The following is a 228,894-nucleotide window of genomic DNA, read 5'->3' as shown; positions in this document are numbered from 1 at the left end:
GACGGTGACGTGCTCACCGTCGGCCGTGCCGCCCACCAGCGGGATCTCAACCGTGGATGCCATGCGCCCATCCTGCCCCGACCGTCGCCGACCCGCAGGGCGAAGCGCGATGATCCCGCCGTCAGTCGGGCGCGGTGCACAGGGCGGCGTAGCGGTCCAGGTAGAGCGGCCAGCCACCGTCGTCGGCGACGCCGTCTCGGACGGACTCCCAGCCGGGGCCGTGCCGGTCGAGGTGGCGGTGCTCCAGTTCCACCCGGGTGCGGTGCGGGGTCTCGGCGACGAACCGTACCTCGACCTCGCTGGTGTTGTCGGGCTCGGTCTCGACCCGCCACCGGGGGCTGATGTCCCAGCTGAACACGACCCGGTCCGGCGGGTCGTAGGCGAGCACCCGCGCCCAGCGGCACTCGGTGCCATCGACGCCACGGTCATAGATGTGGCCACCGACCCTCGGCTCGAACACGGTCTCGCTGATCGCGACGCCGAGCAGGTTGTGTTCTCGTGGCTTGAAGTCGCCGAAGCGTTCGGTGAACGTGGTGAAGGCCCGTTCGATGGGCGCGTTCACGATGATCTGGCGGCGCACCACCACGTCCGCTGCCTGGGTCATGAGTCCTCCTCGGTGGTCTGCTGTTCGACGACGTCCTGGTAGCCGTCCAGCGCGCGGTGCCAGAACGTGTCCAGTTGGTCGCGTAGGGCGGCCACGCCTGCCGGGTTGAGCCGGTAGACCCGCCGGGTGCCGACCTGCCGGTCGACGACCAGCCCGGCGTCCTTGAGCACCTTCAGGTGCTGGGACACGGCGGGTCGACTGATCGGTAGTTCCCGGGCGAGTTCGCCGACGGCACATGGCTGTTCCGCCAGGCGCGCAACGATGGCGCGACGGGTGGGGTCGCCCAGGGCGTCCCAGCCTTCGTCGGCTTGGTAAGTAGCCACGAACGGTAAGCTACGACTTACCAATTAGGTTGTCAAGCACGACGCGCTGCAGTGGACTCCGATCGGTCAGTCGCGGGGCAGCAGGCCCGGTGGGTACTCCATGCCGTCGTGGGTGCAGGCCGCGGCGGCGACCCGGGACGCGTACCCGGCCGCCTCCGCCCAGGTCGCGCCGCGCGACCGGGCCGCGATGATCCCCGCCGCGAAGGCGTCCCCGGCGCCGTTGGTGTCGATCACCGGGCCGGGCGGCACGGCCGCCGGGATCCGTTGCACGTCGCCGCCCAGGTGCAGGTCGGCGCCGTCGGCGCCCCGGGTCACCAGCACCGGGCGCGGCGCCAGCGTGCCGGCCACGGCCGCCGCCCGGTCGTCGAGCGCCGCACCGCTGACCAGCACCAGTTCGGCGACGTCGGCGAAGGGCGGGTGGTACGGATTGTGCCCGTCCCAGTCGTGCAGGTCGGTCGAGCTGCCCACCCCCTCGCTGAGCAGGTTTGCGAGGTCGGGCAGCAGTTCCCGCACCCATCCCATGATCGACAGGTGGACGTGGGTGGCGTCCTGGATCAGCTCCGCCACCCGGGCCGCCGTGAACGGGGGTGGACCGTCCGAGTCCCGGGGGTCGTACAGCGACATCCGCCGCCCGTCGGGGTCGACCAGGTTCACCGACCGCCGGGTACCCGCCGGGTCGTCCGCCAGGACCGTCCGCACGCCGGTGCCGGCCAGCGCGGCCCGCACGACGGCACCAGCCGGGTCCACGCCCACCGTGTCGACCACCGTCACCCGTAGCCCCAGCGCGTGTGCGGCGAGCGCCACCCCGGCTCCGGTGTTGCCGACCCGCAGCTCGATCGGGTCGACGGTGACCGAGTCGACCACCGGCAGCGGCAGCCGGGGCACCCGCACCCGCACGTCGACGCCGAGGCCGCCGATCACCAGGAGGTCGCACATGGCGCCGACGCTAGCCGGTCGGTGCCGCCTATCCTGGCCCCGGGTCGCCGCCGCGGTAGTGCGGGCCCGTCCGGTCCGAGGGGGAGTGCGTGCTGGTCGTCCATGGGATGTGGCTGCCGGGTCGGGGGCTCGCGGTCTGGGCCGAGGACAGCACCCTGCCGCCCCGGGCGCCGCGCCGCCCCGGCCGGGCACCACGGGCCCGCCCACACCCGTTCGCCGCCGGGCACGGCGCGCTCGTCGCCCTGCTGGCCGACGCCGCCGAACCGGACGACCTCGGCGCGGCGCTGCTGCGCCTGCCCACCCGCGCCGGGTCGCCGCTGGACTCGCCGGAACTTGTCCGCACCACCGAGTTGGCACCGGTGCGTGGTCCGGTCACCCTCGCCGGGTGGCAGGTTCCGGTGCTGGCGTACGCCCCGGACGCCGCGCTGTCGGTGCTGCGTACCGTCGAGAAGCTGGCCGCCGCCCCCGGCGCGAGCCTGCGCCACCTCGCCGAGCTGGCCGACTTCGCCACCGACCTGGCCACGCGCGGCCGGGTCCTGCCCAGCCTCGCCGATCCGGCCCCGGCCGCCGACCAGCCCTCGACCGCCGAGGGCTCCGCCCGGGCGGTGTGGCGGCCGTTGCTGACCGGCACGGACGCCGCCTGGGCCCGGTCACTGGCGCTGGCCCTGCCCCCCGCCGCCCGAGCCGTGGTCGAGGCGGAACTGTCCGCGCCCCGGGGGTCCGACCCGTCCGACGGGCCGGTCGAGGTGCCCGGGCTGCTGGTCGCCGACGCGCTCGACGCGCTCACCGACGCGGCCGTACGCGCCGTCCTGCCACCGATGACGCTGGCCTGGGGGACGCGACCGAACGGTGCCGTGGCGGCCTGGCTGGGCGCGTTGACCGGCCCCCGGCGCGGGTTCACCGCCGAGGCGGCGGCGCTGCGCACGCTGCGCAGCGAGCTGGACCAGTGGCAGCGCGACGCCGCCGGTGGCACCGTTCGGGCCAGCTTCCGGCTGGTCGAGCCGTCGGCCGACGAGCTGACCGGACCGGTGACGGTGGTGCCGGCCGACCCCGGTGCGGTCGTCGCGACCACCGGCCCGTGGCGGATCGAGTTCGGACTGCGCGCCACCGACGAGCCGGGGCTGCACGTCGACGCCGGGCAGGTGTGGCGCGGCGGCGGCGTGACCGTGGCCGGCGACCATCCACAGGAGATCCTGCTCGCCGAACTCGGCCGGGCCAGCCGGCTGTGGCCGGAACTGGACGAGGCGCTGCGCACCGCCCGACCGGAAGGGCTGGAGCTGGACACCGAGGGGGCGCACCGATTCCTGCGCGAGGGCGCGCCGACGCTGCACGCCGCGGGCTTCACGGTGCTGCTGCCGTCCTGGTGGCGGCGCCCCACCTCGCGGCTCGGTGCCCGGCTGCGGGCCCGCTCCCGCAGCGCGCCCGGCGCGGTGACCGGCCCGGACGACCGGGTGGGACTGGACGCCCTGGTCGACTACCGCTGGGAGTTGGCCCTCGGCGACGAGCCGTTGACCTCCGACGAACTGACCCGGCTGGCGGAGCTGAAGACCCCCCTGGTACGGCTGCGGGGGCAGTGGGTCGAACTGGACCCGAAGCGGCTCGCCGCCGGCCTGCGCCTGCTGCGGTCCACCGGCGAGCTGACCGTGGCCGACCTGCTGCGGCTCGGCCTGTCCGACGCCGAACAACCGGACGCGTTGCCGGTGCTGGAGGTGAGCGCCGACGGCGCGCTCGGCGACCTGCTCGCCGGTGCCGTGGACCGCCGGCTCGCCCCGTTGGACGAGCCGCCGTCCTTCCAGGGCACGCTGCGGCCGTACCAACGGCGGGGGTTGGCCTGGCTGGCGTTCCTTCAGTCGCTGGGGCTCGGTGGGGTGCTCGCCGACGACATGGGGCTGGGCAAGACGGTGCAACTGCTGGCGTTGCTGGCCGCCGACCCGCCGCAGGCCGGTCCGACCCTGCTGATCTGTCCGATGTCGCTGGTCGGCAACTGGCAGCGGGAGGCCGCCCGGTTCACCCCGGACAAGCGGGTACACGTGCACCACGGCGCCCAGCGGAGCCGCGGCGCCGAGTTCACCGCCACCGCGCACGCCGCGGACCTGGTGCTCACCACGTACTCGGTGGCCGCCCGGGACGCCGCGGATCTGGCCGGCGTCGACTGGCACCGGCTGGTGGTGGACGAGGCCCAGGCCATCAAGAACGCCGCCACCCGGCAGGCCGAGGCGGTCCGCGCACTGCCCGCCCGACACCGCATCGCGGTCACCGGCACGCCGGTGGAGAACCGGTTGGCGGACCTGTGGTCCATCATGCAGTTCGCCAACCCGGGCCTGCTCGGCCCGGCGGCGACGTTCCGCAAGCGGTTCGCCGAGCCGATCGAGCGGCACGGGGACACCGAGACCGCCGAACGGCTCCGCCGGATCACCGGACCGTTCGTGCTGCGTCGGCTCAAGACGGACTCGTCGATCATCTCGGACCTGCCGGAGAAGCTGGAGATGGAGGTCTTCTGCAACCTGACCACGGAGCAGGCGGCGTTGTACCGGGCGGTCGTCGACGACATGCTGGCTCGAATCGAAGCCAGTACCGGCATCGAGCGGCGTGGGCTGGTGCTGGCCACCATGACCCGCCTCAAGCAGGTCTGCAACCATCCCGCGCAGTTGCTCCGCGACGGCTCGCCCCTCGACGGTCGGTCGGGCAAGCTGGCCCGGTTGGAGGAGATCCTCGACGAGGTTCTGGCGGCCGGGGAGAAGGCCCTGTTGTTCACCCAGTACGCGGAGTTCGGTGGGATGCTGCGCGGGCATCTGTCGGCCCGGTTCGGTCGGGAGGTGCCTTTCCTGCACGGTGGGGTCGGCAAGGCCGACCGGGACGCGATGGTGGCCCGCTTCCAGTCCGCCGGCGGGCCGGCGTTGTTCGTGCTGTCGCTCAAGGCCGGCGGGACCGGGCTGACGCTGACCGCCGCCAACCACGTGGTGCACGTCGACCGGTGGTGGAACCCGGCGGTGGAGGACCAGGCCACCGACCGGGCGTTCCGGATCGGACAGCGGCGCCGGGTGCAGGTCCGCAAGTTCGTCTGTGCCGGCACGGTGGAGGAGAAGGTCGCCGCGCTGATCGCCGACAAGCGTGGCCTCGCCGCCTCGGTGGTCGGCACCGGCGAGCAGTGGGTCACCGAGCTGTCCACCGCCCAGCTTCGTGACCTGTTCGCCCTGGAGGCGGGGGCGGTGGCCGAGTGAGCGCCGACGACGGCGGCAGGTTCGCCGACTACGGCCCGCCGCGCCGGGTCGACGGGGGCCTGCGGGCCCGTAGCACCCGGGGTGCGATCGGGGTCTCCTGGTGGTCCCGCCGTTTCCTGGAGGTGCTGGAGTCGTTCGCGCTCGGCACCCGGCTGACCCGGGGCAGGTCGTACGCCCGCGCCGGCCAGGTGCTCCGGCTCGACGTCGCGCCGGGCGTGGTGACCGCGGTGGTGCAGGGTTCGCGCGCCAAGCCGTACCAGGTGAGCGTCGCGCTGCCGCCCTTTCCGGCCCGGCTGTGGGACCGGCTCGAGCGGGAACTCGCCGCCCAGGCGTTCTTCAGCGCCCGGCTGCTCGCCGGTGACCTACCGGCCGAACTGGAGGAACTGTTCATCGCGGCCGAGGCCCCGCTGTTTCCGGCGGCGATCGGCGAACTGGACCAGCGGTGCTCGTGTCCGGACGTCGCGGTGCCCTGCAAACACCTCGCCGCCACCTTCTACCTGCTCGCCGAGGCGTTCGACGCGGACCCGTTCACCCTGCTGCACTGGCGTGGTCGCAGCCGGGCGGACCTGCTCGCCCGGCTGCGGCGACTGCGCGTCGAGGACCAGGCGTCGACGGAGACCGGCCCGGCCGACACCGGCCGGGACGCCGGGCCGGCGGACGCCGGCGGCGGACGGACCGGGCACCATGAGGTCGACGTGCCCGCCGCCGGTGCCCTTCGGGCGCTCGCCGACCTGCCCGTCACGCCGCTGGCCGAGGCGGTGGACCGGTTCTGGTTGCCGCCCGTGCCACTGCCGGACCGCCCACCGAGCCTGACGGCCCGGCCGGATCTGCTGTTACGACAACTGGGCGCGCCCGCGCCGGCCATCGGTGGGCCTGGACTGGTCGAACGCCTGCGTCACGCCTACCGCCAACTCGGCGACTAGGCCGGCCGGTCACGTCCGGTCCCGGACCGAACGGCTTCCGCCTCGCCGTCGCTCGATCCGGGACGGCACGCGGCCGGCGGCACTCACAGCCAACGTTGACGGAACCGCCACATCAGCGCCGCGTTCGTCACCAGCACCACCGCGAAGATCGCCCCGGCCAGCCGGCCGGCGAGTACGGTGGTCGCCGGCAGCGCCGCCCAGAGCACCACGGTCAGCAACAGCAGCCAGCGGCCGTGGCGACCGCGGGCCCGATTGTCGAGCCGGGCGAAGAACGCCGGATCGCTCTCCCGCAGGTGGCGGGTGATCTGCTCGAATCTGCGTTGATCCTCTTTGCTGAGCATGTGCCTTCCCCTCACGCGTTCAGCAACGGTGCGGCGGAATACCCGCTGCGGAGCGGGCTCACGCGCTCTTCCTGGTGCTACTTTCACCCCTGGCGAGCTGCCACAACGGCTCCTTACCGGGACCTTAATTTTTACTAAGCCGCCGAACCGGACCCGTGGCACCCGCGTGCGTGGCAACGGCGCTGGTGGGCGCTGTCGCCGAGGAAATAGCCCTGCTCGCGAGGTGTGTGGCCAACTGGCCGGTAACCGGCGGTCCGGCATCCGCGGTGAAACTCGTCTTAAGTGTGCGGGAGCGCCGCGAACGGCTGCCTTGTTAGGCCGGATGCCGGTGACTACGTTCCCCTGGCAACCCCCTCGGACATCAGTCGCCGCACCTCAGGCCGAGGCACGGTCGTGCGTCGACGTTAGAAAACAGGAACGGTATATGGCCGACCATCAGGTGCCACCACACCGACGGCAGGACGAGCGCGGATGGGACGGGCGCCGGTACCCGCAACCACACCCCCGGCAGGGCGATCCGACCCATCGAACCGATCCGTACCGACCCGAGCCCTACGTTCACCAGGGCCAGCGGCCGGCCCCGAGCCCCGGACCGCAGTGGATCGGCCCGGACGGGTACGGCGTGCCGCTGGACCCGGCCCGGCCCGGCGGCGAACTGCCCGACCTGGACGGTGCCGACGAACCCCGCCGTGCGTCCGGCCGTCGTCGAGCGTTGGCCACCCTCGGCGGTAGCGCCGCCGTCGTGGCCGGTGGCGCGGTGCTCGCGATGAACCCCCGGGTACGCGCCTTCTTCGGCGACGAGGCAGCGGTCGCCGGCGACGCCACCATCGCCAAACCGACGGATGGCTCCCCCACCCGCCCGAGCGGACAGCAGGCGAGCACGGTACGCACGTACACCGAGCAGAACGACAGCTACATGGGCTCCCGTGGTGGCGAGGCGCTGAAGAAGAACGCGCCGAAGGGTGGGCGCGCCTTCTCCGGTCCGGCCGCCGCCGCAGCGGCGACCAAGGTCACCGTGAAGACGGTGCTCGCCAAGGACCCGGAGCTGCACCTGGCCCGTCGGCTGACCTTCGGCCCCACCGCCGCGGTACTCGCGGAGATCAAGGAGCGCGGCATCGACGGCTGGCTGCGCTGGCAGCTGGAGCCGGAGAAGATCGCCCCGACGAAGGCGGAGTTGAAGCTCGCCGAGCTGCCCACTCTCAAGCTCTCGCCGGAGCAGTTGCGCGACCAGCGCGATCAGCTCAACGAACGTGGTGCCCAGCCCGAGCGGGAGATGGTGGATGCCACGATCGCCCGGCAGATCTGGTCCGACCGTCAGCTGTTCGAGGTGATGGTCGACTTCTGGAACGACTTCCTGCACGTGGCCGCCGATTTCGACGGCGGCGAGGTCTACCGCAACTCGTTCGACCGGGACGTCATCCGGGAGCACGCGCTCGGCAGCTATCCGGAGATGTTCCTGGCCGCCAACCGGCATCCGGCACTGCTGCTCTACCTCAACCAGGTCGACTCCCGTGCCGACGCGGTCAACGAGAACCTGGCCCGGGAGAACCTCGAGCTGTACTCGGTGGGCGTCGACGGCGGCTACACCGAGGCCGACGTCCGCCAGGCGGCCCTGTTGCAGACCGGCCGGGGCGTCAAGGACGGCAGCTACGTGTTCCGCCCGGAGCGGCACTACGTCGGCAAGGTGAAGATCCTGGGCTTCACCCACGCCAACAACTCCGCCGATCCGGAGAAGGCCGAGGCGGCGATCGACGCCTACCTCACGTATCTCGCGCTGCACCCCTCGACCGCCCGGTACGTGGCGCAGAACCTCGCCGTCCGGTTCGTCTCGGACACCCCACCCAAGTCCCTTGTGGACCGGCTGGCGAAGGCGTACACCTCCCACCGGGGCCGGATCAAGCCGGTGCTGCTCGCGCTGTTCAGCTCGTCGGAGTTCTGGGCCGCGGTGGGCCAGAAGGTGCGCCGCCCGCTGGAGTACCTGGTGGCCACCTACCGCACGCTCGGTGTGTCACCCGAGGCCGCGCCCAACCACGACAACGGCGGCAACCAGCGGACCCCGTACGCCCGCGGCCTGCGGCAGATCCACGACAAGCTGCGCGAACTGGGTCACCACCCGATGGGTCAACCGACGCCCGACGGCTACCCGGACGTCTACCTCGCGTGGACCTCCGTCGGCACCATGGTCAACGGCTGGAACGAGGCCCATGACCTGCTCGCCGCCAACCGCACCGTGTTCACCTTCACCCGGGCGGAGAAGCTGGTCGCCACCCCACCGGCCACCGCCGGAGCGTACGTCGACGCACTGGCCCGACGGCTGATCCGGCAGCGACTCACCGACCGGGAACGGGCGCTGATCCTCGGCGTTGCCGGGGTCTCCGCCGGTACGAAGGTCGACGCGACGTTCAACGGGGCCATCACCGCCGTCGCGCGGGCGATCCTCGCATCCCCCCAGCACCACCTCCGGTGAGGCATCCGATGGAGAAGACTGTGTACCCGTACAACCTGCACCCCGACTGCCCCGACGTGCGACGGCTGGCCGACAACCCGGCTGAGGCGCTGCTGCGGGCGGAGGCCGACGTGGTGGCCGCCGAGAACGCCGCCGAGGCCGACCGCTACCGACGGCTGGAGGAACTGGAGGAGGCCCAACAGGATGGTCGTGGGGTGACTCGGCGTACCTTCGTCGCCGGTGCCGCCGCCACCGCCACCGCCCTGGCGACCGCCCAGTTCGTGACCACCTCGGCGTCGTTCGCGGCGACCAAGACGGGCACGCTGATCCATGTCTTCCTCTACGGTGGCCTGGACGGCCTGAGCCTGATCGCGCCGGACAACGACCCGGTGCTCGATCGGGCCCGTCCCGAGCTGCTGCTGCCCAACGACTCCCTGGCGCTCGGTCGAGGCTTCAAGCTCACCAGCGCCTTCGCGCCGCTGCAGCCGTGGCTGCGGTCCGGGCAGTTGGGCTTCGTCCCCGGCGTCTCCGACGAGCGGCTGTCCCGCAGCCACTTCCAGGCCGCGGACGCCTGCAACCTCGGCGGCCTGCCCGGCGAGACCGGCGGACGGGGCTGGCTCGACAGCCTGATCGACGCGCTCGGCAAGGGCACCGCCTTCCGCAGCGTCGGCATCGGTAGCACCCTGCCCCGGTCGCTGGTCGGCAACAACGGCGCACTCTCGCTCAACAACGTCGGCTCGTTGCGCCTGGCCGGCAGCGAGCGGCAGCGGGAGGCCACCGAGAAGGCGATCAAGGGCCTGTTCACCGGGATCAACCACCCGGTGGAGGACGCGGTGCAGGCCGGGCTCGGTGCGCTCGCCACCGCGCGCAGGCTCGCCGCCGAGCCGTACCGGCCGGCCGAGGGCGTGGAGTACCGGGGTATCGGCTCCGCCTTCCAGACACTCGCCCAACTGATCAAGGGCGATGCCAACGTACGGGTGGCGACCGTCGGGATGGGCGGTTACGACACCCACGAGAATCAGGGCACCACGAACGGCGGCCAGTTGTACCGGCGGTTGAACGAGCTGGCGACCGCGCTGGCGGCGTTCTTCACCGACCTCGGTGACCGGGCCGCCGACGTGACGGTGATGATCTCCAGTGAGTTCGGTCGCCGGGTCGCCTCCAACCGGGGCGGTACCGACCACGGCCACGGCGGCGTGGTGACCATCCTGTCCGGGCGCAAGCTCGCCGGCTCGCTGCTCGGTGCCTGGAACGGACTGGACACCCTCGACTCCGGTGACGTACCCGAGTACAACAACATGTTCAACGTCTACGGGTCGGTGGCGCAGGGTCGGTTCGGGCTGACCAACGCGGAGGTGGACAAGATCTTCCCCCGGATGAAGTACGCCCCGATGAAGCTGTACGCGTGACCCACCCCGACCTCTACTCCGACCGCCGGACCGCGGCGCACTCCCGGTCCGGCGGTCGGCCCACCACCGGGAGTCCGTCGCCGGTCGTACCCCGGCGTGGTGCCGGCGGCCGGCGGCTGCTGGTCGGACTGTTCCTGCTCGGGCTGGTCGCCGCCGTGCTGCCCTGGTGGACGGACACGCCGGCCGGCTCCCTGGTCGGCAGCACCGCGATGCTCACCGCCGCGGGTCAGATCAGCGGCCTGCTCGCCGGTTACCTGCTGCTCGTGCAGGTGTTGATGATGAGCCGGCTGCCGCTGCTGGAGCGGGTGGCCGGTGGCGAGCGGATCGCCCGCTGGCATCGGGACGTCGGGGCCACTTTGCTGGTCGCGGTGCTCGCGCACATGTCCCTGATCCTCGTCGGCTACGCCCGGCTGGAAGGCCGGTCGCCACTGAGCCAGGCCGGCGTGATGCTGCGCGACTACCAGGACATGGTCTCGGCGTTCGCCGCCGCCGGCCTGCTGGTGACGATCGGGCTGACCGGTGTCCGGGCGGTGCGCCGGGCGCTGCCCTACGAGCTGTGGCACGCCACCCACCTGGCCGCGTACGCGGTGCTGCTGCTCGGCTTCGCCCACCAGTTCAGCAACGGCACCCAGCTGTTCCGCCCCGGTCCGGTGCGTACCGGATGGATCGGCCTCTACCTGCTGGTGGTCTTCGCGCTGCTGTACGGCCGGGTGATCGCCCCGCTGGTGTTCAACCTGCGGCACCGGCTGCGGGTGGCCGACGTCGTCGCGGAAAACCCGGACACCGTGTCGATCTACCTGACCGGCGAGCGACTCGACCGGCTGACCATGCTCGGCGGCCAGTTCTTCCGCTGGCGGTTCCTGACCAGGGGCTGTTGGTGGCAGTCCCATCCCTTCTCGGTGTCCGCCGCCGCCAACGGCCGGTGGCTGCGCCTGACCGTCAAGGTGGTCGGTGCGCACACCCGGGACCTGCGTGAGCTGGAGCCGGGGGTCCGGGTCTGGGCGGTCGGCCCGTCGGGCACCTTCACCGCGGCGCACCGCACCCGCGAGCGGGCCCTGCTGATCGCCGGCGGCAGCGGCATCACCCCGCTGCGGGCCATGCTGGAGGAGTTGCCACCGGGTTCCGCGCTGATCTACCGGGTGCGTGCCCCCTCCGACGTGGTGCTGCACCGGGAACTGGACTGGCTGGCGCAGGCACGCGGCGTGCAGGTCTGGTACGTGGTCGGCTCGCGGAACGATCCCGGACCCCGGCAGGTGATGACCACGGACGGCCTGCGCCGGTTGGTGCCGGACCTGGCCCGGCGGGACGTCTATCTCTGCGGCCCGCCGGGACTGGTCGAGCAGAGCCGGCAACTGCTCCGCCGGGTCGGCGTGCCACGCCGACAGATCCACCTCGCCACCTTTGAACTATGAGAGGGCATCGCCGCATGCGTCGCGCGCTGTTCGCAATCACCGGCCTGGCGGCCAGCACCACCGCTCTGGTGGTGCTCAAGGCGGCACCGGACACCAGCCGGGTGGCCCAGGAGGTACCCGCGCCGGCGACATCCGGCGCCGGGGAGCCGACGACGGCAACCGAGCCGACCGCCGAACCGGCCGAGGCGACCGCGACGGCCAGTCCGCGACCGCGCGCCAGCAGGTCGGCAGAGCCCAGCCGGAGGACGGCGAGCCCACCTGCCGGCCGTACCGGCCCGTCGAGCGACGCCTCGAAGAAGCCACCGGCGGCACGGCCCAGCACCGCCGCCCCGCAACCCTCGGTCCGTCGGGTCGTCGGGCCGGTGGTCGGCAACGAGTTCGGCAACGTGCAGGTGGCGATCTCGCTGGAGGGTGCCCGCATCGTGGACGCGGAGGCGCTCGAACTACCGGAGCGCACCGCCCAGTCCGACCAGCGCAGCAGCCAGGTGGACGATCGGTACAGCGGCACCGCGGGACTCGTGGTGCAGCGGCAGAGCGCCGACCTGGACACCGTCTCCGGGGCGACCGCGACCAGCGAGTCCTACCAACGGTCGTTGCAGGCTGCGATCGACCGGGCGCGATGAGCGCCGCGAGTTCGCTGCGGCCCGGACTGCGCCGCGTCGAACACGTCATGGGCACGCCGGTCAGTCTGGACATCGCCGACGACCGGCCCGCCACCGAGTTGGCCACGCTGGCCGACGAGGTGTTCGCCTGGCTACGGGAGGTGGACGCGAGGTTCAGCACGTACCAGCCGGACAGCGAGGTGTGCCGCTTCGACCGGGGCGAGCTGCTGCTCTCCGAGGCGTCCGCCGACCTGCGCCGGGTGCTGGAACGCTGCGCCGACCTGTGGGACGCCACCGACGGCTTCTTCGACGCGTACGCCACCGGCGGGCTGGACCCGTCCGGGTACGTCAAGGGCTGGGCGGTACAGGTGGCCTCGGACCGGTTGCGTGCGGCCGGTGCCGACAACCACTGCCTCAACGCCGGGGGTGACGTCCGGGTGCGGGGGCATTCGTCGACCGGGCTGCCGTGGCGGATCGGTGTGCGGCATCCCTGGGATCCGTCGGCGGTCTGTCTGGTGCTCAGTGGGACGGACCTCGCGGTCGCCACGTCGGGTGTCTACGAACGCGGCCACCACGTGCGGGATCCGCGCCGTGGCACCCCGGCCCGGGGCCTGCGGTCGGTGACGGTGGTCGGGCAGGATCTCGGGCTGGCCGACGCGTACGCCACCGCGGCTGTGGCCATGGGCGTGGCCGGGATCGGCTGGCTGGATCGGCTGCCCGGGTACCAGCACGCGGTGGTCACCGACGACGGCCGGTGCCTGCACTCCACCAACCTGCCGCTCACCGACCAGTAGTGACCGACCTGCCCCGCCGCGCGGCAGCCGGGTGTCCTGGACAGTCACGGCAGTCGACACGCCGCTCGGCGACCAGCTCCACGGCCACGGGGCCGGCTGCGGCCCACCTGCTCGGGCGAGGTGCCTCCGGTGGCGGGACGGGGACCTGGTTCCGGGTCAGGGCCAGCGGGCCGGGCGGTGGATGATGGCCGGGCGGGACCCGGTCGGTCGCGGACGGCCCGGCCGGGCGCCCGGGGGACGGGTGGCTGCCCAGCGGTGGCCGGGCCGGTGTCGCCGGGGCGGCTCTGCTCCGCCCGGATGGTGCCTGGTGTCGCCGGTGGACATCGCATCCCCGCTCCCGGCGCGGGCGCGCCGTCGAGGGGTTCAACGAGCGCCGGTCCGTCCGGGTCTCGCTGCCGGCGCGTCGCACCGTGGGTCACCCGCCTCAGCGGCCCCGGCGGGGCAGTGGCAGCTGGCCGGGGACGAGGGCCGAGGTGAGCGTCACGCCGGTCGAACGCAGCGCCTCGACAAGCGTGTTCTGCACCAGGTAGGCATCTGGTAGCTGCCACCGGGCCTGCTCCGGCGCGACCGCCCAGCGGACCTGTCCCTCGGGCAGCCGGGTCGGTGGTGCCGCGACCCAGGAGCCGCGACCGTGCAGGACCACGTCGAAGCAGTGCTCCAGTTCCGGTCGCAACGGGTCGCCCGGGCGGACCAGGAACATCCACCGTCCGGTCGGGGTGACCAGCACCGGTCCGCGTACCCCCGGGCCGACCGGGTGGACGCGCACCGCGTCCAGGACCAGCCGACCCAGGTGGGCGGGGATCTCCAGCACGTCGAAGGAGCGGCCGGTGGGCAGCAGCAGGCCGTGCGGCCGGGACCGCCACCAGGTGGCGACCCGCGCCGGGTCGGTGCTGGCCGCGTGCTCCCAGTCCTCCAGGGCCGGGTGGCAGCCGACCGTCGGGCAGCCGGCCCGGCCGCAGACGAAGCGGCTCCGCGCCAGGCAGGCGCCCGGGGTCACCGCCCACCCGTGCAGGGCGTAGCGTACGGCGACCCGGCGCAGTCGTACCCGTTCCAACGGCGACAGACGCGCCACCTGCGGTCCGACATTCCCCCACATTGGTGTCATCTCCCCTCGCCGCGCCCGGCCGGCGTCAGCTCGTACGTCGAGACCCGTCACTGCCGCAGCCCGTCCTCGTTCTGTTTGACAAAGTGGCCGATGCAACTTGCACGAAAAGTACGAGGTTCGGCCGGACGGCTGACGCACCTCCTGTGCGACCAGCGGAAACCTGAGATACGGACGGATCGCCGCGCCCACTGAACGGCCCCCGGCCCCGGCCAGGGCTCCAGCAAGGGGAGGACTGGGGAGATGGACGAGCTACCCATCGGGCGGCGGGTGGCCTACTGGCGCGGCCGGCGCAAGATGTCGCAGCAGGTGTTCGCCGACCGGTTGGGCAAGTCGAAGAGCTGGGTCGACAAGATCGAGCGGGGTGTCCGGCGACTGGACAAGTTCTCCGTGCTCTACGAGATCGCCGACATCCTTCAGATGGACGTGCAACTGCTGCTCGGCAAGGACCCGGAGCGACGCAGCGACGCGCTCAACTGCATCGAACAGTTCGAGGTCGAGGAGATCCGGGCCGCCCTGGAACGGTACGACTCGATAAGCGCGTACTTCGACGCCGCACCGAGCCCGCCGCCACTGGCCGACATGGGCAAGGCGGTGACCCACGCCTGGCTGACCTACCAGTACGGCCGCTACGGGATGCTCACCCGGGCCCTGCCGAAGCTGCTCCGCGACGCCCAGGCGGCCGACGCCGCGTACGGCGGTGACCAGGCCCAGCGCGCCGCCCACCTGCTCGGGCAGGTCTACCAGCTCGCCTCCTCGGTGCTGCGCAAGCTGGGCGAGTGCGACCTCTCCTGGCTCGCCGCCGACCGTTCCATCGCCGTCGCGCAACGCGCCGACGACCCACTGCTCGCCGGGGTCGCCACCACCCGGGTCTGCAACGCGCTGGTGGCGATGGGTCGACCCCGGCCGGCGCTGGAGCTGAACGTGCGGATCGCCAACCAGCTCGCTCCGGGCGGCGGCAACGACAGCCGTCCCGAGCGCCTGTCTGTCTACGGGATGCTGCTGCTCCAGGGCGCGATGGCGGCCTCCCGCATCGGCGACACCGCCACCGTGGAGGACCTGCTCGACGGGGCCCACGCGGCGGCGATCGAGCTGGGCGGCGACCAGAACCACTACTGGACCTCGTTCGGGCCGACGAACGTGGAACTGCACCGGGCGGCGGCCGCCGTCGAGCTCGGCGACGGCGGGCGGGCCGTCGAGGTGCACCGCCTGCGGATCCAGCCGGCACCGTTCGACGCGATGCTGCCCGAACGCCGGGCGCATCACCTGCTGGACCTGGCCCGGGGCTACGCCCTGATCGGCGATGTCGCCAATGCCGGGGAGATGCTGCTGCGCGGTGACCGCCTGGCGCCCTCCGAGATCCGCTGCCGCCCGATCGCCCACGAGGTGATGTCGGACGTGCTTCGTCGCACACGTGGTGCGCCGCCTTCTCCGATCGCGGAGTTGGCTGAGCACATGGGAGTAGGAGTATGACCTCGGAGCCGGCATGACCGGTTCGCACCGCCATGACGGGCACCGCCAGGTGCTCTACATCATCGCCTGTGGCTCGCCACTGGCCCGAGACGTGGGCCGGCTCGTCGACCTGGCCCAGCAGGACGGCTGGGACGTCTGCGTGATCACCACGCCCGACGGTGCCAAGTTCGTCGATCGCACCGCACTGGCCCGGCAGACCGGCCACCCGGTACGCACCCACTACAAGAACCCGGGCGACCCCGACGTGCTGCCCACCGCCGACGCCATGATCGTCTGCCCGGCCACGGTCAACACCGTGAACAAGTGGGTGGCCGGCATCGCCGACACCCTCGCCCTGGGACTGCTGGTGGAGGCACAGGGCCGGGGGATACCGCTGGTGGCCGTGCCGTACACGAACGCGGCGATGGCCGCCCACCCGGCCTTCCGAGCGGGCCTCACCCGGCTCTCCGAGTGGGGAGTGAGCGTGCTCTTCGGCGACGACGTCTACCCGCTGCATCCGCCGGGCACCGGTGAGCGGCACCAGCACACCTTCCCCTGGGCGCTGCCGCTCACCGCCGTGCGTGACCAGCTCTGTCGGACCGGTTGAGCGGCAGCCCTCAGTTGACGAACGCCGGTCCGGACCTGGCCCCGCGCGACAACCGGGACCGGCCGCTCAAGCATCCACGACCCGGCCCGGGCGTTCGCCCGTGGCCGGGTCAGCGGTGTCGACGCGGCCCGGACCGAGGCGTGGTGTGCCCGGGTGACGTCCGGTAGAAGTGCTGACGCCGGTAAGCTCACCGGCCGTGAGCACAACCGCAGCCGTGCCGACCGTCGCCGACGTGGTGGCCGAGGTGGCGCGGCACTACCCGCCGGTCTGGGCCGAGGAGTGGGACCGGGTCGGCCTGGTGCTCGGTGAGCCGTCCGCCCCGGTACGCCGGATCCTCTGCGTCGTGGACGTGGTCCCCGAGACGGTCGCGGAGGCGCTCGACGCGGGTGTAGACATGATCATCGCGCACCATCCGCTGCTGCTGCGCGGGGTGTCGTCGGTGGCGCCGACCACCTACAAGGGCCGCATCGTCCACCAGCTGATCAAGGCTGATGTCGCGCTGTACGTCGCGCACACCAACGCCGACGTGGCCGCCCCGGGTGTGTCCGACGCCCTCGCCGCCCGCCTCGGCCTGCTCGACCTGCGCCCGCTGCGACCCGCCCGCCCCGGCACGCCCGCCGAGGGGGAGGGGCGGGGTGCCGGCCGGATCGGCCGGCTGCCGCAGCCGCTGACCCTGGCCGCACTGGCCCGCCGGGCCGCCGCCGTGCTGCCGGCCACCGCCGCCGGGGTGCGTGCCGCGGGCGACCCGGACCGCACGGTGCGTACCCTGGCGGTCTGCGGTGGCGCCGGGGACAGCTTCCTGGCCGACGCCACCGCGGCCGGGGTGGACGCCTACCTCACCTCGGATCTGCGCCACCACCCGGCCGGCGAACACCTCGCCACCGGGGGACCGGCGTTGCTCGACGCCACCCACTGGGCCACCGAACGGCCGTGGCTGGACGACCTCGCGGCGCTGCTGCGGACCGCGCCCGGCGTCGAGACCCTGGTGTCCGACCTGGACACCGACCCGTGGACCGTGCACGCCGCCGCACCGCACCCCGACGAACGCACGCCGGACGAACCCGCAGCGGACGACAAGGAGCCCGACCGTGAAGGCTGACCCCCAGGTCCAGCGCCGCCTGCTCGATCTCCAGGCGATCGACACCGCCCTCGCCCAGCTCGCCCACCGGCGTCGGTCCCTGCCCGAGCGGGCCGAACTGGAGGCCCTCGCCCGGGAGTTGTCCGCCCTGGAGGACGAGCGGGTCCGCGCCCAGGTGGCGGTCGACGACCTGGACCGCGACATCGCCCGGCTGGAGAAGGACGTCGACCAGGTCCGGGCGCGCAAGACCAAGGACGAGAACCGGCTGGCCGCCGGCACCGGCCCGGCCCGTGAACTGGAGGCGCTCCAGCACGAGCTGGCCTCCCTCAACCGCCGGCAGAGCGACCTGGAGGACGCCGAGCTGGAGCTGATGGAGCAGCGGGAGACCGCCCAGTCGGTGCTGGACGGCGTGGAGCAGCGGCTGGCCGAGGTACGGGACCGGCGGGCCGCCACCGAGCAGCGGCGCGACGACAGCCTCGCCGAGATCGGTCGCGAGGAGGAGTTCAAGCGCTCCGCCCGGCAGCCCCTCGCCAACGACCTGCCCGCCGACCTGGTGCAGCTGTACGACCGGATCCGCACCGACACCGGACTCGGTGCGGCGCTGTTGACCGCCGGGCGCTGCGGCGGATGCCGGCTTGAGCTTTCCGGTGCCGACCTGGCCCGCATCCGCAAGGCCGAACCCGACGACGTGGTCCGCTGCGAGGAGTGTCGCCGGATCATGGTCCGCACCAACGAGTCGGGGCTGTAGCCGGTGGCCACCCGGACGGTGCTCGTCGAGGCCGACGGTGGATCCCGGGGCAACCCCGGACCGGCCGGATACGGCGCGGTGCTGCGCGACGCCGCCACCGGCGAAGTGCTGGCCGAGCGGAGCGAGGCGATCGGCACCGCCACCAACAACGTCGCCGAGTACCGGGGACTGATCGCCGGCCTGGCCGCCGCCGCCGAGCTCGGTGCCGACGAGGTCGACGTCCGGATGGACTCCAAGCTGGTGGTCGAGCAGATGTGCGGCCGCTGGCAGATCAAGCACCCCGGCCTGCGCCCGCTGGCCGCCGAGGCCGCCCAACTGGTCGGCGGCTTCACTGCCGTACGGTTCAGCTGGATCCCCCGGGACCGCAACACCCACGCCGACGCCCTCGCCAACGCCGCGATGGACGCCGCGGCCGCCTCCGGCGTCGCCACGCCGACCGTCGAGCCACCCCGCCTGGTCGAGCCGCCGCGCCGCCTCGGCGGCCCGGAGCCCGCCGGTGGCGGTGCCGCCGAGGTCGCCGCCCGGGCCGAGGCACCGGGCGCCGACCTGACCAGCGCACCGGTGTCCTGGGAGCCCCGGCCCAGCTTCACCGCCACCCGGCTCATCCTGGTGCGGCACGGCGAGACCGAGTACACCGAGCAGGGCCGCTACTCCGGGCGTGGCGACATCCCCCTCAGCAGCAAGGGGCAGGCCCAGGTGCGGGCCACCGCCGCGCGGCTGGCCGCGCTCGCGCCGGACACCGTGGCAGTGGTCAGCTCACCGCTGTCCCGCTGCGTGGCGACCGCCGAAGCGATCGCCACCGCCGTCGGCGACCTGCCGGTACGCCGCGACGACGAACTCATCGAATGCGACTTCGGTGCCTGGGAGGGGCGCACCTTCGCCGAGGTACGCGAGGGCTGGGCCGGCGAACTCGACGCCTGGCTCGCCTCCACCCGGGTGGCCCCGCCGGACGGCGAATCGTTCGCCACGGTCGCGGAACGGTGCGCCCGGGTGGTGCGGCGACTGCTCGACGCGTACCCGGGGCAGACCGTCGTGGTGGTCTCGCACGTCTCGCCGATCAAGCTGATGCTGCGCGACGCGCTCGCCGCCACCGACTCCTTCCTGCACCGCCTCTACCTCGACGCGGCCGGTGTGTCGGTGCTGGACCGCTGGCCCGACGGCGGCGTCGCCGTCCGCTCCGTCAACGACACCGCCCACCTCGCTACCCTCTGACCCGCCTCCCCCTCCCGCCTCGCCTCGCCGATCTTGCACTTCTGGTCGCCGAGAAGTTACTTATGCCCGGTTCGCGGGGTCAGGAAGTGCAAGATCGCGGGTTCAGGTGAGGGCGCGCCAGAGGAGGTAGGTGCCGATCACGGTGCCGAAGACGACGATGATGGTCTTCAGGATCACCGAGGGGAGCCGACGGACCAGGCGAGCGCCGGCGTAACCGCCGACGAGCGTGGCGGGGGCGACCACCGCGACGCCGGCCCAGTTCACCGGGCCGGCGACGGCGAAGACGACCACGGTGGTCAGGCCGATCACGGCGGAGAGCAGGTTCTTGATCGCGCTCACCCGGGCCAGCGTCGCGTCCAGCACCAGGGCCAGCCCGGCGACAAGCATCACCCCGACCGCGGCACCGAAGTAGCCGCCGTACACCGCCGCCACCGCCACCACCACCTGAACGGTCACGGCCCGGCGGCGCGGCGCCAGGTCACGCGGGTGACCGACCAGCCGGCGCAGCGGATCCTGGAACGCCAGCAGCGCGGTCGCCCCCAGCACCAGGAAGGGTACGACCACCTCGAACGCCCGCGCGGGGGTGACCAGCAACAGCCCGGCACCGGCCAACGCGCCGACCACGGTGGTGGGCAACAGCGCGGCAAGCAACCGCGACCGAGGCAGATCCACCCGACTGCCCGCCACGGCGGCGAGGTACCCGGGGGAGACCGACAGGGAGTTCGTGACGTTCGCCGACACCGGCGGCAACCCGATCGCGAGCAACGCCGGAAACGTGATCAGCGAACCACCGCCGGCCACCGCGTTGACCGTGCCCGCGGCGAGACCGGCGGCGACCAGCAGGGCGGCTTCGGCGAGTTCCATGATCCGCAGGCTAGCGGTCCGGAACGCGCACCGGTCGCCCTCCCCGGCTACTCGCCGACCGGGCCACCGGCCAACTCGGCCACGATGTCGAGGTGCCCGAGATGACGGGCGTACTCCTGCACGAGGTGGAACATCACCCGCTCCAGCGAAGCCGGCTCCGCGCCCTCCCACCGCGGCCCGGGCGCGCCGCGCGCGGCCAGATCGGTGCCCTCGACCACCGCCCGGGTGTGCGCGCCCTGAGCCCGCAACGCGGCCGTCAACTCCGCGAAACTCTCCTCCGGCGCCACGTACCACCCATCGTCGCGCTGGTCGCCCCACGGGTCCGCGACGTCGCGGCCCTGAAACCCCCACTCGATCCAGCGGAGTTCCACATGCCGCAGGTGCTTGAGCAGCTCCAGCGGAGTCCAGCCGGACGGCAGCCGGCTACCCCGCCGTTCCTCCTCGGCCAGCCCGGCCACCTTCTCCACCACGCTGTCCCGGAAATAATCGAGGTAGCGCAGGAACACCTCGGCCCGCCCGTCGGCCGGCACCGTCGGTTCGGGAAACGGCGGCATCGTCACCGCCCCATTATGCGTACGCCCGTTCCCCACCCCGCCTCGCCGGCCCCGCCCGGTGTGCGTGATCCGTGGCAGCGAAGGCGCACAACACGCCGGCCAGGAACCACCTCCACTGCCACGGATCGCCGCCCCTGAGGGCCGGTGCGGCAATAGGCGCGGACCGGGGATCGTTAGGATGGGGTACGCGACGGACGAGTCGACCGGGCGGTCGCGTCGGCGGGTTCCGGCCCGTCGCCGAGGAACGTCCGGACTCCACAGGGCAGGGTGGTTGCTAACGGCAACCCGGGGCGACCCGCGGGACAGTGCCACAGAAAACAGACCGCCGGCCCCAACGGGGACGGTAAGGGTGAAACGGTGGGGTAAGAGCCCACCAGCACCCCGGGTGACCGGGGTGGCTCGGTAAACCCCACCCGGAGCAAGGCCAAGAATGGGCCGTCATCGCAGGATGACGCCCGCGCAGACGCTTGAGGGCGGCCCGCCCGATGTCTGCGGGTAGGCCGCACGAGCCTGCCGGCAACGGCAGGCCGAGATGGATGGCCGCCGCCGACACGCACCCCAGGGTGCGCGTCGCGCACAGAATCCGGCGTACAGGTCGACTCGTCCGTCGCCCACGACTCGTTCCATCAGGACCTGCCCGACGGGTGGGCTGGCAACGGCTCGTCCAAGAAGACGGGCAGACTCTGGCCACGATGCTCCCGGACGGGCTGCCGGTCACTCCTGTGGCGTAGCTTCATGCCCCGGCATCCCACGGGTACGCCGGCGCTGCTTCATCTCCGCCTCGTAGAGGTGCCGTCGGCCATCGGCCAAGGTCTCCCGCGCGTACCGCTCGACCTCCTGGAACGTGGCGTAGTACCCGTCGTCGAACTCCTCCATGAGCTGGAAGGTCCAGCGGCCCGGTAGGACGTTGCGGCCCAGCAACTCCCGCTCGACCCGGTTGGCCACCTCGTCGTGTCCCGCCTGCCGGAGCAGCTCGACCACCCGATCAAGCGTCAGGTCCGCACCACCCACCAGTTGATGGGCCGAGTAGAGGTGCCCGCGTACGCGATGGATGGTTTCCAGGGCCTTGCTCAGCTCTCCGAGCGCTTCGACGGTGGTGTCGTCGACCCCCTCCGGGCGGGAGTGCTCGTCGTCTACCGACATGTGGTCGCGTGCCATGACCGGTCAGTACCCACGGCCGCGCGCCGCACGCACGGCGCCTCGCGGTCGGGCTACGCCCTAGGCTGGCCAGCATGTCGACGCGGCGTGAAGTGATCGACCTGGATGAGCATGACCGACCGGCCGGCGCCCTGGTTCCCGACCGCCTTCTGGCCAGGCGGAAGATGACTGTCCGGCTCGTCGCCGCGTTCGTCGTCGGCGGGGTGCTTGGCGGGCTTGGCGTGAACGAGTTGCGGGATTCGCGGGAGCAGCGGGAGCGCAACGCCTCGATCGCACTCGTGGCCGTTCCGGTGTCCATCTCCGGTGGAGGTTCGGAGGTCCCGGGAGTTCTCCAGCTGGACGGGCAACTGGCTGTGACGAACGCTGGCCAAGCGTCGGTCACGGTTCGTGCGGCGACCGGGCAGGGACCGGGTGCCGTGGTCCAGGACGCCGGCGCCTTCCCCTCGCTGAGTCCCGGCCATACCGAATTGCTCGACGTCAAGCTGCGCCTCGACTGTGCGACCGCGTTCGAGAGCGAGATGTTGTCGATGCGGTTCTCGGTCGAGACCAGCGATCGCCAGATCAGAGAGATCGACTATCCGGTCGCCCTGGTGGGGAGCGTCTGGCAGGCGCGGACCGAGCAGCCGTGCGCGCAGTTCCGTGAGACGGAGGAGCGTGGCGGATAGCTGGGGCGGAATGTCCGCCCGGAGGCGCTGGCGGGGTTCGCGAGGCGGCGGGGTGGGTCGGCCGCCGATAGGGTCCGAGGATGGTGGAGAGCCGACCCGACCCTGTGGCCGTGGCGATGATGTCGACCACGGCAGACGAACGCGCCGTGCTCGACTCGTTTCTCGACTTTCATCGCGCCATGTTGCTGCGCAAGCTGCGGGGGGTTTCCGACGTCGAGGCTGCCCGCCGGCTGGTGCCGTCGGCGACCACCCTCGCCGGCCTGGTCAAGCACCTGACACTGGTGGAGAAGAACTGGTTCCGGTGCCTGCTCGCGCCCGGCCCGGGGGACGTCTATCTCACCTCGGAGGAGGACGCGACGGCCAGCTTCACGCTGGCGACGGATGACACCGTCGAGCGGTTGTCGGCGGCGTACGAGGCCGAGTGCGCCCGGTCGCGGGAGGTGACGGCCCGGTTCGACCTCGACCACGTGGTGCCCCACCCGCAGCTCGGGGAGGTTTCCGTGCGCTGGATCCTGGTGCACCTGATCGAGGAGACGGCCCGGCACGTCGGCCATGCCGACATTCTCCGTGAGCTGACCGACGGCTCGACCGGCGCCATCTGACCGTGGTGCGCCCCCGACCGGCGGATCAGGCGGGGGTGAGCAGTTTCGCGAGGCGCTCGGCGACCGGTGGGGCGTGCAGGTGCAGTCGAGCGACGTTTATCGCGTCGGCGCCGACCACCGACAGCAGCGCGTGCGGGCCGACGGCGTACACGGAGAAGTAGCCGGCCTCGTTGCGGACGGTGGACTGGCGGAAGTCGCCCTGACCGAGGCGGAGGCTGACCTGGCGGCCGAGGCCGAAGGTCGCCGCCGCCATCGCGGCCAGGTCGTCCGGGTCCAGGGTGTCGGGCACGTCGTGGGTGATGAGCAGGCCGTCGACTCCGCCGAGAACACTGCCCTGCACCCCGGGGATCTGCAGGCGCAGTTCGTGCAGCTCGGTACCGATCGACGGGTACGGCAGCGACGGGTCACCGGCCAGCGACGGGGGGAGCTTGACCGGCGGTGGGAGCTTCGGCTGCTGCGCGGTTCGGCGGGGGAGGAAGGCGTCGCCGGTGCTCACAGTTCCAGCTGCTCCTCGATGGTGCGCAGCTGGTGCCGGGCGAGCGCCAGGTTGGACCGGGTCTTGCTGAGCATCAGGTAGAGGAACAGCCCCTTGCCGTTGGGACCGGCGAGCGGCCGGATGATGTGGTACTGGCCGCCGAGGGTGATGAGCATGTCCTCGATCTCGTCGTTCAGCTTGAGCATCTCGATGGTGCGCATCTTGGCGCGTACCACGTCGGTGTTGCCGGCGGCGGCGACGGTGAGGTCGATCTCCGGGGTACCACCGGCGACGCCGAGGGTCATCCCGCTCGTGTAGTCGACGAGCGCGGCGCCGATGGCACCGTCGATCGTCATGGCGTCCTTAAGGGCGGTGTCGAGGTTTGCCACGTGCCTCTCCAGGTTCTGCTGGGCAACTGCGCCCCGGTACCGGATCGTGCCGGGTGAGGAAAACTCGGATGAGACTCGCACATGCGACCTCCTATTCGCATCTTGTGCAGCGTGAACAGGCTGAGCGGACCACGGTGGGTGACCACGGGGGCGGCCCACAACCGCCGCAGCGGCTGATGCCAGGTCACCGGACCCGTCTGCTACCTGGGCGGTGCGTCGCCGGCCCACCCGGACGGCCGGGCGGCACGTCCAACGAGATCAGGTCGGTGCGGCCGCGAGGTCGGCGAGCACGCGTCGCTGGAAGGCGCGGGCGGCCGCCCCGGTCGGTGGCACACCGCCGTCGCGGGCGGCCACCGACCGCCGGACCAGGTCGGCGGTGTCGGCGTCGACGAGCGGTCCGGCCTCGTCCAACAGTCGCCGGCCGGCGGCCACCTTCGGCAGCCACACCCCGGTGCGCAGGCGTACCCAGGAACGGCAGGCGCCGAGCACCGCGTCCTCCGCTCCGGAGGCCGGCACCTCTCCCGCGGGCACCGGTCGCGCCAACCACCAGCGCAGCGCGTCCAGGACCAGTCGGCGCAGGTCGTCGGGGGCCAGGTCGGCGAAGGCGTCGGCGGCGGGCGGACCGAGCAGGACCTGTCCGCTCTGGTGCAGGATGCTGCGGTCCAGGCCGTACCAGAACAGGCCGTCCGCGCTCGGGCGCTGCGCCGGGCCGTACGACACCCGGAAGTCCATCCGGGCGCCGGTGTTCAGCTCGACCTCGAAACCCGGCTCGGGGCTGCCGGAGCGGGCCACCGCCTGTCGGTACACGACCAGCTCCAGGCCGCGCGCCGGGCAGGGCAGGGCCTCGTGCCGCAGCCGAGTCACCAACTCCTCGGCGACACCGTGGTCCAGCGGGCCGGCGCAGACCAGCGCCACGTCCACGTCGCTGCGTCCAGGTTGGTACGCGGCCAGCCCGACCGAACCCGCCGCGTACGCACCGCACAGCTCGGCACCGAGCACCTCGCCGGCGACCGTGACCAGGTCGCTCAGGTACCGCCGTAGTGGTTCAGGTGTACTCCAGCTCACCGGGCTCGCCCCACTGGGTGCCGGCGGGCAGGAAGAACGCCGAGCTCTCCCCGCCGAGAGCGTGCCGGATGACCAGCCGGGCGTGCTCGTCGAGGTCCGGCAGCCGTCCCGGCGGGAACCACCGGACGTCCAACGACTCGTCGTCGTTGACCCGTGCCTCGCCGCCCAGCAGCCGGCAGTGGAAACCGAGGTTGAGGTACTCGCAATGGTCGCCGTTCGGGTAGGTGTGCGGGTGCGACACGGCGCTGCTGAGCCGCAGCGGTTCGACCGCCAGACCGGTCTCCTCCAGCACCTCACGCACGACGGCGGTGGCCGGCTGTTCACCCGGCTCGACGAAGCCGCTGACCACCGACCAGCGTCCGTCGTCGGCCCGTTGGGCGAGCAGTAGCTCGCCCGCGTCGTTGCGGACGATCGCGCTCACGCTGGGTAGCCACAGCAGGTCGTGGCCGACGTGCTTGCGCATCCGCAGGATGTAGTCCGGTACGCCCATCCGGTGACCTTAGCCCGCCGAGGTGCCCGCTCCCCGCGCCGGGTCAGGACAGACTGATCTGGCGGGTGGGTGGCGAACAGCGACGCTTTCTCGCGTACGGAGAGTTGCCGAAGGTGTGGCAGGTGGTGTGCGGCGGCGGCGAGCGACTCGGTTGCCGCGGTCCACCACGCAACGGCGCACGCCGACGGGGTTCGGCGATAGGGCGGCGGCGGTCGGAACGAGCATTTTCGCAGTTCAGGTCCGCAGGCCAGGGAACACGTCTACTGTGGAAGAGGCTGGTGACTTGCCGTGTTCCGGTGGCGGTCGGTCGTCACCCGGTGCACAGTGAGGGCCATGAGCGACAGCGGACGTGGACGTTATTACTGGTGTACCCGACACCACCGGGTCGAGTCCGGTGCCGACATGTGCCCGGCGCGGCACGTTCTCGGCCCGTACGACTCGGCTGCCGACGCGGAGAACGCCCTGCAACAGGTGCGGGACCGCAACGAGGCGTGGGAGGCCGAGGACGCTCGCTGGACCGGGGAGGACAGGTAGACGGCGCGGGACGCCTCCCGCGCCGAGGCACTGCGTGCGTCGCGAGGGCGGCGGCACGTCCCCATGAAGGGAACCGAGATGGCCGAAGCGCAACAGGCCACCCGCCCGGCCGCGAAGCGTACGCCCGCGAGGAAGACCGCCGCGACGGAACGCACCGCCGGCGTCGCCCGTACCCCGTCCACCCGCCGCGCGTCCGGGACCGCGCCGGCCGCTCGTAAGGCGACCGGCGGCGCCGGGTCGGCGGCGAAGCGCGCGACCCCCGAGACCAGGGCGGCCACCCTGGCGCGGAAGACCGCCGCGGCCAGGAAGACGGCACCCGCGAAGAAGACGGTGTCGGCCAAGACCGCGCCGACGAAGGCGCCCGCCGCGCGGACCACCTCGGCGTCGGCGCGGACCGGTCCACGCAAGACCACGACCACGGCGCAGCGGGCCACCGCGAAGAAGGCGTCGGGGGGTACGGCGGCGAAGGCGCCCGCGAAGAAGGCGACCCCGGCCCGCAAGACGGCCCCGGCGAAGAAGGCGGCGTCCGCGCGGGGCACGGCGGCGAAGGCGCCCGCGAAGAAGGCGGCGTCCGCGAGAAAGGCGGCCCCGGCCCGCAAGACCGCTCCCGCGAAGAAGACGACGGGTACCCGGAGCACGTCGGCCGCGCGGAAGGCACCCGCGAAGACCGCGACGTCGGCGGTGAAGGCGGCGGCGCGTACGGGAACGTCGACCACGGCGCGGAAGGCGGCGGCGAAGAAGGCCCCCGCGAAGACGGTGGCGGCCAAGAAGGCGCCCGCCCGGAAGAGTACGACGGTGGCGAGCCGGGCGACGGCGGCGAAGAAGACGGCCACGTCGCGGGCCCCCGCGAAGAAGACGGCCGCGAAGAAGGCTCCCGCGTCGAAGGCGACGGCGAAGAAGGCTCCCGCGTCGAAGACGACGGCGAAGAGGGCCCCCGCGAAGAAGACGGCCGCGAAGAAGGCTTCCGCGTCGAGGACGGCGGCGAAGAAGGCTCCTGCGAAGAAGACGGCCGCGAGGAAGACGGCCGCGAAGAAGGCTCCCGCGTCGAGGACGGCGGCGCGGTAAGCACCCGCGTCGACGGCCGCCGCCCGCAACGCCGGCCGCGACGTCCGGCACCGCGCGCAGGACGGCCGGCTGACCCGGCGTACGCCGACGACCCGTCGCTCGGTGGAGGGCGAGGTGCGTTCGGCGCTGTCAGGATGGGCGCATGGTCATCCGACGTGTGCTGGCACCACGCATCGACTTCGGGGCGCTGCGCCGAGAACTGGGTCTGCCCGAGACCTACCCGGAGGCGGCGCAGCGGGAGGCCGACGAGGCAGCCGCGGCACCGCCCGGGCCGGCCGTCGACCGCACGGACATCCCACTGGTCACGGTCGACCCGCCCGGCTCGCGCGACCTGGACCAGGCGATGCACCTCAGCCGTCGCGCCGGCGGCTACCGGGTGCGGTACGCGATAGCCGACGTCGCCGCCCACGTACGCGCGGGCGGTGCGCTGGAGGAGGAGACCTGGCGCCGAGGGCAGACGGTCTACCTGCCGGACGGCAACGTGCCGCTGCACCCGCGCAACCTCGGCGAAGGCGCGGCGAGCCTGCTGCCGGACGTCGACCGGGCGGCCGTGCTGTGGACCATCGACCTGGACGCCGACGGTGGCACCGACGCGGTGGTGGTGCAGCGTGCCCTGGTCCGCAGCCGGGCCCAACTGGCCTACCCGCAGGTGCAGGCCGACGCCGACGCGGGCCGGCTGCCCGAGCCGATCGCCCTGCTGCCCGAGATCGGTGCGCTGCTCACCGCCCGAGGGTTGCGCCGGGGCGCGGTCAACCTGCCGATACCCGAACAGGACGTGGAAGCCGACGGTGACGGTTGGCGGCTGGTCCTGCGGGCACCGGTGCCGATGGAGGAGCACAACGCGCAGATCTCCCTGCTCACCGGGATGGTCGCCGCCGACCTGATGCTGGCCGGTGGGATCGGCCTGCTGCGGACGATGCCCGCGCCGAAGCCGGAGGCGGTGCAGCGACTGCGGGCCGCCGCCGCCCCGCTGGGCGTGCACTGGCCGGACGGCGTGGGCGTGGGTGAACTGCTGCTCCGGTTGGACCCGGGCCAGCCCCGGGCCGCCGCGTTCATCGACCAGGCGGCGGAGTTGATGCGGTCGGCCGCGTACACCTCGTTCGACGGCGAACCGCCGGAGCAACCGGCGCACGGCGGGGTCGCGGCCGCGTACGCCCATGTCACGGCGCCGCTGCGACGACTCGCCGACCGGTACGCCACGGAGGTCTGCCTGGCGTTGCACGACGGCCGTGCGGTGCCCGACTGGGCCCGCGCGGCGCTGCCCCGGCTGCCGGCGGTGATGGCGGCCACGGACCGCGCCGCGTCCGCGGCGAGCCGGGGCGCGATCGACCTGGCCGAGGCGGTGCTGCTGGCCCACCGGGTCGGCGAGACCTTCGACGCCGCAGTGCTCGACGTCGACGCGCCGTCGAACGGCAAGACCCGCACTCGCCCGCCCGGCGGCACGGTGGCCCTGGACGACCCGCCGGTACGCGCCCGCTGCCTCGGTGCGCTGCCACTGGGCACCCGGGTCCGGGTCCGGCTGGTCGCCGCCGATCCGGCCACCCGCTCGGTCGCCTTCGAACTCGCCTGACTGTGAGCATGGCGGGGTCGGCGTCCCGTTTCCCACTGGCCGGTGCGATGGATGGCGACCCCCGCAGCGGGCATTCTCACAGCCCTGCTCGGTGCTGCCGCCCGGGCTGATTTGCGAGGATGACGACCATGGCATACGACCCGAGCACCCTGCCCGACGTTTCCGGGCTCACCATCGGCATCATCGGTGGCACCGGCGACCAGGGCCGTGGGCTCGCCTACCGGTTCGCCCGGGCGGGCCTGACGGTGCTGATCGGTTCCCGTTCCGCGCAGCGGGCGGCGGAGTCGGCCGCCGAGATCGCCGCGCTGCCCGGCGTGCCGACCGGCGGCGGTGTCACCGGTGCCGACAACGACGAGGTGGCCCGGCGCAGTGACGTGGTGATCATCGCGGTGCCCTGGGACGGGCACGCCGCCACCGTCGGCGCGCTGGCCGAACCGCTCGCCGGCAAGATCGTCGTGGACTGCGTCAACCCGCTCGGCTTCGACAAGCAGGGCCCGTACGCGCTGCCGGTGCCCGAGGGCAGCGCCGTTCAGCAGGCCGCCGCGCTGCTGCCCGACTCCCGGGTCTGCGCCGCCTTCAACCACGTCAGCGCCCCGCTGCTGGCCGACCCCGAGATCGACCGCATCGAGCTGGACGTGCTGATCTGCACCGAGGAGCGGGAACTGGTCGGCATCGTCGGCGCGCTCGCCGCCCACATTCCCGGCATGCGGGGCATCTACGCCGGGCGGCTGCGCAACGCGCACCAGGTCGAGGCGTTCACCGCCAACCTGATCGCCATCAACAAGCGCTACAAGGCGCACGCGGGCGTCCGGGTCACCGACCTCTGATCCCTCTCGTCGTCGCCGACGCAACGCCGCCGGCTCTGCCGGCCATAGTGTGGTGTGACGATCCGGATAGAGCCGACCGACCAGGAACTGTGGGCGGCGACGGTGGCCGGCGACGAGGTGCGGTTCGCGCTGCTGTTCGACCGGTACGCGCGGACCGTCTACAACCACGCGTTCCGGCTCACCGGCTCCTGGTCACTGGCCGAGGATGTCACCCAGTCGGCCTTCCTGGTCGCTTGGCGCCGTCGCGACGACGCCCGTCTGGTCGACGGCTCGATACTGCCCTGGCTGCTCGTCATCACCACCAACACCGCGCGCGGTGAGGCCCGCTCGGCGCGGCGTTGGCGTGCGTTGCTGCGGCGGATACCGCTTGAGCGCGCCACGGAACGCGACGTCGCCGAGGACGCGGTCGGGCGGGTCGACGACGAGCGGCGGATGCGGGTGATTCTTGCGGCGGTTCGCCGGCTGCCCCGTGCCGAGCGGGAGGCGGTCGCGCTGTGCCTGTGGGCCGGCGTGTCCTACGCCGACGCGGCGGCCGCGCTGGACATCAGCGAGAGTTCCGTTCGCTCCCGGGTCAGCCGGGCCCGCGCCCGGTTGGCCAGTCACCTTGTCGACGATGCGGAGGACCGATGACCGAGCTACTGGATCCGCCCGCCGAGCGTGACCTGCCCGCCAGGCGGGCGGCCGAGATACGGGCGCGACTCCTGACGGAGGCTCGGACGGTGCCGGGCCCTGCGCTGCGACGTCGCCGCGTCGCCGTCGCGCTCATCGCGACGGCGATGATCGCCACTGTCGGGGTGGTCACCTGGCCGCACCCGGAACGAGGCGCCGTGGTCCTCGCCTTCGGGCCGGACGAACTGTCACCGACGTTGCGGCAGTCCGCCGAGCGGTGCCTGGCCCTTGGCGACGAGCGGGCCCGAGCCTCGGCGACCGTCGCCGACCTGGCCGTCGCCGTGGAACACGGCGACCACGCGGCGTTGATGTTCCTCGCCGATGGCCACTACGTCGCGTGTGACCTCTGGGGTCCGCCCCACCAGTCGTGGTCCGGTGGCACGGCGACCTCCGTGGACGATCCGACCTGGCGGGAGGCGTGGCTGCCCGGCCCGGTCCAGCGGCTCCTGCTCACCTCGACCGACCCCGACGGCGGTGAGGTGGTGGCCATCGGGCGGGTGAGCGACCGCGTGCACCGGCTGGTCCTGCAACAGGCCGACGGCACGATCACGCCGGCCCGGATCGCGAACGGTGCGTTCGGCCTCGTCGGTGAGGGCATCAGCGAGGACGGCGGAGCCGCCCTCGTCGCTTCCGACCGGGCCGGCGTCGAGATAGATCGGCGGCCGTTGTTCACACCGTTCGACCAGCTCGGTCGCTGTTACGTGGACCCGGCCGGCGTGGTCGTCTACGGCGACCCCGGCCCTGCCTGCCAGCCTGCGGAGCCGTGGCGCCAACGGTGACGACGCCGCCGACGAGCAGCCGGATCCGTGGCAGTTGAAGCGTCAGCCGGTCGGCGTGTCCGCTACCGCGGCTGCCACGGATCCGGATGCTCGGGTCGGGCGGCAGGCGGTCAGAAGGTGACGGTGACGCCGGCGGACTTGCAGGCCTTGCTGAGGGAAGCGCCGGCCTTCTCGAAGGCGGGGTTGTCGGCGGCCGTCGCCGGGTCGGTGGCGTTGGCGGCGTCGCCGGCCTCCGCGCCGAACTCCTCCAACGCGGCAACCACCTTGCTGTCGGTGGCGCCGGTGGCGGCCACCCGCGTCATCTCGTTCTGCAACCCGGACAGGATCTTCTGGAACAGTGCCGGTGACGGCTCGCTGCCGGAACTCACGGCGGCGATGAGGTCCTCCCGCATCTTGTCGCTGGCCTGCTTCGCCGACTGGCAGAGCTGCTTGTCGCTCACCACGTCCGCGGCGTCGGCGGTGGGCGCTGCCGGGGTCGGCGAGGCGGTGGTGGCGGTGGCGGATGGCAGGGTGGCCGACGGTGATGCGGCCGTCGGAGCCGCCTCCTCGCCACTACAGGCGGCCAGCGCCAGCAGCGAGGCGCAGGCCAGGACAGAGAAAGAAGCACGAATCCGGTTCACGAGCGAGAACCGTAGCGGCTTTCGGGAAATCCCGCTCGCCCTGTCCGCCACATCGTCGCAGCTCGCGTCCACCCGCGACCGGTGCCCGCCGCCGCGCTCGCGGCGGCGGGCGCGAGGTGCGGTCAGAAGGTGTGTTCGGCGGCGGGGAACTGGCCGGAGCGGACCTCGTCGGCGAAACGGCGGGTGGCCTCGTCGAGCGCGTCGGCCAGGGCGGCGTAGCGCTTCACGAAGCGTGGCGCCTTGCCGGTGCGCAGGCCCGCCATGTCCTGCCAGACCAGCACCTGGGCGTCGGTGTCCGGGCCGGCGCCGATGCCCACCGTGGGGATCGGCAGTTCGGCGGTGACCCGCTTGGCGACGTCACCGGGCACCATTTCGAGCACCACCGCGAAGGCGCCCGCCGCGGCGACCGCCCGCGCGTCGGCCAGCACCTCGTCGGCGGTCTCGCCACGGCCCTGCACCCGGTATCCGCCGATGGTGTGCTCCCGTTGCGGGGTGAAGCCGATGTGCGCCATCACCGGGATGCCGGCACCGACGATCGCCTCGATCTGCGCGGCGCAGCGCTGGCCGCCCTCCAGCTTCACCGCGTGACAGCCGCCCTCCTTCATGAACCGGACGGCGGTCCGCAGCGCCTGGGTCGGCCCCTCCTCGTACGAGCCGAACGGCAGGTCACCGACGACCAGGGTCTGCCGGGTGGCCCGGACGACCGCGCGTACCAGTGGCAGCAGCTCCTCGGCGGTCACCGGCAGGGTCGTCTCGTAGCCGTACACGTTGTTCGCCGCCGAGTCGCCGACCAGCAGCACCGGGATCCCGGCGGCGTCGAAGATCGAGGCCGTGTACTGGTCGTACGAGGTGAGCATCGACCATTTCTCGCCGCGCTCCTTGGCGGCGAGCAGGTCACGGGTACGGACCCGGCGGGTGGCCGGACCGCCGTAGAGGGCGGTCACCTCGGCCGGAGTGGATTCCACGATGTTCTCCTTCCTCGAGGCCGCGTGCGCGGTCCCCGGGTTCTGCCGCGATCGTCCCACCGTGCGGGCGGTCGGCGGCAGGGCGCAGTGGAGGATGTCACTCCGGCCCGACGTCACGAGCCAGCCGCTCGTGCGGCCCGGTCAGCCGTTCTCGCGCCACCGGTTGGTGATCGGGAGCCGCCGGTCCCGGCCGAACGCCTTCATGGAGATCTTCGTACCCGGCGCGGACTGGCGGCGCTTGTACTCGGCGGTATCCACCAACCGCAGCACCTTGTCCACCACGGCCGGGTCGTGACCGTCGGCGATCAGCCCTTCCCGGCCCAGGTCACCGTCGATGTAGCCGATCAGGATCGGGTCGAGCACGTCGTAGTCGGGCAGCGAGTCGCTGTCGAGCTGCCCCGGGCTCAGCTCGGCGCTCGGTGGCTTGCCGATCGAGTTCTCCGGGATCGGTGGGGTCACGCCCAGCCGGGTGGCCTCGGTGTTGCGCCACTTGGCCAGCCGCCAGACCAGCGTCTTCCACACGTCCTTGATCGGGTTGAAGCCGCCGACCGAGTCGCCGTACAGGGTCGAGTAGCCGACCGCCAGCTCGCTCTTGTTGCCGGTGGTCAGCACCAGGTGCCCCTCCTGGTTCGACAACGCCATCAGGATGACGCCGCGTACCCGGGCCTGGAGGTTCTCCACCGCGACCCCGGACAGCGACATGTTCGCCAGGAAGGTGTCCACCATCGGCTGGATCGGCTCCACCCGGTAGTCCAGGCCGGTCCGTTTGGCCAGGTCGGCCGCGTCGGAGCGGCTGTGCTCCGAGGAGTGCTGGCTGGGCAGGGAGACCCCGACCACCCGGTCGCCGCCGAGGGCGTCCACCGCGATGGCCGCCACCACCGCCGAGTCGATGCCGCCGGAGAGCCCGAGCACCACCGAGGGGAAGCGGTTCTTCTCGACGTAGTCCCGCAGGCCGAGCACCAGCGCCTGCCACACCTCGGCCTCGTCGGCCACCGGCTCGATGAGGCCGCCGGTCGCCGCCGGCCCGCTGGGCGAGGGCGGGATCGCCTCGACCGTACGCCGCACCACCCGCAGCCCGTCGGCCACCTGGTCGCCGTCGGCACCGGCATCGGTGGCGGCGGGTAGGTCGACGTCGTGCACGAGCAGGTGGGTGACGAACTGCGGCGCCCGGGTCAGCACCGTCCCGTCCGGCGCGACGATCATCGAGTCGCCCTCGAAGACCAGCTCGTCCTGACCGCCGATCATGTTGACGTAGGCGACGGCGGCGCCGGCCTCGGCGGCCCGCCGGCGGACCAGCGGCATTCGCAGGTCGTCCTTGTTCAGCTCGTACGGCGAGCCGTTGATGTTGACCACCAGCCCGACCCCGGCCCGCCGGGCGGCGGCGAACGGCCCCCCGGCCTGCCACAGGTCCTCGCAGATGGTCAGTGCCACGTCCACCCCACCCAGCCGGACCACGGTGAGCATGTCGCCGGGCACGAAGTAGCGGTCCTCGTCGAAGACGCCGTAGTTGGGCAGGTGGTGCTTGAAGTAGGTGGCGACCACCTCGCCGCGGTGCAGCAGCGCGGCGGCGTTGCGCGCTCCGCGGCCCGGCTCGGCGTCCGCGCTGACCTGCGGCGGCCCGTCGGCGTCCAGATAGCCCACCACGACCGGCAGGTCACCGAGGCCGTCGGCGGCCAGATCGGCGGCGAGCCGGCCGAGCGCCGCCTGGGATGCGGCCACGAAGGACCGCCGGAAGACCAGATCCTCCACCGGGTAGCCGGTCAGCATCATCTCGGGGAACAGGACGAGCTGGGCGCCGGAGTCGGCGGCCCGGCGGGTCCAGGCGCGGACGAGACCGGCGTTGCCGGTGAGGTCACCGACACTGGGGTTGACCTGGCACAGCGCGAGACGCAGGGTGGGCATGTCCTCATCTTGCCCCAGTGGTACGGGCTCGACACGTCGGCGTGGCGCAGTCCGACCGGGTCGGGACCGACGGTCGGGACGGGACGGGACGCAACGGCCGAGGTTCGGTTAACGTCTGCGTAATCGGGTCGGTGGAGACTGGTCGGTCAGGTCGGGCAGAGTCCGACCGAAGGCGGACATAGCGTGTCGCGGAAGGTTGGGGAAGTGGACCGTCAGCAGGAGTTCGTCCTCCGTACGCTGGAAGAGCGGGACATCCGTTTCGTCCGGCTGTGGTTCACCGACGTGCTCGGCACGCTCAAGAGCGTGTCGGTCGCCCCCGCCGAGCTGGAGGCCGCCTTCGAGGAGGGCATCGGCTTCGACGGCTCGGCGATCGAAGGGTTCGCCCGGGTCTTCGAGTCGGACATGGTCGCCATGCCCGATCCGACCACCTTCCAGGTCTTCCCGTTCGAGGGTGGGGTCAGCGGCGAGAGCGCCCGGATGTTCTGCGACATCCTGCTGCCCGACGGCGGCCCGTCCTGGGCCGACCCCCGTCACGTGCTGCGTCGGGCGCTGTCCCGGGCGGCGGAGAAGGGCTTCACCTTCTACACCCACCCCGAGATCGAGTTCTTCCTGCTGGAGAACGGGCCGATGGACGGCTCGGTGCCGGTGCCGGTGGACACCGGCGGCTACTTCGAGCACACCACCCACGCCGTGGCCCGGGACTTCCGCCGTCAGGCGGTGCTGTCGCTGGAGCGGATCGGCATCTCGGTGGAGTTCAGCCACCACGAGGTCGCCCCCGGCCAGCAGGAGATCGACCTGCGCTACGCCGACGCGCTCACCACCGCCGACAACATCATGACGTTCCGGCACGTGGTCAAGGAGGTGGCGCTCTCCACCGGCGTGCAGGCCACCTTCATGCCCAAGCCCTTCACCGACCAGCCGGGCAGTGGGATGCACACCCACCTGTCGCTGTTCGAGGGCGAGCGCAACGCGTTCCACGACGCCAGCGACCCGATGAAGCTGTCCAAGGTGGCGCGGGCGTTCATCGCCGGGCTGCTGGCCCACGCCCGGGAGTACACCGCGGTGACCAACCAGTGGGTCAACTCGTACAAGCGCCTGTTCCCGCAGGCGCTGCCGGACCGGGTCACCGAGAGCCCCGCGTACGTCTGCTGGGGGCACCTGAACCGTTCCGCGCTGGTCCGGGTGCCGGCGTACGGCAAGCCGAACTCGGCCCGGGTGGAGATCCGTTCGCCCGACTCGGCCGCCAACCCGTACCTCGCCTTCGCGGTGCTGCTCGGCGCCGGGATGAAGGGCATCGAGGAGGGGTACGAGCTGCCGCCGGGCGCGGAGGACGACGTGTGGGCGCTGACCAGCGCCGAGCGGCGGGCGATGGGGTACGAACCGCTGCCGGAGAACCTGTCCGAGGCGATCGACGTGATGGCGGGTTCGGAACTGGTCGCCGAGGTGCTCGGCGAGCACGTCTTCGACTTCTTCCTGCGTAACAAGCGGGCCGAGTGGGAGCAGTACCGCCGCGAGGTCACCCCCTACGAGCGCCAGCACTACCTGTCGCTGTAGCCGCCGCTGCCGGGCTGCCGAGCGTTGCCCGGTGCCGCTATCGTCTCGATCACCGTGCCGGCACCCGCCGGCCGGAGACCGTCGGGAGGCAGTCGGTGCTGGAGGATCTGCTCAGCGGAGCCTGGCAGAGTGTGGTGTTCGGGGTCGTCGGAGTGGGCCTGATGGCCGCCGGCTTCGTCCTGGTCGACCTGCTCACCCCGGGCAAACTGCGGGACCTGATCTGGGTAAACCGCAACGCCAACGCCGGCCTGCTGCTCGCCGCGAATCAGCTCGGCGTCGCCGGCATCGTCTTCACCGCGATCCTGACCAGCTACAGCGACTTCGCCAAGGGACTGGCCTCGACGGTGATCTTCGGGCTGATCGGTCTCGGCATCATGGCGCTCGCCTTCTTCGTGCTGGACCTGATCACGCCGGGCAAGCTCGGCGAGGTCATCTGCGCCGACGAGCCGCACCCGGTGGCCCGGGTGAGCGCCGCCAGCCACTTCGGCGCCGCGCTCATCGTCTGCGCCTGCATCGCCTGACCGCACCCGGTCCGCCCACGACCCGGTTCCCGGGCCCGCGCCGCCGGCGGTCGCCGGATGCGGCAAGTCGGGCCTTCCCGGGCTCCCGGATACCGCGACTTGCCGCGTGGGGGTGGGCCGGTCGTGGCGGTGGGTCGGGTACAGCCGCGTGGGCGGCCCCGCAGGAGTGGAGCGGGGCCGCCCACGCGGCGTGGTACGTCAGCCCGGGCCGGCGGATGAGCCGGGACCGCTCGGCACGCGGTGCGCGTGCGTGAGGCCGGCCGGGGTGTCACTTGCCGGCGGTGTCGCCCTCGCCGCGAGCGCCCGGGCCGCCCCAGCCGCCGAACACACCGGCCTCGACGGCGGCGGTGATGGCGTCGGCCTGCTCCTGGGTGAGCTTGCCGTCCTCGACCGCCTGCGCGAGCCGCTCGGCCAGCGCCTCCTTGCGCTCCTCGGCCGACGGCGGCGTCCGCCGCTCGCCCGCGCCACCCTCGGCGGCACCGTCGCCGCCCTTGCGGCCCTCGCCGGCACCGTCGCCACGCCCCATGAATCCCCGGTGGCCCTCGCGGTCCGGCCGACCCTGCGGCTGGTGCTGCTCGCGGAGCTTCTCCAGCGCCTCGGTCACCTGCTCGGTCGGCACGCCCAACTCCTCGGCCAGCGCCTCGGCGAACTGCGCGTGCCGCGCGGCCCGCTGCTCCTGACGGTCACCCTGCGGCTCGCTACTGGCGCTGGCGCTCGGGGTGACCTTGTCGTCGGCGAGCGCCACGGTGGGAGCGGCGATCCCCACGCCGAGCACGCCCGCCGCGGCCAGGCCGGCCAGCAGGTGCTTCTTCGAAATCGTGCGGGACATCGTTCCTCCAACTCGTCGGTGATGCGATGACGTCACCGACAGTGACGAGCCTGGCTGGGCGTGGACCATGGCGAAGCTGTCAGTGAGCTGGCAATCCGGACCCCGAAGACGGACAGTCCCGACAAGGGTTCAGCGGACGGCGGCGACCACCGTGAGGGTGCCGGCGTCGGCGTCGAGGCTCGCCCGGGTACCGACCGGGACGGTGAGCTGACCGGGGCCGTGACCGATCGGCAGGCCACCCAGCACCGGTACGCCCAGGTCGCCGAGGCGCTCACCGAGCACGTCGGCCACCGTGGTGTCCCAGCCGTCGGCGCAGTCGGTGAACTGCCCCACCGCCACCCCGGCCAGCCCGTCCAGCGCGCCGGCCCGGCGGAGCTGGGTCAACATCCGGTCGACCTTGTACGGCGGCTCCTGCACGTCCTCCAGCAGCAGCACCGCACCGGTCAGGTCGGGCATGTCCGGGGTGCCGAGGGAGGCCACGACCAGGCAGAGGTTGCCGCCCAGCAGCCGGCCGGTGGCTCGCCCGGCGACGCGGACGCCGAAGGTCTCCTCGCCCTGCACGGCGCGTACGGTGACCGGCTCGGTGCTGGTCATCGCCGCGTGCAGAGACTCGGCCGAGGCCAGCGGGGTGCGCTCGTCGCGCCAGGCCGCCCCGGGACCGTGCACCCCGGCCAACCGGGCGCCCCGCCAGAGCGCCAGTTGCAGCGCGGTGATGTCGGAGAACCCGGCCACCACCTTCGGGTCGCGGCGTACCGCCGCCATGTCGATCGCGTCCACCACCCGCTGTGCGCCGTAGCCGCCCCGGGTGCAGATCACCCCGCGCACCCGTGGATCGGTGAACGCGGTGTTGAGGTCGGCCGCCCGCAGCGCGTCGGCCCCCGCCAGGTAGCCCTGCCGGGCGTAGGCGTTGGGCGCGAGCACCGGTCGCAGCCCCCAGCCGGTGAGCAGTTCCACACCCCGGGCCACCCGCTCGGGGCGGGTCGGTCCGGACGGCGACACCAGCATCACCGTGTCCCCGGGACGCAGCGCGGGCGGGCGTACGACGTCGTCGGGCGCGAGGTGGTCGGACACAGCGGCAGCTTAGTGCGCTGGCCAGGCACGTTCCTGCGCTCCCGGTCCCGCTGGTCGGCCGGCTCGGCGGGACCGGATAGCCTCGACGATGTGGCAACCGCGTTGGTGATCGAGAACGACCCGACCGACGACCCGCGCCGGCTGGGGGAGTGGCTGACCGAGGCCGGGCTGGAGCTGGCGGTGGTCCGCCCGCACGCGGGCGAGACCCTTCCCACCGACCTGGACGGGTACGCCGCCCTGGTGGTGCTCGGCGGTGACCAGCAGGCCTACCCGCTCGTCGACGGGGTGCCGGCGGCGCCCTGGTTTCCGGCGGTGGAGAAGCTGCTCCGCAAGGCGGTGCGACACCGGCTGCCGACCCTGGGCGTCTGCCTCGGTGCGCAGCTGCTCGCCACCGCCCACGCCGGCACGGTCGTGCGCAGCCCGTCCGGGCCGGAGGTGGGGCCCGCCGTGGTCGGCCGGCGGGACGCGGCCGAGTCCGATCCGCTCTTCCGGTACGTGCCGCTGATCCCCGACGTGTTGCAGTGGCACGCCGACGAGATCACCGAGCTGCCCGCCGGTGCCACCCTGCTGGCCGCCTCCACCCGCTATCCGCACCAGGCGTTCCGCCTCGGTGACCGGGCCTGGGGGCTGCAGTTCCACATCGAGTGCGACACCGCGATGATCGCCGAGTGGGCCACCGACTCGGTGCTGCTGGCCGAGCTGGGCTACGACCCGCAGCTGGTGATCTCCGCGTGCGACGCGGTGATGGCCGACGTCGAGGATGTCTGGCAGCCGTTCGCGGCGCGGTTCGCCGCACTCGCCCTCGGCGAGCTGGACGAGGGGTCGCGGCGCAGCCTGCCGCTGCTCGGGCACTGATGGGCCGGCCGACCAGCGCCACGGGCCGCCTCGCCCGCTACGGCTTCGGCGTCACCGACGACGAGGCGGGTGCCCGCGCCGCCGACCTGCTCGGGCCGGACGGGCTCGACCTGTGGCGCCCGCAGACCCAGGAACCCACCGGCGAGCAGGCTCAGGAACTGCTCACCGCGCTGTCCCGGGCCGCCGACCCGGATCTCGCGCTGCGTCAGCTGCACCGGCTGGTGGAGGCGGAGCGCCGTACGATGGCCGGCCCGAACGGCACCGCCGGGTCGGGTGCGGCGCTGCGGCAACGGGGTGCGGGGCCCGGGCGCGTCACGGCGACCGCCGCCGGCCAGGGCGGCACCACCGGTAGCGGTGCCGCCGCGAGCGAGGGCGCGACCGGCGACGGTGGCAGCACCGGAGGCGACGGTGTCGCCGGGAGCCAGGGCACCACCGCGGCCGTCGGCGGCATCGGCGCGGGCTCGGCGCTGCTCGCCGCGCTGCACGACGACCCGGGTCTGCGTCGCCGGCTGCTCGCCGTGCTGGGCGCCTCCTCGGCGCTCGGTGACCATCTGGTGGCCAACCCCGACCAGTGGCCGGTGCTGCGTACCGAGCCGGACGGCCTCGCACCGACCGCGGACGGCCGGCTCGACCTGTCCGGCGACGGCAACCCCGTCGCGGTGCTGCGGCGGGCGTACCGGCTGGCCCTGCTGCGGATCGCGGCGGCCGACCTGACCGGCGGGCGCGGCCTGGAACAGACGATGGCCGCCCTGTCGGCACTTGCCGACGCCACCCTGTCGGCCGCGTACCGGATCGCCGTGGCGGAGCTGCCGGAGGGCACCCGGGAGCCGCGCCTGGGCGTGGTCGCCATGGGCAAGTGCGGTGGCGGCGAGCTGAACTACGTCTCCGACGTCGACGTGATCTTCGTGGCGGCCGAGGACGACGACCTGACCACCGCCACCACCGTGGCCACCCGGCTGATCCACATCTGCGGCCTGGTCGCCTGGCCGGTCGACGCGGCCCTGCGCCCCGAGGGCAACCGGGGGCCGCTGGTGCGGACGCTGGCCAGCCACCTGGCCTACTACCGGCGCTGGGCGCGGACCTGGGAGTTCCAGGCGCTGCTCAAGGCCCGCCCGGCCGCCGGCGACCTGGCGCTCGGCCAGGAGTGGATCGACGCGTTGGCGCCGCTGCTCTGGCAGGCGGCCGAACGCCCCGAGGCGGTCGAGGACGTCCGGGCGATGCGGCGCAAGATCATCGATCACATTCCGCCGAAGGAGCTGGAACGCGAGATCAAACGCGGTCCCGGTGGGCTGCGCGACATCGAGTTCGCGGTGCAGTTGCTGCAACTGGTGCACGGCCGGGGCGACGAGACGTTGCGGGCGGCCGGCACCATCCCCGCCCTGCGGGCGCTGGTCACCGGCGGCTACGTCGGCCGGGCCGACGGCGAGGCGCTGCTGCGCGGCTACCGGTTCCTGCGCAGCGTCGAGCACCGGCTGCAACTCCAGGGTCTGCGACGCACCCACACCGTGCCGACCGAGCCGGGCGCGTTGCGCTGGCTCGCCACCGCGCTCGGCTACACCGCCGGGCCCGGCCGCAGCGCCGTCGAGGAGTTCCGCGCCGAGTGGGTCACCCACGCCACCGAGGTACGCCGACTGCACGCCAAGCTGCTCTACCGGCCGTTGCTGGAGTCGGTGGCCCGGGTACCGGCCGACGGGCTGCGGCTGACCCCGCAGGCGGCCCGCAACCGGCTGGAGATCCTCGGCTTCGCCGACCCGGCCGGGGCGCTTCGTCACCTGCAGGCGCTCACCGGCGGGGTGAGCCGGACCGCCGCCATCCAACGCACCCTGCTGCCGGTGCTGCTCAGCGAGTTCGCCGACGCGCCCGAGCCGGACCGGGGTCTGCTCAACTACCGCCAGGTCTCCGACTCCCTCGGCAGCACCCCCTGGTATCTGCGACTGCTGCGCGACTCCGGTCCGGTGGCCCGCCGGCTGGCCCGGGTGCTCTCCGCCTCCCGGTACGTGGCGGACCTGCTGAAGCGGGAGCCGGAGGCGCTGCGCCTGCTGGCCGAGGAGAGCGAGCTGAACCCGCGGCCACGCGAGGTGCTCTTCGACGGGCTCACCGCCGCCGCGGCCCGGCACACCGACCCGGTCGAGGCGACCCGGGCGGTACGCGCACTGCGCCGCCGGGAACTGCTCCGCCTCGCCTGCGCCGACGTGCTCAGCCGGGCCGGTTCGCTGGCCCCGGCCCGCCCCGACGGCGGCCGGAGCACGCCCGCGCTGTCCGACATCACGGCGGTCGGCACCGCGCTCTCCGACGTCACCGACGCGACCCTAGCCGCCGCGCTGCGCACCGCCCGGGCCGCCCAGCCGGCCATGCCGGGACTGACGTTCGCGGTGATCGGGATGGGCCGGCTCGGCGGGTACGAGTCGAACTACCTCTCCGACGCCGACGTGCTCTTCGTCTACGACCCACCGGAGGGGGTCAGCGAGAGCGCGGCCAGTGCCGCCGCGCACGCCATCGCCGAGGAGCTGCGGCGGCTGCTCGGCATGCCCGCCCCCGACCCGCCGCTCGGCGTCGACGCCGACCTGCGTCCCGAGGGCCGGCAGGGGCCACTGGTCCGCAGTCTCGCCGCCTACCAGCAGTACTACGCCCGCTGGTCGCGGGTGTGGGAGGCGCAGGCGCTGCTGCGCGCCCGCTGCGTCTGCGGCGACGCCGACCTGGGCACCCGGTTCGAGCAGATGGTCGACCCGATCCGGTACCCCGCCGACGGGCTGACCCGGGAACAGGTCATCGAGATCCGTCGGATCAAGGTGCGGGTGGAGACCGAACGACTGCCCCGGGGTGCCGATCCGGCCACCCACACCAAGCTGGGCCGGGGCGGCCTGGCCGACGTGGAGTGGGCGGTGCAGCTGCTGCAGCTGCGGCACGCCGGCGCGTACCCGCAACTGCGCGGCACGCGTACCCTCGACGCGCTCGCGGCGGCCCGGGACGCGGGCCTGGTCGACCCGGCGGACGCCGAGGCGATGGTGGCCGGGTGGACGCTCGCCGCGCAGGTCCGCAACGCGCTGATGCTGGTCCGGGGTCGGGCCGGCGACCAGTTGCCCCGGCACGGCGTGGAGTTGGCCGGCGTGGTCCGGCTGCTCGGCCGCGACGACCCGGGCGAGTTCCTCGACGAGTACCTGCGCACCGGCCGCCGCTCCCGCGCCGCCACCGAACGCGTCCTGGAGATGTAGCGCGGGCTTCCCGGCGACCCGCCACCGGGGCCGGTCGCTGATCGTGGTAGGACTGCTCGGTGCCGACATCGACCCACGCTGCCGTTCCCGACGGGAAGGCCGCCGAGGATGCTGGCGCGCCCTGGCCGGGCTACCCGGTCCTCGGCGCGCTGGTGCTGTCGCTGCTGCTGGCCGTCGCGTTCCTGCTGGCCCCGCCCATGGGAACCGACCTGTCCGCGCAGGTGGCCCGCGCGGGCTTCGCGGCGCGCAACGGGCTCGCTCCGCTCGATTTCTCGTGGTACGGCGGGGTCAACCAGTTCGGCTACAGCCTCTACACCCAGCTGCTCGGCGCGCTGGTGGGGGTGCGTCCGGTCGGTGCGGTCGCGGCGGTCGTCTCCGCCGGGGCGCTGGCCTGGCTGCTGGTGCTGACCAAGGCCCGTCGTCCGCTGCTCGGCGGCCTGCTGGGTGCGGTCGTCCTGGTGGGCAACCTGGCCAGCGGCCGGATCACCTTCGCCGTCGGCCTGATGTGGGCGCTGCTCGCGCTCTGCCTGGTGGCGTTGCCCAAGGGAGCGCGTGGGTGGCGGCTGGCGGCGGCCGGTGTGGCGGCGGTGCTCGCGACGGCCGCCAGCCCGGTGGCCGGCCTCTTCCTCGGCCTGGCCGGCGGCACCCTGCTGATCCTCGACAGCTGGCGACACCGGCGACCCGGAGCCGCCGCGCTGGTCCTCTGCCTGGCCCCGCTGGTGACGGTGGCGCCGATGGCCATGCTCTTCGGCAACGGGGGGCGGCAGCCGTTCAGCGCCGAATCACTGCGGATCAACCTCGCCCTGGCCGTGGTGGCGCTCGCGCTCGTACCGGTCCGGGCGCTGCGGGTCGGTGCCGCGCTGACCGCGCTGCTCCTGATCGCGGCCTATCACCTGCCCAGCCCGGTCGGCTCGAACGCGCTACGCCTGCCGATGCTCTTCGCCCTGCCGATCGTCGCGGCCTACGCCGGGCTCGGGCGGCGGTGGCTGGCCGCGCTGCTCGTCGCGCTGTTCTGGTGGCAGTCCCCGGTGATGACCAACGACATCGCCCGCCGGGGCTCGGCACCGGCGTACGCCGCCTTCCACGAACCGCTGCTGGACGACCTGGAGCGGCGGGCGCCGGTGGGCCGGATCGAAGTGGTGCCGCTGCGGGACCACTGGGAGAGCGCCTTCGTGGCCGCCGCGGTGCCACTGGCCCGGGGCTGGGAGCGGCAGGTCGACGTGGGCCGTAACCCGCTGTTCTACGACGGCGGCCTCGATGCCGGCCGGTACGGCGAGTGGCTGCGCCGCAACGCCGTCAGCTACGTCGCCGTCGCACCGGACGCGGCGCTCGACCGGTACGGCCGGGACGAGGCGACGCTCGTGCTGGCCGGCCAGCCGTACCTGCGGGAGGTGGGTCGTCCCGGGCAGTGGCGGCTGTACCAGGTGCTCGACCCGGCACCCCTGGTCTCCGCTCCGGCTCGGCTGGTCAGTTCCGACGACGCGAGGGTGCGGTTCACCGTCGACGCGCCCGGCGACGTGCTCGTCCGGGTCCGTTGGTCCCGCTGGCTGTCGCTGTCCGCGGGGGACGGGTGCCTGCGCGCCGACCCGGACGAATGGGTCACGGTACGGGCCCGCAGCGCGGGAACCTTCGACGTCACCAGCAGCCTGCGACCGTCCGGACACTGTCCGCCCGGCTGAGGCCCGTCGACGGCCGGACGATGCCCACCTCCGTACCGCGATCGGCGGTACTGGCAGCATGGCGAGGTGCCCCATCACCTCGTGCGCTGGACCGGACTGGCCGGATCGATCATGCTCGCCGTGGCGGCGTTCCTCGGCGGCGCCCTGCCCGACGGCGACCTGCGACCCAACCCGGTCAAGATCTGGTTGGGCCCGAACGGACCGCTGATCATCGGGCTGTGGTTGTTCGGCACCGCGGCCATGGCGGTGGCCTGGTGGACGCTGCGGGACCGGGTGCCGTCGGCGCGATGGGCCCTGGTCACCGCCGGGCTGTGGGTGCTGCCGTTCCTGTTCACCCCGCCGCTGGGCAGCCGGGACGCCTACGCGTACGCCTGCCAGGGGGCGAGCTACGCCAATGGCATCAGCCCGTACGAGTACGGCGTCTCCACGCTGCCCTGCCCGTGGCTGGACACCATGTCGTACATCTGGCGGGACACCCCGGCACCGTACGGGCCCCTGTTCGTGGTGCTCTCCGGCGCGGTGGTCGCGGCGACCGGTTCCCTGATCGGCAGCATCGCGTTGTTCCGGGTGCTCGCGGTGGCCGGCGTGGTGCTGACGGCGGCCTGCCTGCCGGTGCTGGCCCGCCGCAGCGGCGTGCCGGTCGGCCGGGCCCTCTGGCTCGCCCTGGCCAGCCCACTGGTCGGAGTGCACCTGATCTCCGGGGTGCACAACGACGCGCTGATGGTCGGCCTGCTGGTGGCCGGGCTGGCCGTGGTGGTGAGTCGTCCCGGCCGGCCCTGGCCGCTGCTGGCCGGCGGCGTCGTGCTCGGCCTGGCCGCCGGCATCAAGGTGACCGCGCTCGTGGTGGTGCCGTTCGCGGCACTCGCCGCGATCACCGGCGGCTTCTCGCTGCGCGCGCTGCTGCGCCACGGTACGCCGGTGGTCGGCGGCGCCGTGGCCACACTGTTCGGGGTGACCCTGGCCGCCGGGCTGGACCTCGGTTGGATCACCGGGCTGTCGCACGGCAACGAGGTGGTCGCCTGGACCTCGCCGCCGACCGCCGTCGGGCAGACCGTCGGTTACCTGGTGCTGCCGTTCGGCCTGCACATCGACGCGCTGCCGGTGACCCGGGGCATCGCGGTGCTGGTGTTGGCGGCGTTGCTGGTGTGGCTGTGGTTCCGGGCCCGCCACCGGGAACCGCTCTGGCACGCCGCGCTGGCGTTGACCGCGACGGTGGCGCTCGCCCCGCTCTTCCACCCCTGGTACTGGTTCTGGCCGCTGACCCTGCTGGCCGCCACCGCGCGGCGCACCTGGTGGTTCAGCGCGGTGACCGTCTACGCCGCGTTCCTGGTGCTGGCCGACGGCACCGGCCTGCCCCGCTACACCAAGACGGTCGGTGCACCGCTGATGACGCTGTTCGTGATCGTGGTGGCGGTCCGCTTGGTACGGTCGGCGCAGCAGGCCCGGACGGCGGACCGTCAACCGGTGCCGGTCGAGTAGGCCGGTCCCGGCGGCGTTGCTGGACACCGCACTGGAGGAGAGGTACCGCCGGTGAGCGAGCCCGGCGCCCGTTCCCCCCTCGATCCCCGCTCCGCGTCCGGCGACCGTAGTGATCCGGGTCGCGGGCGCGATCCTGATGCCCGGCCCGTAGGTACGCGGGACCGGATCGCCCGGTACGCAGGACTGGTGGGCGCGCTGCTGCTGGCGGTCGCCGGCTACCTCGGTGGTGCTCTGCCGGACGCCGGCACCGGCTCCGACGGTGGCCCGCTGACTGTCACGTCGTGGTTGCTCGGCACCACCGCCATGGTGGGTGCCTGGTGGGCTTTGCGCGCCGGTGCGCCGTCGACGAGGTGGGCGTACGTCACCGCCGGGTCGTGGGCACTGCCGCTGCTGGTCACCGCCCCGCTGGGCAGCCGGGACGTCTATTCGTACGCCTGCCAGGGCTGGATCTACGCCGACGGGGGTGACCCGTACGCCATCGGGGTGGCCGCGGCCGGCTGCCCCTGGGCCGAGGCGGTCGCGCCGGTCTGGCGGGACACCCCGGCGCCGTACGGGCCGTTGTTCGTCCTGCTCGCCGCGCTGGCCGTGGTGCTCGGCGGCGGGTTGATCGGCACGGTGGTGCTGCTGCGGCTGCTGGCGCTCGCGGGCGTGCTGGCGGCGGCGGCCTGCCTGCCCGGCCTGGCCCGGGCGGCCGGCGTGCCGCCTCGGCGGGCGACCTGGCTGCTGCTGGCCTGCCCGCTGGTCGGGGTGCACCTGGTGGCCGGGGCGCACAACGACGCGGTGATGCTCGGCCTGCTCCTGCCGGCCCTGCTGATCCTGGTCCACCGTCCGGGCCGGCTCGGGTCGCTGCTCCTCGCCGATCCTCCGGGCCGGCTCGGGTCGCTGCGCCTGGTCGGTGTGCTGTTGCTCGCCGGGGTGCTGCTCGGACTGGCGGTGTCGGTGAAGGCGACCGCCGTGGTGGTGTTGCCGTTCGCGGCGCTGGCCGCCGTGCGGGGTCGGCCCGGCGTGCGGACGCTGCTGCGCGACGGTGGGTTGCTGGCCGTCGGCGCCGTCGGAGGGCTGCTGGTCCTGTCGCTGCTGACCGGTCTCGGGCTCGGCTGGCTCGGCGGGTTGGGCCGCAGCGGCAACACCGTGCAGTGGACCTCGCCACCGACCGCCATCGGCATGCTCATCGACTACGTCGGCGAACTATTCGCCCGCCACCCCAACGCCGTCCCACTGACCCGCACCGCCGGGCTGGCCCTCCTGGCCGTCCTACTCCTCCTCCTCTTCCACCACACCTACCGCACCCTGCGCCCCCCACCCCCACCCACCGCCCCCCGCCCGGACGCGTTGATCATGAGGTTAGCGGCACCGGTAAGCGCTTGCCGGGACGCTAACCTCATGATCAACGCATCTGAGGCGGCGGGGTGGCGGTGGCGGGTGGTGTTGGGGGGTGCGGGGGTGGGGTTGGTGGCCACGGTGGTGCTCGCGCCGGTGTTTCATCCCTGGTACGCGACGTGGCCGCTGGCGGTGCTCGCGGTGGCCGCGACCCGGACCACCTGGTTCGTGCTGCCGTGTGCGCTGGCCTCGTTCCTCGCTCTGCCGGACGGCACCAGTCTGGCCCGGCTCACCAAGGCCCCGGGCGCGATCGCGATGACAGCACTGGTCCTCGCCGCGCTCGTCTGGGCCCTGTTCCGCCGCCAAGCCTGGCGGTCGCCCGCACTGGTCGTCGGCGCTGCGCCGCCGCCCGGTCCTCCACCGAGTCGTGACTGACCCGCCCGTCCGCCCCCTTGCGGCGCGCGGCTGCGCGGCCGAAGCGTGGCAGCAAAGGTGCTCGACACGCCGGTGGGAAGGCACCTGCACTGCCACAGTTGCCGGGCCTCTCACGGCGCCGGGTGACTGGTGAGGGGCTGGTGGAGTGGGCTCGTCGGGTGAGGGGGCGGGCCCGGTCAGCGGCGGGTGCCGCAGGTGGGGCAGGGTGCTCATGCAGCCGCCCTTCGACGGTCTCCTCCCGGTCGAGTTCGACCAGGCCCGCGTCGGTGAGCCGGTCCAGCGCGCCGTAGAGGGTGCCGGGGCGCAGCGAGAGCCGGCCGTCGGAGAGGGCCGCGACCTCGCCGATGATCGCATCGTTCGGCGAGTGTCGTTGCCCCGATAATGAGGCGCATTGCGAAGGCGATGGGGGCGGAATGCTGGTCGAGGTTCATGGGGCGGATGTGCGGTCGGAGCAGGACTTCCACCGAATCTTGGAGAGCCAGCTCGACTTCGGCCCCTACTACGGCCGCAACCTTGACGCCCTCTGGGATCGACTCTCCACCGACATCGATCGACCGGTGCAGCTCCTCTGGCACGACGCGAGTGTCAGCCGACGCCAGCTCGGCGCGACGGAGTTCGACCGCATCCGTGATGTGCTGGACCGCGTTGTCGAGCAGGACGAACGGTTCGGGTGGAACGACCGGTTCACTTACGAGCTTCGATAGCAGTTGGCGACCGCAAGCCTCGGAACTCCAGCGATGGAGCGCCGAGGCTCCGGCGTGTCCGCCGGGCTCGCGTGGCCACCGCCGGGAGCGAAGCGGCAGGCGCTGCGCGCCCCGAGCCTTCCGGCGCGGTGGGGGATACACGGACTGCGGCACTACGCGACGGTGCTGATCCACGCGGGCGCATCGGTTAAGACGGTCCAGCTCGCGCTCGGGCACAGCACGCCGACCGTCACGCTCAACACCTACGTCCACGAGTGGCCGGACGTGCTCGACCGGACTCGGCTGCTCATCGACGGCGCGCTTCGGCCAACGCGGAACGGCGGCCATGCCAGCTGTGAGCCGGGCATGACCGCCGTCCGTCAGGTTGTACCCGACCTGTACCCAAGATCAGTGGTGATCCTGTTGGCCCAGGTCAGTGCCTTGTTCAGGCTCAGCAGTCGAAGTACATCGCGAACTCGTGCGGGGTCGGGCGCAGACGCACCGGGTCGACCTCGTTGGCCCGCTTCCAGTCGATCCAGGTGGAGATCAGGTCGGGGGTGAAGACGCCGCCGTCGAGCAGGTAGTCGTGGTCGGCCTCCAGCGAGTCCAGCACGGCCGGCAGCGAGCCCGGCACCTGCTTGACGTCGCCCCACTCCTCCGGCGGAAGGTCGTAGAGGTCCTTGTCGATCGGCGCCGGCGGCTCGATCTTGCTCTTGATGCCGTCCAGGCCGGCCATCAGCATCGCCGAGAAGGCGAGGTAGACGTTCGCCGACGGGTCCGGCACCCGGAACTCGACCCGCTTGGCCTTCGGGTTGCTGCCGGTGACCGGAATGCGGGTGCAGGCGGAGCGGTTGCGCTGCGAGTAGACCAGGTTGACCGGCGCCTCGAAGCCCGGCACCAGGCGACGGTACGAGTTGACCGTCGGGTTGGTGAAGGCCAGCAGCGACGGCGCGTGGTGCAGCAGACCGCCGATGTACCAGCGGGCGGTGTCGGACAGGCCGGCGTAGCCGGTCTCGTCGTAGAACAGCGGCTCGCCGCCCAGCCAGAGGCTCTGGTGGGTGTGCATGCCGGAGCCGTTGTCGCCGAAGAGCGGCTTCGGCATGAAGGTGGCGGTCTTGCCGGCGGCCCAGGCGGTGTTCTTCACGATGTACTTGAAGAGCTGGAGCTGGTCACCGGCGTGCAGCAGGGTGGAGAACTTGTAGTTGATCTCCGCCTGGCCGGCGGTGCCGACCTCGTGGTGCGAGCGCTCCACGGTGAAACCGGTGTCGATCAGCCGGCGGACGATCTGGTCGCGCAGGTCGGCGTAGTGGTCGACCGGCGGCACCGGGAAGTAGCCACCCTTGTACGCGGTCTTGTAGCCGCGGTTGCCGCCTTCCTCCTCACGACCGGTGTTCCAGGCGCCCTCGATCGAGTCGATGTAGTAGTACGCCTGGTGCGCGGAGGTCTCGTGACGGATGGAGTCGAAGATGTAGAACTCCGCCTCCGGACCGAAGTAGGCGGTGTCGGCGATGCCGCTGGCGGCGAGGTAGGCCTCGGCCTTCTTCGCCACGTTGCGCGGGTCACGCGAGTACGCCTCGCGGGTGAACGGGTCGTGGATGAAGAAGTTCAGCGCGAGGGTCTTCTGCGCGCGGAACGGGTCGATGAAGGCGGTGGCGACGTCCGGGAGCAGGAGCATGTCCGACTCGTGGATCGCCTGGAAGCCGCGGATCGACGACCCATCGAAAGCGAGACCGTTGGTGAAGAAGTCGTCGTCGACGGACTCCACCGGCAGGTTGAAGTGCTGCATGACGCCGGGCAGGTCACAGAAACGAACGTCGACGAACTTCACGTCCTCGTTCTTGAGGTAACGCAGGAGTTCCTCGGGATTGGCGAACACTCGTCCTCCTGGCACGTCCACGGATAGCTAGGCTCCTGGCGACGCTATGGCCGTGCGGTTGCCCGGCCATGTCTCCAGTGTTTCTGCCGTGTTACGTCCCTCGCGTTGGGTCACCTCGGTGCCTGACTCGGACACCTCAACCCGAGGGACGGGTCCGGCTGTGCCAGTGTAGTGAACCTTGATGAGATTGGTCCTTTTTGGCGCCACGCGTCGGCGCGGCCCCCGGCACCGATCCGGTTCGTCTCGCACCGTGCGCCGGGCCCGCACCCGGCGCGGCTCCGGCGCTGGCTAGGCTCGTCCGGGTGAGCACCCAACCGCGCCCGTCACCGCCCCCCGCCACGGACCCCGACTTCGTCCCGGCCGACCTCGGGCGTCGGTTCGGGGCGCTGCTCGTCGACTGGATTCTCTGCCTTCTCGCGTCGGGCCTGTTCGCCAGCCCCACCCGGGACGCCTGGGCACCGGTGCTGGTGCTGGTGCTGCTGTACGGGGTCTTCCTGGGGCTGTTCGCCCAGACACCTGGCATGTACCTGACCAGGATCCGGTGCGTCGACTGGACCGACGGCGGCCGGATCGGTCTGCTCCGGGCGCTGCTGCGGGGGGTGCTGCTGGCCCTGGTCGTCCCCGCCCTGCTGATGGACCAGCACCGGCGCGGTCTGCACGACCGCCTCACCGGCTCGGTCGTCACCCCCGTCCCGCGCTGACCCGCCCGGCCGTCGACCCCGCTCGCTGAACCCGGTCATCCGTGGCCGGCGGTGCGGCTCAGCGGCCGCGCATCTGGCGGGACGCGCCGCGCGGCGGGCGGAGGTTCTTCGGGATGGCCCCCTTGGGCATCTGCGGACGAGAGGTGAGCGCCTTGAGGCGCTTGTCCAGGGAGTTGACGTCCTTGCCGCTGAGGTTGCGGGGCAGCCGCATCAGCGTCATGCGTAGCTTGCGGATCGGCAGCTCGCCCTCGTCCTGCCCGATGACGTAGTCGTAGAGCGGAGCATTGCCGATCACCTTGGCCAGCCGCCGCTTCTCCTGGCCGAGCAGGCCGCGGACCCGCTGCGGATTGCCCTCCGCCAGCAGGATCACGCCGGGCCGCCCGATGACCAGGTGCACCATGTCCATCTGGGTGGTCGAGCTGACCGCCGGGGAGACCCGCCAGTCACCGCGCATGTTCTCCATGATCTGCGCGGCGGCACCCGGCTGCCCCTCGGCGGCGTTCATCATCGCCCGGTTCGACCGCAGGTTGAGCACGATCAACAGGCAGAGCAGGGCGAGCAGGATGCCCAGCGGCAACCAGAGCCAGCCCCAGAGCGCGACCGCGACCACGGTCAACGCGAGCGGGATCAGCACCGCACCGGTGGCCAAGGGGGCGAACCACTTGTCCTGCTTGGCGGTGAACCGGAACACCAACCCGATCTGCTTCAGCCGCTGGCCGAACGAGACCTTCTCCTGGGGCTTTGCCATGACGTCGAGTCTAGTGGGCGCCCGCCGCACAGTTGATCCGCGGCCGGCTGAGTACCTTACGACCCCGACCCGCCGCCAGCGACCCGGCGTAAGGAGGGCGAGCGGGCACAGATCAGGCAGCGTGCCCATGCCCCGGCGGCACCTTCGCGAGCAGAGTCAGTGTCATCAGTTGACGACGATCGCAGGGAGCGCGCCATGTTCGGTCACGACGCCGACCTCATGCTCACCCTCTACCGTACGCACGCTGCGGAGCTGCGGGCCGAGGCCGCCCAGGACCGGTTGGCGCGGACGCTGCCGCACCGCTCGGCACGCGGTTGGCTGCACCGCCGGCAGCATCGGACGCGCACCGACGAGGCCCGCCACTGAGCCGTGGGAGAGGACCAACCGCACCGTTCCCGCCCCGACACCACCACCGGTGTCGGGGCCGGCGGGAGTACGGTCACCGGCGGCGACACCAGCACCGGCGGAGGCACCGCCACCGGCACGAGCACCAGGGCCGGCACGGTCACGGACAGCGCGACAGGCACCAGCAGCGGCCCGGCGGACGGGGTTGGGGGGAACGGCCGGCGGGCCGGCGAGGCCGGGCGTGGCATGCTCGGTGCCGTGACCGTCCGCCCCACCAGTACCGTCCTCGTCGGCCGCCAGCGGGAGATGACCCGGCTACGCGAAGCGGTCGCCCGCGTCCGCGCCGGGGAGCCGGTCACCCTCCTGGTCGGTGGTGAGGCCGGGGTCGGCAAGACCCGCCTGCTGGAGGAGTTCGGCCGCGCCGTCGGTGACGACGCCCGCCTGCTGGTCGGGCAGTGCCTCGAACTCGGCGAGGCCGGCCTGCCGTTCGCCCCGTTCGCCGCGGTCCTGCGGGCGGTGCTGCGCCGCGACGGGACCGGCGTCCTCGACGGGTACGACGCCGAGTTCGCCCGCCTGCTGCCGGAGCTGGCCCGTCCGGCCGGCGCCACCGCACCCGCCGTGGCGCACCCCTCGGACGCCCCCCGGGGTTACCTGTTCGACCTGGTCGCCCAGCTGTTCGGCCGGCTCGCCGCCGCGCGACCACTGATCGTGGCGATCGAGGATCTGCACTGGGCGGACCGGTCGACCCGCGATCTCATCGGTTTCCTGGTGCGGGCGGGCCACCCCGGCCCGCTGCTGCTGATCTGCACCTATCGCACCGACGAGCTGCACCGGGGCCACCCGTTGCGGCCCTTCCTGGCCGAGCTGGACCGGGCCCGGGGCGTCGAACGGGTCGAGCTGTCCCGGCTGGAGCGGGACGGCACCGGGGCGGTCCTCGCCGGGCTGCTGGGCGCCGAGCCGGCCGCCCGGGCGGTCGACGACATCCACGACCGTACGCAGGGAAACCCCCTGTTCATCGAGGAACTCGCCGCCGCCGGCAGTCCGATCGGCTGCGCCGCGCTGCCGGAGACACTGCGCGATCTGCTGCTGGCCCGGGTCGACCGGCTGCCCGAGTCGGCCCAGCGGGTGCTGCGGATCGCCGCCGCCGGCGGCAACCGACTGGCACACCAACTGCTTGCCGAGGTCGCCGGACTGCCCGAGGCGGAGCTGGACGACGCGGTACGGGCCGCCGTCGCCGCGCAGCTGCTGGTCGCCGACCCGGACGGTGACTACGAGTTCCGCCACGCGCTGGTCCGTGAGGCGGTCCACGACGAGTTGCTGCCCGGCGAACACGCCCGGCTGCACGCCCGGTTCGCCGCGGCCATCGAGGCGCAGCCGCACCTGGTCGCCGCCGGCCGGGCACCGGCCGAGATCGCCCACCACTGGTACGCCGCCCATGACCACCCCCGGGCCCTGGTGGCCGCCCGGGCGGCCGCCGACGCCGCCGCCGACCGGTACGCGTACGCCGAGCAGACCCGGCTGCTGGAACGGGTGCTGGAACTGTGGGAGTTGGTGCCCGACGCCGCCGACCGGCTCGGCATGGACCACCTCGCGCTGTTGGAGGAGACGCTCGGCGCGGCGACCACGGCCGGTGACTACCAGCGTGCCCTGACCCTGACCCGGGCCGCGCTGGACGAGGTCGACACCGGTGCGGAGCCGCTGCGCGCGGCGCGGTTGCTGGATCGGCGCGGCCGGATGCTGGCCATGCTCGGCAAGAGCGACGGCGCCACCGAGCTGCGGGAGGCGTACCGGCTGGTGTCCGGGGTGTCGGACGGCCCGGACCGGCTGCGGCTGCTCGCCGACCTCGCCGATCACCTGGCCCGCATCGACCACGCCGACGCGGCCCGGATCGCCGTCGAGGTGGTGACCGCGGCGCAGGCGGCCGGCGCTCACGGTGCCCTGCTGCAGGTGCAGTTGGCGGTGCTGAAACGCCGGGAGGGCGCGGCGGATCTGGGGCTGGCCGAGCTGCGCCGCTGCGAGGCGCTGGCGCGGACCGCCGGGGACGCTCCGGCGCTGGTCAGCGCGCTGGTGCACATCTCCGACGTGCTGTACGAGCTGGGTCGGTACGACGAGTCGGCACAGGCCGCCGCCGACGGGGTGAGCGAGGCGCGTCGGGTCGGCATCAGCCGCTCCACCGGGGCGTACCTGCTCTCCAACCGGGCGGAGGCGCTGCTGGCGCTGGGCCGTTGGGCGGAGGCCGACCAGGTGTGCGCCGAGGCGGCCCGGCTCGACCCGCCAGGTGTCTCCGGGCTGCACTGGCTGCAACTGCGGGCGGCACTGCGACTGGCACAGGGGCATCCCCGCGCCGACGAGACGGTCGCCCGGGCGCTGAGCTTCCTCAGCAAGCCGTACCTGCATCCGCACAACCGGCTTCCGCTGCACCTGCTGCGGCTGGAGGCGGCGCTCGTGGCCGACGACCGGGCCGAGGCGCTGGGGGCGGCGCGGGCGAGCCTGACCGACCCGGCGATCGTCGACTGTCCCCGCTACAGCTGGCCGCTGCTGGCGGCGACGGCGCGGGTCGCCCGACACGTCGCCGCCGAGGCCACGGCCGCCGAGGTCGCCGCGTTGGCCGGCGGCGTCGCGGCCCGCTTCCCCGCCGAGAAGGCGTACGCCGCCGAGGTGATCGCCATCGTGGGATCTGGTGCCGAGGCGTCCGACACCGAGGCGCTGGCCGCCTGGCGGACGGCGGTCGCGGCCTGGCGGACCGCCGGTCAGCCCGGGGAACTGGCCCGGGTGCTCCTCAGTTACGCCGAGGCCGCGGCGGGGGCGGGACAGCGGGACGCGGTGGGTGCGGCGGTGAGCGAGGCGGCCGGGCTCGCCGACGGGCTCGGCGCGGTCCGGCTCGCCGAGCGGGCGGCCACCCTCGCCCGCCGGGTCGGCCTGCGTGCCGTGGGCCGGGGCCGGCCCGGCGCGGATCCGCTGACCGAGCGGGAACGCGAGGTGTTGCGCCTGGTCGCCGCAGGACACAGCAACAGCCGCATCGCCGAGCAGTTGTTCATCTCGCCCAAGACCGCGAGCGTGCACGTCTCCCGGATCATCGCCAAGCTGGACGTGACCAACCGGGTGGAGGCCGCCGCCCTCGCCCACCGCCTCAACCTGCTCACCGACAAACCCTGACCTCACCCCAGACCTAGTCGATCTTGCACGTCCGGTCGGTGCGAATGCCGCACAAGCCGCAGGACGGCGACCAAGACCGCGAGATCGACGGGGTCAGGGGTGGTCAGCGGGTGGGGAGGGGTGCGTGTTCGCGGGCGGCGAGCGCCTGCTGGTAGAGGCGGCCGGCGCGGTAGGAGGAGCGGACCAGGGGGCCGCTCATCACACCGGCGAAGCCGATCTCCTCGGCCTCCTCGCGCAGCTCGACGAACTCCTCCGGCTTGACCCAGCGTTCCACCGGGTGGTGCCGGGGGGAGGGGCGCAGGTACTGGGTGATGGTGATCAGCTCGCAGCCGGCGGCGTGCAGGTCGCGCAGAGCCTGGGAGATCTCGGCCCGCTCCTCGCCCATCCCGAGGATCAGGTTGCTCTTGGTGACCAGGCCGTCGGCGCGGGCCTGCCGGATGACGTCCAGGGACCGTTCGTAGCGGAAGGCCGGCCGGATCCGCTTGAAGATCCGGGGGACCGTCTCCACGTTGTGCGCGAGCACCTCGGGCCGGGCGCCGAAGACCTCGGCGAGCTGCTCGGGTACCGCGTTGAAGTCGGGGATCAACAGCTCGACGCCACAGCCCGGCTGCAGGGCGTGGATCTGCCGGACCGTCTCGGCGTAGAGCCAGGCCCCGCCGTCGGGCAGGTCGTCGCGGGCGACGCCGGTGATGGTGGCGTACCGCAGCCCCATCGAGACCACCGACTCGGCGACCCGACGCGGCTCGTCGGCGTCGAACTCGGCCGGCTTGCCGGTGTCGATCTGGCAGAAGTCGCAGCGGCGGGTGCACTGGTCACCGCCGATGAGGAAGGTGGCCTCGCGGTCCTCCCAGCATTCGTAGATGTTGGGACAGCCGGCCTCCTGGCACACCGTGTGCAGCCCTTCGCGCGAGACCAACCCGCGCAGCTGGGTGTACTCCGGGCCCATCTTGGCCTTGACCTTGATCCACGGCGGTTTGCGCTCGATCGGCGTCTCGGCGTTGCGTGCCTCGATCCGCAGCAGTCGCCGCCCCTCGGGTGCGGGCGTCGCGGTACTCGCGGCCTGGCCGGTCGTCGGCGCGGAGTGCTCGATCGTCACAAAACGAGCCTACGCCGGACGGCGGCGGTCGATGAACGGCGGGCGACGGCCGTCACCCCGGAAATGCTGTGACGCCGGACACCGGAGCCGGGAAAACCACGTAACAGGACGGTCCGGCGAGGTGTTACGGTGCCCGACGAACAGCGACGACGGAGCCGAGTAGCGCACCGACCCGCCAGTTGAAGAGAGCCGCCGGTTGCTGCGAGGCGGTCTGGCGCCGGCCCGCGAAGACCCTCCCGAGCCGCGGGAAGAACGGCGTACGGTGCCGGCCCTGGTGGAGCGGGGTCACCCCGGCCGCCCAGTAGACCCCGCCCGGCTGGCCCCGGTGAAAAGGCGACGAACGAGGCTCCCGTCCCGTCGGGAGCGAAGGTGTGGTGGCACCGCGAGGTTTCCCGCTCGCCCACACCTCCCGGGGATCGCGTTGCGATTGATCGAGGAGGTAGCCATGCAACGCATCCTGTCCGACCAGCTCACGCCGTACACCGGGCGCACCGTCCGGGTTGCCGGCTGGGTCCACCGCCGCCGGCTGCTCAAGTCGGTGGCCTTCCTGATCGTCCGGGACGCCGCCGGCCTGGCGCAGGTGGTGGTCACCGACCCCGTGGTGCGCGCCGAGGTCGCGGCGCTGCCGGAGGAGACCGTCGTCGAGGTGGTGGCCACCGTGGTCGCGAACGCGGCGGCACCCGGCGGGTTGGAGTTGACCGACCCGACGGTACGTCCGCTCGGCCCGCCCGCCGCGCCGCCCCCGTTCGACCTGTACCGGCCCGAGCTGTCGGCCACCCTGCCGACGCAGCTGGACCATGCCCCGGTCGCCCTGCGTCACCCGACCCGGTCGGCCGCATTGCGGATCTCCGCGGCGGCGGTGGCCGGCTTCCGGGCCTCGTTGGACGCCCGCCGCTTCGTGGAGATCCAGACACCCAAGGTGGTCGCCGCCAGCACCGAGAGCGGGGCGAACGTCTTCGCCCTGGACTGGTTCGGTCGGCCCGCGTACCTGGCCCAGTCGCCGCAGTTCTACAAGCAGCTGATGGTCGGGGTCTTCGAGCGGGTGTACGAGGTCGGGCCGGTGTTCCGCGCCGAACCGCACGACACCGTGCGACACCTGGCGCAGTACACCTCGCTCGACGTCGAGCTGGGTTTCGTCACCGACCACCGGGACGTGATGGCGGTGCTGCGGGACACCCTCGCCGGGATGCTCGACGCGGTCGGTGACCGGGCCGGTGCCGCGCTGGCCGCCCTCGGCGTCACGCCCCCACCGGTGCCGGACCAGATCCCGGCGGTGCACTTCACCGACGCGCTGCGGATCGCCGGCGCGCCGGCCGACGAACCGGACCTGGCCCCGGCGCACGAACGGGCGCTGGGGGAGTGGGCCCGGCGCGAACACGGGTCGGAGTTCCTCTTCGTCACCGGGTACCCGATGGCGAAGCGGCCCTTCTACACCCATCCGGACCCGGCACGGCCGGGCTACTCCAACGGCTTCGACCTGCTGTTCCGGGGCCTCGAGCTGGTCACCGGCGGACAGCGGCTGCACCGGCACGCCGACTATCTGGCCGCGCTGACCGCCCGAGGTGAGCCGGTGGAGCCGTACGCCGGCTACGTCGACGCCTTCCGCCACGGCATGCCCCCGCACGGCGGCTTCGCCATCGGCCTGGAACGCCTCGTCGCCCGCCTCACCGGCGCCCCCAACATCCGCGAGGTGACCCCCTTCCCCCGCGACCTCCACCGCCTGACCCCCTGACCCCCTGACCCTTCAACGTCCGACGGGACCACCACCGCCGGCGGCGCTCTTCGGAGTGCTGCTCGGGCTCGGTCGCACGAGGAGTTGACCAAGAAGTTTGCGTCCGGATCCGCGCCCTGGCCCGACGCAAACTTCTTGATCAACCAAGGGTCTGGTGGGTGGGGTGGTTCAGGGGGTGGGGTGCAGGGTGGGGAGGTGGCGTTCGACTGTGGGGAGGACGTCGGTGACGGTGACGGGGCGGTTCAGTTCGGCGGTCAGCGAGGTGACGCCGGCGTCGCGGATGCCGCAGGGCACGATCCGGTCGAAGGCGGTCAGGTCGCAGTCGCAGTTGATCGAGAAGCCGTGCAGGGTGACACCCCGGGCGACCCGGATGCCGATCGCGGCGACCTTACGCTCCGGGCCGCGGTCGTCGGCCGGCACCCAGACCCCGCTGCGTCCCTCGACCCGGCCGGCGGTCAGGCCGAACTCGGCGCAGACGTCGATCAGCAACTGCTCGACCCGGCGCACGTACGCGACCACGTCGACCGGGTCGGGCAGGCGGACGATCGGGTAGCCCACCAGCTGGCCCGGGCCGTGCCAGGTGATCTTGCCGCCCCGGTCCACGTCGATCACCGGGGTGCCGTCGACCGGACGGTCCCACGGCTCGGTGCGCTTGCCCGCGGTGTAGACGCTCGGATGTTCCAGCAGCAGCACGGTGTCATTCTGCCCGCCGGTGACCACCGCCTCGTGCAGGCGACGCTGTTCGTCCCAGGCGGCGGCGTAGTCGAGGACACCGGCGCGTACGGCCGTCAGGCCGGAGGTCGTCACGGTCACCCGTCCAGCCTAGACCCGTACCCGCTGGTCACCAGTGGTGAGCCGGCTCACCGCCGGACCCGCCGCGTTGGCCGCCGGACCCGCCGCGGTCACCGGCGGACCCGCCACACCCAGACGTCCTCGACCCGTTCCGGCTCGCCGAAGAGCAGGACCAGGGTGCGGCGGACGGCCTCCTCGTCGACCGGCCACTTGGCACCGTGCACCTCGTCGGCGAGCACCACCGTCTCGATCCGCCAGTGCTCCAGGTCGGCGCGCACCTCCTCGCGGGTGCCCTCGGTGACGATCGGCGGCAGCCCGGTGCGGGCGGCCTGGTCCAGCAGCGCGCCGAACGGGCGCGGCACCGGACCGATGCGGCCCCGGTCGTCGGGACCGCCGGGGCCGAGGAAGAACCCGGACGGGATGGCGAACTCGCCCTGCCGGTGCGCCAGCGCGTACGCCTGCCAGCGTTGACCGTCGGGGTAGACGTCGAGGGTGAGCGGTGCCGGGGTCAGCACCCCGCCGGGGGAGACGTGGTCCCGCCAGGCGCCGGAGGTGATGAAACGGGGAATCGGCTCGCGTTCGCTGGTCAGCAGCGGGGTGGGGAACAGGGGCACCAGGGCCACCGCGAAGCCGACGGTCCACGCCACCGCCGCCGGGCGCGACGGCGGGCGGCGCCGCAACTGGTCCACCGCGTACGCCAGCAGCAGGCCGATCACCGGCGTCACCACGAGCGCGAACCGGGCGGGCAGCGCGGCGTTCACCACCGGCAGGTGCCCGAGCAGGTCGAAGGGCATCGGCAGGTCGGTGCGCCGGCCCTCGACCTTGGCCACCGGCCCGAAGGAGAGCGCGGTGAACACCACCGCGAGGATCCCGAGGGCCCACAGGGTCGCCCGCCGGCGTGCGTCACCGCCCCGCCACAGCAGCACGAAACAGCCGATGGCCAGCACCAGCAGCGGCAGCCCGAAGAAGGAGTTCTCCTCGGTCGGGTTCGGTGCCAGCGAGGTGCCGAACCCGGCCTCGCCCGCCAGCGAGCGGCGCGGGTAGGCGGCGTACGCGGCGATGTCCTCGGAGTGGATCACCGCGTCGAAGCCGGTGCCGTGGAACCGCTGCGGTCCGGCGAAGTGCAGCCACAGCGGGTACGCCAGCAACACCCCGGCCACCACCGCGGTGACCACCAGCCCGCGCAGGAACGACGGCAGGACGGCGCGGGCCTCCGCCCGGTTGGCCGGATGCAGCGCCCAGACCGCGACGAAGAGACCGAGCGCCAGCGCGGTGAAGAACAGGCCCTCGGCGGCGATCGAGAAGGCGACCGCGACGAGTACGCCGAGGATGGCGCCGTCGCGCAGCCAGTGGCCAGGGCGGCGCAACGCGAACAGCCGCCACACCAGCAGTGGTACCAGCCAGCCGGCGGTCCAGTTCAGGTGGGCGTTGGCGTGCGAGACCATCCCGGGGGAGAAGCCGATGAACAGCCCGCCGACCGCGGCGGCGAGCGGGCTGCGGACCATGTGCCGGGAGAGCAGCCAGTACCAGGCGATGGCGGTGGCGGCCAGGTTCAGGGTGAGGATCACCAGGAAGGTGGCCGGCGGGCCGATCAGGTACGTCAGCGGGGCGAAGACCGCCGCGTACACCGTGATCGAGGTGTTGACCGCGAGGTTGACCCCGTCGGGGACGTTGATCAGATAGGTGTAGAGCGGGTTGTCCCCGTGGGTCAGCGCGTGCCCGCCGAAGGCCAGCAGCCACTCGAACAGCGCCTGGTCGCTGGAGTTGACGGTGATCGTCCGTCCGTTCGGGTCGATCCACAGCCCGCTGGTCACCCAACCGGCCAGCGCCAACGCGACCAGCACCACGATCAGGTCGGTACGGCGGTCGCGGGCGACCCGCGACGGCGACGGTGAGGCGGGCGCGGACGCCACGGACGGGGAGGTGGGCACCTAGCGGACGTTACCAACCGCACCGGTACACGCCGGTCAGACCCGGCAGGTAGCCGCCGGCCCGCCGTGCCACACCCGGGCATCGACGAATGTGTGCACGGCCACCATGTCATCGGTGCGACACAACTGCGTAACGTCGCGGCAATCATTGGTGACCCAGCTCACACCCTATGGAGGCTCTCGTGCGCCGCACCCGTACCCGGCTCGCCGGTGCGCTGGCCGGGCTGGCCCTGGCCGCCACCGCGCTGGTGGCCGTCGCCGCGCCCGCCCAGGCCGCAACCCTGACCCAGGTCACCGGCTTCGGTTCGAACCCCGGCAACCTCGCCATGTACGCGTACCGGCCGGACAACCTGCCCTCCGGTGCCCCGGCCGTGGTGCTGCTGCACGGCTGCGCCCAGAACGCCAGCGGCTACTTCACCAACTCCGGCTGGCAGAAGTACGCCGACCAGTGGCGGTTCGCGCTGATCGTGCCCGAGCAGCGGTCGGCCAACAACTCCAGTTCCTGCTTCAACTGGTTCGAGACCGGCGACACGACCCGGGGGCAGGGCGAGGCGCTCTCCATCAAGCAGATGGTCGACCACGCGCGGTCGGCGTACGGCACGGCCGCCAACCGGGTCTACGTCAGCGGGCTGTCGGCCGGCGGGGCGATGAGCGCCACCATGCTCGCGACCTACCCGGACGTCTTCGCCGGTGGTTCGGTCATCGCCGGGCTGCCGCACCGCTGCGCCACCAGCATGGTCAACGCCTTCTCCTGCATGAGCCCGGGTGTGGACAAGACTCCCGCGCAGTGGGGCGACCTGGTCCGCAACGCTTACCCCGGATACTCCGGTGCCCGTCCGAAGGTGGCCATCTGGCACGGGACCAGCGACTACACGGTGGCGACGGCGAACGCCACCGAGTCCCGTGACCAGTGGACGAACGTGCTCGGTGTCTCGCAGACGCCCACCAGCACCCGGCAACTGCCGGCCGGCACCAGCGTCGAGGTGTACGGCAACGACGTGGTCCGGGTGCACCGGGTATCCGGGATGGGTCACGGCACCCCCGTCGACCCGGGCTCGGGCGCGGAGCAGTGCGGCACCGCTGCCGCGTACTTCCTGGACACCATCTGCTCGACGTACCACGACGCGCTCTTCTTCGGCCTGAACGGCGGCACCACCCCGCCCCCCACGACGACCCCGACCCCGAGCCCGACCCCGACCGCGAGCCCCACCCCGACGGCGAGCCCGACCCCCACCGCCGCCCCGACCTGCGTCACCGCCAGCAACTACGCCCACGTCACCGCCGGCCGCGCCTACCACTCCGGCGGCTACGCCTACGCCACCGGCTCCAACCAGCGCATGGGCCTGTACAACACCTTCTACACCACCACCCTGCGCCAAACCGCCCCCAACCACTGGGTGATCGGCTGCTAACCCCACCCCCACCCCGTTGATCATGAGGTTGGCGGCAGTCCTGGAGATCATCTTCGCCGCCAACCTCATGATCAACGCGTGCACGGAGAGGGGCGGGCGGTCAGTCGTGGAGGGCGGCGTGGAGGGCGGCGTGGAGGGCGGTGCGGAGGTCGGGGTGGCGGAAGGTGAACTGGGCGCGGTTGAGGACGCCGGGGAGGACTCGGGTGCTGGTCAACGCCTCCTGGGCGAAGCCGCCCAGGGCCACCTTCAGGGCCAGCGCCGGGATCGGGATGACCGCGGGGCGGTTCAATTGGCGGGCCAACTCACGGGTGAACTCGGCGTTGGTGACCGGGGCCGGGCCGACCACGTTCACCGGTCCGGCGAGGTCGGCCCGGGCCAGCAGGAACGTGGTCGCGTTGAGCCAGTCGGTCATCGAGATCCACGGAATCCACTGCCGGCCGCTGCCGAGCCGACCGGCGATACCCAGCTTGAACGGCAGCAGTTGCGGCTTGAGCAGGCCACCGTCGCGGTGCAGCGGCAGCCCGGTACGCAGTCGCACCACCCGCACCCCGGCGTCCTCGGCCGGCCGGGTGGCCGCCTCCCACACCCGGGCCACGTCGGCGAGGAAACCCTCGCCGGCCGGCGCGTCCTCCTCCACCACCCGGTCACCGGTGTTGCCGTACCAGCCGATCGCCGAGGAGTTCAGCAGCACCTCCGGTCGGTCCGCGACGGGCAGACCGGCGATCGTGGTGGCCAGGGTGGTGGTGGTGTCCACCCGGCTGGACCGGATCAACTGCCGGTACCTGTCGTTCCAACGCCGGTCGCCGACGCCCGCGCCGGCCAGGTTGATCACCGCGTCGGCCTCGGCGACCACCGCCGGGTCCAACTGCGCCGCCGACGGCGACCACTGTCGCTCGTCGGCGGCGCGCGGCGGGCGTCGTACCAGCCGGGTCACCTGGTGCCCGTCGGCCACGAGCAGGTCGACCAGCCGGGTGCCGAGGAAGCCGGACGCGCCGGCCATGAGGATCCGCATGCCCTCCATCTTCGGGTACGCGCGACGACCCGGCCCGGTCGAGTCGGTCACGCCGGCGTGACGGCCCCGTTCGAGCGAAGCGCCGACAGGTGCCGCTCCACCTCGTCGTAGGCGTCGGCGGGCAGCGGCCCGAGGGTGAGCACCCGGGTGTTCTCCTGCACCTGGGCCACCGTGCGGAACCCGGGAATCGGCACCGTACGCGGGCTGCGCGCCAGCAGCCAGCCGAGCGCGCCCTGGGCGAGGGTACGGCCGTCGACGGTGAGCGCCTCGCGTACCCGAGCCACCCGCTGCGCCCACTGCGGTGCCGGCTGGCCGTCGGTGAACCAGGGCAACCACTCCGGTGCCCGCCCCCGCACGTCGTCGTCGCCCAGCGACCGGGTGGCGGCGGTGAGCAGCCCCATCGCCAGCGGCCCCCGGTTGATGCTGGCCAGGTCGTACGTGTCGCAGACCGCGAGCATCTCGGCGTTGTCCCGCAGCACGGACTGGTCGTGCTGGATCGCCGTGCAGTGCGGGGCGGCCGGGGCGAAGGCGGCAGCCGAGGCGGGGTGGTCGGTGCTCCACCCGTACGCCCGGATCTTGCCCTGGGTGACCATGCTCTCCAGCGTGTCGACCAGGTCGAGTGCGAGCGCCGGCGCCAGGTCGTTCAGGTGCAGTTGCAACAGGTCGACGTGATCGGTGCCGAGGCGGCGCAGCGACGCCTCCAGGCTGGCCACCGCGTATTCGGGACGGTGGTCCTCGCCGGTGGCCCGGCGGGTCGCCTCCTCGGCGGTGTAGCCGAACTTGGTGGCGAGCACCACCTGGTCGCGACGGCCGGCGAGCGCCCGGCCCAGCACCCGCTCGCTGTGGCCGGCCCCGTAGTTGCTGGCCGTGTCGAAGAAGGTCACCCCGTGCTCGATCGCCGCGTGCACGGCCCGCACCGACTCCTCGTCGTCCACCTCGCCCCAGCCCAGCGGCTGCCGGTAGTCACCCCACAGTGGCCCGCCGATCGCCCAGCAGCCCATGCCGATGGCGCTGACCTCGATGCCGCTGCGACCCAGTTTCCGTGTCGTCGTCATGCGGGCAAGCGTCGCGCTTGGAGCGCACTCGAAGTCAAGCGCAGCACCGCTCAGCCGCTGCGACCGGCCATGTCGGCGGTCACGTCGTGCCGGGGGGTTGGCCGTGCCAGCGGGCGCGGTAGGCGGCCTCGTGGGTCTCGTGGGCGGTCCGCTCCTCGAAGACCACCGCGCGCAGCGTGTGCCGGGCTTCGGCCATGAAGACGACCTCGGCGAAGACCAGGCCGACGCAGATCGCGGTGAGCAGGCCGAGGGCGACCAGCCCGGGCAGCGGCATGGCGACCGGGATGGCGGCGAGCAGGACGACCAGGGTGGCGACCCGGGTCCAGCTCAGCGTGTGCAGGGTACGGAGCTGGAAGGCCATGTTGCCGAGCAGGTAGAGGAACACCCCGCCGAACAGCATCGGCACGTTCGCCCCGTGGGCCCGCTCGGCGACCGGCACGCCGGGTTCGGCGACGTCGTGCACGATGCCCTCGGCGCCGAGGGCGAACAGGATGATCCCGGCGATCATCGGCAGGTAGAGGTAGGCGTAGGCGTCGCGGGCCATCAGCACCCGGGCGCGACCCAGGCTGGCGTGCAGGGCGATCCGGGCGGCCGGGCCGATCAGGTCGTAGTGCACCCACCACAGGGCGGCGGTGAAGAAGATGCCGAGCACCGCGGCGGTCACCCCGGGCCAGGTCGGCGCCTGGCCGAGCAGGTTGCTGCCGACGCCGACGGAGATCACCGACTCGCCGAGCGCGATGATCAGGATCAGGTCGTACCGTTCGGTCCAGTGCTCCGCCGAGGTGACCTGCCAGCCCCAGGTACGGGCCAGCAGACCGGTGCCGTACTGGAGCAGCACCACGCTCACCCAGAGTGCGTCGCGGACGAGCGCGGCGGTCCCGGCATCGGCGATGTGGGTGGGTAGCAGGGCGGCCACCAGCAGCAGCGCGGTGCTCAGCGCCAACTCGGGGGCGTACCGGAGCAGTTGTCGGCGTTCGGTCGGGTTGTCGCGCACGACGTGCAGGAACAGGATCAGATGGATGGCCCGGATGACCACGTAGCTGACCGCGACCACGACCGGACCCGCCTCCTCCTTGTGGTCCATGAACGCCTGCGGCAGGGACAGGGCGAAGCAGAACAGCGCGGCCATCCCGACGACCATCAGCACCGGCACGAAACCCTCGCCGATGCGGATCCGGGTGGCCACCACCGTGTGCACCACCCAGCACCACCAGAGCACGGCCAGCACCAGTGCGGCGTGCAGCAGTTGGCGGCCGTTGATGTTGGCGGCGGTGGCGCGGGTGATGATGAAGAACGAGAAGACGAAGACCAGGTCGAAGAAGATCTCGAACTTGTCGACCCGGGCGCCGGGCGCGATGCCGACGGCCGGCCCGAGCCGCCCCCGCCAGCCCACGTCGCCCACGGGCTGAGTCTGGCAGCGCCGACCTGGACGTACGCCCGTTTCCGATCAGTCCGGCCGGCGGTACCGCAGGCCGTCCATCAGCAGGTCGAGCAGGCGGCGGGCCTGGTCGCGCTGTTCCCGGCCACCGGCGGCGAGCGAGACTCCGCTGAGCCCGGCGAGGACGTCACCGGGGTCCACGTCCGATCGGACGGTGCCGGCCGCCGCGCCCGCCGCCAGCAGCCGGTCCAGGGCGGCGAGCAGTCGGTCCCGGCTCTGCGCGAACGGGTTGGTGCCGGCGGCGATCACCAGGCGCAGCGCGTCGGCCATCTCCCGCTTGGTGGCGAGGTAGTCGATGAAGCGGTCCATCCAGGCCCGGATCGCCGCCTCCGGCGGCAGTTGGTCGAGCAACTCCGCGGCCGAGTCGCAGAGCCGCTCCAACTCGTTGCGGTAGGCGGCCTCGACCAACGCCTCACGGGTGGGGAAGTGCCGGTAGAGCGTGCCGATGCCGACTCCGGCGTCGCGGGCGATCTGTTCCAGGGTTACCTCCGCACCGGACCGGGAAAACGCCCGGACGGCCGCCTCCAGCAACCGCTGGCGGTTGCGCAGCGCGTCGGCACGCAACGGTCGGGATGGCTGCTCCGGCACGTACTCCTCCTGACGGTCGGCCTCCGTCCGGTTGGCAAACGGAGGACCCTCCGGTTAGCCTGGCGGTAACGGAGGAGCCTCCGCTTCTCATCGTAGTGGCGGACAGAGTCGCCGCACACCTGAGACAAGGATGGATCATGACCATCGGCACACCTGTCAGCACCCCGTTCACCGCCGAGTCCACCGCGCTGGAGGTCGTCGCGGGCATCGACCTCACCGGTCGTCGAGCCGTCGTCACCGGCGGCGGGTCGGGCATCGGTGTGGAGACCGCCCGGGCGCTCGCGTCCGCCGGTGCCGACGTCACCCTCGCCGTCCGCAAGCCCGAGCAGGGGGAGCGAGCGGCGTCGGAGATCATCGGTACGACCGGCAACGACCGGGTCAGCGTCGCCCCGCTCGACCTGGCCGACCCGGCCTCGGTGGCGGCCTTCGTGGCGAACTGGGACGGCCCGCTGCACATCCTGGTCGACAACGCCGGCATCATGGCCTCGCCCGAGATGCGTACCCCGCAGGGCTGGGAGATGCAGTTCGCCACCAACCACCTCGGGCACTTCGCGCTCGCCACCGGGCTGCACCCGGCCCTCGCCGCCGCGCAGGGCGCCCGGATCGTCTCGGTCAGCTCGGCGGCACACCTGCGCTCGCCGGTCGTCTTCGACGACATCAACTTCGAGCGCCGGCCCTACGAGCCGTGGGCCGCGTACGGGCAGTCCAAGACCGCGAACGTCCTCTTCGCCGTCGAGGCGAGCCGGCGCTGGGCGGACGACGGCATCCTGGCCAACGCCCTGCACCCCGGCGCGATCCGCACCAACCTCCAGCGCTACGTGACCGAGGAGGAACTGGCCCGGATGCGCGCCCAGAGCGGCCCGGCCACGGCATCCTGGAAGACCCCGGAGCAGGGTGCCGCCACCTCGATCCTGGTCGCCACCTCGCCCCTGCTCGACGGCGTCGGCGGCCGCTACTTCGAGGACTGCCAACAGGCCGCCCCCCACCAGCCCGGCACCCGCACCGGCGTAGCCCCCTACGCCCTCGACCCCGAATCCGCCCACCGCCTCTGGCAGATCAGCACCCAAACCCTCACCCCCTGACCGCAACCCGGCCCGCGCCCGCCCCTCCGCCGCGCCGATCATGCAGTTGTGGCAGTGGACAGGAAGCGCATAACGCCACGAATCAGGTGCCACAACTGCATGATCGCGGGGGCTGGGTGGGTGGGGACAGCAGGAGCGCCCCGGTCCGGGAGGACCGGGGCGCCCCGCTGGTGCGTTGGGGTTAGAGGCCCAGTTCGGCCTCGAAGTTGCCGGCCTCCAGGCGCTCCTTGACCGCCGTCAGGAAGCGGGCCGCGTCGGCACCGTCGATCAGGCGGTGGTCGTAGGACAGGGCCAGGTAGACCATCTGGCGTACGGCGATGACCTCACCCAGCTCCGGGTCGTTGACCACGACCGGACGCTTGACCACGGCACCCGTACCCAGCATCGCCGACTGTGGCGACGGCACGATCGGGGTGTCGAACAGGGCGCCCCGGCTGCCGGTGTTGGTCAGCGTGAAGGTCGCACCGGCGATCTCGTCCGGGCTGATCTTGTTGGTCCGGGTCCGCTCGGCCAGGTCGGCGACCCGCTTGGCGATGCCGCCCAGGTTGAGGTCACCGGCGTTGTGGATGACCGGCACCAGCAGGCCCCGCTCGGTGTCCACCGCGATGCCGAGGTTCTCGGCGTCCGGGTAGGTGATCGTCCCGCCGTCCAGGTCCATGCTGGCGTTGACGATCGGGTACGCCTGGAGCGCCTCGATGGCCGCGAGGGCGAAGAACGGCAGGAACGACAGCTTGACGCCGTGCCGCTGCTGGAACGACTCCTTGGCCTGCGCCCGCAGCTTGGCGATCTTGGTGACGTCCACCTCGACCACCGTGGTGAGCTGCGCCATCTCGTGCAGCGACGACAGCATCCGCTTGGCGATGGCCGCGCGGATGCGGGGCAGCTTCTCGGTGGTGCCCCGCTTGGCGCTCGGCTGCGGCTTGGCGGCCGGCTTGGCCGGGGCTCCGGCCGTCGGCTGGGCCGCCGGAGCCGGTGCGGCCTTGGCGGCCTTGGCCTGCTCCGCCGCGTCCAGCACGTCCTGCTTGCGGATCCGGCCGCCGACCCCGGTGCCGTTGACCGAGGCGAGGTCCACGTTGTGCTGGCTGGCCAGCTTGCGTACCAGCGGGGTCACGTAACCGGCCGCCTGCTCGCCACCGTTGGACGGTGTCGCCGCGCGTTGCGGTGCCGGAGCCGCCGGCTGCGCCGCCTGCTCCGCCTTGACCGGTTCCTGTGCCGTCTCGGCCTCGGCGGCCGGCTCGTTGTACGACATGCCCGGCGTCGGTTCGGACACCTGCGGCTCCGGCTTCGCCTCGGGCTCGGGCTTCGGCTCCGGCTTGGCCTCCGGCTCGGGCTTGGCCTGCGGCTCGGGCTTCGCCTCCGCTTCGGGCTTCGGCTCCGGCTTCGACTCGGCCGGGGCGCCACCGGCGGCACCGACAACGGCCAGGGTCGCGCCGACCTCGGCGGTCTCGTCCTCGGCGACCTTGATCTCCAGCACGGTACCGGCGACCGGCGAGGGGATCTCGGTGTCGACCTTGTCGGTGGAGACCTCCAGCAGCGGCTCGTCGACCTCGACGGTCTCGCCGACCTGCTTGAGCCAGCGGGTGACCGTACCCTCGGTGACGCTCTCGCCCAGGGCCGGCATCTGCACCGGGGTGCCCTCGCCCGACGGGGCCGCCTGCGCCGGCTGCTCGGCCGGCTGCTCGACGGCCGGCTGCTCCGCCTCGGCCTGCGGCTCCGCCGCCGCCTCGGCGGCCTGCTCGGCGGGAGCCTCCTCCTGCTGCTGCGGGGCGGCTCCACCGCCGGCCGACTCGCCCTCGCCGGAGATCACCGCCAGCTCGCTGCCGACCTCGGCCGTCTCGTCCTCGCCCACCACGATCCGGGTCAGCACCCCGGCCGCCGGGGACGGGATCTCGGTGTCGACCTTGTCGGTGGACACCTCAAGCAGCGGCTCGTCGACCTCGACGGTGTCACCCTCCTGCTTGAGCCAGCGCGTGACGGTGCCCTCGGTGACGCTCTCGCCGAGCCGGGGCATGGTGACCGATACCGGCATGTTCTCCAGACTCCTTCATTTCCCTGGTGGGGGGAGCGCCGCCCGTCGCCGGACGCCGCGGATACGTCGTGATCAGGCGTGCGCGTGCAGCGGCTTGCCGGCAAGAGCGAGGTGCGCCTCGCCCAGGGCCTCGTTCTGCGTCGGGTGGGCGTGCACGAGCTGCGCCACCTCGCCCGGGTACGCCTCCCAGTTGTAGATCAGCTGCGCCTCGCCGACCAGCTCGCCGACCCGCGCGCCGACCATGTGCACGCCGACCACCGGACCGTCCTCGACCCGCACCAGCTTCACGAAACCGGCCGTCTTGAGGATCTGGCTCTTGCCGTTGCCGCCGAGGTTGTAGTTGTAAGTCTTGATCTTGTCCGCGCCGTACTGCTCCTTGGCCTTCGCCTCGGTGAGGCCGACCGACGCCAGCTCCGGGTCGCTGTAGGTGACCCGGGGGATGCCCGCCTCGTCGATCACCGCCGGGTTCTGGCCGGCGATCTCCTCGGCGACGAAGATGCCCTGCTGGAAGCCGCGGTGGGCGAGCTGGAGGCCGGGCACGATGTCGCCCACGGCGTAGACGTTCGGCACGTTGGTGCGCAGCCGCTCGTCGGTCAGCACGTAGCCCCGGTCGACCTTGACGCCCTGCTCCTCGTAGCCGAGGTCGGCGGTGTTCGGGCCCCGGCCGACCGCGACCAGCAGCAGCTCGGCCTCGACGGTGTCGCCACCGGCGATGGTCACCTTCACGCCGCTGTCGGTCTTCTCGACCTTCTCGAACGGCTTGCCGACCTTGAAGTTGATCTTCCGCTTGCGGAAGGCCCGCTCCAGCGCCTTCGACGACTCCTCGTCCTCGGCGGCGACGAGCCGGGGCAGCGCCTCGATGATCGTCACGTCCACCCCGAAGGACTTCCACACGCTGGCGAACTCGACGCCGATCACCCCGCCGCCGAGCACGATCGCCGAGGCGGGGACCCGGTCCAGGGTCAGGGCGTGGTCGCTGGTGATGACCCGCTCGCCGTCGATCTCCAGGCCCGGCAGGCTCTTGGCGTACGACCCGGAGGCCAGCACCACGTTGCGGCCGGTGTACCGCTTGCCGTCCACCTCGACCGCGTTGGGCGCGACCAGCTTGCCGTGCCCCTCGACGATGGTGATCGACTTGTTGCCCTTGAGCATGCCCTGCAGGCCCTTGTAGAGCCGCGAGATCACGCCGTCCTTGTACGAGTTGACCCCGGCCATGTCGATGCCGACCAGCTCGGCCTTGATGCCGAACTGCTCCGACTCGCGGGTCTGGTCGGCGATCTCGGCCGCGTGCAGCAGCGCCTTGGTCGGGATGCATCCGTTGTGCAGGCAGGTGCCCCCGAGCTTGCCCTTCTCCACCAACGCCACGGAAAGGTCCAACTGGGCGGCGCGCAGGGCGGTCGCGTAACCGCCGCTACCACCTCCGAGGATGACGATGTCGAAGGTTGCGTCGTTCGGCTCGCTCACGTCCAACTCCCAGGTCGCTTCGCTGCATCGGGGGTCACGGCGGGGTAACACGGACACACCCCACCTCGGCCATCTTGTCACCACCGCGTCGCACCCGCGTACCGAGGTGCCCAACGACACGTCGCCGCCACGTACCCTTGGCTCTGCCTTCGATACGCCACGACTGGGGAGACGGCTCGGTGGGACTGTTCCGGCGAAGCAAGCGACCACGCGCGGCTGACCCTGACCGTACGGCCAATCGTGCCGATCTGGAGCACCTTGAGAACTTCGTCCGGACCCGTAAGGGCGTCGAGGCGTACATCGAGCCGCGTACCACCGTCACCGAGACGACCGTGATCCTGATCGCCGACGACGGGGAGTGGACCCGACGCCGGATTGACGGGCCGGACGGCGCGCGGCGGTTCGCGTTCCGGCTGAGCATCCCGATCTACGACGTGGCGCTGATGGGCTACCCGCAACGCATGCGCGACTACAACGAGCGCCGCAAACGCCGCCCCGAGCAGTACTGACCCTGCTCCCGCGCCGCGCGCCGCCGCGCGTTGCCGCTGGGAGGCAGCAGTTTCGGGGAAGTTGCCGCCTCCCGGCGCGTGGACACAGCAACTTCCCCGAAACTGATCGAACCTTGCGCAGCCCGCGCAGGGCTCAGCCGTTGGCGGCCACGTCGTCGATCAGGTGGAGCAGGGTGCGGACCGGGACGCCGGTGCCGCCCTTGGTCCAGTAGCCGGTCGCCTCGCCCGTGTGGTACGACGGGCCGGCGATGTCGATGTGTGCCCAGGCGACGTCGTCGGTGACGAACTCGCGCAGGAAGACACCGCCCTGGAGCATGTGACCGGCCCGGTCCATGCCCGCGTTGACCTGCGAGATGTCCGCGACGTCGGAGTCCATGCCCTTGCGCACGTCGTCCGGCAACGGCATCGGCCAGGCCGGCTCGCCGACCGCGTCACCGGCACCACGGACCCGCTCGCACAGCTCGGCGGTACCCATCACGCCGGAGATCCGCTTGCCCAGCGAGACGACCTGACCGCCGGTCAGGGTGGAGGTCTCGAACAGGTAGTCGCAGCCGTCGGCGCAGGCCCGGGCCATCGCGTCGCCGAGGATCATCCGGCCCTCGGCGTCGGTGTTGAGCACCTCCACCTTCTTGCCGTTGAACATGGTGACCACGTCACCCGGCCGGTACGAGGTTCCCGACGGCATGTTCTCCGCCATCGGCACGTACCCGGTCACCGTCACCGACGGCTTCAGCTCGGCCACCGCCAGCATGGTGGCCGCCACCGCCGCCGCACCGGCCATGTCGGACTTCATCTCCCACATGCCCTGGGCCGGCTTGATCGAGATGCCGCCGGTGTCGAAGGTGATGCCCTTGCCGACCAGCGCGACCCGCTTACCGGTGCCGCCACCGGCCGGGGTGTAGGTCAGCTTGACCAGTCGCGGCGGGGCCTCCGAGCCCTGACCGACGGCGATGATGCCGCCGTAGCCGCCCTCGCGCAGGGCGACCTCGTCGAGCACCTCGACCGCCAGCCCGGCCGCCCGGCCGGCCTCGGCCACCGCGTCGGCGAAGGCCGGCGGGCGCAGCTCGTTCGGGGCGATGTTGACCCAGTCGCGGGTACGCCGGACCGCGCCGGCCACCGTGCCGGCCCGGGTCACCTCGGCCTGCGCTGCCGCGTCCGCGGCGTCCGGCACGGCGACGAGCACTTCGGCGACCGGCTCGCGGCGGGTCGGCTGCGGCCGGGTCTTGTACCCGGCGAAGCGGTAACCACCCAGCAGCGCGCCCTCGGCGACCGCGCGCAGCGCGGCGTCGGCGTCGGCGTCGTCCGGCAGCGGCAGCGTCATCGCCACCCGGGAGGCCCCGGCCAGGGCCCGCACGGCGGCGCCCGCCGCCCGGCGCAGCGTCTCCGGGGCGGGCGCCGCGCCGCTGGGCTCCGGGCCGAGGCCGACAGCGGCCAGCACCGGCGCGGTGACCGTGCCCAGCGTCGCCAACTTGATCACCTCGCCGGGACCGCCGGTCGCGCCGAGCAGCGCCAGCGTCTCGGTCAGCTTGCCGTCGAAGGCGGCGGCGATGCTCTCGGCGCCGCTGGCGAGCAGCAGGGTGCCGGCGAGGCCGCGGGTGGCGTCCTGCTCGCCGGTCGTACTGTGCACGCCGATCACGATCGCGTCGACGGCGAGTTCGGCGGGGTCGGTGTCGACCAGGCTCAGGGTGGTGCTGGGCGATGTCACGGAGGCTGCTCCCGGGCGGGCCGGGCCGGTCGCGTGGTGGCGTACCGGCGGTGGAGTTCCCCGGCGGATGATTTACCCGCCGGACGTCATTGCTGCCCCGCCGGGTGATCCGGCGGTCCCGCCGATGCTAACCAGCCCGGTGCGTCCCGGTAAGTTGCCACCCATGACCGAGGTGACCACCGACGCCGCCGCGACCCGGCTGCGTCGTTCTCCGCTGGCCGGCCGGCACACCGCGCTCGGCGCCAAGTTCGCTCCGTTCGGTGGCTGGGAGATGCCCCTGGAGTACGCCGGCGGCGGGGTGCTGCGCGAGCACACCGCGGTGCGTACCGGCGTCGGCGTGTTCGACGTGTCACACCTGGGCAAGGTGCGGGTGACCGGGCCGGGAGCGGCGGAATTCGTCAACGCCTGCCTCAGCAACGACCTGGGGCGCATCGGGCCGGGGCGGGCGCAGTACACCCTGTGCTGCGACGAGGCGACCGGCGGCGTGGTGGACGACATCATCGCCTACCTGCACGCCGACGACCACGTCTTCCTCATCCCGAACGCGGCGAACAGCGCCGAGGTGGTACGCCGGCTGCGCGCCGCCGCGCCGCCGCAGGTCACGGTCACCGACGAGCACGAGGGGTACGCCGTGCTGGCGGTCCAGGGGCCCCGGTCGGCGGACCTGCTGGGCGCGCTCGGCCTGCCCACCGGGCACGGGTACATGAGTTTCTCCCCGGCGGCGCTCGGCCCGGTCGAGCTGACCGTGTGCCGTACCGGCTACACCGGTGAGCTGGGCTACGAGCTGGTGGTGCCGGCCGGTGACGCGGTCGCGGTGTGGGACGCGTTGTTCGCCGCCGAGCCGGCGCCGCAGGCGTGCGGGCTGGCCGCACGGGACACGCTGCGCACCGAGATGGGGTATCCGCTGCACGGACAGGACCTCTCGCTGGAGATCACGCCGGTGCAGGCCCGCTCCGGCTGGGCGGTCGGCTGGGACAAGCCGGCCTTCTGGGGCCGCGACGCGCTGGTCGCGGAGAAGGCCGCCGGTCCGGGGCGTACGCTGCGCGGCCTGGTCGCCGCCGAACGTGCCATCCCTCGCCCCGGCATGGCGGTCTACGCCGGCGACACCCGGGTCGGCACGGTGACCAGCGGCACCTTCAGCCCAACCCGCAAGCAGGGCATCGCCCTCGCCCTGATCGACACCGCCCCCGCCCTCCCCGACGGCGCCGAGCTGCACGTCGACATCCGCAACCGCCGCACCCCCGTCCACCTGACCCGCCCCCCCTTCATCCACCCCTCCGTCAAGTAAGACCGGTCAGGGGGTGGGGGGTTGGCCGGCGTCGAGGACGGCCTGGGTCCAGCCGCCCTCGATGACGCCGTCGGCGTTCAGGACCGCCCAGTCGACGATGTCGGCGACCGCCACGACGACGGGTGCGCCGATGCGAACGGTGGGGTCGGTGTTGGCGTCGCTGGCGCTGGCACCGACGATCCGGTCCGGGGAGTCCCAGTCCGTCACCCCGGCCCAGACGTACTCGGGGCCGTCGTCGCCCGGCAGCCCGTACTTGACCACCAGCTGCGTCTCCGGCGGCAGCTGACCGTCGCGGAACCGGACCCGGATGTCCGCCAGCCCGGCGCGGGCGGTGGCGATCGCCCGGCTCATCGCGTCACCGGAGCGGGCGTACCGCACGTCGGGCTGGATCCCGGAGAAGAGGGTGGCGCAGGCGTTGGCGAAGTACCGCCCGGCGGGACCGGGGTGCCCGGCCGGCGGGCGCAGGCTGAGGAAGGAGTCGGCGTCCGGGTCGGTGGCCGGGTCCAGCTCCAGGCGGAGCAGCACCGGCGCGGTCGCCCCGTGCTGCTCCGGATTGCCGTACGCCACCGCGATGTCGTGGCCGGTCACCGTGGCCAGCACCGGCAGCTGCACGAACGCCGGGATCTCCTCGCCGGCCAACCCGTCGGTCCAGTCCCGCAGCAGGCGCCGGGCGGCACCGGTCATCACCGCGCCCCAGGCCCGGGTGAGATGGTCCGGCACCCCCTGGGTCTGCAACTCCAGCAGGCCGAAGCGGCGCAGCCCCTTGGTGGTGAACCAGAGCCCCTCGGCGTCCGACGAGTAGGGCACCAGCACCCAGTCGACCAGCCGGACCCGGCCCTGCGCGTCGGGCAGCGAGCGCAGCGCCGCGGCCGGGTCGAGGAACTGCAGGCCGAAGACGTCCACCACGTCGCCGCCCACCGCCTCGGCGACCGCCGCGGCGACCGCCCGCGCGGCCCACTCGTGAGCGGGTGGCCAGCCCGGCCGGTACTCCGCCTGCACCACCACCAGGTGGCTCGCGGCGGCCAGCCGGTCCAGTTGCGCCTCGCTGGCCCCGAACGCGGTGAGCAGGTCCGGCGGCAGCTCGGGAAACTCGCCGACGGGCCGGATGTCGACGCTCATCAGCGGACTGTCCAGCATCTGCCGGGCCAGTCCGTACACCGGCTCGGCGAGCCGGCCGGCCAGCTTCTCCACGGCCGTGCGGGCGGTCACCGACGGCAGTCCGGCCGTCGGCACCAGATAGGTCGCGCTCAGCGACTCCGGAACCGGAACGGGCAGGAAGTCGTCGGTGATGAGCATGTCGTCCCCCGGGTGGCCGCGCCGGTGCTGTCGTCGCAGGTACGCTACCCGGCGCCGGGCCACCGACTCAGGCGGACAGCACCAGTCCCAGGTAGACGAGCGTGGTGACCAGCTCGACGGTGGCGCCGAGCACGTCGCCGGTGATCCCGCCGAGGCGGCGTACCACGTGCCGCAGCAGCCCGGCCGCGACGGCGAGCGCCGTCAGCACGACCAGCGGGCCCTGCCACGGCTGGTGCGGCACCGCCGCGACCGCCAGCAGCGCGACGGCGGCGGTGGCGACGACCAGCGCGACAGGGCCGACGGTGCCGGCGACGAGCGCACCCAGCCCCTCCGGTCGCGCCGCCGGCACCCCTCGGCGGCAGGCCAGCGTCACCCCGAGCCGCCCCGCCGCCGTGGCCGTCAGCACGGCCGCGAACACCGCCGGGCGGGACCGGCCGGCCAGCTCGGCCAGCGCGGCGGCCTGCACCAGCAGGACGAGCACCAGGGCGACCACGCCGAAGGGCCCGACGTCTGGCTTCTTCATGATCTCCAGGGCGGCCGGTCCGCGCCGGTACGACCCGAGCGCGTCCACGGTGTCGGCCAGCCCGTCCAGGTGCAGCCCCCGGGTGAGCACCGCCGCCGCCGCGACGGTGACTCCGGCGGCGACCAGCGGCGCGGTGCCGGCGGCCAACAGCAGCAGGATGCCGGCCAGCGGCACACCGAGCAGCGCGCCGACCGCCGGGGCGAGCGTCATCGCCGTGCCGGCGGTGGCCCGGTCGACCCGGCCGACGCGCAGCGGCAGGATGGTGAGGGTGGTCAGCGCCAGCCGCGCCCCGTCGCCGAGCCGCAGCTCAGCCGGCACGTGCGGCGGAGGTCTCCGCCGGCTCCGCGGCCGGCGCGGTGGTGGTCGGGCCGGGACCCTCGGGCTCCGGCTCGTGGAAGTCGGGCTCCGTCTCCTCGATCGGGCCCGGCTCGTCGCCCTCGCTGTCGCCCTCGGGACGGGACGGCAACGCGGCGGCCAACGCCAGCGCCGACCGCAGCAGCGGCAGCACGGTGAGCGCGTTCGCCCCCTCGCCGAGATCGAGCCGCAACCGGGTCAGCGGATCCAGGCCGAGCACGTCGGCGGCGAGCCGGACGGCCGGGTGACCGCCGTCGTCGGCCAGCAGGCACCAGTGCCGGGCCTGTCCGGCCAGGTCCCGGCTGATCAGCGCGGCGGCCACCCCGACGGGGCCGTCCAGCAGCACCGGCAGCCGGCGGGCGGTCGCGCCCAGCAGGATGCCGGTGGCGACGGCGATGTCCCCACCGCCCAACTCGGCGAGCACGTCCATGGCGTTGCGGGCGGAACGACGGGTGCGGTGCAGGGCGTCGCGGACCGCTGCGCAGCGGGCCATCCAGGCCGCGTCGTCGATCTCGCCGCCCGCGGTGACCACCCGGGCCAGCACCGCGGGCGGTTCGGCGCCGGCGGTCGCGGCCAGCACCGCCGCGGCCGTGGCCTCGGTGCCGGCGCCGCACGCGGCCAGCACCAGCAGTTGTACGCCGGCGTCCGCCGCCTCCTCGGCCAGCCGCCAGCCGTGGCGCAGGGCCGAGTCCACCTGATCGACGTCCAGCGCCGGGCCGTGCTCGATGGGCGCGGCGGCGGGGGCGTCCACCACCTGTAGGCTCGCGCCGCTCTCGGCGGCCAGCCGGGCGAGCACGCCCTGCCCGGCTCGGGCCTGCCCGGCGCGGCGGGCCGACTCACCGGCCGTCGTGCCGGCGGCGACGCCGCCCGCGTGGTCACCGTGCACCAGCAGCACCCGCACCGACCGCCACGGGGCCGGGGTGGGGGTGCCCTGGGTGGCGGCGGCGAACAAGACGACCTGCTCCAGCGCACCGAGCCCGGCGCCCGGCACGTCCAGGCTCGCCAGCCGGTCGACGGCCTGCGGCCCGGCGTACTCGTCGGGCATGGGCAGTTCCATGCCGGGCTGGATGACCAGGCCGGTCGCGACCAGCGGGAGGGCCGTGGTGGGCGCTGTCCAGCCGGTGCCGACGGTCTCGGCAGCGGGCTCGGCGGGGAGCTGCGGCAAGGTCACCGGCGGCGAGTCGGGGAGCTGCGGCCTGGTCACCGGCGGCGAGTCGGGCGGCGGCGGAGCGTCGGGGGTCTCCGACGACTCACCGGTCGGCCCGGCCTGAGCGGGCACCGTGGCGGCTACGGCCGACGGGGCGGAAGCGGCAGGTGGCGCGTCGGAGAGCGCGGGTGGTACGACGGCGGGCTTCAACCGGCACGGCTGGCCGGCGACCACCAGGACCACCGTGTCGCAGGCGTCGGCGACCGCGCGGTTGACCGCGCCGAGGGCGTCGGTGAACGCCCGGCCCAGCGGTGTGGTGGGTACCAGGGAGAGCCCGACCTCGGGGCTGACCAGCACCAACCGCGCGGCGCAGGACCGCACGGCGGCGGCCAGTTCGTCGATGGTGGCGGTGTCGTCGGCCGGCTGGTGCGCCGGGTCGAGCAGGACCGTCACCCAGCCGCCGAGGTCGTCGACGAGCAGGGTGTCCTCCGGCCGGGCGGTGGAGATCACGTCGGCGAGTCGACGTGGGTCGGTCGCGGTCTCCTCGGTGCTCCAGGTCGCGGGCCGGCGGGCGCGGTGCGCGGCGAGGCGCGCGGCCCACTCGGGGTCGTCCCCCCGGTCGGCGGCGGTCGCCAGGTAGCGGACCGTGGACGCGTCGGCGACCAGGGACTCGGCGAACTCCGACTTGCCGGACCGGATGCCGCCGAGGACCAGAAGCGTGTTCCACCCGTCAAGGGACATGCTGCGTACCTTACGTCCAGCGGGCGGGTCGGCGGACCGCAGGTAGGGCAGCGCGCCGCCGGCCCGCGATGCGGTCAGAGCCGGTCGGGGGACTGGTACCTGACGTCGTTGGGGTTGACGTCCGCCGGCTTCGGATCCTCCTGCCAGGCCCCCTCGCCGGGGCGGGCCTGCAGGGCGTCGATGAGTTCCTCCCGGTCCATCTCCCGCGCGCCTTCGATGCCGCCGCGCATCGCGATGTCGCGCAGTTCCGCCGTGTCCATCTGCGGGATCGGTGTCGTCATTGTCGCCTCCTGTGCGTCGGGTTCCCGAACGACATACCCGGCCGCGGCAGGCTCAGTCTCGCCCGGGCGTCGTCCGGGCCGCCGATCGCCGCCCGTGGCCCGGTCGGCGGCGCTGCGGTACGACTACGCTGGCGGAGGTCCGCCCCAAGGGGCAGCAGCGGCGAGGGGAGACGCGCACATGGCGTGGAGCTGGCGGTACGAGGGCGCGAACGGCGAGTCGGTCGAGGGGCCGGCCGAGTCGTTCGCCAGCCAGGCGGATGCCGAGTCCTGGATCGGTCAGACCTGGCGGGAACTCGCGGCGTCCGGCGTCACCTCGGTCGCGCTCCTGGAGGACGATCGGGTGGAGTACCGGATGAGCCTGCAGCCCGTGGCCGAGTGATGACGCCCCGGGACTCCGAGCCGCTGGTGCTCGGGGTGCCCCGGGCGGCCTTCCGGCCCAGCCCGGTCTTCCTGGCGCTTGTCGCTCTGCTGGTGACCAGCGCCGTGCTGACCTGGCACGGGATCGGCAACGTCCGGCTCACCGTGTTCGGCTTCGTCGTCTCCGGCTGGCTGGTCTCGTTGTGCCTGCACGAGTACGCCCACGCGGTGGTGGCGTACCGCAGCGGTGACCGGGGGGTGGCCCACCGCGGCTACCTGACCCTGAACCCGTTGAAGTACAGCCACCCGTTGTTGTCCATCGCGCTGCCGGTGGTGGTCGTGCTGCTCGGCGGCATCGGTCTGCCCGGTGGCGCGGTCTGGGTGGACCGGCACGTCATCCCGGGGCGGTTGCGGCACACCCTGGTCAGCCTCGCGGGACCCGCCACGAACGTGCTGTTCGCACTCGTGCTGGTGGCGGTGCTGCGGCTCGGCGCGGGCGGTGGTGGACCGGTGGAGTTCTGGGCGGCGGTGGCCCTGCTGGCCTTCCTCCAGATCACCGCGAGCCTGCTCAACCTGCTGCCGGTGCCCGGGTTGGACGGTGGAAACATGATCCAGCCGTGGCTGACCTCGCCGTATCGGCGGATGTACGACCTGTTCGCGCCGTACGGGTTCATCCTGCTCTTCGCGTTGCTGTGGAACCCGACGATCGGTGGCTGGTTCTTCACCGCCGTCTTCGCCATCGGCGACCTGCTCGGCCTGCCGCCGTGGCTGTACGCGACCGGTCTGGACCTGGTCCGCTTCTGGCAGGGCTGAGCACGGCCCGGCGGAGGCGTCCGCCCGGCCGACGTGCGCTACGCCGGCCGGGCGGGACGGGTCAGGGCCGCTCGGCCGGCGACTCGGTGCGCGCCGGGTCCCGCTCGGTCACCGGCTCGACGATCTCGTCGATCGCCTTGAGCAGGCCGGCGTCGAGCTTGACACCGGCCGCCTTGACGTTGTCGTGCACCTGCTCGGGGCGCGAGGCGCCGATGATGGCCGACGACACGTTGGGGTTCTGCAGCACCCAGGCGATGGCCAGCTGGGGCATGGTCAGCCCGGCCTGGTCGGCCAGCGGCTTGAGCTGCTGCACCCGGGTCAGCACGTCGTCGGTCAGCCACTTGGCGATGAAGCCGGCACCTGACTTCTCGTCGGTGGCCCGGGAACCGGCCGGCGGTGGCTGGCCGGGCAGGTACTTGCCGGAGAGCACCCCCTGGGCCATCGGCGACCAGACGATCTGCCCGAGGCCCAACTCCTCGCTGGTGGGGATGACCTCGCTCTCGATGACCCGCCAGAGCATCGAGTACTGCGGCTGGCTGGACACCAGCGGGATGCGCAGCTCCCGGGCGAGGCCGTGCGCCTCGCGGATCTGCGATGCCTTCCACTCGGAGACGCCGATGTAGTGCGCCTTGCCGGAGTGCACGACGTCGGCGAAGGCCTCCATCGTCTCTTCCAGCGGGGTGCTGTAGTCGTACCGGTGGGCCTGGTAGAGGTCCACGTAGTCGGTACGCAGCCGACGCAGCGATCCGTTGATCGACTCCATGATGTGCTTCCGGGACAGGCCCCGGTCGTTGCGACCCGGCCCGGTGGGCCAGTACACCTTGGTGAAGATCTCCAGACCCTCGCGCCGCTCCTGCTCGAGCGCCCGGCCGAGGACGTCCTCGGCGCGGGTGCCGGCGTAGACGTCGGCGGTGTCGAAGGTGGTGATGCCGGCGTCGAGGGCGGCTCGCACGCAGGCGAACGCCGCTTCCTCCTCGACCTGCGAACCGTGGGTGATCCAGTTGCCGTACGAGATCTCACTGACCATGAGGCCGGAGCGGCCCAGGTGTCGGAATTCCATGCTCTGACCCTAGCCCGCCCTGGTGGACCCGGCAGGCGACGGTGATCAGTCGGGGTCGGACAGCAGGGCGTGGCGCAGGCTGCGGCCGAGCCAGCGGCGGAAGGTGTCCTCGCGCCACCCGCGTTCCAGCACCAGCGCGCCGTAGTGCGCCGGGTCGTTGTAGAACCACACCTCGTCGATGGCGGTCTCGACGTCGGAGCCCTGGCGCAACCGCGCGTCCAGGGCGCCCATCCGCTCGATGACCATCGTCGCGCCGAGCCGGCGGTTGCGCAGCAGCGTCCGCCAGACCTCGGCCACCTCGGGGCTGCCGTCGGCGGCCCGCCGGACGGTCTCGAACACCCGGGTGGTCCGCGCGCCGATCAGGGTGCAGACCCCGGCGTACGCGTCGAGTACCGCACCACCGGTGGTGGCCTCCCACACCGGCCGGTACCAGGGGCGTTGCGCCACCGGCACCGGCTCGTCGTCGCCGGCGAGCGCCTCGTCGAGCACCTGGCGCAGCAGCGCCGCCTTCGAGCCGAACGCGGCGAACACGGTGGGTCGGGCCACCCCGGCCGCGGCTGCCACGTCGGCCAGCGAGGTGCCTGTGTAGCCGCGGGCGACGAAGAGTTCGGTCGCCGCCGCGACCACGGCCTGTCGGGTACGACGGGCGTTCTCCTCGCGGATCCGGGACCGGTACGGCCTGGTCGGTTTTCCGTCCTTGACTTCATCCATGGCGTCGTCATACTAGCAATGTATTCACTAGACTCTCAGCTATCGAATAGCAACTGACTATCCAATAGCTCGATGTCCAGCGAAGTTTCGTCGTCACCGGGGAGGCACCCATGTCCGTCCATCCGTTCGTACGTCGGCCCGACGAGGGGGAGGCGTACTGGTTCCTGGGCAACCTGGTCACCGTCAAGGCCACCGGCGCGCAGACCGGCGGTCGGCTCACCGCTGTCGAGTTCGTCAACCCGCCCGGCTTCGCCCCGCCACTGCACCGGCACCAGGTCGAGGACGAGATGTTCTACCTGCTGTCCGGCACCGCCACGTTCTACTGCGACGACGCGGTGCTGACCGCCGCACCCGGCGATTTCGTGCTGCTACCGGCGGGCCTGCCGCACACCTTCGTGGTCGGTCCGGACGAACCGCTGCGGGTGCTGCAACTGACCACCCCCGCCGGCTTCGAGGAGTACGTCGCCGAGGTCGGGGTGCCGGCGGCGGAGCGTCGGCTGCCGGACCCGGCACCGGTCGACCCGGCCGCGCTCGGACACGCCTCCGCGCGGCACGGGATCGAACTGCTGGGCCCACCCCCCGGCCACCAGCCGACGGGCCCGGCCCACCAACCGACCCACCGGCCAGTACCGTGACCGCCTCGGGCGCACCTTCGGACGGGTCGAGGACCGGTAGCGCCGGTGACGGCGCGCGGCGCCGGAGGACCGTCTTCCGCATCCCCGGATACGAGCGCACTCCCGGCACCGGCGCCTCCGCGCACCACCGGGGCGTGCCGGGTCCCCGCACCGGACGCCGCCACCCGTGCCGGGTGGGACCCAAGACCGGTCAGGCCCGGACGCGGCCGGTGGCGCCGGCCTGATCCCGCGCCGGGACGCGACCGCCGGTGGCCGTGCGGCGCCAGGCGGTCGGGTCGCCGACCTCAGAGCACCGGGTTGGCGTCGGCGAGCAGTCCGTCGATCTCGGCGACCACCGCGCCCGGGTGGTGGAACATCGGGTCGATCAACGACTCGCCACGCCGGTCCAGGGCACCCCAGTTCCCGGCGCTGTTGGTGGCCAGGAAGGCGACCGGGTGGATCAGCAACGCCGGATGTGCCGGCGCGACGATCACCTGGCCGCTCCGGTCCACCACGCCCTTGCGGCCCGCCAGGTCCACCACGGCCAGCCCTTCCTCGGTGAAGCCGTCGACGTGGTGGCCGTCGGCCAGGGTGGTGTGGAAGCCGTGGTAGCGGGTCGGCACCACGATCCGGCCGGTGCGGTCGACGGCGCCCCAGCCCTCCCGGCGGACCACCGCCACACCCTTGTGGAACGGCCGCACGTCGGCGAAGCCCGGCGGCACCGCCACCGTGCCGGTGGCGTCGACGGCGTGCCAACCGCTCTCGTCGCGCACCACCCAGGCCAGGCCGTCGGAGAACGGCCGAGCCGCCAGGTAGGTCGGTTCGAGCACCGTCTCACCGGCCACGTTGATCAATGACCAGCGGTCGGTCTGCGGTCCGCGTACCCAGGCCAGACCGTCCCGGAACGGCTGCGCCTCCGCGTACCGGGCGGGCACCACCATGTCGCCCTCGGCGTCCGCATAGCCCCACAGGCCCTGGCCGCCGTCGCGCGCCGGCACCGGAGTGCGGTCGCGCTCCAACACCTCGTCCCAACTGCGCGGGTACGGCCCGAAGCCGCCCTCCTCGGCTCGGCTGGCGACCGCGTCGAGGCCGGTCCGGACCCGGTCCAGCAACTCGGCGTCCTGCTCGCCGCGCAGGTCGAGAGCTCGCTCGAAGTGATGGCAGGCCTCGATCAGCCGGCCCTGGTCGTAACAGCAGCGGGCGGCGTGCTCGTGCAGCGCCGCGCGGAGCCGGTCGGGCAGCTCGATCGAGTTGGCCTCCGCGAACAGCCGGTCGGCCTCGGCGAATTCGCCCCGCCAGCGCAGGACGTGGGCCAGCCGGGCCTGGGCGAGCGCGGCCCGGCGCAACTCACCGGTCGCCTCGGCGTAGGTCAGCGCCATCCGGCCGTCGGCCAGCGCGTCGTCCAGGTCGTTGAGGACCCGCGAGGCGACCGCGCGCAGGCTCAGCAGCCGGGCGCGGGACCGGTTGTCCAGCGCCGAGGCGAGTTTCTCGGTGAGTCGCTCCCGGACCTCGCGCAGCTCCGCCGGGTCGTCGACGGTCTCCCGCAGGGTCACCGGGTCGAGGCGCCAGCGGAAGCGGGCCAGCACCTGTTCGGGATCGGCCGGTGGTTCCGGTGCCGGCTCGTCGTCGGTCGCGTCCGCGGCGTCCGGCTCGTCGGCGGCCGGGAGCCCGGAGTCGGCCGAGGGATCGAGCATCGCGTCGACCGGGCCGCTGCCATTGCCGACGTCATCCGACGCGGTGCCGGCAGCACCCTCGACGGCCTCGCCGGAGCGCCGGGTGTCACCGCCCGCCGCGCCGTCGGGCCCGGTGGGGTAACCGAGCTGAGCCTGGTCGTCCGCTGGCTCAGGGTCACCGGTCGGAGGGGGAGCCGGCGGCGTCGACACCGGCACGGCCGAGACCGGCGCACCGAGGTCGGGCCCGCCGGGAGCCCCGGAGACCGGCGGCGCCGACACCGGGGGCGCCGTGGGCGGTGTCCCGGCAGCCGGCGTGGTGACCGGTGGCTGCGAGACGGCGGCGGGTGCGGAGACCGGCGGCTCCGGGACCGGCGGTGGCGACGCGGGCGGTGCCGAGACCGGGGTCGCCGGTGCCGGTGGTGTGGCGGCCGGGCGATCGGGCGGTGGCGGTGCGGACGGTGCCGGGCCCGGAGGGGCCGAGACCGGCGGCGCGGACGCCGCGACGTCGGGCGGTACGAGGTGGGGTGGCACCGGCCGGTCCGGCGCGGCGTAGCCGCCTGGTGCCGACACGGGTTCGGCGAGCCGCTCGGGGCCGGGTGGTGCCGACACGGGTTCGGCGAGCGGCTCGGGGCCGGGTGGTGCGGGCTCCGCCCTTGGCGGCGCTGCGGTGGACGAGGCCTGCGTCGCGGCGGGCGGCTCGGTGGTGGGCCCGAACCAGCTCTGCGGACCATCGGCGGGGGGACGGGTGGGTCCGGGCGTCGACGGCTCGGGCGCTGGCGGCACGTACCGGGTGGGCTGGCGGGCCGGCGGTGCGGTCGGCACCTCGGAAGAGCTGCCGGCGAGATCGGGTCGCACCCCCGGCGGCGGTCCCACCGGTGCCGGATCGGCGACGGCCCCGGACATCCGCCCCGACGGTGCGGGCACAGCGGGGTGGCTGGGTGGTGCGGAGACCGGTCGGTGAGTTGGTGGTGCGGAGACCGGACGGGCCGGGGGCGGAGCGACGGGTGGTACGGCGGCCACCGAGGGTGCCGGTGTCGGTGGTGGCGAGGCGACGACCGGCTGATCGTGCAGGGGAGCGGGACGTACCTGGTGCTCGTGCAACGGCGCGGGACGTACCTCGTGCTGGTGCAGCGGTGCCGGTCGGACGGCGTCCCCCGTCGGTGCCCGGTCGGCAGCGGCGGCGGCCGCCGGCCGTTCCCGGTCCTGGCCGGGAAGGTCGGTCCGGTTGCGGTCGGGGCGGCCGACCGGTGCCCGGTCCGGCTTCAGGTCTTCGACCGGTGCGGCAGCACGACGGTGTGGCGCGGGGTCGACCCCCGGCTGAAGGTGCTGCGGAGCGGGGGAGACGGGCCGGGCCCGGCCGGCTGCGGGTGAGACGGGACGGTCCCGCTCCGGGGCGGGAGAGACGGGATGGTCCGGCACCACCGACAGGTGACGGCGGCGCGGATCCTGGTCGGGTGCCCCGGAGACCGGGCGCTCGGGGTCGGGCAGCGCGGCGGCTGGCCGGTCGACGAACCGCTCCGGTTCGGGGCCGTCCGGTGGGCCGCCCGCCCGCCGGTCGGCATCCCGCTCCTGCGGAGTCGGCCGCTGGTACTCGCGATGGTCCCGACCGCTGCTCGGCCGCAAGGGTCCGGGCGCCGGCCAGGGCAGGTCGCCGCGCGGCGGAGCGCCGTACTCCTGCGGATCCGACGTCGACGGCTGCGGGCCACCCCACCGGCGGTTGCGGTCCGGGCGGGCCCACTCGTCGGACGCGGTGCGGACCGGTTCGTCGTCGACGTAGCCGTCCGGGTATGGCGCGGCGTCCGGGTCGCCGCCGCCGACGAAGTCACCGCGGTAACCGTCGACCACCGGGCCGTCGGCGCGGGCCGGCTGCCCGGGGTGGTGACTCCACTGGTAGCGGGGACGTTGGGAGACGTCCCCGGGCGGCCGGCGGTCGACGCCGTCGGCCGGGCGGTGTGCGGCGGCGGGCCGACGCTCCTCGTCCGTCTCCGCCACCCAGCCGGGCTCCGGGCGGGCGGCCGGGGACACCGGTGTCCCACGCCGGTACTCGTCGCGGCCGGTCGGTTCGGCGCGGCGGCGCGGCCGATCCGGGTACGACTCGGGCTCGCGCTGGCCCCGTCGCTCCGGTTCGGGTCGCGGGTACCGGTCGTCGCGCCGATCCGGGTCACGTCGTTCGGGCTCCCGGCCGGCGTACCGCTGCGGGTCGCGTCGCGCGTACCGGTCGGGATCGCGCTGGTCGCGGGCGCGGTCCGGGTCGCGTCGGTCGGACTCGCGCGGGTCCCGGCGATCCACGTACCGGTCCGGGTCACGCCGGTCGCGGCGCGGCGGCGCGCCGGCGCCCGAGGCCTGCGGCCCGAAGTCCGACCAGACGACCCCGTCACGGCTGCGGGGAGCATCGTCGTACGAACGCCGCCCCTCGGACCGGGAGCCGGGTGGCACCGACCGCTCGTACGGTTGCGCACCGTTCGGGCTCCCGGTGGGTCGACGGTCGGGGACGTCGTGCCGGCCCGGCCAGCCGTCCGGCTCGTCGTCCCAGGACCGGCCGACGTAGGTGCCGTCGGGCCGGGTCGGCGCGAGCGGCGGCACCTCGGCGCGTCCGACGGCGCTCGCCCGACCTCGTGGGGGCGGTGGCTGGTGCTCGACACCGATGTCACCCGGGTAACGCTGGCCGGGGAACTGCGGCTGCCATTCGCTCGTCGGCTCGACGACCCAGGACGGCTCGGCGGGATCGTGCCACCGGTCGGCGTAGCCGCGACTCATCCTTCGGACCTGTCGCTGCGGACGGGACGCCGCGGGCAGGCGCCGCATGTCGCGACACGCGGCGCGGGAGCCCGTCCGACGGAACCGCGACGACCGAGCCGTGCACCACGGCCCGTGCCGGAGCCCAGGGCCGGCGCCCGCCCGCTCACGGTCGCGCCCCGGTGGTCGGCTCGCGTCCGCTCGCTCACGGCGATGTCACCTCGTCGGAAATGGTCGCGCTGGGCACCCCGGAGGCCGACAAAATCGCTTGTCCGGGCACCGGATGGCTGCGCATGGAGGGTAACGGCGCGGGCTCGGTCACCGCCACTGCGGCACCCTCGTCAACCCAAACGTTATCCTATTGATCCGGACATTTATCCCTATGCCGGTATCGGACTTCCGACGCTGCCACACCCACCGTCAGCCGCTCGTCGCCGGGCCGGGCGTACGGCGCGGGCCGGACCCGCGGTCAGACCTGATCGCCGATGGCGACCCGTGGCTCCGGCGAACGCAGCTTGCGGAAGGTGATCGCCCGCATGATCGCGTAGAGGTACAGCGAACCCATCCGCTGGGTGGACTTCGGGAACCGCTCGCGGACCAGCTTCTTGATCTTGCGCGAGATGAGCACCGAGTCGACGACCACGCCCAGCGCCAGCGCACCCCAGAGCAGGTTGGAGGCCAGCCGGATCACCGGGGGCATCGCCTGGTTCGAGCCGATCAGCACCACCAGCGCGCCACCGAAGAACCAGGTGCCGACGGTACGCCGGGAGTCGACCACGTTGCGGGCCAGCAGCCGCTCCGGCCCCCGGTCGCGTGGGCCACCCTCCCGCCGGAACTCCGCGGCCGCCTCGGCTCGACGCTGCCGGCGTACCGCCTTCGCCTCGTCCTTGCTCAGCGGCTTCGTCGCCCCGGCGGGTCGACGCCCGGTCACGGGCCGCTTGGGCGTCTCCCGGCCCTTGGCCGGGGTGTAGGCACGGGACCGAGCCGCCTCGGCCGCCTCCTCCTGCGCCGGGGTCAGCGGCTCGGTGGCGGGATCGGCGAGGTCGGCGGACTTGCGACGAAACAGCGACGGCACGCGGCAAGGGTAGCCAACGCCGCGCGCCCGCCGCACATCGCGGTGCGGCGAACGCGCGGCGGGTGGCGCCTCGGGCCGACTACGGTCGTTCCACGTGCGCGCCGAGGTCGGCGAGCTTGGCCTCGAAGTCCTCGTAGCCCCGGTTGATCAGGTCGACGCCGTAGACCCGGGAGGTGCCCTCGGCGGCCAGCGCGGCGATCAGGTGGCTGAAGCCCGCCCGCAGGTCGGGAATGACCAGGTCGGCGGCGTGCAACTTGCTCGGGCCGGCGATCACCGCGGAGTGCTTGAAGTTGCGTCGGCCGAAGCGGCACGGGGTGCCGCCCAGGCAGTCGCGGTAGACCTGGATGTTCGCGCCCATCGAGTTCAGCGCCTCGGTGTAGCCGAGTCGCTGCTCGTAGACCGTCTCGTGGACGATGGACAGGCCGCGAGCCTGGGTCAGGGCGACCACCAGCGGTTGCTGCCAGTCGGTCATGAACCCCGGGTGCACGTCGGTCTCCAGCGCGGTGGCCTGGAGTTCGCCGCCCGGGTGCCAGAAGCGGATGCCGCCCTCCTGCCCCGGCTGTCCCAGCCGAGGGGGACGGGTGTCGGTCACCTCGTACTCGCCGCCGACCGAACGGAAGACGTTCAGGAAGGTCATCATGTCGGCCTGCTCGGCGCCGAGCACCTCGACGTGACCCCGGGTGGCAAGTGCCGCAGCCGCCCAGCTCGCCGCCTCGATCCGGTCCGGGATCGGCCGGTGGGTGTAGCCGTGCAGTTTCGGGACGCCCTGGATCTCGATCACCCGGTCGGTGTGCACCTTGATGATCGCGCCCATCTTCTGCAGGACGCAGATCAGATCGACGATCTCCGGCTCCACTGCCGCGTTGCGCAGCTCGGTGACGCCCTCGGCCATCACCGCGGTCAGCAGCACCTGCTCGGTCGCGCCCACACTCGGGTAGGGCAGCGCGAACTTGGTGCCGTGCAGCCCGTTCGGTGCGGACAGGTGCAGCCCTTCGGGGGTCTTCTCGACGGTGGCACCGAACTCCCGCAGCGCCTGCAGGTGGAAGTCGATCGGCCGGGGCCCGATGTGGCAGCCGCCCAGGTCCGGAATGAAGGCGTGCCCGAGGCGGTGCAGCAGTGGCCCGCAGAACAGGATCGGGATCCGGCTGGAGCCGGCGTGCACGTTGATCTGGTCGGTGCTGGCGCTCTCCACGTTGGCCGGGTCGAAGACCAGCTCGCCATCCTCGTCGCCGTCGGTGACCTTGACACCGTGCAGCCCGAGCAGACCCCGGACGACCTCGACATCGCGGATCTTCGGCACGTCGAACAGCCGGCTCGGACTGTCGCCGAGCAGGGCGGCGACCATCGCCTTGGAGACCAGGTTCTTCGCGCCGCGCACGCGGATCCGCCCTTGCAGCGGCGTGCCTCCGTGTACGACCAGGATGTCGTCGGTCAACGCAACCTCCAGCGCGTGCGTGCTGCCGTTTCGATGGATGGACACCACCGGTTCGCTACCCGGGGCGCGACCGCGCGCAAACGCCCGCGCCCGCATGTGTCGTCGCCCGGCAGCATAGCCCTCCGTGATGAGAATGGATCCGGTCACACCGCCTCGGAGGGCATTTATCGGTGATCCGGCACTTTCGCGTACACCGGGTGTTACTGAGCGTGATGCCCGGTCGAGGTCAGGCGCCGGGCAGCGCGAGCATCTGGTCCAGCGCCACCCGCGCGTGGTGCGCGGTGTCGGCGTCAACCGTGATCCGGTTGACCACCCGCCCGGCGACCAGCTCCTCGAGCGCCCAGACCAGGTGCGGCAGATCGATGCGGTTCATCGTCGAGCAGTAGCAGACCGCCCGGTCCAGGAACATGATCTGCTTGTCGGGGTGGGCCAGCGCCAGCCGGCGGACCAGGTTCAGCTCGGTCCCGACGGCCCAGGCGGAGCCGGCCGGGGCGGCCTCGATGGTCCTGATGATGTACTCCGTCGACCCGACCAGGTCGGCCGCCCGCACCACCTCGTGCCGGCACTCGGGGTGCACCAGCACGGTCACCCCGGGCACCCGCTGCCGGACGTCGTTGACGCTGTCGAGGGTGAACCGGCCGTGCACCGAGCAGTGCCCGCGCCAGAGGATCATCTTCGCCTCGCGCAGCTGCTCGGCGGTGAGCCCGCCGCCCGGCTTGTGCGGGTCGTACAGCACGCAGTCGTCGAGGGAGAAGCCCATCTCCAGCACGGCGGTGTTGCGGCCCAGGTGCTGGTCGGGCAGGAAGAGCACCTTCTCGCCCTGCTGGTACGCCCACTCCAGGGCCCGCTTCGCGTTCGACGAGGTGCAGACCACCCCACCGTTGCGCCCGACGAAGCCCTTGATGTCCGCCGAGGAGTTCATGTAGGTGACCGGGACGGTGTGCTGCGCCAGGCCCAGCTCGGTGAGCACGTCCCAGGCGTTCTCGACCTGTGGCAGCGCGGCCATGTCCGCCATCGAGCAGCCGGCGGCCAGGTCGGGCAGTACCACCTGCTGCGCGTCCGAGGTGAGGATGTCCGCGCTCTCGGCCATGAAGTGCACGCCGCAGAAGACGATGAACTCGGCCTGCGGCCGGGCCGCGGCCTCGCGGGCCAGCTTGAACGAGTCGCCGGTCACGTCGGCGAACTGGATCACCTCGTCGCGCTGGTAGTGGTGGCCCAGCACGAAGACCCGGTCACCGAGGGCGGCCTTGGCCGCCGTCGCGCGGGCCACCAGGTCGGGATCGCTCGGTGCCGGCAGGTCACCCGGACACTCCACGCCACGTTCGGTGGCGGGGTCGCTGCCGCGGCCGAGGAGCAGCAGCGCAGTGGCGGTGTTGGAGGGCTCAACCCAGGTCGACGTCACGCCCTCCATGGTCCCACAGCACGACCGCCCTGCCGCCCGTGCCGGTGTGGGCTGCCACACTGCCAGGCATGCGCGTACTGCTCTGCCCGGACAAGTTCGCCGGTACGCTCCCGGCCCCGCAGGTCGCCGCCGCCGTGGCGGAGGGCTGGCGGGAGGTGGCACCCGGCGACGACCTGCTGGTCAGGCCGTTGGCCGACGGAGGGCCGGGCTTCCTCGACGTGCTCGCCGAGGCGCTGCCCGGCCAGCGGGTGCCGGTGCCGACGACAGATCCACTGGGCCGCCCGGTCACCGGTGAGATGCTGCTCACCGACGGGGGCGCGGTCGCCTGGCTGGAGAGCGCGCAGGCCTGCGGGCTGCACCTGCTCTCCGCCGCCGAGCGCGACCCGCTGGCCACCACGTCGTACGGCCTGGGTCTGTTGATCGCCGCCGCGGTGGAGGCCGGCGCACGCACGGTGGTGGTCGGGCTCGGCGGCTCGGCGACGAACGACGGTGGCGCGGGAATGTTCACCGCCCTGGGCGCGGTGGTGTTGGACGGCACCGGCGCGGCCCTGCCGTACGGCGGTGCGGCGCTGACCGCGGCGGCGAAACTCGACGGGACGCCCCGGTTGCGGGACGCCCGGCTGATCGCGGCGACCGACGTCGACAACCCGCTGCTCGGGCTGCACGGCGCGAGCAACGTCTTCGGCCCGCAGAAGGGCGCCGACCGGGCCGACGTGCTGCTGCTCGATGCCGCGCTCGGGCGCTGGGCCGAGGTGCTGGAGCGGGACCTGCCCGGCTGCCCCAGTGGGCTGGGCGCACTGCCCGGTGGTGGGGCCGCCGGCGGTGTCGGTGCCGGGCTGCTCGCCCTGGGCGGGCGGTGCGAGTCCGGCATCGGGCTGGTCAGCCGGGCCGTCGAACTGGACACCGTGCTCGACGAGGTCGATCTGGTGGTCACCGGGGAGGGCCGATTCGACCATCAGTCGCTGCGCGGCAAGGTGGTGGCCGGAGTGGCCGGGGCCGCGCGCGACCGGGGCGTACCCTGTGTCGTGCTCGCCGGGCAGGTCAGCACCGGGCGGCGGGAGGCGGCGTCGGTCGGGGTGACCGACGCGTACAGCCTGGTGGAGCACTTCGGCGGTGAGGAGCGCGGCGGGTTGGCCGCCGCGCTGGAGCGCCCGGCGCAGGGGCTGCGTGAGCTCGGCGCCCGGCTGGCCCGGCAGTGGAGCCGCTGACCCGGTTCGCGCCGAGTGCCTGGTCACGCCGCCGGGTGCCGCGGCCACCGGCGGCCTACAATCAGAAACTGGACCACTGTGGGAATCGCTGACCGGCGGCTGACGTTGGCCAGGGGAGGACCACACCGACGCGCCGCAGGGAGAATTCCACGTGACCACGCCAGCGCAGACCGAGTCGACCGAGGCCAAGGCCCCCACGTCCGTCGTCCTCACCGACGTCGCGGCGCAGAAGGTCAAGGCCCTGATCGAGCAGGAGGGCCGCGACGACCTGCGACTCCGGGTCGCCGTGCAGCCGGGCGGCTGCTCCGGCCTGCGGTACCAGCTCTTCTTCGACGAGCGTTCGCTCGACGGTGACATCGTCACCGACTACGACGGTGTCGAGGTCGTCGTCGACCGGATGAGCGCCCCCTACCTGGCCGGCGCCACCATCGACTTCGCCGACCGGATCGACGCCCAGGGCTTCACGATCGACAACCCCAACGCGGGCAACTCCTGCGCCTGCGGAGACTCCTTCAGCTGAGCCCCGGTTTCGCCACGCGGACGGCGGTACGGCCTCACGGCCGTACCGCCGTCCGCGTCTCCGCTTCCGGCCGCCGCGCCCAACGGCGTTGATCAAGAAGTTCTGGTCGCGACACGCGCAGCGGCGCGGCCAGAACTTCTTGATCATCTGTGCGGGGTGGGGTCGGTGGGTGGGGCGGGCGGGATGGCGTCGGGTGGTCGCTCGGGGGATCGCGGTGCCGGTAGGCTGACCGGGCTCCGCCGCCGAATCCGAGGGTTGCCATGAAGATCGCCGTGACCGGCTCGATCGCCACCGACCATCTGATGAGCTTCCCCGGTCGGTTCGCCGACCAGCTCATCGCCGACCAGCTGCACAAGGTCTCGCTCTCCTTCCTGGTGGACGATCTGGTGCTGCGCCGGGGCGGGGTGGCGGCCAACATCGCGTTCGGCATGGGTCAGCTCGGTCTCCAACCGGTGCTGCTCGGCGCCGTCGGTGCCGACTTCGCCGACTACCGGTCCTGGTTGGAGCGGCACGGCGTGGACTGCGACTCGGTGCACGTCAGCGAGATCGCGCACACCGCCCGCTTCGTGTGCACCACCGACACCGACATGTGCCAGATCGCCTCGTTCTACGCCGGGGCGATGAGCGAGGCCCGCAACATCGAGCTGCACCCGGTCGCCCGGCGTCTCGGCGGGCTGGACCTGGTGCTGGTCGGCGCCAACGACCCGGAGGCGATGCTGCGCCACTCCGCCGAGTGCCGTGAGCGTGGCTACCCGTTCGCCGCCGACCCGTCGCAGCAGCTCGCCCGGATGCCCGGCGAGGACGTGGTGGCCCTGATCGACGGTGCCGACTACCTGATGACCAACGACTACGAGAAGTCGCTGTTGCAGAGCAAGGCCGGCCTCTCCGACGCGCAGCTGCTGGACCGGGTGAAGATCCGGGTCACCACGCTGGGCAAGCACGGGGTGGAGATCGCTGGGCGGGAGATCGAGACGATTCACGTGCCGATCGCCCGGGAGACCCAGGCGGTCGATCCGACCGGCGTCGGCGACGGCTTCCGCGCCGGCTTCTTCACCGCGCTGTCCTGGGGGGTCGGGCTGGAGCGGGCCGCGCAGGTGGGCTCGCTGCTCGCCACGCTGGTGCTGGAAACCGTCGGCACCCAGGAGTACCAGGTGCGCCGGGACGCCTTCGTCAAGCGCCTCGCCGAGTCCTACGGCGACCACGCCGCCGACGAGATCCGCCCCCACCTGCTCAGCTGACTGCCCACCGGCCGTGACCCGGCTGCGCTGTCAGCTCGACACCCACACCACTGCCGTGCCGGTCGGTCAACGGGAGCGGCGCACGTCGTAGCCGGGTCCGGGGGCGTCGCCCAGAAACTCCTGCTGGCGCATGCGGCACCAGGCCGGGATGTCGACCGCCGCCGCCGGATCGTCGGCGAGCACCCGGACCACCGAGCCCACCGGCAGCTCCGGCAGCCGGCGGGCCAGGGCGATCACCGGTAGCGGGCAGCGCTGGCCGAGGCAGTCGAGCACCTCGTCGGGCTGGTCGTCGGGGATGGTCACAGCCCCACCACCCCCGCCTGTTCCCGCAGGTCGGCGACGATGCCGGGCAGCTCGGTGAGGAAACGCTCCACGTCGGCCTCGGTGCTGCCAGGGTGCAGCGAGACCCGGACGTTGCCGTGCGAGAGCACCCCCATCGCCTCGAGCACGTGCGACGGACGCAGGGTGGACGAGGTGCAGGACGAGCCCGACGAGACGGCGAAACCCCGCCGGTCCAGCGCGTGCAGCAGCGCCTCCCCGTCGACGTACAGGCAGGAGAAGGTGACCAGATGCGGTAGCCGGCGCTCGGGATCGCCGACCACCTCCACGTCCGGCACCTCGGCCGCCACCCGGGCCCGGATCCGGTCCACCAGCGCGGACAGCCGCGCCGCCTGGGCCGCCGCGTCGGCCGCCACCGCCCGCAGGCTCGCCGCCGCCGCGACCACCGCCGGTAGGTTGAGCGTGCCCGGCGTACGCCCCGATTCCCGCTCGTCGGTCGGCCAGGGCGACTCCCAGCGGGTGCCCTTGCGCACCACGAGCAGTCCCACGCCGGGTGGACCGCCCCATTTGCGGGCGCTCGCGGTCAACACCGACCAGCCGGGCGGCACCGGCACCCGGCCCACCACCTGCGCGGCGTCGACGTAGAGCGGCACGCCGACCCGGGCGCAGGCCGCGGCGGCGGCCTCCACCGGCTGCACGGTGCCCACCTCGTGACTGGCCGCGATCAGCGCGGCCGACGCCACCTCGGCCCCGGCGACCGCCGTCGACCAGGCATCCAGGTCCAGCCGGCCGAGGCGGTCGACCGGCACCTCGACGGCCGTGCCGCCGCCGGCGACGTGCTGCTCGGCGGCGTGCAGCACGGCCGAGTGTTCGATCGCCGAGTGCACCAGCACCCGGCCGGCCCGCCGGCGTCCCCGCAGGCCACCGAGGACGGCGGCGTGCGCGGCGGTGGTGCCGTTGGCGGTGAAGGACAGCTCGTCGGGGCGTACGCCGAGCGTCTCGGCCGTGGCCTCGCGCGCGGCGTCGAGCAACTGACGCGCGCGGCGGGCCGGCGAGTAGAGCCGGTCCGGGTCGGCCCAGCCGTCGTCGAGCGCGGCCAGCAGCGCCTGCCGGGCGACCGGATGCAGCGGCGCGGCGGTGGCCGCGTCCAGGTAGACGGGGGAGGCAGTCACGTCTGCCCACGCTAGCGCCCCGGTCGGCACCCGATCCCCCGTCGGGTGCGGACAACGACCCCAACCGGGTCCAGCCCGTCATGGTCGAGTAATCTGCGACCGTCGGTGACGCCTTTGCCGCCGGTGCGGCGGCTCCGCTCGGCGGAGCCGGCCGAAACGAGGACACCGCGGCGCGCTAGGGAGGCAGGACCAGGTGGTCGCAAGGAGTTCGGAGGTACGGCCGACGGCCGTACGGCACAGCGCATCCTCGCGAGCCGGTGGGCGGCGGGGGCGGCGTGCCGGGCGTCTCGCCGGGCTCGGATTCAGTGGGGCGGCGCTGCTGGTCCTGCTCACGGGCTGTGACGTCGGAGCGGCGTTCGGCGGCTTCGGCTGGCCGCAGGGCGGCATCACTCCCGAGGCCCGACGGATGTACGACCTGTGGATCGCCTCGTGCGTCGCGGCGCTCGCGGTCGGCTTCTTCGTCTGGGGCCTGATCTTCTGGTGCATCGTGCGCTACCGCAAGCGCGGCAACGAACTGCCGGTGCAGACCCGCTACAACCTGCCGATGGAGTTCCTCTACACCATCGCGCCGGTGCTGATCGTCTCGGTGCTCTTCTACTACACCGCCGTGGTGCAGACCGACGTGGTGAAGACCACCAACAACCCCGACGTGACCGTCGAGGTGGTGGCCTTCAAGTGGAACTGGCAGTTCAACTACCGCGACGGCCAGGGCGTCGACGCCGAGACCACCGCGTCGGTGCTCGGCACCAGCGAGGTCATCCCGATCCTGGTGCTGCCGACCGACCGGTCCATCCGGTTCGAGGAGACCAGCCGCGACGTCATCCACTCCTTCTGGGTGCCGGAGATGCTGTTCAAGCGGGACGTCTTCCCCGGCAGCATCCGTAACGTGTTCGAGGTCTCCTCGCTGGAGACCGAGGGGGCCTACGTGGGGCGCTGCGCCGAGCTGTGCGGCAGCTACCACGCCTTCATGAACTTCGAGCTGCGGGTCGTCTCGCCGGAGAACTTCGACCGCTTCCTCGCCGCCAAGCAGGGCGGCGCCTCGACCCAGGAGGCGTTGACCTCCATCGGCGAGGAGCCGTACGCGGTCACCACGAGGCCGTTCGAGACGCGGCGTGACGAGAGCAACTTCAACCCGGACACCGCTCCGGCCGGCACGGGAAGCTGAGGCAACCGGCATGAAGACCGAGTGGCGTATCTTCCTGATCATCGCCGGGTTCCTGCTCTTCGCGACCGTCCTCTACGGCGGCTGGACGTGGGCCGACTCGGACGGTCGGGTCGAGTGGATCGGCACCGTGGCCCTGCTGCTGTCGTTCCTGCTCTGCGCGATGTGCGGCGGCTTCTTCTGGTTCGTCTCCCGCCGCATCGACCTGCGCCCGGAGGACCGCCCGGACGCCGAGATCGCCGACGGAGCGGGTGAGATCGGCTTCTTCAGCCCGGGCAGCTACTGGCCGTTCGGCCTGGCCCTGGCCGCCGCGATCGCCGGCCTGGGCCTGGTGTTCTGGCAGTTCTGGCTGCTCGGCCTCGGTGCGGTGGCCGTGATCCTGGCCGCCTGCGGCCTGCTGTTCGAGTACTACAGCGGCACTCGGCGTACCGCCGAGCACTGAGCCTCGCAACGCGACAGGGCCCGCCCCCACCGGGGCGGGCCCTGTCGTCGTGGAGTGGGCGGGGTTGGTTCAGGCGGCGCGGTGGTGGACGGCCGCCCGGCGGCGGGTCGACCGGCGCGGTGCGGTGCTGACGAACATCATGATCGCCGCGCCGCAGCCGGCGCAGGCCCGTTCGGGGCAGTCGGCGCCGTGGCCGTCGACACAGGGCGGTGCCTCGAACGGCTGGATGCTGCCGCAGATGTCGCAGTGAAGCTCGCGCTCCGACACGGACCTCTCCTTTCGCTCGGGGCGGCCGATCGTCGGACATCGCCGGAACTACTCGGTTGTAGTTTCCCACGACCCTCCGACGTGCCGCGCCGCGCGGCACGGGCGAGGTCAGGCGGTGCGGGCGACCTCGATCCAGCGGTCGAGGGTGTGGGCGGCCGCGCCGGAGTCGATCGACTCGGCGGCCCGGCCCAGACCGGCGCGGAGCGCCTCGGTCAGGTCGCCGTCCAGCGGACCCTGGGTGGCCAGCGCCGCCGCCGCGTTGACCAGGACGGCGTCGCGCACCGGCCCCGGCTCGCCGGCGAGCAGGCGTCGGGCCACGTCGGCGTTGTGGGCCGCGTCGCCGCCACGCAGTTCAGCGAGGGTGGCCCGGGGTACGCCGAGGTCGACCGCGTCCACCACGGTCTCCCTGACGGCCCCGTTCTGGGCGATCCAGAACCGGGTCGCGGCGGCGGTGGTGAACTCGTCCAGCCCGTCCTCGCCGCGCATCACCAGCACCGAGTCGCCCCGGGCCGCGAAGACGGCCGCCATCACCGGCGCCATCGTCGCGTCGAAGCAGCCGACGGCTCCGGAGCGGGGGCGGCCGGGATTGGTCAGCGGGCCGAGGAAGTTGAACGCGGTCGGCACCCCCAGCTCCCGGCGGACCGGACCGGCGTGGCGCATGCCGGGGTGGAACCGGGCGGCGAAGCAGAAGCCGATGCCGGCCTCGGCGACGCACCGGGCCACCTGCTCGGGCCCGAGATCAAGTGGGATGCCGAGGAACTCCAGCAGATCGGCGGTGCCGCAGGAGGACGAGGCGGCCCGGTTGCCGTGCTTGACCACGCGTACGCCGGCCCCGGCCACGACCAGCGCCGTCATCGTGGAGATGTTCACCGTGTGGGCGAGGTCGCCACCGGTGCCGACCACGTCGAGCGCCTCGGCGCGTACCTCCTCGGGCAGCTCGACCGGGACGGCCCGGCTCAGCATCGCCTCGACCAGCCCGGTCACCTCGGCCGGGGTCTCGCCCTTGGCCCGCAGCGCGACGGCGAAGCCGGCGATCTGGGCCGGCGCGGCCGACCCGGACATGATCTCGCCCATCGCCCAGGCGGTGTCGGCGGCGGACAGTTCCTCGCCACGCAGCAGCGCGGTGAGCAGGTGTGGCCAGGTCCGATCGCCCATGGCGGGCCTCCCGAGCAGACGGTTACGGGTGGGACGGGACCGGCGCCGGCTCGCCCGGCGCCGTGGCGGTGCCGGAGTGGGACGTCAGGCGGGTGCGCTCGTGCGCAGCAGCTCGGTCACCGTGGCGGCGGTGGTGACCGGGTCGAGCGGGTGCACCAGGGTGGCGTCGACCTCGGCGAAGGACGCCAGCCAGCGGTCGGCGGCGCGGGCGATCACCACGCAGGTCGGCGGGGCGTCGTCGCGGTCGTCCTTGATCTGCCGGGCGATGCCGATGCCGCCGCCGGGGGTGGCCTCACCGTCGAGCAGCATCAGGTCGATCTCGTAGTCGTCGACCAGTCGGATGCACTCGGCGTAGCTGGACGCCTCGACGAACTCGACTCGCAGGTCGGCCGCGGGTCGGGTGCCGACGGCGAGCCGCATCCGGTCCCGTACCTGCGGGTCGTCGCTGTAGAGCAGGACGGTGCACAGACGGTCACTCATGCCGACACTCCGCTTCGCCTCGTGCCGTCCTGAGGTGCCATCGCACCGAGCGTGACCCGCTCGCTGTGCTCGCTCATGGCTCCCAACGGCTCCCACTTCCTAGCTGCGTGGCCGATCGTACCGGCCGGTGTGGTGCCCGTGACACGCCGCCCCGGCCGGTCCGCCGGGCTGGTCTCAGGCGGTGGACTCCGCCCGTCGGCGGGCCTCCTGGCGGTCCAGCTCGCGGTCGATCCGGCGGGCCTCCCGCTCGGCCTGCCGCATCCACTGCACGACCAGGACCGCGAGCATCGTCACGCTGACGAACTCGCCGCCGGCCCACAGGATGCCGCCGGCGAGCACCTGGTCCTCCCAGGGGTCGGCCCAGCTCAGCCCGAGCGAGGGGTACCAGTCGCCGCCGAAGAGGGTGGTGCTCTGCATGATGGTCAGCCCGAGCACGGTGTGGAACGGCACCGACAGCAGCATCAGCAGCGCCCGCCCGGGGTACGGCCAGCGTCCGGGCAGCGGATCCAGCCCGAGCAGCGGCCAGAAGAAGACGCAGCCGGTCATGATGAAGTGCGCGTGCACCAGTTCGTGCGCCCAGGCGTGTTCGAGCGTGTAGCGGTACAGATCGGTGAAGTAGAGCGCGAACGGGTTCACCACGAAGATGGCGAACGCCACCAGCGGGAAGGTGTAGATCCGGGCGATCCGACTGTGCACCACCGCGAGCAGCCGCTTGCGGGGGCCGGAAGGCAGGGTGCGCAGAGCCAGGGTCACCGGCGCGCCCAGGGCCAGGAAGATCGGCGCGACCATGGACAGCACCATGTGCTGCACCATGTGCACCGACAGCAGCGTGGTGTCGTACGTCTCCAGCCCGCTGACCGTCACCGAGGCGATGCCGCCGAGGCCGGGGCCGAGGAAGAAGATGGTCCGGGTGATCGGCCAGCGGTCCCCACGCAGCCGCAGCCGGTACACCCCGTAGAGGTAGAGGCCGGCCGCGAGGACCAGGCCGACGGCGAGCCAGCTGTCCAGCCGCGCCTCGGTGAACACGGCGGTGATGGAGAACGGCGGCACAGTGGCCGGGGCCGCCAGACTCCCGGCGCTCGTCGTCACCTCGGTGACGGCCGAGCCGGTCGCGGCCGTGGTGAGCAGCGGCGCGGTCGCGGCGGCCAGGGAGATCGGATCGACGTGCAGCACACCAATCAGCCTAGGTCAGGCGAACCGGACGGTACCGATCGGGCCACTACCGACCCGGGTTTCACCCCCCGCTGATCGCCGGCCGTGGTGAACGGCAATAATGACCGCGTGACTGCGGCCCCAGCCATTGACAAGAGCCGGATCCACTCTCTGACGCGGCCGAACATGGTCAGCGTCGGGACGATCGTCTGGCTCTCCAGCGAACTCATGTTCTTCGCGGCGCTGTTCGCGATGTACTTCTCCATCCGCGCGGCGGCACCGGAGCAGTGGGCGGAGCACACCGAGGTCCTCAACATCCCGTACGCGACCACCTTCACGGTGATCCTGGTGTTGTCCTCGGTGACCTGCCAGCTCGGCGTGTTCGCCGCCGAGAAGGGTGACGTCCACGCGCTGCGGCGCTGGTTCACGATCACCTTCGTGATGGGCCTGATCTTCGTGCTCGGCCAGCTCAACGAGTACCGCGAGCTGGTGCACCACGGCGTCAAAATCAACAGCGACGGCTACGGGTCGATGTTCTACCTGACCACCGGCTTCCACGGCTTGCACGTCACCGGTGGTCTGATCGCCTTCGTGATCTTCATGATCCGCACCACCATGGGCCGGTTCACCCCGGCTCAGGCCACCTCGGCGATCGTGGTGTCGTACTACTGGCACTTCGTCGACGTCGTGTGGATCGCGCTTTACGCCATGATCTACTGGCTTCAGTGATCTTGGCGCGCACCAGCCGCCTTGCCGCTGCTCCACCCCCCGCAACACAAGGTCCAACCGGTTAAGGACACAGGTCATGACTTCTCACAACGACCGCCGACGCGGTCTGTTCGCGCGGCTGCGCGGGCGGCCCGGGGCGCCCAGCAGGGGCCGCCGCCGGCTGGGTGCTGCGGTCCGGCTGGTCGCCGCGCTGATGCTGGCCGGCGGCGCCTACACCGTGCTCGCCCCCGGCGCCGCCGCCCAGGAGAACCCGCCGCTGAGCAGCGCCGCCGCCGACGGCAAGGCGCTGTTCGACGTGAGCTGTGTGAGCTGCCACGGTCGCAACGCGCAGGGAGTCGAGGGGCGCGGGCCGAGCCTCATCGGCGTCGGTGCCGCCTCGGTGGAGTTCCAGGTGAGCACGGGTCGGATGCCGATGGCGCGGCAGGAGGCCCAGGCGGCGCGCAAGCCCGAGGTGTTCACCCGCGACGAGATCGACCAGCTCGCGGCGTACGTCCAGGAACTCGGCGGTGGCCCGGTGGTGCCGGCCGGCGACAACCTGCACGCCGACGGCAACGTCGCGATCGGCGGCGAGCTCTACCGGATCAACTGCTCGCAGTGTCACGCGTTCAGCGGTGGCGGCGGTGCCCTCTCCTCCGGCAAGTACGCGCCGAGCCTGCGGCCGGCCACCGACCGGCAGATCTATGCGGCGATGCTCAGCGGTCCGCAGAACATGCCGGTCTTCGGTGACAACCAGATCACGCCGGAGCAGAAGGCGGACATCATCGCCTACATCCAGCAGACGCTGAAGGACGACGGCGACCCGGGCGGCCTGTTCAACCTCGGCCGGTACGGACCCTCCACCGAGGGGGTGGCGATCTTCCTCGTCGGTATCGTCGCGCTGGTCTTCGCCAGCCTGTGGATCGCGGGCAAGTCGTGAGCGGGGGGACCATGAGCAGCCAGACCGGGCAGCCGACGCTGCCGGGCGGGGAACCGCTCGACGTGAACGACCCCCGGCTCAGCCGGTTCGACATCGTCCGGGAAGGCGCTCGGCGCGACGACATCGAGATCGTCCACTACGAGCCGCAGGTGGCCCCGGGCACCAAGGCCGAACGGCGACTGGTCCGCACGGTCGCGGGCTTCTTCCTGCTGACCGGGCTGGCGGCGACGGCCTTCCTGGCGATCTACATCTGGTGGCCCTGGGAGTACGAGCCGGGTCGCGGCGGCGACAAGCTCTACACCCCGCTGCTCGGCGTCACCCTCGGCGTCGCCCTGCTCGGCATCGGCTTCGGCATCCTCACCTGGGGCAAGAAGCTGCTGCCCAAGGAGGTGTCGATCCAGGATCGGCACGAGGGTGCCCCGCCCGCCGAGGACCAGCGGATCACCGGCGAGACCATGGCGTACATGGCCGACGAGCTGGGCGTGAAGCGTCGGCCGCTGCTCGGCGTCTCGCTGCTGGCCGGTCTGCTGCCCGTCGGTGCCGTCGCCGCCGCGCCGCTGGTCGGCGGGCTGATCTCCGACCCGCACAAGGACGACCAGATGTTGACCACCGGGTTCGCCCCCCGGGACGGTCAGAAGATCCGCCTGGTCCGCGAGGACGGTCGGCCGATCCGGCCGGCCGACATCAGCGCCGGTGGTCAGATCACCGTCTTCCCGGGCGTGGAGCACGGGGTGAGCAACCGGTACGCCGACTCGCCCACCCTGCTGATCCACCTGCGCGAGGACGACGCCGTGGAATCGCGGCGCAACAACGAGCGGGCCGGACACGGTGGCTACATGTGGGGCAACTACGCCGCCTACTCGAAGGTCTGCACGCACGCCGGCTGCCCGGCGAGCCTGTACGAGCAGCAGACCAACCGGCTGCTCTGCCCGTGCCACCAGTCACAGTTCCTGATCACCGACAACGCCAAGCCGATCTTCGGTCCGGCCAGCCGGCGGTTGCCTCAACTGCCCATCGAGGTGGACGCTGAGGGTTACTTCGTGGCGACGTCCGACTACACCGAGGCTGTCGGGCCCGACTTCTGGGAGCGGCCGTGAAGCGGCGAAAGTTTGACGTGGCAGCGGTGCCGGGCAATACCGCCCGAGCGGTCGACGACCGCTTCCAGGTGGCGACCCCGCTGCGCCGACTGCTCAACAAGGTCTTTCCGGACCACTGGTCCTTCCTGCTCGGCGAGATCGCGCTCTTCTCGTTCATCGTCCTGCTGCTGACCGGGGTCTTCCTGACCTTCTTCTTCGAGCCGGCGATGACGGAGGTCATCTACAACGGCAGCTACGCCCCGCTGCGGGGCACGCCGATGTCGGCCGCGTACGCCTCGACGCTGGACATCTCCTTCGACGTCCGCGGCGGCCTGATCATGCGCCAGATGCACCACTGGGCGGCGCTGCTGTTCATGGCCGCGATCGTGGTGCACATGCTGCGGGTCTTCTTCACCGGCGCGTTCCGCAAGCCGCGGGAGACCAACTGGATCATCGGCTCGCTGCTGTTCTGGGTCGGCTTCCTGGCCGGCTTCACCGGTTACTCGCTGCCGGACGACGGTCTGTCCGGCACCGGCCTGCGGATCGCCTCGGCGATCATGCTGTCCATCCCGGTGATCGGTTCCTGGGTGACCGCGGCGGTCTTCAACGGCGAGTTCCCCGGCACGATCATCATCAGCCGGTTCTTCATCGCCCACGTGCTGCTCATCCCGGGTCTGCTTGTCGCGTTGATCACCGTCCACCTGGGCCTGGTGTTCAAGCAGAAGCACACCCAGTGGCCGGGGCCGGGCCGGACCAACGGCAACGTGGTCGGCGAGCGGATGTTCCCGCGCTACGCGATCAAGCAGGGCGGCTTCTTCATGGTCGTCTTCGGCGTGATCGCGCTGATGGGCGGTCTGTTCCAGATCAACCCGGTCTGGCTGTTCGGTCCGTACGAGGCGTGGGTGGTCTCGGCCGCCAGCCAGCCCGACTGGTACGTCATGTTCCTCGACGGCTCGACCCGGTTGATGCCCGACTGGGAGATCACCATACCCATCGGTGAGGGTTACGTGATCCCGCCGCTGTTCTGGCCGACAGTGGTGCTACCCGGCATCCTGGTGGCGATATCCCTGCTCTATCCCTTCATGGAGGCCCGCCACCTGAAGGACTACCGCAGCCACAACCTGCTCCAGCGTCCCCGCGACGTCCCGTTCCGCACCGGCCTGGGCGTCATGGCCCTCACGTTCTACGTGATCCTGACCCTGTCGGGCGCGAACGACGTCATCGCCGACAAGTTCCAGATCAGCCTGAACGCGATGACCTGGGCCGGCCGGATCGGTCTGCTGCTGCTGCCGCCGCTGGCCTACTACGTCACCTACCGGATCTGTCTCGGCCTGCAACAGCACGACCGGGAGGTCCTCGCGCACGGCGTGGAGACCGGCATCATCCGGCGGCTGCCGGACGGGCGGTTCGTCGAGGTGCACCAGCCGCTCGGCGGGGGCGACGGGCACGGCGAGCTGGATTACGCCGGTTGGGTGGTACCGAAGAAGATGAACCGGCTCGGTGCCCTCGGCCCGGCCATCCGGGGCTTCTTCTACCCGATCGAGCGGCCGGCCGAGGCACCGGTCTCGCCGGGGCACCCCCCGGTCGAGCCGCGGCCGGAGCGGGAGGAGATCACCAGCGGGGACACCCGCCCCTGATCCGTCGCAACGTGACGTGGCGCCCGTCGGACCTGCTCCGGCGGGCGCCACGCCCGTTTCACCGCATCCGGACGTCGTCACCGCTTCCCCGCCGTCGCGGATCGCAGGAATAACCCCGGTCAGCCGGGTATCCGTGCGGTCCAACGTCTCAACGGGGAGGAAGCATGTTGGGTATCAAACGCCTCGGCCTGCTGGCCGCGCTGGTGCTGGTGGGGGTCGCACCCGCCGCGGCGGCGCAGGCGGCGGCGCAGCCGTCGGAACAGGACACCCAGTACCTACAGGCGGTCCACCAGGTCAACCTGTACGAGATCGCCGCCGGTGAACTGGCCCAGGAGAAGGGCCAGAACCAGCAGGTCAAGGAGCTGGGGCAGCAGTTCGTCACGGACCACACCGAACTGGACCAGTCGGTGCAGGAGCTGGCCGGACAGCTGAACGTCGACCTGCCGAGCGAACCCACCACGGAACAGCAGGCCGGTCTCGACCAGCTCAACAACGCCAGCGGTGAGGAGTTCGACCGGCTCTGGGTGACCCAGGAACTGGCCGGCCACGTCCAGGCCATCCAGGCGACCCAGACGGAGATCTCGCAGGGCACCGAGCCGCAGGTGGTCCAGCTCGCGCAGACCGCGCTGCCGGTCCTGCAGGCGCACTACGACGCCCTGGTGATGCTGGCCGAGGAACTCGGCATCCCGGTCCCGGAGACCAGCCCGAGCGGCACGGCCAGCCCGGGTGGCACCGTCCCGGCTCCGGGCGGCACCACGCCGACCCCGGGTGAGACCTTCACCGAGGAGGCGCCGGTCCCCGGTGGCACCGTCACCGAGACCCCGGTGCCGCAGCAGAGCTGACCCGGCGGTACGAGCCGAGCCGGTCCACCCCGGTTGGGGTGGGCCGGCTCAGTCGGTGCTGCCCAGCCCGATGGCGAAGGCTTCCTCCAGGTCGTGCCGGGAGTACGCGCGGAAGGCGATGTGCGACTCGGTGTTGAGCACGCCGGGCACCTTCGAGATGCTGCCCGCGATGATCTGGGCGATCTCCTCGAACTCGCGGACCCGGACCATGGCGATCAGGTCGACGTGCCCGGCCACCGAGTAGACCTCGCTCACCCCCGGCAGGTTGGCCAGTGCCTCGGCCACCTCGGGGATCGAGTCGGTGGCGCAGTCGATCAGCACGATCGCGGTGATCACTGGAGGGTTCTCCGTTCGTCGGCTTCGCAGCCCATGCTAGTCGTGCGGTGCCGATGCGGTGCGCTGTGGCGATCCGTCGCTCCATCGGGGACGACAACTCTCGGTGACTAGTACGTAGAGTGACGGTGGTTCCTGTCCGACGCCACCCGACCAGTCTCCTATGCCGACGCTTTGCTCTGCTTCAACCGACGCAATGGCCGTCTTGCAGCGGCGACATCAACACGACGTTGCCATGATCGCTGCCGCCGGTTTGCGGAGGGTGACTTTTGCGTATGGTGAAGCAGAGCAAAGGCGGCGGGGGAGAAGGGGGCGACCGGCCTGATCCTTACCCACGGTGACGTCCGGTGGTTGATCTGCCGGATCAGGCCGCCGGGACGGTCAGGTCGGCGTCGACACGGATCACGTCGCGCAGGTCCTCGTCGCTGTCGACGAGGGCGTCCGGCCAGATCACGCAGCGGGTGACCGTTCCCCTGACGGTGGCGCCCGCGCCGACGACGGACCGGCGACTGTGACCGGTGACGGTGGCCGTCGGATCGATCAGGCAGCCGTCGCCCGCGGCGTGCAGGTTCGCGGCGAGGTAGTCGGCCGGGGTGCCCGTGTCGATGAAGGTGCCCCGGTAGCCGACCACGGTCAGCCGGCCGGCGGCCTCGGCCGGACGCCACACCGCGCGTACCAGGTCGCCGAAGGTGGCGGGCAGGTCGCGGACCAGCCGCCACGGCAACAGGGAGAAACCGGTGAAGACGTGCCCGTCGAAGGTGCCCGGCGCTTTCGGGTCGGCGGCCGGCTGCCCGAGCAGGCGCACCGACTCGCCGTCCCAGCCGGCCAGCAGCGCGGCGATGTCGGGGCCGGGTGGGGTCGCCGGGTCGGACAGGTAGGCGTCGGCGTTGCCGACCAGCACGCCGCGGCCGTCGATCCAGTCCCGCAGCCGCCCCACGCCGCCCGCGGTGCCGAGCGGGCTGCCCGGCTCCACCGACAGGTGCGCCCGCGCACCCACCCGCCGCACCACCTGGTCGCCCAGGTAGCAGGCGTTCACCGCGACCGAGGCCGGGCCGGTCAGGCCGAGACCGGCGAGCCGGGCCAGCGCCCGGTCCAGCAGCGGCACGTTGCCCACCGGGCAGAGCGCCTTGGGTACCCGTTCGGTGAGTGGACGCAGCCGGGTGCCCTCGCCGGCGGCGAGCACCACCGCGCAGATGCCGTCAGCGGGCGCGGTGGGCCGACTGTCGCCTGCCGCGCCCTCGGGCCGGGTCACGGCGTCGTGTCGGGCAGCGGCGGCGGGAACTGCCCGGCCAGCGGACCGATGTCGTAGTAGGCCAGCAGGCGGGCGGTCGGCCAGGTCAGCTTCGGCAGGTCGTCCAGCGGATGCCAGGCGGCCTCGAAGACCTCGGCACCGTCGACGGTCAGCTCGGTGCGCGAGGCCGGCACCTCGGCGGTGAACACCACGTCCACCCATCCCTTGGCGTGCACGATGGCGTTGGGTGCCGCCGGGGTGAGTCGGGCCGGGGAGAGCCGGACCCCGGTCTCCTCGTACAACTCACGGGCGGCGCCGACCGCCGGGTTCTCGCCGCGTTGCAGCAAGCCCGCCGGCAGGGTCCACCCCCGGCCCGGCGGCTGCCGCAGCAGCAGCAACCGGCCCGCGCCCGACGCCTCACTGTCGCGGAGCAGGGTGACGGCACCGACGATGTACTTCGGCACGGCCATCCGGACCAGCCGGCGTCGGACCGGCAGCGGCAGCCGGTAGAAGACCTGGTACGCGACGGCGCGACCGGTGCGGCGGGTACGGGGGATCATGACTCCAGGCTAGTGGCCGTGCGGCTCGCCCGCGCCACGAGGACCACGCCGAGTACCGGGCGGAGCCGGGTCGGTCACTGACGGTGGTCGACGAGGTCGATGAGTTGACGCACCACGGCGTCCGGCTCGATGACCCGGTCGAAGACCGCGACCAGCAGGGTTTCCAGGTCCGGGTAGCCGAGTTCCTCCGACAGGCGCAGCAGCGGCAGATCGCTGGCCAGCCCCCGGTTGTGCTGGCGCAGGGCCAGCCCGATGGTGGCTCGGCCCAGGCGGACCTTGTCGCTGATCGAGATCCCCGGCTCGCTGTGCTCGGCGAACCACCTGTTGATCTGCATCTGGGCGTGTGGTGACTTGACGAACCCCAGCCACTCACGACGCGGCCCACGCGGGGCCACCTCGGCGTCGAGGCTGCTCTCCTCGTCGGTCTCGGTGAAGATCTCCACCACGTCACCCTCCTCGAGCTCGGAGGAGAGCGGGACCAGCCGACCGTTGATCCGGGCCGCCAGACACCGGTCACCCCGATCGGTACCCAGCTCATAGGCCAGGTCGACGGGGGTGGCACCGGCCGGCAGCACGATCTGCCGCCCCTCGGCGACCACCTGGATCTGCGCCTCGGACAGGTCGCAGCGCAGCGAGTGCAGGAACTGGGCCGGGTCGGCGGCATCCTGCTCCCAGTCCAGCACCCGGCGCAGCCAGTCGAGCTGCCCCGAGCGGGCCGTGGCCCCGCCGGAGCGGGGGAAGCGGAAGTCGGCCGCCACCCCGTACTCGGCCGCGCGGTGCATCTCCGTGGTGCGGATCAGCACCTCGACGGTGCGGTTCTTCGGTCCGCAGACGCTCGTGTGCAGCGACCGGTAGAGGTTGTTCTTCGGTGAGGCGATGAAGTCCTTGAACCGGCCCGGCACCGGCCGCCAGAGGCCGTGCACGGCACCGAGCGCCGCGTAACAGTCGGTCGGCGGACCGTCGACCACGATGGTGATCCGGGGCAGGTCGAACGGGGCGGTGTGGCCGCCGGCCACGGTGTCCTTCCAGATCGAGTAGAGGTGCCGGGGACGTGGGTTCACCTCCGCGTCGACCCGGCTGCGCCGTAGCGCCACCCTGGCCTGGGCGACCACCTCGGCGAGGTAGCTGTCCCAGCCGGGCCGGTCGTGCACGTGTCGCGCGATGCGGGCGTGCTCGTCGGGCTCGAGGTGCAGCAGCACCACGTCGTCCAGCTCCCGTTTGAGGGTCTGGATACCCAGCCGGTCGCAGAGCGGTACCAGCACCTCCTGGGTCTTGCGGGCGATCCGCTCGCGGGAGGCGGCCGAGCGCACGCCCAGGGTGCGCATGTTGTGCAGCCGGTCGGCGAGCTTGATGATCAGCACCCGGACGTCCTTGCCGGCCGCGATGATCATCTTGCGGATGGTCTCCGCCTCGGCGGCCTGCCCGTAGAACGCCTTGTCGAACTTGGTCACCCCGTCGACCAGGTGGGCGACCTCGTGGCCGAAGTCCTCCGCGAGGGCCTGCAACGTGTAGCGGGTGTCCTCCACCGTGTCGTGCAGCAGCGCCGCGACCAGAGTGGTGGTGTCCATGCCGAGTTCCGCGCAGATCTGGGCGACCGCCAGCGGGTGGGTGATGAACGGTTCCCCGCTCTTGCGGAACTGCCCCCGGTGCATGTTGTCGGCGATGGTGTACGCCCGGCGCAGCACCGCCGGGTCGGCACCGGAGTGGATGGCGCGGTGGGTGCGTACCAGTTGGCCGACCGGCTCGGTCTCGGTGGTCGGCCAGGTCAGCAGCGATCGGAGTCGTCTGGTCAGGGGCAGCTCGCCGGGCTGTGTCGGGAGCGCACCGCCCAGGGCGCCGCCGTGGCCGGCGTTGACGTCCACCTGGGACACCCCCTCACGCCTGCTGCACCACCACCGGAATCCGGCAAGCGGGAGCAGACCCTCGAAACGGGCAGGACTGCACTTCCTTAACAGAGTAAGTGAGTCGACGTAGTCCGATCGGACAGTTGCTCATGAGCGTTCGGACCAGAGTTGCCGGGACGCCGCGCTCTCCGCCTTGGTCAACAGGTCGCGGAACCGTGCCGCGCCGGCCACCGGCGAGGACCAACCGGCGGACATCTCGACCAGTCGGGTCTCCGGTCGCTCCAACCAGGACAGGATCCGCTCCGACTCCTCCGGGCTGGCCGCCGGGACCGGGCCGTGCCCGGCCGGCACCGTCTCGGCGGTGGCCCGGATGGCGGTCAACGTCGGTCGGGGATGGACCCCGGGCGGTGACACGCCGGCACCGGCGAGCCGGCCGTGACGTACCAGCGCCAGCTCCCAGCCGCCGCCGGCCGCGGGGTGCGCGGCGGCCACCTCGGCGAGCCCACTCAACGCGGCGAGGCGCTGCATGCGTACGGCGGCCCGCAGCACCGCCGCGAGGCGGGAGCGCAGCACGGCCGCCTCCTCGTAGCGCTGGCCGGCCGAGAGCGCCTCGATCCGTGCGAGCAGGGCGTCCACCACCGGCTGCGGGTCGCCGGTGGTGGCGGTGGCGAACGGCGTGACCGCCCGGGCGTCGTACTCCTCGGGTGAGATCCGGTGCTCGCAGGGTGCCGGGCAGCGGCCCAGCTCGGCCAGCGCGCAGGCCGGCGTGACGGTACGCAGCGACAACCGGTGGGTGCACTGCCGTAGCGGCACCGCGTCGTGGAAGCCGGCGGCGGCCAGCTCGGCGGCCCGCCGCGAGGTGAACGGGCCGAGGTAGGCGCGGTCACCCGGGGAGATCTCCCGGACCACCGACAACCTGGGGTACGGCCCGTCGGTCAGCTTCAGCCAGACCACCCGCTCCGGGTACTTCGACCGTCGGTTGTACGGCGGCGCGTGCGCCGCGATCAGCCGCAGCTCACGCACCTCGGCCTCCAACGAGTGCGCACACTCCACCGCCTCCACCCGTTCGGCGGCGGCCAGCATCTCCGAGATCCGGGCGCGTTTCTCCGCGGCGGTGAAGTAGCTGCGTACCCGGGTGGCGATGTCCCGGGAGGTGCCGACGTAGAGTGGCCGCTCGTCGGCGGCCCGGAAGATGTAGACCCCGGGGGAGCGGGGCAGGCCGTCGGCCAGATGCCGCTTGCGACGCTGCGTCGGGGTGACCGCGCGGGCGAACTCGATGGCGTCGCCGATGGTGTCGACCCGGTGCCCGCCGAGGCGGCCGATCAGCCCGTGCAGCACGTCCACGGTCGCCCGGGCGTCGTCCAGGGCCCGGTGGGTCGGCTGCGTGGCCGCCCGGAAGTACGCGGCGAGCGTGCCGAGCTTACGGTTGGGCACCTCGTCGCGCAGCAGCACCCGTCGGGCCAGCGCCGCGGTGTCCAGCACCCGTGGGTTCGGCCAGCGGTAGCCGTGCTTCGCGCAGGCCGCCTTGAGGAAGCCGACGTCGTACGGCGCGTTGTGGGCGACCAGCACGGCGTCCGCGACGAACTCCAGGAAGCTCGGCAGCACCTGCTCGATCGGCGGCGCCGGCAGCAGCATCGCCTGGGTGATGCCGGTCAGCACGGTGATGAAGGGTGGGATCGGCACCCCGGGGTTGACCAGGGTGGCCAGCACCCCCAGCTCCTCGCCGCCGCGCACCTTGACCGCGCCGATCTCGGTGATGCCGCCGCCGTCGGGCGCGCCGCCGGTGGTCTCGAGGTCGACCACCACGAACGTCGTCGCGTACAGCGGCAGCGCCGGGTCGACACCGTCGACGGTCGGGTCGAGGCCGGCCAGCGGCGGTTGCCGGAACTCCTGTGCTGCCATCCGCGGCACCGTAACGGTCCGGTCCGACACTCGCGCCCCACCGGCCCCAGACGTCACCACCGGTCTAGGATGAGAGATCGGCTCACTCACCGGGCGGTGGGCCCGGTCCCGGTGGGAGACTTGCCACATGCCCCTCACCGAGCCGCACGACGACAACCTCCCGCAGGAGGAGCAGGTCGTCGCGGTGCCCGCGGCCGGTGACGGTGCCACTGACGACCCGACACCGGACCCCGGGCCGGCGGACCCGGGGCAGCCGGAGCCGGAGCCGATCCTGCCCGAGCCGGTGCGACAGCGGATCGTCTCGCTCACCGCCGCCGTGCTGCCCGGTCTGCCCGCCGACGAGGTGCCCGTGCCGCTGCGCCGGGTCGCCAAGTTCGCCCCGAATCGGCGCGCCCGGCTCGGCGCGCCGGCGATCGCCGCCCAACTCACCGCCGATCCGCTGTTCCGGCAGCGGGTCACCGCACGGGTGCTGGCCGACGCCGGTGACCTGGGCACCGCCGTGGTGGAGGGCACCGCGCCCGCCGCCGCCGATCCGGTCGAGGTGGCGGCCCTGGCCTACCTGGCCCGTCCGCGCGGCTGGCGGGAGCTGATCGACGCCAGCGGGGCGGCGGTTCGCGCCGAGGCGGACACGGCGGTGGTGGCCGAACTGGTCCGGCAGGCCGAACAGCGGGCCACCCGGGCCGAGCACGACCGGGCGGTCGCCCGGGTGGAGGCCGACAAGCTGCGCGACGAACTGGCCCGGGTACGCGAGGAACTGGGCCAACTGCGCGAGGAGGCCCGGCAACTGACTCGTACGCTGCGGGAGAGCCAGGCCCGGGAGCGTCGGACCAACGAGCTGCTGGCCACCGAGCGCGGCCGGGCCACCCGGGCCGCCGCCGACGCGGACGCTGAACTGCGCCGGGTCCGGGCCCGGCTGGCCGAGGCGGAGGCCGCGGCCGGTGCGGCCCGCAGCAGCGCCAAGGAGGCGCGCTCGGTCGACGACGCGCGACTGTGGCTGCTGCTGGAGACGATCGGTCAGGCCGCCGTCGGGCTGCGCCGGGAGCTGGCCCTGGATCCGGTCGACAAGCTGCCCGCCGACTTCGTGGCCGACTCCTTCACCGATGCCCCCACCGCCGCCACCGGGGCCGCCGCCCGGGCCCAGGACACCGACGACCCGGCCCGGCTGGACCAGCTCCTGGCGCTGCCCCGGGCGCACCTGGTGGTCGACGGCTACAACGTGACCAAACGCGGTTTCGGGGAGATGTCGCTCGAACAGCAGCGCAAGCGGCTGGTGAGCGGCCTCGGCGGGATCGCCGCGCAGACCGGTGACGAGGTCACGGTGGTCTTCGACGGCGCCGAACGGGTGCACGGCCTGCCACCCACCCCGCGTGGCGTGCGGGTGCTGTTCTCCCGCAAGGGTGAGACCGCCGACGAGCTGATCCGCCGACTGGTGCGGGCCGAACCACCGGGCCGTCCCGTGGTGGTGGTGTCCTCCGACCGCGAGGTGGCCGACGGGGTACGCCGGCACGGCGCGTACCCGCTGGGGGCGGATTCGCTGGTGCGCCGGCTGTCGCGGTCCTGAGCCCGGCCGCGGTGGTCCTGAGCCGGCCCTGCGGTGGGTCGACGGGCGTGGGGCGGACCCACCCCGGGACATAGGATGGGCGCCCATGGCGACAGGAGCGGCAGGCATGAGGCGCACGGCGGGCGACGGAACGGTTCGCGTTCGCCGCGGCGGATCGCCGGTGCCGGACGGGACGGCGTGGTGAGCCCGCGAGGATGGGCGCTGCTGACCCTGGCCGGACTGGGTGTCGCCCTGGTCGTGGCGGCGCTGGTGCTGATCCCGTGGCAGCGTCCACCGGCCCCCCGGGCGGACCAGCTCGCCGCCCTGCGTGATCTGCCGACCGAGCAGGTGGAGCGGGCCCGGCAGTTCCGGTCCGCGCTGCGTCCCGGCGGGTGGGCGGCGCTCGGCGTCGGGCTGCTGGTGGCCCTGGCACTCGGGTTGACCCCGCTGGGCAGCCGACTGGTGGAGTTGGCCGGGCGGCCCTTCGGCGGGCACTGGATCGCACAGGCGATCCTCGGTGGTCTGGCCGTGGTGCTGGTCGCCGACCTGGTGACCCTGCCGTTCTCGGCCTGGCGGCACAGCGTGCTCACCCGTTACGGGCTGGCCACCAACGGCTGGGGCGGCTGGGCGGTGGACCTGCTCAAGTCGTACGCGGTGAGCGCCGTCATCGGTGCGGTGGCGCTGCTCGGCTTCTACACCGTCGTGCGACTCGCCCCCCGCTGGTGGTGGGCCTTCGGCGCGGCCGGTGCCGCCACCCTGGTGGCGCTGCTGTCCTTCGTGCTGCCGGTGCTTGTCGAGCCGGTCTTCAACCGGTTCCGTCCGATGGAGCCGTCCCCGCTGCGCAGCCAGCTCATGGAGCTGGCCGAACGGGACGGAGTGCCGGTACGCGACGTGCTGGTCGCCGACGCCTCCCGGCGCACCCGGGCGGTCAACGCGTACGTTTCCGGGTTGGGACCGACCCGCCGGGTGGTGGTCTACGACAATCTGCTGCGCGAGGCGACGCCGGCCGAGGTGACCGCGGTGGTGGCGCACGAACTGGGCCATGCCCGGGACCGGGACGTACCGGTCGGCACGCTCACCGGCGCGCTCGGCGCCGCCGCCGCGGTGGTGGCGCTCTACCTGATCGGCTCCTGGCCGCCGCTGCTGCGCCTGGCCGGGGTCGACTCGGTGGCGCAACCCCGCGCGTTTGCGCTGTTGCTCGCCCTGGTCACGGTGGCCGGGCTGGTCTTCGCCCCGGTGCAGGCGCTGATGTCGCGGCGGGTCGAGGCCCGCGCCGACGCACACGCGCTGGCGTTGACCGGCGACCCGGCCGCGTTCGAGTCGATGCAGCGGCGGTTGTCCGCGGTCAACCTCTCCGACCCCGACCCGCCCCGCTGGGAGTACCTCTACTCGGCGTCCCACCCGTCCACCGTGGAGCGGATCGCCGCCGCCCGCGCGTACGCCCGAAAGGTTTCCCGGTGAGCCGCACGTTGCTGGTGACGAACGATTTTCCGCCCCGGCCGGGCGGCATCCAGTCGTTCGTGCACAACCTCGCGGTGCGTCAGCCGGCCGGTTCGGTGGTGGTGTACGCGTCACGCTGGGCCGGGGCGGACAAGTTCGACGCCGACCAGCCGTTCGAGGTGGTGCGGGAGCGCACCAAGGTGTTGCTGCCCACCCCCCTCGTGGCGCGCCGGGCCGCCCGACTGGCCCGGTCGTACGGCTGCGACACGGTCTGGTTCGGTGCGGCGGCTCCGCTCGGCCTGCTCGCCGCCGGGCTGCGCCGACGGGCCGGGATCCGGCGGGTGGTCGCCCTGACCCACGGTCACGAGGTCGGCTGGGCGGCGTTGCCGATGGCCCGGACGGCGCTGCGGCGCATCGCCCGGGACACCGACGTGGTGACCTACCTGGGGGAGTACACCCGCACCCGGCTGGCCCGGGCCGTGGACGGCCTGACCGAACTGCGGCGGCTCGCGCCCGGCGTGGACACCGACGTCTACCACCCGTCGGTCGACGGTGGCGCGGTGCGGCACCGGCTCGGCCTGGCCGACCGGCCGGTGGTGGTCTGCGTGTCGCGGCTGGTGCCCCGCAAGGGCCAGGACATGCTGATCCGGGCGATGCCGCTGATCCGCCGCCGGGTGCCCGACGCCGCGTTGCTGGTGGTCGGCGGTGGACCGTACCGGACCACGCTGGCCCGGCTGGCCCGGCAGTCGGGGGTGGAGCGGGACGTGGTCTTCACCGGTTCGGTGCCCTCGGCAGAACTGCCGGCCCACTACGCGGCCGGCGACGTGTACGCCATGCCGTGCCGCACCCGCAACCGGGGCCTGGACGTCGAAGGGCTCGGCATCGTCTACCTGGAGGCGTCGGCGACCGGTCTGCCGGTGGTCGCCGGCGACTCCGGCGGTGCCCCGGACGCGGTGCGCCAGGGCGAGACGGGCTACGTGGTGGACGGTCGGGATCTCGCCGAACTCGCCGACCGGGTGGCCACCCTGCTGGCCGACCGGGACCTGGCCCGGCAGTTCGGCACCGCCGGCCGGGCCTGGGTGGAGCGGGAGTGGCGCTGGGAGACGCAGGCCCGACGCCTGGCGACGCTGCTCGACGGCTGAGTAACGGCTCACTGTCCGGACCGCCGAACAGCTGCCGTGTGGTGGCGGGCTCAGCGGATGCGGGCGAGGATGTGGTCGGGGGAGGCGGGGCGGCCGAAGTGCCAGCCCTGACCGGCGTCGCAGCCGATCGCCCGCAGCCGCTCGGCCTGGCCGCCGGTCTCCACCCCCTCGGCGGTCACGGTCAGGTCCAGCGCGTGTGCCAGCGAGACCAGCGAGGCCAGGATCCGCTCGTCGGCGCGGGCCTCCGGGGTGCGCAGGCCCCGCACGAACTCACCGGCCACCTTCAACTCGGTCACCGGCAGGTCCCGCAGATAGGCCAGGTTGCTGTAGCCGGTACCGAAGTCGTCGATGGCGATCCGGATGCCCAGGTCGGCGAGGGCGCGAAGGGCGCGTACCGGCTCCTCGGAGGTGGTCATCATCGTGCTCTCGGTGATCTCCAGTTGGAGCCGGTTCGGCGGCAGGCCGGTACGTCGCAGCAGGGCCCGCACCTCCTGCACCAGACCGGGGCGGCGGACCTGCCGCACCGCCAGGTTGACGCTGACGTACGGCGGCTCACCCGAGGTGGACGTCCAGCCGACCGCCTCGCGGCACGCCTCCGCGAGCACCCAGCCGCCGAGCGGCACGATCAACCCGGTCTCCTCGGCGAGACCGATGAACTTGTCCGGGCGCAGCACCCCGAGCCGTGGGTGGCGCCACCGGACCAGCGCCTCGACGCCCAGCAGCGAACCGTCGTGCAACGAGGTCAACGGCTGGTAGTCGAGGAAGAACTCACCCCGTTCCAGCCCCGCCGGGATGGCCGCGCACAGCTCCTGGCGGGCCTGTTCCCGGCCGTCGCGCTCCGCGTCGTACAGGGCCCATCCCGCGCCCCCGGCCGACTTGGCCCAGTGCAGCGTGCTGCCCGCGGCCCGCATCAGGTCGTCGGGTGAGGTGCCGGCGACCCGTCGCTCCACGATGCCCACGCTCGCCGTGACGGTCACGTCGTGCCCGTCGACCACCACCGGCTCGGAGAGCGCGGCCAGTGCCGCCTCGGCGACGGCGACCACGTCTCCGGTGCCGGTGGACCGTTCGACGAGAACGACGAAGGCGTCCCCGCCGAGCCGCGCGACCAGGTGCGGCTCGACCGCCCGCCGCAGTCGCCGCGCCGCCGCCACCAGGGCGCGGTCGCCGATCTGGTGTCCGAAGGAGTCGTTGACCCGCTTGAACCGGTCGAGGTCGAGAAAGCACAACCCGACCCGGCGGCCGCTGCCGGCCGACGCGTCGACGGCGGCGGCGAGGCGTTCGGCGAAGAGCGTGCGGTTCGGCAGGTCGGTCAGCGGATCGTGGGTGGCCTGGTGCCGGAAGCGGGCCTCGCTGGCCCGGAGAGCCTGCTCCGCCTCGGCGCGGGCGGTCATCGCGGCCCGCCGGATGGACTCCTGCTCGTCGAGGGTCCGGTCCCGCAGCGCCCGGGCGTAACCGGTGGCGACCGCGCCCAGCAGGCGGGCCATCCGGTCCTCGATGTCGTCGGCGACCAGGTCGAGGTCGCGGACCAGTCGAAGCTGGATCACCTCGACGGTCCGCCCGAGGGCCTCGGCGGAAACGATGTGCGCGGCGACCAGCTCGTCGGCGACCCGGTGCCCGACCCGCAGGTCGAGCGGCTCCGCCCGCAGCGCCTCGGCGAGCAGGTCGGTGAGCCGTTGCAGCAGCACCTCGAGCTGGGCGTGGGTCATCGGCAGATAGCTGGTGCCCGATACCGCCTTCGCCCAGGCGCGGGCGAACACGCCGACGCAGGGCCGGCCGTCCGCGGGCTTACCCACCGAGGCGCCCGACCCCGCCGAGGAAGACCGCCCGTTCGGCGTCCTCGGCGCTCTCCGGCGTCTCCGGACGCCACTGCGGCACCCACACCACGCCGGGCTCGACCAACTCGAAGCCGTCGAAGAACCCGGTCAGCTCGGCCCGGCTGCGTATCCACAGCGGGTTGTCGGTGCGCCGGTAGACCTCCTCGGCCTCGGCCCGCTCGGCCTCGTCCCGGCCGTCGTCGCTGGCCTGCGACAGGACCAGGTAGCTGCCGGGGGCAAGTGCCGCCCGCAGCGTCCGCAGCACCTCGGCCGGCCGGTCGTCGTCGGAGACGAAGTGCAGCACCGCCACCACCAGCACCGCCATCGGCTGGGAGAAGTCGAGCATCGCGCGCACGTCGGGATGGGCCAGGATCCGGTCGGGATGGCGCAGGTCCTCCTGGATCACCGCCGTACGGTCGTTGCCGGCCAGGATCTCGCGGCTGTGCGCCACGGCGACCGGGTCGACGTCGACGTAGACCACCCGCGAGTCGGGGGCGTGCCGTTGCGCGATCTCGTGCACGTTGCCCACGGTGGGGATGCCGGAACCGATGTCCAGGAACTGCCGGATGCCGGCGTCGGTGAGGAACTGCACGGCGCGGCGCAGGAAGGCGCGGTTGGCCTGGGCCATCAGCGGTGCCTGCGGCACCACCGCCACCATCGCTCGAGCGGTCGCCCGGTCCACCGCGAAGTTGTGTGAGCCGCCGAGATAGTAGTCGTACATGCGGGCGACGCTGGGACGTTCGACGTCGATCGACTCGGGTGCCCAGTCCGGCCGCTGCAAGTGCCTCACCCCTTCGCCCACCATCGGCGGCGACGCCGCCTCGGCGGGTATTCTGCCCCGCTTTCGCAAGGGAGGCCAGAGCCGGTACGGGCCGGAGGCTGTCGATGCGAAGATCCGTGCCCCGCCGCGGTGGGACACGGATCTTCGTCGGTCTCGCGCCGATCAGAACTTCGGCGCGTCCGGTGCCTCGAGCAGACCGAGCCGCAGCGCGGTCATCAGCGCCTGCGCCCGGTTGGCCGCGCCGAGCTTCTCGTAGAGCTTCGAGATGTGGGTCTTGGCGGTCGATTCGCTGACGAACAGCTGCTTGGCGATGCCGGCGACGCTCATGCCGTCGGCGAGCAGCCGCAGCACCTGACCCTCGCGGGGGGACAGCTGCGGGCCGGACGGGGCGAGTCGACGCTTCATCGCCTCGGCCAGGTCGGCGGCGGTGAAGGCGCTGGGGGAGGAGGCGGCGTGCCGGGCGGCGGCGACCACCTCGTCGGCCGGCGCGGTCTTCGGCACGAACGCGCTGGCCCCCGCCTCCAGGGCGCCGAAGAGCTGGTCGTCGCCGGCGTACATGGTGAGCACCACGATGCCCATCGACGCGCTGGACTTGCGCAGCGCCCGGGTGGCCTCCAGGCCGCTGCCGTCGGGCAACCGCAGATCCATGATCACCACGTCCGGTTGCAGGGCACCGGCCTGCCGGACGCCCTCCGCCGCCGTGGCCGCCTCGCCGACGACCTCGAACTGCCGGTCGCGCTCGAAGGCGTGCCGCAGGCCCTTGCGGATCAAGTCGTGATCGTCGACAAGGAGGACCTTGGTACGGGTTGCCGGTGTCGGGCTTGTGGTCATCCTCGGCTTACTCCCCTTCTGCTGCGGCGGCGCTACCGCGAACGTTATCGCGCCGGGGCGGTGAACCGACCACCACCGCGACGGTCGTCCCGCTCGGCTGTCGCGGCCTGATCTCCAACCGGCCCCGGATACGTTCCGCTCTCTCGGCCATGATCGCAAGACCATAGTGCCCGTCCGAGCGCTGGTCACCTATGCCGTGACCGTCATCCGACACTTCGATCTGCGCGTACGGCGGATCCACCTCGCAGGTGACCCAGAGGTTGGCCGCGCCGGCGTGCTTGCGGGCGTTGGTGACCGCCTCCTGGGCGATGCGCAGCAACTCGGCCTCGGTCGCGGCGGGCAGCCGGGCGGTGGACTCGTCCAGGGACAGGTGGACCCGCAGTCCGCCGGAGGCGCCGACGGTGCGCGCGTACTCGGCGATCGCGGCGGCCAGGCCACCGTGCCGATCCACCTCGCTGCGCAGCTCGAACAGGCTCAGCCGCAGCTCGGTGATCACCCGGGTCACCTCCTGGCGCAGCAGCCGCAGCGACTCGGCGGTCTCCTCGGCGTCGTCGTGCACGGTGGCCAACGCGTTGTCGATGCCGTAGCCCACCATCACCAGCTCCTGGGCCACCCCGTCGTGGATCTCCCGGGCCAGCCGCTGCCGCTCCTCGTTGGTGGCCAGCGAGCGCACCTCGTCGAAGAGCAGGGCAGCCTCCAGACGCAGCGCGGCCGGGCCGGTCAGCGCGGTCACCTGGGCCACCACCGGTGGCGGGTACGCGTGTGCAGTGTCGGTCTCCAGCACCACCAGACCCACCGTGCGCAACCCGGCCACCAGCGGCACGATCAGCGCCGAGACCTCGCCACCACGATGTGAGCGGGACTGCGAGCGGGCCGAGGTCTGCCACTGCTGGCTGGCCCAGGCGTCGGCGATGGCCGAGTCGGCGTCGATGGTCGTCTCCCAGTCGACCCGGTCCGCGCCGAGCTGGGCGAGCACCACCAACCGGCCACCACCGCTGGCGGAGAGCACCGCGCCCCGGTCGGTACGGGCCACCGTGCGCAGTTCCTCCAACAGGTGCTCGGAGATCCCGCCCGGGTCCAGCGTGGCCCCGGGCAGTTGACGGGCCACCGTACGCAGCTGGGTCAGCAGCCGGGTCGCCTCGGCGTACGGCTGGGGTTTGCTGTCGTGGCGGGCCTGCATCACCCGGTGCAGGGTGCCGGCGGCGTAGAGACCGAGGGCGGCGAGGATCAGCCACTGGGCGCAGACGGCGAGATAGCCGGGCTGGCTGAGCTGGCGGACCCCACCCACCTCGGTGACCGCGCCGGCGAGCAGCAGACTGCCGGCGGTCACGGCGATCAGCGCCGCGCCCTCCCGGAAGCGGCGACGCAGCGCGGTGACGGTCACCGGCACCGCGAGGTATGGCAGCACGGCGGAGGCGCCGAGACCACCGATGTGCCCGCCGACGGTGGCCACCGCGGCGACCTGGCTGGCCGCCAGACCGAGCACCACCACCTCCGCCACCCGGCTGAGTGGACCGACGAGCCGGTGCTGGGGTGCCAGCATCGCCGGCAGCCCGGCCAGCGCCAGCAGGACGATCCACCACAGCTGGGCCACGTCGCGGGTGGCGAACAGGGTCAGGACGGCGACCAGCGTGAGTACGACGACGCGGGCCGCCGCGGCGAGCGGGTGCGAGCGGGCCAGGGCGGATGTGGAGGCGGGCACGTGACGGATCGTAGTCAGCCGCGGTAGATGTCGGCGATCTCCGCCGCGTACGTCTTGTGCACGACCTGGCGCTTGACCTTCAGCGACGGGGTCAACTCCCCGGTCGCCTCGGTGAAGTCGCGCGGCAGCACCCGGAAGACCTTGATCGCTTCGGCCTTGGAGACCGACTGGTTGGCCCGGTCCACGGCGGCCTGGATCTCCGCGCGCAGTCCCTCGTGCTCGCGCAGTTGCTCGATCCCGGTGTCCGCCGGCAGCCCGGCCGACTCCAGCCAGCCCGGCAGGGCCTCCTCGTCGAGGGTGACCAGCGCGGCGATGAACGGCTGCCGGTCACCCACCACGACGCACTGGCTGACCAGGCGGTGCGACCGGACCTGGTCCTCCAGCACGGCCGGGGCGACGTTCTTGCCGCCGGCCGTCACGATGATCTCCTTCTTCCGGCCGGTGATGGTCAGGTAGCCGTCCGCGTCGAGCGAACCCAGGTCGCCGGTGCGGAACCAGCCGTCCGGGGTGAGCGCCTCGGCGGTGGCCGCGTCGTTGTGCCAGTACCCCTGGAAGACGAGATCTCCGGCGACGAGCACCTCGCCGTCGTCGTCGATGCGGATGGTCACCCCGGGCAACGGCCGGCCGACCGTGCCGATCCGGGTGAATCCGGGCAGGTTGGCCGAGGCGGCGGGAGAGGTCTCGGTCAGGCCGTACCCCTCGCAGACGGTCACGCCGATGCCCCGGAAGAAGTGCCCGAGCCGGGCGCCGAGTGGTGCGCCGCCGGAGATCGCGTCGCGGCAGCGCCCGCCGAGCGCGGCCCGTAGTTTGCCGTAGACCAGCCGGTCGAAGAGCGCGTGCTGGGCACGCAGCGCCAGGCCCGGCCCGCCCGACGTCTCGAGCGCCTCGCTGTACGCGATGGCGACCGCCTCGGCCCGGGCGAAGATCCCGCCCTTGCCGCCGGCCTCGGCCTTCTGCTTGGCGCCGTTGTAGACCTTCTCGAAGACGCGGGGCACCGAGAGCACGAAGGTCGGCTTGACCTCCTGCAACTCGGCGACCAGGTTCTTGGTGTCCGAGCAGTGCGCCATCGTGGCCCGGGCCTGCACCACGCCGATCTGGATCAGCCGGGCGAAGGCGTGCGCGAGCGGCAGGAACAGCAGGGTCGACGCGTTCGGCCCGAACAGGTTCGGCAGCACCGGGACGGCGTTGGCGATGTCGGCGTACATGTTGCGGTGGGTCAGCACGCAGCCCTTGGGCCGGCCGGTGGTGCCGCTGGTGTAGATGATCGTCGCCACGTCCGAGGAGCGCAGGCCCGCGCGGCGGCGCTCGATCTCGGTCGGCTCCACCTCCGCGCCGACGGCCATCAGGTCGTCCACCCCACCCAGGTCGATCTGCCAGACGTGGGACAGGGCGGGCAGCTGGTCCCGGACGCCGGCCACCAGCGTGGCGTGCGCGGTGCTCTCCACCACCACGGCCACCGCGCCGGAGTCGCCGAGGATCCAGGCCGCCTGCTCGGCGCTGGAGGTCTCGTAGATCGGCACGGTGACCGCACCGGCCGCCCAGATGGCGTAGTCGACGAGCGTCCACTCGTACCGGGTGCGGCTCATCAGCGCCACCCGGTCGCCCGGCCGCACCCCGGCGGCGACCAGCCCGCGGGCGACCGCGGCCACCTCGTCGCGGAACTGCCGGCAGGTCACGTCGGTCCAGGCGCCCGTGGCGTCGCGGCGGACGAACTGCACCGCGTCGGGCGCGGCCTCGGCGTTGTCCCAGACCGGATCGGTGAGGTTGGCCGAATCGCCGACGGTGACGATCGGCGGGACGGTGAACTCGCGCACCTGCACTCCCTCGTGCTCACGGGACCGGGTCGGGCCGCCACCTGCGCGGGTGGCCTCGTCGAAACCTACCCGCCCGGTCGGCCGGGAGCACATCGCAGGTGGGCGGCGCGGCACGCGGGCGGTCACCGGACGGTAGCCTCCCACCATGGCGGACTCCTCCACCCAGTCGATCATCATCGGCGCGTCACCGGACCGGGTGGCCGCGGTCATCTGTGACTTCCCGAGCTACCCGGAGTGGACCGACGCGGTCCGCGAGGCGGAGGTGATCGAGGAGTACGAGGACGGTTACGCCAGCCAGGTCCGTTTCGTCCTCGACGCGACCGTGATGGCCGACGAGTACGTGCTGGCGTACGCCTACGCCGAGGACCTGTCCCGCGTCGAGTGGCACCTGGTGGCCCCGTCGAAGATGCAGAAGGCGCAGCGGGGCGCGTACGACCTGGTGGGCAACGCCGACGGGAGTACCACCGTGACCTACACCCTGGAGGTGGAGCTCGCGGTCGGGATGCTCGGCATGTTCCGTCGCAAGGCCGAGAAAATGATCATGGATGCGGCGTTGAAGCAGCTCAAGCGCCGGGTAGAAACATCCGGTGCGGCGCAGTGACGCGTCCGGCGACCCGGCCGCCGCGGTAGAGGAGCCCAGCATGGGTGCGACAGATCCGGGCACGGCCCGGGAAGAGGCGGAGCGGCTGGTCGCCACTCTGCTGGCCACCGTGCGGATGGCCGCCGCCAACCCGGCGGCGGTGCCGCTGGGCCCGCTCGGCGGGATCGTGACCGGTGTCCTCGGTCACAACGACGCCCCGGGGGCCGCGTCCGGTGGCACCGGGGGCGGTTTCGCCACCGGCGCGGCCGAATGCTGCGTCTGCCCGGTATGTCGGGGCATCGCCGCGTTGCGCGACCCGAGCCCCGAATTCGCCGAACGACTGGCCACCGGTGCCGGGGACCTGGCCGCTGGCCTGGCCAGTTTCCTGCGCGCCTTCGGCTCGGCCGGTTCGACCGCCGAACCGGCGCCCGGCCCCGCCGCCGAGTCCACCGCCACCGCGTCCGCCGACCCGTACGGCGACCACGTGTGGCGCGAGGCCACCCGGACCGGGCATGATTCTCAGCCGGCACCGGAGCGGGACGTCTGGTCCGCCGCGACCCGGGTGGAGGACGTCGCCGTCCCGACCGCCGTGCCCGTCGACGCCGCCGGGCCGGTCGCGCCGGCCGGACGCCGGGCGTCGACCGAGCGTCGCGTGGTGCCCGCCTCCCGGGTACCCGACGGCGAGCCCGCGCCGGGTGACGAGCCCGCACCGGACGGCCGTACCGTGCCCGGCGGGCGGCAGGACGCACCAGGCGACGGGGCCTGACCACGGACGACCCGCACCACCGGCGAGGGCAGGTGTGCGCGGGTGGCACAGCAGAGGGGAGTGGCGGCGGTGACGCTGACCATCGGAGTCGACGTCGGTGGCACCAAGGTGGCCGGCGGTGTCGTCGACGACACCGGCACGGTCCTCGTGCAGACCCGACGGGACACCCCCGCCGACGACGTCGGCAAGACCCGCGACGTCATCATCGAACTGGTCGCCGAACTGGCCGCCGGCCACGACATCCAGGCGGTCGGCATCGGCGCGGCCGGTTGGATCGACGCCAGCCGTTCCACCGTGCTCTTCGCCCCCAACCTGGCCTGGCGTGACGAGCCGCTGCGGGCGTACGTGAGCGCGGCGGTCGGGCTGCCGGTCATCGTCGAGAACGACGGCAACGTGGCGGCCTGGGCGGAGTTCCGCTACGGCGCCGCCCGCCACGCCGACGACTCGATGGTCATGTTCACCATCGGCACCGGCGTCGGCGGTGGCATCGTGCTCGGCGGCGGGCTGGTCCGCGGCGCCCACGGCATCGCCGCCGAACTCGGCCACATGCTCACCGTCCCCGACGGCCACCAGTGCGGGTGCGGCCGGCTCGGCTGCATCGAGCAGTACGCCAGCGGCAGCGCCCTGGTCCGGTTCGCCCGGGCCGCCGCCCGGCAGGAGCCGCACCGGGCCGCCGCCCTGCTGGAGTTGGCCGACGGGGAGGCCGAGGCGATCACCGGCCCGATGGTCACCGCCGCCGCCAAGGGCGGCGACCCCGTCTCGGCCGAGGCGTTCGCGCAGGTCGGCCGCTGGCTCGGCACCAGCCTGGCGGACATGGCACAGATCCTCGACCCGCAGATCCTGGTCGTCGGCGGTGGCGTCATCGACGCCGGCGACCTGTTGATGGGCCCCACCCGTCGCTCGTTCACCGAAGCGCTGGCGCAACGCAGCCGACTGCCGGTGGCCGAGATCCGGCCGGCCGAGCTCGGCAACTCCGCCGGCGTCATCGGCGCCGCCGACCTGGCCCGGCGGATCTGACGGTGACCTCGACACCACACCCCGTGACCGAGCACGGGGTGCCGCTGCGGGTGCTGTCGTACAACGTCCACGGCCAGCGCGACGACACCGCCGCGCTGGCCGCGGTGGTGCGCGCGGCGGCGCCGGACGTGGTCATCGTCCAGGAGGGACCGCGCCGGTTCCGGTGGCGGGAGAAGTCGGCCGCGCTGGCCGAGTCGTTCGGTCTGGTGGTCGCCGCCGGCGGCCTACCGTCGCTGGGCAACCTGCTGTTGACCAGCCTCCGGGTACGCGTGACCGGCACCCGGTGCCGGCGCTTCCCGCTCACCCCCGGCCGGCACCTGCGCGGCGCCGCGTACGCCGACTGTCGGGTGGGCACCTCCGCCCGGTTCACGGTGGCCGGGTCACACCTGTCCACCGACCCGGCGGAGCGTCCCGGTCAGGCCGAGCTGTTCAAGCGGGACCTGGCCGCCGCACCGCATCCGGTGATCGCCGCCGCCGACCTCAACGAGGAGCCGGGCGGGCCGGCGTGGCACACCGTCGCCGACGGGCTGACCGACGCGGCGGTGGCGGCCGACCGGGCCGACCGGCTCACCTACTCGTGCGCGGACCCGCGCCGGCGCATCGACGCGCTGTTCGTCGACGCGCGGATCACCGTGGTCGACTACGACGTGGTGGACACCCCGCTGGCCCGGCGGGCCAGTGACCACTTCCCGGTCCTGGTCGACCTGCTGCTGCCCACCACCGCCTGACATCGGCCGTTCGCCGGGCTGGACATCCCGCTCCGTTGTGGAGAGGATTTCGCGCGACCCGGCACTCGTGCCGAGACGAAGGAGATCCCCCGGTGCCCACCTCCACCGAGCCCGGCCGGCCAGATCCGGAGACGACCACGCTCGCCCGCGGCCCCGACGGCCGTCCGGTCTCCGACCGGGGCGACACCGTCTGCGTCATCGGTGCCGGTGCCAGCGGCCTGACCGCCGTGAAGAACCTCGCCGAGCACGGCTTCGGGGTCGACTGCTACGAACGGGAGACCGGCGTCGGCGGCGCCTGGAACTGGCGGCACGACCGCAGCCCGGTGTACGCCAGCACCCACCTGATCTCGTCGCGGCCGTTCACCCAGTTTCCCGACTTCCCGATGCCCGACGACTGGCCGGACTACCCGCACCACGGTCAGTTGCTGTCCTACTTCGAGCGCTACGCCGACCACTTCGACCTGCGCCGGCACATCTGGTTCGGCACCGAGGTGGTGCGGGTCGAGCCGGTCGGCGACGAGCGGTGGGACGTCACCACCCGCAGCACCGGCGGTTACGGCCCCGAGCGCACCTCCCGGTACGGCGCCGTGGTGATCGCCAACGGGCACAACTGGTCACCGAAGCTGCCCCGCTACGAGGGGCTTGAGCAGTTCCGTGGCGAGGTCATGCACGCCTCGTCGTACAAGGACTCGGCGCAGCTGCGGGGCAAGCGGGTGCTGGTGGTGGGTGCCGGCAACACCGGCTGCGACATCGCCGTGGAGGCCGCCCAGCAGGCGTCGCGGTGTTGGCACTCCACCCGTCGCGGCTACTGGTACGCGCCGAAGTACGTCTTCGGTCGCCCTGCCGACCAGGTCAACGACCTGCTGCTGGCGCTGCGGGTACCGCTGCGGGTCCGGCAGTGGCTCTACCACCGGACGCTGCGACTGACCGTCGGTGACCTGACCCGCTTCGGCCTGCCGAAGCCGGACCACCGGGTGTACGAGACACACCCGATCGCCAACAGCCTGCTCGTGTACCACGTGGGCCACGGCGCGATCACCCCGGTACCGGACGTCGCGCGCTTCCACCCGCACTCGGTGGAGCTCACCGACGGCCGGCAGCTCGATCCGGAACTTGTCGTCTTCGCCACCGGCTACCTGCCCCGCTTCGAGTTCCTCGACGGCAAGCTGCTCGGTGACGACGAGGGGGTGGGTCGGCCCCGACTGTGGCTCAACGCCCTCGTACCGGACCATCCCACGCTCGCGGTGACCGGGTTGGTCCAACCGGACTCCGGCATCTTCCCGCTGGCCCACTGGCAGGCCGTGCTCTTCGCCCGGTTGCTGCGGGCACGCGTCAGCCGTCCGGAGCGGGCCGCCGCCTTCGCCGCCCGGGTACGCGCCGGGGCGGGTGAACGCTATTCGGGACAGGTGAAGGACTCCACCCGGCACTGGTTCGAGGTCGGGCACGCCGACTACCTGCGCGCGCTGGAGCGCGCCCTACGCGAGCTGGAGAGCAAGTGACCGAGCGGGTGATGCGCGGCTGGGAGTGGGCGCGGCCGGTGTGCCCGGTCCGGCGTGAGGTGCTCAGCGCCGTCCCGGAGTTGGAGGAGGGGCGACCGCCGCTGCTGTTCGTGCCGGGCTTCGGCCATGGTGCCTGGGCGTACGCGGAGAACTGGCTCGGACATGTCGCCGCCCGTGGCTTCAGCGCCTACGCGATGAGCCTGCGCGGGCACGGCGGCAGCGCCCCGGCGCCGGAGGCGACCCTGCGGGCGTACGCCCACGACGTGGTCCAGGTGGCGGCCAGCTTGCCGCGGCGGGCGGTGCTGGTGGGGCACGGCGCCGGGGCCCTGGTGGTCGCGCACGCCCTGGCCCGCTATCCGGCGAAGGCGGCGGTGCTGGTGGCGCCGGTCTTCGGGGGTTGGGCGACGCTCGGCACCGCGTTGCGCCGCAACCCGCTCGGCACCCTGCCGGCGGTCTTCGGCGCCGGGTTGCGGCTCAACCGCAGGCAGCTGTTCAGCGCAGAACTGCCCGAGACCGACGCTCGGCGGCACACCGGGCGGCTGGGGCGGGCGGCCCGGCGGGCCCAGTGGCAGCTGTTGACCGGCGCCGATCCGGAGCCGGCGGTGGGCGATCCGCCGGTGCTGGTGCTGGGTAGCCCGGACGACCGGGTGGTGCCGGCGGCGGCGCTGACCCGGGCCGCGCGGCGGTACGGTTCGGCTCCGCTGCTCTTTCCCGGCATGGGGCACGACCTGATGCTCGACGCCCGGTGGCGGGAGCCCGTCGACGCGATCCTCGACTGGCTGATCAAGGAACCGGGCCGCGACGACCTCGGCTGAGGTCGTCGCGGGCGTGGCCCGACAGCCGGTCTCAGCCGCCGCCGAGATGGGCGAGCATCGAACCGCTCTGGTCCAGAGTGGACAGGTAGGAGCGGGCCCAGGCCCGGATGTCGTGTTCGTGCAGGTACGCGCGCATGGACCGCATCCGTTCCCGGACGTCGGCGGGGTCGGCCCGCACCGCCGCGAGCAGTCCCTGCTTGAGCCCCTCCAGGTCGTGCGGATTGACCAGGTACGCCTGCGGCAGCTCGGCGGCGGCCCCGGCGAACTCGCTGAGCAGCAGCGCGCCGGTGTCGTCGACCCGGGCGGCGACGTACTCCTTGGCGACCAGGTTCATGCCGTCGCGCAGCGGGGTCACCGCCATCACGTCGGCGACCCGGTAGAGCGCGGCCAGCTCGGCACGGTCGAACGGCTGGGTGAGGTAGTGGATCGCGGGCTCACCGACCCGGCCGAACTCCCCGTTGATCCGCCCGACCTCCCGCTCCACCCGGTCCCGCAGGATCTGGTACTGGCTGACCCGCTCCCGACTGGGCACCGCCACCTGCACCAGCACGGTGTCGCGGACCTTGACGTGCCCGCCGGCCAGCAGCTCGCTGTACGCCTTGAGCCGCTGCTCGATGCCCTTGGTGTAGTCCATCCGGTCGACGCTGAGGATCACCTGCTCGGGGCTGCCCAGGTCGTGGCGCAGTCGGCGAGCCCGGTCGGCCACGTCCGGGCGGTCCGCCAGCGCGGCCATCTCGACGGTGTCGATCGACACCGGGAACGCGCCGATGCGCACCACCCGGTCGTCGATCCCGATCCGTCGGTCGGTGGCCGGCAACCCCAGCACCTTCGTCACCAGCTGGGCGAAGTTGTGCGCCGCCTGGGCGCGCTGGAAGCCGACCAGGTCGGCGCCGAGCATCCCGCGCAGCAGCTCGGCCCGGCGGGGCAGCTGCATGAACAGCTCCGGCGGCGGGAAGGGCACGTGCAGGAAGAAGCCGATGCGCAGGTCGGGTCGCAGCGTGCGGAGCAGCCCCGGTACCAGTTGCAGGTGGTAGTCCTGCACCCAGACCACCGCGCCGGGCTCGGCGACCTGCGCGGTGGCCTCGGCGAACCGCTGGTTGACCCGGAGGTAGGCGTCCCACCAGCGCCGGTGGTGTTGCGGCTGCTCGACCGCGTCGTGGTAGATCGGCCAGAGGGTCGCGTTGGCGAAGCCCTCGTAGTGGTCGCGCAGGTCGTCGCCGCTGAGCGGCACGGAGTGCATCCGCACCCCGTCGATGTCGGGCAGTTCGGGCGCGGGACCGGTCCCACCGGCCCAGCCGACCCAGGTCGCGGGGGTGTGGCGGAGCAGCGGGTGCAGCGCGCTGACCAGCCCACCGGGGCTGCGCCGCCACTCGCAGGCACCGTCGGGTGCCACGCTGTCGTCGATGGGTAGGCGGTTGGCCACCACCACGAGGGAACTCTGTCGCATCTCGGGCATTCCGATCAGCAGGGGAGTGACCGCCACGAGGAAGGAACAACCGGGCAGTCGGCGGGTGACGTGACGTACTGCGGTATTCCTACTGACAGTAAGTTACACCACTGTTACGCGCCTCGGCACGGGCGGCCGCCGTCCCGGTATCCGGACGGCTACCCTGCGCGCCGGCTCAGACCACGGCGCCGTCGTCCGGGTCGCGGTCGTCGGCGTCGCCGGGCCGCAGCCGCCACACCAGCGTGACGAAGCCGGCGAGGATGCCGGTGAAGCCGAGCAGGGTGACGACGCCCTGGTCGGCGGGGAGCAGATCGGGGAAGAGGAACAGCACGAAGCCGAGCAGCACGGCGAGGATGCCGGCCAGCGCGAACTTCGACACGCGGGGAAGCGGCGGTGGCGGCGGCGGCACGTAACGCTCGTCGTCGTCCGGGTCGTCGGGCAGCTCCGACCCGAAGGTGTCCAGGCCGTCCAGCAGCGACGGGCCCTCACCGTCGCGGGGCCCACGCCCGACCGACACGCCGGAGATGTCGGCGGCCCACGGCAGCCGGCGTACGTCGGTGGCGGTCGGGCCGGGCTCGTCGGTGCCCGGCCGGGTGGCGGTGGCCGTGCCGCCCCGCCCGGCCGGGTCGTCCACGTTCTCGGCGGCGGGCCACGGATGGTCGCCGGTGTCCGGCGAGGTGTGGAATCCGGCGACGATCCGTTCCCACTCGGCGTCGATGTCCGGCTCGGCGCCGACCCGGGCGTCGCCGGTCTCGTCGGCGAGCTGGCTGAGGTAGTCCCGGGCGGTGCTCAGGTGCGAGCGGTCCACGTAGAGCCGGTCCACCGGCCGGGACGGCACGGTGGTGGTGCGGGTGACCGGGTTCAGGTCGGCCGACGGTTGCAGGTAGGCGGCGATCCCGCCGGCGGCCAGCACGTCGAGCAGGTGCTCGCCGACGCGCGGATCGACATCACCGGCGATGGCGTACTCGCTCGCGTCGAGACCGTTGTCCCGCCGTCCCCGGCGGGCCCCACCCGCTGACACCGACCATCCTCCTCATCGCGCCACCGGCGCGCCCCGCGGCCCCTCGGCGCGCCCCCGCACGCCCCGTGCCCTGAATCGTGACACGTCGAGGGTGGGTTCCGGGAGTGCCTTGTGGCGCGGCGTACGGCCGAACGCCGGCCAGGAGGTCGGTCCGACACCGAACGTGACGGGTGGTTTCGGGTCGAGCGTCCGTTGCCGCGGCTGGCCGGTGGTTCGTAGGCTCGTGCCACGATCACCCGGTCCGGCGCGGTCCGCGGTGACCAACACCTGCCGAAAGGACGCCGGTGCTCTACTGGCTGCTGAAGTACGTGCTGCTCGGCCCGCTGCTGCGGCTCATCTTCCGGCCGCGGGTGGAGGGTCTGCACCACGTACCGGCGACCGGTCCGGTCATCCTGGCCAGCAACCATCTCTCCTTCTCCGACTCGATCTTCACGCCGCTGATCGTGCCCCGGAAGGTCACCTTCGTGGCCAAGGCGGAGTACTTCACCGGCAAGGGGGTCAAGGGCTGGTTGACCAAGATGTTCTTCACCGGCACCGGCACCATCCCGGTGGACCGCTCCGGTGGCCGGGCCGCCCGTGCCGCGCTGGACACCCAGCTGACGGTGCTGCGCTCCGGTGGCATCGCCGGCATCTACCCGGAGGGCACCCGTTCGCCCGACGGTCGGCTCTACCGGGGCAAGACCGGGGTGGCCCGGCTGGCGTTGGAGAGCGGTGCGCCGGTGGTGCCGGTGGCGATGCTCAACCTGGACGAGATCCAGCCGCCGGGCCAGCTCATCCCGAACCTGGCCCGGGTACGGATCCGCTTCGGACCGCCGCTGGACTTCTCCCGTTACGCCGGGCTGGCCGGTGACCGGTTCGTCGAGCGGGCGGTCACCGACGAGATCATGTACGAGTTGATGGAGCTCTCCGGCCGGGAGTACGTCGACGTCTACGCCCAGCAGCTCAAGACCCAGCTCACCCCGACGACCGCGCCGGCCACTCCGGTCGCGGCCTGAGCCGCCCGCCCCGCGCGGGTGTGCGGCGCGGCCCGCACGTCGGTCAGGAGGCGAGCGTCCGGGCGGTGCCGGTGGGTGGATAAGCCAGGGCGAGCAGGCCCGGCGCGGCGTTGCGGTGCGCGAAGGCGCGCAACTCGGTCAGGGGCGCGCCGGCCGTCGCGTGGTCGTCGGTGGCCGCCAGTTCGCGTACCGCGAAGGTCAGCGCCAGCATCCGGTCGGTGACGTCGGGAATGCCGGCGTAGATCTCGGCGGCGGCGAGGTGCAGCTCGGCGGCGTGCCGGTGGTTGTCGTCGAACCCGGCCAGCGCGCCGGTCACGGTCCGCAGTGCCGCCTCCGACCAGGGCGTACGGTGGCCGACCCGGTCGAGCATCGCGCGTACCCGGGCCGCGGGCTTGCGCCCGGCGAGGCTGGCCGCCCAGCCGGCCGCCGCGATCCACTCCCCACTGGCCAGCGCCGGCACCGCCGTCCACGACTCGGCCAGCTCGTCGACGAGCGCGGCGGCCTCGTCGAGGCGACCCTGCACCGCCCGGCACAACGCGCCCATCGCGAGCATCGTCCAGTGCAGCCGGTGGAAGCCACTGCGCCGCGCGGTGTCCAGCGCGGCGGCCACGTCGTCGCGCGGCGGGGCCCCGTCCGGCGCCCCGTCGGCGGGCGGGCCCGGCGGCACCGGCTGGCCGCGCAGCACCAGCAGGCACGACCGCAGGCCGCGTACCTGCATGTCCCAGCTGCCGGTCGGGGTGTTCATGCAGGCGTCGGCGGCGGTGAGCAGCCGGTCGAAGTCCCCCTCGAACCAGGCCCGCGTCGCCTCGCTCGAGTAGCTGGTGGTCAGGGTCTGCCCGCTGGCGGTGCGGGCCGGGGCGGCGGCCAGCAGCGCGTCGGAGCGTACCCAGTCGCCCTCCTCGCAGACGGCGTAGGCGAGATTCTGGGTGGCCCGGGGCAACGCGAGCAGCTGACCGGTCCGGCTGGACTCCACGATCGCGTACAACTCGTCGAGTCCGGCCCGGTCGCCGGCCTGGTACCGCGCGGTGGCCGCGGTGATCCGGGCGTTGGTGCGGATCTCGGTCAGCCCGAGCCGTTCGCCGATCGCCGCGGCCGTGTCGGCCGCCGCGACGGCCGGATCACGTTCGTAGTTGAGCATGTGCAGCCGCCCCAGCTCGGCGAAGGCGTCGGCCTTCTGCGCGCTGTCCGGCAGCGGGTCGAACAGCCGTACCGCCCGGTCCAGACAGGCCAGTGCCGCCGGTCGGTCGGCGCGCAGCCACGCCGCCTGGCCGAGCAGCGTCCAGGCCCGCGCCGCGCACGCCTCGTCGCCGTACGCGAGCAGCCGCTCGGCGAGCGCCTGCACCTGCTCCGGCCCACCGCCGGAGAGGAACGCGTTGCCGTCGCGGTGGAACGAGATCTCAGTGCTCAACAGCTCCAACTGGAGCCGGCCCACCGGATCGGAGTCGTCGGCCAGACCGAGCGCCCGGGCCGCGTGGCCGGCGGCGGCGTCCAGCCCGTGCAGCGCGTACGCCCGGCGGGCCGCCCGGTGCAGCGCGGCCCGGGCCGGCGCGGCGTAGCGGTTGGTCTCCATGCCCAGCGAGCGGGCGATCTCGTGCGCCGCCCAGCGGTGGTGCGCCAGCACCTCGGCCAGGTCGGTGTCCCGACTCTGTGACAGGGTGTCCAACCAGTCGGCGGTGCGATCGTGCCGGGCCACCCGCTCGGTCCGGGGCAGCCGCTGGTAGCACACGTCCCGGACCAGGACGTGTCGGAAGCGGTACTCCGGCTGGCCGGCCATCGTGGAGGTGGTCTGCTCGTGGACGAAGTCCCGCTGTTCCAGCCGACGCAGGGCACGCTCGACGGACTCGACCGGCTGGCCGACGGCGGCGGCCACCGCGCCCGGCCAGAACTGCACCCCGACCACGGCGGCGGCCAGCAGCACCGCCCGGTCCTTGGCGTCGAGCAGGTCGACCCGGTTGGCGATGACCGCGTGCACGCTCTCCGGCATCGGCAGGTCCAGGTGCTTCTCCAGCGACCAGCCACGGCCGGACTGTCGCAGCGCCCCCTGCTCGATCAGCATCCGGACGTACTCGTGGGCGTAGAGCGGATTGCCGCCGGCCACCTCCACCAGCGGGGTGAGCAGGTCGGCGGAGAACGCGGCCTGGCCGAACATGTGCGCGTACAACGCGGCGATGCCGGTGTCCCGCAACGGCGGCAGGGCGATGGTGACCGAACCGGTGATGGTCCCCGCCCAGCTCGGATCCCGGTCGACGAGTTCCGGGCGGGCGGTGCACAGCAGCAGCAGCGGCACGTCCCGGGCCGCCGCGCCCAGCAGCTCCACGAAGCGCAGCATCGGATCGTCGGCCCAGTGCAGATCCTCGAAGACCAGCACGGTGGGGCGACGGCCCGCCAGGGCCAGCAGGAACCGCCGCCACGCCGACTCCGCCTCCTCCGCCGGCAGCGGGTTACCGGCCAGCCCGACCAGCGGACGCAGCGCGTCGGCCACCCGGCCCCGCTCGGCGACACCGACCAGCTCGCCGACGGCGGCGGCCAGCCGTTGCGCGGCGCTGGCCGCCGGATCGGTGTCGAGGATGCCCGCCTCGGCCTTGACGATGTCGGCGAGCGCGGCGAACGTGACGTTCTCGCCGAACGGTGGACACCTGCCGATCCGCCAGGTCAGCGGCTCGTCCACCAGCCGGCCGGTGTGCCGGTGCAACTCGCGGACCAGCCGGCTCTTGCCGATGCCGGCCCGGCCGAAGACGGTCACCACCTGGGGTCGGCGGTCGCGCAGGCTGCGGTGCAGGGCGTTGACCAGCATGCCCAGCTCGTGTTCCCGGTCGATCAGGGGAGTGGTGTCCGGTTCCCGATCGGTGGGCTGCTGACGTACCGCGGACCGGGCCAGCCATACCTCGGTCGGTGCCGACCGACCGCGCAGGGTGACCGGGGGTTGCTCGTCGTACCGGATGGTGTCCCGGGTCAGCGCGTGCGTGGCGCCGTCGACGAGCACCCCGCCCGACGGCGCCGCCGACTGCAACCGCGAGGCGGTGTTGACCACGTCGCCGGCGACGATCGCCTGCCCACCGTCGCGGGCGGCGGCCACGTCGACGAGCGCCTCACCGGTCGCCACCCCGACCCGGAAGCGCAACCCGTCGGTGCCGGTCGGGGTGAACCGGGTCAGCACCCGCTGCAACTCCAACCCGGCCCGCACACACCGCAACGCGTCGGTCTCGGTGGCCACCGGCGCACCGAACAGCGCCATCACCGCGTCGCCGATGTACTTCTCCACCACCCCGCCGTACTGGCCGACCACCCGGCGGGCGGCGGAGAAGAAGCCGGTCTGCATGCCCCGGACCAGCTCCGGGTCGGCCCGCTCGACGTACGGGGTGAAGTCGATCAGATCGACGAAGAGCACGCTGACCCGGCGGCGATCCTCCTGGTTCAGGGCACCGGGTCGGTCGGTGCCGGCCCGGGGCGCGCCGCAGGAGGTGCAGAAGGCCACGTCCGGCGCGAGCGGGCGCAGGCAGTGCGGGCAGACGGCACCGAGTTCCGCGCCGCAGCCACCGCAGAAGCGGTCGCCCTCGGCGGCGGTACGTCCACAGCGGTCACACTGCGCGGCGATGACACCCTCCAGTGGCAGGCCCCCGACCCCCCGGGGCGCAGCATCGAGTATCGCTGTCGGACGCACTGTCGGGTACCGGGCTGTTGGCTTGTGGACACTCAGCCGGGCAGTTCACCACGCTTCGGAACGGCTAGATTCAGGCAGCCGATTCGTTGACCGCTGATCAGGGGGACAGCTCCATGGTGTACGTGATGCTGAAGAGTGACTGGACCGACGGAAACGGGGTCGCCCACTCCGCCGGAGACTCGGTGGACGTGGACGCCGCCACCCTCGCGCAGCTCCAGGCCCAGGGGATCGTCGGCGAGGTGCCCGGCGGTGGCAAGGACGGTACGGACTGGGTCGGACCGGGTGGGACGGACTGGGTCGGACCGGGCAGCACCAAGCCCTGACCGAACGCGCGTGGGCGGGGCCGGGACGTATCGTCCCGGCCCCGCCTCGGTCTTCGCCGCCGCGTTCGGTGCGGGGCCGCTCAGCGCTCGTTCATGCCGGCGCGGCGGCGTAGCGCGGGCACGTCGGTGACCACGATCCGCCGACCCTCGGTGCGCAGCCAACCCCGGCTGGCGAACGACCCGATCGCCTGGTTGACGCTCTGCCGGGACCCGCCGGCCATCTCGGCGAGCTGGCTCTGGTTCAGCTCGATGGTGATCATCGGGGCCTGGCTCTCGCCGGCGAGCCGGACCAGCGTCTTGGCCACCCGGCCGGGCAGATCGAGGAAGACGTGGTCGGCGTTCTGCTCGGTCAACCGGCGGATCAACGCACCGAGGGAGCGCATCACCGCGTCGAGGATGCGCGCGTTCGAGTGCACCAGCTCCATGAAGGCCGGCCGGGACAGCGCCAGCGCGGCGGTGTCCTCGATCGCCTCGGCCGAGGTCGAGCGGGTCGAGGCGTCCAGCAGGGAGACCTCGCCCAGCACGTCCGGCGGTCGCATCACGGTCAGGATCGCCCGCTCGCCGGTGGGCGCGGTCCGGAACACGGCCACCGCGCCGCGCCGCAGGATGATCAGCGACTCGCCCGGGTCGTTCTCCACGAACAGCAGCTGACCCTTGCGGTAGGTGCGGGGCACCGCCGCGGCGACCACCCGCTGGCGTACCTCCGGCTCGAGCCCGGCGAACATGTCAACGCCGGTGAGCGCGTCGCCCGGCTCCGGCAGGCGCATCTCCACGGCCCCACCCCTCCCCGGTCAAGGACCCCAACTCGCTCACCGGGTGAGCCTGAAGGCCCTGACGAGGTGATCCGACACCCGTTCGGCGTCCGGCAGCGGTAACACATCAGATCATGACGGTCCGGTCGCGTGCTGTACACCCCTCAAATCACTTCCGTGACCGGTTCGAGCTGGGCGTGACCTCGGTGCGGGGCCATGGAAGCGCTCCCGGTGTCGCCGACCCGATCGACGGCCCCCGGTGACCGTCGGCGAGGATGGTGGCGATGGCCTACCGCTACTTCTACGACTGCGAGTTCATCGAGGACGGCCGGACCGTCGAACTGGTCTCGATCGGCGTCGTCGACGAGCACGGCCGCGAGTTCTACGCGGTCTCCACCGAGTTCGACGCGTCCCGCGCGGTGCCCTGGGTGCGTCGCAACGTCCTGGACAAGCTGCCCTCCCCGGCCGACCGGGCGTGGCGGTCCCGCGAACGCATCCGCGACGACCTGTACGAGTTCCTGGTCGAGCCGATCCGGGACCGGCCCGGCGAGGAGGTGGAGCTGTGGGCCTGGTACGCGGCGTACGACCACGTGGTGTTGGCGCAGTTGTGGGGCGCGATGCCGGCGCTGCCCCGGGAGATCCCCCGGTACACCAAGGAGTTGCGGCAGTTGTGGGACGACCGGGGGCGGCCTCCGCTGCCCAACGCCGCGGCGGCCCGACACGACGCGCTGGTCGACGCCCGGCACAACCTGGCCCGGTGGCGGGCGATGACCGGTTCGTGAGATCCGGTGATTCGGTGGTTTGACCGGGGCCGTCGCGGGCACCGGTTCGCCGAAGGGGCCGAGGCGAGGGAGTTGCCGGCGTGGGCAGGCGCAGGGGAGTACCGACGTGATCGGCGGCCGGCGGGCCCGGGCCCGGATCACCGAGCTGATCCGGGCCGCGCGGATCTGCGTCATGACCACGATCTCCCTCGACGGTCGGCTGGTGGGCCGGCCGATGGTGCTGCAACGGGCGGAGTTCGACGGGCAGTTGTGGTTCTTCGCGTACACCGGCTCGGCGACCGTCCGCCAGCTGCGGGTGAACCCGGAGGTCGAGCTGGGCCTGTACGACCCGCGGGCGCAGGTCTGGGCCTCGATCACCGGCAGTGCCCGGGACGACCACGACCAGGCCCGCGCCGAACGACTGTGGCATCCGGGGCTGGCCGCCTGGTTTCCGGACGGTCCGGCCACCGCCGGTCTCACGCTGGTCGGCGTGCACCCGACGGCCGCACGGTGCTGGGACGCCAGCGGTGAGCAGGTCGAGCTGATCGGCCCGGTGTGCGCCGCGCCCACCGGTGGGTCGCCGGCCGATCGCCGGGAGGACGGCTACTGACCGGTAGTGGGGCGCGGTGTGCGTCGTACCGGGCGGCGACTACAGTTCGTAGGGACGGCCCGCCCCGGGCCGGCAACGGTGCCGAGGTCCGCGCTGACACATATCCTGGGGCTTGATCGGGCTTGACCAGATGCTCCCCAGGAGGATGAGCAGATCATGCGTATCGGCGTGCTCACCGGCGGCGGCGACTGCCCGGGTCTCAACGCGGTCATCCGGGCGGTGGTCCGTAAGGGCGTCGCCAGCTACGGCCACGAGTTCGTGGGTTTCCAGGACGGTTGGAAGGGCCCGCTGGAGGGCTTGTCCCGTCCGCTCGGCATCGCGGAGGTCCGCGGCATCCTGCCCCGTGGCGGCACGATCCTCGGCTCCTCCCGGACCAACCCTTTCAAGATCGAGAACGGCGTCGAGCGGATCAAGGACAACCTGGCCGCGCAGGGCGTCGACGCGCTCATCGCCATCGGCGGTGAGGACACCCTCGGCGTCGCCACCAAGCTGCACGAGCTGGGCGTCAACGTCATCGGCGTGCCGAAGACCATCGACAACGACCTCGGCGCGACCGACTACACGTTCGGGTTCGACACGGCCGTCAACATCGCCATGGAGGCGATCGACCGACTGCACACCACCGCCGAGAGCCACCACCGCACCCTGGTGGTCGAGGTGATGGGTCGGCACGCCGGTTGGATCGCCCTGCACGCCGGTCTGGCCGGCGGTGCCAACGTGATCCTGCTTCCCGAGCGGAACTTCGACGTCGAGCAGGTCGCCGGCTACGTCGAGAAGCGCTTCCAGCACCAGTACGCCCCGATCGTCGTGGTCGCCGAGGGCGCCCAGCCGCTGGAGGGCCAGATGGTCCTGCAGAACCAGGAGCTGGACGCGTTCGGGCACGTCCGGCTCGGTGGCATCGGCCAGTGGCTGGCCGAGCAGCTGGAGGCCAAGACCGGCAAGGAGGCCCGCACCGTCGTGCTCGGCCACATCCAGCGCGGCGGCACCCCCACCGCGTTCGACCGGGTGCTCGCCACCCGGCTGGGCCTGCAGGCCATCGACGCCGCCCACGAGGGCGACTGGGGCAAGATGGTCGCGATGCAGAGCACGAACATCGTCCGCGTCCCGCTCGCCGACGCCACCGCCGAGTTGAAGACCGTGCCGCTGGAGCGGTACGCCGAGGCCGAGGTCTTCTTCGGTAGCTGATCGTCGCGCCGGCGTCGCGGTCGGGCCTCGGGCCCGCCGCGACGCCGGCCCACGAAGGGGGTACGCCAGGTGTCAGCCGAGGTGCACACCGTCGCGGTGATCGGTGCCGGCAAGATCGGTGAGCTGGTGCTCTCCGGGCTGCTGCGGTCCGGCTGGCCGGCGGACCGGCTGCTGGCCACCGCCCGCCGCCCGGCCCGCGCCGAGGAACTGGCCGCCCGCTACGGCGTACGGGTGGTGGACAACCTCACCGCGGTGGACGAGGCCGAGGTGCTGGCCGTCGCGGTGAAGCCGCAGGACGCCGCCGCGCTGCTGGACGAGATCGGCCCCAAGGTGCCAGCCGGCAAGCTGCTGGTCTCGCTCTGCGCCGGCCTGCCGAGCAGCTTCTTCAGCCGCCGGCTGCCCGAGGGCACCCCGGTGGTGCGGGTGATGACCAACACCCCGGCCTTGGTGGACCAGGCGATGACCGCGATCTCGGCCGGCGCGCACGCCACCGGTGAGCACCTGGCGCTGGCCGAGGAGATGTTCAAACCACTGGGCGCCACGATCCGGGTACCCGAGACCCAGCAGGACGCGGTGACCGCCCTGTCCGGTTCCGGCCCGGCCTACTTCTACCTGCTGGTCGAGGCGATGACCGACGCCGGCATCCTGCTCGGCCTGCCCCGCCAGGTGGCGCACGACCTGATCGTGCAGACCGCGATCGGCTCGGCGGTGATGCTGCGCGACTCCGGTGAGCACCCGGTCAAGCTGCGCGAGGCGGTCACCTCGCCCGCCGGCACCACCATCTCCGCCATCCGCGAGTTGGAGAACCACGGCGTCCGCGCCGCCCTGCTGGCCGCCCTCGAAGCCGCCCGCGACCGCGCCCGCGAACTAGCCACCCAAGCCGAATAACCCACCCACCCCACCCCATTCCCTTCGGCGTTGATCATGAGGTTGGCGGTAGCTTGAAGATCGACTACTGCCGCTAACCTCATGATCAACGGGGGTGGACGGCGAATTGCGGTGCGGGGTCGTTCCGGTGATCGGGGGTGGCGCATACTGGCGCGGTGTTCACTCTCGCCCAGGCCCGGCACCTGGTAGCCACCCTGCATCCCCGGATCGAGGAACTGATCCGGGTCCGGGCCGACCTGGCCGAGTTGCAGGCCGACCTGGCCGGCCACGGGCTCAGCGCACTCGGTGGTCGGGCAGAGGTCAAGGGCCTGGAAGCCCGGCTGTACGCGGTCCTCGACGAGATCCAGCAGCACGGCATCGAGGTCAAGAGCGTGGCACCGGTGCTGCTCGACTTCCCGGGTGAGCGCGAAGGGCGACAGGTGCTCTGGTGCTGGCTGGAGGGGGACACCGACGTGCGCTGGTACCACCGCGCCGACTGCGGCTTCGCCGGCCGCCGCCCGATCTGACCCTGCCCTGGCCGGAATCCGCGGCGCTCGTCGTCGTGCCGAACCGGTCGCTGCCGGTTCCGCGACGATCCTGCGGGCGTAGCCTCGGCCGGTAGTGGCCGGCCGGGGAACCGCCGGTCGGTGCCGAGAGGCGAGGGCGGCTAGTCTCTGCCGGTGAGTGGAGTGCGGCGGGCGAGTGTGGACGACGCCCGGGAACTGGTCCGGTTGCGAGCGGTCATGTTGGGTGCGATGGATGGCGCGCCACCGGAGCCCGGCGAATGGCAGCACACCGCCCTGCGTACGCTCCGGCGGCAGCTGCCGGATCCGGAGGCCGATCTCGCCGCCTACGTGGTGGATGCGCCGGGCCGACCGGGGACGCTTGCCGCCTGTGCGGTCGGGGTGGTCGACCTGCGGCTCGGCGGGCCGGCGGATCCGAGTGGCCGGTCCGGGTACGTCTTCAACGTGGCGACCGATCCCGCGTACCGTCGTCGGGGCTTCTCGCGGGCCTGCCTGGGCGCGCTGCTCGGCTGGTTCGCCGAGCGCGGCGTGCGCACGGTGGACCTGAAGGCCAGTCCGGAGGGCGAGCCGCTCTACCGGGAGCTGGGCTTCCGTCCCACGTCGATGGCCGGGATGCGGCGAGGTGGGCGCTGATGTTCGCCCTTGCGTTGGGTGCGGATGCCGAGCTGCGGCCGCTGAACCCGTGGCACGCCGAGGAGTTCCTGGGCAATCTGGACCGGGCCCGGGAGCACATCGCGCCGTGGGTGTCGCCGTCCTTCGTGGCCACCGACCTCGCTGGGGCGCGGCACGTGCTCCAGCGTTACGCCGACCGGTGGGCCCGCGACGACGGCGGCATCTGGGGTATCTGGTCGGGCGGCACCCTGGTCGGCGGGGTGCTGCTGGTGTCGCTCAACGCGGCGTCCGGGGTGTGCGAGGCGGGCTGCTGGCTGGAACCGGCCGTCGAGGGGCGGGGGCTGGTGACCCGGGCGGTCGAACGGCTCATCGACTGGGTGCTCGTCGAGCGCGGGCTGCACCGCGTCGAGTGGCGCACCAACGCCGGCAACGTGCGCAGCATCGCGGTGGCCCGCCGGCTGGGCATGCGCCGCGACGGTGTCCTGCGGGAGACGTTGCCGGGGCCGCAGGGCCGCGTCGACCTGGAGATCTGGTCGGTGCTGGCGCCCGAGTGGCGGGCCCGGCGTGCCGCCACCGGGTCGCACTGAGTGCAACGGCAGCCGGGTCAGCCGGCTTCCGCGAGGGCGGCGCGCAGCACGCCCGCGCCGGCCGGGGCTTCCTGTTCCACGTTGGCGGGGTCGGCGGAGTAGATGACGCCGTAGGCGGGGGTGTCCGGCTGGAAGCGCCGACTGTCGGCGAGCGTGCCCGCGTCCACCGTGTCGTAGCCGATCCGGTCCAGAAACTCGGTCACGGTGGCCTTGGCCTCGGGGTCGTCACCGGCGATCGGCAGCGCGCTGCGGTCGGCGGTCTCGCCGGGCCGGGCCAGGGTGAGCAGGTGGGCGAAGAAGATGTTGTTGAACGCCTTCACCACGCGGGACTGCGGCAGGTGACGTTGCAGCAGCTCGCCGCTGGTGATTGTGCCCTCGTCCAACTCGGGGATCTGACCGTCCCGCTGCGGGTAGTAGTTGTTGGTATCGATGACGACCTTGCCGGCCAGCGGCTCGACCGGCACCGAGCGGTACGACTTGAGCGGAATGGTGACCACCACCAGGTCACCGGCGCGGGCCGCGGCGTCCGCGGTGCCGGCGCTCGCCTGCGGCCCCAATTCGTCGACCAGGTCGGTCAGGGTTTCCGGCCCGCGTGAGTTGCTCAACACCACGTCGTACCCGGCGTTCACGGCCAACCGCGCCACCGTCCCGCCGATATGCCCGCTGCCGATCAACCCCACCGTCGCCATACTGACCCCCTCCACCGACCCACCTCGCTCCGCCGTTCCACCCACCGGCTCGTCGATCATGCAGTTTTTGTCGGTCCAAAAGTGTGCGAAAGCCCATAAAGGGCGACCACAAGGCTCTCCGGTCGGGTGTGAGGGGGTGGGTGGGGGTGCTGGCTGTTAGGCGGGGAGGGTCTTGTCGATGGTGGTGCGGAGGGTGGGGTCGTCGGGGGTGACGGTGGGGGCGAAGCGGGCGGCGACGGTGCCGTCGGGAGCGACGAGGAACTTCTCGAAGTTCCAGCGGACGTCACCGGTGTGCCCGTCGGCGTCGGCGGTGTCCACCAGGGCCGCGTACAGCGGGTGGCGGTCGGGGCCGTTGACGTCGACCTTCTCCGTGATCGGGAACGTGACCCCGTAGTTGACCTGGCAGAACTCGCTGATCTCCGCCGCGCTGCCCGGCTCCTGACCGGCGAACTGGTTGCACGGCACGCCGAGCACGGTCAGCCCACGGTCGGCGTACTCGTCCTGCAGGGCCTGCAGGCCCGCGTACTGCGGGGTGAGGCCGCAGCGGGAGGCGACGTTGACGATCAGCAGGGCGCGTCCACCGTACTGGGCCAGGTCGGCCGGGCCGCCGGCGAGCGCACCGATCGGAATGTCGAAGACGGTCATGCCCCGGAGGCTACCGCCGTACCGGTGATCGCGGGCGCGGCGGGTGGGGTGTGGTTACCGAGTGGTATCCGGCCCTCGGCCGGCGGTGATGTCGATCTGGCTGTCCGGGGCAATCGATACATGGACATCTTGACGAAGTGGTGGCGTGTGAGTAGCGTCTCCTCATCCTTTTGGAAAGTTTCCTAACTGTTTGGAGACGCCACATGAAGAGATCGCTTCGCCGGGCCCTCTGGGTCGGCGCCGTGGTCGCGGTGACCGTCGCCACGGTCCCGATGGCCTCGGCGTTCGGCGCCGGAAGCGTGACCGCCTCGTTCACCCGGGTGTCGGACTGGGGAACGGGGCACGAAACGCGGGTCACCATCACCAACGGGTCGGACGCCAGCGTCAGCACCTGGCGCATCGAGTTCGAGCTGCCCTCGGGCACCAGCATCGGCAGCTCCTGGGACGCCGACGTCACCCGCAACGGCAACCGCTATGTGGCGGTCAAGAAGAGCTGGGCCGGTGCGCTGGCCCCGGGCGCCTCCTTCAGCTGGGGCTACAACGGCACCGGCGGGTACCGGGCGCCGCTGAACTGCACGATCAACGGCGCCTCGTGCGGCGGTGGCACGCCGCCGCCCACCACCGCACCGCCCACCACCACCCCACCCACGACCACGCCACCGACGACCACCCCGCCGACCACCACGCCCCCGACCACCACGCCCCCGAACCCGGGTGCGCAGAAGGTGGTCGGCTACTTCGCCCAGTGGGGCGTCTACGCTCGCAACTACCACGTGCGGAACATCCACACCAGCGGCTCGGCGTCGAAGCTGACCCACATCCTGTACGCCTTCGGCAACACCACCGGCGGCCGGTGCACCATCGGCGACAGCTACGCCGACTACGAGAAGGCGTACACCGCCGCGGACAGCGTGGACGGCGTCGCCGACACCTGGGACCAGCCGCTGCGCGGCAGCTTCAACCAGCTGCGCAAGCTCAAGAAGATGTACCCGCACCTCAAGGTGATCTGGTCGTTCGGTGGCTGGACCTGGTCCGGCGGCTTCACCCAGGCCGCACAGAACCCGACCGCCTTCGCCGAGAGCTGCTACAACCTGGTCGAGGACCCGCGCTGGGCGGACGTCTTCGACGGCATCGACATCGACTGGGAGTACCCCAACGCCTGCGGTCTGACCTGTGACGCCAGCGGCCCGAACGCGTTCAAGAACGTGGCCAGCGCGCTGCGTGCCCGGTTCGGCTCGAACAACCTGGTCACCGCCGCGATCACCGCCGACGGCAGCAACGGCGGCAAGATCGACGCGACCGACTACGCCGGTGCCGCCACGCACCTCAACTGGATCATGCCGATGACGTACGACTACTTCGGCGCCTTCGCCCCGCAGGGCCCCACCGCCCCGCACTCGCCGCTGTACTCGTACTCCGGCATTCCGCAGCAGGGCTTCTGGTCCGACGCGGCGATCCAGAAGCTCAAGAGCAAGGGCATCCCGGCCAACAAGCTGCTGCTCGGCATCGGCTTCTACGGCCGGGGCTGGACCGGGGTCACCCAGTCCACGCCGGGCGGCACCGCGACCGGGCCCGCGCCGGGCACCTACGAGCAGGGCATCGAGGACTACAAGGTGCTCAAGAACACCTGCCCGGCCACCGGCACCGTCGGCGGCACGGCCTACGCCAAGTGCGGCAGCAACTGGTGGAGCTACGACACCCCGTCGACCATCGGCGGCAAGATGACGTACGCCAGGAACCAGGGCCTCGGTGGCGCCTTCTTCTGGGAGCTCTCCGGTGACACCGGCAACGGTGAGCTGATCAGCGCCATCAAGGGCGGCCTCGGCTGAGCCGACGGTCGACGCACCACCCACACGACGGGGAGGGGCCCCGCACCGGCCCCTCCCCGTCCGGTGTGCCCGGGGTCGATCTCGATGCCCGGACGGCGGTGTGACAGACTCGCCGCTCGACCATGTCTCGATGTCCGCCATCGAGGGAGGTGACGATGCGGGTCACGAACCGGCGTCCGGCGGGTACCGCCGCGCTGCTCGCCAGCCTGCCGTTCGCACTGGTCGGCTGTGGTTTCGTCGGCGGTGAGCCCGAGGCGGAGCAACCCGGACGGGCACCGGCCGAGGAGGCCGTGCTGAAGTCCCGCGAGCGGGTCCAGGCGTACCTGGACGCGATGGCTGCCAAGGACGTGGCGGCCGGTCGCAGCCAGCTCTGCGCGGTGCTGCACGAGGCGTTCGACGCCGCCGCCACCGAGCCGAACGGCGACTTCGCCGACCACTTCGAGGTGTCGAAGTCCGAGATCACCGACATCCGGCCCGGCCCGTCCGGGCAGGAGGTCAGCACCGCGGTCACGGTGACCGTCGGCAAGAAGAAGGCGACCCGTCCGCTGCTGTTCACCGTCACCCGCGACGGGCTCGACTGGTGCATCTCCGACGAGCGGCCCGGCGGGCACAGCCCCGCCCCGGCGCCCACGCCCTGACCTGCGCCACCGTCGAGGGTCGTCCATCTGCCGGAACCCGGCCCCTCGCCGGTCGCCCACCCGGCTGGTCGCCGTACGCTGAATACCATGCGCCATGAGTGGCATCAGTTGAGTCATCCCGCCGTGGGCAGCCCGGTGCTGCAGACCAGCCGCCCGACCGTCGACTCCGCCGAGGACGAGGCTTTCGGCCTGGACCGCTGGCGGGAGCTGCCGCGCGCCCAGACCCCACCCTGGCCCGACGCGGCCCAGGTCGCCGAGGTCTGCAAGGTGCTCGACACCGTGCCGTCGGTGGTCGCCCCGTACGAGGTCGATCAGTTGCGCCAGCGCCTGGCGCTGGTCTGCGAGGGCAAGGCGTTCCTGCTCCAGGGCGGTGACTGCGCGGAGACGTTCGCCGACAACACCGAGAGTCACCTGCTGGCCAACGCCCGCACCCTGTTGCAGATGGCGATCGTGCTGACCTACGGCGCGTCGTTGCCGGTGGTGAAGGTGGCCCGGGTGGCCGGGCAGTACACCAAGCCCCGGTCGCTGCCGACCGACGCCCGGGGCCTGCCGGCCTACCGCGGCGACATGATCAACTCACTGGAGACCACGCCGGAGGCGCGGGTCGCCGACCCGCAGCGCATGATCAGGGCGTACGCGAACTCGGCCGCCGCCATGAACATGTTGCGGGCCTACCTGGCCGGCGGGCTGGCCGACCTGCACGCGGTGCACGACTGGAACAAGGGCTTCGTGCGCAACTCGCCGGCCGGGGAGCGGTACGAGGCGATCGCCCGGGAGATCGACCGGGCCCTGGCGTTCATCCGCGCCTGCGGGATGACCGACGACGAGGCGTTGCGTACGGTCACCCTGTACTGCTCGCACGAGGCTCTCGCGCTGGAGTACGACCGGGCGTTGACCCGGGTCTCCGGCGGCCGGCCGTACGGGCTGTCCGGGCACTTCCTGTGGATCGGTGAGCGCACCCGGCAGATCGACGGCGCGCACATCGACTTCATCTCCCGCATCGCCAACCCGATCGGGGTCAAGCTCGGCCCGACCACCACTCCGGACGAGGCGATCGAGCTCTGCGAGAAGCTGAACCCGGACAACGTCCCCGGCCGGCTCACCCTGATCAGCCGGATGGGCAACCACAAGGTCCGGGACGCGCTGCCGCCGATCGTGGCCAAAGTGACCGCCGCCGGCGCCAAGGTGGTGTGGCAGTGCGACCCGATGCACGGCAACACCCACGAGTCGTCCAACGGCTACAAGACGCGTCACTTCGACCGGATCGTCGACGAGGTGCTGGGCTACTTCGAGGTGCACCGTGGCCTGGACACCCACCCGGGCGGCCTGCACGTCGAGCTGACCGGCGAGGACGTCACCGAGTGCCTCGGCGGTGCCCAGGGCATCGCCGACCTCGACCTGCCCGATCGCTACGAGACCGCCTGCGACCCCCGCCTGAACACCCAACAGTCACTGGAACTGGCCTTCCTCGTCGCGGAGATGCTCCGTGGCTGAGGTTGCGAGCCCCGCAGTCGGCGGCCGAAAGGACTACAGTGCCTGATCCGATCGACCTGCGTTCGGACACGGTGACCCGGCCCACCGCCGCGATGCGGCAGGCGATGGCCGGTGCCGAGGTGGGTGACGACGTCTACGGCGAGGACCGGACGGTCAACGCCCTGGAGGCCGAGGTCGCCGCGATGTTCGGGCACGAGGCGGCGTTGTTCTGCCCGACCGGGTCGATGGCCAACCAGATCGCGCTGCAACTGCTGGTGCCGCCCGGCGCGGAGCTGCTCTGCGACGCCGACGCGCACGTGGTCACGTACGAGATGGGGGCGGCCGCCGCGTACGGTGGCGTCACCTCGCGGACCTGGCCCCCGGTGGGCGCCGAGCTCGACGCGGACGTGGTGGCCGCCATGGTGCGTCCGGACGGCTACTGGGCGGTGCCCACCCGCGCGATCGCGGTGGAGCAGACCCACAACCGTGGCGGCGGCGGGGTGATTCCCCTGGACACGCTGCGTGAGCTGCGCCGAATCGCCGACGCCGGGCAGGTGGCGCTGCACTGCGACGGTGCCCGGATCTGGCACGCCCACGTCGCCGACGGCGTGCCGCTGACCACCTACGGCGCGTTGTTCGACACCCTGTCGGTCTGCCTGTCCAAGGGGCTCGGCGCACCGGTGGGTTCACTTGTCGTCGGCTCCGCCGACCGGATCGAGCGGGGCCGGTTGATCCGCAAGCGGATGGGCGGTGGGATGCGCCAGGCCGGCATCCTGGCCGCCGCCGGCCGGTATGCGCTGGCCCACCACATCGACCGGCTGGCGGACGACCACGCGAAGGCGGCCCGGCTGGCGGAGGCGATCGCCCCGATCGGGGTGCTGGCCGCCACGGTACGCACCAACATCGTCCCGCTGGACCTGACCAAGGCTCCGCTGGACGCACCCACGCTGGCCGCCGCCGCCCGCGCCGAAGGCGTACTGATCTCGGTGCTCGGCCCCCACACGGCCCGCCTGGTCACCCACCTCGACGTCACCGACACCCAGATCGACCAGGCCGCCACCACCCTCACCCAAATCCTCCGCCACTAACCGGCACCCCCCACCCTGCCCTGTTGATCATGAGGTTAACGGCGATCTCGATCTCCGCGAGTGCCGCTAACCTCATGATCAACAGGACGAGGGGTGGGGAGGAGGCGGCGGAGGGTGGTGATGTCGGTGGCGTGGCCCTCGTGGCGTTCGGTGGGGGTCTCGACGAGGATCGGGACGCCGGCGGTGGCGGGGTGACGCATCAGCTCGGCGAAGGCGGGTTCGCCGATCATGCCCTTGCCGATGTTCTCGTGTCGGTCCCGGGTGGAACCGCACAGGTCCTTGGAGTCGTTCGCGTGCACCAGCCGGAGCCGGTCCGCCCCGACGGCGGTCACCAGGGCATCCAGCGTCGCGGTCATGCCGCCCTCGGCGGCCAGGTCGTGCCCGGCGGCCCAGGCGTGGCAGGTGTCGAAGCAGACCCCGAGCTGCGGATGCCGATCCACCGCGTCGAGGTACGGCCCGAGCTGCTCCACCCGGCAGGCCAGTGACCGGCCGCCGCCGGCGCTCGGCTCCACCAGCAGCATCGGGCCGCCCGCGTCGGCGATCGAGTCGAGCAGCGGCAGCAGCGACTCGCGTACCTGCCGCATTGCCGCGTCGGCGTGCCCGGCGTCCACCGCGCTGCCGGCGTGGAAGACCACCCCCCGTGCGCCGATGGCGGCACCTCGGCGTAGCGCGTGCGCCAGGCTCCGGGTCGACCGCTCGACCGTTGCCGCGGTCGGTGAGCCGAGATTGACCAGCAACGAGGCGTGGATGTAGACGGCGACGCCGCGCTCGGCGCAGCCGTCGCGGAACAGCGCGTCCTGCGTCGGATCGCCGGCCGGCATCGCCCAGCCCCGGGAGTTGCCGACATAGACCTGCGCCACCTCGGAGCCGGCCGCGTCGACGTACGGCAGTGCCGCCCTGGCCAGCCCACCCGAGGTGGGCGTGTGCGAACCGATCGGCCGGTGCCCGGGGGCCGGCGCCGGCATCAGAAGCACCCGATGGTGATCTGGGTGCCCGGGGCGACCTGGGCGTTCTCGTTCGGGTTCTGGAACCGGGTGACGGCGTTCGGGTTGAACTGCACCGCCACCGGGAAGCCCTGGCTCTCCAGCACCTGCTTGGCCTGCTGGCAGGGCAGGTCGACGACGCGCGGCACGGTCACCAGCGGGGGCCCCTCGCTGACCTCCAGCCGGATCTGGGCACCCTTCTCCACGCCACCGCCGGCGGCCGGGCTCTGGCCGATCACCTCGTCACGAGGCTTGTCGGACTCCTTGCGCGTCGGCTCCACCAGCACCAGGCCGAGCTGCGCGATCTGGTTACGGGCGTCGTTGAGGTTCTTGCCCACCAGGTTCGGCACGGTGATCGGGGCCCGGCCCTTACTGAGGATCAGGGTGATCTCGTCGCCCGGCTTGACCTCCTCGCCCGCCTTCGGGTCGGTGGCCACCACGATGCCCTCGGGCAGGCTGTCGTCGTACCGGGCGGTGCCCTTGACCACCTCGAGCTGGGCGCTGACCAGGTCGGCCTCGGCCAGGTCGAACTCCTTGCCGACCACGTCCGGCAACTCGAAGCGTTCCGGACCGAGCGACAGGGTGAGGGTGATGGTGCCGCCCTTGAGGATCCGGGCGGACGAGGCGGGATCCTGTCCCAGCACCCCGTCGCGGGGGATCTGGTCGTCGTAGCGCGGGTCGGCGTAGACCACCTCGAAGCCGGCCTGGGAGGCCTGTGCCTCCGCCTCCGCCTTGCTCATGCTGACCAGCTGCGGCGCGGTGGTGTACCGGCCGACGCCGAACCACCAGCCGCCGAGCGCGGCCACCAACCCGAGCACCACGACCACGGCCGCCACGCCGAAACGTCCGCCGCCCTGGCCGGTCAGCCGGGCGCCGAGCCCGGCCAGTCGGGCCCGCAGATCGTCGTCGCCGCCCGGCGTCGCCCGGCGTCGACCGCGAGCGGGTGGGCCGCCTTCCGGCAGGCGGGCCCAGGTCGGTCGCTCGGGCGGACGTACCGGCGCGACCATCATCGTCGGTTGCGACACCGCCGGGCCCTCGGTCACCGGGGCGATCCGGGCGGTGTGGCTGTTCGGGCTGCCGAGCCCGTCCCGGGCCACCTGCACCTCGGCCAGCAGCGTGCCGGCGTCACCCGGGCGGGCCGCCGGATCGCGACGGGTGGCGCGGGCGACCAGATCGTCGAGCACCCTCGGCAGGCTGGGCACCAGCGTCGACGGTGCGGGAACGTCGCGGTCGACGTGCTGCCAGGCGATGTCGATCGGCCGGTCGCCGTCGTACGGCACCCGACCGGTGAGCATCTCGAACAACACGATGCCCGTCGAATAGACGTCGGTGCGGGCGTCGGCCCGGCCGTCGGTGACCAGTTCCGGAGCGACGTACGCCACGGTGGCCATCAGCTGGTTTCCGCTGTCGTGGTCGGTGCTCGCCTCGACGGCCCGGGCCAGCCCGAAGTCGGTCACCTTGACCACACTGTCGACGAGGTTGGCCGGGCCGCCGCTGGGCGCCTCGGCGACCAGCACGTTCTCCGGTTTCACGTCGCGGTGCACCAGGCCGGCCCGGTGGGCGGCGCCGATCGCCGCGAGCATCTGCTCGGTGATGGCCAGCGCCTCGTCCGGGTTCAACCGGCGCCGCTCGGCCAGCACCTCGCGCAGGGTACGGCCGCGGACGTACTCCATGACCAGGTACGGCCGCCCGGCGTGGGTGCCCTGGTCGTAGACCGCCACCACGTTCGGGTGGGTGAGCCGGGCGATCGTCTTCGCCTCGTCGGTGAACCGGTCGACGAAGCTGGGCCGACCCGACTGCCCCGGGGATCCCTGGGTGGCATGAATGATCTTGACTGCGACGGTGCGCTCGAGGCGCTCGTCGGTGGCGGTGTACACGGTCGCCATGCCGCCACGGGCCACGCGACCGCGAATGCGGTAGCGCCCGTCGATCAGCGAGCCCAGCAACGTGTCGGCGACCTGTGTGTCCATCGGCAGGCAGTCTATGTGTCGGAGGGACGAAGGTTGAACCGGATGCTACCGGCAGCCACCCCCGGGCGGGTCCGACGCGCGCGCAGGGTGATGGTTGCCCCAGCTCAGGGTGGTCGCCGGGAGGTCGTTGACCGGGTACGGGGGTGGCGTGGCAGGGTGTTGCGCGTGACCGAATCCGTACCCACCGAGGGCGGCGTGCCCCTGGCCGGTCCCGCCGACCCGGCGGGCTGGCTGACCCTGCCGGACGTCGCCGAGCGGCTCGACCTGTCGATCAGCAAGGTTCACCAGATGATCCGGGACCGGGAACTGATCGCGGTGCGCCGTGACGGTGTCCGCCGGATCCCGGCCGACCTGGTGGCGAACCGTACCGTGCTCAAACACCTGCCCGGTGTGCTCACCCTGCTGGCCGACGCCGGCTACGACGACGAGGCCGCGCTGCGCTGGCTCTACCAGCCCGACGGCACGTTGGCCGGTGGCACCCCCGCGACCGCACTCGGCGGTGACCAGGCCCGTGAGGTCAAGCGCCGGGCTCAGGCCCTGGGCTTCTGACGGACCGGACGCCAGGCCGGTGCGCGGACCGCGGGCCCGGGAGCGCTGAGCCGCCCGAGCGGGTCAGTCGGCGCGGCGGGTGGCGGCGATGGCCAGGTCCACCAGGGCCTGCCGGGCCTCGGTGTCCAGGTCGACGGCGGTGAGCGCGGCGAGCGCCGCGTCGGTGAGCGTGACGATGCGCTGCTCGGTACGGGCCAGCGCGCCGGTGTCGACGATCAGTTCCCGCAGCCGGGCCACCCCGGTGGCGTCCAACTCCTCGTCGCCGAGGCCACCGAGCAGCAGCGTGCGGCCGGCGTCGTCGGCCACCTCCAGGGCCGCCGCCACCAGGTAGGTCCGCTTGCCCTCGCGCAGGTCGTCGCCGGCCGGCTTGCCGGTCTGCGCCGGGTCACCGAAGACACCCAGCACGTCGTCGCGCAGTTGAAAAGCCTCACCCAACGGCATGCCGTAGGCCGAGTAGGCGATGCGTACGTCGGCGGGGGCGTCGGCCAGCGCCGCGCCGATCAGCAGTGGCCGTTCCACGGTGTACTTGGCCGACTTGTACCTGGCCACCTTGCCGGCCCGCGCCAGCGAGGTGTCGCCGGTGGCCTGGGTCAGCACGTCGAGGTACTGCCCGATGGTGACCTCGGTGCGCATCTCGTCGAAGTCCGGTCGGGCCCGGGCCACCGTCCGGGGGTCGAGTCCGGCGGAGTGCAGCAGTTCGTCGGACCAGACCAGGCACAGGTCGCCGAGCAGGATCGCCGCGGCGTCGCCGAAGCCGTCCGGGTCGCCACCCCAGCCGGCGTGGCGGTGCCGGGTGGCGAACCGCCGGTGCACGGCGGGCTCACCGCGTCGGGTGTCCGAGCGGTCCATCAGGTCGTCGTGGATCAGGGCGCTGGCCTGCACGAACTCGAGCGCGGCGAGGGCGGTCACCACCGCGTCGGTGTCCACTCCGCCGGCACCCCGGTAACCCCAGTAGGCGAAGGCCGGTCTCAGCCGCTTGCCGCCACCCAGCACGAACGCCTCGATCGCCTCGGCGACCGGCACCAGGGCGTCGTCGACATCGGTCATCCAGGCGCGACGCCCGGCGAGGAAGTCCGACAACGCCTTGTCGACCCGCTGGCGCAGGCTGGCACGGTCAACGGGAGAGACGGGAGCAGCATGGGTCACGTCCCGACGCTAGTGGGTCGAGGTACGCCGCGACGACCCACCCGTCCTCCGGCGCGTCGTGTTCGTCGCTGGTCGCGGCCCGGCCGGTCCGCGGCCGCGCCGTGCCGGGCGTGCCGACCCGCCGGGCCCGGGCGCGCCGCCCGGCACCCCGAGGATCCGGACCAGCCAGCCGCGCCAGAAGCGTCCCGGCACGCGTACCCCTCGCTCCCAGCGGGAGATCTCGTGCCGGCTGAGCGTGCACACTCCGGCGGCGGCGCAGAGTTCGGCGGCGAGCCGGGACTGGCTCCATCCTCGGTCGAGCCGTAACCGGGCCACCAGCGGGCCGAGGGCGGTCGGGGCGGGCCGGGCGGGGGTGGGCGGGGACATTGATCCTCCGGCGGGTCGGCGGGGCGACGGCCCGACCCCCACCCGATCGGGGCGGTGCCGGTACGCGTCGTCTGCTGCTGACCCCCGCGCGGCCCCCGGTGGGATCCACCACACCCGCGCAGGTCGGAAGGCTAGTCCGGCGGTGCGACAGTTTCCGCGGGCCGGCCGCCCGAGGCATGCCCGCGCCCGCCTCGGCCAAGCGTCCCCGACGCCGGGGGCAACGCCGGCCGACTGCGGCATGTCGGCCTCGCCCACGCTTACGCGACGCCGCCATCTCCGACGCTGGGAAGCCGGTAGGTATGTCCGGCCCGGCCCGCTACAGTCGGTGCGTGGCGCTCGGTCTTCCCTCCGTCCTCCCGAATTCGCAACCGGCGATCGGCGAGCTGGTCCGCGACTGCCAGCCGACCTTCTCCTTCGAGTTCATGCCCCCGAAGACGGAGCAGGGCGAGCGACAGTTGTGGCAGGCCATCCGCGAGCTGGAGCCGTTGCGCCCCTCGTTCGTCTCGATCACCTACGGTGCCGGCGGCTCGACCCGGGACACCACGGTCGCGGTCACCGAACGAATCGCCACCGAGACCACGCTGCTGCCGATGGCCCACCTGACCGCGGTCAACCACTCCGTCGCCGAGTTGCGGCACGTGATCGGCCGGCTGGCCGGCGTCGGGGTGCGCAACGTGCTGGTGGTACGCGGCGACCCGCCGGGCGACCCCACCGGCGAATGGATCCCGCACCCCGACGGTGTGCACTACGCCGAGGATCTCGTCCGCCTGGTCCGGCACTCCGGCGACTTCAGCGTCGGCGTCGCCGCCTTCCCCTACCGGCATCCGCGCTCGCCGGACGTCGACACCGACACCGAGTACTTCATCCGTAAGTGCCGGGCCGGCGCGGACTTCGCGATCACCCAGATGTTCTTCGACGCCGACGAATACCTTCGGCTGCGGGACCGGGTGGCCGCCGCCGGGTGTGACACCCCGATCCTGGCCGGGGTGATGCCGGTGACCCGGATCGGCACCATCGAGCGTTCCGTGCAACTGTCCGGGGCGCCCTTCCCACCTGCGCTCGCCGCGCGGTTCGAGCGGGTCGCCGACGATCCGGAAGCGGTCCGCCGGCTCGGCATCGAGCAGACCAGCGAGATGTGTCGCCGGCTGCTCGACGAGGGAGTCCCGGGGATCCACTTCATCACCTTCAACCGGTCCACCGCGACCCGGGAGATATGGCAGAACCTGCGGGTGGGCGCCGCGACGTGACACCCGGCGCGCGACACCTCGGCGCTGTCGCGACGGTTGAACCGTGGTGGGCAGACAGCTGAACTGGAACGAGTACGCCACGGCGTGGGCCCGGCTGCACGGCGGCTTCGATCCCCGGGCCGCCACTCCGGTGGTGCGTGGCTGGCTGCGCTTCTCCTACCACGTGGGGTTCCTGCTGGGCCGGCTACGGGTCGGCCCGACCGCGGTCACGGTGGTCGGGGTGCTGCTCTGCCTCTGCGTACCGCTGCTCGCGGTCCGGCCCGGTGACGGGCCGTTCCTGGGGGCGCTGTTCGTGCTGCTCGCCTCGGTCGCCGACAGCGTCGATGGTGCGGTCGCCGTGGCCACCGGCCGCACCACCCGGCTCGGCTACGTCTACGACTCGCTGGCCGACCGGATCGGCGAGGCCGCGTGGCTGGTGGCGTTCTGGCTGGTCGGCGCGCCGGGAGCGCTGGTCGCCGCGGGCGGTGCGCTGTCCTGGCTGCACGAGTACGTCCGGGCCCGCGCGGTCGCCGCCGGCATGCGGGAGATCGGCGCGGTGACCGTGGGGGAGCGGCCCACCCGGGTCTGCGTGGCCGTGGCGGGGCTGCTGCTGGCCGGCCTGAGCGGGCTGGTCGAGGTGGACCTGGCCGCCGGCACCATCACGATGGCGACCGCGGTCTGGGTGCTGCTCGCCGCCTTCGGGCTGGGACAGCTGCTCGCCGCGGTGCGCCGGGCACTTATCGACGCCGGCTGAGCTACCAGGCGGGGCCGATCGCGTCGGCGACGACCTGCGCGGACAGGGTCACCATCGGCAGGCCACCGCCGGGATGGCTGGAGCCGCCGACCAGCCACAGGCCCCGGGCCGGTCCCCGGTTGGCCGGCCGGAGCAGGCCACCGGCGGTGCCGTAGATGGTGCCGCCCGGTGCGCCGGTGGCGGCGGCCAGATCGGCGGGGGTACGCACGTCGCGGAACACCAGCCGGTCGCGTACGTCCACGCCGCGCTCGGCGAGCGCGTCCAGGATCCGATCGGCGTACGCCTCGGCCAGCCCCGGCCGGCGCCAGTCGACCGCGCCCGGTGCGGTGCCCTGACGGGCGGCGTTGACCAGCACGAACCATGCCTCGTGCCCGGCCGGACGGACGGCCGGATCGTTCGCCACGGTGACGAAGACCGTCGGGTCGACGGCCGGGCGGGCCCGTACCCCCCGGCCGGGAGCACCGAAGACCGCGTCGAACTCGGCGTCGTAGTCGGTGGGGAAGAAGACGTTGTGGTGGGCCAGCCCGGAGTCGCCACGTACGCCGAGCAGCAGCACGAACCCGGCCAGGCTGCGGTCGGTGAGCCCGGCCAGCCGACGCGCGTCGGGCAGCAGGTCGCGGTAGACGCTGAGCGCGTCGACGTTGGCCACCACCACGTCGGCCGGGATCGGAACTGCCGAACCGGCGACGCGTACCCCGTGCACCCGGCCGCCCACCGCGTCGATCCGGGTGACCGGGGTGCCGGTGCGCACCGCCACCCCCAGGTCCAGGCAGCGGGACAGCAGCGCGTCGGCGAGGGTGCCCAGGCCGCCGCGCAGATACCAGCCGCCGAAGGCCAACTCGGCGTAGGGGACCGCGACCAGTGCCGCGGGTGCCCGGCGCGGGTCGGCGCCGGTGTAGGTGGCGTACCGGTCCAGCAGCATCCGCAGTCGCGGGTCGGAGATCAGGCTGCGACCCAGCCCGCGCAGGCTCTGGCCGGGCCGGATCGCGGCCAGGTCGCCCAGCCGCCAGGCCAGCCGGGCCAGGTCGCGGGGGGAGTCGACGCGGCGGCGCAGGATGTCGCGTTCGGAGGCCCGCCACACCCGGGCGGCGCGCCGCCACAACCGCTGCCAGTCGGCGGCGGCCCGGTCGCCGAGGGCCGCGCCGATCCGGGCGGTGAACTCGTCCGGGTCGGCGCAGGAGTCGAGCACCGGGCCGCCACCGGGAAAGACGTGCCGCACGATCGGGTCCAGCGGCACCAGGTCGAGGTACTCGTCGAGTTTCGCCCCGGTCGCCTCGAACAGCTCCTGGAAGACCTCGGGCAGGGTCAACAGGCTGGGGCCGGTGTCGAAGTGGAACGCGCCCTCGGGGGTGTCCCGGCGGTGCCGGCCGAGTTTGCCGCCCACCTCCTCGGCGCGTTCGAGAACGGTCACCTGGTGCCCGGTGACGGCCAGCCGAGCCGCGGTGGCCAACCCACCCACCCCGGCACCGATCACCACGATCCGCGCCATGCCGCGTCCCTCCCGGGCCCTATCCGACCGGACGGCCACGCCAGGACAGGCGGCGCCGCTTGCGCAGATGGTACGACCGCAGGGTCAGCCAACCGAGGACCGCGACCGATACGGGATGGCCCAGCGCGTCGGGCCAGGCCCGGCCGCCGGTGGCCCGGGCGCTGACCACCCGCCCGGCCACCCCCGCCAGGTACGCGCCGACGGCGATCCCGGCCACCGTCGGCGCGCCGGCGAGCAGCGCCGCGCCGGCCACCAGCGGTGGTGCGGTGTAGAGCGCCAGCAGCACGGTCAGCACCACGGCCGCGGCGCCCGGGTGCCCGAACGAGGCCCACAGCGACTTGGTGTAGCCGTCGCGCAGCTGCGGCCAGTCCTCGTACATCCGGCAGCTGGCCAGCCGGGAGCCGTCGGCGAGGGCGATCCGGCCGCCGGCCCGCTTCACCGCCCGGGCCAGCTCGATGTCCTCCAGCACCCGGTCGGCGACCGCCGCGTGCCCGCCGGCCCGCAGGTAGCCGGCCCGGTCGACGACCAGGAACTGCCCGCCGGCCGCCGCCAGCGACGGCCGTGGCGAACGCTCCATCGCCCGCAGCGGCAGGAAGGTCAGCCACAGCCACTGCAACAGCGGCTGCACCAGCCGGTCGGCCACCGTCCGCACCACGATCCGTGGGTACGGCGACAGCAGCGTCGCCCCGGCGGCGCGCAGTTCGGTGACCGCCGCCGCCACGGCGTACGGTTCGAGCACCACGTCGGCGTCCACGAAGACCAGGGCGGTGGCCGGCTCCTCGACGCGGGTGGCCAGCTGCCAGCAGGCGTGCGGCTTGCCCAGCCAGCCCGGTGGGGGGTCCACCCCGGTGAGCAGGGTGACCCGGGGGTCGTCGGCGACCACCGCGCGGACCACCTCGGCGGTGCCGTCGCCCGAGCCGTCGTCGAGCACCACGACACGCAGCCCGGGCACTCCCCGCTGGGCGAGCAGGGCACGCAGGCACGGGGTGACCCGGTCGGCCTCGTCGCGCAGCGGCAGCAGCACCGCCACCGGCTCGGTGACCTGCACCGGTCGGTCGGTCGGCCGGCGCAGCCAGCGGCCGGCGTTGACCACGGTGTGCGCGGTCAGCACGGTGACGCCGAGCAACAGGACCAGCGCGGCGGTCATGCCGCCACGTCGACCGGGGAGCGTGGCGAACCGGTGTCCCGGTCTCGGATCCGTCGGGCCCGCAGCAGGGTGACGGCCAGCGGTACGGCGACCACCGCCATGCCGACCGCACCCCACACCGCCGAGGCGGGCAGGTCGAGGAAGACGGCGTGGGCGAGCACACTGGAGCCGTACGTCCACAGGTAGAGCGCGTACATCGGCTGGTCGCCGGCGCCGGTGGTGGCCACGGTGGGCCCGGCGAGCGGACGCAGCGCGGTCATCATCAGCACCGCGAACAGCAGCCAGCCCAGGTAGTTGCTGATCGGGATGCCGGGCAGCCCGGGCAGGGCCGGCGTGGCGTCCCGCCACACCCAGTGCCCCTCGGCCACCATCTGCGGATCGAGGAAGAGGTCCCAGGTGGCCAACCCGACGGTGGCCAACGCGATCCGGCCCGGCCAGCGCCACCGACCGGGTGCCCCGCCGGTGAGCCGGGTGGCCGCCAACCAGGCCGGCCAGGCCATCCAGGTCCAGGCCAGCGGGATGATCAGCGGTACGCCGGCCAGCTTCGGGCCGAGCTGGCCGGAGTAGTCGTAGCTGCCGAACGGGAAGCCGGTGGCCACGCCGAGCGCCTCGATGGCGAACCCGCCGCCGGTGGCCACCGCGACCAGCGCCACCGCCGTCCGTGGCCCCCGGGTGGCCAGGGCGTGCCCCACCGAGAGCAGGTAGCCGAGCACGACCGTGGCCACGGTCAGCCGGGCCCGGGTGACCCCGCCGGTCAGCGGGTAGCAGATCTGCGCCAGTACCAGCAGGGCCAACAGCGTCCAGGCGTAGCCGCGGGCCGACGAGCGTGCGGTCATGAGCGGACCGGTGGTGGGGTCGGCACCGACGGCGGTGGTGTCGATCCCGGCACGGGCAGCGGCAGATCCCGCCCGAGTACCCCGAACGGGCGCTCGTCGCCGGGGAAACGGAAGTCGCGCAGCACGTCGACGAAACCGAACCGGCGGTACAGCCGCCAGGCGCGCGAGGTCTGTTCGTCGGCCTCCGGAGTGGACAACAGGGTGGTGGCGTTCTCGGCCATGGTGAGCAGGACGCGCAGTTGCCCGGCGCCCAGCCCGTGCCCCTGGGCCGGTGGTCGCACGTGCAGCTCGACCACCTCGAAGCAGTCGGCCAGCCAGCGCCGCCGGGTGGGTTGGTCCAGTGCCCGCCAGACCTGGTCGTGCCACCACTGACCGGCGGCGCCGACGTAGCCGTACCCGAATCCGGCCAGCTGACCGGAGCTGGTGAGGCTGGCCACGGCGCGGAAGCCGGGTCGACGTACGTGGGTGGCGATGTAGCCGCGGCGGGCCTCCAGCAGGTCGGCGCGGTAACCCATCGCCTCGCCGTAGACGGCCACCACGTCGTCCAGCCGCCGGAGGAGATCGTCCGGCGTCCACCGCACCAACCTCATGCCCGTTCACCCTTCGCCGGGTCACCGTCGTCGGTGACCCACCCCAGTACCGTCCGGTCGCCGACCACGTCCCGCACCTCGAATCGGGCGAAGAGTTCCTCCGCGTACCACCGCTGGGTCTCCGTTCGGGTGATCGCGGCCCGGTGCTGCGGGTGACGGTACGCGAACGCCACGAGATCCGCCGCGTCACGCCACACGCTCACCGTGCCCTGCCAGCCCAGGGGCGCCTCGCCGACGCCGAAGCGGGCCAGCAGCCCCGGCGCGGCGTGCAGGGCGGCGGCCACCGGCGGGACCGCCCGCCAGAAGGTGACTGCCCGGGTCGGGCGCAGCCGGGCCCGGGTCAGCGCCAGCACCGGGCCGGTTACCCGGCCACCGGCGGGCGCCCCGAACGGCCGCCGGCCGGACCACTCACCCCGGCTGGTCAGTGGCCGCAGGTCGAGCCGGACGCCCGCGCGGGCGAGACCGGACCAGGCCCGCGCCACCGGCGAGTCGGCGAACCGGGCGGCCGCGCCGGGGGAGTCCCAGACCGTCAGCGCCGCCCACCGGGTCAGATCCGCGTCGCCGGGCCCGAAGCCGGTGCCGGTCCCGGTGCCGAGCAGCTTGCCGAACCGGACGCCGGGCAGGGCCCGCAGCCGGCGCGGATCGACCGCCATCCGGGTCAGCGCCCGGCCCACGGCGGTCGGCGCGATCCGCCACACGTGCAGGGTGACCAGCTCGGGGACCTTCTCCGACCCGTTCACGCCACGTCGGTCGGGGTCCCGCCGGTGACCCGGAGCAGTTCGGCGTACGTGGTGGGGAAGACCGCCTGGGGTACGCCGCCGGCGGCCCAGATCTCGTCGTACTTGTCCAGGGCGGTGTCGACGAGCGTGCGCAGCGGCTGCGGGTGACCCACCGGGGCGACCCCGCCGATCACCTGTCCGGTGTGCTCCTTGACGAACTGCGGGGTGGCCCGGCGCAGCCGGGTGACGGCGAGCCGGGCGGCCAGACCGGCGGTGTCCACCCGGTGCGCGCCGGAGGTGAGCACCAGCAGCGGGGTGCCGTCGGCGTCGAAGACGAGCGAGTTGGCGATGGCGCCGACGTCGACACCGAGCGCCTCGGCGGCGGCCGCGGCGGTGTGCACGGCGTCGGGCAGCAGGCGGACCGTGGCGGGCGCGTCGGAGCCGTTCCGGGCGTTCGCGGCGTCGAGAGCGCCCTGCACCGCCCGGACGTTCGGGTGTGACTGCATGCCGCCATTCTTCCCGGTACGCCGACCGCCCGCGCCATCGGCCACGTCGCCCGGGGAGTCGGCGCGCAGCGACCGGCGCAGCGGCACGGGTTGCCGCATGTCGCGGTATCCGGGCCGGTTGAAGCCGCGAGTTGCGGCATCTCGCGGGACGCTGCTGATCCGATCGACGTTGTCGGCGCGTCACACGTTGCGTTTTCGTCGGGGGGAGGGTGTACTGTCAGCAGTAGTTAGAACGAGTGTTCGATTGCCTCGAACGTTCGTTCCAACCCCTCTCGGGGGCGGGTGTTTCGCGGCACCGGCCTCCGACCGGTGCGGTGCCGCGGACCGCACCAGGGCCCCGGGCAGTCGCGAGTCCGGGCCCGTCAGGCAGGACCGTCGTCCGCCGCCCAACGACCCCCGGGCGGCGGACGACGGACCCGCCGGTACGCCGGCCGGGTGTGGTGTGGGGAAGCTCCGCACCCGGCCGGCCACCCACCTGGTGCGTCTTCCTCCGCACCGACCGCCGCGGGCCACCGCGTCGACGGATCCGACCCGTCGTGCACCTGCCCGCCCCGGCTCATCTGGAGGAGACCATGCCGACCAGTCCGGCTCAGGCACCGACGGTGCCCGCGAACGTGCTGCCGCACCGTACTCCCGTCCAGTTGCTCGCGGTGGCCCGGCAGGGGCTCGCCGAGGCCGCCCGGACCGGCCCCGACGGACTCCGGTACGCCGCCGCCCATCTCGCGGCCCTGCGCGCCGCCGCGGCGGTGCTTGCCGCCCGCGCCCGTCCCGCACCCACCCGGCGCCACCGGATCACCAGCGTCTGGGTCCTGCTCGCCAACGTCGCCCCCGAGCTCGACGAGTGGGCCGGCTACTTCGCCCTCGGTGCCGGCAAACGGGCCGCCGCCGAGGCCGGCATACCCCGGGTGGTGACCGCCCGGGAGGCCGACGACCTGCTCCGCGCCGCCGAGGAGTTCGTGACGGTGGTGGAGGCGGCACTCGGCCTGGCACACCAGCCGGCGATCGACGGTCTCGTCGCCTGAGCCGCGGCGTCCGGCCGCCTCGGCGGGACCCAGGGTGGCCGGACGCCGCCCCACCACACGCGTTCTTCTGATCCACGACAGCACCATCCACGGGCCGGATGTCCGTGGCGACGACGGGGGAGGTCCGATGGCGGGCCGCATGGTGGTCGGTTCCGCCGCGCTGGCCGGGCTGGTCCGCCCGGCCAGCGCACCCGACCCGGCGGGTGGGCACCGGGTGCTGCCCGTGCGGCCCGAGCTGACCGGGTTGCTGCCCAACCGGGGGCTGCGGCGCGGCAGCACCGTCGCGGTCGGCGGTGGACCGGCCCGACCCGGCGGCACCACCTCGCTGTTGCTCGCGCTGCTCGCCGAGGCGTCCCGTGCCGGATCCTGGTGTGCCGTGGTCGGGATGCCGACCTTCGGGGCCGGGGCGGCGGCCGAGGCCGGCATCGTCCTGGACCGGCTGGCCCTGGTGCCGCAGCCCGGTCCGGAGTGGCCCACCGTCGTCGCCGCGCTCATCGACGGGGTCGACGTGGTGGTCACCGCGGTCCCGTCCACCGTCCCCGCCTCCGTCGCCGACCGGTTGGCCGCGCGGGCCCGGCAACGCGGCAGCGTGCTGGTGCCGTACGGCCGGTGGGACGGCGCGGACGTGACGCTCCAGGTGGTCCGGGGGATCTGGCAGGGGCTCGGGCCGGGGCGGGGACGGTTGCGCCGCCGGGAGGTGACCATCTCGGCTCGCGGGCGGGGCGCCGCCGCCCGGCCCCGGGAGGTCAAGGTCTGGCTGCCCGGTGACGAGCTGACCCGGGTCATCCCCGGCCCGGCCACCGTCGCTCGGCCGGGTGCCACGCGCCTGCGGGTGGTGGCGGGCCGTGGGTGAACCGGTCCGGACACTGCTGCTGTGGTGCCCGGACTGGCCGGTACTCGCCGCCGAGATCGTCGACGGGGTGCCCGCCACCGGGCCGGTCGCGGTGCTGCACGCCAACCGGGTGATCGCCTGCTCCGAACGGGCCCGCGCCGAGGGGGTACGCCGAGGGCTGCGTCGGCGGGAGGCGCAGGGACGCTGCTCCGGGCTCACCGTCGTCGACCACGATCCGGGGCGGGACGCGCGGGCGTTCGAGCCGGTGGTGGCCGCGGTCGAGGAGGTGGCGGTCGGGGTCGAGGTGATCCGTCCGGGGGCCTGCGCGCTGGCCGCCCGGGGGCCGAGCCGCTATCTGGGCGGTGAGGAGGCGGCCGCTGAGCGGATCGTCGAGCACGTCGCCCTCAGTTGTGCGGTGGAGAGTCAGATCGGTGTCGCCGCCGGGGTCTTCGCCGCCGGACTGGCCGCCCGCGAGGGGCGGATCGTCCCGCCCGGCGGGACATCGGAGTTCCTGGCCGGTCAGCCCGTCGAGGCGCTCGGCCGCCCCGCGCTGGCCGACCTGCTGCGCCGGCTGGGGGTACGCACGCTGGGCGACTTCGCCGCGCTGCCGGCCGGCGACGTACTGGCCCGGTTCGGGTTCGACGGGGCGCTGGCCCACCGGCTGGCCGCCGGACGGGACGACCGGCCGCTCGCGGTCCGGCGCCCGCCGGCCGATCTGACGGTCACCGCCGACCTGGACGAGCCGATCGACCGGATCGACGTGGCGGCGTTCGCGGCCCGGACGCTGGCCGAGCAACTGCACGAACGGCTCGCCGGGCACGGACTGGCCTGCACCCGCCTGGGCATCGAGGCGGTCACCGCACACGGCCAGGAACTGCACCGGGTCTGGCGGCACGACGGGCTGCTCACCGCGGCGGCGATCGCCGACCGGGTCCGCTGGCAACTGGACGGCTGGCTCTCCGGTGCCCGGCGCGGCGGTGACCGGCCGGCCCGTCCCACCGCCGGAATCATCCGGCTGCGGCTGCTGCCGGACGGGGTGCTGGCCCAGGCCGGTCTGCAACCCGGGCTGTGGGGAGAGACCGGCGCGGAACGCGAGCGGGCGCACCGCGCGCTGAGTCGGGTGCAGGGCCTGCTCGGTCCCGAGGCGGTGGTCACCGCGGTGCTCGGCGGCGGGCGATCCCCGGCCGACCAGACCCGGCTGGTGCCCTGGGGCGACGAGCGCCGGCCCGCCCGCCCCGGTGGCGGGCCGGTGGCCTCCGGCGGTGGACCGGCCCGTGCCGGTGGGCGGCGGGTGAACACCGGGCCGGCCGTACCGTCCTGGCCGGGGCGGCTGCCGCCGCCCTCGCCGGCCGTGGTGCTGCCCGTCCCGCTCGCCGCGAGCGTGCTCGACGCCACCGGCGCGCCGGTGGTGGTGAGCGCGCGGCTGGCGGTCAGCGCGCCACCGGCCCGGCTGAGCATCGGCCCGGTGTCACCGCAGGCCACCAGCCCCGATCCCATCCCGGGTGCCGCCGCTTCCACCTCCGCCGCTTCGGCCACCGTCCTTCGCGGTGGGCCGGTCTCGTCGGTCGAGATCGTCGGCTGGGCCGGTCCGTGGCCGGTCGACGAGCGGTGGTGGGCACCGGCCGAGGCCCGCCGCCGAGCCCGGTTCCAGGTCCGCCTCGCCGACGGCAGCGCCCTGCTGCTCGCCGTCGAGTCCGGCCAGTGGCTGGTGGAGGCGATCTATGACTGATGTGAATCTTGGTACGAAACAGCCCTCCAGAGGGTCTTTTCGTACCAAGATCCTGAGGGGACGGGGTGCGACGGCGAGGTGGGGGTGGTGAGTTTCCACAATCCCCGGCTGCCGTGGTCGGAGTTGGAGCGGGTGCTCTCCGGGCGGTCGAGCGACGGAAGGAGCGGCGACGGGCCGGGCGGGGGTGGGAAAGGCGGCGGTGCGGGGCGGCACCTGCACGTGGTGGATCCGCTCGCGGTCGACGCCGACGGGGGTGACTCGCCGGCGTGGAGCCGGCGGCGGGAGCACTACCGGCCGCCGGAGCTGGCCCGGCCCGACGGCGTGCCGCCGTACGCCGAGCTGCACGCGCACACCAACTTCAGCTTCCTCGACGGTGCCAGCCACCCCGAGGAACTGGCCGAGGAGGCCGTCCGGTTGGGGCTCACCGCACTCGCCGTCACCGACCACGACGGGTTCTACGGTGTGGTGCGGTTCGCCGAGGCGGCCCGCGCGCTGGGCCTGCCGACGATCTTCGGAGCGGAACTGTCCCTCGGCCTGCCCGGTCCGCAGAACGGCGTACCCGACCCGCACGGCAACCACCTGCTGCTGCTGGCCCACGGCCACGAGGGGTACGCCCGGCTGGCCACGACCATCGCCCGCGCCCAGCTGCGGGGCGGTGAGAAGGGCCGCCCGGTCTACGGTGAGCTGGAGGAGATCGCCGCCGACCTGCGCGACCACGTGCTGGTGCTCACCGGCTGCCGCAAGGGCCACGTGCCGGCCGCCCTGCTCACCGAGGGGGTCGACGCGGCGGCCCGCGAGCTGGACCGGCTCACCGCGCTGTTCGGCGCGGAGACGGTGGCGGTGGAGCTGACCGACCACGGGCATCCGGTCGACGGCGACCGCAACGACGCCCTGGCCGAGCTGGCGACCGCCGCCGGCCTGCCCACGGTGGCCACGAACAACGTGCACTACGCGACACCGGGGCGGCGTCGACTGGCCACCACCCTGGCGGCCGTGCGGGCCCGACGCAGCCTGGACGAGATCGACGGTTGGCTGCCCGCGGCGGGCACCGCCCACCTGCGTGACGGCGCCGAGATGACGGCCCGGTTCGCCGCCTACCCGGGCGCGGTGGCCCGGGCCGCCGAGTTCGGTGCCGAGCTTGCCTTCGACCTCCAGCTCGTGGCGCCGCAGCTGCCGGCGTACCCGGTGCCGCCGGGGCACACCGAGATGAGCTGGCTGCGCCACCTCACCGAGCAGGGCGCCCGGGAACGCTACGGCCCGCGCGAGGCGCACCCGCAGGCGTACGCGCAACTCGACCACGAGCTGAACATGATCGAGGAGTTGGGTTTCCCCGGCTACTTCCTGGTGGTGTACGACATCGTCGACTTCTGCCGGCGGGCGGACATCTACTGCCAGGGCCGGGGTTCGGCGGCGAACTCGGCGGTCTGCTACGCGCTGCGGATCACCAACGTGGACGCGGTCCGGCACCGGCTGCTGTTCGAGCGCTTCCTGGCTCCCGAGCGCGACGGGCCGCCCGACATCGACGTGGACATCGAGTCCGACCGCCGGGAGGAGGTCATCCAGCACGTCTACGCCCGCTACGGCCGGGAACACACCGCCCAGGTGGCCAACGTGATCTCCTACCGCCCCCGCTCGGCGGTGCGGGACGTGGCCAAGGCGTTCGGCTTCCCACCCGGCCAGCAGGACGCGTGGAGCAAACAGATCGACCGCTGGGGCGACGTGGCCACGGTGGACGTGCCGGAGATCCCCGAGCAGGTGGTCGCGTACGCCAACGAACTCCAGACGTTCCCCCGGCACCTGGGCATCCACTCCGGCGGCATGGTGATCTGCGACCGGCCGGTGATCGAGGTCTGCCCGGTGGAGTGGGGGCGGATGCCCGGCCGCAGCGTGCTCCAGTGGGACAAGGACGACTGCGCCGCCGTCGGCCTGGTCAAGTTCGACCTGCTCGGCCTCGGCATGCTGTCGGCCCTGCACTACGGCTACGACATGATCGGGATGAGCCTGGATCTCGGCGACATGACGCTCGACGACCCCGAGGTCTACGACATGCTCTGCCGGGCCGACTCGGTCGGGGTGTTCCAGGTGGAGAGCCGGGCCCAGATGGCCACCCTGCCCCGGCTCAAGCCCCGGACGTTCTACGACCTGGTGGTCGAGGTGGCGCTGATCCGGCCCGGCCCGATCCAGGGCGGCTCGGTGCACCCGTACATCCGGCGCAAGAACGGCCAGGAGCCGGTGACCTACGCGCATCCGCTGATGCGTAACGCGCTGGAGAAGACCCTCGGCGTGCCGCTGTTCCAGGAGCAGTTGATGCAGCTCGCCATCGACCTGGCCGGCTTCGACGCGGCCGAGGCCGACCAGCTGCGCCGGGCGATGGGCGCCAAACGGTCGGTGCGGCGGATGGAGCAGATCGCCGACCGGCTCTACCGGGGCATGGCCGAGCGCGGCATCACCGGTGAACTGGCCGACGACGTCTACCGCAAGCTCACCGCGTTCGCCAGCTACGGCTTCCCGGAGAGCCACGCGATGAGCTTCGCCTACCTGGTCTACGCCAGTTCCTGGCTGAAGCGCTACCACCCGGGCCCGTTCCTGGCCGCGCTGCTCAGCGCCCAGCCGATGGGCTTCTACTCGCCGCAGACCCTGGTCGACGACGCCCGCCGGCACGGCGTGCAGGTACGCCGACCGGACGTCAACGCCAGCGACGCGAAGCCGGTGCTGGAGTCCACCCCGGACACCCGCTGGGGCAGCCGGGCGGGTGAACCGCCGCACGCCTGGGGGCTGGGCGGCCCGGCGGTCCGGCTCGGGCTGTCCAGCGTGCGTACCCTCGGCGACGGTGTGGCCGACCGGATCGAGGCCGAGCGGGCGGCGAACGGCCCGTACCGCGACATGTCGGATCTGGCCCGGCGGGTGGGGCTGACCGCCGCCCAGTTGGAGGCGCTGGCCACCGCGGACGCCTTCGCCTGTTTCGGGCTGACCCGGCGGCAGGCGCTCTGGGCGGCCGGCGCGGCGGCCCAGGAGCGGCCCGGCCGGTTGCCCGGCACGGTCACCGGTACGGCGGCACCCGTGCTGCCCGGAATGGAGGAGGTGGACCGGCTGGTCGCCGACGTCTGGGCCACCGGTTTGTCGCCGGAGAACCACCCGGCCCGGTTCATCCGGCCGCAGTTGGACGCCGTGGGCGCGGTCCCGATCGACCGGTTGGGTCGGGTGGAGCCGGGCCGGCGGATCCGGGTCGGTGGGATCGTCACCCATCGGCAGCGGCCCGCGACCGCCGGTGGAGTCACCTTCCTCAACCTGGAGGACGAGACCGGCATGCTCAACGTCACCTGCTCGCCGGGGCTGTGGCAGCGGCATCGACGGGTGGCCCGCACCAGCACCGCGTTGGTGGTGCGGGGCCGGCTGCAGCGGCACGAGGGGGTGGTCAACCTGGTCGCCGACCGGCTGGACCCGATCGAGGCGCCGGTCCGTCCCGCCTCCCGCGACTTCCGCTGACGGTGGACAGGTGCCCCCTGGTGATCTGTGCCCGGCTGACTAGGCTCGACCGGGTGGAACAGACCCCAGGCCCGGCCGGGCCGCCGCTCACCCCCCGTACCGCCGTGGTCTGGTCGGTGCTGCGCGCCGAGCTGGACCGCCGGCCGGCCGCCGAGCTGACCGTGCTGGACGTGGGGGGTGGCACCGGCGGCTTCGCGGTGCCGCTGGCCCGGGCCGGGCACCGGGTGACCGTGGTCGACGCCAGTCCTGACGCGCTCGCCGCGCTCAGTCGCCGGGCCGCCGAGGCGGGGGTGGCCGGGCGGGTACGCGCGGTGCAGGGTGACGCCGACGCGCTGGCCGGGCTGATCGAGCCGGCCAGCGTCGACCTGGTGCTCTGCCACGCCGTGCTGGAGGTCGTCGACGAACCGGCACCTGTGGTGTCCGCGCTGGCCGGCGTGCTGCGACCGGGCGGTGCGGCGAGCGTGCTGGTCGCCGGGCGGGCCGCCGCGGTGCTCGGCCGGGCGATGAACGGGCACCTCGACGTGGCCGCGACCCTGGCCGCCGATCCGGTCGGCACCGCCGGCGAGCGGGACACCCTGCGCCGCCGCTTCGACGTCGAGGACGCCGCCGCGCTGCTGGCCACCGCGGGGCTCACCGTCGAGGAGATCCACGGCGTACGCGTCCTGGCCGATCTGCTGCCCGCGGCCGTGGCGGACGGTCAGGCGGCGGCCCTGGTCGAGTTGGAGCGGACGCTCGCCGCCCAACCACCCTGGCGGGACGTCGCGGCCCAGCTGCACCTGTTCGCCCGCCGCCCGGCATGACCGGCGTGCTCGGCCGGGCCCGGCCGCTGGAGGTCGTCGCGCCGGCCTACGGCGGTGGCAGTCTCGCCGACGTACTGCCCAGCGCGCTGGCCGTGCTCGGTGTCCCCGGGGTCGCGGATCCGCTCGGCCTCGCCACCGAACTGTCCGGGGTGCGCCGGATCGCCGTGCTGCTGGTCGACGGCCTGGGCTGGTACCAGATCCCGACCGCCGCGCCGTACGCGCCGACGCTGACCGGGCTGACCGCCGCGTCCGGTCGACCGCTCACCTCCGGTTTCCCCTCCACCACCCCGACCAGCCTGGTCACCCTGGGCACCGGCGTGGCGCCCGGCGCGCACGGGGTGCTCGGCTTCACCGTGTGCCGTCCGGGCACCGAGCGGGTGCTCAACCACATCGAGTGGCGTGCCGGCGATCCCGACCCGTTGCGCTGGCAGCCGGTCCCCACCCAGCTGGAGCGGGCCCGGGCGGCGGGTGTGGCGGTGACCGTGGTGAGCCGGCCGGAGTTCGGTGGCACCGGTCTGACCCTGGCCGCCAACCGGGGCGGTGACTACCGGGGCGCGGTCGGGGTCGACGCGGTGGCCGCCACCACGCTGGCGGCGTTGACCGCGGGACCCGGTCCGACCCTCGTCTCCGCCTACCACCCGGACGTCGACCGGCACGGTCATCTCAGCGGCGTCGACTCGTTGCCGTGGCGGGTGGCGGTGACCGAGTTGGACGGATTGCTGGCCCGGCTGGTGGACGGGTTGCCGCCCGACGCCGCGCTGCTGGTCACCGCCGACCACGGGCAGCTAGACATCCCGCACGGAGACCGGTTCGACCTGGACACCGACCCCCGGTTGACCGCCGGGGTGCGGGTGGTGGCGGGCGAGCCCCGGGTGCGCTACCTGCATGTCGCCCCCGGGGCCACCGACGACGTGGTGGCCGCCTGGTCGGCGGTGCTCGGCACCGCCGCCCGGGTGCTCACCCGTGCGGAGGTGGTGGCCAGCGGCCGGTTCGGGCCGGTGGCCACCGGCCACCTGGACCGGATCGGCGACGTCGTGGTGGTCTGCAACGACACGTACGCCGTGCTGGCCAGCCGGTCGGAGCCGCCGATGGTGTCCCGGTTGGTGGCCTTCCACGGTGCGGACACCGCGGCCGAGATGACCGTTCCGCTGCTGGTGGTGCGGGGCTGACCGGCCGGAATGTCAGCCCGGCGGGCTAACCTGCGCGGGTGGGCCGCAGCCAGTCGCTACCCCGGGGCGGCGATCCCCGGTTCGGGCCCGGTGCCGACGACACCGGGTGCCCGATCCTGCACGTCGACATGGACGCCTTCTACGCCTCGGTGGAGGTCCGGCACCGACCCGAGCTGCGCGGCCGGGCCGTCGTGGTCGGTGGGGTCGGTCCGCGCGGCGTGGTCAGTTCGGCCAGCTACGAGGCCCGGCGGTACGGCGTCCGCAGCGCGATGCCCACGATGCGGGCCCGTGCCCTCTGCCCGCACGCGGTCTTCCTTCCCCCCGACTTCGCCCGCTACTCGGCGGCCTCGCGGGCGGTCATGCAGATCTTCCGGGACGTCACGCCGCTGGTCGAGCCGCTCTCGCTGGACGAGGCGTTCCTCGACGTCGCCGGTGCCCGGCGACTGTTCGGCCGGCCCGCGGAGATCGCCCGCCGCATCCGCGAGCGGGTCGCGACCGAGCAGGGGCTGACCTGCTCGGTCGGGGTCGCGCCGAGCAAGTTCGTGGCCAAGCTCGGCTCGACCCGGGCGAAGCCCGACGGTCTGCTCGTGGTGCCGGCCGACCGGGTGCTCGAGTTTCTCCACCCGCTACCGGTCGGCGCGTTGTGGGGGGTGGGGGAGCGTTCCGAGCAGGCACTGCTGCGGCTCGGGCTGCGTACCATCGGCGATCTCGCGCAGGCGTCGCCGGGCATGCTGCGGACCGCGCTCGGCGAGGCGGCCGCCGCGCACCTGCACGAGCTGTCCTGGGGTCGTGACCCACGCCGGGTCAGCCCGGAGCAGGCGGAGAAGTCGATCGGCGCGGAGGTCACCTTCGACGTGGACGTCGACGACCCGGCCGAGATCCGCCGGACTCTGCTGGCCCTGGCGGAGAAGGTCGGTGCCCGGTTGCGGGCCGGCGGGCAGGTGGGACGGACGGTGTCGCTCAAGGTCCGCACCGCCGACTTCCGCACCGTGAGCCGGGCCCGCACCCTGGACGTGCCGACCGACGTTGCCCGGGAGATGTTCGACACGTCGTGGGCGCTCTACACCGCGTTGAACCCGGGTGAGCGGATCCGCCTGCTCGGTGTCCGGGCGGAGGGACTGACGGCGGCCGACCAGACGCCGCAGCAGCTCGCCCTCGGGCAGCCGGAGCGGGGTTGGCGGGAGGCGGAGGTCGCCGCCGACGCGGCGGCTGCCCGTTTCGGGCGGTCCGTCATAGGACCGGCCAGTCTTCTCAGCGGGCGCGAACCCCGACGAAATGAAAATCCGACCCGACCGTAGGTCGTCCCGCTTTCCGACGCGCGAGGGCCCTCGTAGACTTGCGGGTAAGCAGCCGGTTGGCTGCCACGGTCTGTCGGTCCGACCGGACCGACCAACGTGACCGGGGAGGAGTGCCGTGCCGCTCTCGGAGCACGAGCAGCGGCTGTTCGAGCAGATCGAGCGGTCGCTTGCCGAGGACCCCAAGTTCGCCTCGGCCGTGCGCGCCAGCGATCCGCGCTTCCACGCGCGGCGTCGCCTGCTCGTCGCTGCCGGCGTGATCATCGCTGGCCTGGCGTTGCTGGTCTATGGCGCGGTGATCAAGACTCCGCCGCTGGCAGTGGCGGGATTCGTAGTCATGCTGGCCTCGGCCGCGTTCGCGGTGCAGTCGCATCGTCGGGCGCAGTCACCCGACCTGCACGTCGTCGGGGGCACGGCGAGTCGTCGCCGGTCCCGCGGCCGTGCCGGCCGGAGGTCGGGTTTCCTCGACCGGATGGAGGACCGGTGGCGGCAGCGCCCGGAGGGGCACCGCTGACCGCGTTCCGCCGCTGACGAGGAAACAGGTCACCCCGGGCCGACGTGCCCGGGTAAGTGGCGCGCGAACGGCCCAGCTGCCGTAGCGACGCGTCGGGTTGCCTGCTGCCGTCGTGGTTGTCGTCGTCGGCCGCCCTGTCGGATCGCCGTCCAGACCTGGCCCAGGTCCCGGACGGTCACCGAACGACGCGTCCAATGGGCGGACGGCGCATTCAACGAACATGTCAGGGTGACATTTCCTGTCACCCTGACACGTGTCGCGAAAACCGAACCGGGTTTACCCGTCACACTCCTTCACAACACTGCTCGGCCCCACACGTCTCGCCGGCAACCCAGATCATCGACTCGCGCGGCTGGCGATCAGCCGGCGCGGACTGAATCGCAGCAGCCTGCGGCGCACCTGCCCGGCCGAGTTGACCAGTCGGGACGAGTTGTCCGCGATGGCCGTGCGCCACCGGGACAACACCGACGGCGGCAGCACGGTCGCCACCAGGCGGGTCCGCCGATCCGCCTGCCCGGCGAGTGCGCCGCGCACCGTCCGCAGGGCCGCCGGCAGCGGTTCGCCGGTCAACGGGTCCCGGGCGTAACGGGCCCGCTCCTCCGCCCGACCGAGCAGGCGTACCGCCGACCCGGCGTCGTCCTGCGTGGCCAGCCGCTCCCGGGCCAGCCGCTCCGCCGTGGCGCGTGGGGTCTCGGTCCGGTCCACCCCGATCCGGTAGTCGACGAGCGTGTCGATCAGTTCGTCCCAGGCGGCGTGCGCGTCGGCCCGCGCCCGGTCCGGATCGGTGGCGACCACCATGACCGGTTGACCGGTCGCGGACGGGGTCGCGTCCGACGCGTCGACCGTCCGTACCACCGGTGCCGGCCGGCCCCGACGGCGACGCAGGGCGAGCCGGCGCAGTGCGGGCACGGCGAGCAACACCAGCAGCGTCAGGACGCTGGCGGCGACCAGCCACGGCCAGCGGGGCCGCTGCTCGGCGGGAGTGTCGGAGCCGGCCGCCGCGCCCGGGTCCTCGCCCTCCTCGAACTGGTTCGGTCCCTGCTCCGCGTCGGCCGACGGATCCGTCTCGTCGGGGGTGTCCGACGTGCCGCCCTGCGGCGTGCTCTCCTCCGGGGCGTCCACGTCCGGCGCCCAGGCCGAGCGGGTCGAACCCGGCACGCCGTAGGCCGGGGTGGCGTCGAAGGGCACCCAGCCGATCTGGTCGAAGTAGACCTCGGTCCAGGCGTGCAGGTTGCGGTTGGTCAAGGTGAGAGTGTCGTCGCTGCGCCGGCTCCCGTTGGTGAACCCGAAGGCGACCCGGGCCGGGATACCCGCGTCGCGGACCATCCAGGCCAACGCCGCGGCGTACTGCTGGCAGTAGCCGACCTTGTTCTGCAGGAAGTCGAGAATCGCCTGGCCACTGGTGCCCTGCTCGGTGCTGAGCCGGTAGCTGAAGCCGTTGTCCTCGGAGAAGTAGTCGTAGATGGCCCGCACCTTGTCGTACTCGGTGCGTGCCCCCCGGATCAGGTCCTCCACCAGGGTGCGGACCTCCGGCACGTCCGGCGTCACGGTCTGCTGCCGGCGCAGCGGCAGGTCCGCCGGCAGCGGTCGGGCCCGTCGCAGCGCCTGCGGGCTGTACGACGAGCGCACGTAGTCGAAGGAGTACTCCTTGCCCCGGGAGTTCTCCCGGTTGGAGAAGACGACCTGCAGGTTCGGGTCGTAGAACCAGCTGTTGCCCAACTCGGCGAAGCTGACCGGCTCGGCGTAGACCGGCAGCAGCGGCATGTTCAGCTCCCGGCTGACCTGCACGGTGGCCCGTTGCCGGGTGCGTTGGACGCCCGGCACCGAGCGACCCGAGGGATCGGGCAGGTCGCCGTTGACCCGCCTGCCATTGGGGCCGCGCACCCGGAAGCCGTCGGCACGCAGGTCGTCGGCGACGCCGAAGCGCAGGTAGAAGGGCTCCTCCTCGGTGGTGGTGACGGTCACCAGGTCGGTCACCTGGGACTGGTTGAGCTGCCCGCTGAGCGCGGCGAAGAGGTCGACCCGACCGGGTGAGCCGCCGAACCCGGGACCGATGCCGGAGCCGGTGCCGGAGTTGAGGGTGGTCATCAGCCCGGCGGTCATCCCGGGCACGGCCAACGGCACCAGCACGGCCAGCGCGAGGCCCACCACCGCCAGGCGGCGGCCGGCGGCGGCCAGCGGCGACGACTCCCAGACGTCGACGTCGCGGCCGTCTCCGGTGAACCGGCGGCCGAACCGGCGGACCCGGTCCACGTTGTCGGTGACCAGCAACCAGAGGAAACCGGCGGCGCCGATCGCGAACGGCACCGGTGGAACGCTGTCCACGTAGACCGCCACCGGCACCGAGTAGATGGCAAGCATGGGCAGACCGGCCAGGGCGGGGCGGCGCAGCCCGACGCAGAGCACGTCCACCAGCACCGCCACCCCGCCGATGCCGAGCACCGTGACGAACAGCAGCGGGTCGGTGTCCGGGACCTTCACGCCGTGGGAGCGCATGTCCTCGACCGAGTTGCCGAGCAGCTCGGCGAAGTGCCCGAAGGTGGCCGGGGTGGGCAGCACCGCCAGCAGTTCGCTGCCGCTGGGGAACAGCCAGGTCAGGGCGAGGGTGAGGCCGCCGACCATGGCCAGGATCTGGACCCACAGCGGGGTCCGGCCGAGGCGGGCCAGCGCCGCCGCGGCCGCCACCGCGGCCACCGCGATGACCGCCTGGACCAGCCACGTCCAGCGTTCGAAGATGGCCGACAGCGGCGCCGCCGCGAGCAGCGTCGCGCCGGCGGCCACCAGGCCCAGGTTCCGATGGGCGATCATGAGGGGGACCTTCCGTTCATCGCACGCCACCGGCCACGGTCTCGGCCATCGCCGCCCGTAGCGCGAACCCCTGCGAGCCCCGCCCGGCCTGCGGCCAGAGCGCCGGTAGCCGGCCGCCGTGGTCGACGCCGATCACCCGCCAGCCGGAATGCAGCAGCGCCAGTGCCGCGGTGTCGTGCGCCTGATCGGCCTCCGCCCGCGCGGGCGTCGGCAGGTTCAGCCAGGCGGAGCTGTCCAGCAGGAAGCAGACACAGGTGGCGCCGTTGGCCCGCAGCCCGGCCAGCACTTCCGCCTCGGCGGTGCTCAGCGACCCGAACAGGCCGATGATCAGCCCGCCGTCGGCGCGCTGCCGGACGTGCTGCACCAGGGTGGTGATCTCGACCCGCTGGTCGAGCCTGACCTCGGCGAGCTGGTCGAGCAGCAGGCCGTCGCCGGCGCCCTCGGTGGCGTCGACGTCCGCGCCCGAGCCGGTCACCAGGCGAAGCTTGTAGCCGGCCTGGCGCAGATGTACCGCGATGCTGGCGGCGGCGGAGACCGCCCACTCGAAGCTGGCCGTCGGCCCGTCGCCCCGGTGGCCGTACGCGCGGGTGTCCAGCAACACCGTCGCCCGGCTCTCCCAGGGCTGCTCCTCCCGTCGCACCATCAGCTCGCCGGTGCGCGCGGTCGACTTCCAGTGCACCCGGCGCAGGTCGTCACCGCGCCGGTACTCCCGGGTGGCCGCGTCGTCCTCGCCGTGCACCGCAACCGAGCGGGCCCGGCTCTCACCGCTGCCGGCGTACTCACCCGGCAGCCGCACCGACGGCAACGGAACCACCTGCGGGACGACCGTGAGCCGGTCGGTACCGGGGAAGGCGCGGGTGAGTTCGCAGAGACCGAACGGGTCGGTCATCCGGACCACGAGCGGCCCCACCTCGTACCGGCCCCGCACGTCGGCACGCACCGTGTACGCCACGGAACTGGCCTGGTGTGCGCCGAGACGTTCCAGCACCACCCGGGGCCGGCTGCCCAGGGCGTACGGGAGCCGGTCCTCCAGCAGCAGGGTGCCGGTGGGCAGCCGGGACATGTTCTGCAGGCGCAGCACCACCCGGGCGGTCGCGCCGACCGGCACCCGGTGTGGCTCCAGCGACCGGTGACAGGCGAGCTTGTAGCGGCTGCGGCCGACGTAGAGCGCGGCGAGCAGCGGCAGGACGGCCAGCAGCACGGCCACCCGCAGCAGGTCCTTCTCGCCGAGGATGCCGGCGGAGACGGCCGCCGCCACCCCCGCGGCCAGGAAGGAGCGGCCGCGGGTGGTCAGCCCGCGCAGCCCGACTCGCACGTCACGGCCTCCGCGGCTCGAAGGGGGCCCGGCCGTTACCGCTCGGTGGCCGGGTGTCGTAGGGCGAGCGCTTGCGGTCGTGCGGCAGCGGCAACCGGTGCACCAGGTCGGCGACGATCGCGTCGGTGGTACGCCGGGCGAGCTGGGCGTCGGCCGTGGGAATGATCCGGTGCGCCAGCACCGGCACGGCGAGCACCTGGAGATCGTCGGGCAGGACGTAGTCCCGCCCGTCGAGGGCGGCCACCGCGCGGGCGGTGCGCAGCAGTTGCAGAGTGCACCGGGGGGAGGCGCCCAGCCGCAGGTCGGGGGACTCGCGGGTGGCGGTGACCAGGTCTACCGCGTACTGCTTGACCGCGTCGGCGACATGCACCTGCCGGACGTGACCGATCAGCCGGCGTACGGTGTCGGCGTCGGAGACCGGCCGCAGCCCGGAAAGCGGGTCGAGCGCCCCGTGCCCGTCGAGCATGGCCAGCTCGGCGGTCGGGTCCGGGTATCCCATGGCGATGCGGGCGGTGAACCGGTCGCGCTGCGCCTCCGGCAGCGGGTAGGTGCCCTCCATCTCGATCGGGTTCTGGGTGGCGATCACCATGAACGGCGTCTGCAACTGGTAGGTCACGCCGTCGACGGTGACCTGCCGTTCCTCCATGCACTCCAGCAGCGCGGACTGGGTCTTCGGCGAGGCCCGGTTGATCTCGTCGCCGACGACCAGGTTGGCGAAGACGGCACCCGGGCGGAACTCGAAGTCGTGGGTCTCCTGGTTGTAGACGCTGACCCCGGTGACGTCGCTGGGCAGCAGGTCCGGCGTGAACTGGATGCGGCGCACCGAGCAGTCGATCGACCGGGCCAGGGCCTTGGCCAGCTTGGTCTTGCCGACGCCGGGCACGTCCTCGATGAGCAGGTGACCCTCGGCGAGCAGGACGGCCAGCGCCAGCCGCACGGTCGCGGTCTTGCCCTCGATGACCTGTTCGATGTTGGTAACGATCGCGTCACTGGCGGCGCGGAACTCGTCGTACGGCAGCAGACCGCCAACGTCGTCCCAGGTCTGTTGTGTCACGGGCCTCCTCCTCGTCGCCGTCACGGCAGCTCTCCTAGAGAGCACCTGGCCCCGCCGTTTCGTTCGCGACGTGCGAGCCTCATGTGCCGCGGCAATCTCACTGGCCTCTCAGGCTAACCATGTTTGTCGTCAACGCCGACCGCCGCAGGTGTTTGAGCGCTTACGCAGTGATTTGTCATTTACGCAGCGCATGTCGTCGGTTCTGCCGGGTAAGCGGGCCCGAATCCGCGTGCCCGGACGGGAGGACATGACGAGGTGATCCTCGCCGCCGCGCTCGCCTGGCAGGTCGGCCTGGCGGCCTGCGTACCGCTGCTGGTGCGGCGTTTCGGCCGCGACGCCGGGTATCCGCTGGCCGCCGGCTACCTGGCCGGGGCGGCACTGCTGCTCAGCCGGTTGCCGGTGATCCTCGACGACCGGGAGGTCGCCGTGGCGTGGCGGTGGCTGCCCGGACCGGAGGTCCACGCCGCGTTGCGGATGGACGCGCTGGGGTTGGTCTTCGCGTTGCTGGCCCTGGGGGTGGGCGCGCTCATCATGGCCTACTGCCCCCGCTACCTCGACGGCACCGAGGTGGAGCAGGAGCGGGTGTACGTCACGATGACCCTCTTCGCCGCCGCGATGCTGGGCCTGGTCCTCGCCGACGACCTGCTGGTGCTCTTCGTCTTCTGGGAGCTCACCTCGATTCTCTCCTTCGTCCTGATCGGGCAGGGCGGCCGGCCGGCGGCCACCGGACCGGCCGTGCGGGCGTTGCTGGTCACCGTCACCGGCGGTCTGGCGCTGCTGACCGCGATCGTGCTGCTGGCGGTGCACCTCGGCACCACCAGCCTGGACACCATCGTGGCCGAGCCGGAGCGGCTGAACGGCGGACCGGCCTGGGCGGTGGGCACGCTGGTGATCGTCGCGGCGTTCACCAAGTCCGCGCAGCTGCCGTTCCATTTCTGGCTGCCGGGCGCGATGGTGGCGATCACGCCGGTGAGCGCGTACCTGCACGCGGCGACGATGGTGAAGGCCGGAATCTACCTGCTGATGCGCTTCTCGGCGGTGTTCGGCGGCTCCTGGGCGTGGGACGGCGCGCTGATCGTCGTCGGGCTGCTCACCGCGATCCTCGGCGCGCTGCTCGCACTGCGCCAGTACGACCTCAAGGCGCTGCTGGCGTACTCGACGGTCAGCCAGCTCGGCCTGCTGGTCGGCGTGATCGGCGTCGGCACACCGGACGCCGACGCGGCGGCGATCCTCTACACCGTCGCCCACGCGTTGTTCAAGGCGACCCTGTTCATGCTGGTCGGCATCATCGACCATCAGGCGGGCAGCCGCGACGTGCGGGAGCTGGCCGGGCTGCACCGGGTGATGCCGGCGACGGTCTGGCTCACCGTACTGGCGGCGATGTCGATGGCCGGCCTGCCGCCCACCATCGGCTTCGTCGGCAAGGAGGCGATCTTCGAGGCCCTCGGCGGGGCCTCCGGGGGAGGGTGGTTGGGCTGGTCCGCCGCCGGGCTCGGGGTGCTCGCCTCGGTGCTCACCTTCGCGTACGCGGCCCGTCTGGTGCACGGGATGGTGGAGGGACCGACCCGGCAACGCCAACTGCGCGAGCCGTCCTGGGCGTTTCTCGCCCCGGCCGCGGTGGCCGCGCTGGTGGCGACCGCGCTCGGGCCCACGGTGGTCGTGCTGAGCCCGCTCGTGGAGCGGGCGGCAGACGATGCCCGCCCGGAAGGTACGCCGCCCTACCTGGCCTTCTGGCACGGCTTCACCCCGGCGTTGGGGCTGAGCGTGCTCACCGTGCTGCTGGGTGTGCTGATGTTCCTCGGCCGGGTCCGGGTGGACCGGTGGCTTCGGGCCGTACCCACCGCCCCGCCGTTCGCCGCGCTGTTCGAGCGGGCCCGACAGGCGCTGCTGCACGTGGGCTCGATCGTCGCCCGGAGCGCGCACGCGCCGGACCCGGCGCCCTACCTGGCCCGTCCGTTGCTGGCGGCGGTGGCGCTGGCCGCGGTCGCCGCGGTGGCGCTGCCCGACGTCCCGGCCGGCCTCGGCGGTGACCCGGCCCGGCCCGGTGACTGGCTGCTGCTGGGGCTGCTCGTGACGGCGCTCGCCGGGCTGCTGGTGGCGCGCTCCGCGCTGGCCGCGATCGGGCTCACCGGAGTGGTGGGGCTGCTGTTGTCGGCGTGGTTCCTGACCCTCGGCGCACCCGACGTGGCGTTGACCCTGATGCTGGTGGAGGTGCTGACCGCGGTGGTCGTCATGCTGGCGCTGCGGCAGCAGCCGCGCCGGCTCGCCCCCGTCGGGCGACGCTCGTCGGTCACCGGCGCGGCCCTGCTCGCGGTCGCCACGGGTGGCGCGGCGGCCGCGGGTACGGCCGTGCTGACCGGACCCGACCGGCTGTCCGACCCCGGTCGGTGGTACCTCGACCGGGCGGAGGAACTGACCGGCGGCGCCAACGTCGTGAACACCATCCTGGTGGATTTCCGGGCCCTGGACACCCTCGGTGAGGCGGTGGTGCTCGCGGTGGTGGCGCTCGGACTGGTCCGGCTCGCCGCCGGTCGGCCGGTCGAGCCGGCCAGGACCGGGCCAGCCGGCGACGACCTGGTGCTGGGCCTCGCCTACCGGGTGCTCGCGCCGGTGATGCTGCTCGCCTCGGCGGTGCTGTTCCTGCGTGGACACGAGGAGACCGGCGGCGGCTTCATCGGGGCGCTGCTGGCGGGCACCGCCGTCGGGCTCGGCCAGTTGGCGCACCCCGGCGGGGCGCCGCTGCTGGGCCGCCTCAGGTCGGCGCCGCTGGCGGCGGCGGGGCTGCTGACCGCCACGGTCGCCGCTCTGGTGCCGCTGGCCGCACGTCGGTCGCCGCTCACGCCGCTCACCCTCACCACACCGGATCCGCTGCCGTCGCTGTCCACGTCACTGCTGTTCGACCTCGGGATCTACCTGATGGTCCTGGCGCTGGTGGTGGCCGCGGTGCGCCGCCTCGGCGTACCGCCGGCCCAGCCGGCCGACCTGCCGGAGACCGGAGGTGCCCGGTGAGCGCCGCGTTCGTGGTCGGCGTCCTGGTCGCCGCCGGGGTGTTCCTGCTGCTACGGCCGGGGCTGCTGCGCGTGGTGCTGGGCTTCGTGCTGCTCGGCCACGCCGTCAACGTGGTGCTGCTGGCCGCCGGTGGGCTCGGCCGGCGGACCCCGGCGCTGCAGGAGGTGGGCCCGGACACCGCCGACCCGTTGCCGCAGGCGTTCGTGCTGACCGCCATCGTGATCACCTTCGGGGTCACCATCCACCTGCTCGGCCTGCTGCGGCGCGGCGCAGGCGGGCCGGCCAGCGGTGCGGATCCCGCGGACGACGACGGCGGCGACACCGAGTCCGGCGGCGACGGCACCGGTGCGGCGGGCGGGCGCGGCACCACGGGGCGGCGGCGGTGAGTGGTCTTCTCCTGATCCCGGTGGTCGGGCCGCTGCTGGTCGCCGGGGTGCTGCTCGCCCTGCCGAACCGCCCCGGCCCGCATCGGGTCGGCGCGTTCGCCACCATGACGGTGGTGCTGGTGGCCGGCCTGGTCCTGCTGGCGCGGACCAGTGGGGGCGCGCTGGTCGTGCTGCGCGTCGGTGGCTGGCCCGGACCGATCGCCATCAGCCTGGCGGCGGACGCGCTCAGCGCCCTGCTGGTCACGGTGACGGCGCTGGTGGTGCTCGGCTGCCTCGTCGCCGCCGTCGGCACCGGAGACGACCGTCGTCCGTATTTCCTGCCGCTGGCGCTGGTGCTCTCCGCCGGGGCCGGCGGCGCGTTCCTCACCACCGACCTGTTCAACCTCTTCGTGCTGATCGAGGTCATGCTGGTGCCCTCGTACGTGCTGTTGAGCCTGGCCGGCGGGGTCGGGCGCGGCGGCGCGGGACGGGTGTACGTCGCCACCAACCTGCTCGGCTCCACCCTGCTGCTGGCCGGGGTGGCATTTGTCTACAGCACCACCGGAGTGGTCGGGCTGGGTGACCTGGCCGGCGCGGCACGGGACGAACCGACGGTCGCGGTCGCCTGCGGGGTGGTGCTGCTCGCCCTCGGCGTCAAGAGCGCGCTGGTGCCGCTGCACGACTGGCTGCCGCGCACCTATCCGGTGGCCTCGCCGGTGGTGGTGGCGCTCTTCTCCGGGCTGCTGACCAAGGTCGGCCTCTACGCGGTGATCCGGATCTACGCGGTGGTGTACGGCGGTGATCCCGGATACCGCTGGCTGCTCGGCGCGGTGGCGCTGCTGTCGATGGTGGTCGGCGTGCTCGGCGCTGTCGGCGAGAACTCGATGCGGCGGATCCTGACCTTCCACATGGTCAGCCAGCTCGGCTACGTGCTGCTCGGCGTGGCCCTGTTCACCGCCGCCGCGCTGGCCGCGGCGGTCTACTACCTGGCCCAGTACATCCTGGTGAAGGCGGCGTTGTTCCTGTGCGCGGCAGCGGTACGGGCCGGCCGGGGTACCGACCGGCTCGACGGCTCCGGTGGTCTGGCCGGGCAACGTCCCGCGCTCGCCCTGGCCTTCGCCGGGGCGGCGCTGTCGCTGGCCGGCCTGCCGCCGTTCTCCGGGTTCCTGGCGAAGTTCCTGCTGCTGCGGGCCACCGCGGAGACCGGTGCCTGGCTGGCGATGACCGTCGCGGTGCTGGTCAGCCTGGTCACCCTGCTGTCCATGGTGAAGATCTGGAGCGCGCTGTTCACCGGCGACCCGCCGGCCTCGTCGACCGTGGCCCGGCGGATCGGACCGACACTTGTCGGCCCGCCGCTGGCGCTGGCCGGTCTCTCCCTGGCGGCCGGGTTGGCCGCCGCACCGCTGCTGGTCCTCGCCGACACGGCGGCGGCCGGGCTGCGCGACCCGGCGGGCTACGTGCGGGCGGTGACCGGGCGATGAGCAGCGACACGATGACGATTCCCCGCCGCACGGCGGTCCGGGTCCGACGCGTCCTGCGGTTCGCCGGCTACTTCGCCGTCCGGCTGGTCCAGGCGAACCTCGCCGTGGCCTGGGAGATCCTCACCCCGGGTTCCCGGCTGGCGCCCGCGGTGGTGCGGGTGCCGCTGCGGGCGGCCACCGACACGGAGGTGGCGGCGGTGGCGCTGGCGGTGAGCCTGACCCCGGGCACGCTGACCCTGAGCGTGCACCGGGCACCCACCGCCGCGCTGTGGGTACACGGCATGTACGCCGCCGACCCGGTGGCGTTCCGGCGGGCGGTGACCGACCTGGAGTGGCGGCTGCTGGCCGCGCTGCGCCCGGCCGCCCACCCGGACGGTCCCGACGCCGGTCGTACGGAGGTGGTCCGGCGGTGACGATGATCCTGCTCGACGTGGTGCTCGTGGTCCTCGCCGGCTCGATGACGGTGGTGATCGTCCGGCTGGTGGTCGGTCCGACCGACGCCGACCGGGCGGCCGCACTGGATCTCGGCTTCTTCGTCTTCCTGGCGGCCCTGGCGGTGCTCGCCGCCCGGCTGCACGCCCCCGACCTGCTCGACCTGGTGCTGACCGGCACCCTGGTGAGTTTCCTCGCGACGGTGGCGATGGCCCGGCTGGTGCACCGGAGGCAGCGATGATCCGGATCTCGCTGGCGTCGGCGCTGCTGCTGCTCGGCACCGCGCTGATCGCGATCAGCGCGGTCGGCCTGATCCGCCTGCCGGACGTCTACCACCGGATGAACTCCGTGGCCAAGGCGGCCAGCCTCGGGGTGAGCTGCGTGCTGCTCGGCGTGCTGCTGCTGATACCGGGTTGGCGTACCGCGGTGGTGGTCCTGGCCGCCGTCGGGCTGCAACTGTTCACGGCACCGATCGGCGGTTACGCGCTGGCGCGGGCCGCCTACCGGTCCGGGGCCCCGCTGGCCCCGGTCACCCGCTACGACGAGCTCGGCGGCCGGGCCGGCGGGGGTGGCGACGAGCAGCCCCGCGACCCGGTCTGAGGGGTGGTCGACGGCGGCCACCCGCCACGCGCGGTACACTGCCGGACATGGCCGGAGTCTTCCTGCTTCTTACCGGGCCGTGCTGATGCGCTGAACGCGCGACAGCACGGCGGCCCCTCCTGCGTGAGGGGCTTTTTCGTGCCCGCCGCCGGCCCGCAACGGGCCGTCGAGGCAGACCCGAGACCAGCCAGCACTCCGACAGACTCCGCCGAGCGACGCGAGGAGAAGGCCATGACCGAGGCAGACGTCCCACCGTTCCGGTACACCGCGGCACTGGCCGACGAGATCGAACGCCGTTGGCAGGACCGTTGGGAACGGGAGGGTGCCTTCCACGCGCCGAACCCGTCCGGCCTGCTGGCCGACCCGGGCCACCCGCGCTCCGGCGCCGAGAAGCTGTACGTGCTGGACATGTTCCCGTACCCGTCCGGGGCCGGACTGCACGTCGGGCACCCGCTGGGCTACATCGGCACCGACTGCTTCGCCCGGTACCAGCGGATGGCCGGCCGTAACGTGCTGCACGCGATGGGCTTCGACGCGTTCGGGCTGCCCGCCGAGCAGTACGCCGTGCAGACCGGCACCCACCCGCGGACCACCACCGAGGCCAACATCGACCGGTACCGGGCGCAGCTGCGCCGGCTGGGACTGGCCCACGACCAGCGGCGCTCGGTGGCGACCATCGACACCGACTTCTACCGCTGGACCCAGTGGATCTTTCTGCAGATCTTCAACTCCTGGTACGACCGCGAGGCCGGCCGGGCCCGGCCGATCAGCGAGCTGATCGCCGAGTTCGCCGGGGGCGTGCGGCGCACCCCGGACGGCCGGCCGTGGGCCGAGCTGTCGGCCGCCGAGCGACGCGCCGTCGTCGACGACCACCGCCTGGCGTACGTGTCGCAGGCGCCGGTCAACTGGTGTCCGGGGCTGGGCACGGTGCTGGCCAACGAGGAGGTCACCGCCGACGGTCGCTCCGAGCGGGGCAACTTCCCGGTCTTCAAGCGCAACCTGAAGCAGTGGATGATGCGGATCACCGCGTACGGTGACCGGCTGTTGGACGACCTGGACAAGCTGGACTGGCCCGAGCCGATCAAGCTGATGCAGCGCAACTGGATCGGCCGGTCGCAGGGCGCGCACATCGACTTCCCGACCCCGACCCCGGCGGCGGCGATCCGGGTGTTCACGACCCGGCCCGACACCGTCTTCGGCGCCACCTACATGGTGCTGGCCCCGGAGCACGAGCTGGTCGACACGCTGGTGCCGGCGGCCTGGCCGGCGGGCACCCGGGACGCGTGGACCGGCGGGCACGGCGGCCCGCGGGAGGCCGTCGAGGCGTACCGCAAGGCGGCGGCGGCCAAGACCGACGTGGAGCGGCAGGCCGAGACGAAGGAGAAGACCGGCGTCTTCACCGGCGCGTACGCCACCAACCCGGTCACCGGTGGGCAGATCCCGATCTTCATCGCCGACTACGTGCTGGCCGGCTACGGCACCGGCGCGATCATGGCGGTGCCCGCCCAGGACGAGCGGGACTGGGAGTTCGCCGAGGTCTTCGAGCTGCCGATCGTGCGTACCGTGCAGCCGTCGGAGGGCTTCGACGGCAAGGCGTACACCGGGGACGGGCCGGCGATGAACAGCGCCGCGCCCGAGCGCGGCCTGGACCTGAACGGCCTGGGGGTGGCCGACGCCAAGGCCCGGATCATCGCCTGGCTGGAGGAGACCGGCAACGGCCAGGGCGCGGTGACCTACCGGCTGCGGGACTGGCTGTTCAGCCGGCAGCGCTACTGGGGTGAACCGTTCCCGATCGTCTACGACGCCGACGGCGCGGCCGTGGCGCTGCCGGAGGAGATGCTGCCGGTCGAGCTGCCCGAGGTGGACGACTTCTCCCCGCGCACCTTCGACCCGGAGGACGCGAACAGCAACCCGGAGACGCCGCTGTCGCGCCGCCGGGACTGGGTCGAGGTCGAGCTGGACCTGGGTGACGGCCCGAAGCGCTACACCCGGGAGACGAACGTGATGCCGCAGTGGGCCGGCTCCTGCTGGTACGAGCTGCGCTACCTGGACCCGACCAACGGTGACCGGTTCGTCGACGCGGACAACGAGCGGTACTGGATGGGCCCGCGTGGCGAGGGCGACTGCGGCGGTGTGGACCTGTACGTCGGCGGTGCCGAACACGCCGTGCTGCACCTGCTGTACGCCCGGTTCTGGCACAAGGTGCTGTACGACCTGGGCCACGTGTCGTCGTTCGAGCCGTTCCGCAAGCTGTTCAACCAGGGCTACATCCAGGCGTACGCGTACACCGACGCCCGGGGCGCGTACGTGCCGGCGGAGGAGGTCGCCGAGCGCGACGGCGGCTTCTTCCTGGGTGACGTCCAGGTCAACCGCGAGTACGGCAAGATGGGCAAGTCCCTGAAGAACGTGGTCACCCCGGACGAGATGTGTGCCGCCTACGGCGCCGACACGTTCCGGGTGTACGAGATGTCGATGGGCCCGCTGGAGGTGTCCCGCCCGTGGGAGACCCGGGCGGTGGTCGGCTCCTACCGGTTCCTGCAACGGGTCTGGCGGGCGATCGTCGACGAGCGGACCGGCGAGTCCCGGGTCACCGACGACCCGGCCGACGAGCAGACCCGGCGGCTGCTGCACAAGGTGATCGACGGTGTCCGGGGCGACATGGAACAGATCCGGTTCAACACCGCGATCGCCAAGCTGATCGAGCTGACCAACGGGGTGACCCGGCTGGCGGGTACTCCGCGCGAGGTGGCCGAGCCGTTGGTGCTGATGGTCGCGCCGTTCGCTCCGCACGTCGCCGAGGAGCTGTGGCAGCGGCTGGGCCACGCCACCTCGCTGACGTACGCGGACTTCCCGGTCGCCGACCCGGCGCTGCTGGTCGCCGAGACGGTCACCTACCCGGTGCAGATCAACGGCAAGGTCCGGGCCCGCGTCGAGGTCCCCGCCGACGCCAGCGAGGACGACGTACGGCAGGCGGCCCTGGAAGCCGTCGCCACCACCCTGGCCGGCACCCAACCCCGCAAGGTCATCGTCATCCCCACCCGCATGGTCTCCATCGTCCTCTAACCCACGTCCTTTCTCGTTGATCATGAGGTTGGCGGCAATTTGAAGATCAACTGTTGCCGTCAACCTCATGATCAACGCTGGGCGGAAGGTGGGGTGCGGTGGGTCAGGGGGTGCGGCGGGTCAGGGCGAGGGTGGTGATCAGGGCGGTCAGGGCGGCCCAGGCGGTGTAGGTGGTCCAGGCGCCGGAGACGGTGGCGGGGTGGATGTCGGTCAGCCACGGCGGGGGGCCGTTCGGATCCCGCAACCGCTGCCACGCGGGCACCAGCATGGCGTGCCGGATCATCGCGCTCCAGCGTTCATCCTCGTCGACGGCGGTGGGCAGCAGGAGCAGCAGCGTCGCGGCGGTGACGATCGCGGGTGCGGTGTGCCGGATCACCGCCGCGAGAGCCATGCCGACCAGCGCGCAGAGCGGCACCAGCAGGGCGGAGGCGGCGATGCCGCGCAGCGCGCCGGGATCGCCGATGGACATGTTCGCGTCGACGTCGGCGAGGATCGCCTGCGAGACCGCGAACGCCGCCGCCGCGCCCAGCGTTCCCAGCAGCGTGAGCACGCCGGTCAGCACGGTCAGCTTCGCGGCGGCCACGGCGTGGCGCCGGGGGACGGCCGCGAACGTGGTGCGCATCAGCCCGGAGGCGTACTCACCGCCAATCGCGACCGCGCCGACACCACTGGCCGCGAGGACGACGAACATCTGAGCCTCGGTGGGAAAGGCGTCCCAGAGCGGGTAACGCAGCGCCCGCTGCTCGGCCGACCAGTCCGGCCAGCCCGCGTGGGTGGCCAGCGCGGCGTGGCCGGCGAGGCCGACCATGGCGAGCAGGATCAGGGCGAACGCCGCCCAGGTGGAGCGCAGCGACCAGAGTTTGATCCATTCGGCGGCGAGCAGGTCGCGGTAGCGGGCCGGGTGGGTCGGGCTGGTGCGCGTGGCGGGTCGGGTCGCGGTGGTCATCGGGTCTCCCCGGCGGCGTACTCGACGTCGGCGGCGGTGAGTGCCATGAAGGCCTCCTCCAGTGAGGCGGTGCGGGTGGTCAACTGGTGCAGCGGGATCCGCAGGCCGAGGGCCAGGTCGCCGATCCGTTCCGCGTCCACCCCGCTGACGGCGAGCGCGCCATCGGCATCCGGCCGCACGTCCGCGCCGACGTCCACCAGAGCCGAGGTCAGGGCGGCCGGTTCGGGGGTACGCAGGACGACCTCGGCCCGGCCGGCGCGGGCGGCGAAGTCGTTCAGGGACTCGTCGGCGACCAGCCGGCCCCGGCCGATGACGACGAGATGGTCGGCGCAGTGCTCGACCTCGCCCATCAGGTGACTGGAGACGAAGACGGTGCGACCCTCGGCGGCGAGCCGTCGGAACAGTTCGCGCACCCAGCGCACCCCTTCCGGGTCGAGACCGTTGAACGGCTCGTCGAACATCAGCACGGGCGGGTCACCCAGCAGCGCGGCGGCGATACCGAGGCGTTGCCGCATGCCGAGCGAGAACCGGCCGACCCGGCGGTTCGCGGCGTCGTCGAGGCCGACCAGGCCCAGGACCTCGTCGGCCCGCCGGGTGCCGATGCCGTTGCCGCGGGCGAGGGCCGTCAGGTGCGCCCGTGCGCTGCGCCCGGCGTGCACGTCCCCGGCGTCGAGCAGCGCGCCGGCGTGCCGTAGCCCCCGGGCAAGGTCCCGGAACCGGACGCCAGCCACCGTGACGGTGCCGCTGGTCGGCGTGGTCAGCCCGAGCACCATGCGCAGGGTGGTGGACTTGCCGGCGCCGTTCGGGCCGAGGAAGCCGGTCACCCGGCCGGGGCGGACGGTCAGGGTCAGTCCGTCCACGGCGGTGATGCGTCCGTACCGCCGGGCCAGGCCATCAAATTCGATCATGCCGTGCACGCTGCCGGTCGCCGGGCGCTGCCGCGTCGACCCGCCGGCCGTACCGGGTGCCTGGGTGGTGGCCTGCGGGCGTACGCCCCCGGGCCGATGCTGGCGCGGCGCGGCGCTGGATACCGTGTGCCGGTGGACCTCACCGCCCTGATCCGGCCGCGTGCCACCGTGCCGGTGGTGCGGGCGGTCCTGGTGTGGGCCGGGGTCGCCCTGCTGCCGGTGCTCTGGGCGCTGGCGCCGGCCGTGGCGAACAGCGGCGACGGGGTCGGCGTGGTGGGCTGGTGGCTGCCGGTGCGCTACCTGGTGCCGGTGCTGATCGTGGTGCTGCCGGCGGGTCTGCTGAGTCGCCGCCCGCTGACCGCGCTCGGCCTGATGCTCGCCGGAGCGACGCTGTGCGCCGCGACCGTGCACGGCCGGGATCCCGGGTACCTCGGCGACATCTTCAACCTCCAGTTCCTCGCCGTCGACGCGGCGCTCGCCGTCGTCGCCGCGAACCGCTCCCGTCGGGTGTCGGTGCCGGCCGCCGGGGTGGTGCTGGTGACCCAGGTGCTCGCCGGCTTCGTGAACCTCGGGGTCGAGCCGGTGAACCAGGCCGCGTTGACCGTGCTGGCGGTCGCGGTGGGCTGGACCGCCGGAAACTCGGTACGGGCGCGGCGGGACTACGCGGCCGCGCTGCGCCGGCACGCCACCGCCGAGGCGATCACCGCCGAGCGGCTGCGCATCGCCCGGGAACTGCACGACATGGTGGCGCACAGCATCGGCGTCATCGCCATCCAGGCCGGGGCCGGCGCGCGGGTGATCGACACCCAGCCGGCGCAGGCCCGCGCCGCGCTCGCCACCATCGAGGCGGCCAGCCGCGACACCCTGGCCGGGCTTCGGCGTACCCTCGGCGCGCTGCGTCGTGGCGACGGAGATCCGGCGTCGCTGGAGCCGGTGCCTGGACTGATGGACCTGGAGCGGCTGATCGCCGCGACGGGTGATGCCGGAGTCCGGGTGGAGCTGTGCACGGCCGGCGACGGGCCGGTCCCGGCCGAGATCGACCTTGCCGCGTTCCGCATCGTCCAGGAGGCGCTCACCAACGTGGTCCGCCACGCCGGGGTGGACGCGTGCCGGGTCGTCGTCGAGCGCGGCGACCACGCGGTCATGGTGGAGATCGTCGACGACGGCCGGGGCGGTCCGATCGGCGTCGAGGGGCACGGCTTGATCGGCATGCGCGAGCGGGTCATGGCCGTCGGCGGCCGGTTCCGGGCCGGACCACGGTCCGAGGGAGGCTTCCGGGTGACAGCCTGGCTGCCGGTGTCGCCGCAGAGCGCAGTCCCGGCCGGTGGTCGTCCGGGTGGTGCTGGTGCCGTCGGTGGCCGTCCGGCTGGTGGCGGCCGGGTCGGCGATGGTCCGGATGGTGCCAGTTCCGACGGTCGTCGTCCGGATGGTGGTGGCGGGGCCGACGGTCGTCCTCAGGAGGCGGCGGAGCGGTGACCATCCGGGTGCTGCTCGTTGACGACCAGCCGCTGGTGCGGGCCGGGCTGCGCGTGCTGATCGCCGACGTGCCGGACATGGCGGTGGTCGGCGAGGCGGGCACCGGCGCCGAAGCCATACGCCTGACTCGTGAGGTGTTGCCCGACGTGGTGCTGATGGACCTGCGGATGCCAGGGACCGACGGCATCCAGGCGACGCGGACGATCACCGACTCCGGCGGTCCTGCCCGGGTGCTGGTGCTCACCACGTTCGACGACGACGAACACGTGCACGCCGCGCTGCGGGCCGGCGCGAGCGGCTTTCTCGTCAAGGACATGGCGTTGGAGGACATCCTCGGTGCGATCCGGGTGGTGGCGGCGGGGGACGCGCTCATCGCACCAGGTGTGACCCGGCGACTGATCGCGGAGTTCAGTCGCCGGCCGGCGGCTGCGACGCCACGGTCGCTGGCCGGGGTGACCGATCGGGAGCGCGAGGTGCTCACCCTCGTGGGACGGGGCCTGTCCAACGCCGAGATCGCCGCCGAGCTGGTGATCAGTACGGCCACCGCAAAGGCTCACGTGGCCCGACTCTTCAGCAAGCTCGGCGCCCGCGACCGGGTGCACCTGGTCATCGCCGCCTACGAAGCCGGCCTGGTCACCGCATCCCGCTGACCCGCCCCACCACCTCATCACCCCGCCGCCCCCACTCGCCGCGTGCTTGCATGCCCGCATGCGCAACTTCGGGGGAAGTGCTGCCTCGACCGCCTCGGAACCAGCACTTTCCCCGAAGTTGCGCGGTCCCGCTGGGTTCGGGGTGGGGAAGTTGGTCAGCGGCGGAGGCGGCGTTCGGCGCGCCACCAGCGGGCGAGCAGCACGGCGCTGGCGATGAACCCCAGGGAGGCCGGGGCGGCGGCGAACCAGTTGATCCCGCTGGGGCTGGTGACGGCGGCACCGACCGCCGCATAGCCGAACGCGGTCGGCGCGGAGGCGATCACGCTGCCGACGAGGAACGGCAACACCCGCGCGCCGGTGGTGCCGTAGCCGTAGCTGACCAGGCCGAAACCGGAGATCGGCAGCAGCCGTACGGTGACCACGCCGAGCACGCTCTGCCGGGTGAACCAGCGGTCGAGGCGGGCCAGCCGGCCCCGGACGCGTTCGGCGACGAACTCCCGACCCAGCACCCGACCCACGGCGAAGCCGATCGCCGCCGCCAGCAGTGCGGCGCCGAGCGCGTACGCGGCACCTTCCAGGGCACCGAAGATCGCGCCTGAGGCGAGCGTGATGAAGGTGCGGGGGACCAGCGCCACCAGCAGCAGTGCCCCGCCGAGCACACCGGCCACCGGAGCGAGCGGCCCCATCCGGTCGGCCAGGTCCGGCAGCGCGGTCGGTTCGGGGTGCGGCACCAGCAGCAGCGTCACCGCGAAGGCGGTGAGCAGGAGCAGCAGCAGCGCGAACCGGGTGGCCGACGGCGTCGCGGCGACCAGTAGGCGGCGCCACCCGGCGGGCGGGGGGCCGACCGGTGGGGTGTCCGGCTGCGGCGGGCCGGCTGCGAGGTCGCCCGACCGGCTCGCCCGCAGCAGTCGCGTCCGCAGCTTGCGGATCATGCCCGGGCGGTGGCCACCGCGGTCCGGCGTTCGGCCCGCAGCCGGTCGGCCCAGGTGTCGTCGAGCGGAGGCAGGTGCTGCGCGCCGGTCGCCCAGCGCAGCAGCAGGTCGGCCAGCGCCGGGTTGCGGGCCAGCGCCGGGCCATGGGAGTACGTGCCGAGCAGCTTGCCCCGCCAGGCTCCCTCGGTGGCGCCGTCGTTGCCGACCCCGGCGGTGACCCGGGCCAGCGGTGAGACGCCGGGGCCCAGGTGGGTGCGGCCGCCGTGGTTCTCGAACCCGGTCAGCGGCGGTAGGCCGAGACGGGCGTCGATGTCGCCGGCCAGCTCGCCGACGGCCCGGCTGGGGCCCCGGTCCGAGGAGAGATCGAGCAGTTCCAGGCCCTGGTACTGGGTGCCCTTGGCGAAGAACGAGGTGCCGAGCAACTGGTAGCCGGCGCAGACGCCGAAGACCACCGAACCCTGGGCCACCGCCCGGTGCAGGCCACCGTCGGCGAGCAGCCGTTGTGCGCCGAGTGCCTGCGGGCCGTCCTCCCCACCCCCGATGAGGTAGATGTCGGCCGTGGTGGGCAGCCGCTCGTCGGAGCGGACCTCCAGCACCTCGACCGGGAATCCGCGCTGCTGGGCCCGGCGGGCCAGGATCAGGGCGTTGCCCCGGTCGCCGTACGTCGACAACAGGTCCGGGTAGATCCAGACGATGCGCAGGGTCTCAGTTGACACGATCCAACTCCGCTCGGATGTCCTGGAAGGCGGTGTAGTTCGCGATGACCTCCAGCCGACCCGGCGGTACCGCCCGGACGGCCTCGTCGAAGGTGCGTACGTACTGGAAGGGCACGTCGTTGACCTCGAGTCGTACGGCCAGGTCGTACGCCCGGTCGCCGGTGATGAGCACCAGCCGGCCGCGCAGCGGGGCGAAGTCGACGTCGAAGAGCCAGGAGGTGTCCAGCCCGTCGGGGTCCCGGGCGTTTATGGACAGCAGCGTCGGCGCCTCGTCGGCCATGTCGAACGCCTCCAGCCAACTGGCCGGGTTCTTGGCCAGCAGCAGTCGCACGGTGCGACCGTCCCGGACGACCTGCGCGTAGCGCCCGGCCACCGAGGTCACGTCGCCGAGGCGGGGAACCGCGTCGAAGGGACGTACGCCGAACTCGGCGGCGACCGCCAGCGCGGTCGCCGCGTTGCCGATGTTGACTTTGCCGGGCAGCTGGAGCTTGACCTTGTACCAGGCGCCGGTCGGGTCGACGACGCCCTCCTCGTCCACGGTCCACTGCGGCTCCGGCCGGCGGAGCGGGCAGCCGGTGCACCACCACTGCTCGCCGGAGCGCTGGATGGTGGAGCCGCACTCGGGACAGACCCAGGAGTCGTCGTGCCAGCGCTGCCCGGCGGAGAACCAGGTGACGTGCGGCGGGGTGATCCGTTGGTCGTGGCTGGCCGGCGGGGTGGCGGCCCAGACCACCATCGGGTCGTCGGCGTTGGCGACCACGCGGATGTCCGGGTGCCGGGCCAGCGCCGCGCGCCAGAGCTGCGCCATCATGGCGACCTCCTTGGCCCGGTCCAGCTGGTCGCGGGAGAGGTTGAGCAGCGCCACCACGTGCGGGTCGGTCGCCTCGATCACCTGGGCGAGGTAGTGCTCGTCGACCTCCAGCACGGCGTACGGCGTGCTGCCGGCCTTGGCCAGCGCGGAGGTGTGCCCGGTGGGCATGTTGGCGCCGAACGAGTTGGTGGCGACCCGGCCGAGCACCCCGACGGCCGCGGCGGCGAGCCGGGTGGTGGTGGTCTTGCCGTTGGTGCCGGAGATCAGCGCGATGGCCCGTCCGGCGGAGAGGTGGGCGAGCAGTTCGGGGTCGATCTTCAGGCCGAGCCAACCACCGATCACCGAGCCGTCGCCCCGGCCCGCCGCCCGGGACAACGCCGCGGCGGTCCGTGACACGGAGCTGGCCACCTTCGCCCGCAGGGGCATCTTCGCGTCCGTCACGCGAGCGAGGTTACCGGACCAGCGGACCCGCGAGATCGGCACCGACGGCGATCCGTTCGGCTCGGCGCGGCCGGCGCCCGGTCGGATGACCCTCGGCCGGACGGAGTCGATCTATGTCGGAAAGCGGACCCGCCCGGGGGCGCCGCGCGGCCCTCCACTCCGCTCCACCCCGGCTGACGTGCGGTTTTGTGGCGACGCGCGCCACGCCACGCGGTCGAATCTGGTTGCGAGTGGAGGGAAGTGGAGTAGAGTGGGGCGCATTGGTGGGGCCGGGAGGGGCCCACCGGCCCGGGGGGTCAGCGGCGCGCGAACGCCGCTCAAGGGCGAGGGGGTTGGGCCGATGTTTCTCGGCACCCACACTCCGCGCCTGGACGACAAAGGCCGGTTGATCCTTCCGGCGAAGTTCCGGGATGAGCTGGCGGGGGGTGTCGTGATCACCAAAGGGCAGGAGCGCTGCCTCTACGTCTTCCCGACGCCGGAGTTCCAGCGGATCGCGGAGCAGTTGCGCGCGCAGCCGATGACGCACAAGGCGGCCCGGGCCTACAGCCGGGTGTTCTTCGCCAGCGCGCACGACGAGGTGCCGGACAAGCAGGGCCGGGTGACCATCCCGGCGCACCTGCGCAGCTACGCGGGGCTCGACCGGGACCTGGTGGTCATCGGCGCGAGCACCCGGGTGGAGATCTGGGACAGGGTCGCCTGGGAGACCTACCTCGCCGAGAGCGAAGACGACTTCGCCGACATCGAGGAAGGGGTGCTGCCCGGCGGTCTGTAGGGCGTGGCGACGCCCGACGTACTGCGAGATCTCCAGCCGCTTTCGAGTTCCTGGCATCCCTTCCCCGGTGCCAGGCGCACGATCCGACCTTCCGGGCCACCGGCCCGACGGGCGGGCGGAGAGCGGATGGGGATCTGGCGGTACGACGGCACGGCGTCGTCCGACGAACAGGGCGCGGATACACAACCGGTTCAACCAGTGGGGGTCGACATGGGGGAGCTACGTGGCACGCACGTGCCGGTGCTGCTCGAGCGGTGTCTCGAGCTGCTGGCCCCCGCACTGGGCCGGGGTGGGCGCACCGTGCACGTCGACGCGACGTTGGGCCTCGCCGGCCATGCCGAGGCGGTGCTGCGAGCCCATCCGGAGACGGTGCTGGTGGGCCTGGACCGGGACACCGAGGCGCTGGCCCACGCCAGGGTCCGGCTGGCCCGGTTCGCCGACCGCGTCCACCTGGAGCACGCCGTCTACGACGAGCTGCCCGAGGTGCTCGACCGGCTGGGATATCCGTCCGTGGACGGGGTCCTGTTCGATCTCGGTGTCTCCTCGTTGCAGCTCGACGCGCCCGACCGCGGGTTCGCGTACGCGCAGGACGCGCCGTTGGACATGCGGATGGACCAGACCCGGGGGGTGACCGCCGAGGAGGTGGTCAACACCTACCCGCACCCGGACCTGGCCCGGGTGCTGCGGGTCTACGGCGAGGAGAAGTTCGCCGGGCGGATCGCCTCGGCGATCATCCGGGAGCGGGAACGCGGCCGGATCACCTCCTCGGCGCGGCTGGCCGAGCTGGTCCGGGAGTCGATTCCGGCACCAGCCCGGCGAACCGGGGGACACCCGGCAAAGAGAACGTTTCAGGCTTTACGGATCGAGGTAAACAGAGAACTGGCAGCGCTGGAGACGGCGCTGCCGGCCGCTCTGGACCGACTCGCCGTCGGCGGTCGCCTGGTGGTCCTGTCCTACCACTCGCTGGAGGACAGGCTCACCAAACAGGCGCTCGCCGATCGGGTCCGCAGCACGGGCCCGATCGACCTCCCGGTCGAACTGCCCGGGTCAGAGCCGACGTTCCGGCTGCTCAGCCGGGGCGCGGAACTGCCTGGGGAGGTGGAGGTCACCGCGAATCCGCGGGCCGCTTCGGTGCGCCTGCGGGCCGCGGAGCGGATCGACCCGCAGGCACGGCAACGGGGGCGTACCGACCGCGAACGGTACCGCCGCCGGGTCAAGGCGATGCACCAACCGGGGACGGCGTCGACCACGGAATCCGGTCCGGATCCGCGGCGGGCGCCGGGGGACACCACGGACGAAGAGGGGGAGGGGACATGAACGTAGACAAGCGTCGGGACATCGCCGGCGCCGGGCAGCGCGCACCGCGGTCGGGGGGCCGGATCGCGGCGGAGCGGACCCGGGGAACGGGCGACGGTGCTCGGCGGACGGACCGGGTGAACCGGTCGGCGGAGACTCGCGCCCGGGGGGCGCGCGAGTTCCCGACCCAGGGCAGCGCGGCGCTGCGTCCGGTGGAGCGGGCCGCCGTCGCGGCCGAGCGGTCGGAGTCGCCGCGGCTGCGGGTCGCCCCGCCGCCGCCGGTGCGGGTGCCGCGGGCACCGTTCGCCGCGCTGGTGGTGGTGCTGGTCGTCGGCGGGGTGCTGGGCATCCTGGCGGTCAACACGAAGATCAACGAGAACGCCTTCCGGCTCGACGAGCTGCAGCAGCAGCAGGCCAAGCTCGACGTGGAGCAGCAGCAGCTGAAGAAGCAGATCGCCGAGTCCGAGTCGCCCGGCAACCTCACCGCCCAGGCCCGCAAGCTGGGGCTTGTCGAGTCGGGTGAGCCGGCGTACATCCGGCTGCCGGACGGCAAGGTGATCGGGGTGCCGCAGCCGGCCGGTGGCAAGCTCTCCATCGCCAGCCAGCAGGGCGGGCAGGGGTAGGCCGTGCCACCGAGGTCCGAGGAACCGCGCCGGGACGCCGAAGGCTCCCGGCGCGGTTCGTCGCGTGGCGGCGGGCAGCGGAGTTCGCCGCCCCGCCCGGCCGGTGAGCGGGACGTGACGCCGGGTCTGGGCGGCATCTCCGACGCCCGCGCCTACACGCCCCGGGGCCGCTCCGTCCGCGAGAGCGGCGCGGCCGCCGGCACCGGACGCGCCGAGCAGCGGCGCACCCCGCGCAGCAGCCGGTCGCAGGATCCGTTCCGGCCGGCGCTACAGGTCCTCGACGGTGGTCGGGTCACCGCCGGCCGGGCCGCCGGCCGACCGGGTGGCGCGGCCCGCCGGGACGGTGGCGCCGCCCGTGCCACCGTGACGCGTACCGTCACCGACCGCACCCCGCGCGACGAGGCCCCGGCCACCGCCCCCCGACGACGGGTGACCAACCGGGAACCGCGTCGCGGGGACCGTACGCCGCCGCGCCGACCGTCGCGCCAGCGACCCCGACCGCCCCGGCTGGCCGACCCGGGCCGCCGGCTGCGCCTGGGCACCGCGTTGACCCTGGCCCTCTTCGTCGCCGTCGGCGTGCGGCTGGTCGTGCTCCAGACCGTCGACACCCCGGCGTACGCCGACGGCGGGATCGCCGACCGCATCACCACCGTGCCGCTGCCCGCGCCGCGGGGCGCCATCTACGACCGCTCCGGCGAGGCCGCGCTGGCGCACAGCGTCGAGGCCCGGTACGTCTACGCCGACCCGACCCGGGTGAAAGACATCGCGGCGACCGCGGCGTCGCTCTCCCCGCTGCTCGGTATCCCGGCCTCCGAACTGGCCGAGAAGATGAAACCCCGCAAGCGGATCAACGGCGTCGACTCGCAGTTCGAGTACCTGGCCCGGGGGGTTGACATCGACCGCGCCAAGGAGATCACGGCGCTCAAGCTGCCCGGCATCGGCACGCACCGCGACGAGCGGCGCGAGGTGCCCGGCGGGGACCTCGCCGCCAACCTGATCGGCTTCACCAGCCCGGACATGGTCGGGCTGGAGGGCCTGGAGGCGCGCTTCGACGACCTGCTGCACGGCGAGGACGGCCAGCGGGTCTTCGAGATCGGCCTCGGCGACCTGGCCGCCCCGATTCCCGGCGGCATCAGCCGCACCACGAAGGCCAAGCCGGGCAGTTCGCTGGTGCTCACCATCGACCGCGACCTGCAGTACATGGTGCAGCGCATCCTCAGTGAGCAGACGCAGCAGGTGCAGGGCAGCACCGGCGCCGCCGTGGTGCTGGACGCGCGTACCGGTGAGGTGCTGGCCCAGGCCAGCCATCCCACCTACAACGCGGCGAAGCCCTTCCCCAGCGAGCCGACCGACCGGGAGGACGCGGCCACCAGCTTCATCGTCGACCCGGGCTCGGTGCACAAACCGATCACGTTCGGGGCGGCCCTGCAGGAGGGCGTCATCACCCGGGACACCTCGTTCCCGGTGGCCAACGCCATCCGCAAGGGCGACACCTGGTTCCGCGACACCCACCAGGCGAACGGGCGGCGGATGAGCGTCGCCGGCATGATGGCGTACTCCTCGAACGTCGGCACCATCCAGATCGCCGACAAGCTCGGTCCGGACCGGCTGCTGGACTACCAGCGGCGCTTCGGCCTGGGCAAGCCGACCGGGGTCGGGATGCCCGGCGAGGCGAGCGGGCGGCTGCTGCCGGTGCAGGAGTGGAGCGGGTCGTCGCACGGGTCGGTGCCGATCGGGCACAGCGTGGACGCCACCCCGTTGCAGATGGCCGCCGCATACGCCGCCATCGCCAACGACGGCACCTACATCCAGCCACACCTGGTGAAGGAGACGATCGCCCCGAACGGGAAACGGACCCCCGGGCCGGAGCCGGAGACCCGGCAGGTGCTCAGCCCGGACAATGCCGCCGCGCTGCGTACGATCATGGAGGCGGTCACCACGGTCGACGACGCCACCGGCCTGGCCGCCGCGGTCCCCGGTTACCGGGTCGCCGGCAAGACCGGCACCGGCTGGCGGCTGGTGGACGGCAAGAAGCAGCCCGGCGAGGTCGCCTCGTTCATCGGGATGGCTCCGGCGGAGAACCCGCGCTACGTCATCGCGGTCTTCGTGCACAGCCCCAGCGGTGGTGGCGGTCAGATCTCGGCACCGGCCTTCCGCGACATGATGACCTTCACCCTGCGCCACCACCGGGTACCGCCGTCGACCGAACCGGCGCCGACGTTCACCGTCTTCCCGTAGCCACGACCTGCGGTTCGACTCCATGCGACGGAGATTCAGGCGCGCCGTGCGGCCGGGAGCGGGCGACCGGGTAGGGTCTGACGCCGTGCGCGGCAATCCTCGTCCCCGTTCCGTGACCGGGATCCGGCTCGGTGCCCTGGCCGCCCGGCTCGCCGTGGCGTCCGGCACCAGCGCCGACCCGATGGTGACCGGGGTGACCCACGCCAGCGGCGAGGTCCGCCCCGGCGACCTGTACGCGGCCCTGCCCGGGGCCCGGCGGCACGGCGCGGAGTTCGCCGCCGACGCGGCGGCCGCCGGCGCGGTCGCGATGCTCACCGACCCGGCCGGCGCCGAGCGGGCCGCCGACATCGGGTTGCCGACCCTGGTGGTGGCCGAGCCCCGCGCGGTGCTCGGCCCGCTCGCCTCGGCGGTCTACGGCGATCCGACGGCGGGGTTGACCGTGATCGGCGTGACCGGCACCGCCGGCAAGACCTCCACCGCGTACCTGATCGAGTCGGGGCTGCGCGCCGCCGGCCACGTCACCGGCCTGATCGGCACCGTGGAGACCCGGCTCGGCGACCTGGTGATCGACAGCGTGCGGACCACGCCCGAGGCCACCGACCTGCACGCCATGCTGGCCGCCGCCGCCGAGCGTGGGGTCACCGCCGTGGTCATGGAGGTCTCCAGCCACGCCCTGGCGATGGGCCGGGTCGGCGGGGTGCGGTTCACCGTCGGCGGCTGGACCAACTTCGGCTCCGACCACCTGGACTTCCACGCCGACGCCGAGGACTACTTCGCCGCCAAGGCCCGGCTGTTCGACGGCCGGTGTGCCGTCGAGGTGCTCAACCACGACGACCCGGCGCTCAAGGCGCTGTTCAAGCCGGCCACGGTCAGCTTCTCCGCGCTCGGCGACCGGGCCGCCAGCTGGTGGGCCGACGAGCTGACCGGCGAGGGGTACGCGCAGCGGTTCACCGCGCACGGTCCGGACGGGCTGGTACTGCCCGCCCGGGTGGCGCTGCCCGGCCGGCACAACGTGTCCAACGCCCTGCTGGCCATCGCCAGCCTGGTGGCCGCCGGGGTCGACCCGGTGACCGCCGCCGAGGGCGTGGCCGCCTGCGGCGGCGTGCCGGGCCGGCTGGAGTCGGTGGGCGTGGCCGGTGGGGTGCGCGGGGTGGTCGACTACGCGCACAAGACCGACGCCGTGGTGGCCGCGCTGGCCGCGCTGCGGGAACTCAGCACCGGCCGGCTGATCTGCGTCATCGGTGCCGGCGGCGACCGGGACCGGGGAAAGCGGCCGGCGATGGGTGCCGCCGCCGCGGCCGGTGCCGACCTGGTGGTGGTGACCGACGACAACCCCCGCACCGAGGATCCGGCGGCGATCCGTGCCGAGGTGCTCGCCGGTGCCCACCGGGCCGGTGCGCCCGCCCGGGTCGTCGAGGTCGGCGGTCGCCGCGCGGCGATCGACGAGGCGGTGCGGCTGGCGGCACCGGGTGACGTGGTGGCCCTGCTCGGCAAGGGTCACGAGCGGGGCCAGGAGATCGCCGGTGAGGTGTACCCGTTCGACGACCGGACCGAACTCGCCGACGCGCTGCGCAGCCGCTTCGGGGATCTGGAGGGGCAGTGATCACGCTCAGCCTGGCCGAGGTGGCCTCGGCGGTCGACGGACGGCTGGTCGCCGCCGATCCCGCCGCGCAGGTCACCGGCAGCGTGGAGTTCGACTCCCGCAAGGTCACCTCCGGTGGGCTCTTCGTCGCCTTCGACGGGGAGAAGGTGGACGGCCACGACTTCGCCGCCGCGGCGGTGGCCGCCGGTGCGGTGGCGGTCATGGGTACCCGGGCGGTGCCCGGCGTGCCGATGATCGTCGTGGCCGACCCGTTGGCGGCGATGGGCCGGCTGGCCCGCGCGGTGGTCGATCGGCTGCCCGGGCTGACCGTGATCGGGTTGACCGGGTCCTCCGGCAAGACCACCACCAAGGACCTGATCGCCCAGTTGACCGCCCGGCTCGGAGAGACGGTGGCGCCGCCCGGGTCGTTCAACAACGAGCTGGGACACCCGTACACGGCGTTGCAGGCCGGCCCGACCACCCGGTACCTGGTGATGGAGAAGGGCGCCCGGGGCATCGGCCACGTGCGCTACCTCTGCGAGGTCGCGCCTCCGCGCATCTCCGTGGTGCTCAACGTCGGGGTGTCGCACATCGGCGAGTTCGGTTCGCAGGAGAACATCGCGCTGGCCAAGGGCGAGCTGGTCGAGGCGTTGCCGGCCGACGGCCTGGCGGTGCTCAACGCCGACGATCCGCTTGTCGACGCGATGGTCGCCCGGACTGCGGCCCGGGTGGTCCGTTACGGCGAGTCGGCGCACGCCGACGTGCGGGCCGTGGACGTGACGCTCGACGAGCGGGGACGGGCCGCGTACACCCTGGTCACGCCGGAGGGCACGGCGCCGGTGCGACTCGGGCTCACCGGCCGGCACCAGGTCTGGAACAGTCTGGCCGCCGCGGCCGTGGCGCGGGAGCTGGGCATGCCGCTGGCCGAGCTGGCCATCGCGCTGGGCGCGCTCGGGCTGGTCTCCACCCGCCGGATGGACGTCTTCGAGCGCACCGACGGGGTCACCGTGATCGACGACTCGTACAACGCCAATCCGGCGTCGACGGCGGTGGCGTTGCGGGCGCTGGGCGGCATCGGCGCGGGACGGCGTACCGTCGCGGTGCTCGGCTACATGGCCGAGTTGGGCGAATTCGAGGCGCAGGGACACGCCGAGGTGGGCCGACTCGCGGCCGAGTTGGGCGTGGACCGGTTGCTCGTGGTCGGCGAGGCGGCGGCGCCGATCCACCACGGGGCGACATCGGTAGGTGACTGGGGAGGAGAGTCGGTGCTGCTCACCGATCAGGCGGCGGCCGTCGAGGTGCTGCGCAGCGAGCTACGACCGGGCGACGTCGTCCTGGTCAAGGGCTCCCGGTACCGGACCTGGGAGGTGGCCGACGCGCTGCGTGTCGACGCCGCCGGGGACGGCGACGGTACCTCGGCGTCGGCCGGGGGTGGCGCCGCGTGAGAGCGGTAATCGTGGCCATCGGGGTGGCCTTCCTCGTCTCGCTGTTCTGCACCCCGATCGCGATCCGGGTCTTCACCCGGCTCAAGGCCGGACAACCCATCCGGGCCGAGGGCCCGCAGATGCACCAGGGCAAGAAGGGCACGCCGACGATGGGCGGCGTGGTGTTCATCCTGGCCACCGTCATCGCGTACGTGGCCGGGCACCTCGCCCTGACCACGCTGCCCGACGCGCAGATCGCCCAGGTCGAGCCGACCATCACGGCGCTGGTGCTGCTGGGGCTGATGGTCTTCTGCGGCGCGGTCGGCTTCATCGACGACTTCCTGAAGGTGCGCAAGCGGCACAGCGGCGGCCTGAGCGCCCGGGGCAAGCTGCTCGGGCAGATCCTGGTCGGCGCGGTGTTCGGGGTGGTCGCGCTCTGGTTCCCGTCCACCATGACCGACGCCTCCGGCGCGGTGACCAACACCGAGACGGTCGGCAGCACCACGCTCAGCTTCATCCGGGACATCCCGGCGCTGGACGTCACCAAGATCGGTGCGGTGATCATCTTCATCTTCGTGGTGATGGCGGCGACCAACGGCGTGAACCTCACCGACGGTCTCGACGGGCTGGCCACCGGGGCCTCGGTGATGGTGCTCGGCGCGTACGCGGTGATCGCCTTCTGGCAGTACCGGCACTGGTGCGCCGACCCGGCGTACACCGCTAATCCGGACAACTACTGCTACACGGTCCGGGACCCGCTGGAGATCGCGCTGATCGCCGGGGCGGCGGCCGGGGCCTGCGTCGGCTTCCTGTGGTGGAACACCTCGCCGGCCCGGATCTTCATGGGCGACACCGGAGCGCTCGGTCTCGGTGGCCTGATCGCCGGCATGGCGATGTCGACCCGGACCATCCTGCTTCTGCTGATCATCGGCGGCCTGTTCGTGATCATCACGATGTCGGTGGTTATCCAGATCATCTCCTTCAAGACCACCGGCAAGCGGGTGTTCCGGATGTCGCCGTTGCAGCACCACTTCGAGTTGGCCGGCTGGAGCGAGGTCAACATCGTGGTCCGCTTCTGGATCATCGCCGGCATCGGCGTGGCCATCGCCCTCGGCCTCTTCTACAGCGACTTCCTGGCCAACATGGGCTGACCCACCCCACCCCAGACGTGTTGATCAAGAAGTTTCCGTCGCGGATCCGCCGGATTCCGACCCAAACTTCTTGATCAACGCCTTGGGTTGGCGTGTTGGCGGGACAGCGGAGGGTGGTCGGCGCAAGTGCGACACGCCGACCGGGGCGTACCGCCCCGGACGGGTGCCGGTTGCGGCGATGATGACGCTGTGGGGGAGGCGCGAGGAGACGACGTGACGGTGGGTCGGAGCCCGGCCGGCAGCCCGGCGCGTCCGGAGGTGTCGGTGACCGCGGCGGCCGGACGGGCCGCAGGCTCCAGCGGGACCGGTGCGGCGCGGGCCGGTGGCACCGTGACGGGCGGCGACGCCGAGGGGCCGTGGCGTGGGCTCGACGCGCTGGGATCGTTGGCCGCGCTGCGGGGCCTGCTGTCGAGGCCGTTGGCCTCCTACCACCTGCTGCTGGCCAGCGCCGGCCTGCTGCTGCTGATCGGCCTCACGATGGTCTTCTCGGCCACCAGCGTGCGGGACTACGCCCAGGACGGCAACGCCTCGGCGTCGCTGACCAAGCAGGCGATCTTCGCGGTGATCGGCATCGTGGCGTTCTGGGCCTGCCAGCGCCTGCCGGCGCGCACCTACCGGGCCCTGGGCCGGCCGACCCTGGCGGTCGCGGTGGGGCTGCTGATCCTGCTGAACCTGTTGGTGGCGTACGGACGGCTGACCGACGGCGACGCGAAGATCGGCCCGCTGGAGGCCAAGCTGCTCTGGCTGTACATCGGCGGGATCAGCCTGCAACCGTCGGAGCTGGCGAAGTTCGCGCTGGTGCTGTGGGGCGCGCACGTGCTCGCCCGCAAGGGCGCGGCGCTGGGCTGGTGGCGGGAGTTGGCCACGCCGCTGTTCCCGGTGGTGGGGTTGCTGTTCGTGCTGGTCGGCTACAACGACCTGGGCAGCATGCTCTGCCTGCTGGCCCTGGTGGTGGGGCTGCTCTGGGCGGCCGGGGTGCGGCTGCGGGTCTTCGCCGCGCTCAGCGCGATCGGGCTGCTCGGCATCGGCCTGCTGGTGGCGGTGGCCTCCCTCGGCGCCGGTTCCGGCGTACGGGGCGAGGAGAACTACCGGCTGGCCCGGCTCACCGTCTTCTTCAACCCGCCACCGCTGGACGGCTGCAAGGAGGAACTCTGCTACCAGATGGTCCAGGCCCGGTACGCCATCGCCAACGGGGGCTGGTTCGGCACCGGCCTGGGCCAGGGGCGGACCAAGTGGGCCTGGCTGCCGGCCGCCGAGAACGACTTCATCTTCGCGGTGATCGCCGAGGAGTTGGGCGTGGTCGGCTGCGCCGTGATCGTCACCCTGTTCGCCGTGCTCGGCTACACCGGTCTGCGCATCGCCCGCCGGGTCGACGACCCGTTCCGCCGACTGGCCGCGGCCGGCGCCACCGCCTGGCTCGTCGGGCAGGCGTTCATCAACATCGGCGGCGTGATCGGGCTGCTGCCGCTGACCGGCGTACCGCTGCCCTTCATCTCCGACGGCGGCAGCGCCCTGGTGGTGACCCTCGCGGCGGTCGGCATGCTGGCCTCGTTCGCCCGGGCGGAACCGGATGCGGCCCGGGCCCTGCATGCCCGTCCGCCGGCCCGGTGGGTCCGACTAGTGTGGGCACCGTTGCCGCCACTTCCCGGCCGGCGGCGCCGCGCGGCGCCGCCGTCGACCGCCCGGGGCTCCGTGCCCCAGGCGCGCAAGCGGCGCACGGACGACCAGGCCACACCGCGTGGCACCCGGGCTGCCCGGGGTCGCGGCGGGTCGGCGAGCGAGAGGAGACGTTGATGGGTCCGCTGCGTTCGGTGGTGCTCGCAGGAGGTGGCACCGGGGGGCACATCTACCCGTTGCTCGCCTTCGCCGACTGCCTGCGGCGGCACGACCCCGGCGTCCGGATAACCTGCCTCGGCACACCGAAGGGCCTGGAGAACGAGCTGATTCCGCCGGCCGGGTACGACCTGCGGAACATCCCCGCCTACCAGCTGCCCCGCTCGATCAACATGAACCTGGTCCGTACCCCGGGCCGGATGTGGACCGCGGCCCGCGCGGCGGGCAAGGTCATCGACGAGGTACGCGCCGACGTGGTGGTCGGCTTCGGTGGGTACGTCTCGGTGCCGGCCTACCTGGCCGCCTGGCGGCGGGAGCTGCCCATCGTGATCCACGAGGTGAACGTGCCCCCGGGGGTGGCCAACCGGCTGGGGATGAAGTTCACCAAGCACGTCGCGGTCGGCTTCCCGCACCAGCCGGCCCAGGCGGAGTCGCTGCGCGACGCCCGGGTGGTGGGCGTGCCGTTGCGGCGCAGCATCGCCGGGCTGGACCGGGCGGCGATGCGCAACGCCGCGCGGGCCCACTTCGGGCTCCGTCCCGACCTGCCGGTGCTCTTCGTCGCCGGCGGCTCGCAGGGCGCCCGGTCGATCAACCTCGCGGTCTCGGGGGCGGCGAAGGAACTTGCCCGCAACGGCGTGCAGGTGCTGCACGTGATCGGTGCCCGCAACGAGCCGGTGTCGGTTCCGACCGACCTGCCGGTGCCGTACGTGACGCTGCCGTACCTGTCCGACATGGACGCCGGGTACGCGGCGGCGGACCTCATGCTCGGCCGGGGCGGGGCGATGACCTGCGCCGAGGTCGCCGCGATCGGGCTGCCCACCATCTACGTGCCCTATCCGCACAGCAACCAGGAGCAGAAGCGCAACGCGTTGCCGGTGGTCGAGGCCGGTGGCGGCCTGCTCGTCGACGACGCCGAGGTCACGCCGGACTGGCTCGAACGAACGGTGATCCCGCTGATCCGCGACCCGCAGCGGCTGCACGCGATGGGTACCGCCGCCGCAGCCTACGGGCGACGCGACGGCGACGAGGCCCTGCTCAACTTCGTCTACGAGGCGGTATCCCGATGACCACGTTCAGCCCGGCGGGCACGCTGACCGCCGAGGATCTTGGGCACATCCACCTGATCGGCGTGGGTGGCGTGGGGATGAGCGGGCTGGCCCGGCTCTTCCTGACCCGGGGCCTGCCGGTCTCCGGCAGCGAACTGCGGGAGTGGCCGTCGTTGGCCGGCCTGCGGGCGCTCGGCGGGACGATCCACATGACCCACGAGACAGCCAATCTCGACGGCGTGGACACGGTCGTGTACTCCTCGGCGATCCCCGCGGACCACCTGGAGATGGTCGAGGCGCGCCGCCGTGGGCTGCGGGTGCTGCACCGCTCGGAGGCCCTCGCGGCCGCGATGACCGGTCGCCGCACCGTGGCCGTCGCCGGTACCCACGGCAAGACCACCACCACCTCGATGGTCACCATGGTGCTCCAGCAGGCCGGGGTCGATCCCTCCTTCGTGATCGGTGGGGAGATCTCCGAGGTGGGGTCGGGGGCGCACCACGGCACCGGCGAGTACTTCGTGGTGGAGGCCGACGAGAGCGACCGCTCCTTTCTCATCTACCGTCCGTTCGTCTCGATCGTGACGAACGTCGAGGCGGACCACCTGAACACCTACGGCGATCTGGCCAACCTGGAGGCCACCTTCGCCGAGTTCGCCCGGCTCACCGACCCGGACGGCTTCGTCATCACCTGCGCCGACGACGCGGGTGGTCGGCGGCTGGCCGCGACGCTGCGCGCCGAGGGGCGTCGGGTGTACACCTACGGGGAGGCCGAGGACGCCGACCTGCGACTGACCGAGATGGCCTCCTCGGCGCGGGGGGTGCGCTACCTCGCCCACATCGACGGTCGTCCGCTCGGCGAGTTCCGGTTGCCGGTGCCGGGCCGGCACATGGGGCTGAACAGCGCCTCGGCGGTGCTGGCCGCGTACCTGCTGGAGTTGCCGTTGGCGGCGGCGGAGGCCGCGCTGGCGGCCTTCCCGGGCGTGCGCCGCCGCTTCGAGCGCAAGGGTGACGTCGACGGGGTGCTGGTCTACGACGAGTACGCCTACCACCCGACCTCGATGACGCTGGCGCTGCGGACGTTGCGCGAGGTGGCCGGGGACGGCCGGCTGATCGTCGTCTTCCAGCCCTACCGGCTCTACCGCACCCGGCAGCTGCAGGCGGAGATCGCCGAGGCGCTGGCGATCGCCGACGAACTGGTGCTGCTGGAGGTCTTCGGGCCGGGCGAGGAGCGTGGCCCCGGCGAGGGCTCGGCGGCGCTTGTCGAGGCGGTGTCGCTACCGGCGGAGCGGAAGGTCTTCGTCGACACCTGGGAGTCGGCGCCGGCCGAGGTGGCCCGGCGGGCCCGACCCGGCGACGTGGTGGTGACGATGGGTGCGCCACCGATCTCACTGATGGGTGACGAGCTGCTCGCCGCGTTGACGACGCGTACCACCGGTGCGTCGGCGCTCACCGGCACCGTCGCCGGTGGGGTGGCCGGCGGGTCGACGAGCATCGGGGGAAGCGTGCCCGGAGCCGTCGGTGTGGACGGCGCGGCGCCCGTCGCGGAATGAGTCCCGGTCCGGCCCGCGGTCGCGGCACCGGTGTGGACGGTGCCGCGGGGCGTCGCCCGGTGCGCCGGTGGCAGCTGGTACGCGCGGGCAGCGATGCGGTACCCGCCTCCACCCGGCGGTTCATGGCCCGGGCCCGGCAGCGCCGGATGCGCGCGGCGCTGCCCTGGGCGGTGGCCGGTGGCGTGGTCGCGGTGGCCGGGCTGGTGGCGTGGACGCTGCTGGGCACCGGTTTGTTCGGGGTACGCGAGGTGCGGGTGGAGGGCGCCGAACTGGTGACGGCGGTGCAGGTGCGGGACGCGGCGGGGGTGCCGGACGGTGCCCCGCTGGCGCGGGTGGACCTGGCCGCGTTGGCCGGCCGGATCGGTGCGCTGCCGCCGGTGGAACGGGTCACCGTCACCCGGGACTGGCCGGACGCGTTGGTGGTACGGCTGACCGAGCGCACGGGGGCGGCGGTGGTGCCGCTCGGGGAGCGGTTCGCGGTCATCGACGCCGCCGGGGTGGTGTTCCGGACGGTTCCGCAGCGCCCGGACGGCCTGCCACTGGTACGGGTGGCCGCGCCCGGTCCGGACGACCCGGACACCCGGGCCGGGCTCGACGTGCTCGGTGTGCTCACTCCGGAGCTGCTCGACCAGCTGGTCGAGATCAGGGTCGAGGGGTTGGCCCGGATCAGCCTGCGGCTGCACGACGATCGCACGGTGTTCTGGGGTGACGCGACCCGTGGCGCGGACAAGGCGCGGGTGGCCACCGCGCTGCTCGACCAGGACGCGGCCCGGATCGACGTGAGCGCGCCGGATGTGGTCACCTTCCGGTGAGCCACCGGTCAGTGGTGAGCCGTCTCGCTACCCCGGCGACACGCCGGAGCGGTCCTTGGCTCATCGCTCGGCTGCGCTTACGTTGCCCCGAAGGGGATCAGTGGTTGACATAACTCTAACCCTCTAGTAGAGGGTGAGGGTTTACCTCTCGACCTCGGTGGTGGTAGCTGCGTCGACCGTCGGTCCGGCCAGGCCGTAGCCGGTCGGGGAGTAGCCAATCTCGAAGGGAAAGGACCGGAGATGACACCTCCGCACAACTACCTGGCGGTCATCAAGGTCGTCGGCATCGGGGGTGGCGGCGTCAACGCCGTCAACCGGATGATCGAGGTTGGGCTCAAGGGCGTCGAGTTCATCGCGATCAACACGGACGCCCAGGCGCTGCTGATGAGCGACGCCGACGTCAAGCTCGACGTCGGTCGTGAACTGACCCGGGGTCTGGGCGCCGGCGCCAACCCGGACGTCGGCAAGAACGCCGCCGAGGACCATCGCGACGAGATCGAGGAGGTCCTCAAGGGCGCCGACATGGTCTTCGTCACCTGCGGTGAGGGCGGCGGTACCGGGACCGGTGGCGCGCCCGTGGTGGCGAACATCGCCCGCAAGCTCGGTGCGCTGACCATCGGTGTGGTCACCCGCCCCTTCTCCTTCGAGGGCAAGCGCCGTCAGGTGCAGGCCGAGGCCGGCATCGACGAGCTGCGGAACCAGTGCGACACCTTGATCGTCATTCCCAACGACCGGCTGCTGGCGCTGGGCGACCGCAACATCAGCATGATGGACGCCTTCCGCACGGCGGACCAGGTGCTGCTCTCCGGTGTCCAGGGCATCACCGACCTGATCACCACGCCGGGTCTGATCAACCTGGACTTCGCCGACGTCAAGAGCGTGATGAGCGGCGCGGGTAGCGCACTGATGGGCATCGGTAGCGCCCGGGGCGAGAACCGCGCGGTCGAGGCCGCCGAGGCCGCCATCTCCAGCCCGTTGCTGGAGCAGAGCATGGACGGCGCGCGTGGCGTGCTGCTCTCCATCGCCGGTGGCTCCGATCTCGGTCTGTTCGAGATCAACGACGCGGCCCAGCTGGTCACCGACGCGGCGCACCCGGACGCGAACATCATCTTCGGTGCGGTCATCGACGACGCGCTCGGCGACGAGGTGCGGGTCACCGTGATCGCGGCGGGCTTCGACGGGGGTACTCCGGCGTACAAGGCGGCCGAGGCACCCCGTAAGTCGAACCAGAACCAGTCCGCCCCGCCGAGCACGCCGATCGTGCCGTCGCCGACGCCTCCGGCCACGCCGCAGTCGCCGCGTCGGGTGCTCTTCGACGACGTGGACGTGCCCGACTTCCTGAAGAACGGGTCCTGAACACCGCCGATGACCGACAGCCAAGCCCCGGCGAGAGCCGACCGGCGCGCGGAGCTCGCCGCCGGGCTCGCCCGCGTACGCTCCCGCATCGCCGACGCCTGCGCGGCCGCGGGCCGCGACCGGGCCGAGGTGACCATGATCGCGGTGACCAAGACCTACCCCGCCGACGATGTGGTGACGTTGGTCGGCCTCGGTGTGACCGACGTGGGGGAGAATCGCGACCAGGAGGCGGCGGGCAAGGCGGCACAGGTCGCCGCCGCCGGGCTCACCCCGCGCTGGCACTTCGTCGGCCGGTTGCAGCGCAACAAGGTCAAGTCGGTGCTGCGGTACGCGGACGTGGTCCAGTCCGTCGACAGCGTCCGGTTGGCGTCAGCGTTGGACACCGGCGTCAGCGCCCTCGGCCGGGACCGGCCGCTGGACGTGTTGGTGCAGGTGAGCATCGACGGTGACGCGGCGCGGGGCGGTGCCGTGCCGGACTCGGCCGATCCCGATGTCGGCCTCGGCGCGGTCACCGAGGCGGTCGCCGCGGCCGGCGGGTTGCGGCTGGCCGGCCTGATGGCGGTGGCACCGCTGGGCTGGGAGCCGGAGCGGGCCTTCGCCCGGCTGGCGACGGTGGCGGCGCTGGTGCGGGCGGACCATCCGCAGGCGACGGAGCTGTCCGCCGGCATGAGTGGCGACCTGGAAGCGGCGATCGGACACGGCGCGACACTTGTCCGCGTCGGCAGCGCGTTGCTCGGAATGCGTCCCACGCTGCGGTAGCCTGGCCGCGAGGGAAGCAAATTACATCAGTGTTGTTTGTGGGAACGGCCTTCCCGGCGACGGGGGGCGTGACGTGCAACGCGAATTGCGCGTCGGGGGATTGCCGTTCCGGTCCGGTGGGCAGGGATGGTCCACTCGCGACAGGCGACACGTCGGGGGCGTGTGCCGCACGGCGGACGGGAAGGGCGCGGGGATGGGTGCACTGCGCAAGGCGGGGGTCTGGCTCGGACTGGTCGAAGAGGACGACGAGCGGGCCTACGACGACGGTGGCTACGACAAGGGTGGCTACCGGGAGTCGCGCTACCGGCAGAGCCGGTACACCGAGGAGTTCGCCGACGAGGAGGACGAGCCGGAGGAGCCGCCGGCGCCTCGGCCACGGCTGGGTGAGCGTGGTCGGCTGAGCGAGCGGTCGGCCCGACTGGGTGAGGCCGAGCGGCTGGAGTCCGAGCGTCCGGAGCGCACCGAGCGGTCCAGCGTCCGGTCGATCACCCGGTCCACTGGCGAGCCGTCCGGCGCGCTGACCTACCACACCCGGGACAACCTCGCCCTCGCGCCGCAGGTGCAGCCGCGTGAGCGTGCGCTGGTGCCGGAGGAGGAGCAGCGTTACCAGATCACCACGCTGCACCCCACCACGTACCGCGAGGCGCGCACGATCGGCGAACACTTCCGCGACGGGGTGCCTGTGATCATCAACCTCACCGAGATGGATGAGGCGGATGCCCGCCGTCTGGTGGACTTCGCCGCCGGGTTGGCGTTCGGGCTGCGCGGTACGATCGAGCGCGTGACCAACCGGGTGTTCCTGCTCTCACCGGCCAATGTCCAGGTCACCGCGGAGGACAAGGCCAAGATCGCTGAGGGCGGGTTCTTCAGCCTGAGTTGACCCGCCCGACCCGAGGGACGCCGCCTGCCGTGTTGTCGATCTTGCTACAGGTCCTCTACCTGACCACGTATGTCTTCCTGATCGTTCTTCTGGCCCGTTTCGTACTGAGCGCGGTGTTGCAGTACGGCCGCCGCTGGCAGCCCGGTCGGGGAGCGTCAGCCGGACTGGAATCCGTGTGGAGCGTCACTGATCCCCCACTCCGGGCGTTGAGGCGTGTGATCCCTCCGCTGCGAATTGGTACCGTGAGCATCGACCTGGCCTCCCTTGTGCTCCTGGTTATCCTGTTCGTGCTGATGAGGTTTGTGTTAGAGCCGGCGATCATCAGGACCGCCTGATGACCGACGCGCTATCGCGGCCGCAACTGACCCGAGGAGTTTCGATGCCGCTGACCCCGGCCGACGTCCACAACGTCGCCTTCAAGAAGCCGCCGATCGGCAAGCGGGGCTACGACGAGGAGGAGGTCGACGCCTTCCTGGATGAGGTCGAGCGCGAACTCGCCCGTCTGATCGAGGAGAACAACGAACTGCGCGCCCAGGTGGAGCGCGGGGGACGGGGCGGTGCCCCGGCCGGCCCCGGCGGCGACGCCCGCCTGGCGGCCGAGCTGAACGACGTCAAGGCCCAGCTCGACCGGGTGCAGCGCGACAAGGCCGCAGCCGAGCAGGCCGCCCGCGCCATGCAGGCCGAGCTGGAGCAGGTCCGCTCCGTCGGTGTCGGCGGCGCCGTGGCCGGCCCGGACGGCGAGCAGCAGGCGCTGCGGGTGCTCATGATGGCCCAGCGCACCGCCGACGACCACGTCTCCGACGCGCGCCGCGAGGCCGACCAGCTGCTCTCCGAGGCCCGCTCCAAGGCCGAGGAGGTCACCCGCGAGGCCCGCGCCAAGGCCGACGCGCTGGAGCGCGACGCCCGGCAGCGGCACCAGGAGGCCATGGGCGGCCTGGACGCCAAGCGCACCGCGTTGCAGAAGCACATCGAGGAGCTCAAGCAGTTCGAGCGGGAGTACCGCACCCGGCTCAAGGCGTACCTGGAGAGCCAGCTGCGTGACCTCGACGGTCGTGGTCAGGGCCTGGAGGCCGAGATGACCCGCGGCGAGGGTGCCCGGGCCGCCGGCAACGGGCTGGCTGCGGCCGGTCTCGCCGGGTCGTACGGCGGGGGTCGCTCCGGCGCGCTCGAGGCCGGTCGCTGAACCGGGTCGGTGACTGCCGCCGGCGCGGCGATCACCTGGCCCGCCTCATCGGTACGACACGGCGAGGGTGAGCCATGATAGTCATCAGTCTCGCGCTCATCCTCGTCGCGGTGGTGCTGCTGGTCTTCGGCCTGGCCGGTGGCTCCAGCCTGCTGCTCGTCGTGTCGATCGGGGCCAGCCTGCTGGCCGCCGTGGCACTCGTCGCCGGCGCCCGCCAGGCGGCCGGCCGGGCCACGGTTCCCAGCGGCACGCCGGCTGGCTCGGCGCGTCTCGACGGTGACGGCCGGGAGCCGAGCATTCCGACCCAGCAGACCTCGGCAGACGTGGACACCGGCGATGCCGGGTGGCGGCAACCACCCGGCTCGCCGGTGACCGAGCCACGCGAGCGGTCGCGCGTCGCCGACGGGTACGACGACGAACCAGCGGCCGAGGAGACCAGCGCTGCGCAGGCGGCTCGCATCGCCCGTCTGGTGGACGAGGTGCGGGTCGTCGACGGTCGGCCGCGGTACCACCTCGTCGAGTGCCCGCACCTGGTCGGCCGGGAGCACGAGCCGCTGCCCGTCGCGGAGGCCGTCGAACTCGGCTTCACCCCCTGCGCCCACTGCACGCCGGACGCGGTGTTGCTGGCGGATTCCGAACGCCGCTGAGCCGGGTCTGATGGACGACGCGCTCACCATTGCCGTGCGGGTGAAGCCGGGCGTCTCCCGGGCCCGGGTGGGCGGCCGATTCGACGGTCCGCACGGGCCCGCTCTGGTGATCGCGGTGCATCCCCCGGCGGCTGACGGCCGGGCCACCGAGGCGGCCCGGCGCGCGTTGGCCGCCGCGCTCGGCATCCGGCCGGCCACCGTGTCGCTGCGCACCGGCGCGGCGAGCAGAGACAAGCTCTTCCTGGTCACGCCGACCGGGCCGGATCTGATCGAGCGGCTGAGCCGGCTGCGCGACGGCCCGGAACCGGCCGGGTGAGTGGCGGTCATCTGCTAGCGTTTTCTTTGCCCCGAATTGGCAGTTGCCGGGGCGGATCGGGCGTTGCGGTGCGGCACGTTGTCGGACGCCTTTACGTTCCGTATCCTTGCCAACCTCCGGAGTGCGCGGCCCCGTCGCCGCGCGCCCGTTTTGTACCTGGGGCGGCCGATGCTGGCGGCCCCTGTCGAGGCGTCGCGGACTCACCGCGGCTCCGTGGCCGAGGGAGCGACGATGGCCAAGCCAGCCGACACCAGGACCGCAGGCCGCAAGCCGGCGGCGAAGTCCACCCGCAGCGCCGCGGAGACCGAGAAGATCCGAGCCGCGTTGGCGGCCCGGCACGAGGAACTGCGTGCCGAGTACGATCAGACGCTGAGCGAGATCACCGAGCTGCAGCGCGACCGCCTCACCGACTCGGCCGGGGACGACCAGGCCGACACCGGGACCAAGACGTTCGAGCGGGAGCAGGAGATCTCCCTCGCCAACAGCATCCTGGAACGGATCACGCAGGTCGAGCGCGCTCTCGAGCGCCTCGACGAGGGTGGCTACGGCTGGTGCGAGCGATGCGGCAACCCCATCCCGGTGGAGCGGCTGGCCGCGTTCCCGTCCGCCACCCTCTGCGTGACCTGCAAGCAGCTGGAGGAGCGGCGCTGACGGCACGCTCCCCGGCGTCCGCCCGCGGCGGTGCGACCGCACCGCCGCGACAGCCGATGGGGAGCAGATGAGCGCAGCACCGCAAGCGGGATCCGGCATCGACGGGTCGGGCAGAGCCACGAGATCGCGGCGCCGGTCCGTCACGATCCTGCTCTCGCTCGCGGTGTTCGCGGTGGCCGTCGACCTGCTGACCAAGCACCTGTCGCTCCAGGAACTCGGCGACCGCGAGCCGGTGCGGCTGCTCGGCGGGGCTCTCTACCTGTCGCTGACCCGCAACAGCGGGGCCGCGTGGAGTCTCGGCAAGGACTACACCTTCATCTTCCCGATCATCGCGATCGGGGTGCTGGCCTGGATCGCCTGGATGGCGCGGACGCTGCGCTCGGTTCCCTGGGCGGTCGCGCTGGGTCTGGTGGTCGGCGGGGTCGTCGGCAATCTGATCGACCGGATCTTCCGGGCCCCGGGCTGGTTCGTCGGACACGTGGTCGACATGTTCAGCGTCTTCGACCCGTACGGCCGGGTGTTCCCGATCTTCAACGTCGCCGACAGCGCCCTGGTCTGCGGCGTGCTGCTCGCAGTCGGGCTGGAGTTCACCGGCCGCCAGCGTGACGGCACCCGGGCGCAGGCCGACGACCGAGCGGGTGGCACCGACCGGGCCGACACACCGACGGGCGAGGACACCACCGCCCGGCAGCCCGCCGCGGCCGGGGACCAGGGCGACACCGACGGCGGACGGCGGGAGCGGGCGTGACGGCCACCTACGCCGCCGGTGGCGACCAGCGCAGCCTGCCGGTACCCGACGGACTTGACGGGATGCGACTGGACCAGGCCGTCGCCCGGTTGTTCGGGCTGTCCCGCACCGCCGCCGCCGCGCTCGTCGACGCCGGAGAGGCACTCGTGGACGGCGCGGTACGTCCCAACTCGCACAAGGTGCGGGCGGGTTCCTGGCTGGAGGTGACGCTGCCCGCGCCGGCCACCGCACCGGTGGTGGTGCCCCGGGCGGTGCCCGGCCTGCGGGTGGTGTACGCCGACGACGACATCGTGGTGGTGGACAAGCCGGTCGGCGTGGCCGCGCACCCCAGCCCCGGCTGGACCGGCCCGACCGTGATCGGCGGGCTCGCCGCCATCGGGCACACGATCGCCACCAGCGGTGCCGCCGAGCGTCAGGGCGTCGTGCACCGCCTCGACGTCGGCACCACCGGCGTCATGGTGGTGGCCAAGAGCGAGCAGGCGTACAGCGTGCTGAAACGCGCCTTCAAGTACCGCGAGGTGGAGAAGCGCTACCACGCGGTGGTGCAGGGGCACCTGGACCCGCTGCGCGGCACCGTCGACGCACCGATCGACCGGCATCCGCACCACGACTACCGCTGGGCGGTGGTCTCCGGTGGCAAACCGAGTGTCACCCACTACGACACGATCGAGGCTTTTCCGTCCGCGAGCCTGGTCGACGTGCGGCTGGAGACCGGCCGGACCCACCAGATCCGGGTGCACTTCTCGACGCTGCGGCATCCGTGCGTGGGTGACCTCACGTACGGAGCCGATCCGACACTCGCCGCCCGGCTCGGACTGGACCGGCAGTGGTTGCACGCCAGAGAGTTGAGCTTCGAGCACCCCCGTACGGGGGACGAGGTCCGCTTCGTCAGCGACTACCCTGACGATCTGGGACGCGCGTTGGAACTCCTCCGCGACTGACGCGTCCCGCCCGTTCCGACCGACTGACGAGGGGACCGCCCGTGCGCGCCGGCGATCTGCTGCGGAAGTTGGACCAGCGACTGCTGCCCCGCCTCGCCGCCACGGTGACCCGGCTGGGTAACGGCCCGGGCCGCACGCCGCTGCTCGGGTGGGTGGCGATGTTGTCGTGCACCGCGGTGCTGGCCACGGCCGTGCTGGCCACCGGTGGTCCGCCGGTGCCGGACCGCACGGTCGGCGAGGTGACCCGGGTGGGCGTGGTCGAGGGTGACTCGATCCCCCGTTACGAGGCGACTGCGGCGGCCGACCTGGCCGCGTTGGCCGGCTCGCTCGGTGACGGCACGTACGCCCTGGTCTCGCTCACCGAGTACCTCACCCCGGACCGGCTCGCCGCGGTGGTCGGTGACGTGGGGGTCGCGGTGGTGTTCGGACGCGTGCCGCTGCCGCAGCGGCAGACCGAGATCGTCCGCATCCCGGCACAGCGGGTGCCGGAGGACGTGACCGCCGGGATGATCAAGCTTGCCGAGCGCAAGGAGCGGGAGGCGGCCGACTACCGCGCCCGGGCCACCGCGCTGGGCGGTGGTGGACCGACCGAACGCGAACTGCGCGGCCTGTACCTCAGCGGTGCCCAGGTCGCGGCGGCGGAGGCGGCCGCGTTCCGGGCCGAGTGCGCCTGCCTCTACGCCCTGGTGGTACGCGCCGAGCCGGCGAAGCTGCGGGGTGTGGCGGCCCGGTCCGGGGTGCGGGTGGTGGATCCCGCGCCCGAGGTCCGGCGGTTGGAACGGACGGTGTTCACTCCACCGCTGCCCGAGCAGCGGGATGTCGTGCGGCCGCCGGTCGACCGGACGGCCACACCGGAACCGATCCCGAGCGCCACCCCGGTCGCCACCCCCACCGGGGTCACCACCACCACCGGCGGTCCGTCCGTGCCGGTGCCGACCGTGGCCGAGCCGACGGTGGCGGACCGCTCGCCGGCACCGCCGCGGGTGACGGATTCGTCACCGTCGCCGTCGCCGCCTCCGCCGGCACCCAGGGCGTCGGCAGGGACGCCGTCCACCTCGGCAGACACCGCCGACACGGGTGATCCGGAGCCGACACCGTGACGGTTGTCGACAGATCCGGGTGCCGCCCGGTGTGGCCTCAGTAGGCTTTCGTTCGTAGCCTGTCAGACGGAGACCGAAGCGCTGGGGAGGCGATCCGTGGAGGGCAGCGAGACCGGTTGGGGACGGCCCGCCGAACCGGCACCGCGGTGGCGGGCGCTGCTCGACCGAGCCCGCCTCGGCGGTCGCGGCGCGGAGCCGCCGGCCGAGCGGCGGGGTGAGGAGCCGGCACCGTCGCCTGAGCCGTTGCCGCGGCGGGGGCCGGGCAGCGGCTACGCGGGCCGGGCACCGGCCGTCGGGCAGCCGGCGGACCGGTCCTACGGCGAGGAGCCGGCGTACCGCGCCGAACCGGCCTATCGGGTCGACCCGGCGCTTCCCGCCCAGCCGTACCGGGGGCAGCCGGGGCCGCCGCCGTACCCGGCGGTGCCGGAGCCGCGCCGGCCGGAGCCGGTCGAGTCGCGGTACACCCTGTTGGACAACGGCTACCGGCACGCGGGGCCACCGGTGGAGTCCCGCTACGCCCTGCTGGACAACGGTGGCTACCAGCCGCACTCGGCGGCGGTGGCGCCGCCGGCCGTGGCGCCGCCGAGCCCGCCGCCGCGGGCGGCACAGTTGCCGGCGGTGGCACCAGTGGCCCCGCCGCCGGCCGTGGCGCCACCGGCGACGGTGGCCGGCCGTCCCGGGCGGATCGAATGGCGGGCGCAGAGCGCCGGCAGCGACCTCGAACGGGCCGCCGCCGTGCTCCGTCGCGACCTGGGCACGCCCCGGGTGATCGCCTTCGCCAACCCGAAGGGCGGGGTGCACAAGACCACGGCCACCGTGCTGGCCGCGGCCACCGTCGGCAGCGTACGCGGCCGTGGTGTGCTGGCCTGGGACGACAACGAGCTACGCGGCACCCTCGGCCTGCGCGCCGGCAGCGCCCGGCATGCCCGCACCATCCGACACCTGGTCGCCGATCTCGTCCAGATCGAGATCCGGGAGGGCGCCGAGCTGCTGGAGATCCTCGACGACTACCTGCGGCACGCCTCCGACGGGTCGTACGACGTGCTCGCCGGTGAGGAGAGCCCCCGGTTCGCCCAACGACTGGACCAGTTCACCGTCAAGCGGGTGCTGGAGCTGCTGCGTCGCACCCACGACGTGATCTGTGTGGACACCGGCAACAACGTGGAGAGCCCGAACTGGCGCACCGTCATGCAGGCGGCCGATCAGCTGGTGGTCACCACGGTGCCCCGCGAGGACGCGGCGTTCAGCGCCGACTGGATGCTCGACCTGCTGCACGAGGAGGGGATGGGCGAGCTGGCCGACAACGCCGTCACGCTGATCTCCTGCCCCACCCCGGGCCGGTTGCCGTTGCAGAGCGACCTGGAGAAGCACTTCGCCACCCGGACCAGGGCGGTGACCGTGGTGCCGTACGACCCGGCGCTGGAGACCGGCTCGTCGATCGAGTACCACCAGCTCCAGGGCGAGACCCGGCAGGCCTGGCTGCGGGCGGCCTCGGCGATGCTGGAGCCGTTCGGCCGGTGACCGGTGCGTGCCGGGCGGCTCACGGCGAGCTGCTGCCGCGACACGGTGTACGACCGACGACGGTAGCTGCGAGGATCATCGGGTGAGCCCGAGCACCCCCGCCGCCGAACCGCCCGCACGGCCGCCGGCTGCCGTCCCGCCGTCGCCGACCGAGCCGACGACCAGCCGGCCGGCGACGGACGCCGTCGGGCCACCCACCGGGTCGGACACCGGGCCGACGGCCACGGGGCCGGCCGCCGAGGGCGTCGCGTCGCCAATCGACGCGGCGGCGGGGGCCGCCGTGTCGTCCGCCGAGGCCACCGGGTCGACCGCCGGACGGTCGGCCGGGTTCGGCCGCACGATGGCGGTCGGTGCGGCGACGGTGTTGGTGCTGGGTCTGCTGGGGGCCCCGCTGGGGTGGATCTGGGCGGCGGTCGCGCCGGCCACCCCGGTCGTCCGGAGCGGCGACGGCGCGGTCTACGGCCTGGCGCAGCCGGAGCAGCCGATCGCCGCCGACGGGTGGTTCAGTCTGCTCGGGTTGGCCTTCGGGGTGCTCACCGCGCTCGCCGTGTGGTTCCTGCTGCGCCGGAACCGGGGACCGGTCGGGCTGGTCGTCGCGGCGGTCGGTGCGCTCGTCGCCGCGTTGGTCGCCTGGCAGGTGGGGCGTCGGGTCGGTCTGGCCGGCTACCAGCGGCTGCTGGACACCGCCCCGGAGGGCACCCGCTTCAGCAAGCCGGCCGACCTGCGGGCCGGCGGGATCGAGCTGTTCCTCGGGGTGTTGCCGCTGCCCTACGGCAACGTGCTGCTGCCGGCGTTCGCCGCCGCGGTGACGTACACCCTGCTCGCCGGCTGGTCGCGGTGGCCGTCACTGCGGCCGGAGCCGGAGCCGGACGTGACCTGGCTCACCGCGCCCGCGCCGGTGCCCGCAGGGCCGGCGGGAGACGCCGGTTCCGCGCCGGCGGGACCGGGAGAAGACGCCGGTTCCGGGCCGGCGGGGCGCGAGGACGGGGTCAGTTCGGGGCCGGCGGCGGCGAGGCCAGTTCCGCCAGCGGCACCGGAACCGCCCGCACCTGGCGAAGCAGGGCCGCCTCGCGGTTGAGCAGGTGCAGCTCGGCACGCAGCCGGGCCGCCGTGTCGTCGATGGCGAGCAGCCGCTGGCGGTCCGTCACCGTCAACGCCGCGGTGGCGGCGACCAGGTGGGACAGCACCGTCGGGTCCTCGGGCAGCTGCTCGGTCAGCTGCCCGGCCTCGGCCCGGATCAGGCCCAGGTACTGCCGGAAGACGGCGATCACCCGGGCCGCCAGCAGGTCGGCGGCCTCGTCCGGACCGTCCGGCTCGGGCAACCACTGCACCTCGGCGGTCAGGTAGGGCGCGGAGTTCCGGTCGACCTCGCCCACCCGGAACCGTCGCCGCCCGACGGTGACGATGTCGAAGCCCCCGTCCGCCAACTCGGTGACCTGCCGCAGCTCGGCCGTGCAGCCCACCTCGTGCAGGGTGACGTCGCCGGACATCTCCTGACCGGCAGCGGAGGCGACCTCCCAGCCGCTGCGGATGGCGACCACCCCGAACTCGCGTGGTGCCCCGTCGGGCAGCGCGACCAGGTGCCGGACCAGCGCGCGGTAACGCTCCTCGAAGATGTGCAGCGGCAGTACCAGCCCTGGAAAGAGCACCGTGGCGAGCGGGAACACCGGTAGCCGTTCGGTCACGTGATCAAGCCTAGCCCGATCGGCGGGCGGTGGCGTGTCCCGGCTCACCGTCCCGGACAGCGGGCGGCGCCGGTCGGCCCGGCGGACGGCCGCCTAGACTCGCAGGCGTGTTGAACCGGATCGACCTGCGCGGTGGTGCGCGTGACCCGCGCCACCTGCTGCCTCGCGCCCAGCTCGACGTCTCCGTGGCGGTCGAGCGCATCCGTCCGATCGTCGCGGCGGTGCGCGAGCATGGCTACTCGGCGGTCCGCGAGGCCAGCGAGCGGTTCGACGGGGTGGCTCCGGAGGTGCTGCGGGTGCCGGCGGAGGCCATCGCGGCGGCGGAGGGCAAGCTTGACGACCAGGTCCGGGCGGCGCTGCTGGAGTCGATCGCCCGGGCCCGGCGGGTGCACGCGGATCAGCGACGGGTCGACCACACCACCCAGGTCGTGCCCGGCGGCACGGTCACCGAGCGGTGGCTCCCGGTCGACCGGGTCGGCCTCTACGTTCCCGGTGGGCTGGCGATGTACCCGTCGACCGTGGTGATGAACGTGGTGCCCGCCCAGGCGGCCGGCGTCCGGTCGCTGGTGGTGGCCAGCCCGCCGCAGCAGGACAACGGTGGCCTGCCCGACCCACGGGTGCTCGCCGCCTGCGCGCTGCTCGGCGTCGACGAGGTGTACGCGGTCGGTGGGGCCCAGGCCGTGGCGATGCTGGCGTACGGCTGCGCCGTCGACGCCGCCGGCAGCGCGCACTGCGCTCCGGTGGACATGATCACCGGACCGGGAAACATCTGGGTCACCGCCGCGAAGCGGTTGCTGCGCGGGGTGGTCGGCATCGACGCGGAGGCCGGGCCGACCGAGATCGCGATCCTGGCCGACGACACCGCCGACCCGGTGCACGTCGCCGCTGACCTGATCAGCCAGGCCGAGCACGACCCCCTCGCGGCGAGTGTGCTGGTCACCCCGTCGCTCGCGCTGGCCGACGCGGTGGACCGGGAGTTGGCCCGGCTGGTGCCGGCGACCAAGCACGCCGAGCGGGTCGGCACCGCGTTGGGCGGCGAGCAGAGCGGCGTGGTGCTCGTCGACGACCTGGCGGCGGGGTTGCGGGTGGTCGACGCGTACGCGGCGGAGCACCTGGAGATCCAGACCGCCGACGCCCGCCAGTGGGCGATGCGGGTACGCAATGCCGGGGCGATCTTCGTGGGCGCGTACTCGCCGGTGTCGCTGGGCGACTACTGCGCCGGCTCCAACCACGTGCTGCCCACCGGGGGTTGCGCCCGGCACTCGTCCGGGCTGTCGGTGCAGTCGTTCCTGCGCGGCGTGCACGTGGTGGAGTACACCGAGCAGGCGCTGCGGGAGGTCGCCGGGCACGTGGTGACGCTGGCGAACGTGGAGGACCTGCCGGCGCACGGCCAGGCGGTCACCGCCCGGTTCGGAGCCGCCGGATGACCGGGCTGGACGACCTGCCGATCCGTGACGACCTGCGGGGACGGTCGCCGTACGGTGCGCCGCAGCTCGACGTGCCGGTGCGGCTGAACACCAACGAGAACTCCCACCCGGTGCCGGAGGCGGTGGCCGAGGCGATCGGCAAGGCCCTCACCGCGGAGCTGCGCGATCTCAACCGTTACCCCGACCGGGACGCGCTGGCGTTGCGTGCCGACCTGGCCGAATATCTCGGCCACGGGCTCACCGCCGACGGGGTGTGGGCGGCCAACGGCTCCAACGAGGTCCAGCAGCAGCTGCTCCAGGCGTTCGGCGGACCGGGGCGCAGTGCGCTCGGGTTCACCCCGGCGTACTCGATGCATCCGCTGCTGGCGCTCGGCACGGGCACCCGGTGGGTGCCGGCCCGCCGGGGGGTCGACTTCGGGTTGACCGCCGACGAGGCGGTCGCGCAGGTCCGCGAGCACCGCCCGGACGTGGTCTTCCTCTGCTCGCCGAACAACCCCACCGGCACCGCGCTCGACCCGACGGTGATCCGTGCGGTGCTCGACGTCGCCCCGGGGATGGTGGTGGTCGACGAGGCCTACGCGGAGTTCGCCCGGCCGGGCACGGTCAGCGCCCTCGCGGTGTTGCCCGGTCATCCCCGGCTGGTGGTCACCCGGACGATGAGCAAGGCGTTCGGCTTCGCCGGTGGCCGGCTGGGCTACCTGGCCGCCGATCCGGCGGTGGTGGCCGCGGTGCAGCTGGTCCGGCTGCCGTACCACCTCTCCGCGCTCACCCAGGCCGCCGCGCGGGCCGCGTTGGCCCACCGTGAAGCCCTGCTCGGCACGGTCGCCGAGATCTCCGAGCAGCGGGACCGCATCGTCGCCGAGCTGCGCCGTCGTGGCCTGCGGGTCGCCGACAGCGACGCCAACTTCGTGTTGTACGAGGTCGGCGGCGACCAGTCGGTGGCCTGGCGGGCGCTGCTGGCGCGCGGCGTGCTGGTGCGTGACGTGGGCCTGCCCGGCTGGCTGCGGGTCACCGCCGGCACCCGGGCCGAAACCGACGCCTTCCTCGCCGCCGTGCACGATATCCAGCGCGAGGGGTTGATCGCCCCGCAGCCGCTACCGACGAAAGGCACATCATGAGCCGGACCGCCCGGGTGGAGCGGATCACCAAGGAGACCAAGGTCCTGGTCGAGATCGACCTCGACGGCACCGGAGTGGCCGAGATCAGCACCGGGGTCGGTTTCTACGACCACATGTTGCACCAGATCGCCCGGCACGGTGGCTTCGACCTGACCGTGCGCACCGTGGGTGACCTGGAGATCGACGCGCACCACACGATGGAGGACACCGCGCTGGCCCTCGGCGCCGCGTTCGACCAGGCGCTCGGCGACAAGGCGGGCATCCGGCGCTACGGCTCGGCCACCGTGCCGATGGACGAGGTGCTGGTCCGGGCGGCCGTCGACCTCTCCGGACGTCCGTACGTGGTGCACGACGAGCCGCCGCTGGCGCCCTACATCGGCCCGGTGTACCCGACCAGCATGACCCGGCACATCTGGGAGTCCTTCGGTCAGGCGGCCCGGATCACGCTGCACGTGGACGTGTTGCGGGCGGCCCGCCCCGGCGGGCACCCGGACGCCCACCACGTGGTAGAGGCGCAGTTCAAGGCGGTGTCCCGGGCGCTGCGCGAGGCCACCGCGGTGGACCCGACGGCGGGCGGGGCGATTCCCAGCACCAAGGGGGCGTTGTGACCGGCGCGGGTTCGGTGCGGCGGGGGTGTCGCCGGTGAGCGGCATCCTGCCCACGTTGCTGCTGATCCTGGCCGGGGTGCTGGTCGGTGGGGCGCTGTCCCTGCACCGGCAGGGGGCGCCGCGCGGCGCGGTGGTCGTCACCGCGCTGCTGGCGGTGCTGGCCACCGCCGCGGGTGTGCTCTGGCTGCTGCCGGGGGACGGGTCATGACCGGCCGGCCCGAGGGCGGTACGGCCCCACGCGGACGGCGTCGGATCGTGGTTCTCGACTACGGCTCGGGCAACCTGCGCTCCGCCGAGCGCGCCCTGGCCGCGGCCGGGGCCGACGTGCTGGTCACCGGTGATCTCGCCGCCGCCGCCGACGCCGACGGCCTGGTGGTGCCCGGGGTCGGCGCCTTCGCCGCGTGCGTGGCCGGCATCGAGGCGATCGGCGCCGGGCCGGTGATCGCCGGGCGGGTCGCCGCCGGCCGCCCGGTACTGGGCATCTGCGTGGGCATGCAGATCCTCTTCGAGTCCGGCGACGAACACGGGGTGGTGACCAAGGGACTGGGCCTGCTGCCGGGCACGGTCACCCGGCTCGCCGCCGCCCGGCTGCCGCACATGGGCTGGAACACCGTGCAGGCGCCGGTCGGCTCGGTGCTCTTCGCCGGCCTGCCCGCCGACAGCCGGTTCTACTTCGTCCACTCGTACGCCGTCGCCGACCCGGCCGCGCTGACCGCGTCGGGCGCGCGGGTGACCACGGCGCACCACGACTGTGACTTCGTCGCGGCGGTGGAACGCGGTGCGCTGTCGGCCGCCCAGTTCCACCCCGAGAAGTCCGCCGACACCGGTGCCGCGTTGCTGCGCAACTGGCTGGCCACCGTGCCCGCCGGTGACTGAGTTGGCCGGTGCCGCCCGCCGGGGGCCACGGTGAGCCGGGAACGGGCCCAGCGCCGGGCGGCCCGGGAGGCGGAGGCGGCCCGGCAGCGGGTGCTGCGGGAGCGCGCCGCCGCCCGCCGGGCACGCCGTCGGGCGCTGGTCCGCCGGGTGGTGCCGACGGTGCGTCGTGGCCGCACCGGTCGGCTGCCCCGATACTCCCAGGGTGAGCGGGCCGCCATCGTGGCGCTCACCCTGGCCGCGATCACCCTGATCTGGGTGTTCGTGCCCGACCTGGCGCTGCGGGTCGGGCTGATCCTGCTGCTGTTGCTCGTCCTGCCGGTGATCGTGGTGATCGCCCTGGACCGCCGTTGACCATGCGAGAGGGACCCGACACATGAGCCTCACCCTGTTGCCCGCCGTGGACGTCGCCGACGGCCAGGCCGTCCGGCTCGTGCAGGGCGCCGCGGGCAGCGAGACCACCTACGGCGACCCGCTGGAGGCCGCGTTGGCGTGGCAGCGTGACGGTGCCGAGTGGATCCACCTGGTCGATCTCGACGCCGCGTTCGGCCGGGGCAGCAACGCCGACCTGCTCGCCGAGGTGGTGCGCCGTCTCGACGTACGGGTGGAACTGTCCGGTGGCATCCGGGACGACGCCTCGTTGCGCGCCGCGCTGGCCACCGGTGCCGAGCGGGTGAACATCGGCACCGCCGCGCTGGAGGACCCGCAGTGGTGCGACCGGGTCTGCGCGGAGTACGGCGACCGGGTGGCGATCGGGCTGGACGTGCGCGGCCGGACCCTGGCGGCCCGGGGCTGGACCCGCGACGGCGGCGACCTGTACGAGGTGCTGGAGCGGCTCGACAAGGCCGGTGCCTCCCGCTACGTGGTCACCGACATCACCAAGGACGGCACCATGCGCGGACCGAACCTGGACCTGCTGCGCGAGGTGTGCGCCCGTACCGACGCCCCGGTGATCGCCTCCGGCGGCGTCTCCACCCTGGACGACCTGCGGGCCCTGGCCACCCTGGAACCGGTCGGCGTGGAGGGGGTCATCGCCGGCAAGGCGCTCTACGCGGAGGCGTTCACCGTGGCGGAGGCCCTGGCGGTCCTCGCGAACCCGTGATCCGGATCCGGCCCGGCCGCGCCGCCGCCCGACCCGCAGAGGAAGGACGCTCCCGTGCCCACCAACCGTGAGATCCAGTTGGCCGCCCGCCCGCAAGGCTGGCCCACCGAGGACAATTTCCGGCTCGTCGCCGCCGAGATCCCCACCCCCGGTCCGGGGCAGTTGCTGGTGCGCAACCGGTACATGTCGGTGGACCCGTACATGCGCGGGCGGATGAACGACGTGCGGTCCTACGTGCCGCCGTTCGCCCTGGACGCGCCGCTCGACGGCGGGGCGGTCGGCGAGGTGGTGAGCGGTTCCGCCGACGGGTTCGCCCCGGGCGACACGGTGCTGCACGGCCTCGGCTGGCGGGACTACGCGCTGGTCGAGGCGAAGACCGCCCGGAAGGTCGACCCGGATCTGGCGCCGGTGACCGCCTACCTCGGTGTGCTCGGGATGACCGGGCTGACCGCGTACGCCGGGCTGCTGGAGGTGGCCGCGATGCGTCCGGGTGAGACGGTCTTCGTCTCCGGGGCGGCCGGTGCGGTGGGCAGCGTGGTCGGCCAGATCGCCCGGCTCCGCGGCGCGGGTCGGGTGGTCGGCAGCGCCGGGTCGGCGGCGAAGGTCGGGCGGCTGCGGGCGCTCGGCTTCGACGCCGCGTTCGACTACCACGACGGCCCGGTACGCGACCTGCTGCGGGCCGCCGCTCCCGACGGTGTCGACGTCTACTTCGACAACGTCGGTGGCGAGCACCTGGAGGCGGCCATCTCGTCGATGAACCTGCACGGTCGGGCGGCGATCTGCGGCATGATCGCGCAGTACAACGACACCGAGGCGCCGGCCGCTCCGCGCAACCTGGCCCAGGTGATCGGCAAGCGGCTGACCCTGCGCGGTTTCCTGGTCAGTGATCACGGCCACCTGCGGGAGCAGTTCGTGCGAGAGGTCGCCGGGTGGCTGCGCGAGGGCGCGCTCGCCTACGACGAGACGATCGTCGACGGCCTGGAGAACGCCCCGGCGGCCTTCCTCGGCCTGCTGCGGGGGGAGAACCTCGGCAAGATGCTGGTGCGGCTGTGACCGGCGGCGTGCACGGTCGAATCGAGTGGGGTACCGGGCGTCGTCCGGGCGGCGATAGGCTCGTCGCATGACGGTGGCGGTACGGGTGATCCCCTGTCTCGACGTGGACGCGGGACGGGTGGTCAAGGGCGTCAACTTCGTCGACCTGCGGGACGCGGGTGACCCCGTCGAGCTGGCCGCCGCGTACGACCGTGCGGGTGCCGACGAGTTGACCTTCCTCGACGTCACCGCCTCGTCCAGTGACCGGGGCACCATGCTCGACGTGGTCCGCCGTACCGCCGAGTCGGTCTTCATTCCGCTGACCGTCGGCGGTGGGGTGCGGACGGTGGCGGACGTGGACACCCTGCTGCGCGCGGGGGCCGACAAGATCGGCGTGAACACGGCGGCGATCGCGCGTCCGGAACTGCTCGCGGAGATCGCGGAGCGGTTCGGTCGGCAGGTGCTGGTGCTCTCGCTCGACGTGCGGCGGGCAGCGGTGGGCACCACCGCAAGCGGCTTCGAGGTGACCACCCACGGCGGGCGGCGCGGCACCGGGCTGGACGCCGTGCAGTGGGCGCGTCGTGGCGCCGAGTTGGGCGCGGGCGAGATCCTGCTCAACTCGATGGACGCCGACGGCACCAAGGCCGGTTTCGACCTGGAACTCATCGGCGCGGTACGCCGGGTCGTCGACGTTCCGGTGGTGGCCAGCGGGGGCGCCGGTGCGGCGGCGCACTTCCCGCCGGCCATCGGCGCCGGCGCCGACGCGGTGCTGGCCGCCAGCGTGTTCCACTTCGGGGAGCTGACCGTGGCGGAGGTCAAGGACGTGCTGCGCGGCGCCGGCCACCCGGTGCGCTGACACCGTCGGGGACGCTGCTGCCGGCAGGTCGCGTCCCGGCCGTGCGGCGGACGACGGCGTGGCGGTCAGCCGCGGCCGGAGTGTCCCTCGGGGGAGCGCCGGGGCGCCGGGATCGAGCGCACCAGATATTCCTGTACGGCGGCGGCGTGCTCCCGCTCGTCGAGATGCCAGTCCGCGGTGCCCGGCGCGTGCCGGCGGCTGAGCACCCCCTGCACCGTGTCGACGGTGGTGGCCAGCCCGGCGCTGGGCCGGGAGCGCCACAGGTGTTCGCCGTCGGGGGTGATCCGGAACCAGCCGTCGGAGACGTCGACCAGCCCGGCACCGAGCAACCGGCGGATCGCCTCCTCGATGTCGTGCCGTTCGGGGATGCTCCGGTCGAGGTGGTCGGCCGTGGAGAGCACGTCGGCCAGGCGTACTCCCTCGGGGCGGCGGGTGGTCGTGGACCGTCGGTGGCGTCCGGCGCCGCTGGCGATCACCAGCGAGACGAAGATCCATGCGTCGGTACGACGCCAGGCGTTGTCCCCCATGCGGAGATTCTGCCGGGCGACCCGGCTTCAGGAAAACACCGACCGCCGCACTGCGACCGTGAGTGGCATCATGATTGCCGACAGTCGATGCGGGTGGACGGAATCGACTCGATCCGGTATGGGTCCGTGGCGCTGGGTGTTCGTCAGGTGGCCGGGGCCGGCTCGATCCGTTCCACCCTCGGCGGTTCCGGTTCGGCGACGTCGAACAGGGGCAGGAACAGCTGGGCCAGTGGTCCGATGGTCAGCGCGTAGGCGACGGTGCCGATGCCGACCGTACCGCCGAGCACGGCGCCCACGGCCAGCACGCCGACCTCGATGATGGTGCGGACCAGGCGTAGCGAACGGCCGGGACGGCGGGCGACCAGGCCGGTCATCAACCCGTCCCGGGGGCCGGGTCCGAGTCGGGCGCCGAGGTAGAGCGCGGTGGCCGCGCCGTTGCCCACGATCCCGGCGATCAGCAGGACGATCCGCAGCGCGAGTGGTCCCCCCGGGGGTAGCAGGGCCAGGGTCGCGTCGACCGCCAGGCCGATCACCACCACGTTGGCGACGGTGCCGAGGCCGGGGCGCTGGCGCAGCGGGATCCAGGCCAGCAGCACCAGCGCGCCCACCGCGATGACCACCGTGCCCATGCTCAGGCCGGTCAGTCGGGACAGCCCCTGGTGGAAGACGTCCCACGGGTTCAGGCCGAGCCCGGAGCGGATCATCAGCGCCATGCTGAAGCCGTAGATGACGAGCCCGACGAACAGGTGCGTCAGCCGTCGTGCCGGCCGGTGCCGGAGGTTGCCAATCATCGCCACGCATGCCACTCTAGGTGCCAATTGGCGTCGCGATAGAGCCAATATCGGGGGAGTGGCCATGGTGAGTCAGGTGCGTGGGGTCCAATTGGCCCGCCTGCTCGGGCAGTGGCACGCCCTGCCGGGTCGACGACGCAGCCCCGACTATGCCGCGTTGGCCGGCGCGGTGCGCGGCCTGCTCGCCGACGGTCGGCTTCCCCTCGGCGTGCGGCTGCCCGCCGAACGGGACCTGGCCGAGGCGCTGCGGGTCAGCCGTACCACCGTCACGGCCGCGTACCGCGAGCTGCGCGACAGCGGACACCTGGCCAGCCGGCGGGGGGCCGGAAGCTGGACGATGCTGCCCGGTACGCACCGGGTGGCGCCGAACGGACTGTGGATCCCACTGGACGACCGGGACATGCTCGACCTCGGTGTGGCGGCGTTGTCCGCTCCGCCCGAGCTGCTGCCGGCGGCCCGGGCGGCGGCCGAGGATCTGCCCCACTACCTCAACGGCGCCGGGTACCACCCGATCGGGATCATCGAGCTGCGGGAGGCGGTCGCCCAGCGGTACACCGAACGGGGGCTGCCCACCTCACCCGACCAGATCATGGTCACCAACGGTACGCAGCACGCCCTGGACCTGGTGCTGCGGTTGGTGCTCGCGCCGGGCGGCGGGGTCCTGGTGGAGTCGCCGAGCTACCCGAACGCCCTGGCGGCCCTGGCCGCCCGGCGGGCCCGGATCACCACGTACGGCCTGGCCACCGACGCCGACGGCTGGGACGCGGACCTGCTGCTGGGCACGTTGCGGCAGGTGCGACCCCGCGTCGGTTACCTGATCCCCGACTTCCAGAACCCGACCGGGCACCTGATGCCGGCCGAGCTACGGGAACGGCTGGTGGCCACCGCGCACCAGGTCGGCACCGACCTGGTGATCGACGAGTCGTTCGTGGACCTGCCGCTGGACGGGACCGACCTGCCGCCGCCGACCGCGAGCTTCGACCGGCACTCCCGGGTGGTGAGCGTCGGTGGCATGAGCAAGCCGTTCTGGGGCGGGCTGCGGATCGGCTGGATCCGGACCTCGGCGCCGCAGGTGCAGCGGCTGGCCGCGGCGCGGGTGGGGGTCGACATGTCCAGCCCCGTGCTGGACCAGTTGGTCGCGGTGCACCTGCTGAAGGTCGCGCCGGACATCGTGGCCGCCCGGCGGGCGCAGCTGGCCGTGCAGCGTGACGCGTTGCTCGGCGCGCTGGCCAGCCGGCTGCCGGAGTGGCGGGTCACCGTGCCGCGCGGCGGGGTGACGCTCTGGGCCGAGTTGGACGGGCCGATCTCCAGCGCGCTGGCGCGGGCCGCCGAGGAGGTTGGCGTACGCCTCGCGCCCGGCCCGCGCTTCGGCCTCGACGGGACGCTGGAGCGCTTCCTGCGGCTGCCGTTCACCCTGCCGGCCACCGACCTGGTCGAGGCGGTCGGGCGGATCGCGGCGGTCCGTTACGACCTGGACCGGGCGGGGCAGACCCGCTGGCCGGAGCCGAGCGTCATCGCCTGAACCCTCGCCGCCGGTCGTGGCGCGACACGGATCGGCCCCGCACCCCGGGGAGGGACGAGTGCGGGGCCGACGCGGTGGGGTCGTCAGATCTCGGCGACGGTGCCGGCGTACATCTTGTCGATCTCGTCGGAGAAGTTGCTCTCCACGCCCCGACGCTTGATCTTCAGCGACGGGGTGATCTCGCCGTCCTCGATGGTCAGATCGCGCGGCAGGATGGTGACCTTCTTGATGGTCTCCCAGCGGTTCAGCTTCTGGTTGAGCTGGGCGACGTACTCCTCCACCATGGCCTGGGCCTCGGGGGAGGCCACGACCTCGGCGTACGGGCGACCTTCCAGCGGGGTGCCGGCCGCCCAGCCGGTGATGGCGTCCGGGTCCAGCGTCACCAGCATGGTGCAGTAGTTGCGGGCCTGACCGATCACCACGGCCTGCGAGGTGTACGGGCAGGTGGCCTTGAACATGCCCTCGATGTGCGACGGCGCGACGTACTTGCCGCCGGAGGTCTTGACCAGGTCCTTCTTGCGGTCGGTGATGCGCAGGTAACCGTCGTCGTCGAGGCTGCCGATGTCGCCGGTACGGAAGAAGCCGTCCTCGGTGAAGGCGGCGGCGGTCTCCTCGGGCAGGTTGTGGTAGCCCCGCATCACCGGTCGGCCCTTGATCAGGATCTCGCCGTCGGTGTCGATGCGGCACTCGAGGTCGCCCATCGCCTTGCCGACGGTGCCGATCCGCAACCCGTCGGGCGGGTTGACGAAGTTGCCGGCGCTGGTCTCGGTCAGACCGTAGCCCTCCGAGATGGGCAGGTTCGCCGCGGCGAAGAAGGTGGCGATCTCCGGGCTCAGCGGGGCGGCACCGGAGACCAGCACCCGGATCCGACCACCGAGGCGGGCCTGGAGCTTGCTGAAGACCAGCTTCTCCGCCAGCGTGTACTTGAGCTTCAGCCCACCCGGCACCGGCTTGCCGGCCTGCTCCAGGGCGACCTTCTCCTTGCCGACGCCGACCGCCCACGCGAAGATCTTGGCCTTCGCCCCACCGGCGTCCTGCGCGGTCGTGACCGACTTGTTGTAGACCTTCTCGAAGACCCGGGGCGCGCCACACATCAGCGTCGGGCGGACCACCGAGAGCAGTTCGACGAGCTTGTCGACCCGACCGTCCACGTACGTGGGCAGGCCGACGTGCGTGGCGCCGCAGAGCAGCGTCTTGCCGAACGAGTGGGACAGCGGCAGCCAGAGGTACTGCAGGTCGTCCTCGCGGAGCAGCCCGACCGCCTCCTGCGCCACGCCCTCCCAGCACCAGCCGCCGTGCAGCAGCTCGACACCCTTGGGTCGGCCGGTGGTGCCGGAGGTGTAGATCAGGGTGGCCAGGTGATCCGGGCCGATGCCGGCGACCAGGCGCTCGATCAGCTCCGGGTCCTCGGCGAGCCGCTGGGCCCCCTGCTCCTCCAGTTGCGCCAGGGTCAGCTGGGGCACGGCCGCGGACGGGTCGGGGGCGCCGTCGAAGAGGACCACGTGGGTCAGCGCGGGCAGCTGCGCTCCGGCGATCTTGGCCGCCTGGTCCGGGTTCTCCGCGAACAGCACGCTGGAGCCGGAGTCGGAGACGATGTAGGTCGCGTCCTCGGGCTCGGTGGTCGGGTAGACCGTGGTCGTGGCACCGCTGGCGCACATGATGCCGAAGTCGGCGATCACCCACTCGATCCGGGTGTTCGCCAGGATCGCGACCCGGTCCTCCTGACCGACGCCCAGGCCGTGCAGGCCGGCGGCGACCGCCTTGGCCCGCTGCGAGACCTGTGCCCAGGTCAGCCAGACCGGTCCGTCCGGGCCGGGGTGGGCAAAGGCGTGGCGGTCGGGGGACGCCGCCACGCGCTTGAGGAACATGTCAGGAATTGAGGTGTACGGTACATCGAGAGCCATCGCTGTAGCCGCCTTCGGGGGTGGAGGCGTGACGGTCGTCACGGTCGGTGTTCGTTACCGAAGGGTATTGCCTGGCACCGGGCGTCGGCTAGCCCTGACGATCATCCACCAGTCCGTTCCCGGCAGATGGACGCCTCGTCTCACGCGTAGCGCGCCGCCGCGCGTGACCAGTCGTAGGTGGCCCGGATCCAGTTCCGCCGGCTGGCCAGCGCCGGGCGCACCGCGTCGCCGTGGTGGGCCAACAGGTCGGTCTCGGCCGCCAGGTACGCGCCGAGCCGGTCGTTGAACCGGTCGGCGGCGGCCCGCAGCGCCGTCGACTCGTCACCGGTCTCCCTGGTCAGCACCG

210 protein-coding genes, 1 other RNA gene and 2 pseudogenes (2 of these 213 cut by a window edge) are annotated in these 228,894 nt (G+C 73.0%); 127 read left to right on the top strand and 86 right to left on the bottom strand.

Features of this window, described 5'->3' with window-relative positions; all coding sequences use genetic code 11:
* The 4 genes from O7597_RS03010 to O7597_RS02995 all read right to left on the bottom strand — a co-directional run.
* Positions 1–63, bottom strand: the beginning of a protein-coding gene (locus tag O7597_RS03010; RefSeq protein WP_093401294.1) for a hypothetical protein. 144 nt of this gene lie to the left of the window's left edge; 63 of the gene's 207 nt are visible here — the first part of the coding sequence; it begins with the start codon at positions 61–63; its stop codon lies off the left edge, out of view.
* A gap of 58 nt (positions 64–121) precedes the next feature.
* On the bottom strand, positions 122–604 hold the full coding sequence (locus O7597_RS03005; protein WP_281581950.1) for an SRPBCC family protein: 483 nt from the start codon (positions 602–604) through the stop codon (positions 122–124).
* The gene (locus tag O7597_RS03000) at positions 601–927 is read right to left on the bottom strand and encodes a metalloregulator ArsR/SmtB family transcription factor (RefSeq protein WP_281581949.1); all 327 of its coding nucleotides are present in this window, start codon (positions 925–927) and stop codon (positions 601–603) included. Before O7597_RS03000 ends, O7597_RS03005 begins: the two co-directional genes overlap by 4 nt.
* Positions 928–993: 66 nt before the next feature.
* Positions 994–1,863, bottom strand: coding sequence for a carbohydrate kinase family protein (locus O7597_RS02995; RefSeq protein ID WP_281581948.1), 870 nt, complete (start codon positions 1,861–1,863; stop codon positions 994–996).
* 89 nt (positions 1,864–1,952) lie between these two features.
* Here O7597_RS02995 and O7597_RS02990 point away from each other — a divergent pair, with 89 nt between their 5' ends.
* Together O7597_RS02990 and O7597_RS02985 are read left to right on the top strand one after the other, a co-directional pair.
* Positions 1,953–5,084 (top strand): DEAD/DEAH box helicase, encoded by a 3,132-nt coding sequence (locus O7597_RS02990; protein WP_281581947.1) that lies wholly within the window; start codon positions 1,953–1,955, stop codon positions 5,082–5,084.
* Positions 5,081–6,007, top strand: a complete 927-nt coding sequence (locus tag O7597_RS02985; protein ID WP_269737630.1) for an SWIM zinc finger family protein — start codon at positions 5,081–5,083, stop codon at positions 6,005–6,007. The genes O7597_RS02990 and O7597_RS02985 overlap by 4 nt, the downstream gene beginning before the upstream one ends.
* A gap of 83 nt (positions 6,008–6,090) precedes the next feature.
* Here O7597_RS02985 and O7597_RS02980 read toward each other — a convergent pair whose 3' ends face one another.
* Positions 6,091–6,348 (bottom strand): DUF3040 domain-containing protein, encoded by a 258-nt coding sequence (locus tag O7597_RS02980; RefSeq protein WP_269737629.1) that lies wholly within the window; start codon positions 6,346–6,348, stop codon positions 6,091–6,093.
* Between the two features lie 424 nt (positions 6,349–6,772).
* Between O7597_RS02980 and O7597_RS02975 the strand changes: the two genes are divergently transcribed.
* From O7597_RS02975 to O7597_RS02955, 5 genes are read left to right on the top strand one after another with little or no spacing between them, the layout of a single operon-like run.
* Entirely contained in the window at positions 6,773–8,815 is a 2,043-nt protein-coding gene (locus tag O7597_RS02975) for a DUF1800 domain-containing protein (RefSeq protein ID WP_269737628.1), read from the top strand.
* A gap of 8 nt (positions 8,816–8,823) precedes the next feature.
* A complete protein-coding gene (locus O7597_RS02970; RefSeq protein ID WP_269737627.1) occupies positions 8,824–10,203 on the top strand; it encodes a DUF1501 domain-containing protein in 1,380 nt (459 codons plus the stop codon).
* Positions 10,200–11,615 carry a ferredoxin reductase family protein gene (locus O7597_RS02965; protein ID WP_281581946.1) on the top strand — a complete coding sequence of 472 codons (1,416 nt, stop codon included), beginning with the start codon at positions 10,200–10,202 and terminating at the stop codon, positions 11,613–11,615. The genes O7597_RS02970 and O7597_RS02965 overlap by 4 nt, the downstream gene beginning before the upstream one ends.
* 14 nt (positions 11,616–11,629) lie before the next feature.
* The gene (locus tag O7597_RS02960; RefSeq protein ID WP_269737625.1) at positions 11,630–12,238 is read left to right on the top strand and encodes an FMN-binding protein; all 609 of its coding nucleotides are present in this window, start codon (positions 11,630–11,632) and stop codon (positions 12,236–12,238) included.
* 47 nt (positions 12,239–12,285) lie between these two features.
* The gene (locus O7597_RS02955) at positions 12,286–13,011 is read left to right on the top strand and encodes an FAD:protein FMN transferase (protein WP_281583172.1); all 726 of its coding nucleotides are present in this window, start codon (positions 12,286–12,288) and stop codon (positions 13,009–13,011) included.
* 424 nt (positions 13,012–13,435) lie between these two features.
* Here O7597_RS02955 and O7597_RS02950 read toward each other — a convergent pair whose 3' ends face one another.
* Entirely contained in the window at positions 13,436–14,107 is a 672-nt protein-coding gene (locus tag O7597_RS02950) for a bifunctional DNA primase/polymerase (RefSeq protein ID WP_269737624.1), read from the bottom strand.
* A gap of 249 nt (positions 14,108–14,356) precedes the next feature.
* Here O7597_RS02950 and O7597_RS02945 point away from each other — a divergent pair, with 249 nt between their 5' ends.
* From O7597_RS02945 to O7597_RS02925, 5 genes are all read left to right on the top strand, one after another.
* Positions 14,357–15,586, top strand: coding sequence for a helix-turn-helix domain-containing protein (locus O7597_RS02945; protein ID WP_269737623.1), 1,230 nt, complete (start codon positions 14,357–14,359; stop codon positions 15,584–15,586).
* A 13-nt stretch (positions 15,587–15,599) separates the two neighbouring features.
* Positions 15,600–16,172 (top strand): flavoprotein, encoded by a 573-nt coding sequence (locus O7597_RS02940; protein WP_269737622.1) that lies wholly within the window; start codon positions 15,600–15,602, stop codon positions 16,170–16,172.
* A 196-nt stretch (positions 16,173–16,368) separates the two neighbouring features.
* Positions 16,369–17,271 carry a Nif3-like dinuclear metal center hexameric protein gene (locus O7597_RS02935; protein ID WP_281581945.1) on the top strand — a complete coding sequence of 301 codons (903 nt, stop codon included), beginning with the start codon at positions 16,369–16,371 and terminating at the stop codon, positions 17,269–17,271.
* Entirely contained in the window at positions 17,261–17,998 is a 738-nt protein-coding gene (locus tag O7597_RS02930) for a C4-type zinc ribbon domain-containing protein (RefSeq protein WP_281581944.1), read from the top strand. Before O7597_RS02935 ends, O7597_RS02930 begins: the two co-directional genes overlap by 11 nt.
* Positions 17,999–18,001: 3 nt before the next feature.
* On the top strand, positions 18,002–19,210 hold the full coding sequence (locus O7597_RS02925; protein WP_281581943.1) for a bifunctional RNase H/acid phosphatase: 1,209 nt from the start codon (positions 18,002–18,004) through the stop codon (positions 19,208–19,210).
* A gap of 102 nt (positions 19,211–19,312) precedes the next feature.
* On the opposite strand, the gene O7597_RS02920 is transcribed toward O7597_RS02925, so the two are convergent.
* Entirely contained in the window at positions 19,313–20,074 is a 762-nt protein-coding gene (locus O7597_RS02920) for a sulfite exporter TauE/SafE family protein (protein ID WP_281581942.1), read from the bottom strand.
* Between the two features lie 47 nt (positions 20,075–20,121).
* Positions 20,122–20,628 carry a DinB family protein gene (locus tag O7597_RS02915; protein WP_281583171.1) on the bottom strand — a complete coding sequence of 169 codons (507 nt, stop codon included), beginning with the start codon at positions 20,626–20,628 and terminating at the stop codon, positions 20,122–20,124.
* Between the two features lie 195 nt (positions 20,629–20,823).
* Between O7597_RS02915 and rnpB the strand changes: the two genes are divergently transcribed.
* Positions 20,824–21,235: RNase P RNA component class A (rnpB, locus tag O7597_RS02910), an RNA gene on the top strand.
* A 107-nt stretch (positions 21,236–21,342) separates the two neighbouring features.
* On the opposite strand, the gene O7597_RS02905 is transcribed toward rnpB, so the two are convergent.
* Positions 21,343–21,786, bottom strand: coding sequence for a hypothetical protein (locus O7597_RS02905; RefSeq protein ID WP_281581941.1), 444 nt, complete (start codon positions 21,784–21,786; stop codon positions 21,343–21,345).
* 74 nt (positions 21,787–21,860) lie between these two features.
* On the opposite strand from O7597_RS02905, the gene O7597_RS02900 reads away from it, so the two are divergent.
* Together O7597_RS02900 and O7597_RS02895 are read left to right on the top strand one after the other, a co-directional pair.
* On the top strand, positions 21,861–22,451 hold the full coding sequence (locus O7597_RS02900) for a hypothetical protein (RefSeq protein WP_281581940.1): 591 nt from the start codon (positions 21,861–21,863) through the stop codon (positions 22,449–22,451).
* 80 nt (positions 22,452–22,531) lie between these two features.
* Complete coding sequence (locus O7597_RS02895) at positions 22,532–23,053, top strand: DinB family protein (protein WP_281581939.1); 522 nt, start codon at positions 22,532–22,534, stop codon at positions 23,051–23,053.
* A gap of 25 nt (positions 23,054–23,078) precedes the next feature.
* On the opposite strand, the gene O7597_RS02890 is transcribed toward O7597_RS02895, so the two are convergent.
* The 4 genes from O7597_RS02890 to O7597_RS02875 form a co-directional block, all read right to left on the bottom strand.
* Positions 23,079–23,549, bottom strand: a complete 471-nt coding sequence (locus tag O7597_RS02890; RefSeq protein ID WP_281581938.1) for a roadblock/LC7 domain-containing protein — start codon at positions 23,547–23,549, stop codon at positions 23,079–23,081.
* On the bottom strand, positions 23,546–23,917 hold the full coding sequence (locus O7597_RS02885; RefSeq protein ID WP_269737597.1) for a hypothetical protein: 372 nt from the start codon (positions 23,915–23,917) through the stop codon (positions 23,546–23,548). The genes O7597_RS02890 and O7597_RS02885 overlap by 4 nt, the downstream gene beginning before the upstream one ends.
* A gap of 258 nt (positions 23,918–24,175) precedes the next feature.
* Positions 24,176–24,982 carry a nucleotidyltransferase domain-containing protein gene (locus tag O7597_RS02880; protein ID WP_281581937.1) on the bottom strand — a complete coding sequence of 269 codons (807 nt, stop codon included), beginning with the start codon at positions 24,980–24,982 and terminating at the stop codon, positions 24,176–24,178.
* Positions 24,963–25,472, bottom strand: a complete 510-nt coding sequence (locus tag O7597_RS02875) for an NUDIX domain-containing protein (RefSeq protein ID WP_281581936.1) — start codon at positions 25,470–25,472, stop codon at positions 24,963–24,965. The genes O7597_RS02880 and O7597_RS02875 overlap by 20 nt, the downstream gene beginning before the upstream one ends.
* Before the next feature lie 402 nt (positions 25,473–25,874).
* On the opposite strand from O7597_RS02875, the gene O7597_RS02870 reads away from it, so the two are divergent.
* From O7597_RS02870 to O7597_RS02845, 6 genes are all read left to right on the top strand, one after another.
* Positions 25,875–26,006 carry a hypothetical protein gene (locus O7597_RS02870; RefSeq protein WP_269737594.1) on the top strand — a complete coding sequence of 44 codons (132 nt, stop codon included), beginning with the start codon at positions 25,875–25,877 and terminating at the stop codon, positions 26,004–26,006.
* Positions 26,007–26,069: 63 nt separating this feature from the next.
* Positions 26,070–27,071 (top strand): histone H1-like repetitive region-containing protein, encoded by a 1,002-nt coding sequence (locus tag O7597_RS02865; protein ID WP_348650785.1) that lies wholly within the window; start codon positions 26,070–26,072, stop codon positions 27,069–27,071.
* Positions 27,072–27,213: 142 nt separating this feature from the next.
* Entirely contained in the window at positions 27,214–28,641 is a 1,428-nt protein-coding gene (locus O7597_RS02860) for an RNB domain-containing ribonuclease (RefSeq protein WP_281581934.1), read from the top strand.
* 128 nt (positions 28,642–28,769) lie between these two features.
* Positions 28,770–29,468, top strand: coding sequence for an NADPH-dependent F420 reductase (npdG, locus tag O7597_RS02855; protein WP_269737591.1), 699 nt, complete (start codon positions 28,770–28,772; stop codon positions 29,466–29,468).
* 54 nt (positions 29,469–29,522) lie between these two features.
* Positions 29,523–30,098 (top strand): sigma-70 family RNA polymerase sigma factor, encoded by a 576-nt coding sequence (locus tag O7597_RS02850; RefSeq protein ID WP_269737590.1) that lies wholly within the window; start codon positions 29,523–29,525, stop codon positions 30,096–30,098.
* A complete protein-coding gene (locus O7597_RS02845) occupies positions 30,095–30,916 on the top strand; it encodes a hypothetical protein (protein WP_269737589.1) in 822 nt (273 codons plus the stop codon). Before O7597_RS02850 ends, O7597_RS02845 begins: the two co-directional genes overlap by 4 nt.
* Positions 30,917–31,026: 110 nt before the next feature.
* On the opposite strand, the gene O7597_RS02840 is transcribed toward O7597_RS02845, so the two are convergent.
* From O7597_RS02840 to O7597_RS02830, 3 genes are all read right to left on the bottom strand, one after another.
* Complete coding sequence (locus tag O7597_RS02840) at positions 31,027–31,536, bottom strand: hypothetical protein (protein WP_269737588.1); 510 nt, start codon at positions 31,534–31,536, stop codon at positions 31,027–31,029.
* A gap of 122 nt (positions 31,537–31,658) precedes the next feature.
* Positions 31,659–32,504, bottom strand: coding sequence for a 3-methyl-2-oxobutanoate hydroxymethyltransferase (panB, locus tag O7597_RS02835; RefSeq protein WP_269738672.1), 846 nt, complete (start codon positions 32,502–32,504; stop codon positions 31,659–31,661).
* 138 nt (positions 32,505–32,642) lie between these two features.
* Complete coding sequence (locus tag O7597_RS02830; protein WP_281581933.1) at positions 32,643–34,403, bottom strand: NAD+ synthase; 1,761 nt, start codon at positions 34,401–34,403, stop codon at positions 32,643–32,645.
* 204 nt (positions 34,404–34,607) lie between these two features.
* On the opposite strand from O7597_RS02830, the gene glnA (O7597_RS02825) reads away from it, so the two are divergent.
* Both glnA (O7597_RS02825) and O7597_RS02820 read left to right on the top strand, forming a co-directional pair.
* Positions 34,608–35,957 (top strand): type I glutamate--ammonia ligase, encoded by a 1,350-nt coding sequence (glnA, locus tag O7597_RS02825; RefSeq protein WP_164449286.1) that lies wholly within the window; start codon positions 34,608–34,610, stop codon positions 35,955–35,957.
* 95 nt (positions 35,958–36,052) lie between these two features.
* Positions 36,053–36,478 carry a DUF350 domain-containing protein gene (locus O7597_RS02820; RefSeq protein WP_269737586.1) on the top strand — a complete coding sequence of 142 codons (426 nt, stop codon included), beginning with the start codon at positions 36,053–36,055 and terminating at the stop codon, positions 36,476–36,478.
* A 268-nt stretch (positions 36,479–36,746) separates the two neighbouring features.
* Here the strand turns inward: O7597_RS02820 and O7597_RS02815 are convergent, their stop codons facing one another.
* Positions 36,747–37,307: a hypothetical protein gene (locus tag O7597_RS02815; protein WP_269737585.1), complete on the bottom strand. Its 561-nt coding sequence runs from the start codon at positions 37,305–37,307 to the stop codon at positions 36,747–36,749.
* A gap of 129 nt (positions 37,308–37,436) precedes the next feature.
* Complete coding sequence (locus O7597_RS02810; protein ID WP_281583363.1) at positions 37,437–38,312, bottom strand: LD-carboxypeptidase; 876 nt, start codon at positions 38,310–38,312, stop codon at positions 37,437–37,439.
* Positions 38,313–38,468: 156 nt separating this feature from the next.
* On the opposite strand from O7597_RS02810, the gene O7597_RS02805 reads away from it, so the two are divergent.
* The 5 genes from O7597_RS02805 (at position 38,469) to mptB (O7597_RS02785) (ending at position 47,358) form a co-directional block, all read left to right on the top strand.
* Positions 38,469–39,233, top strand: coding sequence for a type 1 glutamine amidotransferase (locus tag O7597_RS02805; protein ID WP_164449284.1), 765 nt, complete (start codon positions 38,469–38,471; stop codon positions 39,231–39,233).
* Positions 39,233–42,445 carry a bifunctional [glutamine synthetase] adenylyltransferase/[glutamine synthetase]-adenylyl-L-tyrosine phosphorylase gene (locus O7597_RS02800; protein ID WP_281581932.1) on the top strand — a complete coding sequence of 1,071 codons (3,213 nt, stop codon included), beginning with the start codon at positions 39,233–39,235 and terminating at the stop codon, positions 42,443–42,445. The genes O7597_RS02805 and O7597_RS02800 overlap by 1 nt, the downstream gene beginning before the upstream one ends.
* Positions 42,446–42,504: 59 nt before the next feature.
* A complete protein-coding gene (locus O7597_RS02795; protein ID WP_281581931.1) occupies positions 42,505–44,124 on the top strand; it encodes a hypothetical protein in 1,620 nt (539 codons plus the stop codon).
* Positions 44,125–44,190: 66 nt separating this feature from the next.
* Entirely contained in the window at positions 44,191–45,603 is a 1,413-nt protein-coding gene (mptB, locus tag O7597_RS02790) for a polyprenol phosphomannose-dependent alpha 1,6 mannosyltransferase MptB (protein WP_281581930.1), read from the top strand.
* 165 nt (positions 45,604–45,768) lie between these two features.
* Positions 45,769–47,358 carry a polyprenol phosphomannose-dependent alpha 1,6 mannosyltransferase MptB gene (gene mptB / locus O7597_RS02785; RefSeq protein WP_281583362.1) on the top strand — a complete coding sequence of 530 codons (1,590 nt, stop codon included), beginning with the start codon at positions 45,769–45,771 and terminating at the stop codon, positions 47,356–47,358.
* 214 nt (positions 47,359–47,572) lie between these two features.
* On the opposite strand, the pseudogene O7597_RS02780 reads toward mptB (O7597_RS02785), so the two are convergent.
* Positions 47,573–47,707: pseudogene (locus O7597_RS02780) on the bottom strand (helix-turn-helix transcriptional regulator); the annotation flags it as partial.
* Between O7597_RS02780 and O7597_RS02775 the strand changes: the two are divergent.
* Together O7597_RS02775 and O7597_RS02770 are read left to right on the top strand one after the other, a co-directional pair.
* Entirely contained in the window at positions 47,703–48,062 is a 360-nt protein-coding gene (locus O7597_RS02775; RefSeq protein WP_332317103.1) for a barstar family protein, read from the top strand. The pseudogene O7597_RS02780 and the gene O7597_RS02775 sit on opposite strands and share 5 nt — an antisense overlap.
* Before the next feature lie 33 nt (positions 48,063–48,095).
* Entirely contained in the window at positions 48,096–48,602 is a 507-nt protein-coding gene (locus O7597_RS02770) for a tyrosine-type recombinase/integrase (protein WP_269737581.1), read from the top strand.
* Here the strand turns inward: O7597_RS02770 and glnA (O7597_RS02765) are convergent.
* The gene (gene glnA, locus O7597_RS02765; RefSeq protein ID WP_164449279.1) at positions 48,493–49,917 is read right to left on the bottom strand and encodes a type I glutamate--ammonia ligase; all 1,425 of its coding nucleotides are present in this window, start codon (positions 49,915–49,917) and stop codon (positions 48,493–48,495) included. The two genes, O7597_RS02770 and glnA (O7597_RS02765), sit on opposite strands and share 110 nt — an antisense overlap.
* Positions 49,918–50,219: 302 nt before the next feature.
* Here glnA (O7597_RS02765) and O7597_RS02760 point away from each other — a divergent pair, with 302 nt between their 5' ends.
* Positions 50,220–50,618 carry an RDD family protein gene (locus tag O7597_RS02760; protein WP_281581929.1) on the top strand — a complete coding sequence of 133 codons (399 nt, stop codon included), beginning with the start codon at positions 50,220–50,222 and terminating at the stop codon, positions 50,616–50,618.
* Positions 50,619–50,676: 58 nt separating this feature from the next.
* On the opposite strand, the gene O7597_RS02755 is transcribed toward O7597_RS02760, so the two are convergent.
* Entirely contained in the window at positions 50,677–51,366 is a 690-nt protein-coding gene (locus O7597_RS02755; RefSeq protein WP_281581928.1) for a DUF4191 domain-containing protein, read from the bottom strand.
* Positions 51,367–51,561: 195 nt separating this feature from the next.
* Here O7597_RS02755 and O7597_RS02750 point away from each other — a divergent pair, with 195 nt between their 5' ends.
* Both O7597_RS02750 and O7597_RS02745 read left to right on the top strand, forming a co-directional pair.
* Positions 51,562–51,732 carry a hypothetical protein gene (locus O7597_RS02750; protein ID WP_281581927.1) on the top strand — a complete coding sequence of 57 codons (171 nt, stop codon included), beginning with the start codon at positions 51,562–51,564 and terminating at the stop codon, positions 51,730–51,732.
* A 237-nt stretch (positions 51,733–51,969) separates the two neighbouring features.
* Entirely contained in the window at positions 51,970–54,867 is a 2,898-nt protein-coding gene (locus O7597_RS02745) for an AAA family ATPase (RefSeq protein WP_281581926.1), read from the top strand.
* Positions 54,868–54,970: 103 nt separating this feature from the next.
* Here O7597_RS02745 and lipA read toward each other — a convergent pair whose 3' ends face one another.
* Complete coding sequence (gene lipA, locus O7597_RS02740) at positions 54,971–55,963, bottom strand: lipoyl synthase (RefSeq protein WP_269737577.1); 993 nt, start codon at positions 55,961–55,963, stop codon at positions 54,971–54,973.
* Positions 55,964–56,408: 445 nt separating this feature from the next.
* Here lipA and aspS point away from each other — a divergent pair, with 445 nt between their 5' ends.
* Positions 56,409–57,695 carry an aspartate--tRNA(Asn) ligase gene (aspS, locus tag O7597_RS02735; RefSeq protein WP_281581925.1) on the top strand — a complete coding sequence of 429 codons (1,287 nt, stop codon included), beginning with the start codon at positions 56,409–56,411 and terminating at the stop codon, positions 57,693–57,695.
* 168 nt (positions 57,696–57,863) lie between these two features.
* Here aspS and lipB read toward each other — a convergent pair whose 3' ends face one another.
* Both lipB and O7597_RS02725 read right to left on the bottom strand, forming a co-directional pair.
* Positions 57,864–58,508, bottom strand: a complete 645-nt coding sequence (gene lipB, locus O7597_RS02730) for a lipoyl(octanoyl) transferase LipB (RefSeq protein WP_269737575.1) — start codon at positions 58,506–58,508, stop codon at positions 57,864–57,866.
* A gap of 89 nt (positions 58,509–58,597) precedes the next feature.
* Positions 58,598–60,418 (bottom strand): DUF2079 domain-containing protein, encoded by a 1,821-nt coding sequence (locus tag O7597_RS02725; RefSeq protein WP_269737574.1) that lies wholly within the window; start codon positions 60,416–60,418, stop codon positions 58,598–58,600.
* A gap of 182 nt (positions 60,419–60,600) precedes the next feature.
* Between O7597_RS02725 and O7597_RS02720 the strand changes: the two genes are divergently transcribed.
* Positions 60,601–61,830, top strand: coding sequence for a PHB depolymerase family esterase (locus O7597_RS02720; RefSeq protein WP_269737573.1), 1,230 nt, complete (start codon positions 60,601–60,603; stop codon positions 61,828–61,830).
* A 100-nt stretch (positions 61,831–61,930) separates the two neighbouring features.
* On the opposite strand, the gene O7597_RS02715 is transcribed toward O7597_RS02720, so the two are convergent.
* From O7597_RS02715 to O7597_RS02700, 4 genes are all read right to left on the bottom strand, one after another.
* Entirely contained in the window at positions 61,931–62,842 is a 912-nt protein-coding gene (locus O7597_RS02715; protein WP_269737572.1) for a TIGR01777 family oxidoreductase, read from the bottom strand.
* A gap of 47 nt (positions 62,843–62,889) precedes the next feature.
* The gene (locus tag O7597_RS02710; RefSeq protein WP_269737571.1) at positions 62,890–63,897 is read right to left on the bottom strand and encodes an aldo/keto reductase; all 1,008 of its coding nucleotides are present in this window, start codon (positions 63,895–63,897) and stop codon (positions 62,890–62,892) included.
* Positions 63,898–63,976: 79 nt separating this feature from the next.
* Positions 63,977–65,299 (bottom strand): low temperature requirement protein A, encoded by a 1,323-nt coding sequence (locus tag O7597_RS02705; protein ID WP_269737570.1) that lies wholly within the window; start codon positions 65,297–65,299, stop codon positions 63,977–63,979.
* A 45-nt stretch (positions 65,300–65,344) separates the two neighbouring features.
* Positions 65,345–65,923 (bottom strand): TetR/AcrR family transcriptional regulator, encoded by a 579-nt coding sequence (locus O7597_RS02700; protein ID WP_269737569.1) that lies wholly within the window; start codon positions 65,921–65,923, stop codon positions 65,345–65,347.
* 137 nt (positions 65,924–66,060) lie between these two features.
* On the opposite strand from O7597_RS02700, the gene O7597_RS02695 reads away from it, so the two are divergent.
* Positions 66,061–67,005 (top strand): SDR family NAD(P)-dependent oxidoreductase, encoded by a 945-nt coding sequence (locus O7597_RS02695; RefSeq protein ID WP_281581924.1) that lies wholly within the window; start codon positions 66,061–66,063, stop codon positions 67,003–67,005.
* A 181-nt stretch (positions 67,006–67,186) separates the two neighbouring features.
* On the opposite strand, the gene sucB is transcribed toward O7597_RS02695, so the two are convergent.
* Positions 67,187–69,034, bottom strand: a complete 1,848-nt coding sequence (sucB, locus tag O7597_RS02690; protein ID WP_281581923.1) for a 2-oxoglutarate dehydrogenase, E2 component, dihydrolipoamide succinyltransferase — start codon at positions 69,032–69,034, stop codon at positions 67,187–67,189.
* Between the two features lie 72 nt (positions 69,035–69,106).
* The gene (lpdA, locus tag O7597_RS02685; RefSeq protein ID WP_269737565.1) at positions 69,107–70,498 is read right to left on the bottom strand and encodes a dihydrolipoyl dehydrogenase; all 1,392 of its coding nucleotides are present in this window, start codon (positions 70,496–70,498) and stop codon (positions 69,107–69,109) included.
* 179 nt (positions 70,499–70,677) lie between these two features.
* Between lpdA and O7597_RS02680 the strand changes: the two genes are divergently transcribed.
* Complete coding sequence (locus O7597_RS02680; RefSeq protein WP_269737564.1) at positions 70,678–71,007, top strand: hypothetical protein; 330 nt, start codon at positions 70,678–70,680, stop codon at positions 71,005–71,007.
* A gap of 133 nt (positions 71,008–71,140) precedes the next feature.
* Here O7597_RS02680 and O7597_RS02675 read toward each other — a convergent pair whose 3' ends face one another.
* Entirely contained in the window at positions 71,141–72,712 is a 1,572-nt protein-coding gene (locus O7597_RS02675; RefSeq protein WP_281581922.1) for a leucyl aminopeptidase, read from the bottom strand.
* Positions 72,713–72,875: 163 nt separating this feature from the next.
* Here O7597_RS02675 and gcvT point away from each other — a divergent pair, with 163 nt between their 5' ends.
* Positions 72,876–74,000, top strand: a complete 1,125-nt coding sequence (gcvT, locus tag O7597_RS02670; protein ID WP_281581921.1) for a glycine cleavage system aminomethyltransferase GcvT — start codon at positions 72,876–72,878, stop codon at positions 73,998–74,000.
* 6 nt (positions 74,001–74,006) lie between these two features.
* Here gcvT and O7597_RS02665 read toward each other — a convergent pair whose 3' ends face one another.
* The 4 genes from O7597_RS02665 to O7597_RS02650 form a co-directional block, all read right to left on the bottom strand.
* Positions 74,007–75,296, bottom strand: coding sequence for a DUF2314 domain-containing protein (locus tag O7597_RS02665; RefSeq protein WP_281581920.1), 1,290 nt, complete (start codon positions 75,294–75,296; stop codon positions 74,007–74,009).
* Between the two features lie 67 nt (positions 75,297–75,363).
* Positions 75,364–76,137, bottom strand: a complete 774-nt coding sequence (locus O7597_RS02660) for an adenosylcobinamide-GDP ribazoletransferase (RefSeq protein ID WP_281581919.1) — start codon at positions 76,135–76,137, stop codon at positions 75,364–75,366.
* On the bottom strand, positions 76,127–78,061 hold the full coding sequence (gene cobU, locus O7597_RS02655; RefSeq protein WP_281581918.1) for a bifunctional adenosylcobinamide kinase/adenosylcobinamide-phosphate guanylyltransferase: 1,935 nt from the start codon (positions 78,059–78,061) through the stop codon (positions 76,127–76,129). Before cobU ends, O7597_RS02660 begins: the two co-directional genes overlap by 11 nt.
* Before the next feature lie 74 nt (positions 78,062–78,135).
* A complete protein-coding gene (locus O7597_RS02650; protein WP_281581917.1) occupies positions 78,136–78,342 on the bottom strand; it encodes a Rho termination factor N-terminal domain-containing protein in 207 nt (68 codons plus the stop codon).
* A 178-nt stretch (positions 78,343–78,520) separates the two neighbouring features.
* Here O7597_RS02650 and O7597_RS02645 point away from each other — a divergent pair, with 178 nt between their 5' ends.
* Both O7597_RS02645 and O7597_RS02640 read left to right on the top strand, forming a co-directional pair.
* Complete coding sequence (locus O7597_RS02645) at positions 78,521–78,721, top strand: hypothetical protein (protein WP_269737557.1); 201 nt, start codon at positions 78,521–78,523, stop codon at positions 78,719–78,721.
* Positions 78,721–79,512: a site-2 protease family protein gene (locus O7597_RS02640; protein WP_281581916.1), complete on the top strand. Its 792-nt coding sequence runs from the start codon at positions 78,721–78,723 to the stop codon at positions 79,510–79,512. The genes O7597_RS02645 and O7597_RS02640 overlap by 1 nt, the downstream gene beginning before the upstream one ends.
* A gap of 61 nt (positions 79,513–79,573) precedes the next feature.
* On the opposite strand, the gene O7597_RS02635 is transcribed toward O7597_RS02640, so the two are convergent.
* Both O7597_RS02635 and O7597_RS02630 read right to left on the bottom strand, forming a co-directional pair.
* Positions 79,574–80,572, bottom strand: a complete 999-nt coding sequence (locus O7597_RS02635; RefSeq protein ID WP_281581915.1) for an aldo/keto reductase family protein — start codon at positions 80,570–80,572, stop codon at positions 79,574–79,576.
* Between the two features lie 45 nt (positions 80,573–80,617).
* Positions 80,618–81,283: a TetR/AcrR family transcriptional regulator gene (locus O7597_RS02630; protein WP_269737554.1), complete on the bottom strand. Its 666-nt coding sequence runs from the start codon at positions 81,281–81,283 to the stop codon at positions 80,618–80,620.
* 110 nt (positions 81,284–81,393) lie between these two features.
* On the opposite strand from O7597_RS02630, the gene O7597_RS02625 reads away from it, so the two are divergent.
* Positions 81,394–81,918: a quercetin 2,3-dioxygenase gene (locus O7597_RS02625; protein WP_281581914.1), complete on the top strand. Its 525-nt coding sequence runs from the start codon at positions 81,394–81,396 to the stop codon at positions 81,916–81,918.
* 284 nt (positions 81,919–82,202) lie between these two features.
* Here the strand turns inward: O7597_RS02625 and O7597_RS02620 are convergent, their stop codons facing one another.
* The 4 genes from O7597_RS02620 to nadA form a co-directional block, all read right to left on the bottom strand.
* Positions 82,203–86,327 carry a WG repeat-containing protein gene (locus O7597_RS02620; RefSeq protein WP_281581913.1) on the bottom strand — a complete coding sequence of 1,375 codons (4,125 nt, stop codon included), beginning with the start codon at positions 86,325–86,327 and terminating at the stop codon, positions 82,203–82,205.
* A 448-nt stretch (positions 86,328–86,775) separates the two neighbouring features.
* Positions 86,776–87,381 (bottom strand): DUF3043 domain-containing protein, encoded by a 606-nt coding sequence (locus O7597_RS02615; RefSeq protein WP_269737551.1) that lies wholly within the window; start codon positions 87,379–87,381, stop codon positions 86,776–86,778.
* 79 nt (positions 87,382–87,460) lie between these two features.
* Positions 87,461–88,816: a UDP-N-acetylglucosamine 1-carboxyvinyltransferase gene (gene murA, locus O7597_RS02610; RefSeq protein WP_348650813.1), complete on the bottom strand. Its 1,356-nt coding sequence runs from the start codon at positions 88,814–88,816 to the stop codon at positions 87,461–87,463.
* 226 nt (positions 88,817–89,042) lie between these two features.
* On the bottom strand, positions 89,043–90,218 hold the full coding sequence (gene nadA / locus O7597_RS02605; RefSeq protein ID WP_281581911.1) for a quinolinate synthase NadA: 1,176 nt from the start codon (positions 90,216–90,218) through the stop codon (positions 89,043–89,045).
* A gap of 68 nt (positions 90,219–90,286) precedes the next feature.
* Between nadA and O7597_RS02600 the strand changes: the two genes are divergently transcribed.
* The 3 genes from O7597_RS02600 to O7597_RS02590 all read left to right on the top strand — a co-directional run bounded on the left by O7597_RS02600 (position 90,287) and on the right by O7597_RS02590 (position 93,184).
* Positions 90,287–91,426 (top strand): glycerate kinase, encoded by a 1,140-nt coding sequence (locus O7597_RS02600; RefSeq protein ID WP_269737548.1) that lies wholly within the window; start codon positions 90,287–90,289, stop codon positions 91,424–91,426.
* Positions 91,427–91,577: 151 nt separating this feature from the next.
* The gene (erpA, locus tag O7597_RS02595) at positions 91,578–91,946 is read left to right on the top strand and encodes an iron-sulfur cluster insertion protein ErpA (protein WP_093401225.1); all 369 of its coding nucleotides are present in this window, start codon (positions 91,578–91,580) and stop codon (positions 91,944–91,946) included.
* A 260-nt stretch (positions 91,947–92,206) separates the two neighbouring features.
* On the top strand, positions 92,207–93,184 hold the full coding sequence (locus tag O7597_RS02590) for a carbohydrate kinase family protein (RefSeq protein WP_269737547.1): 978 nt from the start codon (positions 92,207–92,209) through the stop codon (positions 93,182–93,184).
* Positions 93,185–93,250: 66 nt separating this feature from the next.
* On the opposite strand, the gene O7597_RS02585 is transcribed toward O7597_RS02590, so the two are convergent.
* Positions 93,251–93,481, bottom strand: a complete 231-nt coding sequence (locus tag O7597_RS02585) for a sulfurtransferase TusA family protein (protein WP_269738668.1) — start codon at positions 93,479–93,481, stop codon at positions 93,251–93,253.
* A 2-nt stretch (positions 93,482–93,483) separates the two neighbouring features.
* Positions 93,484–94,635 (bottom strand): aminotransferase class V-fold PLP-dependent enzyme, encoded by a 1,152-nt coding sequence (locus O7597_RS02580; protein ID WP_269737546.1) that lies wholly within the window; start codon positions 94,633–94,635, stop codon positions 93,484–93,486.
* Between the two features lie 193 nt (positions 94,636–94,828).
* Here O7597_RS02580 and coxB point away from each other — a divergent pair, with 193 nt between their 5' ends.
* Together coxB and O7597_RS02570 are read left to right on the top strand one after the other, a co-directional pair.
* Entirely contained in the window at positions 94,829–95,800 is a 972-nt protein-coding gene (gene coxB / locus O7597_RS02575) for a cytochrome c oxidase subunit II (RefSeq protein WP_269737545.1), read from the top strand.
* 10 nt (positions 95,801–95,810) lie between these two features.
* Positions 95,811–96,239 carry a cytochrome c oxidase subunit 4 gene (locus O7597_RS02570; protein WP_269737544.1) on the top strand — a complete coding sequence of 143 codons (429 nt, stop codon included), beginning with the start codon at positions 95,811–95,813 and terminating at the stop codon, positions 96,237–96,239.
* Positions 96,240–96,308: 69 nt separating this feature from the next.
* On the opposite strand, the gene O7597_RS02565 is transcribed toward O7597_RS02570, so the two are convergent.
* The 4 genes from O7597_RS02565 to O7597_RS02550 all read right to left on the bottom strand — a co-directional run bounded on the left by O7597_RS02565 (position 96,309) and on the right by O7597_RS02550 (position 99,230).
* The gene (locus O7597_RS02565; protein ID WP_269737543.1) at positions 96,309–96,506 is read right to left on the bottom strand and encodes a hypothetical protein; all 198 of its coding nucleotides are present in this window, start codon (positions 96,504–96,506) and stop codon (positions 96,309–96,311) included.
* Between the two features lie 108 nt (positions 96,507–96,614).
* On the bottom strand, positions 96,615–97,661 hold the full coding sequence (gene trpD, locus O7597_RS02560) for an anthranilate phosphoribosyltransferase (protein ID WP_281581910.1): 1,047 nt from the start codon (positions 97,659–97,661) through the stop codon (positions 96,615–96,617).
* Between the two features lie 84 nt (positions 97,662–97,745).
* Positions 97,746–98,141, bottom strand: a complete 396-nt coding sequence (locus tag O7597_RS02555) for a hypothetical protein (protein ID WP_269737541.1) — start codon at positions 98,139–98,141, stop codon at positions 97,746–97,748.
* Positions 98,142–98,315: 174 nt separating this feature from the next.
* On the bottom strand, positions 98,316–99,230 hold the full coding sequence (locus O7597_RS02550) for a cytochrome c oxidase assembly protein (protein ID WP_281583361.1): 915 nt from the start codon (positions 99,228–99,230) through the stop codon (positions 98,316–98,318).
* Positions 99,231–99,422: 192 nt separating this feature from the next.
* On the opposite strand from O7597_RS02550, the gene O7597_RS02545 reads away from it, so the two are divergent.
* The 5 genes from O7597_RS02545 (at position 99,423) to O7597_RS02525 (ending at position 104,493) form a co-directional block, all read left to right on the top strand.
* On the top strand, positions 99,423–100,022 hold the full coding sequence (locus O7597_RS02545) for a heme-copper oxidase subunit III (RefSeq protein WP_164449244.1): 600 nt from the start codon (positions 99,423–99,425) through the stop codon (positions 100,020–100,022).
* A gap of 76 nt (positions 100,023–100,098) precedes the next feature.
* Entirely contained in the window at positions 100,099–100,938 is an 840-nt protein-coding gene (locus tag O7597_RS02540; RefSeq protein WP_269737539.1) for a cytochrome c, read from the top strand.
* 11 nt (positions 100,939–100,949) lie between these two features.
* Complete coding sequence (locus O7597_RS02535) at positions 100,950–102,035, top strand: Rieske 2Fe-2S domain-containing protein (protein ID WP_269737538.1); 1,086 nt, start codon at positions 100,950–100,952, stop codon at positions 102,033–102,035.
* Positions 102,032–103,651, top strand: coding sequence for a ubiquinol-cytochrome c reductase cytochrome b subunit (locus tag O7597_RS02530; protein ID WP_281581909.1), 1,620 nt, complete (start codon positions 102,032–102,034; stop codon positions 103,649–103,651). Before O7597_RS02535 ends, O7597_RS02530 begins: the two co-directional genes overlap by 4 nt.
* A gap of 164 nt (positions 103,652–103,815) precedes the next feature.
* Positions 103,816–104,493 carry a DUF4142 domain-containing protein gene (locus O7597_RS02525; protein ID WP_269737536.1) on the top strand — a complete coding sequence of 226 codons (678 nt, stop codon included), beginning with the start codon at positions 103,816–103,818 and terminating at the stop codon, positions 104,491–104,493.
* Positions 104,494–104,541: 48 nt separating this feature from the next.
* Here the strand turns inward: O7597_RS02525 and O7597_RS02520 are convergent, their stop codons facing one another.
* The 5 genes from O7597_RS02520 to O7597_RS02500 form a co-directional block, all read right to left on the bottom strand.
* The gene (locus tag O7597_RS02520) at positions 104,542–104,829 is read right to left on the bottom strand and encodes an Lrp/AsnC ligand binding domain-containing protein (RefSeq protein ID WP_269737535.1); all 288 of its coding nucleotides are present in this window, start codon (positions 104,827–104,829) and stop codon (positions 104,542–104,544) included.
* A 361-nt stretch (positions 104,830–105,190) separates the two neighbouring features.
* Positions 105,191–106,021 (bottom strand): sugar phosphate nucleotidyltransferase, encoded by an 831-nt coding sequence (locus O7597_RS02515; protein ID WP_332317112.1) that lies wholly within the window; start codon positions 106,019–106,021, stop codon positions 105,191–105,193.
* 53 nt (positions 106,022–106,074) lie between these two features.
* Positions 106,075–106,617, bottom strand: a complete 543-nt coding sequence (locus tag O7597_RS02510) for an NUDIX domain-containing protein (protein WP_269737533.1) — start codon at positions 106,615–106,617, stop codon at positions 106,075–106,077.
* Between the two features lie 74 nt (positions 106,618–106,691).
* Positions 106,692–108,479: an HD domain-containing protein gene (locus O7597_RS02505; protein ID WP_269737532.1), complete on the bottom strand. Its 1,788-nt coding sequence runs from the start codon at positions 108,477–108,479 to the stop codon at positions 106,692–106,694.
* A gap of 129 nt (positions 108,480–108,608) precedes the next feature.
* The gene (locus tag O7597_RS02500; RefSeq protein WP_269737531.1) at positions 108,609–110,363 is read right to left on the bottom strand and encodes a DEDD exonuclease domain-containing protein; all 1,755 of its coding nucleotides are present in this window, start codon (positions 110,361–110,363) and stop codon (positions 108,609–108,611) included.
* A gap of 127 nt (positions 110,364–110,490) precedes the next feature.
* Between O7597_RS02500 and O7597_RS02495 the strand changes: the two genes are divergently transcribed.
* The 3 genes from O7597_RS02495 (at position 110,491) to O7597_RS02485 (ending at position 114,485) form a co-directional block, all read left to right on the top strand.
* Positions 110,491–111,924, top strand: coding sequence for an NYN domain-containing protein (locus O7597_RS02495; RefSeq protein WP_269737530.1), 1,434 nt, complete (start codon positions 110,491–110,493; stop codon positions 111,922–111,924).
* Between the two features lie 180 nt (positions 111,925–112,104).
* Positions 112,105–113,364, top strand: coding sequence for a M48 family metallopeptidase (locus O7597_RS02490; RefSeq protein ID WP_269737529.1), 1,260 nt, complete (start codon positions 112,105–112,107; stop codon positions 113,362–113,364).
* The gene (locus O7597_RS02485) at positions 113,361–114,485 is read left to right on the top strand and encodes a glycosyltransferase family 4 protein (protein ID WP_269737528.1); all 1,125 of its coding nucleotides are present in this window, start codon (positions 113,361–113,363) and stop codon (positions 114,483–114,485) included. Before O7597_RS02490 ends, O7597_RS02485 begins: the two co-directional genes overlap by 4 nt.
* Before the next feature lie 50 nt (positions 114,486–114,535).
* Here O7597_RS02485 and O7597_RS02480 read toward each other — a convergent pair whose 3' ends face one another.
* From O7597_RS02480 to O7597_RS02460, 5 genes are all read right to left on the bottom strand, one after another.
* Positions 114,536–116,191 (bottom strand): bifunctional diguanylate cyclase/phosphodiesterase, encoded by a 1,656-nt coding sequence (locus O7597_RS02480; RefSeq protein WP_269738667.1) that lies wholly within the window; start codon positions 116,189–116,191, stop codon positions 114,536–114,538.
* 79 nt (positions 116,192–116,270) lie between these two features.
* Positions 116,271–117,080 carry an SAM-dependent methyltransferase gene (locus O7597_RS02475; RefSeq protein WP_269738666.1) on the bottom strand — a complete coding sequence of 270 codons (810 nt, stop codon included), beginning with the start codon at positions 117,078–117,080 and terminating at the stop codon, positions 116,271–116,273.
* 162 nt (positions 117,081–117,242) lie between these two features.
* On the bottom strand, positions 117,243–117,911 hold the full coding sequence (locus tag O7597_RS02470) for a response regulator transcription factor (RefSeq protein WP_007072219.1): 669 nt from the start codon (positions 117,909–117,911) through the stop codon (positions 117,243–117,245).
* Positions 117,912–117,918: 7 nt separating this feature from the next.
* Positions 117,919–119,613 (bottom strand): GAF domain-containing sensor histidine kinase, encoded by a 1,695-nt coding sequence (locus tag O7597_RS02465; RefSeq protein ID WP_269737527.1) that lies wholly within the window; start codon positions 119,611–119,613, stop codon positions 117,919–117,921.
* Between the two features lie 14 nt (positions 119,614–119,627).
* Positions 119,628–121,427, bottom strand: a complete 1,800-nt coding sequence (locus O7597_RS02460; protein WP_281581908.1) for a long-chain fatty acid--CoA ligase — start codon at positions 121,425–121,427, stop codon at positions 119,628–119,630.
* 145 nt (positions 121,428–121,572) lie between these two features.
* Here O7597_RS02460 and O7597_RS02455 point away from each other — a divergent pair, with 145 nt between their 5' ends.
* The 6 genes from O7597_RS02455 (at position 121,573) to O7597_RS02430 (ending at position 126,832) form a co-directional block, all read left to right on the top strand.
* Complete coding sequence (locus O7597_RS02455) at positions 121,573–122,028, top strand: SRPBCC family protein (RefSeq protein WP_281581907.1); 456 nt, start codon at positions 121,573–121,575, stop codon at positions 122,026–122,028.
* A 40-nt stretch (positions 122,029–122,068) separates the two neighbouring features.
* On the top strand, positions 122,069–122,773 hold the full coding sequence (locus O7597_RS02450; protein WP_281581906.1) for a hypothetical protein: 705 nt from the start codon (positions 122,069–122,071) through the stop codon (positions 122,771–122,773).
* A 69-nt stretch (positions 122,774–122,842) separates the two neighbouring features.
* A complete protein-coding gene (locus O7597_RS02445; RefSeq protein WP_269738665.1) occupies positions 122,843–123,790 on the top strand; it encodes an ROK family glucokinase in 948 nt (315 codons plus the stop codon).
* A gap of 23 nt (positions 123,791–123,813) precedes the next feature.
* On the top strand, positions 123,814–124,518 hold the full coding sequence (locus tag O7597_RS02440) for an endonuclease/exonuclease/phosphatase family protein (RefSeq protein WP_281583360.1): 705 nt from the start codon (positions 123,814–123,816) through the stop codon (positions 124,516–124,518).
* Between the two features lie 92 nt (positions 124,519–124,610).
* Positions 124,611–126,017, top strand: coding sequence for an NAD(P)-binding domain-containing protein (locus O7597_RS02435; protein ID WP_269737523.1), 1,407 nt, complete (start codon positions 124,611–124,613; stop codon positions 126,015–126,017).
* Positions 126,014–126,832, top strand: coding sequence for an alpha/beta fold hydrolase (locus O7597_RS02430; protein ID WP_281581905.1), 819 nt, complete (start codon positions 126,014–126,016; stop codon positions 126,830–126,832). The genes O7597_RS02435 and O7597_RS02430 overlap by 4 nt, the downstream gene beginning before the upstream one ends.
* A 31-nt stretch (positions 126,833–126,863) precedes the next feature.
* On the opposite strand, the gene O7597_RS02425 is transcribed toward O7597_RS02430, so the two are convergent.
* Together O7597_RS02425 and O7597_RS02420 are read right to left on the bottom strand one after the other, a co-directional pair.
* Complete coding sequence (locus O7597_RS02425) at positions 126,864–128,279, bottom strand: trehalose-6-phosphate synthase (protein ID WP_269737521.1); 1,416 nt, start codon at positions 128,277–128,279, stop codon at positions 126,864–126,866.
* A gap of 175 nt (positions 128,280–128,454) precedes the next feature.
* Positions 128,455–129,300, bottom strand: a complete 846-nt coding sequence (locus O7597_RS02420; protein ID WP_269737520.1) for a DUF308 domain-containing protein — start codon at positions 129,298–129,300, stop codon at positions 128,455–128,457.
* 284 nt (positions 129,301–129,584) lie between these two features.
* On the opposite strand from O7597_RS02420, the gene O7597_RS02415 reads away from it, so the two are divergent.
* The gene (locus O7597_RS02415) at positions 129,585–130,295 is read left to right on the top strand and encodes a lysophospholipid acyltransferase family protein (protein WP_269737519.1); all 711 of its coding nucleotides are present in this window, start codon (positions 129,585–129,587) and stop codon (positions 130,293–130,295) included.
* A 43-nt stretch (positions 130,296–130,338) separates the two neighbouring features.
* Here the strand turns inward: O7597_RS02415 and O7597_RS02410 are convergent, their stop codons facing one another.
* Positions 130,339–133,956 (bottom strand): adenylate/guanylate cyclase domain-containing protein, encoded by a 3,618-nt coding sequence (locus tag O7597_RS02410; RefSeq protein WP_281581904.1) that lies wholly within the window; start codon positions 133,954–133,956, stop codon positions 130,339–130,341.
* A 125-nt stretch (positions 133,957–134,081) separates the two neighbouring features.
* On the opposite strand from O7597_RS02410, the gene O7597_RS02405 reads away from it, so the two are divergent.
* The gene (locus tag O7597_RS02405) at positions 134,082–134,279 is read left to right on the top strand and encodes a hypothetical protein (protein ID WP_269737517.1); all 198 of its coding nucleotides are present in this window, start codon (positions 134,082–134,084) and stop codon (positions 134,277–134,279) included.
* 80 nt (positions 134,280–134,359) lie between these two features.
* On the opposite strand, the gene O7597_RS02400 is transcribed toward O7597_RS02405, so the two are convergent.
* Positions 134,360–135,052, bottom strand: a complete 693-nt coding sequence (locus O7597_RS02400; RefSeq protein ID WP_164449224.1) for a Crp/Fnr family transcriptional regulator — start codon at positions 135,050–135,052, stop codon at positions 134,360–134,362.
* Positions 135,053–135,315: 263 nt separating this feature from the next.
* Here O7597_RS02400 and O7597_RS02395 point away from each other — a divergent pair, with 263 nt between their 5' ends.
* The 7 genes from O7597_RS02395 to O7597_RS02365 all read left to right on the top strand — a co-directional run bounded on the left by O7597_RS02395 (position 135,316) and on the right by O7597_RS02365 (position 140,177).
* Positions 135,316–135,813: a polyadenylate-specific 3'-exoribonuclease AS gene (locus O7597_RS02395; RefSeq protein ID WP_269737516.1), complete on the top strand. Its 498-nt coding sequence runs from the start codon at positions 135,316–135,318 to the stop codon at positions 135,811–135,813.
* A gap of 106 nt (positions 135,814–135,919) precedes the next feature.
* A complete protein-coding gene (locus O7597_RS02390) occupies positions 135,920–136,402 on the top strand; it encodes a pyridoxamine 5'-phosphate oxidase family protein (RefSeq protein WP_281581903.1) in 483 nt (160 codons plus the stop codon).
* A gap of 156 nt (positions 136,403–136,558) precedes the next feature.
* Complete coding sequence (locus tag O7597_RS02385; protein WP_093401195.1) at positions 136,559–137,587, top strand: 6-phosphofructokinase; 1,029 nt, start codon at positions 136,559–136,561, stop codon at positions 137,585–137,587.
* Between the two features lie 69 nt (positions 137,588–137,656).
* Complete coding sequence (gene proC, locus O7597_RS02380; protein ID WP_281581902.1) at positions 137,657–138,475, top strand: pyrroline-5-carboxylate reductase; 819 nt, start codon at positions 137,657–137,659, stop codon at positions 138,473–138,475.
* A gap of 155 nt (positions 138,476–138,630) precedes the next feature.
* Positions 138,631–138,981, top strand: coding sequence for a DUF2203 domain-containing protein (locus tag O7597_RS02375; protein WP_164449354.1), 351 nt, complete (start codon positions 138,631–138,633; stop codon positions 138,979–138,981).
* A gap of 153 nt (positions 138,982–139,134) precedes the next feature.
* Complete coding sequence (locus O7597_RS02370; protein ID WP_269737513.1) at positions 139,135–139,611, top strand: GNAT family N-acetyltransferase; 477 nt, start codon at positions 139,135–139,137, stop codon at positions 139,609–139,611.
* The gene (locus tag O7597_RS02365) at positions 139,611–140,177 is read left to right on the top strand and encodes a GNAT family protein (RefSeq protein WP_281581901.1); all 567 of its coding nucleotides are present in this window, start codon (positions 139,611–139,613) and stop codon (positions 140,175–140,177) included. The genes O7597_RS02370 and O7597_RS02365 overlap by 1 nt, the downstream gene beginning before the upstream one ends.
* Before the next feature lie 17 nt (positions 140,178–140,194).
* On the opposite strand, the gene O7597_RS02360 is transcribed toward O7597_RS02365, so the two are convergent.
* The gene (locus O7597_RS02360) at positions 140,195–140,866 is read right to left on the bottom strand and encodes an NAD(P)-binding domain-containing protein (protein ID WP_281583359.1); all 672 of its coding nucleotides are present in this window, start codon (positions 140,864–140,866) and stop codon (positions 140,195–140,197) included.
* A gap of 156 nt (positions 140,867–141,022) precedes the next feature.
* On the bottom strand, positions 141,023–141,511 hold the full coding sequence (locus O7597_RS02355) for a glutathione peroxidase (protein WP_281581900.1): 489 nt from the start codon (positions 141,509–141,511) through the stop codon (positions 141,023–141,025).
* Positions 141,512–141,714: 203 nt separating this feature from the next.
* Here O7597_RS02355 and O7597_RS02350 point away from each other — a divergent pair, with 203 nt between their 5' ends.
* The 4 genes from O7597_RS02350 to O7597_RS02335 all read left to right on the top strand — a co-directional run bounded on the left by O7597_RS02350 (position 141,715) and on the right by O7597_RS02335 (position 146,539).
* Positions 141,715–143,340, top strand: a complete 1,626-nt coding sequence (locus O7597_RS02350; RefSeq protein WP_269737510.1) for a glycosyl hydrolase family 18 protein — start codon at positions 141,715–141,717, stop codon at positions 143,338–143,340.
* Positions 143,341–143,495: 155 nt separating this feature from the next.
* Complete coding sequence (locus O7597_RS02345; protein WP_269737509.1) at positions 143,496–143,978, top strand: hypothetical protein; 483 nt, start codon at positions 143,496–143,498, stop codon at positions 143,976–143,978.
* 87 nt (positions 143,979–144,065) lie between these two features.
* Complete coding sequence (locus O7597_RS02340) at positions 144,066–145,472, top strand: 3-deoxy-7-phosphoheptulonate synthase class II (RefSeq protein WP_269737508.1); 1,407 nt, start codon at positions 144,066–144,068, stop codon at positions 145,470–145,472.
* Between the two features lie 38 nt (positions 145,473–145,510).
* Positions 145,511–146,539 (top strand): GntG family PLP-dependent aldolase, encoded by a 1,029-nt coding sequence (locus tag O7597_RS02335; RefSeq protein ID WP_281581899.1) that lies wholly within the window; start codon positions 145,511–145,513, stop codon positions 146,537–146,539.
* Positions 146,540–146,640: 101 nt separating this feature from the next.
* On the opposite strand, the pseudogene O7597_RS02330 reads toward O7597_RS02335, so the two are convergent.
* Positions 146,641–147,504, bottom strand: a pseudogene (locus O7597_RS02330) (deoxyribonuclease IV); the annotation flags it as partial.
* On the bottom strand, positions 147,504–149,492 hold the full coding sequence (gene pknB / locus O7597_RS02325) for a Stk1 family PASTA domain-containing Ser/Thr kinase (RefSeq protein WP_281581898.1): 1,989 nt from the start codon (positions 149,490–149,492) through the stop codon (positions 147,504–147,506). The gene pknB and the pseudogene O7597_RS02330, both read right to left, overlap by 1 nt.
* 165 nt (positions 149,493–149,657) lie before the next feature.
* On the opposite strand from pknB, the gene O7597_RS02320 reads away from it, so the two are divergent.
* Entirely contained in the window at positions 149,658–150,041 is a 384-nt protein-coding gene (locus O7597_RS02320) for an Rv2175c family DNA-binding protein (RefSeq protein ID WP_269737505.1), read from the top strand.
* A 63-nt stretch (positions 150,042–150,104) separates the two neighbouring features.
* Here the strand turns inward: O7597_RS02320 and O7597_RS02315 are convergent, their stop codons facing one another.
* Entirely contained in the window at positions 150,105–151,187 is a 1,083-nt protein-coding gene (locus O7597_RS02315) for a polyprenyl synthetase family protein (RefSeq protein WP_269737504.1), read from the bottom strand.
* A 9-nt stretch (positions 151,188–151,196) separates the two neighbouring features.
* Positions 151,197–151,553 carry a helix-turn-helix transcriptional regulator gene (locus O7597_RS02310; protein ID WP_269737503.1) on the bottom strand — a complete coding sequence of 119 codons (357 nt, stop codon included), beginning with the start codon at positions 151,551–151,553 and terminating at the stop codon, positions 151,197–151,199.
* Positions 151,554–151,882: 329 nt separating this feature from the next.
* Here O7597_RS02310 and metF point away from each other — a divergent pair, with 329 nt between their 5' ends.
* Positions 151,883–152,800, top strand: a complete 918-nt coding sequence (gene metF / locus O7597_RS02305) for a methylenetetrahydrofolate reductase [NAD(P)H] (RefSeq protein ID WP_269737502.1) — start codon at positions 151,883–151,885, stop codon at positions 152,798–152,800.
* A 43-nt stretch (positions 152,801–152,843) separates the two neighbouring features.
* Entirely contained in the window at positions 152,844–153,533 is a 690-nt protein-coding gene (locus tag O7597_RS02300) for a CDP-alcohol phosphatidyltransferase family protein (RefSeq protein ID WP_269737501.1), read from the top strand.
* Position 153,534: 1 nt separating this feature from the next.
* Here O7597_RS02300 and crtI read toward each other — a convergent pair whose 3' ends face one another.
* From crtI to O7597_RS02270, 6 genes are read right to left on the bottom strand one after another with little or no spacing between them, the layout of a single operon-like run.
* Complete coding sequence (gene crtI, locus O7597_RS02295; RefSeq protein ID WP_269737500.1) at positions 153,535–155,022, bottom strand: phytoene desaturase family protein; 1,488 nt, start codon at positions 155,020–155,022, stop codon at positions 153,535–153,537.
* 19 nt (positions 155,023–155,041) lie between these two features.
* A complete protein-coding gene (locus O7597_RS02290; RefSeq protein WP_281581897.1) occupies positions 155,042–156,169 on the bottom strand; it encodes a glycosyltransferase family A protein in 1,128 nt (375 codons plus the stop codon).
* Positions 156,166–157,005, bottom strand: a complete 840-nt coding sequence (locus tag O7597_RS02285; protein ID WP_281581896.1) for a carotenoid biosynthesis protein — start codon at positions 157,003–157,005, stop codon at positions 156,166–156,168. Before O7597_RS02285 ends, O7597_RS02290 begins: the two co-directional genes overlap by 4 nt.
* Complete coding sequence (locus tag O7597_RS02280; protein WP_281581895.1) at positions 157,002–157,595, bottom strand: GNAT family N-acetyltransferase; 594 nt, start codon at positions 157,593–157,595, stop codon at positions 157,002–157,004. The genes O7597_RS02285 and O7597_RS02280 overlap by 4 nt, the downstream gene beginning before the upstream one ends.
* The gene (locus O7597_RS02275) at positions 157,592–158,335 is read right to left on the bottom strand and encodes a monooxygenase (RefSeq protein ID WP_269737496.1); all 744 of its coding nucleotides are present in this window, start codon (positions 158,333–158,335) and stop codon (positions 157,592–157,594) included. The genes O7597_RS02280 and O7597_RS02275 overlap by 4 nt, the downstream gene beginning before the upstream one ends.
* Positions 158,332–158,820, bottom strand: a complete 489-nt coding sequence (locus O7597_RS02270; protein WP_269738662.1) for a YbaK/EbsC family protein — start codon at positions 158,818–158,820, stop codon at positions 158,332–158,334. The genes O7597_RS02275 and O7597_RS02270 overlap by 4 nt, the downstream gene beginning before the upstream one ends.
* A gap of 572 nt (positions 158,821–159,392) precedes the next feature.
* Here O7597_RS02270 and O7597_RS02265 point away from each other — a divergent pair.
* The 8 genes from O7597_RS02265 to O7597_RS02230 all read left to right on the top strand — a co-directional run bounded on the left by O7597_RS02265 (position 159,393) and on the right by O7597_RS02230 (position 169,667).
* Positions 159,393–159,842 (top strand): SAV_6107 family HEPN domain-containing protein, encoded by a 450-nt coding sequence (locus tag O7597_RS02265; protein ID WP_164449204.1) that lies wholly within the window; start codon positions 159,393–159,395, stop codon positions 159,840–159,842.
* 127 nt (positions 159,843–159,969) lie between these two features.
* Positions 159,970–160,695 carry a hypothetical protein gene (locus O7597_RS02260; protein ID WP_281581894.1) on the top strand — a complete coding sequence of 242 codons (726 nt, stop codon included), beginning with the start codon at positions 159,970–159,972 and terminating at the stop codon, positions 160,693–160,695.
* Entirely contained in the window at positions 160,688–162,403 is a 1,716-nt protein-coding gene (locus tag O7597_RS02255; RefSeq protein ID WP_281581893.1) for a DNA polymerase Y family protein, read from the top strand. The genes O7597_RS02260 and O7597_RS02255 overlap by 8 nt, the downstream gene beginning before the upstream one ends.
* A gap of 87 nt (positions 162,404–162,490) precedes the next feature.
* Positions 162,491–165,889 carry an error-prone DNA polymerase gene (locus O7597_RS02250; protein WP_281581892.1) on the top strand — a complete coding sequence of 1,133 codons (3,399 nt, stop codon included), beginning with the start codon at positions 162,491–162,493 and terminating at the stop codon, positions 165,887–165,889.
* A 35-nt stretch (positions 165,890–165,924) separates the two neighbouring features.
* Positions 165,925–166,689 (top strand): methyltransferase domain-containing protein, encoded by a 765-nt coding sequence (locus tag O7597_RS02245; protein ID WP_269738661.1) that lies wholly within the window; start codon positions 165,925–165,927, stop codon positions 166,687–166,689.
* Positions 166,686–167,858 (top strand): nucleotide pyrophosphatase/phosphodiesterase family protein, encoded by a 1,173-nt coding sequence (locus O7597_RS02240; protein ID WP_269737492.1) that lies wholly within the window; start codon positions 166,686–166,688, stop codon positions 167,856–167,858. Before O7597_RS02245 ends, O7597_RS02240 begins: the two co-directional genes overlap by 4 nt.
* Before the next feature lie 38 nt (positions 167,859–167,896).
* Positions 167,897–169,156 carry a DNA polymerase IV gene (locus tag O7597_RS02235; protein ID WP_269737491.1) on the top strand — a complete coding sequence of 420 codons (1,260 nt, stop codon included), beginning with the start codon at positions 167,897–167,899 and terminating at the stop codon, positions 169,154–169,156.
* Positions 169,157–169,271: 115 nt separating this feature from the next.
* Positions 169,272–169,667 (top strand): DUF3040 domain-containing protein, encoded by a 396-nt coding sequence (locus O7597_RS02230; protein ID WP_099850992.1) that lies wholly within the window; start codon positions 169,272–169,274, stop codon positions 169,665–169,667.
* A 336-nt stretch (positions 169,668–170,003) separates the two neighbouring features.
* Here O7597_RS02230 and O7597_RS02225 read toward each other — a convergent pair whose 3' ends face one another.
* The 3 genes from O7597_RS02225 to O7597_RS02215 are packed head-to-tail and all read right to left on the bottom strand — an operon-like array spanning position 170,004 to position 174,844.
* A complete protein-coding gene (locus O7597_RS02225) occupies positions 170,004–172,475 on the bottom strand; it encodes a DUF3488 and transglutaminase-like domain-containing protein (RefSeq protein ID WP_269737490.1) in 2,472 nt (823 codons plus the stop codon).
* Positions 172,476–172,491: 16 nt separating this feature from the next.
* Positions 172,492–173,790, bottom strand: a complete 1,299-nt coding sequence (locus O7597_RS02220; RefSeq protein ID WP_269737489.1) for a DUF58 domain-containing protein — start codon at positions 173,788–173,790, stop codon at positions 172,492–172,494.
* Between the two features lies 1 nt (position 173,791).
* Positions 173,792–174,844 carry a MoxR family ATPase gene (locus tag O7597_RS02215; protein WP_164449198.1) on the bottom strand — a complete coding sequence of 351 codons (1,053 nt, stop codon included), beginning with the start codon at positions 174,842–174,844 and terminating at the stop codon, positions 173,792–173,794.
* Between the two features lie 255 nt (positions 174,845–175,099).
* Between O7597_RS02215 and mbhE the strand changes: the two genes are divergently transcribed.
* From mbhE to leuS, 7 genes are all read left to right on the top strand, one after another.
* Positions 175,100–177,853: a hydrogen gas-evolving membrane-bound hydrogenase subunit E gene (gene mbhE, locus O7597_RS02210; RefSeq protein ID WP_281581891.1), complete on the top strand. Its 2,754-nt coding sequence runs from the start codon at positions 175,100–175,102 to the stop codon at positions 177,851–177,853.
* Positions 177,850–178,239 carry a sodium:proton antiporter gene (locus O7597_RS02205; protein WP_269737487.1) on the top strand — a complete coding sequence of 130 codons (390 nt, stop codon included), beginning with the start codon at positions 177,850–177,852 and terminating at the stop codon, positions 178,237–178,239. Before mbhE ends, O7597_RS02205 begins: the two co-directional genes overlap by 4 nt.
* Positions 178,236–179,699: a proton-conducting transporter membrane subunit gene (locus O7597_RS02200; RefSeq protein ID WP_281581890.1), complete on the top strand. Its 1,464-nt coding sequence runs from the start codon at positions 178,236–178,238 to the stop codon at positions 179,697–179,699. The genes O7597_RS02205 and O7597_RS02200 overlap by 4 nt, the downstream gene beginning before the upstream one ends.
* Positions 179,696–180,112: a Na+/H+ antiporter subunit E gene (locus O7597_RS02195; RefSeq protein WP_269737485.1), complete on the top strand. Its 417-nt coding sequence runs from the start codon at positions 179,696–179,698 to the stop codon at positions 180,110–180,112. The genes O7597_RS02200 and O7597_RS02195 overlap by 4 nt, the downstream gene beginning before the upstream one ends.
* Positions 180,113–180,114: 2 nt before the next feature.
* Positions 180,115–180,372 (top strand): monovalent cation/H+ antiporter complex subunit F, encoded by a 258-nt coding sequence (locus O7597_RS02190; RefSeq protein ID WP_269738660.1) that lies wholly within the window; start codon positions 180,115–180,117, stop codon positions 180,370–180,372.
* Positions 180,369–180,731: a monovalent cation/H(+) antiporter subunit G gene (gene mnhG / locus O7597_RS02185; RefSeq protein ID WP_269737484.1), complete on the top strand. Its 363-nt coding sequence runs from the start codon at positions 180,369–180,371 to the stop codon at positions 180,729–180,731. Before O7597_RS02190 ends, mnhG begins: the two co-directional genes overlap by 4 nt.
* Positions 180,732–180,962: 231 nt before the next feature.
* Positions 180,963–183,794: a leucine--tRNA ligase gene (gene leuS, locus O7597_RS02180; RefSeq protein WP_281581889.1), complete on the top strand. Its 2,832-nt coding sequence runs from the start codon at positions 180,963–180,965 to the stop codon at positions 183,792–183,794.
* Between the two features lie 103 nt (positions 183,795–183,897).
* On the opposite strand, the gene O7597_RS02175 is transcribed toward leuS, so the two are convergent.
* A complete protein-coding gene (locus O7597_RS02175) occupies positions 183,898–184,740 on the bottom strand; it encodes an ABC transporter permease (protein WP_281581888.1) in 843 nt (280 codons plus the stop codon).
* Entirely contained in the window at positions 184,737–185,648 is a 912-nt protein-coding gene (locus tag O7597_RS02170) for an ATP-binding cassette domain-containing protein (RefSeq protein ID WP_281581887.1), read from the bottom strand. Before O7597_RS02170 ends, O7597_RS02175 begins: the two co-directional genes overlap by 4 nt.
* Positions 185,649–185,780: 132 nt before the next feature.
* Here O7597_RS02170 and O7597_RS02165 point away from each other — a divergent pair, with 132 nt between their 5' ends.
* Together O7597_RS02165 and O7597_RS02160 are read left to right on the top strand one after the other, a co-directional pair.
* A complete protein-coding gene (locus tag O7597_RS02165; protein ID WP_281581886.1) occupies positions 185,781–187,124 on the top strand; it encodes a sensor histidine kinase in 1,344 nt (447 codons plus the stop codon).
* A complete protein-coding gene (locus tag O7597_RS02160) occupies positions 187,121–187,774 on the top strand; it encodes a response regulator transcription factor (protein ID WP_281581885.1) in 654 nt (217 codons plus the stop codon). Before O7597_RS02165 ends, O7597_RS02160 begins: the two co-directional genes overlap by 4 nt.
* A gap of 155 nt (positions 187,775–187,929) precedes the next feature.
* On the opposite strand, the gene O7597_RS02155 is transcribed toward O7597_RS02160, so the two are convergent.
* The 3 genes from O7597_RS02155 to O7597_RS02145 are packed head-to-tail and all read right to left on the bottom strand — an operon-like array spanning position 187,930 to position 190,659.
* Complete coding sequence (locus O7597_RS02155) at positions 187,930–188,706, bottom strand: VTT domain-containing protein (protein WP_332317102.1); 777 nt, start codon at positions 188,704–188,706, stop codon at positions 187,930–187,932.
* Complete coding sequence (locus tag O7597_RS02150; RefSeq protein ID WP_164449191.1) at positions 188,703–189,422, bottom strand: glutamine amidotransferase; 720 nt, start codon at positions 189,420–189,422, stop codon at positions 188,703–188,705. Before O7597_RS02150 ends, O7597_RS02155 begins: the two co-directional genes overlap by 4 nt.
* A complete protein-coding gene (locus O7597_RS02145) occupies positions 189,412–190,659 on the bottom strand; it encodes a MurT ligase domain-containing protein (protein ID WP_269738659.1) in 1,248 nt (415 codons plus the stop codon). Before O7597_RS02145 ends, O7597_RS02150 begins: the two co-directional genes overlap by 11 nt.
* Before the next feature lie 355 nt (positions 190,660–191,014).
* Between O7597_RS02145 and mraZ the strand changes: the two genes are divergently transcribed.
* The 24 genes from mraZ to O7597_RS02025 all read left to right on the top strand — a co-directional run bounded on the left by mraZ (position 191,015) and on the right by O7597_RS02025 (position 216,181).
* A complete protein-coding gene (gene mraZ, locus O7597_RS02140) occupies positions 191,015–191,446 on the top strand; it encodes a division/cell wall cluster transcriptional repressor MraZ (protein ID WP_210830718.1) in 432 nt (143 codons plus the stop codon).
* 210 nt (positions 191,447–191,656) lie between these two features.
* Positions 191,657–192,763, top strand: coding sequence for a 16S rRNA (cytosine(1402)-N(4))-methyltransferase RsmH (gene rsmH / locus O7597_RS02135; protein WP_269737477.1), 1,107 nt, complete (start codon positions 191,657–191,659; stop codon positions 192,761–192,763).
* On the top strand, positions 192,760–193,365 hold the full coding sequence (locus O7597_RS02130; protein ID WP_269737476.1) for a septum formation initiator family protein: 606 nt from the start codon (positions 192,760–192,762) through the stop codon (positions 193,363–193,365). Before rsmH ends, O7597_RS02130 begins: the two co-directional genes overlap by 4 nt.
* 3 nt (positions 193,366–193,368) lie before the next feature.
* The gene (locus O7597_RS02125; RefSeq protein ID WP_269737475.1) at positions 193,369–195,603 is read left to right on the top strand and encodes a penicillin-binding protein 2; all 2,235 of its coding nucleotides are present in this window, start codon (positions 193,369–193,371) and stop codon (positions 195,601–195,603) included.
* A 112-nt stretch (positions 195,604–195,715) separates the two neighbouring features.
* Positions 195,716–197,206 (top strand): UDP-N-acetylmuramoyl-L-alanyl-D-glutamate--2,6-diaminopimelate ligase, encoded by a 1,491-nt coding sequence (locus tag O7597_RS02120; protein WP_269738658.1) that lies wholly within the window; start codon positions 195,716–195,718, stop codon positions 197,204–197,206.
* Complete coding sequence (gene murF, locus O7597_RS02115) at positions 197,203–198,630, top strand: UDP-N-acetylmuramoyl-tripeptide--D-alanyl-D-alanine ligase (RefSeq protein WP_281581884.1); 1,428 nt, start codon at positions 197,203–197,205, stop codon at positions 198,628–198,630. Before O7597_RS02120 ends, murF begins: the two co-directional genes overlap by 4 nt.
* Positions 198,627–199,760 carry a phospho-N-acetylmuramoyl-pentapeptide-transferase gene (gene mraY / locus O7597_RS02110; protein WP_099844714.1) on the top strand — a complete coding sequence of 378 codons (1,134 nt, stop codon included), beginning with the start codon at positions 198,627–198,629 and terminating at the stop codon, positions 199,758–199,760. Before murF ends, mraY begins: the two co-directional genes overlap by 4 nt.
* Before the next feature lie 384 nt (positions 199,761–200,144).
* Positions 200,145–201,554 (top strand): putative peptidoglycan glycosyltransferase FtsW, encoded by a 1,410-nt coding sequence (locus O7597_RS02105; RefSeq protein WP_281583358.1) that lies wholly within the window; start codon positions 200,145–200,147, stop codon positions 201,552–201,554.
* Positions 201,554–202,660 (top strand): undecaprenyldiphospho-muramoylpentapeptide beta-N-acetylglucosaminyltransferase, encoded by a 1,107-nt coding sequence (murG, locus tag O7597_RS02100; RefSeq protein ID WP_269737473.1) that lies wholly within the window; start codon positions 201,554–201,556, stop codon positions 202,658–202,660. The genes O7597_RS02105 and murG overlap by 1 nt, the downstream gene beginning before the upstream one ends.
* Entirely contained in the window at positions 202,657–204,189 is a 1,533-nt protein-coding gene (murC, locus tag O7597_RS02095; protein ID WP_269737472.1) for a UDP-N-acetylmuramate--L-alanine ligase, read from the top strand. Before murG ends, murC begins: the two co-directional genes overlap by 4 nt.
* A 32-nt stretch (positions 204,190–204,221) precedes the next feature.
* The gene (locus O7597_RS02090) at positions 204,222–205,001 is read left to right on the top strand and encodes an FtsQ-type POTRA domain-containing protein (protein ID WP_269738656.1); all 780 of its coding nucleotides are present in this window, start codon (positions 204,222–204,224) and stop codon (positions 204,999–205,001) included.
* Positions 205,002–205,241: 240 nt separating this feature from the next.
* Positions 205,242–206,357, top strand: coding sequence for a cell division protein FtsZ (gene ftsZ / locus O7597_RS02085; protein ID WP_164449185.1), 1,116 nt, complete (start codon positions 205,242–205,244; stop codon positions 206,355–206,357).
* A 9-nt stretch (positions 206,358–206,366) separates the two neighbouring features.
* Positions 206,367–207,116, top strand: coding sequence for a YggS family pyridoxal phosphate-dependent enzyme (locus O7597_RS02080; RefSeq protein ID WP_269737471.1), 750 nt, complete (start codon positions 206,367–206,369; stop codon positions 207,114–207,116).
* A 193-nt stretch (positions 207,117–207,309) separates the two neighbouring features.
* Positions 207,310–207,996, top strand: coding sequence for a cell division protein SepF (gene sepF, locus O7597_RS02075; RefSeq protein ID WP_164449183.1), 687 nt, complete (start codon positions 207,310–207,312; stop codon positions 207,994–207,996).
* A 29-nt stretch (positions 207,997–208,025) separates the two neighbouring features.
* Positions 208,026–208,331, top strand: a complete 306-nt coding sequence (locus O7597_RS02070; protein ID WP_093401140.1) for a YggT family protein — start codon at positions 208,026–208,028, stop codon at positions 208,329–208,331.
* Between the two features lie 44 nt (positions 208,332–208,375).
* Complete coding sequence (locus tag O7597_RS02065; protein ID WP_093401139.1) at positions 208,376–209,179, top strand: DivIVA domain-containing protein; 804 nt, start codon at positions 208,376–208,378, stop codon at positions 209,177–209,179.
* 74 nt (positions 209,180–209,253) lie between these two features.
* Positions 209,254–209,826, top strand: a complete 573-nt coding sequence (locus O7597_RS02060) for a hypothetical protein (protein WP_269737470.1) — start codon at positions 209,254–209,256, stop codon at positions 209,824–209,826.
* A 10-nt stretch (positions 209,827–209,836) separates the two neighbouring features.
* Positions 209,837–210,142 (top strand): DUF167 domain-containing protein, encoded by a 306-nt coding sequence (locus O7597_RS02055; protein WP_281581883.1) that lies wholly within the window; start codon positions 209,837–209,839, stop codon positions 210,140–210,142.
* A 231-nt stretch (positions 210,143–210,373) separates the two neighbouring features.
* Positions 210,374–210,793, top strand: coding sequence for a TraR/DksA C4-type zinc finger protein (locus O7597_RS02050; protein WP_164449180.1), 420 nt, complete (start codon positions 210,374–210,376; stop codon positions 210,791–210,793).
* A gap of 67 nt (positions 210,794–210,860) precedes the next feature.
* A complete protein-coding gene (gene lspA / locus O7597_RS02045; protein WP_269737468.1) occupies positions 210,861–211,541 on the top strand; it encodes a signal peptidase II in 681 nt (226 codons plus the stop codon).
* Positions 211,538–212,482, top strand: coding sequence for an RluA family pseudouridine synthase (locus O7597_RS02040; protein WP_269737467.1), 945 nt, complete (start codon positions 211,538–211,540; stop codon positions 212,480–212,482). Before lspA ends, O7597_RS02040 begins: the two co-directional genes overlap by 4 nt.
* Positions 212,483–212,523: 41 nt before the next feature.
* Entirely contained in the window at positions 212,524–213,582 is a 1,059-nt protein-coding gene (locus O7597_RS02035) for a hypothetical protein (protein WP_281581882.1), read from the top strand.
* Between the two features lie 96 nt (positions 213,583–213,678).
* A complete protein-coding gene (locus tag O7597_RS02030; protein WP_269737465.1) occupies positions 213,679–215,103 on the top strand; it encodes an AAA family ATPase in 1,425 nt (474 codons plus the stop codon).
* Between the two features lie 82 nt (positions 215,104–215,185).
* On the top strand, positions 215,186–216,181 hold the full coding sequence (locus tag O7597_RS02025) for a DUF2567 domain-containing protein (RefSeq protein ID WP_348650784.1): 996 nt from the start codon (positions 215,186–215,188) through the stop codon (positions 216,179–216,181).
* Here the strand turns inward: O7597_RS02025 and O7597_RS02020 are convergent.
* Positions 216,093–216,788, bottom strand: a complete 696-nt coding sequence (locus O7597_RS02020) for an LON peptidase substrate-binding domain-containing protein (protein WP_269737464.1) — start codon at positions 216,786–216,788, stop codon at positions 216,093–216,095. The genes O7597_RS02025 and O7597_RS02020 overlap by 89 nt on opposite strands.
* Before the next feature lie 107 nt (positions 216,789–216,895).
* Between O7597_RS02020 and hisD the strand changes: the two genes are divergently transcribed.
* From hisD to hisF, 9 genes are all read left to right on the top strand, one after another.
* The gene (gene hisD, locus O7597_RS02015) at positions 216,896–218,215 is read left to right on the top strand and encodes a histidinol dehydrogenase (RefSeq protein ID WP_281581881.1); all 1,320 of its coding nucleotides are present in this window, start codon (positions 216,896–216,898) and stop codon (positions 218,213–218,215) included.
* Positions 218,212–219,333, top strand: a complete 1,122-nt coding sequence (locus O7597_RS02010; protein ID WP_269737462.1) for a histidinol-phosphate transaminase — start codon at positions 218,212–218,214, stop codon at positions 219,331–219,333. Before hisD ends, O7597_RS02010 begins: the two co-directional genes overlap by 4 nt.
* The gene (gene hisB, locus O7597_RS02005; RefSeq protein ID WP_269737461.1) at positions 219,330–219,941 is read left to right on the top strand and encodes an imidazoleglycerol-phosphate dehydratase HisB; all 612 of its coding nucleotides are present in this window, start codon (positions 219,330–219,332) and stop codon (positions 219,939–219,941) included. Before O7597_RS02010 ends, hisB begins: the two co-directional genes overlap by 4 nt.
* Before the next feature lie 25 nt (positions 219,942–219,966).
* Positions 219,967–220,149 carry a hypothetical protein gene (locus O7597_RS02000; protein ID WP_093401546.1) on the top strand — a complete coding sequence of 61 codons (183 nt, stop codon included), beginning with the start codon at positions 219,967–219,969 and terminating at the stop codon, positions 220,147–220,149.
* On the top strand, positions 220,146–220,817 hold the full coding sequence (hisH, locus tag O7597_RS01995; protein ID WP_269737459.1) for an imidazole glycerol phosphate synthase subunit HisH: 672 nt from the start codon (positions 220,146–220,148) through the stop codon (positions 220,815–220,817). The genes O7597_RS02000 and hisH overlap by 4 nt, the downstream gene beginning before the upstream one ends.
* Positions 220,818–220,847: 30 nt before the next feature.
* Entirely contained in the window at positions 220,848–221,168 is a 321-nt protein-coding gene (locus O7597_RS01990; protein ID WP_164449172.1) for a hypothetical protein, read from the top strand.
* Positions 221,169–221,190: 22 nt separating this feature from the next.
* Positions 221,191–221,916 carry a bifunctional 1-(5-phosphoribosyl)-5-((5-phosphoribosylamino)methylideneamino)imidazole-4-carboxamide isomerase/phosphoribosylanthranilate isomerase PriA gene (gene priA / locus O7597_RS01985; RefSeq protein ID WP_269737458.1) on the top strand — a complete coding sequence of 242 codons (726 nt, stop codon included), beginning with the start codon at positions 221,191–221,193 and terminating at the stop codon, positions 221,914–221,916.
* Positions 221,917–221,970: 54 nt separating this feature from the next.
* Positions 221,971–222,969, top strand: coding sequence for an NADP-dependent oxidoreductase (locus O7597_RS01980; RefSeq protein ID WP_281581880.1), 999 nt, complete (start codon positions 221,971–221,973; stop codon positions 222,967–222,969).
* Positions 222,970–223,036: 67 nt separating this feature from the next.
* Entirely contained in the window at positions 223,037–223,804 is a 768-nt protein-coding gene (gene hisF / locus O7597_RS01975) for an imidazole glycerol phosphate synthase subunit HisF (protein ID WP_269737456.1), read from the top strand.
* Between the two features lie 65 nt (positions 223,805–223,869).
* Here the strand turns inward: hisF and O7597_RS01970 are convergent, their stop codons facing one another.
* Both O7597_RS01970 and O7597_RS01965 read right to left on the bottom strand, forming a co-directional pair.
* Complete coding sequence (locus tag O7597_RS01970; protein WP_269737455.1) at positions 223,870–224,331, bottom strand: hypothetical protein; 462 nt, start codon at positions 224,329–224,331, stop codon at positions 223,870–223,872.
* 143 nt (positions 224,332–224,474) lie between these two features.
* The gene (locus O7597_RS01965) at positions 224,475–225,128 is read right to left on the bottom strand and encodes a hypothetical protein (RefSeq protein WP_281581879.1); all 654 of its coding nucleotides are present in this window, start codon (positions 225,126–225,128) and stop codon (positions 224,475–224,477) included.
* Positions 225,129–225,186: 58 nt separating this feature from the next.
* Here O7597_RS01965 and O7597_RS01960 point away from each other — a divergent pair, with 58 nt between their 5' ends.
* On the top strand, positions 225,187–226,644 hold the full coding sequence (locus O7597_RS01960; protein WP_281581878.1) for a PLP-dependent aminotransferase family protein: 1,458 nt from the start codon (positions 225,187–225,189) through the stop codon (positions 226,642–226,644).
* A gap of 83 nt (positions 226,645–226,727) precedes the next feature.
* On the opposite strand, the gene O7597_RS01955 is transcribed toward O7597_RS01960, so the two are convergent.
* Together O7597_RS01955 and O7597_RS01950 are read right to left on the bottom strand one after the other, a co-directional pair.
* A complete protein-coding gene (locus O7597_RS01955; RefSeq protein WP_281581877.1) occupies positions 226,728–228,548 on the bottom strand; it encodes a long-chain fatty acid--CoA ligase in 1,821 nt (606 codons plus the stop codon).
* A gap of 140 nt (positions 228,549–228,688) precedes the next feature.
* A protein-coding gene (locus O7597_RS01950) for a terpene synthase (protein ID WP_281581876.1) crosses the window boundary here: on the bottom strand, positions 228,689–228,894 show its end. 733 nt of this gene lie beyond the right edge of the window; only the last 206 of its 939 coding nucleotides appear in the window; its start codon lies beyond the right edge, outside the window; its stop codon occupies positions 228,689–228,691.

It is taken from the genome of Verrucosispora sp. WMMC514 (assembly GCF_027497295.1).
GTDB lineage: Bacteria > Actinomycetota > Actinomycetes > Mycobacteriales > Micromonosporaceae > Micromonospora > Micromonospora palythoicola.
The sequence above is the reverse complement of the archived record's forward strand: the minus strand, read 5'-3'. Positions and strand labels throughout refer to the sequence as shown.

Excerpts from the sequence above, each read along its gene's own strand:
- O7597_RS03005 (WP_281581950.1), bottom strand. The coding sequence starts at position 604 with ATGACCCAGGCAGCGGACGTGGTGGTGCGCCGCCAGATCATCGTGAAC.
- O7597_RS02995 (WP_281581948.1), bottom strand. The coding sequence starts at position 1,863 with ATGTGCGACCTCCTGGTGATCGGCGGCCTCGGCGTCGACGTGCGGGTG.
- O7597_RS02980 (WP_269737629.1), bottom strand. The coding sequence starts at position 6,348 with ATGCTCAGCAAAGAGGATCAACGCAGATTCGAGCAGATCACCCGCCAC.
- O7597_RS02975 (WP_269737628.1), top strand. The coding sequence starts at position 6,773 with ATGGCCGACCATCAGGTGCCACCACACCGACGGCAGGACGAGCGCGGA.
- O7597_RS02970 (WP_269737627.1), top strand. The coding sequence starts at position 8,824 with ATGGAGAAGACTGTGTACCCGTACAACCTGCACCCCGACTGCCCCGAC.
- O7597_RS02960 (WP_269737625.1), top strand. The coding sequence starts at position 11,630 with ATGCGTCGCGCGCTGTTCGCAATCACCGGCCTGGCGGCCAGCACCACC.
- O7597_RS02955 (WP_281583172.1), top strand. The coding sequence starts at position 12,286 with ATGGGCACGCCGGTCAGTCTGGACATCGCCGACGACCGGCCCGCCACC.
- O7597_RS02950 (WP_269737624.1), bottom strand. The coding sequence starts at position 14,107 with ATGTGGGGGAATGTCGGACCGCAGGTGGCGCGTCTGTCGCCGTTGGAA.
- O7597_RS02945 (WP_269737623.1), top strand. The coding sequence starts at position 14,357 with ATGGACGAGCTACCCATCGGGCGGCGGGTGGCCTACTGGCGCGGCCGG.
- O7597_RS02940 (WP_269737622.1), top strand. The coding sequence starts at position 15,600 with ATGACCGGTTCGCACCGCCATGACGGGCACCGCCAGGTGCTCTACATC.
- O7597_RS02920 (WP_281581942.1), bottom strand. The coding sequence starts at position 20,074 with ATGGAACTCGCCGAAGCCGCCCTGCTGGTCGCCGCCGGTCTCGCCGCG.
- O7597_RS02915 (WP_281583171.1), bottom strand. The coding sequence starts at position 20,628 with ATGCCGCCGTTTCCCGAACCGACGGTGCCGGCCGACGGGCGGGCCGAG.
- O7597_RS02905 (WP_281581941.1), bottom strand. The coding sequence starts at position 21,786 with ATGGCACGCGACCACATGTCGGTAGACGACGAGCACTCCCGCCCGGAG.
- O7597_RS02900 (WP_281581940.1), top strand. The coding sequence starts at position 21,861 with ATGTCGACGCGGCGTGAAGTGATCGACCTGGATGAGCATGACCGACCG.
- O7597_RS02895 (WP_281581939.1), top strand. The coding sequence starts at position 22,532 with ATGGTGGAGAGCCGACCCGACCCTGTGGCCGTGGCGATGATGTCGACC.
- O7597_RS02875 (WP_281581936.1), bottom strand. The coding sequence starts at position 25,472 with ATGGGCGTACCGGACTACATCCTGCGGATGCGCAAGCACGTCGGCCAC.
- O7597_RS02870 (WP_269737594.1), top strand. The coding sequence starts at position 25,875 with ATGTGCCCGGCGCGGCACGTTCTCGGCCCGTACGACTCGGCTGCCGAC.
- O7597_RS02865 (WP_348650785.1), top strand. The coding sequence starts at position 26,070 with ATGAAGGGAACCGAGATGGCCGAAGCGCAACAGGCCACCCGCCCGGCC.
- O7597_RS02860 (WP_281581934.1), top strand. The coding sequence starts at position 27,214 with ATGGTCATCCGACGTGTGCTGGCACCACGCATCGACTTCGGGGCGCTG.
- npdG (WP_269737591.1), top strand. The coding sequence starts at position 28,770 with ATGGCATACGACCCGAGCACCCTGCCCGACGTTTCCGGGCTCACCATC.
- O7597_RS02845 (WP_269737589.1), top strand. The coding sequence starts at position 30,095 with ATGACCGAGCTACTGGATCCGCCCGCCGAGCGTGACCTGCCCGCCAGG.
- O7597_RS02830 (WP_281581933.1), bottom strand. The coding sequence starts at position 34,403 with ATGCCCACCCTGCGTCTCGCGCTGTGCCAGGTCAACCCCAGTGTCGGT.
- O7597_RS02815 (WP_269737585.1), bottom strand. The coding sequence starts at position 37,307 with ATGTCCCGCACGATTTCGAAGAAGCACCTGCTGGCCGGCCTGGCCGCG.
- O7597_RS02810 (WP_281583363.1), bottom strand. The coding sequence starts at position 38,312 with ATGCTGGTGTCGCCGTCCGGACCGACCCGCCCCGAGCGGGTGGCCCGG.
- O7597_RS02800 (WP_281581932.1), top strand. The coding sequence starts at position 39,233 with ATGGGCCGGCCGACCAGCGCCACGGGCCGCCTCGCCCGCTACGGCTTC.
- O7597_RS02775 (WP_332317103.1), top strand. The coding sequence starts at position 47,703 with ATGATCGCATCGTTCGGCGAGTGTCGTTGCCCCGATAATGAGGCGCAT.
- O7597_RS02770 (WP_269737581.1), top strand. The coding sequence starts at position 48,096 with ATGGAGCGCCGAGGCTCCGGCGTGTCCGCCGGGCTCGCGTGGCCACCG.
- O7597_RS02755 (WP_281581928.1), bottom strand. The coding sequence starts at position 51,366 with ATGGCAAAGCCCCAGGAGAAGGTCTCGTTCGGCCAGCGGCTGAAGCAG.
- O7597_RS02750 (WP_281581927.1), top strand. The coding sequence starts at position 51,562 with ATGTTCGGTCACGACGCCGACCTCATGCTCACCCTCTACCGTACGCAC.
- aspS (WP_281581925.1), top strand. The coding sequence starts at position 56,409 with ATGCAACGCATCCTGTCCGACCAGCTCACGCCGTACACCGGGCGCACC.
- O7597_RS02715 (WP_269737572.1), bottom strand. The coding sequence starts at position 62,842 with ATGCGGATCCTCATGGCCGGCGCGTCCGGCTTCCTCGGCACCCGGCTG.
- O7597_RS02710 (WP_269737571.1), bottom strand. The coding sequence starts at position 63,897 with ATGACGACGACACGGAAACTGGGTCGCAGCGGCATCGAGGTCAGCGCC.
- O7597_RS02695 (WP_281581924.1), top strand. The coding sequence starts at position 66,061 with ATGACCATCGGCACACCTGTCAGCACCCCGTTCACCGCCGAGTCCACC.
- sucB (WP_281581923.1), bottom strand. The coding sequence starts at position 69,034 with ATGCCGGTATCGGTCACCATGCCCCGGCTCGGCGAGAGCGTCACCGAG.
- gcvT (WP_281581921.1), top strand. The coding sequence starts at position 72,876 with ATGACCGAGGTGACCACCGACGCCGCCGCGACCCGGCTGCGTCGTTCT.
- O7597_RS02665 (WP_281581920.1), bottom strand. The coding sequence starts at position 75,296 with ATGCTCATCACCGACGACTTCCTGCCCGTTCCGGTTCCGGAGTCGCTG.
- cobU (WP_281581918.1), bottom strand. The coding sequence starts at position 78,061 with ATGTCCCTTGACGGGTGGAACACGCTTCTGGTCCTCGGCGGCATCCGG.
- O7597_RS02650 (WP_281581917.1), bottom strand. The coding sequence starts at position 78,342 with ATGACGACACCGATCCCGCAGATGGACACGGCGGAACTGCGCGACATC.
- O7597_RS02645 (WP_269737557.1), top strand. The coding sequence starts at position 78,521 with ATGGCGTGGAGCTGGCGGTACGAGGGCGCGAACGGCGAGTCGGTCGAG.
- O7597_RS02640 (WP_281581916.1), top strand. The coding sequence starts at position 78,721 with ATGACGCCCCGGGACTCCGAGCCGCTGGTGCTCGGGGTGCCCCGGGCG.
- O7597_RS02635 (WP_281581915.1), bottom strand. The coding sequence starts at position 80,572 with ATGGAATTCCGACACCTGGGCCGCTCCGGCCTCATGGTCAGTGAGATC.
- O7597_RS02630 (WP_269737554.1), bottom strand. The coding sequence starts at position 81,283 with ATGGATGAAGTCAAGGACGGAAAACCGACCAGGCCGTACCGGTCCCGG.
- O7597_RS02625 (WP_281581914.1), top strand. The coding sequence starts at position 81,394 with ATGTCCGTCCATCCGTTCGTACGTCGGCCCGACGAGGGGGAGGCGTAC.
- O7597_RS02620 (WP_281581913.1), bottom strand. The coding sequence starts at position 86,327 with ATGAGTCGCGGCTACGCCGACCGGTGGCACGATCCCGCCGAGCCGTCC.
- O7597_RS02600 (WP_269737548.1), top strand. The coding sequence starts at position 90,287 with ATGCGCGTACTGCTCTGCCCGGACAAGTTCGCCGGTACGCTCCCGGCC.
- O7597_RS02590 (WP_269737547.1), top strand. The coding sequence starts at position 92,207 with ATGAAGATCGCCGTGACCGGCTCGATCGCCACCGACCATCTGATGAGC.
- O7597_RS02570 (WP_269737544.1), top strand. The coding sequence starts at position 95,811 with ATGAAGACCGAGTGGCGTATCTTCCTGATCATCGCCGGGTTCCTGCTC.
- trpD (WP_281581910.1), bottom strand. The coding sequence starts at position 97,661 with ATGGGCGATCGGACCTGGCCACACCTGCTCACCGCGCTGCTGCGTGGC.
- O7597_RS02555 (WP_269737541.1), bottom strand. The coding sequence starts at position 98,141 with ATGAGTGACCGTCTGTGCACCGTCCTGCTCTACAGCGACGACCCGCAG.
- O7597_RS02540 (WP_269737539.1), top strand. The coding sequence starts at position 100,099 with ATGACTTCTCACAACGACCGCCGACGCGGTCTGTTCGCGCGGCTGCGC.
- O7597_RS02535 (WP_269737538.1), top strand. The coding sequence starts at position 100,950 with ATGAGCAGCCAGACCGGGCAGCCGACGCTGCCGGGCGGGGAACCGCTC.
- O7597_RS02525 (WP_269737536.1), top strand. The coding sequence starts at position 103,816 with ATGTTGGGTATCAAACGCCTCGGCCTGCTGGCCGCGCTGGTGCTGGTG.
- O7597_RS02510 (WP_269737533.1), bottom strand. The coding sequence starts at position 106,617 with ATGATCCCCCGTACCCGCCGCACCGGTCGCGCCGTCGCGTACCAGGTC.
- O7597_RS02500 (WP_269737531.1), bottom strand. The coding sequence starts at position 110,363 with ATGGCAGCACAGGAGTTCCGGCAACCGCCGCTGGCCGGCCTCGACCCG.
- O7597_RS02495 (WP_269737530.1), top strand. The coding sequence starts at position 110,491 with ATGCCCCTCACCGAGCCGCACGACGACAACCTCCCGCAGGAGGAGCAG.
- O7597_RS02480 (WP_269738667.1), bottom strand. The coding sequence starts at position 116,191 with ATGACCCACGCCCAGCTCGAGGTGCTGCTGCAACGGCTCACCGACCTG.
- O7597_RS02470 (WP_007072219.1), bottom strand. The coding sequence starts at position 117,911 with ATGACCACAAGCCCGACACCGGCAACCCGTACCAAGGTCCTCCTTGTC.
- O7597_RS02455 (WP_281581907.1), top strand. The coding sequence starts at position 121,573 with ATGGCGGACTCCTCCACCCAGTCGATCATCATCGGCGCGTCACCGGAC.
- O7597_RS02450 (WP_281581906.1), top strand. The coding sequence starts at position 122,069 with ATGGGTGCGACAGATCCGGGCACGGCCCGGGAAGAGGCGGAGCGGCTG.
- O7597_RS02425 (WP_269737521.1), bottom strand. The coding sequence starts at position 128,279 with ATGCGACAGAGTTCCCTCGTGGTGGTGGCCAACCGCCTACCCATCGAC.
- O7597_RS02405 (WP_269737517.1), top strand. The coding sequence starts at position 134,082 with ATGCTGAAGAGTGACTGGACCGACGGAAACGGGGTCGCCCACTCCGCC.
- O7597_RS02395 (WP_269737516.1), top strand. The coding sequence starts at position 135,316 with ATGGCCTACCGCTACTTCTACGACTGCGAGTTCATCGAGGACGGCCGG.
- O7597_RS02385 (WP_093401195.1), top strand. The coding sequence starts at position 136,559 with ATGCGTATCGGCGTGCTCACCGGCGGCGGCGACTGCCCGGGTCTCAAC.
- O7597_RS02365 (WP_281581901.1), top strand. The coding sequence starts at position 139,611 with ATGTTCGCCCTTGCGTTGGGTGCGGATGCCGAGCTGCGGCCGCTGAAC.
- O7597_RS02360 (WP_281583359.1), bottom strand. The coding sequence starts at position 140,866 with ATGGCGACGGTGGGGTTGATCGGCAGCGGGCATATCGGCGGGACGGTG.
- O7597_RS02355 (WP_281581900.1), bottom strand. The coding sequence starts at position 141,511 with ATGACCGTCTTCGACATTCCGATCGGTGCGCTCGCCGGCGGCCCGGCC.
- O7597_RS02350 (WP_269737510.1), top strand. The coding sequence starts at position 141,715 with ATGAAGAGATCGCTTCGCCGGGCCCTCTGGGTCGGCGCCGTGGTCGCG.
- O7597_RS02345 (WP_269737509.1), top strand. The coding sequence starts at position 143,496 with ATGCGGGTCACGAACCGGCGTCCGGCGGGTACCGCCGCGCTGCTCGCC.
- O7597_RS02340 (WP_269737508.1), top strand. The coding sequence starts at position 144,066 with ATGCGCCATGAGTGGCATCAGTTGAGTCATCCCGCCGTGGGCAGCCCG.
- pknB (WP_281581898.1), bottom strand. The coding sequence starts at position 149,492 with ATGGACACACAGGTCGCCGACACGTTGCTGGGCTCGCTGATCGACGGG.
- O7597_RS02310 (WP_269737503.1), bottom strand. The coding sequence starts at position 151,553 with ATGTCCCCGCCCACCCCCGCCCGGCCCGCCCCGACCGCCCTCGGCCCG.
- crtI (WP_269737500.1), bottom strand. The coding sequence starts at position 155,022 with ATGGCGCGGATCGTGGTGATCGGTGCCGGGGTGGGTGGGTTGGCCACC.
- O7597_RS02290 (WP_281581897.1), bottom strand. The coding sequence starts at position 156,169 with ATGACCGCCGCGCTGGTCCTGTTGCTCGGCGTCACCGTGCTGACCGCG.
- O7597_RS02285 (WP_281581896.1), bottom strand. The coding sequence starts at position 157,005 with ATGACCGCACGCTCGTCGGCCCGCGGCTACGCCTGGACGCTGTTGGCC.
- O7597_RS02280 (WP_281581895.1), bottom strand. The coding sequence starts at position 157,595 with ATGAGGTTGGTGCGGTGGACGCCGGACGATCTCCTCCGGCGGCTGGAC.
- O7597_RS02270 (WP_269738662.1), bottom strand. The coding sequence starts at position 158,820 with ATGCAGTCACACCCGAACGTCCGGGCGGTGCAGGGCGCTCTCGACGCC.
- O7597_RS02265 (WP_164449204.1), top strand. The coding sequence starts at position 159,393 with ATGCCGACCAGTCCGGCTCAGGCACCGACGGTGCCCGCGAACGTGCTG.
- O7597_RS02260 (WP_281581894.1), top strand. The coding sequence starts at position 159,970 with ATGGCGGGCCGCATGGTGGTCGGTTCCGCCGCGCTGGCCGGGCTGGTC.
- O7597_RS02240 (WP_269737492.1), top strand. The coding sequence starts at position 166,686 with ATGACCGGCGTGCTCGGCCGGGCCCGGCCGCTGGAGGTCGTCGCGCCG.
- O7597_RS02225 (WP_269737490.1), bottom strand. The coding sequence starts at position 172,475 with ATGATCGCCCATCGGAACCTGGGCCTGGTGGCCGCCGGCGCGACGCTG.
- O7597_RS02195 (WP_269737485.1), top strand. The coding sequence starts at position 179,696 with ATGAGCAGCGACACGATGACGATTCCCCGCCGCACGGCGGTCCGGGTC.
- O7597_RS02190 (WP_269738660.1), top strand. The coding sequence starts at position 180,115 with ATGATCCTGCTCGACGTGGTGCTCGTGGTCCTCGCCGGCTCGATGACG.
- mnhG (WP_269737484.1), top strand. The coding sequence starts at position 180,369 with ATGATCCGGATCTCGCTGGCGTCGGCGCTGCTGCTGCTCGGCACCGCG.
- leuS (WP_281581889.1), top strand. The coding sequence starts at position 180,963 with ATGACCGAGGCAGACGTCCCACCGTTCCGGTACACCGCGGCACTGGCC.
- O7597_RS02175 (WP_281581888.1), bottom strand. The coding sequence starts at position 184,740 with ATGACCACCGCGACCCGACCCGCCACGCGCACCAGCCCGACCCACCCG.
- O7597_RS02170 (WP_281581887.1), bottom strand. The coding sequence starts at position 185,648 with ATGATCGAATTTGATGGCCTGGCCCGGCGGTACGGACGCATCACCGCC.
- O7597_RS02155 (WP_332317102.1), bottom strand. The coding sequence starts at position 188,706 with ATGATCCGCAAGCTGCGGACGCGACTGCTGCGGGCGAGCCGGTCGGGC.
- O7597_RS02145 (WP_269738659.1), bottom strand. The coding sequence starts at position 190,659 with ATGCCCCTGCGGGCGAAGGTGGCCAGCTCCGTGTCACGGACCGCCGCG.
- mraZ (WP_210830718.1), top strand. The coding sequence starts at position 191,015 with ATGTTTCTCGGCACCCACACTCCGCGCCTGGACGACAAAGGCCGGTTG.
- rsmH (WP_269737477.1), top strand. The coding sequence starts at position 191,657 with ATGGGGGAGCTACGTGGCACGCACGTGCCGGTGCTGCTCGAGCGGTGT.
- O7597_RS02130 (WP_269737476.1), top strand. The coding sequence starts at position 192,760 with ATGAACGTAGACAAGCGTCGGGACATCGCCGGCGCCGGGCAGCGCGCA.
- murG (WP_269737473.1), top strand. The coding sequence starts at position 201,554 with ATGGGTCCGCTGCGTTCGGTGGTGCTCGCAGGAGGTGGCACCGGGGGG.
- murC (WP_269737472.1), top strand. The coding sequence starts at position 202,657 with ATGACCACGTTCAGCCCGGCGGGCACGCTGACCGCCGAGGATCTTGGG.
- ftsZ (WP_164449185.1), top strand. The coding sequence starts at position 205,242 with ATGACACCTCCGCACAACTACCTGGCGGTCATCAAGGTCGTCGGCATC.
- O7597_RS02080 (WP_269737471.1), top strand. The coding sequence starts at position 206,367 with ATGACCGACAGCCAAGCCCCGGCGAGAGCCGACCGGCGCGCGGAGCTC.
- sepF (WP_164449183.1), top strand. The coding sequence starts at position 207,310 with ATGGGTGCACTGCGCAAGGCGGGGGTCTGGCTCGGACTGGTCGAAGAG.
- O7597_RS02065 (WP_093401139.1), top strand. The coding sequence starts at position 208,376 with ATGCCGCTGACCCCGGCCGACGTCCACAACGTCGCCTTCAAGAAGCCG.
- O7597_RS02060 (WP_269737470.1), top strand. The coding sequence starts at position 209,254 with ATGATAGTCATCAGTCTCGCGCTCATCCTCGTCGCGGTGGTGCTGCTG.
- O7597_RS02055 (WP_281581883.1), top strand. The coding sequence starts at position 209,837 with ATGGACGACGCGCTCACCATTGCCGTGCGGGTGAAGCCGGGCGTCTCC.
- O7597_RS02050 (WP_164449180.1), top strand. The coding sequence starts at position 210,374 with ATGGCCAAGCCAGCCGACACCAGGACCGCAGGCCGCAAGCCGGCGGCG.
- lspA (WP_269737468.1), top strand. The coding sequence starts at position 210,861 with ATGAGCGCAGCACCGCAAGCGGGATCCGGCATCGACGGGTCGGGCAGA.
- O7597_RS02010 (WP_269737462.1), top strand. The coding sequence starts at position 218,212 with ATGACCGGGCTGGACGACCTGCCGATCCGTGACGACCTGCGGGGACGG.
- hisB (WP_269737461.1), top strand. The coding sequence starts at position 219,330 with ATGAGCCGGACCGCCCGGGTGGAGCGGATCACCAAGGAGACCAAGGTC.
- hisH (WP_269737459.1), top strand. The coding sequence starts at position 220,146 with ATGACCGGCCGGCCCGAGGGCGGTACGGCCCCACGCGGACGGCGTCGG.
- priA (WP_269737458.1), top strand. The coding sequence starts at position 221,191 with ATGAGCCTCACCCTGTTGCCCGCCGTGGACGTCGCCGACGGCCAGGCC.
- hisF (WP_269737456.1), top strand. The coding sequence starts at position 223,037 with ATGACGGTGGCGGTACGGGTGATCCCCTGTCTCGACGTGGACGCGGGA.
- O7597_RS01970 (WP_269737455.1), bottom strand. The coding sequence starts at position 224,331 with ATGGGGGACAACGCCTGGCGTCGTACCGACGCATGGATCTTCGTCTCG.
- O7597_RS01960 (WP_281581878.1), top strand. The coding sequence starts at position 225,187 with ATGGTGAGTCAGGTGCGTGGGGTCCAATTGGCCCGCCTGCTCGGGCAG.
- O7597_RS01955 (WP_281581877.1), bottom strand. The coding sequence starts at position 228,548 with ATGGCTCTCGATGTACCGTACACCTCAATTCCTGACATGTTCCTCAAG.